Origin of the sequence: Streptomyces sp. NPDC091279 (assembly GCF_044757465.1) — a bacterium.
Lineage (GTDB): Bacteria > Actinomycetota > Actinomycetes > Streptomycetales > Streptomycetaceae > Streptomyces.
In genome coordinates this window covers 113,145-336,624 of the sequence record NZ_JBIVVA010000011.1, presented here as the reverse complement: position 1 = coordinate 336,624, position 223,480 = coordinate 113,145, and the positions used below count along the sequence as shown (strand labels likewise).

Genomic DNA, 223,480 nt, shown 5'->3' with positions numbered 1-223,480 from the left:
GGCGATCCCGGTGCTGCGGCAGGTGGACGACGTCATCTGGGTGGCGCGGGCGCTGACCCTGCGGGCGACGGTGCATCTGGCGGTGGGCGCGGTGGAGCGGGCGGACGCCGACTTCACGGCGGCCGAGGCGCTGTGGGGCACCACGGGGCAGGAGCACGACAAGGCGGACGCGGTGGAGAGCCGGGGTCTGGCCGCGTTCCGGTCGGGTGACATCCCGGTGGCGCTGCGGCTGTTCGACGAGGCCGAGGAGCGGTACGCGAAGCTCGGCACGCCGTCGTTCATGCTCTACATCCGGCGCTGCGAGGTCCTGATGGCGGCCGGGCTCGCGGGCGAGGCGGTCGCCGAGGCGGACGCGGCGACCGGCGTCCTGGACGGCATCGGCGGGCAGTCGACCCGCAAGGCGGAGCTGCTTCTGGTGGCGGCCCGCGCGGCGCGTCTCGCGGGTGATCCGCACACGGCGATCGCGCGCGCGGCGCTCGCGGTGCGGCTGTTCGCGGGGCAACGGCGGCCGTGGTGGGAGGCGCACGCCAAGCTGGTGCTGATCCAGGCGCGGGTGGCCGCCGGGCGGCGTTCGGGGCGGCTGGTCGCCGACGCGGCCGCCGTGGCGGAGCGGCTGGCCTCCTTCGGGGCGCCGGCCGCGCCGGAGGCGTCGTTGCTCGCGGGCCGGATCGCGCTCGGCCTGGGCTGGCGGGACGACGCGGAACGGCATCTGGCGGTCGCGGCGCGCAGTCGGCACAGCGGGCCGCCGCTCGCGCGGATGACGGGCTGGGCGGCGCAGGCGCTGCGGGCCCGGGCCGCCGGGTCGGGCCGGGGTGTCCTGGAGGCGTGCCGGCGCGGTCTCGACGTCCTCGACGACCACCGGATGACGCTGGGTGCCTCGGAGTTGCGGGCCCGGGCCACCGAGCAGGGCGCGGAGCTGGCGGCGCTGGCCCAGCAGGCCAGCCTGGAGTCGGGTGGGCCGCGCCGGCTGCTGGTGTGGAGCGAGCGGTGGCGGGCGACGGTGCTGTCGGCGCCGCCGACCAGGCCGCCGGCCGATCCGGCGCTGCTCGGTGATCTGACCGCGTTCCGGGAGATCGCCGCCCGCGCGGAGGAGGCCCGCAGCGACGGGCGCCCGGTCCCGGCCCTGGAGCGGGAACAACGGCGCCTGGAACGGGAGATCCGCTCCCGCACCCTGCACATCCGCGGGGAGACACCGGGCGACGGCGACCGGTTCGACGCCGGCCGGCTGCTCGGGCGCCTCGACGGGGCGCGGCTGGTGGAGCTGGCGGTGGTCGACGGGCGCGTGCAGGTGCTGCTGTGCGGGGACGGGCGGGTGCGGCGGTTCGAGGCGGGGCTGCTGGCCGACGCCGAGAGCGAGGCGGAGCACGTGCAGGCCGGGTTGCGGCGCCTCGCGCATCCGGGGGCGGACGCGCGGTTGCCGTTGGTCGAGGCGATGGGGCGGCGCCTTGAGGAGTTGCTGCTCGGTCCGGCGGCGGCGCATCTTGGCTCGGGCCCGGTGGTGGTCGTTCCGCCGGGGCGGTTGCACCGGGTGCCGTGGGCGCTGCTGCCGTCGCTGCGGGAGCGGGTGCTGAGCGTGTCGCCGTCGGCGAGCAGCTGGCTGCGGGCCCGGGAGACCGAGTCGCCGCCCGACGACCGGCAGGTCCTGGTGCGCGGCCCCGGTCTCGCGTCCGGCGGCGCTGAGGTGCCGGAGCTGGCCGACCGGTACGGCAGGCCGACGTTGCTTGAGCACGAGGACGCGCGCGTGCCTCGGGTGCTGGAGGAGCTGGACGGGGCGGCGCTCGCGCACATCGCGGCGCACGGCACGTTCCGCGCGGACAGCCCGTTGTTCTCGTCGTTGCGGATGGCCGACGGCCCGTTGATCGTCCATGACTTCGAACGGCTGGACCGCAGCCCGTACCGGATCATCCTGTCGAGCTGTGACACCGCGCGGCTCGCGTCGGTCGGCGCGGACGAACTCCTCGGCCTGGTCACGGCGTTGCTGCCGCTCGGCACGGCGGGGGTGGTGGCGAGCAGCGCTCCGGTCAACGACGCGGCGGTGGTGCCGCTGATGCTGGCGCTGCACAAGGGCGTCAGCACGGGCCTCTCCCTCGCCGAGGCCCTGCGCGACGCCCGGGCCTCCCTGCCGGGCGACGCCACCCACCAGGCGACGGGCTGGGCGTTCACGGCGTTCGGGGCGGCGTGACCCCGGCCGGGTGACGGGGTGTCGGCGGTGTCGGGGCTGTGCGCGGCCGGGGTTGTCCTGTGCGGCGGCCGTTCAGGGCGGTCCGACCCCTCCCCCGATGTCTGTCCGGGGTCAGACCGCCGGTTCGGGGGTCAGGCCGTGCGGGTGTCCGGGAGGCGGACCAGCCAGGGCAGGTCTCCCCGGTCGCTGGCGCCGAGCCGGGTGTAGGCGCTGTACAGGTGGTTGCCGACGGTGCGGATCGACAGGGTGAGCTGTTCGGCGATCTGGCGGTTGCTGAGTCCGGCGGCGGCGAGGGTGACGATCTGCCGCTGGCGGGCGGTGAGTTCGCCCAGGACCAGGCCGGACAGGGCCGGGGTGCGGGCGCCCTGGCAGCGGGCGGCCAGCGCGACGGCACGCGTGCGTGCGGTGCGGGACGCGCGCGGGTCGCGGTGCGCCGGGACGGCCTGCGCGTACGCCTCGGCGGCGAACAACAGGTACCCGTGCTCCTCCAGTTCGGCGGCCACCCGGTCCAGGGCGGGCCCGTCAGCGCGCACCAGGGCATCCGCGTGGCGGGCGAACGGGCTGTCGTGGGGCATCTGGTCGGCGACCTTCTCGGGCGCGCCGAGCCGTACGGCGTCGTACCGGGCGAGGGGGTCCTCGTCGCCGTGGTAGATCAGCTCCAGGGCCTCGCCGGTGTCCCCGCCGACGACCGCGAGCCAGACGGCGGCCCCGGCCGGAACGGGACCGTCCGCGACGGCCTCGCCCGCGCCCGTCGCGTCCCCCGACTGTGCGGCGGCCAGGGCGACTTCGGCGCGGCAGGACGGGTCCCCCGGCGTGTCGCGCAGCCCCTCCCGCGCCCAGGCCGCCGCTTCCCGCAGCTCCCCGCGCAGCCGTGCGGCACGCGCGCGCAGGGCCGCGTGCGCCGCCGGAACGCGCGTGCCCTCCTCGACGAGCCACTCCGCCACCGGGCTCGCCAGGGGACGCAGGTCCCCCCGGTCCAGGCGCCGTCGCAGGGCGGCGGATTCCGCGTCCAGTGCCCGGCCGTACCGTTCCGGAGTACGGGCCAGCCTGCGGGCCCGCAGGCGTCCGGCGGCCGCCCGCAGCGCGGGCCCGTACAGGGGGTGGGCGAGGCTGACGGTGCCCCGGTCGTCGAGGTGGATCAGCCCTGCGGCCTCCAGGTGTTCCAGGGTCCGCAGGTCGAAGTCGTCGGCGGGCGGCGCCACGGTCTCGGCGAAGGCGAGGCGGTCCAGGGTCTCGCGCTCGGCCGGTTCGGTGCGCTCCAGCACGCGCGCGCAGTGCGCCCGCACGGTCGACGTCAGCGGCAGCGGGCCCCGCCAGCTCCAGGTACCGGTGTCGGGATGCCGCTCCAGCGCGCCGTGTTCACGGGCCGCGTCCAGCAGGTCGCGCAGCAGCCGCAGATCGCCCCGGCACAGGCGGTGCAGCCGGTTCAGGGTGAGCGGCTCGGGGGTGCCGGCGACGCCCGCCGCGAGGACCTGCTCGACGTCCTCGCGGCCGAGCGGCTCCAGGGCGAGGCGGGGCAGCAGCTCGCCGGTCCACAGGCGGGCGACGGCACCGGGCAACGGGGCGTCGTCCTCGGCGACGACGAGCAGCCGGGTGCGGCCGTGCACGGCGAGTTGGTGCACGAGGGCGGCGGAGGCGTCGTCGAGGAGGTGGGCGTCGTCGACGACCAGCAGCCGGACGGCGGACAGGAGTTGGACGGCCCGGTGCAGCGAGGGTGTCTCGGGCAGCAGGTGGGCGAACGCGGCGAAGGGCAGGTGCCGGGTCTCGGGCGTGCCGGCCACCCGGGCCCGGTCGGTGCCCCGCACGGCCTCGGTGACCAGCCGGGATTTCCCGCAACCGGCCGGTCCGGTCACCAGGATGCCGTGCGCGCCCGCGGTCAGGGACCGTCGGACCAGCTCCAGTTCGTCCTCGCGGGCGGTGAACGGCCAGGGCAGCTCAAGGGTCTTCGCGTCGCGTTCGAAAGTCGTCACGGGAGTATGAGCACGCGTACTCACCCCTGATACAGGGTGACTTGAGTAGGCCTCGACTCAAGCGCCTGTGCCTCCGCTCGGTGCAGGCTGTGCGCATGACCGGACGCTACTGCTCTCTCGCGCAGCAGTCGGTCCCCGCGTTCGCGCCGGGGCTGACCGCTGAACGACACAGTGCGCTCATCGGCGGAAGCCGGATGTGGGTCAACGGCACCGTGCTGCACTACTACTTCTTCGACGGCGAAGGCGACGGTTCGGTCATCCCGGTACCGGGAACCGGCTCGGTCCGCCGGGTGTCGTGGGTGGGGGCGAAGGAGCAGCGGGACGCGGTGCGGGACGGTTTCCGGGAGTGGGGGGACCTCGGCGTCGGCGTGACCTTCGTCGAGGTGGGGGACCGCTCGGAGGCCGAACTGCGCATCGGGTTCCAGCACGGTGACGGGTCCTGGTCGGCGGTCGGCAAGGACGCCCTCCAGGCGGGTGTGCACGAGCGCACCATGAATCTCGGGTGGGACCTGACCGCGCCGGGGGAGCGCGGGACGGTCCTGCACGAGATCGGGCACGCGCTCGGCATGCTGCACGAGCACCAGAGTCCGTTCGCCGGCATCCACTGGGACGACGAGGCCGTCTACGCCGAACTGGCGGGTCCGCCGAACTACTGGGGCCGGCAACGGACGTTCCACAACATCCTGCGCAAGCTGGACCCGGACGAGGCCAACGGCTCTGTCTGGGACTCCCAGTCGATCATGGAGTATCCGTTCCCGGCGGGGCTGATCCTGGAGCCGGAGCAGTTGCGGGCGGGGCTCAGTCCGCCGGGGGCGCTGTCTCCGTCCGACAAGGAGTTCGCCCTGCGCTGGTATCCGTCGGCCGCTGCGGGGCGGCTGCCGGCTCTGGTGCCGTTCCGGTCGGTGCCGCTCGGCCTCGGCCCGGGCGAGCAGGCGGACTTCGTGGTCGAGCCGCCGGAGACCCGCGAGTACACGGTGGGCACCTTCGGGGCGAGCGACGCGGTGCTGGTGGTCTTCGAGGAGCGGGACGGGGAAGCCCGTTACCTGGTGGGGCAGGACGACGGGGGCACCGAGCACAACGTCATGATCCGGGCCCGGTTCGTGAAGGGCCGCCGCTACTACGTCCGTATACGTCTGTACTCCGCGTGGGGTCCTGGGGAGACAGCGGTCATGTGCTGGTGACGGCACGCACCGCACCACGCGGTCGGCTGGACCAACAGTCCGCCGCCGGGGGAAGGGAAGAGGCCGAGAGACATTGCCTTCGGGGGAGGGAAATGTCTCTCGGTCTCACTTTCCGTTCACGTACGGCCGGTGCCTGACACGTACGGCTTCGCCCGGCACGTGCCGTCAGGACGCGGCGCGTTGGACCGTCTGTGGGGTGTCCGGGTGGGTGAGGCCGAGGTGGTCGCGGAGGGTGGTGCCCTCGTACTCCGTGCGGAACACGCCCTGTTCCTGGAGGAGCGGGACGACGGTGTCGGCGAAGGTGTCGAGGCCGGTCGGGGTGATGTGCGGGACGAGGATGAAGCCGTCGCTCGCGTCGGACTGGACATATGCGTTGATGGTGCGGGCGACGGTGGCCGGGGAGCCGACGAAGTTCTGCCGGTTGCCGGTCTCGATGACGAGGTCGCGGATCGACCAGTTGTTCGCGGCGGCCCGCTCCCGCCACTCGCGGGCGGTCGCCAACGGGTCCCGGTACATGCGTACTTGGGCCCGGCCGCGGGCAATGTGGTGCTCCCCGAGGTCCGGGTCGATGTCGGGCAGCGGGCCCTCCGGGTCGTAGCCGGACAGGTCACGGTTCCAGACGAACTCCAGATGCTTGAGGGCAGTGGCACCGCTGACCTGCTGCCTGCGCACCTCCCGGGCGAGTTCCTCGGCCTCGGCGTCGGTGTCACCGAGCACGAAGCTGGCGGCCGGCAGGATCAGCAACTGGTCAGGTGTGCGGCCGTACGCGGCGAGCCGGCGCTTCACGTCCGTGTAGAAGGCCTGGCCGGTGTCGAGGTCGGCGTACCGGCTGAAGATGGCGTCGGCACCGGACGCGGCGAACTCGCGGCCCTCGTCGGAGTCACCGGCCTGGAAGATCACCGGGCGGCCCTGCGGTGAGCGCGGGACGTTGAACTGCCCGTGGATGTCGAAGTGCTGGCCGCTGTGGACGAACGATCCGGCCTTGGCGTCCCGCAGGAAGGCGCCGGTGGCCTGGTCGGCGAGGATCTCGTCGCCGTGCCAGGAGTCGAGGAGTTCGGTGGTGGTCGCGAGGAACTCCTTGGCGCGGGAGTAGCGGTGTTCCTGCGGGAGGAAGCCGCCGCGCCGGAAGTTCTCGCCGGTGAAGGCGTCCCAGGAGGTGACGACGTTCCAGGCGGAGCGGCCGTCGGAGAGGTGGTCGAGGCTGGCGAACTGGCGGGCCACCTCGTAGGGCTCGTTGAAGGTGGAGTTGATGGTGCCGGTGAGGCCGAGGCGTTCGGTGACGGCGGCCAGAGCGGCCAGCACGGTGAAGGTGTCGGGGCGTCCGACCACGTCCAGGTCGTAGATCTCGCCGCCCTGTTCGCGCAGCCGCAGGCCTTCGGCGAGGAACAGGAAGTCGAACTTGGCGCGTTCGGCGGTCCGCGCGAAGTGCGCGAACGACGAGAACTCGATGTGGCTGCCGGCCTTCGGGTCGCTCCATACGGTGGTGTTGTTGACGCCCGGGAAGTGTGCGGCCAGATGGATCTGCTTCAGCGGCTTGCTCATGTCGGTGCGGTCCTTCCGGCTCAGGCGGCGGCGTAGCGGTTGGCGGGGCGGGCGAGGCCGAGGAGTCCGCGCAGGGTGTCGGCCTCGTAGGCGGTCCGGAAGGCGCCCCGGCGCTGGAGTTCGGGGACCAGGGTGCGGGTGATGGCGGGCAGGTCGTGCCCGGCGACGGCGGGCCGCAGCCTGAAGCCGCTCAGCCCTGCCTCCGCGAACTCCTGGAGCAGGTCGGCGAGTTGGACGGCCGTTCCGGCGAAGGCGCGGGCGTCGCTCCGGTACGGCTCCCCCGCCAGGGTGTCGAGGCGGGCGCGGCGGTCCTCGGCGGCGGCCTGGTCGTCGTCGAGGAACACGACCAAATCGCCGAAGAGGTGGAGGGGTTCGGCGGCGCGTCCGGCCTGTTCCTGTGCGGCGCGGACCTCGGCGACGATCGCGCGGGCCTGGTCGGTGTCGTGCGGGGTGACATAGCCGACGTCGGCCTGGCGGCCCAGCAGCCGGTAGGGGGCGCTCCGGTGGGCGAGGGCGGTGACGAGGGGCTGGCCCTGCGGCGGGCGCGGGGTGATGGAGGGGCCCTTGACGCTGAAGTGGCGGCCCTCGAAGTCGATGTAGTGCAGTTTCTTCCGGTCGATGAAGCGGCCGGTGGCGACGTCCCTGATCTCCGCGTCGTCCTCCCAGCTGTCCCAGAGACGGCGCACGACCTCGATGTAGTCGGCGGCTTCCTCGAAGAGGTCGGCCACGGCCGCCGTGTCGTCGTTCTCGGACGCCGGTAGGGTGCGTCGGCCGAAGTGGGCGGCCTCGTGCGGGCGGGCGGTGATCTGGACGCGCAGCCCGGCCCGGCCGCCGCTGACGTAGTCGAGGGTGGCGATCGCCTTGGAGAGGTGGAACGGCTCGGTGTGGGTGGCGACCACGGTCGGCACCAGGCCGATGTGCCGGGTGAGGGGCGCGACGCGGGACGCGACGAGGACGGCGTCGAGTCGGCCGCGGACCTGGTCGGTGCGGTCGTCGGGGGTGCCGTCCTGCGAGGACTGGAGGCCGAGGCCGTCCTCGATGGTGACGAAGTCGAGCAGGCCGCGCTCGGCCTCGGCGACGAGGTCGGCCCAGTACCCGGCGGTGAACAGGTCCCGGGGCCGGGCCGCCGGGTCGCGCCAGGAGGCGGGGTGCCAGCCGGTGCCGTCGAGGGCGACGGCCAGATGCAGCGGGGCGGAGGGGGTCGAGGACACGAGGGTGCCTTCCGTGAGGTCCGTACGAGGACACCGGCCCGGTCGGTGGACACGCGGGGCGGCGGGGCAAGCGCGGGGGGAGGCTCAGGAGCTACAGAGTGCGGCGGCGACGCGCTGGAGGTCGATGTGCGGCCGGGAGGTGAGACGGACGCGGCGACGCGGGTTCAGGACCCGGGCGCACCGGACACGCTCCATGGTCCCCGCCTCCGTCCGCTCGGCCGCCGTCCCTGTGCTCACCGTGCTCAACCACGGTGCTCCGCGGTTTCTTCCAGGAGCGCGGGCCCGATTCCGGTGGCCGCCCCGACGTACCGGAGCTGGGAGAAGACGGTCCGGGTGCGCAGGGTGAAGCCGATGGACTCGTAGAGCCGGATCGCCTGGGTGTTCGTGGCCGCCGCGTGCAGGAAGGGCTGTTCGCCGCGGGCCCGGATACCGGCGGCGACGGCGCGGACCAGGCGGGTGGCGAGGCCCTGCCCGCGGTGGGCGGGGTCGGTGCAGACGGCGCTGATCTCGGTCCAGCCGGGCGGGTGCAGCCGTTCCCCGGCCAGCGCGACGAGGCGGCCGTGGTGGCGGATGCCGAGGTAGGTGCCCATCTCGACGGTGCGGGGCAGGTAGGGGCCGGGTTCGGTGCGGGCGACGAGGTCGAGGATCTCGGGCACGTCGGCGGGGCCGAGCCGCACGGCGCCCGGGTCGGCCGCCGCCCGCAGCGAGGTGTCGACGAGCTGGACGCCGTTGCCGCTGCGCACGATCTCCCAGCCGGGCGGGGCGCTGCTCACCCCGCGCAGGGCGGCGGTGCCGCCGGGGCCGACGAGGGCGGCCAGGTCGGCCCAGGCCCCGGGGTCGTCCTGGTCGGCGAGGGCGTGGAACCCGGCCACGTCGACGGGGTAGCGGACGGCCCGCCCGACCCGTTCGGCGAGGTGGGCGTGGGGACCGGTGAGCGCGGCCCAGGCGGGATTGTCGAGGACGTGGGTGACGGGGGCTTCCCCGGTGGTGAGGGAGGTTTCGGCTTCGCGGGAGGTGGTCATCGGGTGCGGTCTCCGGGGCGGGGCACGGCGGGCCGCCGGGGCGCGCGCGGCCGAGTGGTGGCGGCACGGTCCCCGGCGGCCCGGACCGGATGGCGGGTCGGGAGAGGGCGAACGGCGTTGCGGGCAGCCGGAGTTGGGTCCGGACTGTCGCCAGGTCGCCTGCGGTGGGTGAGGCCGAACGGCGGGACGGTCAACCGGCGTTGGGTGCGGACCGTCGGCAACTCTCCGGCGTCGGCTCAGGAGTTGTCGAGCGGGAGGCCGGGCGGGTTGATCTGGGACGTGGCGAGGCCCTCGTTGGAGAGGTTCCAGGCCTTGAGCCACGTGGCGTACTGGCCGTGCTGGATCAGGTAGTTGAGGGCGGCGGCGATCGGCTTGGCGAGGCCGCTGTCCTTCTTGGCGGTGGCCGCGATCAGGCCCTGGAGGGTCTCCCCCGCGCCCGAGAAGGTGCCCGCGGTGCGGGTGGCCTGGGGCGTGTTCGCGGTCTGCGTGACGTGGTAGGCGATGCCGGGGTTGGGCCCGAAGTAGGCGTCGATCTTGCCGCTGTCGAGGGCGATGTAGGTGGAGTTGCGGTCCGGGTAGTACTTGATGGTGAGCTTCTTGCCTTGGGCGGCGAGCTTCTTCTTCCACTCCAGGAGCAGCTTCTCCTGGTTGGTGCCGGAGCCGACGGAGACGGTGTGACCGGCGAGGTTGTGGTAGTCGCCGTCGAAGTTCCAGGTGCTGGACTTCGTCACCTCCCAGCCGAGGTTGTCCTTGCGGTAGGAGGCGAACTCGTACTTCTTCTTGCGGTCCTCGGTGACGGTGATGTTGGAGAAGCCGACGTCGACCTTGCCGCTGTCGATACCGACGAAGAGGTTCTCCCAGGTGGAGCTCTGGATGACGGGCTTGAGGCCGAGGACGGCGGCGACCAGCCGGGCCAGGTCGGGTTCGTCGCCGGTGAGGGTCTTCTGGTCGGTGCCCACATAGGCGAGCGGGGCGGTCCCGGCGGGCAGGGCGCCCACGCCGATCTCCAACGTGCCCTTCTTCGCGACCGACGTGGGGAGTTCGGCGCTGATGGACTTCACCTCGGCAACCTTCAGCGCGGTCTGGTGGGCGGCGCCGTTGGAGAGCTGTCCGATGGTGACCGTGCCGGAGGCGGCGCGGTCGGCGGAGGTCGCCGCTTCGCTGTCGCCGCCGCAGCCTGCGAGTCCGGCGGCGAGGGCGGTGGCGACGGTGGTCGCGGTGAGGTGGCGAACGAGGCTGCTGCGAAGGCTGGGGCTGGGCATGGCTGTCCTCGGGTCTTGGTTCGGGGTAAGGGAGTTGGGGGGTGGGCGGTTCAGAGGACCTTGCTGAGGAAGTCCCTGGTCCGCTCGTGCCGGGGGCGGTCGAGGACCTCGGAGGGCGGGCCCTGTTCGACGATCCGGCCGCCGTCGATGAAGACGACCTGGTCGGCGACCTCGCGGGCGAAGCCGATCTCGTGGGTGACGATGACGAGGGTGGTGCCGGTGGCCGCCAAGTCCCTGATGACGGCGAGGACTTCACCGACCAGCTCGGGGTCGAGGGCGGAGGTCGGCTCGTCGAAGAGGATGACGCCGGGGCGCAGGGCGAGGGCGCGGGCGATGGCGACGCGCTGCTGCTGGCCGCCGGAGAGCTGCCTCGGGTAGGCGTCGGCGCGGTCCGCGAGGCCGACCCGGCCCAGGAGTTCGCGGGCCAGCTCCAGCGCCCGGGCCCTGGGGAGGCTGCCGGTGGCGACCGGGGCGGCGGCGACGTTGTCGAGGGCGGTCAGGTGCGGGAAGAGGTTGAAGTTCTGGAACACGAAGCCGATCCGGGCGCGTTGGGTGAGGATGGCCCGTTCGCTCAGCTCCTTGAGCCGCTCGCCCTGGCGTCGGACGCCGATCAACTCGCCATTGACGCTGACGTATCCGATCTCCGGCTTCTCCAGGTGGTTGATGACGCGCAGCAGCGTGGACTTGCCGGACCCGGACGGGCCGAGGACGACGGTGACCTCGCCGGGCCGCACGGTCAGGTCGACGCCCTCCAACACCCGTTGGGCGCCGTACCACTTGTGCACGCCGTGCACCTCGACGGCGGCCGGTGTCACGACCGGGGGCAGGGTGCTCATACGGCGGCCTCCCGGCGGGCACGTTCCCTCAAGTCCCTTATGGAGGAACGGAGTTTCTGCAACGGCGTCGGCGGCAGGGTGCGGGTGGCGCCCCGCGCGTAGTGGCGCTCGACGTAGAACTGGGCGACGGAGACCAGGCTGGTCAGGATCAGGTACCAGACGGTGACCACCAGGAGCAGCGGCACGATGTCGCCGGGGTAGGTGGAGCCCATCGTCTGGGCGGCGCCGAACAGGTCGAGCAGCGACACGTAGAAGACCAGCGAGGTGGCCTTGACCAGGCCGATCAGCTGGTTGACGTAGTTCGGGGTGATCGAGCGCAGGGCCTGCGGCAGGACGATCCGCCGGAACTGGTAGCCCTTGGGCAGCCCCAGCGCGGAGGCCGCCTCGTGCTGGCCCTGGTCGACGGAGAGGATGCCGCCTCGCACCACTTCGGCGGCGTAGGCGGCCTCGTTGAGGCTGAGGCCGATGACGGCGACGGCCATGTCGGTGGCGAGCCGCGACTCGTCGAAGGAGAAGAAGGCGGGCCCGAAGGGGACGCCGATGCTCAACGTCCGGTACAGGGCACTGAAGTTGTAGAGGAAGATGAGGACGACGATGAGCGGGATGGAGCGCAGCGCCCATATGTAGGTCCAGCTGACGGCGCGCAGCACCGGGCTCTTCGAGAGCCGGGCCAGGGCCAGCAGGATGCCGCCGAGTAGTCCGAACACCGCGCTGAGAGCGGTGACTTCGAGGGTGACGAGGAGCCCGTCGAGGAGGGTGGGCCGCAGGAACCAGTAGCCGAAGCGGTCCCACTGGTAGAACGGGTTGGTCGCCAGGCCGTGCGTGAACTGGGCCACCAGGACCAGCACGAGGGCGGTGGCGATCCAGCGCCCGGGCCGTCGCAGCGGGACAACGCGCTGTGCGATGAGGGTGTGTGACGGGGTGTCGGCGGGCGGTGCCTCGGCGAGGGACACGGCGGCGCCTGGGGGTTCACTCATGGCGGGCTCCGGCTGAGTCGGATACCCCGGGTCGCGGCAGGGCGCGGTGGCGCACGGGTGCGCGGGACCGGGGGCGGGGAGGAGAACGGGACCCCGCGAGGGCGGGGTGCGTCAGCGGTGCGCGGTCCGGCTGCGGTCAGCCCTGACAGCGGGCGCGGCCCGGCCGCGTACACAGGGCGCTGTTCACGCGGAGCAGGTCGACGGCGCGGTCGGCGACGAGGGGTGCGGCGGACGGGCGTACGCAGCCCGGGGAGCGGCCCGCGGCCGTCCGGGGAGCTGCGTACATGGCGACCCCTCCACCTCGTGCGTGATCCGGCCCCGACGGGGCCTCGCGCTTACCGAAACGTCATCCGGTCCGGTCGTCACCTGGGGCACCCCACCGCGTGCGAGGGTTGCCGGTCAGCAAGCCAGGGCTTGTCGCTGACGCTCTTGACCGTTCTGGTGCGTAAGTAAAGACAGCGCCCCGAGCGGATGTCAACGGTGGTCCAGCAGATGGACCTTCGGCCGGGAGCGGCTGCTACGAACGGCCGGTATGGGCGGCCCAGTCGAGGATCTGGACGGCGGCTCCGGCGGACTCCAGGCCCCGGCAGCGGGCCCGGTGGCGGCGTTCGACGCCGGCCAGGTCGAGGTGGGTGCCGAAGGCGGGGTGGGCGGTGAGGCGGCGGGCGTAGGACCACAGGGCGGGGTGGTCGGCGATGCGGTGGACGGCGGCGGCGTCGAGGTGCTGGCGGTGCACGGTGTCGAGGTGGACCAGGGTCGTCCACACCTCGATGTCGGCGGCGGTGAGGTGGTCCCGGATCAGATACGCGCGGCCGTCCAGCCAGCGGTCGAGGGCGCCGAGGGTGTCCAGCAGGGTGGCGAGGGCGGCGTCCCGGTCGGCCTGCTCGACGCCGGTGGCACCGGCTCGCTGCGCCGCCTCGTCCACGCCCTGCCTGCACATCCGTTCGAGGGCTTCGATCTCCGACTCCGCGCCGCACGGGTAGGGGGCGGGCCCGTCGGTGCCGAACCGGGAGAGGTCGCGCATGATGTCGGGGACGTGGGTGCTGACGATCCGCCCGGACCAGCCGTCGCTGAGGACCGGGCCGAGGGCGGGCCCGGGGTAGCGGTGGGCGCTGGCCTCGTAGAGCGGGCGCAGCGCGGAGTGGCCGCGTTCGAGGCAGTCGGGGACGGCGGGCAGGAAGGTGGCCGGACAGGCGGTGTCCAGGCCGAGCAGGCTGTGCATGACGGCGATGCGCAGGCCGTCGGGACAGGCGGTCGACAGATGCAGCCGGTACCTGCCGGGCACGGCGTAGTGACCACTGCGCGCGTCCCGGCCGATCCGGCCCCGGAAGGCGGGCGCGGCCGTGCCGGACACGTGCGGGCTCAGCGGTGTGACGGTCATGGATCTCCCCGGGGGCGGGCGCGGACGTACGCGCGGCGGAAGCGACGTCGGACTACGGAGGCCGGGGCCGGTCGCGCCTGCGGCATCGGGGGCGCGGGGGTGGGCCGGGGCTCAGACCAGGGGGTCGATCGCGCTGCACACGCGCAGCAGATCGATGTGGCGGCGCGAGGTGAGCAGCGGCGACGGTCGCGGTGTGCGGATCACACCACCGTCGGCCGGCTCAAGGCACCCCATGATTCCCTACCTGTTCACTAGGATTCTCCGAGTGTCGGTCCGGGGCGCGAACGGCGTCAAGGGGGCGTCCACGGGTCGGCCACGGCACCCCGCGCCGGGGCCCGAACTCCCTTGCCGGGCCCGCGCCGTAGGCTTTCGGCCGTGGCTGAGAACGAACCGACGACCGCGTACCCTCTGCGGCTCCCCGACATGCCGTTGCACGATCCGTTCGTCGTCGCGGACGAGGAGACCCGCACCTACCACCTCTACACGTCCAACGAGCCGTCCGTGTCCGGCGTGGACGGGGTCGGCACGATGGTCTACCGCAGCCGTGACCTGCGGGACTGGGCGCCGCCCGTGGTGGTGTTCCTGGCCTCGGCGCAGGACGGGATGTGGGCGACGGAGGGCGGCTGGGCCCCCGAGGTGCACCGCTGGCGGGGCCGCTACCACCTGTTCACGACCCTGCACGACGAGGCCCGACGGCTGCCGGTGCCGCCGTCGGACCGCTGGGGCACCCCGTTCCAGGTGCCGAACCACGCGCGCGGCACGATCACCGCGGTCTCCGACTCGCTGCTCGGCCCCTTCACCGCCGTCACCCCCGAACGTCCCACCCCGCCCCGGCAGTTGATGACCCTGGACGGCACCCTGTACGTCGATCCGGCGGGCCTGCCCTGGATGGTGTACGCGCACGAGTGGCTCCAGACCATCGACGGCACGATGGAGGCGGTGCGTCTCGACCCGGACGACCTGTCGCGCGCGGTCGGCGATCCCGTGTACCTCTTCAAGGGCTCGGACGCGACCTGGCTCGGCGAGCAGATCCCGGCCGGTGTCCCCCACCAGCTCCCGCCGTACATCACCGACGGACCCCAGCTGTACCGCTCCCCCGACGGCCATCTCGTCCTGCTCTGGTCGACCTACGAGAAGGACACCGCGGGCCCCGACGGTTCCCTCGGCGGCGGCTATGTCCAGACCTACGCGGTCTCCGACTCCGGTGCGCTGCACGGCCCGTGGAGCCAGCGGCGCCCGTTGCTGCGGGAGGACAGCGGCCACGGCATGCTGTTTTCCACCTTCGAGGGCGAGTTGATGCTCATCGTCCACCGCCCCTTCGAGAACGCCCGCGGGAAGCTGTACGCGGTGGAGTTCGCGGGCGACGAACTGCGCCTGGTGGCACGGCGGGAGGACCTCGACGGGGGCGGGTGACGGGGGCGCCCGCGACGGCCCCGCTCAGTGGGATTCGCGGCTCACCTGCGAGCCGCTGGAGCCGATGAGGAAGTCCAGATCGGCGCCGGTGTCGGCCTGCGTGACATGGTCGACGTAGAGGCGTTCCCAGCCGCGCCGGGGACGCGCGAAACCCGCGACGGTCGCCACGTCAGGCTCCCTGCGGGCGAGTTCCTCGGACGGAACGTCGACGTCGAGGCGGCGGGCCGGGACGTCCAGGTCGATGACGTCCCCGGTCCGCACCCGCGCGAGCGGGCCGCCCGCCGCCGCCTCCGGTGCCACGTGCAGAACGACGGTGCCGTAGGCCGTGCCGCTCATCCGGCCGTCGCAGACCCGGACCATGTCCCGCACGCCCCGCGCCAGGAGCTTCTTCGGCAACGGCATGTTCGCCACCTCCGGCATCCCCGGGTACCCCTTGGGGCCGCAGCCGCGCAGGACGAGCACGGAGTCGGCGTCGACGTCGAGGTCCGGGTCGTCGACGCGGGCGTGGAAGTCCTCGACGCTGTCGAAGACCAGCGCCCGCCCCCGGTGCCGCAGCAGACGCGCGGAGGCCGCCGCCGGTTTGATGAGCGCCCCGGCGGGAGCCAGGTTGCCCCGCAGCACCGCGATACCGCCCTCGGCGACGAGCGGCTCGCCGCGCGGACGGATCACCTCGGAATCCCACACGGCGGCGTCCTCAAGGGAGTCGACGAGCGGGGCGCCGGTGACGGTCAGCGCGTCGGGGTCGAGCAGGTCGCGCACCTCGCGCAACACGGCGCGCAGGCCTCCGGCCCGGTGCAGGTCGTCCATGAGGAAACGGCCGGCCGGCTGGAGGTCCACCAGGACCGGCACCCGGGAGCCGATCCGGTCGAAGTCGTCGAGCGTGAGGTCGACGCCGAGGCGCCCGGCGATCGCGAGGAGGTGCACGACCACGTTGGTCGATCCGCCGACGGCGGCCAGCGCCACGATCGCGTTGTGGAAGGAACCCCTCGTCAGAAAGGTGCCCGGACGCCGGTCGGCGGCCACCATCTCCACCGCGAGCCGCCCCGTGCCGTGCGCGGCCTCAAGGAGGCGGCTGTCCGGGGCCGGGGTACCGGCGACACCGGGCACCACCGTGCCCAGGGCCTCGGCCACCAGAGCCATCGTGGAGGCGGTGCCCATGGTGTTGCAGTGGCCCCGGCTGCGGATCATCGACGACTCCGAGCGGGTGAACTCCGCCGCCGTGAGCGTCCCGGCCCGCACCTCCTCCGACAGGCGCCACACATCGGTCCCGCAGCCCAGCGGGCGGCCCCGGAAGGTGCCGGTCAGCATCGGGCCGCCCGGCACCACGACCGCGGGCAGATCCACCGAGGCGGCGGCCATCAGCAGCGCCGGGATCGTCTTGTCGCAGCCGCCCAACAGGACGACGCCGTCGAGGGGGTTGGCCCGCAGCATCTCCTCGGTGGCCATCGCCGCCATGTTCCGCCACAGCATCGCCGTGGGCCGCACCTGGGTCTCCCCCAGCGACACCACCGGCAGGTCCAGCGGCACCCCGCCCGCCTCGTACACGCCGTCGCGGACCGACGCGGCCACCTCGTTCAGGTGCGCGTTGCACGGGGTCAGGTCGGAGGCGGTGTTGGCGATGGCGATCTGCGGGCGGCCGGTGAAGGCGCTGCCCGGCACCCCGCGCCGCATCCAGGCCCGGTGGATGTAGGCGTTGCGGTCCTGCCCGTCGTACCACTGCGCACTGCGGAGTCTCATCGTCGAGCGCCTTCCAATAATCGACACGATGGTCTAATTTTTGGAACGCCATGGAGCATACGCAGCCGCCCGACGGATCGACAGACCTCGGCGGGAAGAGCCGAACAGGGGCCGACAGCGGCCGACTTGTGGGCTCCGACCGGGTGCTCGCCGTGCTCAAGGAGCTGGCCCGCTATCCCGACGGGGCGGGCCTTGAGGAGCTGACCCGGGTGATCGGCAGTCCGAAGCCGACGGTGCACCGGGCGCTGGGCGCGCTGCGCCGGGCCAGGCTCGCCGACCGGGACGAGCACGGCCGGTATGTGCTCGGCGACGAGTTCCTGCGGATGGCGTTCGCCCATCACGAGGCGCGTCCCGAGCACGTCCGGCTCCATCCGATCCTGGAGACGCTGGCGGTGCGGTTCGGCGAGACCGCGCACTACGCGGTCCTGGACGGCCGCGAGATCGTCTACCGCGCCAAGGTCGACCCGCCGACCGGCGCTTTCCGGCTGTCCTCGACGGTCGGCGGCCGCAACCCCGCCCACGCCACCGGCGTCGGAAAACTGCTGCTGGCCTACGCGTTGGGGTCGGTCGAGGAGGTCCGGGAGTGGATCGGCGCCACCGAGCTGGAACGGCGCACCGCGCGCACCCGGTGCGACGCCGCCGCCCTCTACGCCGACCTGCGCGCCGCCCGCGCCCGGGGGTACGCGTTCGACGACCAGGAGAACGAGACCGGCGTCAACTGCCTTGCCCTGCCGGTGTACGCGACCTCGCCGACGGTCCCCTCGGGGGCCGTGAGCGTCAGCGCGCTGGCCTGCCGGACGTCCCTGTCCGCCCTCACCGACGCACTCGACGAGATCCGTACCCTGCTCGGCCCGCTGGGCGAGCCACACCGCTGACGACCCACCGTCCCCACCAAGGGAGTTTGACCTCGTGTTCCTCATGCGCATCGGTGCCCCCGGCGCCGAGAAGCCCGTCGCCCGCATCGACGACGAGACGTACGTCGACCTCTCCGACATCGTCACGGACTTCGACGAGGAGTTCTTCGGCACCGGCGGCGTCGACCGGGTGCGCCCCGTCGTGGCCGACCGGGTGCGCGCGAGCGAGGTGTCCCGCTTCGCCGGGGAGCGGATCGGCGCTCCCCTCGCGCGCCCGCACCAGATCCTGTGCGTCGGCCTCAACTACCGTGACCACGCGGCGGAGAGCGGGATGCCGGTGCCCGACGAGCCGATCCTGTTCACCAAGTCGCCCAACACCCTCGTCGGCCCGAACGACGACGTCCGCATTCCGCGCGGTTCCACCAAGCCGGACTGGGAGGTGGAGCTGGGCATCGTGATCGGGCGGCGCACCAGCTATCTGGACTCGGCCGCCGAGGCCCGGGAGGCGATCGCCGGGTTCCTCGTCGTCAACGATGTCAGCGAGCGGGCCTTCCAGTTGGAGCGCGGCGGACAGTGGGCCAAGGGCAAGTCGGCCGAGACGTTCAACCCGGCGGGCCCCTGGCTGGTGACCACCGACGAGATCGACGACGTGCTCGCCCTGGACATGTGGCTGGATGTCAACGGGGTGCGGCGGCAGACCGGCAACACCCGGACGATGATCTTCGACCCGTACTTCATCGTGCACTACCTGAGCCAGTTCCTGGTCCTGGAGCCCGGCGACCTGATCAACACCGGTACCCCGCCGGGCGTCGGCATGGGCCTGACCCCGCCCGTGTGGCTGCGCCCCGGTGACGTGATGGAACTCGGCATCGAGAGGCTCGGCGTCCAGCGCCAGCGCGTCGTCGGCCCTCGGTGAGCGGCCGCCTGATGCGGGCGTTCGTCCTGGCGGCTCCCGGGCGGTGCGCGGTGCGGGAGGTTCCGGCGCCGGTGGCCGCGCCGGGCGAGGCCGTGATCGACGTGGAGCGGGTCGGCGTGTGCGGCACCGACGTGGAGTTCTTCACCGGGGCGATGGCGTATCTGCATCAGGGGCACTCCGGTTACCCGATGCGGCTCGGGCACGAGTGGGCCGGTCGGGTGGCCGAGGTCGGCGCCGGGGTCGATCCGGCGTGGGTGGGGCTGCGGGTGATGGGCGACACCATGCTCGGGTGCGGCGCGTGCCGACGGTGCGGCCGGGGGCGCGGGCATGTGTGCGAACGGCGCCAGGAGGTCGGGGTACGGGGCGGCCGTGCGGGTGCGCTGGCCGAGCAACTCGCCGTGCCTGTCTCGTCGTTGCACGTCCTGCCGGACTCGGTGGACTGGATGCTGGGGGCGCTGGTGGAGCCGGGCGGCAACGCCCTGCGGGCGGCGCGGGCGGCCGAGGCAGGGCCGGGTGACCGGGTGCTGGTGCTCGGTCCGGGGACCATCGGGCTGCTGGTCGCGATGTTCCTGCGGGCGGCCGGCGCGGAGGTGCATCTCCTGGACCGCGCCGACCACTCCCCCGCGTTCGCACGGGAGTTGGGCTTCACCCGGGTGTGGACGCGGGAGACGGTAGGGGCGTTGCCGTTCGACGCGGTCGTCGACGCCTCCAACGCCGTTCATCTCCCCGCGCTGGCCCTGGAGTTGGTGGAGCCGGGCGGGCGGGTCGTGTACGTGGGGCTGGCCGGTGAGCCCAGTCGCATCGACACCCGGGCGCTCGCGCTGAAGGACGTGACGGCGGTGGGTGTCCTGTCCGCCTCCCCCGGCCTCGCCGACACGATCCGCGCGTACGCCGATGGCTTTGTCGACCCCCGACCTCTGGTCGCCGCGACCGTCGGCCTCCAGGAGACGGGAGCGGTCCTCGCCGGACAGCGCCCGGCGGGTGCGGGCCCGGGCCCGAAGATCCACGTCGATCCACGACTGGGCTGAGGGAACGGTTCAGGTCCGGAAGCCGACGTGGACGTGGTCGTGGTGGGTGGCGTCGCTGAAGAACTGGTTCGGGGTGGTGCCGCCGGACAGGTGGATCGGGCCGCCGACGTTGTAGGACCCGGCGGCCGCGGCGGCGCGCATGAAGCCCTCGATCAGGGTGCGTGGGGTGTCCGGGTCCACCACCGGGTGCCCGTCGATGCGCCAGACGTCGAAGGCGCGGCCCTGGGGGTGGTCGCTCGGGCGGGTGGTGCCGAAGACGTCCAGGGGATGCCCGGAGCGGATCACGCTGATGTCGACGCGGTAGGTGCGGGCCAGGCCCAGCATGGTGTCCAGGACCGTGGCGTGGACCCGGCCGCTGCGCACGTCCGCCTCGGCGGCCGGGGGCAGGGTGAGCCGGGAGGCGGCCAGCACCTCCCGCACGTCCTTGGCCTCCGGTTTCCGTGCCGGGCCCGGGTCCGCCGGGTGCAGCGCGGTGACCGTCCACACGGAACCCGACGTCCGCCGCAGCCGCACGTCGACGGTGGTGCCGCCGGCCGTCACCGTCGAGCCGCGCCGGGTCCACTGCCGGCAGACCACCAGGACGCTCGCGGTGTCGGTGAGGAGGCCGCCGTACTGGGCGTCCACCACCTGGACAACGGCCTCGTCGGCGGCCGGCAGCAGCGCCCCGGCCTGGTCGGCGAGCGCGGCCGGGAGGTGCAGCGCGGTGACGCGGGTGCGGGCCGCCGCCTTGCCTGACCCGCCGGACCGCCAGGCGCCGAGGGCCTCGACGAGCTGGACGGCGCGGAGCTTCGCCTTCGGTTCGTTCTCGGCGGAGGTGGGGCGCCAGGGGGTGGTGCGGGGAAGGGCGGCGGTGGCGGAGGGGGTGGGGGTGGCGGCAGGGGTGCTCTTCGCCGGGTCGGCTGGGGTGGTGCCGGTGGTGGCCCCTGTCGTGGTGCCTGTCGTCGTGCCTGTCGTCGTGTCGGAGCAGCCTGCCGTGGCGGTCAGGGCTGCGGTGGCGCCGAGCAGGAGGGCGCGGCGGGCGACGGGATGGGGCGGGGGCGCGTTCAGGGGGCGCATAGGGCGGCTCCGTCGGGGTCAACAGAATGTTCTGTCAAAGATATTGACGGTTTCCTTCCCCGATGCGATCGTTTCGGCACTCACCCATCAGACGTCTGATGTCCGACCGCCGGATCTGCTTCCGGTGGTCCCGGTCTCCGGCATGCGGTCTCTGACGGGTTCGATCCGCTGTTCCTCTCCTGCGACGGGGGCTTGTGCCATGTCTCTCTCCGACGACCTCGCGGAGCAGCTGCTCACCGAGATCATCGACGGCCGCCATCCCCCGGACTCCGCGCTGCCCGCCGAGGGCGAGCTGTCCGAGCGGGCCGGGGTGAGCCGGCTGACCGTACGGGAGGCGGTGAAGCGGCTGCGCGCGCAGAACGTCGTGCGCGTCGTGCGGGGTCGCGGGACGTACGTCAACCCGCCGGACCGCTGGACCGCGTTGGAGCCGGTCGTGCGGGCCGCCTCCCGGGGCGCGGGCGGGGCGCTGGCCAGTCGGCTCGTGGAGGCACGGCGGTTGATCGAGAACGGTGCCGCCGAACTCGCGGCGACCCGGCGCACCGATGACGATCTCGCCGAGCTGCGGCGGCAGTTGGGGCTGATGCGGGAGGCGGCGCGGGTCGGGGACACCGAGCAGTTCGTACAGGCCGACATCGACTTCCACGACGTGGTGATGCGGGCCAGCGGCAACCTGTTCGTGCCGCTGCTCTTCGAGCCGTTCGGGGCGCTGCTGGTCGAGGCGCGGCGGGAGACCTCGGCGGTCCCGGAGATCCGCACCAACGCCCTCGCCCACCACGAGGCCGTGCTCGCCGCGCTGGAGACGGGCAGCCCGGCCAACGCCCGGGCGGCGATGGACGCCCACATGAACCAGACCGCCGACGACCTGCACACGCATGTGATCAAACCGGCGGGATGAGAGGGCGACGGGCTGCGGGGGCCGCGAGTCGAGGGGGACGGGTCGTGGAGGGGCGGGTCGCGGGGGCACAGGGCGAGGGGGTGACAGATCGAGGGGGGACGGGTTGCAGAGGCGGCGGGTTCCGGTTCGGCAGCCTGCCGAACCTGTCCCCCTCCGGCAGTCCACACCGGCGACGCCCCGCTGACCCCGCGCACTCCTACGACCGTCCCGCTGATCCCGTCCACCACGGACACCGTCCTTCCGCACTCCCCCGCCCCCTCCCCCAACTCCCTTCCCCACTCATGGAGTTCGCATCCCCATGTCCACGCCCTTGTCCGTACCCGTGTCCCTTCCACCCGCGTGGGTGGTGCCCTCCTACGCCGTCGCGGCCGAGTTGGCGACGGCTCCCCGGCTGGTCGTGCTCGACGACGACCCCACCGGCACCCAGACCGTCGCCGACCTGCCCGTGCTCACCTCCTGGTCCGTGGCGGACCTGCGGTGGGCGTTGCGGCAGCCGACGCCGGCGTTCTTCGTGCTGACCAACACCCGCAGCCTCTCCCCCGAGGCCGCCGCCGACCGGGACCGGGAGGTGATCCGGGCGCTGCACGAGGCGGCCGGGGCCGAGGGCGTGGCGTTCGTGCCGGCCAGCCGGAGCGACTCGACGTTACGTGGGCACTTCCCGCTCGAAACCGACGTGCTGGCACAGGAGTTGGCGGCGCTGGGGACCGGCGCTCCGGACGGGGTGCTGCTGGTGCCGGCGTACATCGAGGCGGGCCGGGTGACCATCGACTCCCGGCACTGGATACGGACCCCGGAGGGGCTGCTGCCGGTCGGCGAGAGCGAGTTCGCCCGGGACACGACGTTCGGCTACCGCAGTTCGTCCCTGCCGGAGTGGGTCGAGGAGAAGACCGGCGGCCGGGTGCCCGCCGCCGAGGTGCTCCGGATCACCCTGGACGACCTGCGCGGCGGCGGTCCCACCCGGGTGACGGCGCTGCTGGCCTCGCTGCGTGACGGCCGGGTCGCGGTGGCCGACGCGGAATGCGACGACGATCTGCGGGTGCTGGCGCTGGCCGCCGCGCGGGCCGAACGGGCGGGGACGCGGCTGCTGTACCGGGTGGGCCCGTCGTTCGTGCGGGCGCGGGCCGGGCAGCAGAGCAGGCCTCCGCTGACATCGGGCGAACTGCGCTCGTCCCGGGCCGAGTTGGCCGAGTCGGCTGGGGGTGTCGCGCCGCACGGTCTGATCGTCGTCGGCTCGCATGTCTCCGTCACCACCCGGCAGCTCGACCGGCTGCGGGAGGCCGGCGGCATCTCCGAGTTCGAACTGTCCGTGCCGCTCCTCCTCGACCCCGACCTCAGCGGCGCCCACCTCACCGACGTGATCGACGCGGCCGTGCGGGCGTTGGACTCGGCGGACGTGGTGCTGCGAACGTCCCGGGTCCTGGTCACCGGGGAGGACGCGCAGGACAGCCTGGCGATCTCCCGGCGGGTGTCGGCGGCGCTGGCGGAGGCGGTGCGCCGGATCACCGGTGCGCGACGGCCCGCGTTCGTCGTCGCGAAGGGCGGCATCACGTCCAGCGACACCGCCACCCACGGCCTGGGCATCGGCCGCGCCTGGGCCCGTGGCACCCTGCTGCCCGGCATCGTCTCCCTGTGGGAACCGGTCGACGGCCCCGCCGCGGGCATCCCGTACGTCGTCTTCGCGGGCAACGTCGGCGACGACGACGCGCTCACGGACGTGACCGCCCTGCTGCGGGCGTCCTGAACTCCCGCACCCGGTACGCCAGTCCACGGTCTCCCTCCCCCGACGGGGCCAACTCCCCTGTCGGCGGCCGGAGATCCCCTCGCCGCGCCCCAGAACTCCCCCAACTCCCCCAACTCCCCGGAGGACAAAGATGTCTGCCCGTACCGCGGTTCTCGGTCTCGGCGCGATGGGCCTGCCCATGGCCCGCCGACTGGCCTCCCATCTCCCCGTCACCGTCTACGACATCGCCCCCGGCCGTCAGGTCGAGGGCGCCGACACCGCCGTCTCCCCCGCCGAGGCGGCCGTGGACGCCGACGTGGTCCTGGTCGCCGTCCGGGACCAGGTCCAGGTGGAGGGCGCCCTGTTCGGCCCCGCCGGTGCCGTCGAGACCCTGCGGCCCGGGGCGGTCGTGGTGCTCACCAGCACCGTCGGACCCGACGCGGCGCGTGCCACCGCCGAACGGCTCGCGCGGCACGGGGTGTTGACGGTGGACGCGCCGGTCAGCGGGGGCCCGGTGCGGGCGGGTGAGGGGGATCTGCTGATCGTGGTGGGCGCCGAGGAGGGCGCGTTGGCGGCCGCGCGGCCCGTCCTCGACCTGCTCGCCTCCACCCTCACCGTCGTCGGAGAGCGCCCCGGTGACGGTCAATCCCTCAAGGCCATCAACCAGTTGCTCGCCGGTGTCCACATCGCGGCGGCGGCCGAGGCGGTCGCGCTGGCCCGGGGTCTCGGCCTCGACCCGGCCACGGTCGTGGACGTCCTGGGGCGCGGCGCGGCCGGGTCGTTCGTGCTCGCGGACCGGGGTCCGCGCATGGTGCGGACGTACGCGGAGGAGACGGCGCCGGAGGTCAGGTCGCGGCTGGACATCTTCGTCAAGGACATGGGCATCGTCACCGGGATCGCCCGGGACGCGCATGTGCCGGTGCCGCTCGCGGCGGCGGCCGAGCAGCTGTATCTGCTGGGCGAGCGGGCCGGGTTGGGCGACCGGGACGACTCCTCGGTGGTGATGGTGCTGTCCCCGAAGGAGGACGCGCCCGGGGACGGCGGGCGGTGAGCCCCACCGGGCTGCTGCTCGTCGCCGCGGCCGGGGTGGCGGTTCTGCTGCTGCTCATCATCGCGGGGAAGGTGCAGCCGTTCGTCGCGCTGGTCGTCGTCAGCATCGCGGTGGCGCTGGCGGCCGGGGTGCCGGCCGGGGACCTGGTGACGACGGTCGAGGACGGCATGGGCGCCACCCTCGGCCATATCGCGACCATCATCGCCCTGGGCGCGATGATCGGCCGGATCATCGAACTCTCCGGCGGCGCCCATGAGTTCGCGCACTCCCTGATCGCCCGCTTCGGCTCACAGCGCACCCCGTTCGCGCTGACCGTCGCCGGGTTCGTGCTGGGCATCCCGGTCTTCTTCGAGGTCGGCCTGATCATCCTGATGCCGATCGCCCACGGCGTGGCCCGCGCCGCCCGCAGGCCTCTGCTGGTCTACGCCCTGCCGATGGGGGCGGCGATGCTCACCGTGCACGCCTTCCTGCCCCCGCACCCGGGAGCGGTCGCCGCCACCGAGGCGATCGGCGCGAGCCAGGGCCTGGTGCTGCTCCTCGGCATCCCGGTGACCGCGACCGTGGTCGTCCTCGGCCACCTGGTGTCCCGCCGGCTCACCCGCCACGCGTACCCGACGGACCCGACGGACCCGACGGACCCGACGGTACGAACGGAGGCGTACGGCACGGGGAACGGCGCCGACCCGGCCGACGGGACAGTGCAAGTAGCCGTCGGCGAACGGGAGATGGCAGCCACGTTCGGCGCAGCAGCGGAGGCATCCGCATCCGGTGGAACGACGGGACAGCCGCCCGGGGCCGAACAGGGCGCCGCCTCCGCACCGACCCACGCCTCCACCGTCACCCGAACCACCCCTCAGCCCTCTCAACTCCCCCAGCCGCCACCGTCGTTCGCGCTGGTCCTGACGCTCATCGTCACCCCCGTCCTGCTCATCCTTCTCGGGACCGTCGCGGAGCACACCCTGCCCGACGGGTCCACGCTCCGTGCGGTGCTCACCGTGGTCGGGGCGCCGATGGTCGCGCTGCTGATCGATGTCGCCCTGTGCGGTGGGCTGTTGGGGGCGCGGCGGGGGTGGGACCGGGCGCGGATCGCGGAGGTGATGGGGTCGGCGCTGCCGCCGGTGGCGATGGTGATCCTGGTCGCCGGGGCGGGCGGGGTGTTCGGGAAGGTGCTGGTGGCGAGCGGCATCGGGGACGCGGTCGCGGACCTGCTGGAACGGACCGGGCTGCCCGTGCTGTTCCTCGCCTTCCTGACCTCGCTGGCCCTGCGCGCGGCCCAGGGTTCCGCGACCGTCGCCCTGATCACCACGGCCGGCCTGCTCACCCCGCTGCTCCACCGGGCCGACCTGTCCACGGCCCAACTCTCCCTGGTCGCACTGGCGATGGGCGCGGGGGCGAGTGCCCTGTCGCATGTGAACGACGCCGGGTTCTGGATGTTCACCCGGCTCGCCGGTCTCGACGTGGCGTCGGGGCTGCGCACCTGGACGGTGCTGACGACGGTGATGGGCGTGTCCGGTTTCGCGCTGACGGTGGCACTGTGGCCGTGGGTGTGAGCCACCCCGCCCCGCCGACCGCGCCCTCGGATCGGCCGTCTCCCTGACCGGCCTCACCTGCTCGCCCCCGCCCGCCCGCCTCCGGCACTCGCACATACGGTCGATCGATCCCCCGTTCGTGAGTTCCGCGCACCCGCTCCTCCGTCTCGCCGTCACGCTGTCCCCACGGGTTCGGGAGAGGTGAGGGGCGGGATGGGGACGGGGCGTGCGGGTGGGGTCGGCGGCCGGGCGGTGCTGCTGGCCGCGGGGATCGCCGAGTTGGCGGTGGGCACGATCGGAACGGCCCTCGGTGAGGTGCGGGGGCTGCTCGGGCGGAGCGATCTGGCGGAGCTGGCCGCCGACGCCGAGCAGGATCTGCTGGCGCGCGGACGCCTCGCGCTCGACCGGTTCCCGGCGCCGGCCCCGGCCCACCTTGAGGTGCTCGCCCGCCGTGCGATGCGACGGCGGTCCGGCGATGACAGCTGAGCGCTGGGAGCCGGACGCGTTCAAGGCCCGGGTCGATGCCGTGCTGCGCGACTTCACCGCCGACGAGGCCGATCAACTGGCCGCGATCGACCCGGCGTTGACGCCGGTGGCCGCACAGCTGGAGGCGGCGGTCACGGACGGGAAACGGCTGCGGGCCGCGTTCTGCTACTGGGGCTGGCGGGCGGCCGGCGGGCCCGACAGCGACGCGCTGCTGCGGGCCGCCGCCGCGATGGAACTGGTGCACGCGGCGGCCGTCGTCCACGACGACCTGATCGACGAGAGCCCCCTGCGGCACGGCCGCCCCACCACGCAGGTCGCGCTGCGGTCGGCGGTGCGGGGGCGTCCGCGTGCGGCCGGGGCCGCCCGTTCGCTGGCGATGCTGGTGGGTGACCTGTTGATGTCGCTGGCCGGGCAGTTGTTCGCGACCAGTGGTCTGCCGGCCGCGTATCTGGGCCGGGCGCGGCCGCTGTGGGCGGCGCTGGCACGGGAGTTGATCGCCGGGGAGTGTCTGGAGATCCTGCACACCGGGGACGTTCCCGACACCTCACGGGCGCTGAAGGTGGTCCGGTACAAGACCGCCAAGTACACCGTGGAACAGCCCCTGTTGATCGGCGGTGCGCTGGCCGGTGCGGGCGAACGGCTGCGGCTGGGGTACTCCGGGTACGGGCTGCCGTTGGGTGAGGCGTTCCAGCTCCGGGACGATCTGCTGGGGCTGTTCGGGGACCCGGCTCGGACCGGGAAGGCCGACGCCGACGACGTTCGCGGGCGGCGGCCCACCGCGCTGCTCGCGGAGACCTGGCGGCTGGCCTCCCCCGAACAGCGGGAAGAACTCGGGGAGTTGCTCGGGCGGCGGCACGACAAGGACGGCGTGGCGCTCGGCGCCGTTCGGGATCTGATGGGTGCGCTGAAGGCGCCCGACCGGATCGAGGCCCTGATCGCGACGCGGGTCGACGACGCCCTCGACGCCCTGCACCGACTGAACGCGCCCGCACCCGCCACCGCCGCCCTGGACGCGCTCGCGCACTCGGCGACCGCCCGCCTGTACTGAGAGGAACGCGCCCCATGCCCCCTGCCGAGGCCGCGATGGACGCCCTGCGGACGGCGGGCGACGAACTGGCCGACGCCACCGTCGCCGCCCTCTTCGAACAGGGGGAGGTGGGCCGGTTCAACACCCTGATGCGGTACGTGTCGACGGTCGGCGCGCCGCTCCCGGACGGGCTGCCCGAGGTCGCCCGGGAGTACCTCGCGGCCACCGCCGCCCCGCCGGACTGGGTGGACTGGGGCGAGATGGAGCGGGCCCGGCTGTTCTTCACGGACAACAACGTCCACATCTCCACCGCGCTGTCGTTCGCCGCGATGCCCGCCTGCTATCTGGTGCCGCCGGTGGCGAAGCTGCTGGCGACCACGCACGGGCTGCGGTACCCGTCCAAACGGATGGCGGAGACCGGGCAGTTCACCGTCTGGCTGATGCAGCCGGGCGCCTTCGAGGCGGGCAGCCGTTTCATCCCGGCGGCGCAGAAGGTGCGGCTGCTGCACGCCTCGATCCGTCATCACCTGGTCCGCGAGAACGTCTGGGACACGGCGGCCCTGGGCACGCCGATCTGCCAGGAGGACATGATCGGCGGGCAGATGTTCTTCTCCCTGCTGGTCCTGGACAGCCTGCACCGGCTCGGCATCCACATGTCGACCGAGGGCGCGGAGGCCTACTTCTACGCGTGGCGGGTGGTCGGCGCGATGCTGGGCGTCGACCAGGAGGCGGTGCCCAAGTCCCTCGACGAGGCACGGCACTTCCTCGATCTGTACATGGTCCGGCACATGGGCCCCTCCGACGAGGGCGCCCTGCTGACCCGCCAACTCATCGACCTGTACGAGGAGGTGGTCCCCGGCACCCTCTTCGACCCGGTCGTCTCCGCGCTGATCCGGCACCTCGTCGGCGACACCTGCGCGGACTGGCTCCAGGTCCCCCGCACCCCCTGGGACACGCTGGTCAAGGCGGTCCCGCACCTGCTGGGCGTCCTGGAGACCATCGAGGACCGCTCCCCGCTGGCGACCTGGGCCCTGGACCACCTCGGCCGACTCACCACGAACCTCGAACTCTCCTCCCTCACCCGAGGCCGCGTCATGCACTACGCGATCCCGGAACACCTCAAAAAGGACTACGGCGTCACCCCCACCCCCCTCCACACCCAACGCTGGACACCCCCTCCAGCAACGGTGTGACGGGACGTCGACTGACGGCACAGACAGGCGACTTCTGAAGGTGCGGCCGCCGGTTCAACGGTGCGTGAATCGACGGACGGTCCGCCACGCGTCCCCGACAGCGTCCTCGGACCGCAGCCACCACCCCTCCAGCTTGTTCCGCACCGTCACAGACACGCTCCGCCCCTTGAGCCACAGAGGCAGCTTCCGCCACGGCACGAACGTGAGGGTGTCGTCGATGGCAGCAGCGGCAAGGCCCTTGGCCCCCTCCGCACGCAGCACGGAGTACAACTCAGGCGTCAGCTCGCCGTTGAGCCGAGCCGCGGTGCCGACGGCGGTGAACGCGAACCCCCGTTCCCCACGGTCCGGCAGCCGGGTCGCACGAACGATCCGCGGCGACGCCTCCTCCAACGGACACCGCAACGCCAACCCGATCGCCCCGGTCCCGAGATGAGCCTCCCCCCGCTCGAACGCGGCATCCCACACACCGGGATCATCAAGCCCCAACAGCCCCTCACCACTTTCCCAGTCCCACATGGGCGCTACGAGGCGTTCTGTGCGGCACGGGCGACGGCACGAACCGTCGCCTCGTCCAGGTCCAGTGGATGCCCGTCAGCCGGTCGATGTCCCGCCACGTTCTCGCGACCCCCGTCGTGTGTACCTCACGTGCAGCTCTGTGCCCACGCGAATCTACAAGGCACAGAAAGTACGCCACGCCCCCGCCTATCATCCGGATCATGCGTCGCACTCGCGCGGGCGCTGGCCCGGCGGCCCGACACCGTCTGGGTCGACATCCTCGGTGGCGGCGACGAGATCTCCGCGGTCTTCTTCCTCGACGGTCCCGACGCCCGCAACGCCCTGCTGCTGCGTGACCTGCCCGCCACCGACGCCGTCGGCTCGTGGACCTCGCACACCCTGTTGCGGGTCTTCCCCACCGCGTTCCGCTGGAGCGCCGGTCTCCTCTCCCCCGCCCCGGCCCGGGGCCGCCGACCGCGCCGCCCGCGCCGTTGGGCATCGACTCCGCGCTCACCGCACGCCGACGTCTCGACACCCTCGTCGACGGCCACGTGCTGCGGCTGGCGACCGAGTTGGATCTCGCGCGCTGCTGTGGATCGCCGTGCGGACCCTCAGCGTCCATCCGCACGTCCGTTTCTGCGCCGCCGCCACCGGTCCCGCCGATCTCCTCGTCGGCCTGTACGCCTTGCTCACCGGCACGGTCGGGTGCCTGGACGGCATCAGCGCCTCGGCACGGCGCCGCGACCGTCACACGCGCCGGTGTGGTGCGCCGTGCCGTTCAAACGCCGTGAGGCAGACGGTCGTTGGGACCGGGACCGGAGGCCGGCCCCGGTCCCGGGCGGGGTCAGACGCGGGTGAGGGAGACCAGCCAGGCCTTCACCCCGTCGACGGTGGCCTCGATCACGCTCTCCTCGATCGCGTCGATGCGCCAGCCCGCGGCGAAGGCGGCCTCGAACTCGGCGCGGGAGATGCGGTGCGGCCCCCAGTCCTCCTCCTGCTGGTCGCTGAAGGAGAGCACGAAGACCCGGCCGCCCGGCCGGACCACGGAGGCCAGGCTGTCGACGTAGGCGGTGCGCTCGTCGCCCTGGAAACGGTGGAACAGCCCCGAGTCGAGAACGGTGTCGAAGTTCTCGCCGAGTTCGGCCAGCTTCAGGGCGTCGTAGCACAGGAAACGGGCGTACAGGCCGCGTTCGCTCGCCTTGTCCTGGGCGGTGCGCACGGCGTTGGCGGCGAGTTCGATGCCGGTGGCGTCGAGGCCGAGCCGGGCGCACATCAGGACGTGCTCGCCGGTGCCGCAACCGACGTCCAGGACACGGCCCGTGATGGCGCCGGACTCGGCGAGCGCGAGCAGGGCCGACTGGGGGCGCCCGATCTCCCACGGGGTCGCGCCCGTCTCGTACAGCTCCTCCAGGAAGCTCGGCTCCTGGTGGCGGGCGTAGACGGATTCGTCGAGCATGGCGGCTGCCTTTCGTCGGGTGTCGTGCCCGGCGCGTGCACGCCGGGCGGGGGTCGGGCTCAGGCGCGGAACGCGTCCGCGTGTTCGGCCGCCCAGGCGGCGAAGGTGCGTGCCGGGCGGCCGGTGACGTCGGGGACGGCGGTGGTGACCTCGGCGGGCCGGCCCACCGAGCGGGCCAGGTAGCGCAGGATGCCGTCGACGGCGGCGTCGAAATGGGTCTGCATGCTGTCGACGGCCTGGGTCGGCATGCCGCGTGTCAGGTAGTCCGCGCGGGCGACCTCCGGGGAGACCTCCTCGAAGCGGAACGGCCGTCCGGTCGCCTGCGCGAGGATGCGCACCTTGTCGACCTGGGTGAGGGACTCGGGTCCGGTGAGGACGTACCGGGCGCCGATGTGGTCGTCGCTCAGCAGACCTCGCAGGCCGACGGCGGCGATGTCCCGTTCGTGGATGGGGGCGGTGGCGGCCCCGCCGTACGCGGCGCGGACGGTGCCGGTGGTGCGCAGCTGCTCGCCCCAGGTCCACAGGGTGTTGGCGTCGAACTCGCCGGGCCGCAGGATCGTCCACTCCAGGCCGGATTCCTCGACGAGGTCCTCGCTCGCCTTGTGCCAGGCGGCGAGCATGCTGGGCTGTTCGGCGGCGCCGAGCCCGTCCTGGACGGACGACGAGGAGAGCATGACGATCCGGCGCACGCCCTGTTTGCGGGCGGCGGTCAGGAAGTCGGCGGTGGTCTGGCCCAGCGCGGACAGGTTCAGGAAGACGGTGCTGATGCCCTCCAGCGCCGCCGACACCGCGTGGGGATTCTCCAGGTCGCCGCCCAACACCTCGGCTTCTTCGGGTAGTTGGGCGCGTTCGGGGGTGCGGGTCAGGGCCCGGGGGCGGATGCCTGCGGCGAGCAGCAGGTCCACCAGATGGCGGCCGACGTTGCCGGTCGCCCCGGTCACCAGGATCACGGTGTTCTCCTCCGTTTCATCGGTCGGCTCCAGGCAGCGGGTCAGGCGGGTGCAGCGGATCAGGTGCAGCGGGTCAGGTGACGAGGGCCACGGCGTTGAGGGCCAGCGCGGTCACGGCGAGCTTCGTACGGATCAGATGCCAGCGGCGCCAGATCCGGCGGGGGTCGCTCCAGTCGGCGGGCAGCGCACTCGGGTCGAGCGCCTTGACGCGGCGGTTGAGGGGGACGTTGCGGAAGTGGGAGACCCAGGAGACGGCCACCAGGTGCAGGGCCGCCGTGCCCAGGAGCGTGGCGCGGGTGGTGTCGTCGGCGGTGAGGGCCAGCGCGGTGTCCAGGAGCGCGGAGAGCAGGACGATCACCGGCATGGTGGGGTCCCAGTTGCGGCCGATCAGCTGATGGACGTAGACGTACCGTTCGGCGGGCATCACGGCCAGTGCGGGAACGACGCTCAGGGCGACCGCGAAGAGCACGCCGGCGGCGACGCCGTTGCCCAACAGGACGAGTACGGCGAGGAGTTCGGCGCCGGTCATGCCGCGGGGTGGTCGTCCACCGAGAGCTGGGTGAGGACGCGCATGCTGGCGTTGCGGAAGTACTTTCCGAAGCCCTCCGGGGTGGCGGTGTCGCGCTGTTCGGCGAGGAAGGGGGCGAGGCGCTGTTCCACGGTGTGCACGCCCTGCTGGCGGGCCATGTGGCCGGCGATCGCGGAGAAGTCGCCCTCGTACTGGATGACGCGGACCATGACGTCGTCCTTGATGAACACGGCGGTGCCCAGCAGCCGTCCGGCGGCGCTGCCGTCGGCGCCGGGCAGGACGGGGGTGTCGACCCGCTTGAAGTCCTGGAAGATCTCGGCGATCTCGTCCTCGTGGCCGGGCTTGACCCGGTACGTCACCGCGGCGAATGCCATCACATGCCTCCATCGACAGTCAGGGTGGAGCCGCTGACGAAACGGGAGTCGTCACCGGCGAGGAAGAGGACGGCGTCGGCGACGTCGCCCGGTGTGCACAGCCGCCCGAGCGGGGTGGCGGCGAGCAGCCGTTCCCTTACGGGCGGCGGGAGTTCACGGCCGCCGTCGTCGCTGGTGACGCCGGGGGCGACGACGTTGACGCGGATGCCCCGGGGGCCCAGGTCCTTGCACAGGCCCCGGGTGAAGCCGACCATGGCGGCCTTCGAGGCGCCGTAGTGCGCGGCGCCGGGACGGCCGCGCAGGGCCGCCGCGGAGCCGATGTTGACGACCGAGGCGCCCTCGGTGAGCAGCGGCAGGGCGGCCCGGGTGACCAGGTAGGCCGAGGTGATGTTGTGGTCCAGCATCCGCCGCCAGCTCTCGGGGCCGAGGTCGGCCAGTGGAGCGTGGTCGTCGACGCCGACGTTGTTGACGACGACGTCCAGGCCCCCGAGGTGCTGTCGGCAGGTCTCCAACAGCCGTTCGGCGCCCTCGGGTTGGGTGACGTCCGCCTGGGTGACGCGGTGTCCGTCGCCGTGCCGGGCGAGGTCGTCGGTGAGCCGCGCCGCCTCCGGGCCCGGGGCCCGGTGGCAGGTCACGACGCGGGCGCCCGCTGCGGCGAGGGCCAGTACGGTGGCCCGGCCGATGCCTCGGGTGCCGCCGGTGACGAGCACCCGTTTGTCTCTCAGTCCGTACCCCATGTGTCTCTCCGGTCTCTCAGGCCACGTCGGTTCCCCGAGCCTGCACCAGGGTGGTGGGGTCGGGTTGGGGTGCGGATCGAGCGGGCCGCCAGTGCAAGGTCCCGTATCTTCTGGTGCCGGTCCAGGCGGTGGGCTCGGCGGTGTCCCGGTCGTCGGGCCCGCAGGCGAGGTCGACCCAGGTCTTGGACAGGCCCTGCCAGGTGAACCGGTAGCCGACCGCGCCGCCGCCCGACTCCCTTGAGACGTGGGCGAGTTGGACCTCGACGAGTTCGTCGAGGAGCGCCTCCGCCTCCCGGACCGGCACGCCCAGCGCGGTGGCCGCCTCCTCGGCGGTGACGACCGACCCGGCGACGGCGAGCGTGCGGAACGCGGAGCGCCCCGCCGGGGTCAGCAGCCGGTAGGTGCGCCGCAGGCTCGGCGCGAGGACGTCGAAGGCGTCGGGTTCGGTGCCCTCCAGGACCCGGGCGAGCGACCAGTGCGGGCGCATCTCCAGATGCCGGGCCACGGCGTGCAGGGCGCCGGGCAGTCCCTGGCAGACCCGGATCACCCGCAACGCGGCCTCGGCCTCGTAGGCGAGCCGGTCGGGGCCCAGCGCGTGCGACAGGAGTTGCCAGGCGGCGGCCCTGCTGAGCGTGGGGGCGGGCACGACGGCGGTGATGAGCGGGTCGGACAGGCGTCGGCGGCAGGTGAGCAGGGTGGCGCTGCGGGAGCCGCCGGGCAGCAGCGGCAGCAGCTGGGTGACGTCGACGACGTCGTCGAGGACGACCAGCAGCCGCAGGTCGGCGGCCCAGCTGCGGAACATCCGCACCCGCAGGTCGACGTCCTCGGGGATGCGGGCGGGCGGGAAACCGGCCGCGAGCAGGAAGTCGCCGAGGATCTCTCCCGGGGGGACCGGGCGGCCGTCGGGGGTGGTCAGCTCGGCCCACAGCTGGCCGTCGGGGTAGTCGGCGCGGACCTGGTGGGCGGTGCGCGCGCACAGGGCGGACTTGCCGGAGGCGGGGGCGCCGGTGACGACCACCACCGGGCGGCCGACGCCCGGTCCTTCGGTCAGCGCGCGGCTGAGCGCCTCCACCTGCCGGCGGCGGCCCACCAGCCGTACGTCCGGGGGGAGTTCGCTGGGCACCAGGCGGCGGGGCGGCGGTCCCGGGCGGCCGGGAACGGCGTCCTCGTGCAGGTCGAGCGAGGGGTCGCCGTCGAGGATGCGGCTGTGCAACTGGCGTAGTTCCGGGCAGGGTTCGAGGCCGAGTTCGGCGGCCAGGACGGAGCGGGCGTCCCGGTAGGCGGTGAGGGCCTCGGAGCGGCGTCCGGAGCGGTGCAGGGCGAGCATCAGCTTGGCCCGCAGTCCCTCGTGGGTGGGGTGGGCGGCGACCAGGCCGAGGAGTTCACCGACGACCTGGTGGTGCAGGCCGAGGCCGAGTTTGGCCTCGATCCGCTCCTCCAGGACGGTGCGGCGCAGCTCCTCCAGGCGGACCGCCTCGGCCTGGAGGACCGAGCCGAGTTCGTTCTCCGTCATCGACGTCTTGCTCCACAGGGCGAGGGCCCGGTCGAGCGTCTCGACGCCCAGCAGGCCGTCCCCCTCGGCGATCCGGGCGCGTCCCTCGGCGGCCAGGTCGCAGAAGCGGTGCACGTCGACGGCGGCGGTGGGCACCCGCAGCAGATAACCGGCGTCCGTGGTCTCCAGGGTGACCGGCGTGCGGTCGAGCTGGGTGAGCCGGCTGATGTTCTTGCGGAGTTGGTAGATGTACGTCTGGAGGGTGGTCCGGGCGCTGCGGGGCGGGCGGTCGGCCCAGAGTTCGCAGAGGAACTGGTCGGTGCTGACGACCCGGTTCGCGTTCAGTGCGAGGAGGGTCAGCACCTGGCGGATTTTCGGGGCGGACAGCCGCACCGCCGCCTTGCCGTCCACGGTCAGCTCGAAGGGTCCCAGAAGCCGAATCTCTAACAATGGGGCACCATCGTTTCTTCGTTCACTGCGGTCCGAAAAGCCCGGAGATTCATTCTGACGGGTATTCAAGTAACCGCACGGTGGGGGGAGGAGTGGGGACGAGGAACACCCTCTAACCCGGGTTCTGCAACTGTCAATAGTTACCCTGCCGAATGAATTGACATCCGCCATCCACGGCACCACCCGGCGAAAACACCAAATTCTTTGACTGAAAGACCCGAACCCTGGGTAACAGCGGGGAGAATATACGGACAATGCATGACGGAAACTGCCAGGTTTCCGCATATCACCTGTCACCGGCCGTCCGGAAAGCGGCCACTGGACGGCCGGTCGAGCCGCCGTCGAGCGCACGGACCGATCCTGCCGAAAACGGCGCCCGACCACCCCAGCCAGCAGGAGGAACCGTGAACCGGACACTCATCGTCGCCCGCATGCGGCCCGAGTCGGCCCCCGAGGTCGGCCAGGTCTTCGCCGATTCCGACGCGACCGATCTCCCCTATCTCGTAGGGGTTTCCCGGCGGACCCTGTTCACCTTCCACGATCTGTACTTCCATCTCATCGAGGCCGACGAGGACATCAGGCCGAATCTCGGCCAGGTCCGCAGCCACCCCCTCTATCGAGACATCGACACCCGGCTCGGCGAGTTCATCACCCCCTATGACCCCTACTGGAAGGAACCCAAGGACGCGATGGCACGCGCTTTCTACGAGTGGACACCGGAACAGGGGAGGATTCGCTAGAAATCCGCAGGACCGGGAAATGACGCGGCCGCCGACAAAAATGTTACCCGGCAGTTCGCCCCGGGTTGCCGGAGCGTCGCATACCTGTCTGCCAGTTCCCGGCACCCGGAATTTTATTTCCGTTCGCCCGCACACCCTTACGCCTCCGCTGCCGCCTTTCTCAAACGTGTGATGAGCGACAGCGGACGCAATCACCGAAGAGGCGCCGCGCCCGAGTGCTCGCTCGGCCGGGGCGCCGTCGACCCTGAAGGAGCCCTTTCATGCCGGAGACGACCGTTCTCGGGTCGCCGATGCACTACACCGACGTGGGGGCCGCCGGTGCGGGACCCCCGTTCGTCTTCCTCCACGGCAACTGCGCCTCCTCCTACCTCTGGCGCCGCGTCCTGCCCGGCATCGGGGGCGGCCGGCTGCTCGCCCCCGACCTGATCGGCATGGGCCGGTCCGCGCGGCCCGACCTCGCCTACTCGTTCGCCGACCACGCCCGGTACCTGGACGCCTGGGCGGACGCGCTTGAGCTGGACGACGTCGTCCTCGTCGGACACGACTGGGGCGGCACCCTCGCCTGCGACTGGGCCGCCCGTCATCCCGGCCGGGTGCGGGGGCTCGCCCTGATGGAGAGCATCGTCAAGCCCATGGCGTGGGACGAGCTCCAGCCGTGGGCGCGGGCGCGCTGCGAGGCGATCAACACCCCGGGTACCGGCGAGGAGTTGGTGCTGTCCCAGGACCTCTATCTGCGGCAGGCGTACACGGGCGGCGGCGGGGTCCTCAGCACCGTCGCCGACGCCGACCTGGCCGCGCACCTCGCGCCGCACCCCACGCCCGACAGCCGCCGCCCGCTGCTGGCCTGGGCCCGGCAGATCCCGCTCGACGGGCGCCCGGCCGAACTGGTCGCCCGGATGCGGGAGTTCCACGCCTGGCTGGCCGCCAGCAGCAACGTCCCGAAGCTGCTGCTGACCTTCCACGGCTCACCCACGCTGCTGCTCGGCGACGCCATGGCCGCGTGGTGCGCCGAGAACCTCGCCGCGCTGGAGACCGTGTCCTGCGGCACGGCCGGGCACTTCGCCCCCGAGGACCGGCCCCACGAGATCGCCGCCGCCGTCTCTGCCTGGGCCGGCCGGCACGGGCTCCTCGACCACCGGAAGGAACCGTCGACGTGCGAGCAGTGATCATGGGCGGCACGGCCGGTATCGGGCTCGCCGTCGCCACCCGCCTCACCGCGGCCGGACTCGACGTCACCGTCACCGGCCGCGACCCCGAACGCCTCGCGGCCGCCCGCACCCAGGTCGCGGCGGCCGAACGGCTCGACGGCACCGACGAGGCCGCCGTCCGCGCCTTCTTCCAGCGCCTCGGCCCCTTCGAGCACCTGGTCCTCGCCTTCGGCCCGGCGACGACCGGCTTCGGCCCCGTCGGCTCGCTCGGCACCGACCGGCTGCGGTCCGTCGTCGAACCCAAGCTGTACGGCTATCTCACCGCCGTCGGGCTTGCCCGGGTCACCGGTTCCGTCACGCTGCTCTCGGCCGGCAGCGCGCGGGTCGCGCGGCCCGGGACCGTCGCCCTGGCCGCCGTCAACGGAGGCCTGGAGGCCGCCGTGGGGCCGCTGGCGGTGGAGTTGGCGCCGGTGCGGGTCAACGCGGTCTCGCCCGGGGTGATCGACACGTCCTGGTGGGCCGGGCTCGGGGAGGAGGAGCGCGCCGCGCAGTTCGCCGCCGTCGCCGCCGCGACGCCGGTCGGCCGTGTCGGACGCCCCGACGACGTCGCCCGCGCCGTCGAGTACCTGGTCCACGCCGACTTCATCACCGGCACGGTCCTCCCGGTCGACGGCGGCCTGACCCTGGCCCGCTGAAACACCGGACACCCCAGAGGCCCCGGTCGCCGGTCAACGGCGGCCGGGGCAGCGGTCGTTCGGGGGTGGGGATGCGATGCGGTCACCTCGCGCCCGGCGCGACGGGACCCCAACTCCCGCGCCGGGGAGGGCCGCCGGGCGCCGACCGCGCCGTTCGGGACATGGCATGCCGATGCGGGGCGGCAGCCGGTCAGGATGCCGCCCCGTGGGCGTGGCGTCGGTCAGTAGGACGCGGTTACCTCGTATACCGCGAACGGGATGGGCAACTCGGTGTCGCGGTACGGGCGTAGGGCCGCTGTGCTGGGGCGGTGGGCGGCGCCGCGTTCCCAGGCCTGGAAGGACGGGAGGTCGCGCCAGCGGCTGAGGACGACGAAGCCGGGGCGGCCCGCGACCGACTCCAGCAGTTCGTTGCCGAGCAGCCCGGGCACGTCGGCCAGGGACGCGCTCACCTCGTGGTAGGCACGCCGGATGTCCTCGGGCCGTTCGGCCTGGTGGTGGACGAGGACGCGGACCTCGCTCACCGGTCGCCGCCGGGCAGCGCGGCCACGACGCTCATCGTCACCATCGAGCCGCCGGTGCGGAACGGGTGCAGTTTCCGCCGGTGTTCGAGGTGCCGGTCGCTGGTCTCGAACGCGCGGAACCGCGGCTCGTCCGTCCAGTCGCTGATGATGTAGTAGACGCCGGGTTCCTCCTCGCCCCGGCACAGCCACTGGCCGAGGTTGGCCGGGTGGGAGGTGACGGAGCCGCCGACGGCGGACCAGGTCTTCTCGAAGTCCTCCTCCATGCCGGGCTTGATCTCCATGCGCAGCATGATGCGGAACGGCTGGGTGGTCACGAGATGCCTCCGTCGACGTAGAGGGTGGAGCCGGTGACATAGCTGGAGAGGTCGCTGGCGAGGAACAGGACCGCTCCGGCGACCTCCTCGGGGGCGCCGAGGCGGCCGAGGGCGGTCTTGGCGCGGTAGCGCTGGACGAGCACCTCGCGCTGCTCGGCCGGGCGGCTGGCCAGTTCCTCGGTCTCGATCACGCCGAGGGCGATGACGTTGAAGCGGATGCCGCGGTCACCGAACTCCTTGGCCAGCGAGCGGGAGAGGCCTTGCAGGGCCGACTTGGACGCCGTGTAGTGGGCGCGCAGCGGGATGCCGACGTCCGCCGACTTGGAGCCGATGAACGCCACCGAGGAGCCCTCGCCGAGGAGGTGCAGGCTCTCCTGGGCGAGGACGTAGGCAGCCGTCACGTTGGTGTCGAGGACACGGTGCCACTCGTCGACGGGCAGTTCGGAGAACGGGATGTGGCTGACGGTGCCGGCGTTGTGGACCAGCAGGTCGAGGCGGCCGTGCCGTTCACCGGCGCGGCGCACGAGGTCGCGGGCGCGGTCGGGGTCGGCCAGGTCGGCCTGGACGACCTGGTGGTCGCCGGGGGTCTCCTTCAGTTCGGCGATCAACGAGTCGACGGCGTCGGAGGGTTGGCGGTAGCAGGTGGTCACGTCGACGCCCGCGCGGGCGAGGGCGAGGACGATGCCACGGCCCACGCCCCGGCTGCCGCCGGTCACCAGGGCCGTGCGGCCGGTCAGGTCGAGATCCATAGGGGCTCCAAGGGTGTTGGCGAGAGGGATGATCAACTGAGGGCGACGGTCACGCAGTTGGCGACCAGCGCGGCGGCGACGAGGACGCACCGGCGCAGGTTCCAGCGGCCCCACGCCGCCCGTCTGAGGCGCCAGTCGCCGGGCGGATCGTGCGGGTCGAGGGAGCGGACCCAGGTGTTGAGGGGGACGTTGCGGGTGAGCGAGACGAGGACCGCGCAGGCCGCGAGGAGGGCCGCCGCCCCGGACAGGCCCCGGGCGGCCGGGGTGTCGGCGGTGACGGCGAGGGTGAGGTCACCGAGCACGGTCAGCAGCAGACAGGTCGGCATGAAGGGGTCGTAGCGGGTGGAGAAGAAGGCGTGGGTGCGGATGTACTGGTCCGCCGGGAGCCGGGCGAGCAGCGGGAACTGGCCCAGCTCACTGGCGGTGAGCACCCCGGCGGCAAGGCCGTTGCACAGCAGCACCGCCGCCAGCACCAGCCCGCTCACCGCTGCCCCGCCGGGTCCGAACGGCGCAGTACGGCAGCCGAGTTGAAGCCGCCGACGCCGCGCGCGACGACCAACGCGTGCCGTACGTCGGCCGGGCGGGCCTCGGTGACCAGGTCGAGGCCGGGTCCGAGGGCGTCGGCGGGCACGTGCACCGTCGGCGGCAGCACACCCCGGTCGAGGGCGAGCGCCGCCCACGCCAGGTCCAGCGCGGCCCCGCCGGAACAGAGGCGGCCGGTCATCGTCTTGGGCACGGTCACCGGCACCCGCCGCCCGGCGAACACCGCCCGCAGCGCCGCCAGTTCGAGCCGGTCCGCCTCCGGGTGCCCGGCGCCGTCGGCGAAGACGACGTCGATGTCGTCGGGGACGCACCCGGCCCGGGCGATCGACTCCCGTACCGCGCGCTCCAGTTGGCGGACGTCGGGCGGTGGGTCCTCGGGGTGCCAGGCGTCGTGGGTGGAGGCGGTGGCGGCGACCTCGGCGTAGATCCGCGCCCCGCGCTCCCGCGCCCGGTCCCGGGGTTCGAGGACCAGCATCGCGCCGCCCTCCCCCGGCACGTGCCCGGTGGCGTCGGCGGCGAAGGGACGGTAGGCGGTGTCCGGGTCGGTGCCCCCGCTCAGCGCCCGCTGCCCGCTCTGGCAGGCCAGCGCGTACGGCGACAACGGCGCCTCGGTGCCGCCGGTGAGGACGCCGGCGCCGCCCCGCGCGAGCACCCGCCGGGCCTGCCGTACGGCGTCGATGGCGCCGGCGCCGTCGGCGACGAGGACGCCGCAGGCGCCCTTCAGCTGGTGCCGGATGGACAGCTGGCCGCTGCTCGCGGCGTAGAACCAGCCGATCGACTGGTAGGCGCTGACCGCGCGCGGCCCCTCCTGCCACAGGGCCTGGATCTCGTGCTGTCCGAAGGCGTTGCCGCCGGAGCCGCTCGCGGTCACCACGGACAGTTCCATCGGGTTCTGTCCGGAGGGGTCCAACTCGGCGTCGTCGAGGGCGAGTCGGGCGGCGGCGAAGGCCAGCCAGGTCCAGCGGTCGGTCTGGACGACCAGCCGGTGGTCGACCCACTCGCTGCGGTCGAAGCCGGTGACCTGTCCGGCGACGGCGACGGGCAGCCCGGAGGCGTCGAAGGAGGTGATGGGGGCGATGCCGGACCGTCCGGCGAGGCTGTTGTCCCAGTGCTCGCGCACCCCGGTGCCGGTGGGGGCGACGACGCCGATGCCGGTGATCACCGCGGCCGGGGTCATGCGCCCACCCCTTCGCGGCTGAAGACCATCGCGGACTGGAAGCCCCCGAAGCCGCTGCCCACCGACAGGGCGTGCCGGACGGTCGCCTCCCGGGCGGTCAGCGGGGTGTAGTCGAGGTCGCACTCGGGGTCGGGGTCGGTGAGGTTCGCCGTCGGCGGGATCAGGCCGCGCTGGAGGGTCAGCGCGCAGGCGGCCATCTCGATGGCGCCGATCGCGCCGAGGGAGTGGCCGACGACCGACTTGATGGAGCTGATCGGCACCTGCCGGACCGGCTCGCCGAGCGCCCTCTTGTAGGCGGCGGTCTCGTGCCGGTCGTTCTGCCGGGTGCCCGAGCCGTGCGCGGAGATGTAGCCGAGGTCCTCGGTGGTCAGGCGGGCCTGGTCCATGGCGTCACCGATGGCCTCGGCGAGTTCGACGCCGTCGGGGCGCAGGCCCGTCATGTGGAAGCCGTTGGCGCGGGCCGCGTAGCCGGTGACCTCGCAGTAGATGCGGGCGCCCCGGGCGCGGGCGTGTGCCAGTTCCTCGACGACGAGGAACGCCGAGCCCTCACCGAGGACGAAGCCCTGACGTCCGTCGTCGAAGGGGCGGGAGGCGGCCTCCGGGGCGTCGTTGTGGGGGGTGGTCGCGCGGATCGCGTCGAAGCAGGCGACCGTGATCGGGGAGATCGGCGCGTCGGACGCCCCGGCGATGACGACGTCCGCCTCGTCGTCCTGGACGAGGCCGAGGGCGTGGCCGAGGGAGTCGATGCCGGAGGTGCAGCCGGTGGAGACGACGGCGGCCGGGCCGTGGGCGCCGTAGCGGACGGCGAGTTCGGTGGCGCCGCTCGCCGGGACCAGCGACTGGTAGAGGAACGGGCCGGTGTGCCGGTGGTCGACGACCCAGTCCCGGCCGCCGTTGCTGGCGACGACGTACTCGTCCTCCAGCCTGCTGGTGGCGCCGACGGCGGTGCCGAGGGTGACGCCGACGCGGTCGCCGTCGCCGAGGTCGAGTCCGGCGTCGGCGACGGCCTCGTCGGCGGCGATCATCGCCAGTTGCACGAACCGGTCGGTGCGGCGGATCTCCTGGGGGGTCAGGCCGCGTCCCGCCGGGTCGACGTCGACCTCGGCAGCGATCCGGGAGCGGTAGGCGGTGGGGTCGAAGCCGCTGATCCGGCGGATCGCGGGCTTGCCGTCGACGATCCGGGCCCAGAAGCGTTCCCGGCTCTCGCCGCCGGGGGCGACGACGCCGACGCCGGTGACGACGGCGCGCCTCATGCCGGTCATGAGGCGGCCGGCACGGGTTCGGTGGCCGACGCGAACTCGGTGTCCACGTGGCCGAGTTCGGGTCGCGGGGCCAGCGGGCTGAGGTGGAAGACGGCGAGGACGTCGGTGTCACCGACGTTGACCAGGCGGTGGCGTACCTCGCGCGGGATGAGCAGCCCCTGCTCGGCGCCGACCCGCACCGGTTCGCCGTCGAGGTCGACGCGCAGCTCGCCGCCGGTGACGAAGAGGAACTCCTCGGAGTAGGGGTGGTAGTGCTCGGTGACCCGCTCGCCGGGCCCGATGCGGACGGCGCCGCAGAATCCGGCGGAGGAGCCGACGGTGCTCGGGGCGACGAGGGTGCGCAGGTCGCCGCCGCGCCGGGTGTTGGACGGCACGTCGTGGAAGCCGACCGGGAGCAGCCGGCGGCGTTCCACCCCGGCCTTGACGTGGGCGAGTTGGACGGGCGAGTTGGTGTTGATGCGGTCGGTCATCGCGGCGGTGTCGACGGGGGCGTCCGGTTTCATCCGGAAGTCCTGCACCCACCGCAGCCGGGTGCGGTCGGCGGCGATCTCCTCATAGGTCCAGGTGAGGTTCATGAACTCGAAGGGTCCGGTCTCCACCCGGCGGGCCCGTACCGTCCAGGTGTCCTTGTCCCAGGTGCGCTCGGAGATCCAGGACCAGGTGCGGCCCTGTTCGTCGGGGTGCATGGTGAGCCGGAAGAGGACGGAGTCGGCGCTCTCCTCCAGGACGTCCACGGCGGCGTACTCGGTGAAGAGGTTGGGCCAGTCGCGGACGTCGTTGGTCTGCTCCCAGACGAAGCCGATCGGCGCGTCGATGTCGGTCCGGTTGTCGGTGTGCCCGATCACGGGTGCCTCCTAGGCCAGTTCGCCGGTGAGCCGCAGATTGACCAGCCGGTGTATCCCGGCGGGCGTCTCCTCGGGGGTGAGTTCGTCGTCGACCGTGATGCCGAACCGGTCGAGCAGTCGGCCGGCGATCTCCAGGCGGGCGAGGGAGTCCATGCCCAGCTCCTCGAAGGAGCTGTCGAAGCCGCTCTCGGCGTCCGGCGGGCTCACCCCGACGGCGACCAGCAGCTCTCGTACGTCGCTCTCGGTCAGTTCGTTCGTCTCCGCCATCGCGGACACTCCTTCCAGAAAGGGGGACTTGGGGTCGCGGGAGAGGGCTCGGGTGTCACCAGGTGACGGGGAGGGACTTCAGGCCGTAGACGCTGGAGTCGTTGCGGAACGTCAACTCCGGTGCCGGGACGGCCAGTCGGAGGCCGGGGATGCGGGTGAACAGGCGGGGCCAGGCGATCCGCAGTTCCGCGCGGGCCAGGTTCTTGCCGAGGCACTGGTGGGTGCCGAGGCCGAACGCGAGATGGCGGGGGCGGGTCTCGCGGGTCAGGTCGAGCCGGTCCGCCGGACAGCGCCCGGCGCCGAAGGCACGCGGGTCGTGGTTGCCGGCGATCAACGAGAGCAGGACGCCCTGTCCGGCCCGGATCAGCCGCCCGCCGATCTCGACGTCCTCGACGGCGACGCGGCGCGGGTCGACGGCCGTGATGCTCCAGTAGCGCAGCAACTCCTCGACCGCGCCCTCGGGTTGCTCCAGAAGCGTGGCCCGCTGCTCCGGGTGGAGCAGCAACGCCAGCACGCCCAGGCCGAGTTGGCCCGCGGTGGTCTCGAATCCGGCGCCGACCATGGCGCCGACGAGGACGGGCAGATGGTCGGGGTCGATGCCGTCGGCGCCGTCGGCGCCGGTGTCGTCGGCCAGCAACCGGCTGATCATGTCGTCGCCGGGTTCCACGCGCTTACGGGCGATCAGCTCCGTGTAGTAGGCGAACGCCTCGTGCGCGGCCCGTTCCCGCTCCTCGACGCCGAGGTCGAGGTCGACGACGGCGGCCGCGTGCCGGTGGAACAGGTCGTGGTCGGCGTACGGGACGCCCAGCACCCGGCAGATGACGCGGGACGGCAACGGGAGCGCGAACTCCCGGATGAGGTCGGCGCCTTCACCCTGGGCGAGGACGGCGTCGATCAGGTCGTCGGTGATGCGCAGGATGTCGTCGTGCAGGGCGCGGGCGTGCCGGACGGTGAACTCGCGGCCCACCAGGGTCCTGATCCGGGCGTGCTCGGCGCCGTCGAGCCGCATGAACAGGCCTGCCTCCTGCTCGCGTTGGGCGGGCCGGGAGAGCGGGAAGCCGGGGCGGGTGACGTCGACACTGAACGCCGAGCTGGTCAGGACGGTACGGATGTCGTCGTAGCGGGTGATCAGCCAGTGCCGGGTGCCGTCCCAGATCGTGACCTCGTGCGGGCCGCCGGTCTCCCGGAGGGCGGTGTAGAGGGGTGGGGCGGCGGGCGGCCAGGTGCGCGGCACCGGGAAGCGGGGGGCCTCGGTGGTGGTCACCGTTCCTCGTCCCGTGGCCGGGGTGGGCGGCTCTCGAAGGCCGCCTTGTTCTCGCGGGCCCACTGCGCGAAGGTACGGCCCGGGGCTCCGGTCAACTCCCGTACGGTGGGGGAGACTTCCTCCGGTCGGTCGACGCCGGTGGCGGTCAGGGCGAGCAGGGTGTCGGCGACCGGCGCGGGGACGCCGGCCACGATCATGGCCGAGCGGGCCCGGTCCGGCGTGATCTCCGCCAGCCGCACCGGCCTGCCCACGGCTTCCCCGATGAGCCGCGCCCGCTCGTGATAGGTGAGCGTCTCGGGCCCGGTCAGCTCGTACACCGTCCCGAGGTGCCCGTCCGTGGTGAGGACGTGGACGGCGACGTCCGCGATGTCCCGCTCGTGGACCGGCGCCCACCGGGCGTCGCCGTACGGGGCGCGGACCACGTCGGCGGCGCGGATCTGCGGGGCCCAGTCGAGGGAGTTGGCCATGAACTCGCCTGGCCTGAGCAGGGTCCAGCCGAGGCCCGATGTCTCGACGGCCTCCTCGACCACCCGGTGCATCCGGCCGATGACGTTGGCCTGCAAGTCGGCCGGGACGTCCGCCTGGACGGTGCCGGAGGTCAGCAGCACGACGCGGCCCACGCCCCGTTTCCTGGCGAGCCGCAGGAAGGTGGCCGCCGGGGTGCCGCCGTCCCCGCCGTGCAGGAAGGCGGCGGCGTTGAGGAAGACCGCGTCGACGCCGTCGAGGGCGTCGTCGAGGCCCGCCGGGTCGGTCAGCAGGTCGCCGGTGACGACCTCGGCGCCGTCCGGAATCCGGCCGGGTGCGGGGTCCCGGGTCACGGCCCGGACCTTCAGTCCTCGGGCGAGCAGCAGGTCCACGACGCCCCGGCCGACGTTGCCGGTGGCGCCCGTCACGAGTATCACGGGTGAACTCCCTTCGTTGTGGGGGTGGTTACGCGGTCAGGGCGGTGTGCGGGTGCCAGCGGTGGTGGCCGCTGGGCCGGACCCCGGGGATCTCGCCGGTGAGGCGCTGCCGGGAGGCGGCGGTGTCCTGGGCGCCGACCGCCGCGAGGTGCGCGGCCTCGTCGGTCCACTCCGCGAAGCCGAGGACGCGGGTGCCGTCCGCGCTGAGGTGGAAGTGGGCGCAGAGCGCGCCCGGCAGCTGTCCGACGTCCCGGGTGGCGTCGTCGCCCGCCATCGCGAACAGCGTGTCCAGGAAGTGCCGTTGGCGCTCGGGGCCGTCGGTGTCGAAGACCGGCGTGACCAGGCAGCCGGGGGTCTGTCCTGGCGCCCCGCCGGGGTAGGACCGCGCCAGCCGGTAGCGCACGGGCGTCGCGGGTTCGGTGCCGGGGATGCCGGGGAGGTAGGGCTCGGGTGCGGCGAGGGCGGCGTCCAGGGCGGCGTCGTCGCTCCACTGCTCGTAGGCCAGCAGGGCCCGTCCGTCGGTGCCGGTGAACAGCGACCAGCCCAGCAGCCCGGGGGGCCACGCCTCCTTGCGCCGCTCGGCTTCGGCCGCGACGGCCACCTCCCGCTGCTGGGGCGGGCCTTCGGTGTGGCGGACGGTGATGACGACGGTGCCGACGCCGGCCCGGGCGACGTCCGGCCAGTCTTCGGGGCGACGGTTCATCCGGCTGCTCCTCTTCTCGCTGACGTCGTCATCCGGCGGCTGCCTCGACGCGGGTGTCCCAGCTGACGCGGTGCTCGTAGATCCAGGCCAGCGAGTGCTCGCCGCCGGAGGCGTGGCCCGCGAGCAGGGCGGGCAACTTGCGGTCGCGGACGCGCCGTTGGAGGGGTCCGACGGCCTTGAACTTGCTGGCGCGGGCGCCCTGCGCGGTGACCCGGCGGGCGCGCGGCCGCCGCAGTTCCTGGAACGTGCGGAACGCCTCCTCGTGGGTCGGCAGGTCGCGCAGGCACTGGGCGAGGACGACGCCGTCCTCCATCGCCATCGACGCGCCCTGTCCGGCGGCCGGGGAGGCGGCGTGGGCGGCGTCGCCGGTCAGCACCACCCGTGCGGTGTGCCAGACGGGCAGGTCGGGGACCTCGTAGGAGTTGGAGACGGTGAGCGAGCCGCTGGCGGCGACGACCGCGCGGGCCGGGCCCTTGTCGCGGGCGAAGGCCCTGGCGAGGCGGGACTTCCAGCCGGCGTCGTCGAGGTGCTCCAGGTCGTCCCGGGTCACCGCCTCCTTGCGGCCGAGGTTGGCGAACCACCAGACGTCACCGCCGGGTTCGACGGCGCAGCCGAAGAAGGCACGGCGTCCGAACACCATCCGGTGCTCGCCGGGAGCGAGGCCGAGCCCGGCCGCCGGGCTGAACCCGCCGACGTTGATCAGTCCGGTGTAGGGCGCGGTCGCGGACCCGCGCAGGATCAGCCGCCGTACCGTGGAGTGGACGCCGTCGGCGCCGACGAGCAGCTCCCCGGTGGCCGAGGTGCCGTCGGCGAAGTACGCGGTGACGCCGTCCTTCTTCTCGTCGAGGGCCTTCAGGCGCTTGCCGGTGTGTACGGGGATGCCCCGGCGGCGGACCTCGTCGAGCAGCCGGGCGTGCAGTTCGCCGCGGCGCACGCTGCGGGTGGCGGTGCCGTCGGGGAGCGAGCCGCCGACCTTGACCTCGTTCAGCTTGCGTCCGTCGCCGAGGTAGAAGGCGATGGACGGCGCGGCGAACCCGATGCCGTTGACGGCGTCGACGGCGTCGACCGCGTACAGGGCGCTGAGGCCGTTGACCGCGACGGTGAGGTAGCTGCCCCGGTGTTCCGGCGAGGTCTCGTACGCCTCGAACAGCTCGGGTGTGTACCCCGCTTTGGCGAGGGCGAGGGCGGTGACGGCGCCGGCGACACCGCCCCCGATGATCAGTGTGCGGGTCATATGAGTTGATCCTCCTGACGCGGCGGCGGGCTCTGTGGGGCCAGCGTGGGCAACGCTGATCGAGAGGTTGTCCAGCGGTCTTGGGGCGGGTGGCACTGGCTCGCGCGTCGAGCCCGGCTCCAGAGGCGGCGGTGACCCTGGGCGGTATGGGAGACGAGATTCTGGTGACAGGAGCACGCGGCGCCGTCGGCCGGGCCGCGCTGCACGCGCTGGCCGAACGCGGGGCGCGGGTACGGGCGTTGACCCGTCGGCCGGGGCCTACGGGGCTGCCGGAGGGGGTGGCGTCGGTGGCGGTCGGTGATCTGACCCGGCCGGCGGGTCTGGCGCCCGCGTTGCGTGGGGTGAGCGCGCTGCTGCTGATGGTCGTCGCGGACGAGGACGTCGCCGCCGTGCTGGCCGAGGCCCGCGTACAGGGCGTCGGCCGGGTGGTGCTGATCTCCTCCGGCGGGGTCCACGACGGCGTGCCCGAGCAGCCCGATCCGCTGGCCGCCCGGCACGCCCGCGCCGAGGCTGCCGTACGGGCGAGCGGCCTGGAGTGGGTGGTGCTGCGGCCGCGTTGGCTGGCCCGCAACGCGCTGTGGTGGTCGGGGGCGTTGCGGTCCGGGCGTCCGGTGCGGCTCGCGTATCCGGAGGCGGTGACCGCGCCGGTCGACGAGCGGGACGTCGGTGAGGTGGCCGCGGTCGAGCTGCTCGCCGACCAACCCGGGTCGCCTCTAAGGGTGTTGACGGGGCCTCAGATTCTCACGCAGGCACAGCAGTTGGCGGTCATCGGTGAGGTGACCGGGGCGGTGGCGGGCTGGGAGCGGATCGCGGCGCGGGAGTGGCGCCGGGAGCTTCAGGACCATGTGCCGGTGGAGGTGCTGGACGTTCTCCTGACGCAGCAGGCGGAGTTGACGGCCGACCGGATCGAGATCTCGCCGGAGACCGAACGGGTGCTGGGGCGGCCCGCGTCACCGTTCAGGGAGTGGGCGCGGCGCCACCGGGGGGCGTTCGCGCCGGACGGGCACTGACGCCCGACGGCCGTGCGAGGCCCCGCCGCCCCGTTCCCCCGGGCGGCGGGGCCTCGTCGTTCCCCACGGGCCGTGCCGCAGGCCCCAGTTGGGGCCGACTAGGCCGGTTTGTGGCCGACGACCAGGCTGCTGGACGCCCCGTGCGCGTGCCGTTCCACGTCACGGAAGCCGGCCTCGGTGAGCCAGGAGACACAGTCGTCGGCCAGGTACTGGGAGCCGCCGGACCACATCCGCATGTCCAGGCTGAGCAGGGAGTTGACGAGGCGGGGGGTGTCCTCGTCGAGCATGGCGTCGTAGATGAGCAGGGCGCCGCCCGGGTTGACGGCCTCGGCGGCGGAGCGGATCAGTGAACGGCGGGCGTCCTCGGGCCAGTTGTGCAGCACATGCCCGAGGATGACGGCGTCGGCCTTGGGCAGCGGGTCCGTGAAGAAGTCACCGGCGTGGAAGGTGAGCCGGTCGGCGCTCGCGCGGCCCGCGGTGAAACGGGTGAACGCCGGTTCCAGCGCGGGCAGATCGAACACGGCGGCCCGCAGATGCGGGTGGGCCTCGGCCAGCGTCGTCGCGAGGCTGCCGCGCGCGCCGCCGACGTCGAGGACGCTACGGAACCCCGACCAGTCGCGGTCGGCGATCTGCCGGGCGAGGGGGGCGACGATGAAGTCCATGGCGTCGACGAACCCGTCGCGCCGCTCCTCGGACGCGTACAGGTCGTAGGGCCGGTCGTCCTCCTGCCGGGGCGTCGGCAGTCCGGTGCGCAGGGTGTCGGCGAGGCCGCTCCAGGCCGGGTGGACCTCGGTCTCCTGGTTGTCCAGGAACCCGCCGATGTATCCGGGCCGTCCCGGCACGAGGCAGGCGGCGTGCGGGGTGAGGGTGTAGCCGCCGTCCGCGCCGAGCGTCACCAGGTCGAGCCCGGCGAGCGCGTGCAGCAGATCACGCAACGCCTCCTGGTGCAGGCCGAGTTTGCCGGCGAGCTGCCGGTCGGTGCGCGGGCCCTTGTCCAGCTCGGTGAAGACGTCGGCGCGCCAGGCGCCGAGCACGGCCAGCGCCCGTCGGTAGCCGCCGACGATCTCGATCACTCGCCAGGGCTGCGGGGCGGTCTGTTCGGTGGTCATGCATGGCCTCCGTGGTCGGGAGCGGCTCACGCTAGGGGCGGCCGATGGGGCGCGACTCGACGGCGGCTGGCGTGGCCGGGGCTTCAGCGGCGCCCCAACTCCGGTCGAGGGGCGGCGGCGAGATTGGGACGCCGCAGCGCGGGCGCCGCGCTGCGGACGGACCACGACGGAAGGCGGTCAGACATGCCGGAGCAGGAGCGGACAGCCGTGATCGGGCTGGGGGCCATGGGGCAGGGGATGGCCCACCGGCTGGTCGCATCGGGTTTCCCCACGGTGGTGTTCAACCGGAGCCCGGGCCGGGCCGACGACGTGGTGGCGGCGGGTGCGATCGGCGCGGGCTCGGCGGCCGAGGCGGCGGCGGACCGGGACGTCGTTCTGCTCAGCCTGAGCGACGAGGACGCCGTCGAGGACGTGCTCGGGCGGCAGGGGGTGCTCGCGGCGATGCGGGAGGGGGCGACGCTGCTGGACACCTCGGCGGTGAGCGGGGACTTCGCGCGGGATCTGCACGGGCGGTGCGCGGCGCGCGGGGTGCGGCGGGTGGAGACGGCGGTGCTCGGCAACCCCCTCCAGGCCAGGGGCGGTGAGCTGCGGGTGTTCACCGCCGGGGACCCGGCGGACGTGGACCGGGTGACCGGTGTGCTGGCCGTGCTGGGGACCACGCGGGTGCACTGGGGCGGCCCGGGGGCGGCGGCCGCGGCGAAGCTCGCCTTCAACCTGGTGCTCGCCGCGCAGGTCGCCGGGCTCGCCGAGGCGGTGTCGGTGGGCGCCGATGCCGGGCTCGACCGTGAGCTGCTGCTCGCGGCCATCGCGCAGAGCGGGTTCAGCTCGCCGGTGCTGCGCTTCCGGGCGGAGCTGATGCGGGAACGCCGTTACCAGCCCGCCTTCTTCCGCACCCGGCTGATGGAGAAGGACCTGCGCCTTGCGCTCGGCGCCGGGCGGCCGGACACCTACCGGGTGCTGGAGGCGACGCGGTCGCTGTTCGCGGCCGCCGCGCTCGCCGGGTTCGCGGACCAGGACGCGGCGTCGGTGATCGAGCACGTGACGGCAACGGCCAAGGCCTGACCGGCCGTTCGCGCTCTCCCCCTCAACTCCCCTCTCGGAGACCTCATATGACGACTCTTCAGATCCCTTCCCTGGACGTCGATCTGTTCCGCGACGACCAACTCCTCGACCCTTATGCCGTGTACGAGGCGCTGCGGGCCGCCGGTCCCGCGGTGCGGTTGCCCCGGCACGGCAACGCGTGGGCAGTCGCCGGATACAGCCACGTCAAGAAGATCCTCAAGGACCACAGGACGTTCTCCTCCGCGCCCAACGCCGGGATCGAGCCGCACCGGGAGGACATGGCGCAGACCGGTGCGGCCGGCGCGGACGGGCCGCAGCACTCCCGGATGCGGTCCCTGGCCGCCGAGCAGCTGTCCCCGAGGGCGCTGCGCGGGGTGCGCCGCCGGATCGAGAAGCGGGCGGCGCAGTACGTGGACACCCTGCTGGAACGGGGCACGGTCGACCTCGTGACCGAGCTGGCCCGGCCCTTCCCGCTGGAGGTGGCCGGTGATCTGATCGGCCTGCCGAAGGAGGGCCGGGACGAGTTGCTCGACCTCACGACGGCGGTCTTCAACACCTTCGGACCGGCCAACCAGCGCACCAAGGACGGCATCCCGCTCCTGAAGAACACCTTCGAGGTGCTGCCGGACCTGCTCACCCGGGACAACGTCCTGCCCGACAGCTGGGGCGCCGCGTACTACCGGGCCGTGGACGAGGGGCGGATGGCGGACGCGGAGGTGGTGACGACGCTCATCAGCTTCATCTTCGGCAGCTTCGAGACCACCATCAACACCGCGACCAGCGCCCTGTGGCTGCTGTCCACCCACCCCGAGGCGTGGCAACGGCTGCGCGCCGAGCCGACGTTGGCGGAGCCCGCGGTGGGCGAGACGCTGCGCCTGGAGCCGGTGACCTGGTTCACCGCGCGCACCGCCACCCGCGACGTGACCTTCCACGGCGTCCCCTTCGCGGAGGGCGACCGCGTGCTCCTCCTCTTCGGCGCCGCCAACCGCGACCCCGGCCACTATCCCGACCCCACCCGCTTCGACCTCACCCGCCCCCGCCCCCACGACCACGTCACCTTCAGCCACGGCATCCACGTCTGCCCCGGTGCCCGTTTCGCCCGCATGGAGACGGCCGCCCTCCTGACCGCCCTGGCCCGCAAGGTGGAGCGCCTGGAGCCGGCCGGCGAACCCACACGCATCCTGCACAACATGCTGCGCGGCTTCACCCACCTGCCGACGACGCTGGTCCCGGCGGCCTGACGACCGACGCCACGCCCGAGTTCCGCACCCCGGCGGAACTCGTGGACGACCCCGCCCAGCAACGGGCCGTCAACCCACGCGCCCTCGACATCACCCGCGAGATCCGCGGGCTCCCGGGACTCCCCGAACCCGTAGACCCCGTAGGGGACTTCGTGAAGAACGGCGTCCCCGCACCCCGTCACTCCCGCCCCGTTCGGCGACGCGCCGAACAACCCACTTGAAGATCTTCGTGAGCCTCTTACCCTGGAGGAACACACGCCCCAGACCGTGTGCGATGCCCGCGAGCGAGCGTCCGGCAATGCGAGCCCCGAGTCGGCTCATCGAACACCTCGCCTGCCTCGCGCACCGTCTGGAGCCCCCCGCCCGTGAGCACCCCCCTCCGCCAACTCCCGTCACACAAGCCTGACTTAGCCCCACATACACAGGCCCACCACAGCCGCGTGCACAAGGGCCCGGGTCCACTGGCTCCCGCTGATCCGGCCCCCGACGGGCCCGACACGGCGGCAGTGTCGAGGACGGCGACGGCAGCGGTGCCGACGGCGATGACGGCGGCCGGGGCGGTGACGGCGGCAGCGGTGATGACGGTGGCAGCGGTGGTGACAACGCCGGTGGCGGCGACGGCGACGGCGACGGCCGTAACGGCGAGACCGGCGGCCGGGAACGAGAAGGCGCGCCGCGTTCTCAGCGCCCCGCAGGGCTTATCGGCCGACCCGCAACGCGCCCTCGGCACCCCGCGCCACTCCCCCGCCGCCCCGCAGCGCCCCCTTGCCGACCCGCAGCGCACGCTCCCCGCCCCGTGCCGCGCCCTCGGCGACCCCGTGCCCTCCCCTGCCGACCCGCGCCGGTCGCAGCTGCCCGTGCCCGGCGCTCGCCTCATCCCGCCGAAGGCGAAGTGGCCCTCCAGCGGCCCGAGTTCGGCCGACTCGCACGGCACCGCGCCGGGTCGGCGGCTCACCCCCCACGACGAGGCCGGCGTCGAACCGTCGACCGGCCTGATCACCCACACGCCCCTGGAGCTGCTCAGCAACCCCGAGTTCTCCAGGGACCCGCACAACGGGGACGCGTCCGTCACCAGACCTTCGTGGGCACCGTGCCCACAAGTCTCCGCATCACCTGAAAGAGACGTCGACAATGGCCGACCAGCAGATAATCGTCCTCGACCCCGCCAGCCCCGACCCGGACGCCGAGCATCAGGCCCTGCGTGACCGCGGCCCGGCGACGCTGGTGGACATCCTCGGCGTGCGCGCCTGGTCCGTCTCCGACCCGGCCCTCCTCAAACAACTCCTCACCAACAAGGACGTCTCCAAGGACGCGCGCGCCCACTGGCCGGCCTTCGCGGAGACCGTCCCGAACTGGCCGCTCGCCCTGTGGGTCGCGGTGCAGAACATGTTCACCGCCTACGGCGCGGACCACAGCCGGCTGCGCCGCATGATCGCCCCTGCCCTCTCGGCCCGCCGCACCGCCGCGCTCCAGACGGACATCGAGGCGTTCGTCGGCGACATCCTCGACGGCCTCGACGCGCTCCCGGCCGGGGAGATCGTCGACGTGCGCGAGCGCCTCGCCTACCCGCTCCCGATCGCCGTCATCGGCAAGCTCATGGGCGTGCCGACGGAGTGGCGCACCGAGTTCCGCATCATGGTGGACAACGTGTTCTCCACCCACCTCAGCGCCGAGGAACAGGCCGTCAACGCCACTGCTCTGTATGAGCTGTTGGACGCCCTGGCCGCGCTCAAGCGCAACGAACCCGGCGAGGACATGACCTCGGCGCTGATCGCCGCGCGCGACGAGGAAGGGGACCGGTCCGCCCTCGGCCCCGTCGAACTGCGTGACACCCTGCTGCTGATGATCAGCGCCGGGTACGAGACCACCGTCAACGTCATCGACCAGGCCATCACCAGCCTGCTGACCGACCCGCAGCAACTCGCCCACGTCCGGGCCGGACGGAGCAGCTGGCAGGACGTGGTGGAGGAGACCCTGCGCCACGAGCCCTCGATCAAGCACCTGCCGCTGCGCTACGCCCGCGCCGACATCCCCCTCCCCGACGGCCAGATCATCCGCGCCGGAGAAGCCATCCTCGCGTCCTACGCCGCCGCCAACCGTCACCCCGACTGGCACGAGAACGCCGAACGCTTCGACGTCACCCGGCCCGACAAGGAGCACCTCACCTTCGGCTACGGCGTCCACTTCTGCCTCGGCGCCCCGCTCGCCCGCCTCGAAGTCGCCACCACCCTGCGTCTGTTCTTCGAGCGCTTCCCGGACGCCCGACTCACCACCGACCAGGACAAGTTGGAGCGGCTCCCGAGCCTGATCAGCAACGGCCACACCACCGTCCCCGTACAGCTCCGCCCGACCCCGGGCAACTGACCCACCCCTGAGACCAGTTGGGCCCACCTGGTCCCCAACGGGCGTACAGGAACGCCCGAGGGGCGGTGCCGGATCTCTCCGGAACCGCCCCTCGGTCCATGCGCTGTCCCTTCAGTTCCGCTGATGCTGGCGCCTCAGCAACAGCAGGAGCGCGGCCAGGGACAGGACGACGCAGAGGAGCCGTGCGCCGGCCGCGTGCAGCAGGCTGGGCACGAGCACGCCGCCGAGCACCAGAACGCCCGCCGCCGCCCACAGCAGACGGTCGGACCGGCCCGTGGAGCGGGCGGCGATGACGAAGGTGACGAGAAGGCACAGGGCGCCTAGGACCACGTTGAGGATGTTCACGATCACTTCTCTGCGAAGGGGAGGGCGTGCGGGGCCCGGTGCACACCGGGCCCCGCACGCTACTACGGATCAATCGGGGCACTGGGGGCCGCTCAGCCCCACCGGCCGTCGTCCCACGGCGAGGTCTTGCTGTAGCAGCCGACCCAGGGGACACAGACCGTGATGCGGGACCGGTCGGCGTAGTTGTAGTAGCCGGTGGTCACCTTGCCCCGCTTGGTCTGCTTCTTGCCGTTGTAGTAACGGGTCCAGACGCCGTACCGCCAGCGCCCCTGCCACTTCATGCTGTCGATGTAGATACCGAACATGAACCTGGCCTGGATGCCCTGGAAGAAGGCGCGCAGCACCCGCGGCATGTTGCTGTAGGCGGAGTTGTACCACTTGCCGTTGACCCAGTACGTGGACACCCGCTTCCACTGCGTGGTCTTCTTCGCCGTCTTCCCGTCCAGGTCGAACCCGTTGACCGGATCGCCCTTGGCGTACTCGTAGGCGTTGGCGCTTCCTCCGTGGACCGGGTCGGCGGAGAGGAACCGGCCCGACCGCGGGTTGTACAGCCGCACGCCCATGAGGGTGAGCCCGGTCAGGGTCTCGCTGGAGCGCTGCGCGCCGCCCAGCCAGCCGTACCGGCCCGCGGACGAGGTGGTGCGCGGGGCACCGTACTCGTCGTAGTCCATCACCAGCGGCGCCTCGGACGCGTCGAGCGGCAGCTGGAGCGCGATGTCGCCCCGGACGGTGGTGAGTTGGAGGACGGTGGAGCCGTTCTTCGCGGTGGTCGCCTGGAGTTGTCCGGTCGCGGAGGCGACGTTGCGGGTCAGTGCCCCGGTGGCGGGGTCGTCGAGCGTCCAGCGGGGAACGTCGCTGTCGTTGCCGTAGTGGTTGACCTTGGCCGCGGTCCGCGTCCAGGTGGAGCCGCTGCCGCTCTCGACCTCCCAGGAGCGGAACCGCAGGGCGGCGTCGAGCTGCCAGGTCTGCCGCTTGCCACCGGCGGTCTGCTGGTGGACGAGGTCGTTGGCGTAGTAGCCGACGGTGCCGCCCGAGGGGAGCGCGGTGGTGCGTCCGAACGCGTCATAGGTGTGACCGGAGTCGGTGATCCGGTCGGCGCTGTCGTAGGTGGACCGGACCGTCGTTCCGGCGCCCGTGGGGCAGTCCGCTCCGGGGCTGCCGGTCGCCGTGGTGAGGGCGGTACGGTTGCTGCGCGCGTCGAAGGTGTACGCGCGTCGCGTGCACACCGTTCCCGCCGTGTCGTCGACCGTGACGAGCCGGCCGGCCGCGTCGTAACGGTAGTCCTGGTCGGACCAGCCCGCGTGGGCGACCGTCTGGTCGTGGACGGACGAGGTGACGGTGTCCGAGTAGACGAGCGTGCCGTCCGTCCGCGTGTAGGTGCGGTTCACGGTGGCGCCGCCGGTGTCCGTACGGATCGTCAGCCGGTGACCGCCGGGCAGCCGCTCCTCCTTCACATTGCCGTCGGCGTCGTAGGCGTACCCGAAGGTGCCCGCGACGGAGTCGGTCATCGAGGTGGGCATTCCGCCCGGTTCGGCCGTGTGGTCGTAGCTGTAGAGCGTGGTCGACGGGGCGGTGTCGACCACCTTGACCAGCCGGTCGAGAAGGTCGTACTCGCTGGTCGTGCGGGCGCCGTCGGCGTCGGTGTAGGAGATCTGACGGCCCAGCTGGTCGTACGCCCTGGTGAGGGTGCCCGCGGTCGTCGAGACGACCTTCAGGGGTCGCCCGGTGCCCGGTTCGTACACGATGGTCGTCGTCGGCACCGGCTGTCCGGTACCGCCGGTGACCGTGGTCCCGATCTGGCGTCCGGCGTCGTCGTACGTCATGGTCGTGGTGCGGGTGGTGCCACCGACGGTCTCACCGACCTTCGACGGGTTGCCCCACCGGTCGTACTCGGTGGTGGTGACGGGAAGGGTGTTCGGGCCCGACCCGCCGGTGATCGTTCCGGCCGCGGACGTGGTGCAGACGAGACCTTCCCACTCGGGGCGACCGGCGCATGTGCCGCTGCCGGTCGCCGACCAGTACGTGGTCACACGCGTCGCGGCGTCACCGCCGTTCGAACCGGGCAGCGACTGCCGTACGACCCTGCCCTGGCTGTCGTACTGCGTGCTCTCCGTGAGCGCGAGCCCGTCCGGGTCGGTGACGACCTCGACCGGCAGGCCTTTGGCCCAGTCGAGGACGGTCCGGGTGGTGCGGCCCTCGCCCTGGACCGTCGGGTGTTCGCGGACCTGGACGCCGCTCGTGGTCCGGGTGACCTGGTCGCGGACGGTCGCCGTGCCGTCCGTGGGGCGTCCGGCGTCATACTCGTTGACGGTCCAGGCGCGGCCGATGACCGAGGTGCCCGCGGGCACCAGGACGGTGGACCCCTGCTTGAGGTCGGCCGTCAGGCTGATCCGGCGCAGCGGACCGAACTGCTCCACCTCGCGGGTGCCGTTCGCGTCGTACCCGGCACGGGTGGCGAGCAGGTCGGCGCGTTCGGCCGGGGCGAGCCGGTCGATGCCGAGGTCGGACTGGGCGGCGCGGTCCTCCGCGGTGAGGCCGAGCGCGACCGAGCGGCCCGCCGCCGACAGCTCACGGACCCGGTTGCCGAAGCGGTCGTACTCGGTGGTGGTGGTGTGTCCGCCGGGCTGCGCGGTGTTGACCCGGCGGCCCGAGACGCCGAGGTAGTGGACCTCGGCCCGGCGGTAGTCGGTGGCGCTCAGCTCGCCGCCGGAGTGGGCGACGGGGACGGCGTCCGCGGGGAAGACGGCGGTGGCGTCGGTGGGGGCGTCGAGCTGCCCCCAGGTCTTCACGTCCGAGGCGCTCATCCGGTACGGGGCGTTCGTGCCGCTCAACGGCACCTGGTAGACGACGGAGCTGGCCGCCGTGCCCTCCTGGACATCGGCCGTGCCCTGCTTCAGCGCGGGTCGGGACGCCTTGAGGAGCATGCCGTCACCGGCCGTGGCGGCACTGCCGGCCTTGCCGTGGACGAAGGTCCAGGGCAGCTCTCCCGGCGGCGTGTACCGCACGACGCGGCCCGCGTCGTCGTACGCGTACTGGGTTTTCTCCGCCGGGCTGGTGCGGGGGTCCGCCACCTCGCGCAGCCGGCCCTTGCCGTCGTACAGGTACGACGCGACCGCCTGCGCGTCGGCGCTCGCCGCACCGGGCTCGGTGGCCCACAGGCGGATGGACTTGACCTGTCCGGCGACGTCACCGAACGCCGCGTCGGTGGCGGTGGTGGTCGACGCGTACACGTACTCCAGTACCCGGCAGCCCTTGGTGGAGGGATCGGCGGCGCACGCGGCCGGCGTGGCCGCTGAGGTCGGCGCGATGACCAGCCTGGGCCGGGCGGCGGGCTTGCCCTGGTAGGTGACGCGGGTCGACACGACCGTGGTGGTGGAGTGGGACAGCCCGTCGAGCAGGGTGCTGGACACCTGCCAGGTGGGCAGCGAGGCGTCGGCCTTGGTGAACTCCGTGACCGTGCCCTCGGTGTCCGACAGGGTGAAGGACCCGCTCACGCTGCCCTTGAGGGTCAGTTCCTCGGAGCCGGGTTCCGGTATCCATGCCGTCTTCGCCGCGTCGGCGGTGAAGTGGATCTCCTCGCCCTCGGAGTCGACGACGGCGACCGCGGTGGTGGAGATCTGGCGCAGGTGGGAGTAGTCGGAGTCGGTCAGTTCGGCGGACGCGCCCGACACCCATTCCGTTCCGAAGACGGGCGCCTGGCCTTCCTGGTCACCGCCCTTGCCGGGGTTGCGGGAGGAGGCGGTGCGGGAGACCGCCAGGTCGAAGGCGGAGGCGTCCGTCGAGGAGAGGGCGAAGTCGCCGGTCAGGAGGTTGAGGGAGCCGGGGCCGACCTGGTGCGCGGTGGCGCCGTCGGCGTTGCGGTCCACGACCACCGTGAGCGGTTCGGTGCTGCCCGTGGCGCCGCTGCCGGTGAAGTCGGCCTTGATCTGCACCGAACCGTCCGGGTCCACGGTGGCGACGGCGTCCCAGACCAGCGGGGCGTTCCTGCCTCCGGTCAGCGGCACCGGCCACGCGGTCAGCGGCGTGCCGTCCCGGGTGACGTCGGCGGCCGGGACGCGGGTCCAGGGGTCGGCCTCGGAGCGGCGCCAGGAGAAGGCGACGGAGCTGTAGGTGGCGGGGTCGGCCTCGGCGACCAACGGCAGGCGGCGCGCGGTGCGTTCACCGTCGGAGGGCTGCACGAAGCCGCCGGGCCCGGCGTGGAAGGTGTACTCGATGGCCTCCGACTTGTTGTCGGCCTTGTCGACGGCGCGGACCTGGAGGGTGTGGGTGCCGTCCTTGGGCGGCGCGAGCGCGATCGCCTTGGCCGCCGAGGAGCCGCCGGTGGCGACCTTGGTCCAGTTCACGCCGTCGAGCGACCACTCCAGCCAGTGGTGGTCGGCGGCGGGCGGGGTGACCGTGAAGGTGCCGGTCCGGCCCGCTCCCTTGGTCCAGGAGCCGGCCGGGTAGTCGGCCGAGGTGATCTTCGACGGTGCCGAGGGCGCCTTGGTGTCGACGGTGAACGTCTTCCACGCCGACCAGCCGGTGTTGTAGTGCGTGCCGTCATAGGGAGAGGTACGGAACTTGTACGTCTTTCCCTCGGCGAGCACCCCTGCGGGGACGGTCACCGAGGCGGCCTCTCCGGAGGGCACGTAGGTCGACACGAGGACCTTGCCGACCTGGGTGTCGGTGGCGCTGTCGAAGATCTGGAAGGTGCCGTTGACCCGGTCGCCGTCCGCGTCGACGAACGTGTCACCGAGCGTCGGCGTGAGGGTGTTGACCATGTAGGCGCCGCTGTAGGAGAAGTACGGCGGGCCGGCTTCCTGCTTGGTGCCGGTGCGGGGCCGGTAGTTGTACGTCACGACCAGTTTGGGCGGGTTGGTCGCGGCGTTGGCGGAGTTGACGCGCTTCCACTGGGCGATCACGCTCTCGTCGCTCGCGCGCAGCCCGAGGTGGCCGCGGGTGACCTTGGCGGAGGCCCACTCCTGCACGAGGTCGGTGACGTCGGCGTCGATCCAGCCGTCGGGCTGGGTGGTGCAGCCGGCGTTGCCGGTGGTCCGGGTGGAGGTGGCCTTCTTCGCGGTCCAGGCGGGCTGCGCGGTCCAGCGCGAGGAGGTCGAGGCGGCGCCCGTCGACCACACCTCCCACGGGTACGGCTTGCAGTCGGTGTTGCCCGCGTGGAAGTTCCACAGGGACAACGTCGCGTCCAGGACCAGGGCGTCCTGGACGGGCGCGGTGTTCCACGAGATGAACGAACGCGCCGTGCGGGGCGTGCCGTTGGCGTTGGTGGTACCGGGGTTGCCGAGGTCGAGTTCGGTGTCGGCGGACCAGTCGACGGTCTCGCCCTGCTGGACGTAGGTGTCGAAGACGTTGGACAGCGCGGACGTCGACGGGTCCACCGTCACGGGGTACGTGGTCTGCGGGTCGGCGAGGAACTCCGCGTCCGGCGTGACCACCAGGTCGACAAAGGAGCCCTTGCGTACGACCTTGAGGCCGACCCTGGCCTGACGGGTGTGCTCGCCCGAGCGTGCGTCGACGCTGGCGTCCCACATCACCGGCGCGGGCATCACGGCCCGCTTCTTGTTCTTCCGGTCGGTGAACTCCACGCTCCCGTCGGCGAGTTGCTTCGCCTTCAGGCCCTTGGCCTTCAACGGCAGGGTGTACGTGTAGCCCGCCTCGCTGGGTCTTCGTTTGATCTCGACGAACTGCTCGAATCCGGTACGGGTCGCCTCCACGACGACGTCCGCGCCGGGCACGGCGTTCACGTACTCGGCACGGGGGCCGTCCAGTTGGGGTTTGGGCAGGCCGCCCTTCCACTGGAGGGTGATCTGCCGTTCCCCCTCGCCGAGCGTGACGAGGTCCGTGGCCTTCGCGGCGCGCGCGGCCTTCAGGGACGTCGCCGGTGTTCCCGTCCGGCCCGCCATCCGCAGACCTACGGGGTGCGCCTTGGCCGCGACCGAGCCGTCGTCCAGGGCGACGAGGTCGGCGTCCACGTCACGCCAGTCGCCGGTCGCCTCGTCCTTGAACCGGACGGGTCCTGCGGCAAGTTCGGTGGTGAGGCTGCCGTCCTTGTTCGCCCACGTGGTCGAGGTCTCGGTGCGTTCCGAGAGGGCCTCGACCCGCTGGCCCGACAGCCGGGCAGCGACCCGGGCGGACGGGATGTCGGCGGCCTGCGTGGCCACCGGCTTCTTCGATGCCGCGGCGCTCTCCTCATGGGGCGCGGCGGCGGCGCCGGTGCGGACGCCGTCGAGGAGGGTGATCGCCAGGGCCAGGGAGAGGCTCCCCGCTATCCAGCGGGCGCTTCCCCCCGACCAGGTACGTCTGCGTCTGTGGAACGCGTCGTGACGAACCGTCATGATGCTCCGGTTCCTCCCTGTGCCATCACCGTGGTGATGAACCGTGAAACGCCGGACCGTCCGGGTCGGACGGTCCGGCGTCGGGCAGGGCGACACACGGCATCACGCGAACGGCGAAGCCGAACACGCGATCGGGGTCCCCCTGTCACCCGAAGGGAGCATGATCTTTCAGGGCCGGGCCCATCGGATATACGGGACAACACCCATATGGCCCGCGAAGCGCCGATCGGCCCTCTCGCACCGGGACATGACCGTCCGCCCCGGGGACACCCCGTTCGACGGCTCCGCAGCGAGGACGGGGGCGGCCCCCCGACCGGCCCTCCAAAAAAACGACCGAGGGGCGGTTCCGGATTTCTCCGGAACCGCCCCTCGGTTCACGACTGTCTCCAGTCGGGACGACAGGATTTGAACCTGCGACCCCTTGACCCCCAGTCAAGTGCGCTACCAAGCTGCGCCACGTCCCGCTGATTCCCGCGTGGTGAACCGCGTGAACCCGCGAGTCGACTTTACCGCATGCGGGCGGTGGTTCCGCACCGCCGGGGCGGCCGGGCGCGGGGGCCGGGGCGCCGGCGCGGCCCAACGGGCGTCGCCCCGAGCGCCGTTGGCCCGTTCCCAACGGGCGTCGCCCCGGCCGGCGTTGGACCGTTCCCAACGGGCGTCGCCCCGGCCGCCGTTGGACCGCTCAGGGGTGCACCGTCTCCTCCGCCTTCGCGGTCGCCGGCACCACGGACTCCGCCCTCGGCCCGGGCGGTGTCCCCGTGACGCGGCGGGTCGGGACCAGCAGGGCGGCCAGGGCCGCCGCCAGGCAGAGCGTCGTCAGCAGGGCGAAACCGTGGGTGTAGCCCGACTCGTACGGCAGTCCCGTCGGCTGGAGTCGGCTCGTGACCAGGACGCCCGTCACCGCCGCGCCGATGGAGCCGCCGATCGTGCGGATGTTGGCGTTCATGCCGGTCGCCGCGCCGGTCTGGGAGGGCGGGACGCTGCCGACGATCAGGTTGGCCATGGACGCGAAGGCCAGGCCGATGCCGAGGCCGAAGACGCCGGCGACCAGGCCGATCTGCCACTGCGCGTCGTGCTGGAGGGTGAGCAGGCCGCAGGCGACGGCGCCCAGGGCGGCGCCGGTGGCGAGCAGGGCCTTCGCGCCGAACAGGGGTTGCAGGCGGGCGCTGAGCAGGCCGGAGGCGAACATCGCGATCAGCATGGGCAGCATCAGCAGGCCGGAGGCGGTGACGCTGGCGCCGAAGCCGTATCCGGCGGCTGCGGGGGTCTGGACGAAGCCGGGCAGGAAGGACCAGATCGCGTACATGCCGGCGCCGAAGAGGAGCGCGGCCAGGTTGGTCGTCCAGACCGCCGGCAGGCGCATCACCCGCAGGTCGATCAGCGGGTGGGCGGAGCGGGCCTCGGCCAGCAGCCAGAGCGCGAAGAGCACCACGGCCGCCGCGAACAGGCCGATGACCTTCGCCGACCCCCACCCCCACACGCCCGCCTGGCTGAGCGGCAGCAGCAGCGCGACCAGCCACGCCGACAGCAGCCCGGCGCCGAGCCAACCGACCTTGCCCTCGGCCCGGTGGGGCGACTCGGGCACATAGCGGACGGCGACCAGCGTGGCCATCGCCACCACCGCGACCGGTATCCAGAACAGCCAGCGGTAGTCGAGGGCGGAGACGATGGGACCGGCGGCCACCATGCCGACGCCGCCGCCCGCGGCGATGACGGCGGACAGGTTGCTGATGCTGCCCGGGACCTCGGCGGCGTCGAACTCGTCGCGGATGATGCCGAACGACAGCGGGAACAGCGCGCCGCCGATGCCCTGGACGACCCGGGCGACGATCAGCACGCCGATGGTCGGCGCGAGCGCGGCGAGCAGACAGCCGACGGCCACGGTCACCAGGACGGCGACGAGCGTGCGCTTCTTGCCGATCAGGTCGCCGACCCGGCCGAGGATCGGCGTGAAGACGGAGGCGGACAGCAGATAGGCCGTCATCACCCAGGTCGCCGTCGACTGCGAGGTGTGCAGGGCGTGTTGGACGGTCGGCAGGGCGGGTGCGATCAGCGACTGGAGCATGGAGAACACACCGGCGCCGGTCGCGAGGACCGTGAAGGTGAGCCGGGTGGAGGTGCGGGGCATGGAGAGCCTCTCCGAACAGGGGCGGCCGCGTCCCGGGCCACGGCCGTACCGTCACGGCGGGCCTCGTGGGCATGCCGGGTACGCCGTCGGCCGCGGGGGCGGTCGCGGAAAGGGGAGATCGAGACAGGTGGGGTGAGTGGGTACGCGCCGGGCGCGCTCGGCCCGGACGTGCGAGGTCGCATGGGGGCGACCGCGTCGCCGATCCGTGCGGGCGCACGGGTCCGCGGCGAACGCGCCCCTCACTGGTAAAGTGGAGGTACCCCTCCACTGTAGCGGAGGCATACCTCCGCTTCAACCGTGAGCCGAGCCGGGAGGCAGCAGTGACGGCTTCGCCGTACCCCGTGACCGAGATCGTGGCGACCCAGCGCCCGCACCGCAGGGACGCCGCCCGCAACTACGACGCGCTGCTGGTCGCGGCGCGTGAGGCGTTCGCGGAGAACGGCGCGGAGGCCGCCCTGGAGGACATCGCCCGCCGCGCCGGGGTCGGCATCGCCACCCTGTACCGGAACTTCCCGACCCGCCGCCATCTCTTCGAGAGCGTCTACGCGGCCGAGGTCAACGAACTGGTGATGGTCGCCCAGCAGGTCGCCGCGCTGGAGCCGTGGGAGGCGCTCACCCGCTGGCTGCGCCGGTTCACCGACTACATGGTGACCAAGCGGGCGGTGCGCGAGGCCCTCGACGACGACTCGTCGACGTTCCTGGCCTGCCGCGAGTCGCTGCGCGCGGCGGGCGGCCCGCTCTTCGCCCGCGCCCAGGAAGCGGGCGTGGCCCGTCGGGACATGGACTTCGACGATCTGGTGCGGCTGTTCGCCGGGGTCACCGGGTCGACGTTCACCGACGACGCCCAGCGCGACCGCGTCCTCGCCATCGCCCTGGACGGGGTGCGCGCCGCGCACGGCGGGGCGGCGGGACGGCCGTGAACGACGGCGGCGCCCGACACCCTGAAGGGCATCGGGCGCCGGGTCGGCCGCCTGCGCGTGCTACCTGAGCGCCGTCGGCACCTCCACCCCCAGCCTGGCCGCGCTCTCGGTCAGTTCGCGCCGCACCTTCGGCGCCACCGGGATGCCGCTCGCGCCCCGCTGCTCGGCGAGGGCCGCGCTGCGCTCGCCGGGGTAGTACACGCCCTCGGCGCCGTCCGCCACCGGCAGCCCCTTGAGGGTGGCCAGGGTGGCGTCGACGTCCGCGACGAAGGCGTCCGCGCTGCCGAACGCGGCCGGGTCGACGGCGATGAGCAGCGCGTTCTGCCGGTGCCTGCGCCCCTGCGGGTCGTCGGAGTGGAACGCGGCGAAGATCGGCGCCCCGACCAGAACGCTGGTGAGCACCTCGAAGGCGAGGGACATGCCCGATCCCTTGGCGCCGCCCAACGGGAGGGGCATCACGGCGAGTTCGGGGTCGGTGGTGGGGATGCCGTCGGCGGTGGCGGCGGCACCCGGCGGCAACGGCGTCCCGTTGGCCCGGGCCTGCTTGATCCTGCCGAGGGCGACGGTCGCGGTGGCCATGTCGAGCAGCAGCGGCGCGTGGTCGCGGGCCGGTACGGCGACGGCGAGGGGGCTGGTGGCGACGGCTGCGCCCTTGACGCCGGTGTACCCCATGTTGGGCATGCCGGCCACGAACCCGAGGCCGACCAGGCCCTGTTCGGCGATCCGCGAGACGTAGTAGCCGATGGCACCGGTGTGGACGGTGCCCCGGACGCCCACCGAGGCGATGCCGGTGCCCCGGGCCCGGCGGACCGCTTCGTCGGCGGCGGCGCTCAGCGCGACCGGGCCCGGGGCGCGGTCGGCGTCGAGGACGGCGGCGGCCGGGGTCGTCGACGTGAACCGGAGGTCGGGGGCGGCGTTGGCGATGCCCTTGGCGAGGAGTTCCAGGTAGGCGGGGACGCGGGCGATGCCGTGCGAGTCGATGCCGCGTCGCGCGGCCCACACGAAGACGTCGGCGGTGGTGCGGGCGTGCTCGGCGCCCAGTCCGCCCTGCTGGAGGAGGGCCGCGCAGAACGCGCCCAACTCGTCTGCGGGCACGAGGGATTTGGCGGGTGTGTCGGTCATGGTGGCGGGTGCCTCCTGGGTCAGCGGGTGACGAGGACGTCGACGACGGCGGTGGTGCCCCCGGCCACGGCCTTGAGGGCGCGCTCCAGGGCGGGCGCGAGCGCGTCCGTGGTGTCGACGGTCTCGGTGTGCATGCCGAACGGCTCGGCGAACCGGGCGAGTCGGGGCAGCCGGCGCAGATCGGTGCCGAGCCATTCGCCGGTCTGGGCGGCGGCGCCCTCCGGGTAGAACCGGCGGTGGTTGAGGTTCATGGACCGGTAGGCGCGGTTGTTGAACACCACGATCAGCAACGGGAGTTCGTAGGCCTGGGCAGCGTCCAGCGACGGGATCACCGGGTTGTAGGCGAAGGCGCCGTCGCCGATCGTCAGCACCACCGGCCGCTGCGGGGCGGCGAGTTTGACCCCGAGGGCGACCGCGATGCCCTGGCCGAGCCCGCCCTGGACGTAGAAGTACGCGTCGGGGGCCGCGGTGTGCAGGTGGCGCCGGACGATCCGGCTGTGGGTGATGGTCTCGTCGACGACGATGCCGTCCCGGCCGTCGAGGAGGCGGCGCAGGGTGGCGGCGACCTGGACCGGGTCGACGCCCTCGGAGGCGGCGGCCGTGCGCTCCGCCCGCTCGATCGCGGCCTGTTCGGCGGCGGACCTGACCTGCTGCGCCTCGCGGCGTACGGCGACGGCGTCCGGGGCGAGATCCTTCGCCCGCTTCGTCAACTGGCCCAGGGTGTGGGTGACATCGCCCTCCAGGTAGCGGTCGGCGAAGAGGACCTGGTAGACGACGTGGGGGCGTTGCGGCACCTCGTCGATGACGACGACCTGGGCCCGGGCGGGGCGGCGCGAGGGCGGGTAGAAGGGCGCCCGGCAGTTGACCAGGAGGATGAGGTCGGCGTCGTCCATCCAGGGCCCGATGTCGCCGCCCGCGTGCAGGGGGTGGGTGCGCGGGAAGTTGCCGCAGACCGCCGAGTCGGGTTCGACCACCGGGATCTGCCAGGCCTCGGCGAAGGCGACCAGGGCCTCGAAGCCGCCCGCCTCGCGGCCCGCCGTCTCGGTGACGATCACCGGGTTGCGTGCCGCGCGGATCAACTCCGCGACGGCGTCGGCCTCCTGGGGCGAGCTGTGGGTGGTGCCCGCCGCCACGATCGGCTTCGCCTCACGGCCGTCCCACGGGGCGAGGAGGATCTCCAGGGGGATGTTGAGGTAGGCGGGGCCCGCCGGGGCACGCCAGGCGAGTTCCGCCGCGCGCGTGATCATCGTCGGCAGGGTGTGGACGCTGGCCGCCTCGTTCGCCCACTTGGTGAAGGGCCGCGCGATGCCGTGCGGGCCGCCCACGATCGACAGGTTGCGGTACCACTGGCCGCCCGGGTCGGGTCCGTCGGCGTCGCCGTACGTGCTCGACTCGGAGGAGGCCACCACCATGGGCACGCCGGCCAGCAGCGCGCCGTGCACCGCCATCGAGCCCTGGAGGAGCCCGGGGGCCGCGTGCAGCAGGACGCCCTGCGGTCGGCGGGTGAGCAGGCCGTAGCCGGTGGCCATGCCCACGGCGACGGTCTCGTGGGTCACGTCGACGTAGTGCGGGGCCGGTTGGCCGTCGCGGTGGCGGCGGGCCAACGCCTCCCAGACCGGGGCCCATTCCGAGCCCGAGGAGCAGAAGACGTGGTCGGCGCCGACGGCGTTGAAGGCGCTGACGACGGCGTCACCGCCGTCGGCGGCCGGCGTGTTGCTGTGGGTGTCCGTCATCTCCGGTGCGTCCTCAGCCCTCGATCGGCCAGTCGAGGACCTCGGAGATACCGCGGCCCATGATCCACTCAAGCTCCTCGGGGGTGAAGTCCCAGTGCTTGGTGAACTGTTCGATGGTGTCGGTGTAGGTGATGCCGTGGCCGAGCAGCCGGGTGATGTCGGTGCCGTAGAAGCAGCGGCGCGGGCCCATCCGGTCGACCATCTCGCGCACGTACCGCTGGATGTTCTGGTTCGGGAACGGCTGCGTCGAATAGCCGGGCAGCGCCGACAGCTTGACGTAGATGTTCGGGTGGACATGGAGATCGGCGGTCTCCTGGACCCAGTAACCGATGGCGTCGTCGACACAGCGGGCCATGATGCCCATGTGGTCGATGATGATCTTCAACTCGGGGTGTCCCGCGGCGATCTCGCCCAGCTCACGCTTCCAGATGGGGGCGTGCACCATGGTCGGGATGCGCAGCTGCTCGGCGAGCGGCCAGTACCAGTCGTTGGTTCCGTCGATCATCCAGTTGCGGTCCTGCGGGCGGTGGAAGGTGAGGCGGACGCCCTTCACATGGGGGTTCTGGGCGAAGTCCGCCATCATCGCCCTCCCCTCCTCGGGCTTGTTCTGCGGAACGCGGGCCATGATCCCGAACCGGTCGGGGTGCGCCTCGCAGGCTTCGAGGGCGTAGTCGATGCGGTCGCCCTCCCAGGACGGCGGCAGGATCAGCGCGCGGTTGACGCCGGCCTCGTCCATCAGCTCCAGCGCCTCCTCGTAGGAGAAGGGCTCCTCGCGGTGGCCGTTGAGGCGGATGCGTTCCCTGGCGCCGGGCACCCAGGGGCGGTCGGCGGTCTCTTCCAGCCAGATGTGGATCTGGGTGTCGACGACGAACATGGCTCAACTCTCTTCACGGAAAGGGGTGATGGGGCGGTGTGCAAGGAACGCTAGGCGGGCCGTGCGGCCTTGCGCAGTCCCCGGGAGCGCAACCACTTGTTGCGCGGAAGCAGCCCGTACGCAGGGATTTCCCGGTGTGCGTCAGGAGCCTTCGTAGACGGCGGCGGCGATGTGCCGGGCGATCGCCAGGGACGCGGTGGCGGCCGGCGAGGGCGCGTTGCGGACGGCCGTGATCCGGCCGTGGCGGTGGATGCGGAAGTCGTCGACGAGGGTGCCGTCCCGGTCCAGTGCCTGGGCGCGGACGCCCGCGCCGCCGCGCACGACGTCGTGGACGCCGACGCCGGGGACGTAGTGGGCGGCGTCCTTCATGAAGGCGGCCGCGGAGAGCGAACCGCGGTACTCCTTGACGCCGGTGCGCCAGTGCCGGGCCGCCATCCGCCAGGTGCCCGGGTAGCCGGCGAGGCCCAGCAGGTCGCGGGGGGAGATCCGGGTGCGCCGGTATCCCTCGCGGGCGAGGGCGAGGACGGCGTTGGGGCCGACCTCCACCGTGCCGTTGACGCGCGGGGTGAAGTGCACGCCGAGGAACGGGTAGCGCGGGTCGGGCACCGGGTAGACGAGGCCGTTGACGAGGTGTGCGCGGTCGGGCTTGAGCAGCATGTACTCGCCCCGGAACGGCACGATCCGCGGCTCCCGGCCGTCCCCCGCGAGCCGCGCCACCGCGTCCGACTGCAACCCCGCGCACAGCACGAGCCGGTCCACCCGCAGCCGCCGCGCTCCCGACCCCACCTCGACGCCGGACGCCCTCGCCCGGACGGAGGTGACCGGGAACCCGAGCCGGACCCGGCCGCCGGACGCCTCGATGTCCTTCGCCAACTCCCGTGCGATCGCCGGGTAGTCGGTGATCGCGGTGCGCGGCGAGTGCAGCGCGGCGAGGCCACCGGCGTGCGGCTCCAGCTCCCTGATCTCCTCCCGGCCGACCCTGCGCAGGTCGGGAACGTGGTTGCCGCGGGCCCGCGTGTACAGGTGCTCCATCCGGTCCAGCTCGTCCGCGCGGACGGCGACGACCAGCTTGCCGATCTCCCGGTACGGCAGCCGCCGTTCCTGGCAGTACTCCCGCAGCAGGGCGACGCCGCGCACGCACAGGTCGGCCTTGAGGCTGCCCGGCGGGTAGTAGATCCCGGCGTGCACGACACCGGAGTTGTGCCCGCTCTGGTGGGCGGCGACCTCCTGTTCCTTGTCCAGCACCACGACCTCGGTGCCGGGGCGGCTCAGGGCGATCTCACGGGCCGTGGCGAGCCCCACGATCCCGGCGCCGACGACGCCGACCGTCTCGTCAGCCATCGGACAGCTCCTTCCGAACGACGTTCACGCGTCGAACTCCCCTGGTTCCGGCGGGCGTTCACGCGCCGAAGTGGACGGCCACCGTCTTGATCCGGGTGGAGAAGCGCAGCACCTCCTCGCCCTGTTCCTTGTAGCCGGTGCCGGAGTCGTGGAAGCCGCCGAAGGGCAGGTGGACGTCCCAGCCGGTGGTGGTGGTGTTGACGGCGACCTGCCCGCACTCGGCCTCGTCCGCGAACCGGTGGGCGTGGCCGAGGTCGCGGGTGAAGACGGCGGCGGCGAGCCCGAACGGGGAGTCGTTGACGGCGTCGACGGCCGCGTCGAAGCCGTCGACCGCGCGCAGCGCGAGGACCGGTCCGAAGACCTCGGCCCGCCAGATCGCCGACTCGGGCGTGACGTCGGCGAGAACGGTGGGCAGCACGTAGCAGCCGTGGGCGCGGGGTCCCTCGGTGTCCGCCCGGCCGCCGGTGAGCACGGTGGCGCCCTGGGCGACGGCGTGGGCGAGGTCGGCGAGGACGGCGTCGCGCTGCCTCGGGCTGGAGAGCGGGCACAGGGTGACCGCCGGGTCGGTGCCGGGGCCGACCCGCAGCGCCTCCACCTCGGCGACCAGCAGCCGGGTGAACTCCTCGTACACCGGCTGTTCGACGACGACGCGGCTGGTGGCGGTGCAGCGCTGTCCGGCCTGCCCGAAGGAGGCGGCGACGACGGCGCGGGCGGCGGCCGGCAGATCGGCGTCCCGCAGGATGACGGAGGCGTTCTTGCCGCCCAGTTCGCCCTGGAAGCGGACGGTGCGGTCGGCGAGGCGGCGGCGGATGCGGTTGCCGACGGCGTTGGAGCCGGTGAAGGTGATGCCGGCGATGCGCGGGTCGTCGAGGAGGGCCTCCTCGATCTCGGCGGTGCGGCCGGTGACGACGTTCAGGACCCCGGCGGGCAGTCCCGCGTCGTGCAGGGCGCGGGCGAACAGCAGTCCGGAGAGCGGGGTCTCGGTGGCCGGTTTGAAGAGCGCCGCGTTGCCCGCCGCGAGCAGCGGGGCGAGCTTGCGGGCGGGCGTGATCAGCGGGTCGTTCCAGGGGCTGATCACCAGGATCACGCCGATCGGCTCGCGCTGGGTGTGGGTGCGGTGGTCGGGGCGCGCGTCGTGCAGGAGGGTGCCGTAGCCCTGCCGGGCCAGGCCCGCGTAGTACTCCAGGAAGTCGGCGGCCTTGAGGGTCTCGCCGCGCGCCTCGGCCAGGGTCTTGCCGTTCTCGGCGGTGACGTCGGCGGCGATCGCCTCGACCCGCTCGCGGATCAGCCGGGCGGCGTCGGTCAGGACGCGGGCGCGTTCGAAGGGGCTGGTCCGCTTCCAGTGGGCGAAGCCGCTCTCGGCATGGTCGTAGGCGCGGGTGACGTCCTTGGCGGCGAGGGCGGGGACGCGGGCGAGCGGGGTGCGGACGTCGGCCGGGTCGTGGACGTCGATCCAGTCGCCGGTGGTGATCCACGCGCCGCCGCTGAGGGTTTCGAGGGTGCGCATACGGTTCACTTCTCTCGTCGGCTGCGGGTGCAGGGTGGTGGGGGCGTCACCGACCTCACACGAGGGGGCGGCGCCGGGACCAGCCCCGGTGCGGCAGACATTGGTTGCGCCGGGTGCGCGCCGCCGCCGCTCGGATGCGTGCTGGAATGGGCGGACTTGACCATCCGCAGCCGAGCCGGAGGATTCCATGGCTTTCGCCGTCGTCGCCCACTACCGTTGCGCACCCGCCGACGCGGCCGAGGTGCGGGCCGCGCTGCTGACGGCGCGGGAGGCCACCCGGGCCGAGCCCGCGAACCTCGCGTACGACGTGCACGCGGTGGCCGACGAACCCGGCGCCTTCCTCCTCTACGAGCGCTACACCGACCGCGCGGGCTTCGACGCCCACAAGGCCGCCGCGCACTTCGAGGACGTGATCGTGAAGACGGTCTGGCCGCTGCTGACGGACCGCTCGGTGACCTTCGCCGAGGTGCTGTGACGGCACCGACACACCGGTCAACGACGGTGCGGTGAACGGCGGTGCGGTGGACGAGGGCCCACCGCACCGCTCCTTGCCGGCGTCGCCTCAGAACTCGTTGCCCCACACATAGCGGGCCACGGTCTCCACCAGGACCAGCTTGCGGCGCTGTTCCTCGGCGCTCAGCAGCGGCCGGTCCGCCACGTCGGCGAACCCGCGCGAGGGGCTGACGGCCGCGTCCTCCAGGTCCTTGAACTCCCCGACCGCGTCGAGCCGTTCGAGCACGGTGTCGATGTCCTCCAGGTCGGCCCTGGTCGCGTCCACCACGCCCAGGCAGACGTCACGGTCCCCGTCGAGCGCCCGGACCAGGTCGAGTTCGGCCGCGGTGCCCCGGTCCAACGGCAGCACCCAGCGGTCGGCCGCGACCGTGCCGTACAGCCGCTCCACCCGGGCCCGGTCCACGGCGGCCGGGGCCGACCAGCCCGGCGCGAGGGCGATCCGCACGCCCTCGGGGCGTTCGTCGAGCCGGACCGCGAGCGCGTCCACGGCCACGGCGTCCTCGAAGGACAGGGCACCCTGCGCCTCCGGTTCAGCCCCCAACTGGCCCAGCAGCAAAGGGTTGTTGAGCTGGATCAGGCGCACCCCCCGGGCGACGAGGAGGGCGATCTCGGCGTGGATGATCTCCGCGAGCGCCTCCCCCAACTCCCGTGCCGAGGAGGGCCCGTGGCCGGGTTCGAAGGTGGTGGCGGCGAGGTACGCCGGTGAGGGCAGGGACGCCTTGGGGGCGATGACCGTCAGCTCCGTGAGGCGTTCGGCCCAGTCGGCGAGGAGCGGCCCGCCCGCCTTGGGCAGGGACTCGGCGATCCAGCGCACCAGCCCGTCCGGGCCCCGCTCGCCGGTGCGGCGGAACCCGGAGACGGCGTCGAGCACCGCGCCCCGGAAGTCCTCGCGCGGCATGTCGCCGTCGGTGACGACGGTGCAGCGCAGCCGGCGCTGGAGGGCCACCGTCTCCTGGAGCGCGTGGAGTTCGGCGTCCCGGAGGGCGGCGGGGTCGTCGGCCGCGCGGGCGGTGCGCAGGTCGGCCGGGCGGACCAGGCTGCCGTGGTGGTCGATGCGGTAGTTGAAGGTGTCCGCCATGGGGTCACGCGCCCTTTCCGGGATTCTCGTCCGGCGTGCCCGTCACGCCCCAGGCGGCGAACTCCAGCTCGTAGCCGAGGACGGCGAGGACGTCCTCGGCGATCTTCTGGTCCTCGTCGGCGGTGCCGCCGGCGATCCCGAGGCCGCCGATGATCTCGCCGTCCTTCTTGATGGTGACGCTGCCCTCGGTGGCCATGATCGGCAGGGCGGCGCCGGGGAGTTGGGAGAGCTGGGCGAAGAAGACGGGCTGGCTCTCCTGCCACTTCCGCAGCATCGTTCCCGGGCGCTGCATGACGGCGGCGGTGTACGCCTTGGCGCGGGCGATGTCGGGGGTGAGCGGGCGGGCGCCGTCGGGGCGGCGGATGCAGATCGGGAAGCCGCCGGCGTCCACCACCGCGACGCTCACCGCCTTCCCGATCTCCTGGGCGCGCTGGTGGGCGGCCGCGACGAGCGCGTCGGCGGCGGCCAGGGTGAGGCGGCTGGTCATGGGCGTTCCTTCGGTGCGTCGAGCGTGCGGCGGAGGCGGGCGACGGCCGCGTTGTAGGGGTCGGGGGCCTCCCAGTACTGGGAGTGCGGCGCGTCCGGGACGATCTCCAGGCGGGAGCCGGGCAGCAGTTCATGGGCGCGGGTGACGGTCTTGACGCCGAGCACCGCGTCCTTCTCCCCGGCCAGGAAGGTGACGTGGACGCCGGAGGCCTGGATCTCGGCGAGGGTGGGGCCGTCGGTGTCGAGGTTGCGCAGGTCCTGCATCCGGGCGGCGTTGAAGGTGCCCATCTGCTGGAAGAGGAAGGTGAGATCGGGGCGGCGGCGCTGGAACGGCCGGGTGAGGAGGCGGTCGATGACCGGCAGCTTGACGGCCTCGGCCCGGTCGGCGGCGGCCAGTTCACGCAGCTCGGGGTGGTCGATGCCGCCGAGGGAGTGGCCGAGGACGACGCCGCTGACCCGGGCGGGGCGCAGCAGACCGGCGCGCAGGGCGGCGACGGAGCCGATGGACTGCCCGACGAGCATGACGTCGGTGAGGTCCTCCTGGTCGAGGACGGCGACGAGGTCGGCGGGGAACTCCCGGCTGTCGAACTCCGTCATGGCCGAGTCGGACTTGCCGAAGCCCCGCAGGTCGACGGTGACGACGGTGAACTCGTCGCGCAGGGCGGCCACTTGCTGCCACCAGGCGGCGTGGTGACCGCCGCTGCCGTGCACGAACAGGATCACCGGACCGCTGCCGTGCCGCTCGTGGTAGACGGAGGTGCCGTCGGAATCGGCGAAGGGCATGAGGGGTAACTCCCGTACGTGGGTGGCCTACTGGGGGCGGCGGCTGTGGAAGACCAGCTCGATCATGGTGTGGTCGGGGTCGTGGATGTAGCAGAACTTGGAGCGGTTCTCGGGCCGTTCGATCGGCCGGGTGTGCCGGATGCCCAACTCCCCGAGGTGGGCGAGGAATTCGTCCCAGTCGTCGACCTCGACGGCGAAGTGGTAGGGCGCCATGCGCTCCATCTCCTCGACCGGCGTGAAGTGCAGGTCGAAGGTGCCCCGGGTCATCAGCACCACGCGGGTGTTGGACTTGGGCATGATCCGCTTCATGCCGAAGACCTTGGCGTACCAGTCGGCGGTGCGGTCCGGGTCGGTGGTGGGGAAGTTGACGTGGTGGATGTAGCGCGGTTCCTTGCTCATGACGGATTCCCTTCCGGATGTACGGGGTTGGAGAGCACGCCGATGCCGCCGATCTCGATGTCCACGGTGTCGCCGGGCGCGATCGCGCAGACGGCTTCGGCGCCCATCCACAGCACGTCACCGGGGTGCATGGTGAGGTACCGGGTGATCGCGACGATGTAGGCGAAGGGGTCGAACACCATGTCGCCGGTGGCGAACGCGGCCCGCGTCTCGCCGTTCACGCGGAGTGTGGTGGTCTGGGCGAGGGCGTCGACGTCGGTCTCGATCCATGGCCCCATGGGCTTGAACGTGTCGCTGTTCTTGCTGCGCCAGAACGTGCGGTCCTGGTGCTGCCAGGTGCGGGCGCTGACGTCGTTGCCGATGGTCCAGCCGAACACCGCGTCGCGGGCCTCCTCGCGGGTGGCGTGGCGCAGGGTGCGGCCGATGACGGCGACGAGTTCGGGTTCGGCCTCGAAGCGTCCTTCGACGTCGGCCGGCTTGACGATCGGTGAACGGTGGCCGGTGAGCGCGTTGTTGGCGCGGTAGCCGACCTCGGGGCGGGCCGGGGTGGTGGCGCCGGCGTGCGCGATGTGGCGGGGGTAGTTGAGGCCGACGGCGTAGAAGACGGGTGGGACGACGGGCGGCAGCCAGTGGGCGCCGTCGGCCGGGACGGTGCCGACGACGTCCGGGGTGCCGGTCAGCGGGGAGCCGGACAGCAGCTCGATGTCCCGCTCCCCCACCCGCCCCCAGACGGGCTGTCCGGCGACGGCGATCCGCGCGTACCTCACGGCGTCAGCAGATGGGAGACGCGCTTGGTGACGAGGTAGGCGTCGAGGGCCTCGGGGCCGCCCTCGCGTCCGTATCCGCTGTCCTTGACGCCGCCGGAGGGCGCCTCGTGGACGGAGCCGCCGCAGTGGTTGAGGGAGAGAATCCCGGCCTCCAGGCGTCCGGCGAGGTGCTCGGCGGTGGCGGCGGAGTCGGTGAACCCGTAGGCGGCGAGTCCGTACGGCAGCCCGTTGGCGACCCGCAGCGCCGCGTCGAGGTCGGTGAACGGCACGATCGGCGCGAGCGGCCCGAACGGTTCCTCGGACATCAGCCGCGCGTCGGCCGGAACGTCGGTGAGGACGGTCGGCGCGAAGAAGTACCCGGGGCGGTCGAGCCGTTCGCCGCCGGTGCGGATCTTGGCGCCCCGGGCGACGGCGTCGGCGGTCAGGCTCTCCATGGCGTGCAGGCGTCGTTCGTTGGCCAGCGGGCCCATGATGGTGCCCTCGGCCAGGCCGTCGCCGACCACGACCGCCTCGGCGGCCCGCACGAACTCGTCGGTGAACGCGTCCAGGTGGCTCTCGTGGACGAGGAAGCGGCTGGGCGAGGTGCAGACCTGACCGGCGTTGACGAACTTGGCGCGCGCCGCGCTGCGGGCCGCCTGCACCGGGTCGGCGTCGGCGCACACGAGCACCGGGGCGTGGCCGCCGAGTTCCATCAGCGTCGGCTTCATCACGGCGCCGGCCCGGGCGGCGAGCTGCTTGCCCACGGGGACCGAGCCGGTGAAGGCGACCAGCCGGATCACCGGGGAGGCGATGAGGTGCGCGGAGATCTCGGCGGGGTCGCCGAAGACGAGGTTGAGGACACCGGCGGGCAGTCCCGCCTCGACGAAGCAGGCGACCAGCGCGGCGGCGGTCGCCGGGGTCTCCTCGGAGGCCTTCAGGACGATCGGGCAACCGGCGGCGAGCGCGGCGGAGATCTTGCGCATGGGGCCGCCGGCCGGGAAGTTCCACGGCACGAACGCGGCGACGGGGCCGACCGGTTCGCGGCGCACGGTCAGGACGGTGCCGGGTGCGGACGGGATGACGCGGCCGTAGGCGCGGCGGGCGTCGTCGGCGTGCCAGCGCAGGGTGTCGGCGACCCGGCGGGCCTCGCCGGTGGCCTCGGCGAGGGGCTTGCCCTGCTCCAGGGTCATGATCCGGCCCACCTCGGCGGCGCGCGCGGTGAGCAGGTCGGCGGCGGTGTGCAGGACGTCGGTCCGGCGGGCGATCGGGGTGTCGCGCCAGCAGGCGAACCCGGCGTCGGCGGCTTCGAGGGCCCGGTCGAGGTCGGCGACGGTGGCGAGGGGTACCTCGCCGATCGTCTCCTCGGTGGCCGGGTTGACGACGGGGGCGGTGCGTCCGGCGCCGCCCTGGCACCACTCGCCCGCGATGTGCAGGCGGACAGCGGGGTAGCCGTGGTCGGTGTTCATGGGTGGGTGCCCTCTCAGGCTGGGGGTGGTTCAGGAGGCCGGGGTGTCCTGCGGGTCGCGGTTCGTGCGCAGGGCCCAGATGTGGTGCGGCGGGGTGGTGGGGTGGACGCGTGTCGCGTAGCGGTCGTCGACGCGGTCCATGTCGGCCGCGTACTCGACCCGGCCGCCGCACGGGGCGTGCAGGAAGCGGAAGACGTTGGAGCCGATGGTGTGCCGGCCGAGTCTGCGGGCCTCCCGCCAGCCGCGTTCGATCATGAAGTTGCCGCCCTCGACGACGTCGTCGAAGCCGGGCACCTCGTAGGCGATGTGGTTGACGCCGGCCCGGTCGGGGCGGTGGCAGAGCAGCATGGTGTGCTGGTCGTCGTCGCCGGGGGCCTTGAGGAAGACGCCCATCGGTTCGACCACGTCGGTCGCGCGGAAGCCGAGCAGGTCGGTGTAGAAGGCGACGGCCGCCTCGCGTCCCGCTTTCGGGATGTTGAGGGCTACGTGGCACATCCGCAGCGGGTGGGCCCGGGTGAGCGGCTCCAGGGCGGTGTTCCAACGCCCCACGTTTCCGAGGGTGTTGGCGATTCTGGGGGTGACGGGCGCGGGCTTGGGGCGGGCCAGGGCGAGGCCGACGCCGAAGCCGGTCTCGTCGACGGTGTGGTGGACGCCGTCGGCGCTCTCGCGGACCGTACGGACGGCGGCCACCGCGGTCACCAGGCGGGCCAGTTCGGCGGGGGTGTCGACGCCCCAGACGACCTCGCGCAGGGTGGGGCCGTTCTCGACGGGCGGCGGCAGCGTGGGGGCCGGGGCGGTGTCGAGGTGGACGGTCTGTCCGGTGCGGGTCTCGAACACGGCGTGCTCGTCGGTGTGTTGGACCGGGGTCAGTCCGAAGTCGTCGTGGAACCGGACGCAGGCGTCGAGGTCGTCGATGCTGTAGGTGACCGATTCGATTCTCTGGATTCCCATGGATTCCTCGTTTCCGTCTCGCCTCGCGAGCGTAGGTTTCCGCGCGCGGCGGCCTCAATGGCCCGAGCGGCGCTCAATGCGCAACCGTTTGTTGCGCGACGGCCCCGGTCACGGCCGGATCGCGGGAATGGGGTTCTGGGTGAACCACCCGGCGAGGAAGTCAAGGAAGACGCTGATCTTGCGCGGGGTGTCCTGTCCTGGCCCGTAGATCGCGTACAACGGCCGGTCGGGAACGGCGAGTTCGGGCAGCAGTACCTGGAGGGCGCCGGAGAGGAGGTCGTCGTAGGCGGGGCGCTGGGGCAGCAGGGCGATGCCCCGGCCGTGCACGGCGGCCTTCTGGAGCGCGAGGTAGGAGTTGGACGAGAACGCGATGTTCCGGATCTTGTGCAGGGTGCTGGCGTGCCCGTGGCCGATCCGCCAGACCGGGTCGTTGACGTGCACGAGGCAGTCGTGGGCGGAGATGTCGTTCGGGTGGCCGAGGCCGCCCTCCCGCGCGATGTAGTCCGCGGCCGCGCACAGCACGAACGGCAGTGAGGCGATCTTTTTCAGACGGACGCTCGAATCGCGCAGATCCCGGGTGTGGAAGGCGACGTCGAATCCGCCGTCCAGGAAATCATAGGTGCGATCCGACATTCCGCCGAGTTCGAACCTGACCTGGATCTTCGGGTGTTCGGCGGAGAATGCGGCGATCGCGTCACCGAGATCGAGGCTGCCTATCCATTTGGGACAGATGACGCTGAGGGTGCCTTCGGCGCGGTCGTGGAGGTGGGCGATTTTGGTGTCCTCGGCCTCGATCTCGTCGAGAATGCGGGCGGCGAACTCCGCGTACCGCTGCCCGGGTTCGGTGAGGCTCACCGAGCGGGCGGTGCGGTTGACGAGGCGGACGCCGACCTGCCGTTCCAACTCCGCCACGTGCCGGGACACCAGGGAGCCGGACGAGCCCAGCTTCTTGGCCGCGCCGCTGAAGCTGCCGACCTGCGCGACGGTGACATAGCTGTGCATGAGGAGCAGACGATCCATGGTTTTCCTCCGGGGCCCGCCCGCGCGGCGTCGGGAGGCTTATTTCGGGCAGTACTGGGGGGCGTCGCTCAGGTTTTCCTTGGTCACCAAGACAAGTGGAATGTCAGCGATCTTGTCAACCTTTTCGTTGCCCTTCACAGACGCCGCCTTTCCGGCCTTCTCGGCAAGAAGTCCGACGGTGTTCTTGACGGCGGTATCCCCGATCGTTTTCGCCGAATTGGCGACGGTCGCGGAGAATTCGCCCGATTTAACGGCCGCGACGCCCTCGTCCGTGCCGTTCACGGTGACGATCTTGACGTTCTTCTTTCCGGCCGCGTCGAAGGCCTTGCGGACGGAGAACGCCATCTCCTCGTTGGCGACGAACGCGTAGGCCAGATCCGGCTGGGCCTCGATCATGTTCTCGGCGATGTCCTGCGCCTTCGCCGGGTTGAACATGCCTGGCTGGTTCGCGACGACTTTCGCGTTGGCCGGAAGCGCCGCCTGGAAGCCGCCGACGAGGAGGTCGGAGGCGGCGCCCGGGGCTCCGGCGACGATGCCGACCTTCACGTCCTTGCCGCCGGCGTCCTTCGCGACCCACCCGGCGTCCAGGGCGCCGACCTTCTTCAGGTCGACCACGGCCGCCCCGAGGATGTCGTCGACGTCGCTGGTGGACACCGACGTCAGATAGATCGGGATGCCGGATGCCTTCGCCTTCGCGATGTCGCCCTTGAGGGAGTCGACGTTGACCGTCTGCACGATCAGGGCGCTGACGCCGCGCGAGATCATGTCCTCGATGTTGGACAGCTCGGTGCCCGCGTTCTGATGCGAATTGGCCGTGTAGACCTTCGCGTCCTCGGCCGTGGCGGTCTGCTCGACGGCCTTGAGGAGGCAGGTGTGGAAGCTGGTGTCACCGCCGTTGACGAACCCGAGCGTGACCTCTCCCGAACTGCCCGCGCCGCCACTGTCGTTGCCGCAACCGCTCAGCACCAGGCTGGTGGTGACGGCGGTGGCGATCAGCACGCTGCGGGACCGGACGGACCGTTTCATGATGCACCTTTCACGCGGGCAAGTCTCGGGCGGAGCAAAGGAGTTGGGGCGGGCGAGGTTCAGGGGCGGGCCGCGCGGGCCTTGTGCGCCTCGTTGGCGATCGCCGCGACGAGCAGCACCGCGCCGACCGACACCGGCTGGTAATTGCTGGAGAAGTCCAGGAGGTTGAGGGCGTTGGCGACCACGCCGAGCAGCACCAGGCCCAGCGCGGTGCCGACGACGGTGCCGTGGCCGCCCGCCAGCGAGGTGCCGCCGATCACCACGGCCGCCACCACGGCGAGTTGGAGCGAGAGCCCGCCGGTGCCGCCGGGGCTGGAGGAGCCGAGCCGGGACAGCAGCATCAGCCCGGCCAGGCCCGAGAGGGTGCCGGTCAGCCCGTACAGCGTGAGTTTGCGGGCGGTGACGTTGATGCCGGTGAGGCGCGCCACGTGTTCGTTGCCGCCGATCGCGAAGGCGTCCCGGCCGAACACGGTGAACCGCAGGACGAGGCCGGTGGCGAGCAGCACCAGGACGGCCACGATCAGCAGATACGGGATGCCGAGGACCTTGTCGTTGCCGAGCGCGAACATCCGGGTGCCGATGGAGATCGTGTTGCCGTCCTGCACGAGCAGCGCGACGCCGTCCAGGAGGGTGGCCGAGGCGAGGGTGACGACGAACGGCGCCACCCGGGTGAACGTCACGATCAGCCCGTTGACCAGCCCGATGCCGGTGCCGAGCAGCAGCGCGACGGCCACCGCGCCGGGTGTGGCGTGGCCGTCGGCGAGGAGTTTCGCGGCGACGGCGGCGGTGACGGCGACGTTGCCGCCCATGGAGAAGTCCATGCCGCCCGCGGTCATCAGCAGGGTCAGCCCGGCGGCCAGCACGGCGTTGACGCTGACCTGGCTGAGGATGTTGACGAGGTTGCGGTCGGTGGCGAAGGTGTCGCTCTGCACGGCCGTGAGGACGACGACCAGCGCGAGCACGGCGAGCAGACCCGCGTGCGGGAGACCGCGCAGCACGTCGAGCGGCCCGCGGGGACCGGCCTGCCGGTCGGTGGCGCCGGGGGCTTCGGGTCGGGTCTTGACGCTCACTGCGGTTCGCCTCCGAGGGCCGTGGCGACGAGTTCGTCGCGGGTGATGGCGGTGATGTCGTGGACGGCGACCGTGCGCCCGGCCCGCACCACGACGACCCGGTCGGCCAGCCGCATGACCTCCTCGGCGGAGGAGGAGGCGAGCAGGACGGCCACGCCCCGGGCGGCGAGGTCGTCGAGGAGGGTGTGGATGTCGGCCATGGCCGCGATGTCCACGCCGTTGGTGGGGTCCTCAAGGAAGCAGGCGGCCGGGGAGGTCTCCAGCCACTTGCCGAGCAGCACCTTCTGCTGGTTGCCGCCGGACAACGCGCTCACCGGCGGGTTCCTGGCCAGCGTCCTGACACCGTAGTCGCGCCTCAACGGGGCTGCCCGGCGGGCGAGTTCACCGCGCCGGTGCAGTCGGCGGCCGGCGAAACGGTCGGCGGCGAGCATCAGGTTCTCGTCGAGGGTCAGGCCCGGGACCAGACCGAGGGCACGGCGGTCGCCGGTGACGCAGCGCAGCCCGCCGGTGAGTGCGGCGCCGACCCGGCCGAGCGGCACCGGCCGCCCCTCGACGTGGAGTCGGCCCGCGTCGGGCCGCCGGCGTCCGCTGAGCAGGTCGAACAGCCGGGACTGGGCGTCCCCGGCGGGGCCGAGGACGGCGACGATCTCCCCCTTGCGCACCTCGACGGTGAAGTCCCGGATCGCCCGGCCGTGGCTGAGTCCGTGCACGGCGAGGCCCAACTCGGCGCGGGGCGCAGGGCGTTCGGGGCGGGCGGAGACCACGTCCCGGCCGACCATGGCGCGTACCAGCGAGGCGTGGTCGACCTCCCGGGCGAGGGCGGTGCGCACGACCCGTCCGTCGCGCAGGACGGTGAGGCGGTCGGCGACGGCCATGACCTCGTCGAGGTGGTGCGAGATGTAGACGACGGCGACGCCCTCGTCCCGCAGGGTGCGCACCAGGGCGCGGATCTGGTCGGCGGCCTCGGCGCTCAGGCAGGCGGTCGGCTCGTCGAGGATCAGGACGCGGCCCCCGCGCCGGACCTCGCGGGCCACCTCGACCATCGTCTGTTCGGCGACGCTGAGCGAGCCGGCCGTGCGCCGTACGTCGATGTCGATGCCGAGCGCGGTGAGCGCCGCACGCGCCTCGTCCCTGACCGCCTTCCGGCGGACGGCGGGGCCCCGGGTGGGCAGGTCGCCCAGCAGGACGTTCTCAGCGACGGTCAGCCCCCACACCAGTTCGCGGCGCTGCGGTACGGCGGCGATACCGAGGCGGCGGGCGCCTCGGACGGTGAGTCCGTGCTGTACCTGGCCGCCGACCTCCACGGTGCCGCTGTCGGCCTGGTGGACGCCGGAGAGGATCTGCACCAGCGTCGACTTGCCGGCGCCGTTCATGCCCATCAGGGCGTGGATCTCGCCGGGGTACAGGTCGAGGTCGACGTGGTCGAGGGCGGCGGCCCCGCCGAAGCTCTTGGTGACGCCACGGACCCGGAGCACGGCGGGCGGCCGGTCCTCGGCGTGCGGTGCGGTGGGGGTCACGGTGGTGCCTCGCTGCCTGTCCGGGCCGGTCAGGGAGGTCACGGCCGGTCGTCGCCGTCCGGGGTGACGCGTGCGTAGCCGCGCACGTCGGGGAACGGGGGCTCCTTGTCGGGCTGGAGGTCGACCTGGAAGGTGTTGAGGCACATGCCGAGCATGGTGAAGTTGCCGAGCGCGCCGATGGCGTCGACCAGGCCCTTGGGGCCGAAGTGGCCGAGGGCGGCGGTGAAGGTCGGGTCGCAGACGAAGTGTTCCTCCAGGACCTCCCGGCAGAACTGGTAGAACGCCTGGTCCGCCGCGCAGTCGAAGGTCGCCTCGCGCCGTTCGGCGATGGCCTGGACGGCCGTCTCGGGGATACCGGCCTCGACGGCCTTGCGCACATGGGCGTTCCAGGAGTACTGCGCGTCCCAGTTGCGGGCCGCCATCAGCAGCGTCAACTCCCGCAGGTGTTCGGGGAGATCGCAGTCGAAGCGGGCGAACGCGCCCAGGGATTCGGCGCGTTCACACATCTCGGGGCTGTGCAGCCAGACCCGGAACGGGCCGCGGACCGCGCCGCGCCGACCGGCGATGCGGGCGGCCAACTCCTTCTGCCGCGCGTCCATTTCCTCTTCGTCGAGAACGGGGAGCCTCATCTGGCCGTACCTGCCTTTCTTTGGCGCCTTGCGGACACGGAACGGGAAAGCCGTGCGACGCCAGCCGACGGTACCGCCGGGGGTGCGCCGCGCAGCCCCTCCCGGAGCGCAAGGTAAAGCTGCGCGCTGGAGGGCAGCGTTTCGCGGGCCCGCGACCTACCGTCGGTCGACGCAACACCGTGATGGGGAAAGGGAGTTCGGGATGACCACGATCATCAAGGTCGCGTCGGTGCCGCTGCTGAACCGGGGCGGCTCGGTCGTCACGACGCCGCTGATCACCACGCCGTCGGCCGGTGGGGAGAACCGGATCACCAGTGGGATGAGCGTCTATCCGGTCGGCTCCGGCGCCCCGCTCCACTCGCACAACTGCGACGAGCATGTGACGGTCCTGGACGGCGAGGCGGAGGTGTGGGTGGACGGTGAGGTGACGCGTCTTGAACGCTTCGACACCACCTACATCCCGTCACCGGTGCCGCATCTGTTCCGCAATGTCGGGGACACGCCGCTGCGCATCCTGTGGGTCTACTCCTCGGGGCATGTCACCCGCACGTTCACGGAGACCGGTGTGACGGTGGAGCATCTGTCGGCCGCGGACCAGATGGGCAGGGACTGACCCGGCGGCCGACGACGGGACGCCGGCGACCGCGTGCGCGCGGTGGCCGGCGTCCCGTCATGCCGCCCGGTCGGCGGCCCCGTCGTCGGTCGGTGGGCGGTCAGTGGGCGGTCAGTGGGCGGTGGCCAGTTCCTGGTCGCCGTTGCTCGACGGGGTGCGGCGGGGGGAGCGCAGGGCGGCGACGCCGATGAAGACCATGGAGGAGAGACCGGCGAGGGCGAACGCGGTGAAGCCGAAGTCGCCGTTGCCGGAGGCGAGCAGCTGGCCGCCGAGCCAGGGGCCGAAGACGGCGCCGAAGCGGCCCATGCCGGAGGTCCAGCCGACGGCGGTGGCGCGGTTGTCCGGCGTGGAGCGGAGCGAGACGGTCGCGTAGATCATCGTCTGGGCGCTGTTGAGGAAGACGCCGGTGAGGAAGACGACGAGCATGGTCACGCCCGTCGACAGGTGGACGCTGAGCAGATAGACGCCGGCGGCGGTGAGCGCGAACCAGACCGCGGAGATACGCGGGGCGCCGAAGCGGTCGGCGGCGCGGCCCGCGACGAGCATGCCGACGATGCCACCGAGGTTGAAGACGACCACGAAGCTGAGGGCGGAGCCGAGCGCGTAGCCCTGTTCGCGCATCAGGGTGGGCAGCCAGGTGGCGACGCCGTAGACGAGGAGCAGGCCGCCGAAGGAGGCCAGCCAGTACAGCACCGTCTGGCTCCACTCCCCCGCGCGGAACAGGTTGAGCAGCGCGTTCCAACGGTCGGCGGCGCCCTGCCCGCCGGTCTTGGTGGCGGGGAGTTCGGCGTCGTAGCGGGCGGCGAGGGTGCGGGCCTCCTCGGTGCGGCCCTGCGCGACCAGGAAGCTGAGCGACTCGGGCAGCGCCTTGGCGAGGACCGGCGCGAACAGCAGCGGGAGCACGCAGACCCAGAAGGCGGCCCGCCAACCGACCGGTTCCACCAGCCACTTGGCGACGTAGGCGGAGAGGATGCCGCCCGCGTGGTGGGCGGTCATCAGCGCGCCGATGATCAGGGCGCCCCGGCCGCGCGGGGCGTAGTCGCTGACCATGCTGATCGCGGTGGGCAGCAGTCCGCCGAGGCCGATGCCGGCGAGGGTGCGGCCGAGGCCGAAGACGGCGACGCTGCCGGACAGGGCGCAGATCGCGGAGGCCAGCGAGAAGAGCGTGACGCAGCCGACCATCAGCTTCTTGCGGCCGATCCGGTCGGCGACGGTGCCGGCGGTGAGGGCGCCGACCAGCATGCCGAAGGTGGCGTAGCTGCCGAGGTCGCCGGCCTGGTCGGCGGTGAGGCCGAAGGTCTTGGTCTCCAGCAGGTGCGGCAGCACGGAGCCGTAGATGAACATGTCGAGGCCGTCGAAGAGCACGGCCAGCCAGCACAGACCGACGACCACGAGGGCCAGTCTGCCGCCCCGGGCGGACAGGGAGGGGGAGGAGGACATCGTTGTTTTCCTCTCGTCCAGGCGACGTTCCCTGGAGGGGATTCGATGAGGCGGGTCCGCGCGGCTCAGGCTGCCGACCCGGTGTGCACCAGAAGTTGCACTAGAAGCTAAGGAGCCACCCGGAGAGTGTCAACACTTTTGTCAACAATCTCATCGGCCTCCCATCACCGGCCCCCCGACCGTCCCCCCACGGCCGTCCCCCGTGGCCGGCCTCGCGACCGGCCCGGTGACCGTGCTAGCCGACCGGCGGTGTCCCGTGGGTGTGGAACGACGCGATGGTCTTCAGCCCCCACGCCTGCCCCTTGGCGCGCTCCGCCTCGGTCCAGGTGACCAGCGGCCAGTCGGGCGCGAGGACCAGCCGGGTGAGCGGGTTGCACAGCTCGATCCGGTTGCCGCCGGGCTCGTAGACGTACAGGAAGAACGTCTGCTGGATGGCGTGCTTGTGCGGGCCCGTCTCGATGAACACGCCCGTGTCGATCGCCAGGTCGGCGGCGCGCAGGATGTCCTCACGGGTGTCGGTGGCGAAGGCGATGTGGTGCAGCCGTCCGGTCGAACCGGTCCAGTCCGATGTGTAGACGACGTCGTAGGACTTGTCCGTGAACGTCAGCCAACGCGCCCCGATCGCACCGGAGTCGAGCTGGATCTGCTCGGTGGGCCGGGCGCCGAGGACCTGTTCCTGGAACTCCGCGTTGGCGAGGACGTCGGCGGCGAGGAAGTTGATGTGGTCGAGGCGGCGCACGCCGACGCCCCGATTCGGCTTGGCCTGCGGCTGGTTCTTCAGCGCGGGCCTCAACTCCGTTGGCGCGACGTAGTGTTCGCTCTCCCAGTAGAGGGCGTGCTCGTGGCCGTCCGGGTCGGTGGTGAGGTAGAGGCGGCCGAGGCCGGGTTCGTCCTCGACCCACGTGCCGGTGCCGCCGGCCGCCTTAACGGCCGCGATCCGCCGGTGCAGCGCCTCCTCACTTGAGGTGCGCAACGCCAGCCTGCCCAGGCCCGGTTGGTCGCGGGCGGTGAGGACGAGGCTGTGGTGCTCGTAGTCGTCGAAGGTGCGCAGATAGACGCTGTCGCCCTGCTGTCCGTTGACGGTCAGACCGAGATAGTCGGTGAAGAAGGCGACGCTGGCATCCAGGTCGGGGGTGAAGAGCTGGGCGTGGCCGACATGAGCGATGTCACCGAGCGGCGGAGCCATCGTTGCCTCCAAGGGGGTGTGCGGGTGGGGTGGGTGCGGCGGCCGGACGGGGGAAGACCGTGCCGTCGAAGATCTTGCGTGCGGTGCGAACGACGGCCGTACGGCGGGCCGTTGGCGTACCCCCCGGGTCCCCTGGGCCGCCCGCGTCGATGTCCACGTCGATGTCCAGGAACCCGGTGGGATGCTCGACGCGGACGCGGTCGCCCTGCGCGGGGAGGCGGGCGATCCCCTCCGCCACGCCGCCCGGCAGCCGCAGGCCCGCCGCCACGCTCGCGGCGCCCAGGACGCCGATGGAGGTGTGACAGCGCACCGGGATGAAGGTGCGGGTGGCGACCGCGCCGCCGTCGCGGGCCGGGGCGAGCAGGCTGAGCTTGGGCACGGTGGCCGAGGTGACGTCCCCGAGCCCCATCAACGGGCCCGCCGCCAGCCGCAGTTCACGCAGCCGGTCGGCGAGTGCCGGGTCCGCCTCCAGTTCCGCGGGCGACTCGTAGCCGGTGACGCCGAGCGCGGCGGCCGGGATCAGCACCGTCGGCATGCCGTTGTCGACCAGGGTCACCGGGATGCCGGTGACGGTGTCACGGACGTTGCCGGTGGGCAGCAGCGGGGTCGTGCCCGGCGGGAACTCGATCACCACGGCGGCGGCCGTCCCCGGTACGCCCGCGATCTCGGCGGTGCCCGTGTGGTCGACGCGGCCGCCGGGCGTGGGGAAGGTGGCGACGGCCGACTCCCCCGTGTTGAGCATCCGGATGCGCACCGACGTCTCCCGGTCGCCGGGTGCCACAAGACCCCGTTCGACGGCGAACGGGCCGACCCCGGCGAGGATGTTCCCGCAGTTCTGCCGGTCGGTCACCTCGGGCCGGTCCACCACGACTTGCAGGAACAGGTAGTCGACGTCGTATGCGGGATCGTCCGAGGCCGAGACGACGGCGACCTTGCTGGTGAGGGGGTGCGCCCCGCCGAGGCCGTCGATCTGGCGCGGGTCGGGGCTGCCCATGATCCGCAGCAACAGGTCGTCGCGGGCGGCGGGTTCGGCGGGCAGGTCCCCGGCGAGGAAGTAGGCGCCCTTGGAGGTGCCGCCGCGCATCAGCGTGCAGCGCACCTCCACGGGCCCGGTCACGACCGTTCCCCGTCCCACGCCTCGTAGCTCTGGTAGGTGACGCCGAGACGCTCCAGGGTCTCGCGCAACCCGTAGCGGTCCAGGCCGAGTTGGCCGCCGAGGAACGCCTCGCGGGTGGCCGCCTCCTTGGCCTCGCGGGCCGCCGACCTCTCGGCCGCCTCCCGGGCGCGTTCACGGGGGACGACGACCACGCCGTCGTCGTCGGCGAGGATCACGTCGCCCGGGCGGATCACCTGGCCGTCCACGGCGATGGGCACGTTGACCGAGCCGCCGGTCGCCTTGACCGTGCCCTGCGCGCTGATCGCCCGCGCCCAGCCGGCGAAGCCCATCTCGCGCAGCTCCTGGGTGTCCCGGATACCGGCGTTGGTGACGATCCCGCGCACCCCGCGCTGCTGGAGCGCGGTCGCGAACAGCTCGCCGAACATGCCGTCGGTGCAGGGCGAGGTGGTGGTGACGACCAGGATGTCACCCTCGCCGCACTGCTCGACGGCCGCGTGGATCATGAGGTTGTCGCCGGGCCAGCTGAGCACGGTGACGGCGGTGCCGGCGACCCGTACACCCTGCTGGACGGGGCGGATCTCGGGGCCGAGCAGTCCGGTGCGGCCCATCGCCTCGCTGACGGTGGCCACCCCGAACGCGGCCAGCGCCTCGACGTCCTTCGCTGCCGCCCTGGGCGGATCGGTGACGATGACGCCGCTCATGCCAACTCCTTCGCGATCTGCGGGAACGGCCGCATGAAGGCCTCGGCCATCGTGGTGTGCGCGAGCCCGAGGTTCGGCCCGGCGTTGCGCTTGAGCTGGACACCCCGGCGCACGGCGAGGTCGGTGTAGTAGGCCCACAGGTGCTGTTGGGCGCCGAGGCACTCCATCGCGGCGCGCTTGGTCTCCCACACCTCGGTGATGTCGAGCAGCACCTCGGGGCGGAAGCCGCTCATCTCCGGCTGGTGGGGCTCGAAGTAGAAGACCGGCGGGGCGCCGATGATGTCGCCCTCCCCCGGGTAACCGATGGCCTGCGCCAGGATGCGGGCCTCCAGCGCCATCCGGTTGGCGGCCGGGTGGTCGCCGTTGTAGGGGTCCTCGGTGGGGTGGGTGAGCACCACGTCCGGCTGGGTCTCGCGGTAGACGGCGACGAGCCGGTCAGTCAACTCCGCGCTGGCGACGAGGGGGTAGTCACCCGCGTCGAAGAAACGGACCTCGGCGCCGAGGGTGGCGGCGGCGCGTTCGGCCTCGTCCTTGCGGATCGCCTTGATCTCGGCCAGCTCGCGGCCCTCGCGCCACGCCTTGGCGGACTCGCCGCGCTCGCCGAAGGTCAGGCAGGCGATGGTGACCTGCTCGCCCCGGGCGGCGGCCAGGGCGATGGCCCCACCGGCCCGCCACACGAAGTCACCGGCGTGCGCGGTGACCACGAGGGTGGACCGGGGTGGCGCGGCGGGCGCGTTGCCAAGCGTCATGCTCACATCTCCTTGTGACAGGTGGGGCGCCCGCCCCGCGCGTGATCAGTCGCGCAGTGCCTCGATCACGCTGCTGAGGTGGGCGCGGACGGCGGCCTCGGCCGCCTCGGGGTCCCTGGCCCTGATCGCCTCGATCATCGCCAGATGCTCGTTCAGGGAGTGCTGCGGACGTCCCGGACGCAGCGCCAACTGGAAACGGTGGCGCACCAGTTGGGCGTTGAGCCGCTCCAGCAGATCCACCGCCGTGCGCTGGCCGGAGAACTCCCGGACCCTGGCGTGCAGTTGCTGGTTCAGCTCGGAGTAGGTCATCGGCTCACCGTCGGCGACGGCCTTGGCCATCGCGGTGCCCAACTCCGTCAGCTCGGCGAGCTGTTCGTCGCTGACCGTCGCGGCGGCCTTGGCGGCGCAGAGCCCTTCGAGTGCCATCCGGCACTCGGTGATGGCGACCGCCTCCTCCACGGTGACCACCCGCACCCGCGAGCCGCGGTTGCGAATCCGCTCGACCAGACCCTGGGACTCCAGGTCGATGAGTGCTGCCCTGATGCTCGCCCGGGTCACCCCGAACTGCTCGGCGAGTTCGTTCTCCACCAGCCGCTGGGCCGGTGCCATCTCGCCGTGCAGGATCGCCTGCCGCAGCCGCGCGAGCGCGTGCTGTTTGGCCTGCTCCCCGCTGCTCGGACGGGCTTCTTTCGGCATGTGCCCTCCCTGAGTGAGTGCCTGTCGAACCTAAATCTAGCCAAACAAGATTGTCAACAATTTTGTCCGCCTTTTCGCGCCGCACCACACCACGCCGCACCACACCACGCCGCACCACACCACGGCACGGCACACCACGTCACGGCGCCCCGCGCCACGGCAGGACACGGCAGGACACGGCAGGACACGGCAGGACACGCCACGGCACGCAAAAACCCCGACCCCCCGGAAGCCAGAACAGCTCCGGAAAGCCGGGGAACACCGGCAAGAACGGCAAAGACCCGAAAGACAGGGCCGGTTGGGCTACCGCACCGGCATCGGGTCCTCGGCATGCGTCACGAAGTCCGCCGCCATCCGCCGCAACAGCCCCGCGAGTTCCGCCAGATCCTCGGCGGCCCAGTCGGCCAGCGCCACCCCCACCCCCCGACGGCTCGCGTCCCGGATGCGCTCGACCGCCTCGATCCCCCACTCCGTCAACTGCACCCGCTGGGCGCGCCGGTCGTCGGGGTCGGCGACGCGGATGACATAGCCGTCGCGCTCCAGGCCGCGCAGTTGCCGGGTGACGTGCGAGGCCTCCACGGAGAGGCGGACCGCGAGGACGCCGGGGCGCACCGGTTCACTGCCGGCGATGTTCCGCAGGATCGCCACGGCGGCCCGGTCGAGCGTCAGTCCGGCGGTCGCCATCAGCCGGTCGTGCTGGCGGGCCCGGCCCGTCAGATAGGTGATCTGCGCGACGATCCGTTCGATCTCGATCATGTGCACCGACACGGGTGCGGAGACGGGGGTGGTTCGCTCGGCGGCCATGGGATCACCGTAGATCTGCTTACTTAAGTCAAGCAACCCCTATTCATTGCTTGACTTAAGTAACTCCACTATGCTTGCCTAACTCAAGCAAGGTGATGCGTGACCAAGACCGGGGGTCGCTCCGAGCGGAGGCGGCCTCCTCGCGTCGGACCCGTGGGGACGGGGACCGGCGCGGTCACCGGGTCCGGCGGCGGCCACTCCCCCCGTCCGCCGTCGGGCTCGGTCCACCGTCACCTGGTGCCCACACCTTGATCGGCGCCCCCGTCGGCGCCTCCAGAGAGCGAGTGATCCCATGGCCACGATGATGTCCGTCCGCACCGGCGACCAGAACCAGATCGACGTGGTGGAGGTCGAACGCCCCGTGCCGGGCCCGAAGGACGCGCTGGTACGGATACGCGCCTGCGGCATCTGCGGCACCGACACCTTCTTCCTGCACTGCGGCGGCAGCCCGGACGGCCCGGGCGGCGCCACCCGGTCGATCCCGCTGGGCCACGAACCGGCCGGCGAGATCGTCGAGGTGGGCGCGGAGGTCACCGGGCTGAGGCCCGGCGACCGGGTGGTCGTCAGTCCGCAGGGCGCGCCCTCCGGCATCATCGGCTGCGGCGGCGCGCACGGCGCGATGAGCGAGTACCTGCTGCTGGAGAACGCCGAGGTCGGCAGGACGGTGGCGGTCTTCCCCGACACCATCCCCTTCGACGTGGCCGCGCTCAACGAGCCGATGGCGGTGGCCCTGCACTGCGTCAACCGCTCCGAGGCGCGCCCCGGTGACAAGGTGGTCGTCTTCGGTGCCGGGCCCATCGGCCTGGGCGCCACGATCTGGCTGAAGCTGCGCGGTGTGGAGCACGTGGTCGTCGCCGACGTCCTGCCCGAGCGGCTGGAGACGGCGTTGGCGGTGGGCGCGGACGCGGTGATCAACTCCGCCGAGGAGGACGTCACCGCGCGCCTGACCGCACTGCACGGGCAGTCGGCCAACTCGCTCGGGCAGCCGCGCGCGGGCACGGACATCTACATCGACGCGGCCGGGGTCGCGGCCGTCTTCAACGCCACCGTGGGCGCCGCCAAGTGGGGCGCGAAGCTGGTCATGGTCGCCATGCAGAAGAAGGGCGCCGACATCGAACTCGGCGGGATGCTCCGCAGCGAACTGACCCTGATCGCCTCGCAGGGCTACCCGACCGAGATCTTCGAGGTCACCCCGCACCTGGTCGAGCACCACGAGTTGTTCGCCCGGCTGATCAGCCACCGGGTCCCCTTCGACGAGGCGGCGCACGCCTTCGAGCTGGCGTTGACGCCGGGCGCCTCGGAGAAGGTCGTGGTCACGTTCGGCGCGTGACCACACCGGCCGGGCCGGGCCGTGGAAGGGGAACGACGACTGTCGACGACGTCGATGGTGTCGCGCCCCCGACCACGGCCCGGCCCGTTCCCGTTCCCGCGCCCCGCTCCCTCACCGCCCCTCCCCTCCCCTCCCCTACTCTGGACCCGCGTCGTGAAAGACCCCGTGCGTGCCCTGCCCGCGCTCTCCCCCCGGCTCGTCGATGTGATCGTGGCCGTCGCCCTGTTCGCCTGCGCGTTCCCCGGCAGCATGATCACGTTCCCGGGGAGCGACCTCGGTGTCTCCTGGTGGCCCGGCGCGCTGCTGGCCGGGGTGTCCTGCGTGATCGTGACGGGACGCAGACGCCGGCCCCGGACCACGGTGGCGCTGACCCTGCTGGGCGCGTTCGTCATGTCGGTGCTGGGCTATCTCCCGACCGTGCTGCTGCTCGGGCCGCTGATGGTCGCGCTGTACTCGCTGGCCCTGGTCACCGACCGGCGGACCGCCAACTCCTTCGCCGTGGCCGCCATCGCGGTGCTGGTCGGCACCAGCCTGGTCGCGGGTCCGGCCCAGGAGCCGCTGGTCCTCAAGCTCCTGGGCCCCGCAGCCTGGCTGCTGCTGCCCACCTCGCTGGGGACCGTGGCCCGGCTGCGCTCCGCCTATCTGGTCGCCGAACGGGCCCGGGCCGAGCACGCCGAGCGCACCCGGGAGGAGGAGGCGCTGCGCCGGGTGACGGAGGAACGGCTGCGGATCGCCCGCGACCTGCACGACGTCGTCGCCCACCACCTGGTGCTGGCGAACCTTCAGGCCACCTTGGTGACACGGCAGTTGGCCACCGACCCCGACCGAGCAGCCGACACGGCAACGGAGTTGGCGGGCTCGACCTCCTCCGCCCTGCGTGAACTCAAGTCCACGGTCGGCCTGTTGAGGCACGCGGGCTCCACCGACCCGCCCCCGGAACCCACTCCGGGGCTCGCCCGGCTGCCCGAACTCGCCGCGTCGTTCAGGCCCGCCGGTCTCACGGTGACCGTGCGCGGCGAGGGCGAGCCGAGACCGTTGCCGGCCGGCGCGGACCTCACGGCGTACCGCATCGTGCAGGAGGCCCTCACCAACGTCACCAAGCACGCCGCCACCGACACCGCCGAGGTGCGCCTCACCTACCTGGCCGACCGGCTCGTGGTCACCGTCACCGACGACGGCACCCCGACCCGCGACCCCGGCTCCCCCGGCCCGCCACCCCGCGCCCCCGACTCCCCCGGCCCGCCGCCCCGCGCCCCCGGCTCCCCCGACCCCCCGGACCGCTGCCCAGGGTCCGGTGGCCCCACCCCGGGCAGCGGCTACGGGCTCGTCGGCATGCGGGAGCGGGCCCGTTCGGCGGGTGGGCTGCTGCGCGTCGGGCCCCGTCCCGGGGGCGGATTCGAGGTCGTCGCGGAGTTGCCGTTCGATCCCGGGAAAAATCAACTTGCTTAACTCAATCAATTCCATTAACTTGAGTGAGTCAAGCAAAACCCTGTGACGGAGGCACTGTCATGTCCGACGCCCTTGCCCGACCCGCTGCCCCGGGGGCATCCGCCCCGGTGCGGCCCAACGCCGTGGTGGCGGTGCTGGCCCTGGCCGGAATCGTCGTCTCGCTGATGCAGACCCTGGTCATCCCGATCGTCCCGGAGCTGCCGACCCTGCTGAACGCCTCCGCCTCGAACACGGCCTGGGCGGTCACCGCGACCCTGCTCGCCGCCGCCGTGGCCACCCCGGTCGTCGGCCGGCTCGGGGACATGGTCGGCAAGCGGAGGATGCTGCTGGCCAGCGTCGTCATGCTGGTCGTCGGCTCGGTGGTCTGCGCGCTGTCCGACTCCCTCGTGCCGATGATCGTCGGCCGTGCCCTCCAGGGTCTCGCCGCCGCGGTCGTGCCGCTCGGCATCAGCATCATGCGGGACGAGCTGCCCGCCGACCGGCTGGCCGGTTCCACCGCGCTGATGAGCGCCTCGCTCGGTGTCGGCGGCGCCCTCGGTCTGCCCGCCGCCGCGTTCATCGCCAACAACTTCGACTGGCACATCCTCTTCTGGACCTCCGCCGTCCTCGGCGTCGTCGCCCTCGTGCTGGTCGTCCTGCTCGTCCCGGAGTCGAAGACGCGGGCCGGTGGCACGTTCGACCTGGTCGGCTCGCTGGGGCTGTCCGCCGGTCTGGTCTCGCTGCTGCTGACCATCTCCAAGGGCTCCGACTGGGGCTGGACCAGCGCCACCACGCTCGGCCTCGGCACCGCAGCCGTGCTGATCCTGCTCGCCTGGGGCCGCTACGAACTGCGCACCGCGAACCCGCTGGTCGACCTGCGCACCACCGTCCGCCCGCAGGTGCTGTTCACCAACCTCGCCTCGATCGCGTTCGGCTTCTCGATGTTCGCGATGTCCCTGGTGCTGCCGCAGCTGCTCCAGCTGCCCTCGCAGACCGGGTACGGCCTGGGCAAGTCGATGCTCACCGTCGGTCTGGTGATGGCTCCGCAGGGGCTGGTCATGATGGCGTTCGCGCCGGTGTCCGCCGCCATCACCAAGAGCAAGGGCCCGAAGGTCACCCTGATGACCGGCGCGGTGATCGTCGCGATCGGCTACAGCCTGAACATCGTCCTGATGTCCCAGGTCTGGCACCTGATCCTGGTGTCCTGTGTCATCGGCGCGGGCGTCGGCTTCGCCTACGGCGCCATGCCGGCCCTGATCATGGGTGCCGTCGAGCCGTCCCAGACGGGCGCCGCCAACAGCCTCAACACCCTGATGCGGTCCATCGGAACGTCGGTCGCCAGCGCCGTCGCCGGGGTGATCCTGGCCCAGATGACCACCGACTTCGCAGGGCACGCGCTGCCCTCGGAGAACGGCTTCAAGGTCGTGATGGCCATCGGCGCCGGAGCCGCCGTGCTCGCCTTCCTCGTCGCCGCGTTCATCCCGCGCCGCCGTGCGGCCACCGCCCGGCACGCCAAGGACCGGCAGCCGGAGACCGCCGGGGTCTGAACCTCGCCGGAGCATGACCTGTCGCACCACTTGACCGAGGGCGGCCGTTTCGACGGCCGCCCTCGGTCATGTCCGTCACCGGCCGGTCGGCCGCTCCCCCGCGTGGGCCGCGCGCAGCAGCGCCAGGACACCGGCCTCGGTGACCTCCCGGGGGTTGGGGAACGACAGGGCCGCCGTCCGTTCCGCTGCCGTCGCCAAGTCGCTCTCCTTCAGGCCGAGTTCGGCGAGGGAGGTGGGTGCGCCGAGGCGGCCGGACAGCTCGCGCAGCCGACGCGGGGTGTCGTCGGTGCCGAGGGCGCGGTCCAGGGCGGCGAGCGCGTCGGGGGCCGCTCGCGCGTTGTGGGCGAGGGCGTAGGGCAGGACGACGGTGTGGGTCTCGGCGTGCGGGAGGCCGAAGGTGCCGCCCAGGACATGGCAGAGCTTGTGGTGCAGGCCCATCGTGGTGGCGCCCAGGCAGGACCCGCACAGCCAGGCCGCGTACAGGGCACGCCCGCGCGCCTCGGGCGAGCCGGGGTCCGCCGCGATCTCGGGCAGGGCGCCCGCCATCGCCCGTACGCCCTCCTCGGCCATCAGCGCGATCAGGGGTGAGCGGTCGGGGGCGTAGAGGGCCTCGGCGGCGTGCGCGACGGCGTTGATGCCGCTGGTCACCGAGAGCGGGACGGGCAGCGGGTAGGTCAGGGCGGGGTCGTAGAGGATGACGCGGGGCTGGACGACAGGGTCCTGGCCGGTGCGTTTGACGCCGTTCTCGGTCAGTCCCCAGACGGCGGTCGTCTCCGATCCCGAGTAGGTGGAGGGAACGGCGATCAACGGCAGCCCGGTGCGCAGCGCGACGGCCTTGCCGAGGCCGATGGCCGAGCCGCCGCCGACCGCGACACAGCCGTCGGCGCCCGCCTCCCGCGCCGCCGCCACCGCCCGGTCGGCCGCGTCGACGGGGACATGCTGGCGGGCCCCGTCGTGCAGGCCTACGCAGGCCGGGCCCAGGGCGTCGGCGACGGCCCGCGCGCTCGCGGCGCCGCGCGCCCCGCACACCACGAGCAGCCGGCGCAGCCCGAGCAGCGCCGCCTCCTCGGCGATCGCGTCGGTCGCGGCGCCGGCCCGGAAGACGACCCGGACCGGCCGGGTCTCGTGGGTGAAGTCGAGGTGCTCGCTCACGTGCGCTCCAGGACGAGGTCGAAGCGGGCCAGCCTGAACGGTCCCGACAGGCCGAACTGCCGGGCCAGAGCGGGGTCCTCGGGGTCCTCGATGTCCTCGAATTCCCGCACCAGGCTCGGTTTGACGGCGAACACGGCGTCCGAGTCGAGGTAGTCGCCGCCCGCCACGAAGATGTGCGTGGTGACCGGGGTGTGCCCGGCCGCCGAGGCGATGAAGTGGATGTGGGCGGGCCGGTACGGGTGGCGTCCGGTCGCCGTGAGGAGGGTGCCGACGGGGCCGTCCGTCGGGATCGGGTACGCGCTCGGCACACAGCTGCGGAACCGGACGCGGCCCTCGGCGTCGGCGGTGAACAGGCCGCGCCCGTTGCCCGGTGGCTGCGTGTCCGGCCGTTGGACGTCGTAGAAGCCGTGGCCGTCGGCCTGCCACACGTCGACGGTGGCGCCCGGCAGCGGGGTGCCGTCGTCGGAGCGGACCCGGACGTCGACCACACAGGGTTCGCCGCCACCGGCCAGGTCGATGGTCGCGTCGGGCTCGCGGACCGGCGACTCGGTCAGGTGGAACGGGCCGAGGACCGTCGCTTCGGTGGCCCCCTCGGCGCGGCGGGCGTTGACCTCCTCGACCAGCATGGAGAGGCCGAGCACGTCGGAGAGCATGACGAACTCCTGGCGGGTGTCGGTGCACGCCTGCCCGGTCGCCGTGAGGAAGCCGATCGCCCGCTCCCACTCCCGCTGGGTCAGCCCGGTCTCACGCACATAGGCGTGCAGATGCCGGACCAGGCCGGTGAGCAGTTCGCGCAGCCGGGGGTCGGGGGCGCCGTCGAAACTGTTCACCGCCTCGTCCGTGACCGTCGGGTGCGTGGCGTCGGTGGTCATGCCGGAACTCCTCCCAGGGGGGCGGGTGGTCGCGGGGACCAGCATCGCGCCCGTGGGTGAGCGGTGGGTGAGAACACGCGTCATTTGATGAGCGCGTTGGCCACCACGACGACCATGCCGAGCAGCGCGTCGACCGCGCCGATGGCCACGGCGACCGTCCAGGGCCGGGCCGACCAGCGGGCGGTGACCAGGCCGAGGACGAACAGCAGCAGAAGGTTGAAGGTGAACGCCGCGTACTCCACGCCGTTCGGCGGCCACCAGCCCCAGCCCGCCCCCGCCAGGATCAGCACGGTCGGCAACACGGCCGTGACCAGCGGCCATTCACCTCGGAGCACCCGCAGGGCGTCGCCGCGCCGGTGCGGGGCGCGCTCGGCGATGTAGTGGGCGTAGCCGTGGGCGAGGGCGGAGGCGAGCGCGGTCACCAGCAGCCAGAGGGCGTCGTAGCGGCGGCTGGCGCGGGAGGTGTGGCCGTACTGGGTGAGGGCGGCGACCATCGAGCAGGCCAGGACGGCGCCGTACACCCCGCCGAACAGGAGCGTCTCGCGGGTGTCGCTGCGGTGCGGTCCGGGCACGGCCGCCGAGGGGTCCGCCATGCCCTCCACGATCGCCCGCCGCCGCGCGGGCCGCGACCCGGCCGGGCGGCAGAGTGTCCGCCCGGCGGGGCCTTCCCCGCACACTCTGTACGGGCCGGGGGCGCGTGCGCGCTGGTTAGGGTCGCGGTATGACGCAGAGTTTCGTTCTCCACGTGCCCGACGCCGACCTCGTGCCCGAGCCGCTCGACCCGGCGCAGATCGTCTCCGGGACGCCCGAGGTGACGGGCAAGGTGGTCTGGGAGTCGGCCGACGGGCGGCAGCTGCGCGGGGTCTGGCAGATCACGCCGGGGGTGGTCACCGACACCGAGGCGGACGAGCTGTTCGTGGTGATCAGCGGGTCGGCGACCATCGAGGTCGAGGGCGGTCCGACGCTGACGGTGGGCCCCGGCGACCTCGCGGTGCTGCGGGCGGGCGACCGGACGACGTGGACGGTCCACGAGACGCTGCGCAAGGCGTACGCGATCACCCTGTGACCGGCGCCGCCGTGCTGCCCCTGATCTCCAACGTCGGTGCGGTCAGGTACTGGCGGCCCGGCTCGCCCGGCCGGTCGAGGCGGTCGAGGAGGCAGCGGGCGGCGCGGCGGCCGACCTCGTGGCTGGCGTTGTCGACGGTGGTCAGCCACACGTGCCGCAGCCGGGAGATGCTGGTGTTGTCGTAGCCGACCACGGACACGTCGTGCGGGACCCGCAGGCCGAGCTCCGTGGCGGCCGAGAGGGCGCCGGTGGAGGCGATGTCGTTGACGGCGAACAGCGCGGTGGGCCGGTCGGGGCGGCTGAGCAGCCGGACGGTGCTGCGGTAGCCGCCCTCCTCCGTCATGTCGCTCGGCTCCACCGGGCACTGTTCGGCGATGCCGTGCGCCCGCGTCGTCGCCTCGAAGCCGCGTCGGCGCAGCTCGCCGACCGCGCCGTACCCCGCGAGGTGGGCGATCCGCCGGTGCCCGAGGCCGACGAGGTGCTCGGTGACCAGCCGGGCGCCCCGTTCGTCATCCCCGGCGACGAGGTCGACGCCCGCCGGGACGGGTTCCCTGGCACCGGCGACGACGACCGGGATGCGGGCGGCGACGGCGTCCAGGGCGGCCGGGTCGGGCAAGGTGCCGACGACGACCAGGCCGTCGGCGCGCTGGTCGAGGAAGGGGCCGGTGAGGTCCTGGCCGGTGCGGCGGTTGAGGCGGGCGTCGGCCAGCAGCATGTGCAGGCCGTTCTCGTGGAGCAGGGAGTTCAGGCCGTCGAGCAGGTCGACGAACCAGGGGTTGCGCAGGTCGTTGAGGAGAACGCCGACCGATCGGGTGCGTTGTTCGCTGAGGCTGCGGGCGGCGGCGTTGGGGCGGTAGCCCAGCTCCCGGGCGGCCCGCAGCACGGCGTCCCGTTTCTCCGGGCGCACCTGGCCGGAGCCGCGCAGCACGAGCGAGACCAGCGACTTGGAGACACCGGCCCGCTCGGCGACGTCACGGATCGTCGGCGGTCTCATACGTCGGCCGTTTCCATCCTTGGACCGTTCCATGGACGGGCCGGCTCTGTCAAAGGGCAGGGAAAGGGTTGACACCAGCGCATAGGCGCACTCAGGGTGGCCTTGTCAAGATGTGGACCGGTCCAATGAGGGGCCGCGAAGGGGTTGTCATGGTGGATTCACTCGGTGTCGCCGTCGTCGGATTCGGCTGGATGGGCCGGGTGCACACCCAGGCGTACGTCCGCGTCCGGCACCACTATCCGCACCTCGGGCTCCGCCCCGAACTGGTCGCGGTCGCCGACGAGGTGCCCGGCCGGGCCGAGGAGGCCGCCGAGCAGTTCGGGTTCGCGTCGGCCACCCGTGACTGGCGTGCGGTGCTCGACGACCCGAGGGTCGGCGCGGTCAGCGTCACCGCCCCGAACTTCCTGCACCGCGAGATCGGTGTGGCCGTCGCCGAGGCCGGCAAGCACCTGTGGATCGAGAAGCCGGTCGGGCTCACCGTGGCGGACGCCCAGGCGGTGGCCGACGCGGTCGACAAGGCCGGCGTGCACAGCGCGGTCGGCTTCAACTACCGCAACGCGCCCGCCGTCGAGCGGGCCCGCGCCCTGATCGCCGAGGGCGGCATCGGCACCGTCACCCATATCCGCATCCGTCTCTTCAGCGACTACGCGGCGCATCCGGACGGGGCGCTGACCTGGCGGTACGAGCGGGAGCGGGGCGGCAGCGGGGTCCTCGGCGACCTCGCCTCGCACGGCGCCGACCTGGCCCGGCATCTGCTGGGCGACATCGTCTCGCTGACCGCCGACACGGCCGTCTTCGTCCCCGAGCGGGCCCGCCCGAGCGGCGCCACGGCCGGTCACACCCGCGCCTCGGGCGGCGAGTTGGGCCCGGTGGAGAACGAGGACTACGTCAACTGTCTGCTGCGGTTCGCCTCCGGCGCCCGTGGTGTCCTGGAGGCCTGCCGGGTCTCGGTCGGCGAGCAGAACAACTACGGCTTCGAGGTCCACGGCACCGAGGGCGCGGTCTTCTGGGACTTCCGCCGGATGAACGAGCTGGCCGTCAGCCGCGGCACCGCCTATCAGGACCAGCCCGTCAGCACGGTGTACGTCGGTCCGGGCGACGGTGAGTTCGGGGCGTTCCAGCCGGGCGCGGCGAACGCCATGGGCTACGACGACCTCAAGGTCATCGAGGCCCACAACTTCCTGCGCTCGATCGCGCAGGACACCTCCTACGGCGCCACCCTCACGGACGCCGTGCACAGCGCGTCCGTCCTGGAAGCGATGTCCCGGTCGGTGCAGACGGGGGCGTGGGTGACCGTGTCGGAGGGGTGAGCCGGTCTCCGTGCGGAGCGGCCGGGGCGCCGGTTGTGTCGACCGGCGCCCCGGCCGGCGCTCCCGCAGCGTGGAGGCCGTGGCGTTCCCGGTGATGTGCGGGAATGCCACGGCCTCCGGTGCGGCTGATCAGCGATTGACGCAGGTGTTGCCGGCGGCCGGGTTGAGCAGGCCGACGACGTTGACGGAGGTGCCGCAGAGGTTGACCGGAATGTGGACCGGCACCTGGATCACGTTGCCGGACAGGACGCCGGGGGAACCGACCGCGGCCCCCTCTGCTCCGGCGTCCGCCATGGCGACACCGGCACCGGCCATGACTCCGGTCACGGCGAGAGCGGTCGCGGCAAGGGCTGTACGCATACGCATGTGTTTCCCCAGTTCCTCGATGGACGGCAGGGCAGTTCCCCGCCCATGAGCCATTCACCCCCGAAACACTCCAGCGCGCAGCAGCAGTACGCCCATTCGGCTCACGGGCGCGGCCTGCGGGCTCACCGCCCCGGTGGCCTGCGGGGCCCTTCCGCCAGCAGGCGCACACCGGCCGTCAGGGCGTCGGTCACGGCCGTCGGCGGAAGGTCCGGGCCCTCCCAGCCGTTCGGGTGAACGGTGCGGGCGGCGAGCGGCAGCTCGACCTGGACGCCGGTCGCGCGGGTCAGGTTCACCGGGTTCCGGGGATGCAGGCCGCGCAGGGCACGGGGGATCGCGTCGAGGTCGGTGACGGGGGTGAACTCCGGTCGCAGCGCGTCCAGTTCGGCGGCGAGGGTGTGGGCCGCCGCGCGGTTGGCGCCGCCCAGGAACAGGGAGCGGGGCGCCGAGGGGCGCAGATGACCGTGCAGGGAGACCGTGAGCTCGACGTGGGTCAGGAACTCCCGCAGCAGCGCGCAGTGCGGGGCCGCCATCCGGGGCGACGGGACGTGCACCGCGGGCCCGTCAGGCTGGGTGAAGGTCAGACAGGTCGCGCCGGTCGACTCGGCCACCAGCCGGGCCAGTTCGGCCGTGCCGCCCTCGTTGCTGCCGTGCAGGGCGAGCAGTCCCACCGGGCCGCCGGGCGTCAACTCGGCTCGCATCGGGACGCCTTCGATCTCCAGGTGCTCGGACCTCAACGCCGTCTCCCCGCTCAACTCGTCGCCTGCGGAGGCAGGTTGTAGGGCGTGACGACCTGGATCGCGGAGGGCAGGGTGGGCCCGGCGGGCGGCAGGGCGCCGTGGGCGCGCATCACGACGTGGCAGGCCTCCCGCATGTCCTGGCGCAGGTCGTGGTGGAGGACGGCGGAGAGCCGGTCCTCGCGCAGCAGCCGGGTGTTGTCGTGGTCGAGGTCGTGGGCGACGAACACGTCACACGTGCGGCGCAGGTCGGCGAAGGCCCGCAGGGTCGCGATGTTGCCGCCGCCGATGGAGTAGACGGCCCTGATCTCCGGGTCGCGTTCCAGCGCCGCCCGGACCAGCTCGTACTGGGTGGCGTCCAGGCCCTGCCCCTCGGTGATCTCGACGAGGACGCGGTCCGGGTGGCGGGAGCGCATCACGCCCCGGAAGCCCATCTCGCGCTCCTCCTCGTTGCGGAAGAAGCCGCTGCTGATGCTGGTGAGGACGTTGCCGGGGCGATCGCCGAGCCACTGGCCCATCAGGTAGGCGGCGGTCGCGCCGGCGGCCCGGTTGTCTATGCCGACGTAGGCGAGGCGGGCGGTCGCGGGCAGGTCGGTCACCAGGGTCACGACCGGGATGCCCGCGTCGGCGAGCCGGCCGACGGCGGTGGCGATCTCGGGGACGTCCGGCGCCTTGAGGATGACGCCCTGCGAGCCGCGCCGGGCGATCCGGTCCAGGGTGCGGACGAGTCCCGCGACGGGTCCGGTCTCCCGGAAGTGGAAGCGGGACCGGACCACGGCCGGGTGCAGCGCGGGCAGCTCCGTCTCCAGGGCGGCCCGCACGGCGGTGGAGAATCGTTCCGGCGCCTGCATCACGATGTCGATCATGAAGGCCCGGCCCACCAGACGGACCTGGGAGCGCTGCCGGTCCAGATCGGCGATGGCCTGTCTGACCTCGCGTTCGGTGCTCTCGCGCACCCCTCCTCTGCCGTTCAGCACCCGGTCCACGGTCGCCTCGCTCAGGCCCGCCTGCCGGGCGATCTCCCGGATCGGGAACGGATGGCCCATGGGGCGGCTCCTTGAAGGTTTTTTGATGGCCGCCTGCTGGTTGTTCGACGGCTTTGTCATGACAAGAATGTCAGCGCGGCCCGGTCCTGTCACCGGCGGCCGCGTGGCCCACTCCCCCGAAGGGACGACGATGTCCTTCACCTCCGTACGCCGTGCTGCGCCGCTGTCCGAGCGGGACTGCGACCTCACCGCCCTGCGTGAGCTGGTCGAGCAGACCACCGACCGCGCCGCCTACCCGTACGCGTCGGAGGTCATCGACAACGTCCTCGTCTACGACAGCGCCCGGCTGCGCGCGGCCGGGGACGCCGCCGACGTACGGGCCGAGCTGGTCCACGCGCTCGCCGAGGGACCCGGCGTCGTGGTCCTCAAGGGCGCGTTCCCCGACCCGACGGTGGTCGACCGGCTGACGGATGTGTTCGACGCCCTGATCGCCGAGCAGCGGACCGCGGGCGGGCACACCGGGGACCACTTCGCGCGGCCCGGCGCGAACGACCGGGTGTGGAACGCGCTGGAGAAGGCGGCCCTGCACGACCCCGAGGCGTTCACCGACTACTACGCCAACGACATGCTGGCGCTGGTCGCGTCCGCCTGGCTGGGCCCCGGCTACCAGGTGACCTCCCAGGTCAACGTCGTCAACCCGGGCGGCGCCGCGCAGTCCGCGCACCGCGACTACCACCTCGGGTTCCTCTCGAACGAGGCGGCCGCCGCCTACCCCGTCCACGTGCATCTGCTCTCCCCCGTGCTCACGCTCCAGGGCGCGGTGGCGCACTGCGACATGCCGGTGGAGAGCGGGCCGACGAGGTACCTGCCGTACTCGCAGCGGTACGAGCCGGGCTATCTGGCCTGGCGACTGCCCGCGTTCCAGGCCTACTTCGAGGCCCGTCACGTCCAACTCCCGCTCGCCCAGGGGGACGCGGTCTTCTTCAACCCGGCGCTGTTCCACGCGGCCGGCACCAACAGGTCGGCGGACATCCGGCGTTCGGCCAACCTGCTCCAGGTGTCGTCGGCGTTCGGCCGGTCCATGGAGACGGTGGACCGCGAGGTGCTGGCGAACGCCGTCTACCCGGTGCTGCTCGCCCGGCGTGCCGCGGGCGCGGACCCGGCCTGGCTGGAGAACGTGATCGCCGCGAGCGCCGAGGGCTACCCCTTCCCCACCAACCTCGACACCGATCCGCCGGTCGACGGCCTCGCGCCGTTGTCGCAGGCGGACCTCGTGCGGCGGGCGCTGCGCGCGTCGTGGACACCTGAGACGCTGCGCAGTGAACTGCGGGCCGGCGCCGAGCGCCGTGAAAGCTGAAAGGGACCTGAACAGACATGGGACTTCTCGACGACAAGGTCGTCCTCGTCAACGGCGGCAGCCAGGGCGTGGGGGCCGCGATCGCGCGGGCCGCCGTCCGTGAGGGCGCGGTCGTGGCCATCTCCGGACGCCGTCCGGGACCGGGCGAGGAACTGGTCACGGAGCTGACCCGCGAGGGCGGCAAGGCGATGTTCGTGCGCGCCGACCTCTCGGACGCCGAGCAGGCGCGCACCGTGGTGGGCGATGTCATCGCCTCCTACGGCCGCGTCGACTGCCTCGTCAACTCGGCGGGCCTCACCACCCGGGGCACGCTGCTCGACACCACGCCGGAGCTGTTCGACCAGCACATCGCGATCAACCTGCGGGCACCGTTCTTCGCGATGCAGGCCGCCGTCGCGGACATGCTCGCCCGCAAGTCGCCCGGCACGGTCGTCAACATCATCTCGTCGGCGTCGCACGGCGGGATGTCCTTCCTCGCCCCGTACGTCACCGCCAAGGCCGGTCTGGCCGGCCTGACCCGCAACGCGGCGCACGCCCACCGCTGGGACCGGGTGCGGATCAACGGCCTGAACATCGGCTGGACGGCGACCGAGGGCGAGGCCGCGACGCAGAAGGCGTTCCACGGCGCCGGGGACGACTGGCTGGAGCACGCCGCCGCGTCGGTGCCGATGGGCAAGCTCGGCCAGCCCGACGAGATCGCCGACTTCGTGGTCTTCCTGCTCTCCGACCGCTCGGGCGTGGTCACCGGTTCGGTCATCGACTGGGACCAGATCGTCCTCGGCGGCATCGACTAAACCTTTCTCCTTCCCACCCGCACCGCTTCAAGGAGCAACACGCCATGCGCATCGGAATCCTCGGCCTCGGCCGAATCGGCGCCTTCCACGCCGAGACCCTCTCCGGCCTCGACGCCGTCGAGTCGCTCGTTCTCGCCGACCCGTTCGGGGACGCCGCCAAGAAGGCCGCCGAGCGGTTCGGGGGCGAGGTCGCGGACTCCCCGGAGGCCGTGCTCGCGGCCGGTGTGGACGGCGTCGTCGTCGCCGCCGCGACCGACGCCCACCCGGCGCTGATCCTCGCCGCCGTCGAGGCGGGCATCCCGGTCTTCTGCGAGAAGCCGGTCGCCAAGACGATGGCGGAGGGCGTCCAGGTCCTCAAGGCCGTCCAGGGCAGCGGCGTGCCGATCCAGATCGGCTACAACCGCCGTTTCGACGCCGGTTTCGTGGCCGCCCGGGCCGCCGTCCAGAGCGGTGAGCTGGGCACGCTGCACACGGTCCGCTCGACCACCCTCGACCCGGCGCCGCCGCCGGCCGCGTACATCGCCGCCTCCGGTGGCATCTTCCGTGACTGTTCGGTGCACGACTTCGACATCATCCGCTGGGTGACCGGGCGCGAGGTGCGTGAGGTCTACGCGGTCGGCGGCAACCGGGGCGCCGACTTCATCAAGGCGGCGGGCGACGCGGACACCACGGGCGCGATCCTCACGCTCGACGACGACACCATCGCCGTTGTCTCCAACTCCCGTCACAACGCCCGGGGTTACGACGTCCGGATGGAGATCCACGGCTTCGACGACTCGATCGCGGTGGGCCTGGAGGACAAGCTGCCGCTGCGTTCGGTGGAGCCGGGCGTGACGTTCCCCGCGGGCACCCCGCACGACTTCTTCATGGACCGGTTCACGGCCGCCTACCGCGCCGAACTCACCGCGTTCACCGAGGTCGTGGCGGGCAAGCGGCCCTCGCCGTGCACGGTCGAGGACGCGCTGGAGGCGGGCTGGATCGCCGACGCGTGCACGCTGTCCCTCCAGGAGCACCGCCCGGTGACCATCGCCGAGGTCCGCACGGCCTGAGTGCTGAGGTTCTGAGGTCTGAGGTTCTGAGCAGGATGTAGGGCGTCCGGCGGGGCTACGCGCCCCGCCAGACGTTGGCGAACGCCGCGTTCTCGATAGCCCGGCGCCTGCGGACGGCGTCCAGTTCGGTGAGCGCCTCGACGACGGCGCCGAAGACCGTGCGGGCCGCCTCGTCGGGCGGCGGGCAGTCGTCGGGGACGTCGTCGCGCAGGCCGAGGAAGGTCGCGAGGGTGGCGAGGACGGGCTCGTCGGCGGCCCAGCGGTGCGCCGCGCGCAGCCGGGCCGGGGAGTCGACGGGGAGGGGTCTGTCGCCGCGCAGCCGCAGCCAGGAGCCTCGTGGCCGGGCGACGAGGCCCTCCGTCTCGAACGCCGTGAGGTACGCGCCGGCTAGTCCTTGCCCCCGGCGCCACAGCCAGTCCTCGACGGTCTCGAACGGCTCGTCCCGCACCAGCGTGTCGACGGCGCCGTCGAGCAGCGGGTCGCCGGAGGGCGTCGGCCGCTGCCCCGGCACCAGTGACGTGCCGTCCAGGGTCGCCGCGCGCGCCTCGAACAGGTCGAGCAGTTCGGCTCCGGCGAGGACGAGGGAGAGTTCGCCCTGCGCCACGGGGCGGCCCAGCGCCCGGTCCATCACGCCGATCATCAGATCGCGTGCCGCACCCATCCGCGCTCCTCTCGCCCACCCGTCGTCCCGCCATGATCGCCCCCCACACTGTGGAAGCAACGCCCACCCCAAAACAACCACACCACGGCTTGCCGGGGAGGATGCGGCGAGGCAGGGGCTGGCCGCACATTTCCCCACGCCCAGACCGCATGCCGGGTGCCGCGCCATCGTGGCTGATCGCGCAGTTCCCCGCGCCCCTAGGTACGTTGCCGAGCTGTGGGCTGCATTGCTCGGGCCTCGACACCGACCCAACCACGCAGCCAACGACCGATCAAAGGGGCGCGGGACTGTGCCGACATGCGGCTCCGCCGCGCGAGCGCCTAGAAACCCACGGCCCAGCAACGCCGCCAAGGGGCGCGGGGAACTGTGCGACCGGCCCCCGCCGGCCCGCAGACGGCATACAACCCCGTAGGGCAACGCCCCCAAGGGGCGTGGGGCTGGGTTGATATGCGGCTCCGCCGCGTGGGCGCGACCAGACCCGGCTGGGCCGCGGATGATGTACGGCCCCGTACAAGCCCGCACCCCGCAGCCCCGTTGCGGGGTGCGGGGTGGGCGGCACTCGAACCCCGTAGGGTTACGCTCCGCAGGATTTCAGGAAGCGGCGGGTGCGTACCGCGATGGGGAGCGGAGCGGAAGGCTCGCACGGGTACATGTCCTGCTCGACGATCGCGAACAACTCCACACCCAGCTTCTGCGCAGCCTCCAGCACCGGCCCCAACTCCGGCACCCCACCCGGCGGTTCACACATCACCCCGCGCTGCACCGCCGGCCCGAAGGCCACCTCGTTCGCGACGACATCGGCGAGGATCTCCGGGTCGACCTGCTTGAGGTGGAGGTACCCGATCCGCTCACCGTAGGTCTCGATCAGCTTGACGCTGTCCCCGCCGCAGTAGGCGTAGTGCCCGGTGTCGAGGCAGAGGTTGACCAGCTCGGAGTCGGTCGAGTCGAGGAACCGTTCGACATGCTCCTCGGTGTCGAGGTGCGTGTCGGCATGCGGGTGCACGACGATGTCGAGACCGTACGCCTCCTTCACCTCGTGCCCGAGCCGCTCCATGCCCTTGGTGAGATGGGCCCACTGCGCGCCGGTCAGCTCCGGCGGCTCCAGGATCTCGGCGGTCTTGTCGTCACGCCAGAAGGACGGGATGACGACGAGGTGCCGCGCGCCCATGGCCTGGGTGAGCGCGGCGACCTCGCTGACGTGGGCCCAGGTGGACTCCCAGACGGACGGGCCGCGGTGCAGGCCGGTGAAGACCGTACCGGCGGACACCTTGAGGTCGCGCCGGGCGATCTCGTCGGTGAGCCGGACCGGGTCGGTCGGCAGATAGCCGTACGGGCCCAGTTCGATCCACGGGTAGCCGGCCTCGGCCACCTCGTCGAGGAACCGTTCCCAGGGCACCTGTCCCGGATCGTCGGGGAACCAGACGCCCCACGAGTCCGGGGCCGAGCCGACCCGGATGCGATCCAGCGGCCCGGCCATCTCAGGCTTTCCCTTCCGGCGCGGCCGAGGAGGCCGCGGCGGGCGAGGAGACGGCCTCGGCGTCCGGGAGTTCGTCGATGTCGACTCCCCGCACCTGGGACAACTCGTGCTTCAGCGCGGCAAGTTCGGCTCCACCGGCCATGTGGTTGGTGAGTTCCTCCAGGCTGATGCCGGCGCGCTCGGCGGAGAGTTCGACGGTGCCGAGGCGCAGGACGCTGAAGTGGTCGCCGACCATGTAGGCGTGGTGGGGGTTGTGGGTGATGAAGATGACGCCGAGGCCGCGGTCGCGGGCGGCGGCGATGTACTTCAGGACCACGCCGGACTGCTTGACGCCGAGGGCGGCGGTGGGCTCGTCCAGGATGAGGACCCGGGCGCCGAAGTAGACGGCGCGGGCGATGGCGACACACTGGCGCTGGCCGCCGGAGAGGGTGCCGATGGGCTGTTCGAGGTCGTCGAGGACGATGCCCATGTTGCGGAGTTCCTCGTCCGCGGTCTTCTTCATGCGGGCGATGTCGAGGCGGCGCAGCGGCCAGGGGCCGAGCGTCATCTCGGAGCCGAGGAAGAAGTTGCGCCACACCGGCATCAGCGGAACGGTCGCGAGGTCCTGGTAGACCGTCGCGATGCCCTGGGCGAGCGCGTCGCGGGGGCTGTGGAAGTGGACCGGGGTGTTGTCGACGAGGACATCGCCCTCGGTGTGCTGGTGCAGCCCGGAGATGATTTTGATCAGGGTCGACTTGCCGGCGCCGTTGTCGCCGAGGACGCAGGTCACCTTGGAGGGGAAGACCTTCAGGTCCACGCCGTGCAGGGCACGGACGTTGCCGTACGCCTTGCCGGTGTTGCGCAGTTCGACCAGGGGGCGGTCGCTCTCGGGGAGGGTGTCCGCGAGGGTGGCACCGTGGGTGCCGGTGTCCTGGGAAGAAGTCATGGGATGCGTCACCTCCGGGTCGCCGTGCGGCTGACCCACAAGTTGATGAGCACGGCGCCGAGCAGCATCACGCCGAGGAAGGCCTTGAACCAGTCCGGGTTCCAGCCGGCGAACACGATGCCCTGCTGGACCATGCCGAACATGAACGCGCCGAAGACCGGGCCGATGGCGGAGCCCTGGCCACCGGTGAGCAGACAGCCACCGATGACCGCCGCGGCGATGTAGATCAGCTCCTGGCCGACGCCCTCGCCTGACTGCACGGTGTTGTACGAGAACAGCTGGTGCATGCCGATGAACCAGGCACCGAAACCGACGCCCATGAACAGCGTGATCTTGGTGAAGGCCACCGGGACGCCGACGGCCCGCGCGGATTCCTTGTTGCCGCCGACGGCGAAAATCCAGTTGCCGTACTTGGTGCGCAGCAGGAGCCAGGTCGCGAGGGCGGCGAACACCAGCCAGTAGAAGACCGTGATCTTCACCTGGACGCCGCCGATGTCGAACGACGACGCGAAGATCGTGTGTGCCTGGTCGAAGCCCTGCATGTCGCTGATGTCGTCGGTGGCGACGTTGCCGGTGACCAGCTTGGTCACGGCGAGGTTGACGCCTTGCAGGATCAGGAAGGTGCCCAGGGTGACCAGGAAGCTGGGCAACCCGGTCTTGACCACCATCCAGCCGTTGAACGCGCCGATCGCGAGGGAGACGACCAGGGCGGCGATCACACCGACCCAGATGTTCATGGTCAGTTGGTAGCTGATCATGCTCGCGGTGAGCGCCGAACTGATCACGGCGACGCCGGACGACAGGTCGAACTCCCCGCCGATCATGAGGAGCGCGACCGGCAGCGCCATGATGCCGATGGTCGACGACTGGTAGAGCACCGTCGACATCGAGCTGCCGGTCCGCAGCGTCGGGGCGGCGATCAGGAAGAAGATGAACACGGCGAGCGCGCCGAGGAACACGCCGACCTCGGGGCGGGCCAACAGCCGCAGTGCCAGGGGGCGTTCGGCGGTGCGCCCGTCGGTGTCCTTGCTGGGGCCGGGGGGCGGCGGTGTGTTCACCGCCGGCTCAGCCTGCTGAGTCATGCTCATCACCGGGTGCCCTTCGCAGCGAACTTGGCGATGGTCTCGATGTTCGACTTGTCCACGAAGGCCGGACCGGTCAGCACAGGAGCCTCCCCGCCGCCGCTGTAGTTGCCGTTGTTCTTGTAGAGCCACAGACCGTCGACGGCCAAGTAGCCCTGGAGGAAGGGCTGCTGGTCGACGGCGAACTCGATGGTGCCCTTCTTGATCGCGCCCGTCAGCTGGCTGTTGAGGTCGAAGGTGGCGACCTTCGCCTTGCTGCCGGCGTCGGACACCGACTGCACCGCGGTCAGCGCGAAGGGGGCACCGAGCGTGATGACGTGGTCGACGGAGCTGTCCTGCTTGAGCTTGGCCGTGATCGTCGACTGGACGGACGGCATGTCGGTGCCGTTGACGTAGAGCGTCTCGGTGGTGCCCGAGAAGGTCTTCTTCACACCGTCGCAGCGCTGGGTCAGACCGACGTTGCCCTGCTCCTGGATGACACAGACGACGTTCTTGGCGCCGTCTTTGTTCAGCCGCTTGCCGAGCGCCTCGCCGGCCACGGTCTCGTCCTGGCCGAAGAACTCCAGCAGGCCGAGCTTCTTCCAGTCGCTGAGGCCGGAGTTGAGCCCGACCACGGGGATCTTCGCCGCCTCGGCCTTGCTGAGGACGTCCTTCATGGCGTCGGGCTTGGCGAGGGTGACGGCGATCCCGTCGACCTTCTGGTCGATGGCGTTCTGCACCAGGTTGGCCTGGTTGCCCGCGACGGGGTCGGAGGAGTAGACGAGCTTGATGTTGTCCTTGGCCGCGGCGGCCTCGGCGCCCTTGCGGACGATGTCCCAGAAGGTGTCGCCTGCCGCCTGGTGGGTGACCAGGGCGACGGTCATGCGGGGCGTGTTGGCCTTGCCTGCGGACACGCCGGTGCTGTTTTCCTCGGCCTTCTTGCCGCCGGTGCTGCTGGAGCAACCTGCGAGGGTCAGGGCCGCCGCCGCTGCCACGGCGATCGCCGGGACGATTCTGCGGGAGCGAAAGGGAGAAGAGCGTTCCATCTGTCCTGCACCTCACTGTGCTACGGGGGGAGACGGGGGAATCTCGGCGGGCCATGAGATTCCGGGCCGCGGATCTGCTGCTCAGGTCCGGGCCGTGGACCGCTGAACGCGGCTGTTGCGCTGGGACCGGATCAAATCCCCTGTACGCGTGCGCTGTCAATACTTTGTTAAGACATCGTTTCAGGAGCAGGTCCGAATGTCAGTACAAACCATTGACAGGTTCGCCCCTGGGGTCTACACCTGAGATTGCGGCGGCTCTTTGGGACCCCGCCCTCCGGCACAGCTCTAGGAGCGTCGCGCATGGCCGAGTCAGTCCAGCCCTCCGACCTGATCAGCACGGAACGCGTCGGAGGCGATCTTCACGCCTGGCAGTCTCGCGCACCCCGGACCCCGGTGGAGACCTTCGGCGGATTCCAAGGCGGTTCTGCGTCGAACCTGCCGTCGGGCGATGCCACTGTTCAGTTGTGCCCGCACCGCTACCGGCAGCCTAAGTCCCCGGGACCGGAGTCACACGCCGACAGGTACCGCCACCAACCGGACCGGCCGCAGCCCGCGCGACCCGCTCGTACGAGGGGCGCCGCCCAGCCAATAGTTGGCCGAAAACATTCGGCTGTCCTCGACGGCCGTTCCTCCGGGGCGCCGCCATGCTGATCCCGCGCCCCCGGCCCGGCGGGCCCCGACCGGAGCACGCCCGCCTCCGCGACACCCACCCCGACCAGCCGGTCGACACCCCTTGCCCCCTCTACACGGCACCGGAGAAGTCCTGATGAGCACCCCCACCCGCCGCCTGACCGTCGCCCAGGCCCTGGTGCGTTTCCTGTCCGTCCAGTACACCGAGCGCGACGGTGTCCGCCACCGTCTGATCGCCGGCACCTGGGGCATCTTCGGCCACGGCAACGTCGCCGGACTCGGCCAGGCGCTGCTGGAGGCCGGCGAGGACGCGATGCCGTTCCACCAGGGCCGCAACGAGCAGGCGATGGTGCACGCGGCCGTCGGCCACGCCCGCCAGCTCGACCGGCTCTCCGCGCAGGCCGTGACGACGTCCATCGGTCCCGGCGCCACCAACCTGGTGACCGGCGCCGCCCTCGCCACCATCAACCGGCTGCCGGTCCTGCTGCTGCCCGGCGACTACTTCGCCACCCGCGCCGCCGACCCGCTGCTCCAGCAGCTGGAGCACCCGGTCGAGGCGGACCTCTCGGTCAACGACACCCTGCGCCCCGTCTCCCGCTTCTTCGACCGCGTCCACCGCCCCGAGGCCCTGATCCCGGCGGCGCTGGGCGCGATGCGCGTGCTCGCCGACCCGGTGGAGACCGGCGCGGTGACGCTGGCGCTGCCGCAGGACGTGCAGGCCGAGGCGTACGACTGGCCCGAGGAGTTCTTCGCCGAGCGCGTGTGGCACGTACGGCGTCCGGCGCCCGACCCGGTCGAGCTGGCCGAGGCGGTGCGGGCGATCCGGGCCGCCGCGCGTCCGTTGATCGTGGCGGGCGGCGGCGTCCACCACAGCGGGGCCGAGGACGCGCTCAGGGCGCTGGCCGAGGCCACCGGCATCCCGGTCGCCTCGACGCAGGCCGGCAAGGGCTCGCTGCGCCACGACCACCCCGCCGACCTGGGCGGCATCGGCCACACCGGCACCGCGGTCTGCGACGACGTCGCCCGCGCGGCGGACCTGGTGATCGGTGTCGGCACCCGGTACACGGACTTCACGACCGCCTCGAACACCCTCTTCCAGAACCCGGACGTCCGGTTCGTCAACCTCAACATCGCCGCCTTCGACGCCCACAAACTGGCGGCCCGGAGCCTGGTCGCGGACGCCCGCGCGGGCCTGGAGGCGCTCACCGAGGGCCTCGCCGGACACCGCGTCGACGCCTCCTACGAGGCGGAGTACCGGGCGGGCAAGGAGCACTGGGCGCGGATCGTCGAGGCCGCCTACCGGGCCGACGACGCCGCCGTGCCGACCCAGACGCAGGTCCTCGGCGCGCTGGACGCGGTGGTGGGCGACGACGACGTGGTGATCAACGCGGCCGGTTCGCTCCCGGGCGACCTGCACAAGCTGTGGCGGGCCCGCTCCCGTCGCCAGTACCACCTGGAGTACGGCTTCTCCTGCATGGGCTACGAGATCCCCGCGGCGATCGGCGTCCAGCAGGCGACGCCGGACACCCCGGTGTGGGCGCTGGTCGGCGACGGCACGTATCTGATGATGCCGACCGAGATCGTCACGGCCGTCCAGGAGGGCCTGCCGATCAACCTGCTGCTCATCCAGAACCACGGGTACGCCTCCATCGGCGGTCTCTCCGAGTCGGTCGGCGGCGAGCGGTTCGGCACCGCCTACCGCTACCGGGCCGCCGACGGCACCTTCAGCGGCGCCCCGCTCCCCGTCGACCTGGCGGCCAACGCGGCCAGCCTCGGCATGGACGTGCTGCGCGCCAAGACGGTGGGTGAGCTGCGCGAGGCGCTCGCTACGGCCCGCGCCTCCGACCGGCCGACCTGTGTCTACGTCGAGACGGACACCGCCACCCCGACCTCCCCGGGGGCGGAGGCCTGGTGGGACGTGCCGGTCGCCGAGATCGCCTCCCGGGAGGCGGCCGTGCGCGCGCGCGAGGAGTACGAGCAGCAGGTGACGGCGCAGCGCCGTCACCTGTGACGCGCGCACTTCCCCCCATCGGTTCCTGACCCTTCAGCAGAGGGAGGCTCCCCCATGGCGAAGACCGGCGGCCCCACCCGGGCCGGGTCCGCCCCCGTGCTCCACTCCGTGGACTTCGCCCTGGACCGGAGCAGTCCGGTGCCGCTCTACTACCAGCTCGCCCAGCAACTGGAGTCGGCGATCGAACACGGCGTCCTCGCCCCGGGCAACCTCCTGGGCAACGAGATCGACCTGTCGACGCGCCTCGGTCTGTCCCGGCCCACCGTCCGCCAGGCCATCCAGTCCCTGGTGGACAAGGGCCTGCTGGTGCGCCGTCGGGGCGTCGGCACCCAGGTCGTGCACAGCCAGGTCAAGCGCCCGCTGGAACTGAGCAGCCTCTACGACGACCTGGAGTCGGCCGGCCAGGGCCCGAGCACCTGTGTGCTGCGCAACGAACGCGCCCCGGCCTCCGCCGATGTCGCCGCCGCCCTCGGGATCGCCGAGGGCGGCGAGGTCGTCGTCCTGGAACGGCTGCGCAGCACCCATGGCCAGCCGATGGCGTACCTCTGCAACTACCTGCCGGCGGCGCTGCTCGACCTGGACACCGCGCGTCTGGAGGCGACCGGTCTCTACCGCATGCTGCGCACGGCCGGCATCACCCTGCACAGCGCACGGCAGACGGTGGGCGCCCGCTCCGCCGCCCCCGAGGAGGCCACCCGCCTCGACGAGGAACCGGGCGCGGCCGTGCTCACCATGCAGCGCACCGCCTACGACGACACGGGCCGGGCGGTCGAATACGGCGCCCACATCTATCGGGCGTCCCGCTACTCGTTCGACTTCCAGCTCCTGGTGCGCCCCTGAGAAAGGGAGAGAAAAAGGCGCGCGCGCACCGCCCGCGCGCCTTTTCCTGAGAATCCAGGAACGTTTCTCCTGTCATCCCTTTCCTCGCCACGAAGCCGCCACAAGGCCCTCGCATCCCGCCTCTGACCTGCGAAATCATCACTCACCCCGGCACTCACCCCCGCCCCGGAAAGCCAAAAGGGCCGCGCAACCTCTTTTCGGCACCACCCGGAGTATGATTATCCGTTTTCCTTTAGGAGTCTTTTCCTTAACCCCGGATATCCCTACCTTCTTATTCACGGACGCATCACGTCGATGCGGTCCGGCCTTTCGGGAGGGAATTCCATGCTTGCTCTGCGCGCCTGTGTCATCGCCGCCTCCTCCGTCCTGCTCGCCAGTGCCGCCGTCACGGCGTCGGCGCTGTCCGCCAGCCGCTTCGACGACGGCAGCTTCGAGAACCCGAAGGCGCCGGCCAACAGCTTCACCGAACTGTCCGCCGGTCAGCTCATCGGCCCGTGGCAGGTGACCTCGGGGACGGTCGACCTGATCGGCGCCGGCTTCTGGCAGGCGGCGGAGGGCGACCAGTCCGTCGACCTCAACGGCGCCGGCCCCGGCGCGGTGTCCCAGACGTTCACCACCGTCCCCGGCGCGACCTACACCGTCAGCTACGCCCTGTCCGGCAACCCGGCGGGTCCGACGTCGGTCATCAAGACCGGCACGGCCTCGGTCGACGGGCAGAACTTCCAGGACTTCTCGTTCAACAACACCGGCACGTCGTTCACCAACATGAAGTATGTGAAGCGGCAGTTCACCTTCGAGGCCACCAACTCGACGACCACGCTGGCCTTCACCAGCACCACGGCCACCGGCCCCTACGGCCCGGTCCTCGACGACGTCCGCGTCGAGCGCTGCGCGCCCTGCCCGACCTGCGCCAAGGGCTGACGGGCACCCCACACGGGCCGGGCGGGAGCAGCGCGTGTCCCCGCCGGCACCCGCCCGGCCACTCCCGGAGACGACCGAGGGGCGGTCCCGGATTCTCTCCGGGACCGCCCCTCGGTCCGTTCGGCAGACCCTTCCACGCGCCTCCTGACCGCCGTGGATCTTCCCTCAACGGGCCGCCTCCACCGCCGTGTTGAGGGTGCGGTCGAGCCAGCCGAGGATGGTCGGGAACACCTCGGGCAGCTTGCTCACCGCGCAGTGCCCGGTGCCGGGCACGAGGTCGACGACGGTGTCCCGACGGCCCTGGAAGACCAGCGTGTCGTGCTGCGGGACATGGACGTCGTCGGCGCCGTTGACGATCAGCATCGGGGCGTTGCAGTCCTCGTCGAGCAGCGGGCGCAGCGAGAACTCCGCCCGGCGCAGGGCGAGTTCCTCGTCCGTGGGGGGCGCGTCGAAGCCCAGCGCGTTGCCGACGATGCCGTCCATGCCGAAGACGTCCTTCCGGGCTCCGGTGAACGCCGCCTCGACCGGGCCGCCCAGCACCACGGCGGCGTCGACGTCACCGGCGAGACCGGACCGGGCCGAGAAGTATCCGCCCATCGAGATGCCCACGTGTCCGACGACGCCGTTGCCGAGCGACCGGGCGTGCGCGATCAGGCCGCCGACCAGCTCCGCACCGCCGGCGCCGGTCATCGGCACGGTGGATTCGCCGGTGCCCGCGATGTCGAACGCCAGCACCTGGAGCCGGAGTTGGGTCGCGAGGAGCACCAACAGCCCGTGCACGTCCATCTTCCAGCTGTCCACTCCCCCGCTGGCGATCAGCACCGGCCGACCGGCGGGCAGGTCGAAGGGCGCGAGCAGATGCACCGGAACGTCGGTGGTGCCGCCTCGGTAGGGCAACTCCAGTACCTGGCGCCGGAATTGGAGCCCGAAGTCGGGGGCGGCCAACTGGTACTGCTCCAGCTGCCTGGTCAGCGCGACGCGCTTGCTCGCGTCGGCCAGGGTGGGGAACTTCGCCCATCCGTAGGCCAGCGCGGCCCGGTCGTGCGCGCCCGCGTCGGCGTAGGCGGCGGCCAGCTTCGACCATTCGTGGACCCATCCGCCCGGCGCGTCCGCCCACATGTCGGAGACGGCGGCCCGCACGGTGTCGACGTCACCCACCGGCAGCCCGGTGTTGATCATCTGCGGATACCGCTCGCCGAACAGTTCGGACGCGTCCAGCGGCCATGGATAGGACATGACGGGCTCCCTCTGCGACAGAGTCACTAATGCAGACTTTCTGCGTTAGTGGACGCTACTCCCGGCCGGACCTAAACGCAAGAACGATGCGTTAGGGTGGGTCGATGAGTGGCAACGAGACGCACGACCAGGTGACCCGGCGCCCCGGCGGCCGATCCGCGCGGGTCCGTGCGGATGTCCTGCGGTCGACCCTGGAGGCGCTCGCCGAACGCGGCCCCGAGGGCCTGACGATGAGCGAGATCGCCCGCCGGTCAGGCGTCCACGCCACCTCGATCCAACGGCGCTGGAGCACCCTTCAGAACCTGATCCTCGACGCGCTGCTGAGCTACAGCCAGGACCGGCTGCCGATCCCCGACTCCGGGAACGTCCGCGACGACCTGCTCGCGCTGGCCCGTCTGATCGCGGCCTACCTGGACACCCCCCTGGGCGGCGCACTGGCCCAGGCGATGGCCGCAGGCGACGACGATCCCGACCTCGCCACCCACCGCGCCCGCTTCTGGCAGGCCCGCTACGAGGCCGCCAAGGTCATCGTCGACCGTGCCATCGACCGCGGTGAACTCGCCGCCGACACCGATCACGCGCTCGCACTCGAACTCCTCGTCGCGCCGTTGCACTTCCAGGCGCTGCTGATCCGGCAGCCCCTCGACGAGGCCCGCATCGAGCGGATGGTCGACGTCCTCCTGAACGGCCTGCCCAGCTAGCCCCGCTACGGGCGCCCGCCGGTCTCGTGCGGTACTCCAACCGGCCTGCCGTCACGCCGAGTTGCCGCCCTGCCGCGAGTCGAAGGCGGGCCGGGCCTCCGGGTCGGGGGCGTTGTCCTCGGCGCCGGTCGCGGCCCAACTGGCCAGCAGGTTCAGGGCGTCGACGGTGGGCGTGGCGGGTTCGACGCTGTAGGCCATGAGGGTCAGCCCGTTGTCGGCGGCGAGTTCCAACGCCTCGTAGGCGAGGGTGAGTTCACCGACGACGGGGTGGCGGATCTGCTTGACGCCGCCCGGGTGCCGGAGGACGTCGTGGGTGGCCCAGCGGGTGCGGAACAGGTCGCTGCGCGTGGAGAGTTCGCCGACCAGGTCGATCAGGGCCCGGTCGTGGGGGTCGCGTCCGGCTTCGGCGCGCAGGATCGCGACGGTGCCCGCAGCCATCCGTTCCCCATCGACGTAATAGTCGGCGGCCGCGGGGTCGAGGAACATGAACCGGGCCACGTTGGGCGGGCGGCGCGGGGTCGCCAGGATGGGGGCGAGGAGGGCCCTGCCGAGCGTGTTGGTGGCCAGGATGTCCAGCCGCCGGTTGCGGACGTAGGCCGGGGTGGCGGACATCGAGTCCAGGATGCGCTGGACGTTGGGGCGCACCTGGGGTTTGGGGGTGCGCGTGAGGGTCCGTGCGGGGGTGTTGGCGGCGGCGGCCAGGTCGAAGAGGTGGGCGCGTTCGGCCTCGTCGAGGTGGAGGGCGCGGGCGAGGGCTTCCAGGACGCTGTCGGAGACACCGCGCGCGTTGCCCCGTTCGAGCTTGATGTAGTAGTCGGCGCTGACACCGGCGAGCAGCGCGACCTCCTCGCGGCGCAGACCGGTCACCCGGCGCTGTCCGCCGCCTGCGGGCAGACCGGCCTGTGCGGGGGTGATCCGGGCGCGGCGTGAGGTGAGGAAGTCACGGAACTCGGTACGGGCGTCCATACCCCCACGATAGGTCCGTCGCCGCGCGCGTGAGGGGGTCTGACCGTACCGGTAACAGCGGGAACCCCCTGGTGAGAGGCCATGAGCAGCCGTTCGTGCCACGGTGGGAGAAGGACCCCGGCGCCCCTCGGGAGCCCGTGCCGGAGTCCACGTCACCATTGAGGAGCACGCCATGGAATACCCGCGACTGGGAACGTCGGGGCTGAAGGTCAGCCGGATCGCGCTGGGCTGTATGAGCTTCGGCGACCCCACCCAGAGGACGCCGTGGGTGCTCGACGACGACGCGGCCGAGCCGGTCTTCCGGCAGGCCGTCGAGCTGGGCATCACGTTCTGGGACACCGCGAACATCTACAGCCTGGGCACCTCGGAGGAGATCGTCGGGCGTGCGCTGCGCAGGTACACGCGGCGTGAGGACGTCGTTCTGGCCACCAAACTGTGGGCGCCGATGCACGAGGGTCCGGGCGGGGCGGGGCTGTCCCGCAAGGCGGTCATGGAGCAGATCGACGCCTCGCTCCGGCGCCTGGACACCGACTTCGTCGACCTCTACCAGATCCACCGCTTCGACCCGCACACGCCGGTCGAGGAGACGATGGAGGCGCTGCACGACATCGTCAAGGCGGGCAAGGTGCGCTATCTCGGCGCGTCGTCGATGTGGGCCTGGCAGTTCGCCACGATGCAGCACGTCGCGCAGAGCCACGGGTGGACGCGGTTCGTCTCCATGCAGGACCAGTACAGCCTGATCCACCGCGAGGAGGAGCGCGAGATGTTCGGCCTGCTCGCCGACCAGGGCGTGGGGAGCATCCCGTGGAGCCCGCTCGGCGGGGGGATCGTCACGCGCCCCTGGGGTGAACGGTCCACACCGCGCGCGGCGCTCAACCGGACGGTCGACCAGCAGGACCGGCCGATCTTCCTCGACAGCGACCGGGCCGTCGTCGAGGCCGTCCAGCGCATCGCCCAGGCCCGCGGTGTGTCGATGGCGCAGGTCGCGATGGCCTGGGTGCTGAAGAACCCGGTGGTCTCGGCCCCGATCGTGGGCGCGACCAAGCCCCACCACCTCGCGGACGCCGTCGCCGCCCTCGACCTCAGCCTCACCACCGAGGAGAGAGACGCCCTCGAAGCCGGCTACGTCACCCGCCGCCCCACGTTCTTCTGACGCCCGGGTACCGCAGTGCGTCCGGGGTGTGGACGAGCGAGCCGAACTCCCCCCAGATACCGCCCAGTTGGGTGCGGATCGCGCAGGAGGAGGTCTTCGGCCCGGTGGTCTGCGTGATCCTTTTCGACGGCGCGGCCGAGGCGGTCGAGATCGCCGACGGCACCGTCTTCGGGCTCGTCCGGGGTGTCCACACCGCCGACGGCGCCCGCGCCCTGCGCGCCCAGGTCCGGTTCCTTGCCCTGATGTTCGGTCAACGCCCCGCCCACTCGCTGCATACGCCCGCCGCACCACCCTGACCGGCAACTTCAGCCCCGGCCCGCACACGGGACACCCCACCCGGCGACCACCTCACTGGTCCAGCGTTTCTCCACCTGTACGCGCGTGGAAGCGGGCCTTCTTCTGGCGGTTTCCGCAGGTGTTCATCTCGCACCATTTGCGGGTACGGCTCTGACTGGTGTCGAAGAAGGCCGCTCGGCAGGTGGGGGATGCGCACAGGGCCAGTTTTCCGTCCCGTTCACCTGTGATGATGTCGATCGCGTCGGCGCCGATAACCCCTAGCGCGTCCTCCACGGCGGAGGCCGAGGTGAGTCGCCATTGCCGTTTTCCCTCGGGCGTCACGACAGCCGAGGCCCGGCCTTGAATGCTGACGTCATTGATGACCTGGACAGCGGGCGCCGGGAGAGGTTCACGGCGTGCGGCCGCTGTCGCGGCGGCGTGAATCGCCTCCCTCAGCTCCCGAGCCCGTTCAAGCTGGGCGGTCGTGCAGGATTCCACGGCGAGGCCGCTCACCGCCAGCCAGTCGACGAGCCGGTTCGGCGCGGGAATGCGTTCCACGGCGTCGCCGCAACGCTCCGTCAAGGTCGCCGTGAAGCTGGTCGCGAGCACCTTGCCGAGACGGAATTCAGGGAACTGAGCACGCATGGAACCACCTTAGCCGGTTGCATGTCGCCGCCGGGACCTGTTAGAACCGTCTTAGCCGGTTCCGACAGTTCCCGGGCCGGTTCCGTCGATGACCAGGAGGTCTCATGTCCCCACACCGGAACGTCGCCGACCTTGCGGCCACCATCGATCGCAGCCTCGCCGGCACATCGGCCCACTTCGTCGGGGGCCTCTCATGAACCCCCTGACCAGCGACGTGCAGGCCTACGAAGCCCACGCGAGCGACGCCGACCTCGACGACCTGCGCGCACGTCTGGCCGCGGCCCGGCTGCCGGAGGCGGAGACGGTCCACCGCGCCGCGCCCGACCCGCGCCGTTGGGACCAGGGCGTTCCGCTCGCCGACCTCGTGGATCTCGTGGACTACTGGCGTACCGGGTACGACTGGCGGTCGTTCGAGACGCGTCTCCACCAGATCGGCCAGTTCCGTACGACCGTCGACGGTCTGGGAATCCATTTCCTGCACCGTCGATCCACCCGCGCGGATGCCACCCCGCTGATCCTGACGCACGGCTGGCCGGGCAGCATTGCCGAATTCACCGATGTCATCGACGAACTGGCAGATCCGAAAAGCCCGGACACACCGGCATTCCACGTCGTGGTCCCGTCCCTGCCAGGTTTTGGTTACAGCGACAAACCGGCCACCACCGGATGGGGAACCGAAAAGATCGCGGCCGCCTGGGTGACATTGATGGGAAAGCTCGGCTACGACACTTTCCTGGCCCACGGCGGCGATTGGGGAGGTGTGATCACCGCAATCCTCGGCGGCAGGTTCCCGGAACACGTACTCGGTATCCACACGACGCTCGCGCAGGCACCGCCCGGATTGACCACGGACGGACTGACGGAGATCGAGCGCACATGGACGGAGGAGACCCGCGATTTCTGGCGCCACCGCGCGGCGTACGCGAAGCAGCAGGCGACCCGACCACAGACCATCGGCTACTCCCTCGTCGATTCCCCGGTCGGGCTCCTCGCCTGGATTCTCGACAAGTTCGCGGAATGGACGGACACCGAGGACAGTCCGTTCGAAACGATGTCCCGGGACCGGGTTCTCGACAACGTCACCCTGTACTGGCTGACCCGGACCGGCGCCTCGGCGGCCCGCATCTACTACGAGAGCCACGACTCGCTCGACCCCGAACTCCGCGTCGACGTCCCGTCAGCGATCAGCGTCTATCCGCGCGACATCGAGAAATGCCCGCGCGGCTGGGCTCAGGAGCGGTACCGGCGGATCGTCCGGTGGCGGTCGCCCGAGACCGGGGGGCATTTCCCGTCACTGGAGGTCCCCGAGTATTTCGTCAGGGACCTGCAAGAAGGCCTCGCGGCGGTGCTGGCCGCCAACGACAGCCGGTCGTGAGGCTGTTGAGGCCGACGTGGGGGCCAGTCGGTCTGCTCCGGGGTGGTGTGCCGGATGCTCCGCCCACGCGGGCGTTCGCGGCAGGGGCCGTTGCTCAGGCCTTGTAGGCGGCCAGGCTGCGGGCTTCCCACGAGACCGGCCGGTCCCCGCCCCGCGAGCGGCCCAGGTCCCCGCCTCCTCCCTCAGCCGAAGTGGCGGACGGGTGAGCCGTCGGCCGGGGCGTACGGCAACCAGTCCGCGACCGTACCGGCGTTGACGAACTCTGCGACAGCGGACGCGAATTCGCGCCCCAGGGCACGCTGGACGTCGTCGGCCCCCGCACCCGCCCCGGCCAGGATCGGGCTGTCGGGAGAGGCGTCGAACGTGCCGAAGAGGTAGGGCAGTTCGGCGCAGTGCGTGGCTCCCAGGGCGTACGGGTCCGCAGCGGGGGCCTGGTCGAACTGGCAGACGTAGGTCGCGTTGCCCTCGCCCGCGTGCTGGTCGGTGATCTGGAACGAACCGTCGCGGAAGAGGCCGTCGGTCTGCACCGCGGTGAAGATCTCCGTGGGCGTCGCCTGCGGGTGGCGGGTGACGTGCTGTTGGTAGAAACGTGCTGGGCGGCCTGCCCGCCGATCTGGGCGGTGAGCAGTTCCAGGGCGGTGGCGGCGGTGAGGTTCCGGGTGCGGGGGTCGAAGGCGAGGAAGGCCGTCGACTCGTTGCGGGTGGTGCCGATCAGGAGCGGCTTTCCCGTCAACGCGCCGTCCGCGAGCGCCTGTTGGCGGGTGCGGGGTACGCCGGGGGCGCCGAGGACCGGGTACATCAGCGGGGCCGCGTTGCCCGGCACCGCGAGTCGGGCGGAGAGGCGGCCGTAGGCGTCGAGCAACTGCTCCACCGGCAGGGCGCGCAGGGCCTTCGCGGTGTCCGCGCCCGCCGGGATGTCCAGGAGGCGGAGATGGGCGTCGGCGGTCTCGGCGGCGTCGTGCGCGTCCTGCGGGGCCAGGCCGAAGGGGCCGCTCTGGAGCAGCAGCCGGGTGACGGACCCGTTCGTCGCGGGGTCGAGGACGAGCATCAGGGCGGAGTAGGCCCCGGCGGACTGCCCGCCGACGGTCACGGTGTGCGGGTCTCCGCCGCAGGAGGCGATGTTGTCCTGGACCCGGTCCAGCACACGGGCCTGGTCCTGGGGGTCGAGGTTGGCGGCGCCGATCTCCGGGAGGTAGAGGTAACCGAGCGGCCCCACGCGGTAGTTGGCGGTGGCGACCACGATGTCACCGAGCGCGCTCAGGTGACCGCCGTCGTACCGGTCCCAGCCGCCCGAACCGCTGCTGAAGCCGCCGCCGTGCCACCAGACGAGGGCCGGACGGGCCGCGCCGTCCGCCGGCGCCCGGCGCGGGGTGAAGACGTTGACGGTCAGGCTGCCGTCCTCGTTCCCGTCCGGCACGCGCGACCCCTGCACCTGCTCCAGCCGGGAGGCCGCCTGCGGCACGGACGGCCCGGCCCGCACCGCGTCCCGCATCTTCGCCGGGGTGTCCCTTGAGGTCTGCGCCGCTCTGCCCGCGATCTCCGCCACCGGTGCCGGGTACGACGCGTACGTCACGCTGGACGCCTCCGGCACCTTCAGCCAGGCCAAGCAGGAGGCCGGGCTGCTCCGCATGCAACAGGCGGGGGTCGTCGTCTCCGACTACGCCACCCTCATGGTCGAGGCGCTCGCGGACAACGCCATCCCGGAATCCGGCGATCTCTACGCCGCCCTCGACATGCCGTTCGCCGTCCTGGTCGGCCAGATCTCCGCCGCCCATCAGTCCTGACGCTCGCCGCAGCCTGAAGCAGGCGCGGCCCCGGCATCGTTGCGCCGAGGCGCGCCGGAGGGGCGGCGGCGTCGTACCGAAGCGCCAGTGACGCCTGCCGCGAGGGTGGTCCGGCGCCGATCACCGGCGCGTTCGCCCGCGTACCTCGCCTGGTGCTGCGCGGTCAGTCCGGGTGGCGGGCGGAGACGGTCATGGTGAGGGGGGCCGGGCCGAGGGTGGCGCCCGCGACCGGGGTGGGTTCAGGGCCCGGGGCCGGGTCCAGGTGCCAGCGCGCGGTGACGGCGGCGGCGAGCAGGGTGAGTTCGGCCAGGGCGAAGTCTTCGCCGGGGCAGCCGTGCACGCCGGCCGCGAAGGGGACGCACGCGCCCGGTGGCGGTGGGGCGGCGTTGTCCGGGTGCCATCGGTCGGGGTCGAAGGACTCGGGCCGTGGGTACCAGCGTGCGTCGCGGTGCAGGGCGTAGGGGCTGTAGAAGAGTTGGGTGCCTCGCTTGATGGAGTGGCCGCCAAGACGCAGGTCGGTGGCGGCTCGCCGGGGAAAGAACCAGATGGGCGGGTAGAGCCGCAGGGTCTCCTGGACGACGTGCCGGGTGTGGAGGAGTTCGGGCAGGTCGGAGGGGGTGACGGGGCGGTCGCCCAGGACGCGGTCGACCTCGTCGTCGAGACGTCGGCGGATCTGCGGGTGCCTGGCGAGGAGGATGAACAGCCAGGCCGCCGCCGACGCGCTGGTGTGCGATCCGCCGACGATCAGGGAGGTCGCGTCGTCGTGAAGCTGCTGCTCGTCGGCGCCGATGGCCAGCCGGGCCATGGTGGGGGTGTCCCGGTTGGCCTGGATCAACTCGTCCACCACACGGTGGATGTCGGCCAGGGCACCCCGGTACTTCCTGCGTTCCGGGCTCGGTACGCGGTCGAGGAGCGCGGCCGCCGGTCCGTAGGCGCGGCGGGCCAGACCGGCGACGACGATCGGCAGGTTGTGGTGGATCAACGAGCTGAACCCGGCCGGGAGATGCTGTCCGAAGATGGTGGCGGCCACCACGTTCAGGGTGAGGTCGGCCATCTCGGCGTTCAGGTCGATGTCCTGGCCGTCGCTCCAGGAGGCCGCCCTGGCGGTGGTCTGCTCGGCCATGGTGTCGAGGTAGGTCGCCAGGCGCTTGGCGTTGAGCAGGGGTTGGACCACGCGTCTGCGGTCGCGGTGATGCGTGCCGTCGGCCACGGCCACGCCGTTCCCGAACAGGGGGCGTGCTCTGGTGAAGATGTCGCCCCGGTCGAAGCGACGGGTGGGCCCGGTGAGCAGGGCGTGGACGAGGTCGGGGTCGTTGAGGATGTAGGCGGGCTGGCGTCCGATGCGGATCTCGACGATGTCTCCGTACCCGCGTTGCCGGTCGAGGAAGGCCAGCGGGTCCCTGACCAGGCTCACGGCGTGGCCCAGCAGGGGGAGGCCGCCCGGGGCGCGGGGTGCCCGGGATGTTCCGGTTCCGGAGGGTGCCGTCATGTCAGTCCCGTCCTGTGCGCGTGGTCCCGGCGTGGTAGCGCGGCGTCCGCAGACCCCACTCCAGATGGCCGCGCATCCAGACGCGGAGTGCGGCGGCGCAGCGGTCGGCGTGGGCCTGGACGGTGTCCGGCAGCCCCAACGCGGCGGTGAGTCGGGCGAGTTCACGGCAGGCGGCCGTGTAGGTCCCGACGCGGCGTGCGCAGGCGCCGGACACCTCGGCGGCCGCCGTCCGTCGGTCCTGGAGTCGGTCGTGGGCGGTGACGAGGACGAGGTTGTGGAGGTCGCCGTGCGCGGCCTCCTTGTCCACGGTCATCAGGTCGTTGGTCCAGCACACCAGGTCCGCCGCCGCGATCAGGAGTTCCTGGTAGGGGCGTGAGTAGTAGACGCACGACGGGAGCGCGCCGCCGTCCGTCCGCTCCACCGGATCGAACGTCTCCACCAGATCGAACGTGGGCATGATCCCGCCGAATCCGCGGCGCCAGTGCGCGAAGGTGTCGGGGCGGGGGACCTGCGCGGCCTGCCGGTGAGCGGCCTGCCAGACGCAGGCGGCCAGATAGTCGCTCACATGTCGGCGGAACCTGAGCTGCCACACCTCGCTCGTGCCCGCCGACGCCTCCGTGATGATCTCCGCCAGGGCCCGGCTCATCGGCCGGGTGGCGCGGGTGCGGGTGCCCAGCGCCGTGGCCTGGAGGTCGTGCAGGTGGGCGGCGAGGAGATCGGCGTCACGGCCCAACGCCGCCTCGTCGATCCGGTCGTCGAGGAGGAAGAGCCAGGCCATCCACTTGGCGGAGAGGGTGAGTTGGGCCTCGGTCGCGTCCGGGTGGCAGTAGGCGGCGAGCAGGCCGGGCCGGATGCGGGGCAGGCTCTCCCGTTCGGCGGGGTCGTCGCAGAGGTCGCCCGCGTCCACCCAGAGGAGCGTCCTGGCGTCGACGGTGTCGGCGTGGGAGCTGTGCCGGGCCGGGCCGCTCCAGATCGCGGAGCCTTCAACGGGCCTCGTCGACACCATGGTTCCGTTCCCTCCCCCGGTCCGACGGGCGACCGCCCCACATCGCGATCATCGCGTGCACGACGTCGACGAACTCGGGTCGTCTCAGGTGCGCCAGGGCGGCGGAGGTCTCGGCCGCCGGGAGGAACCCCCGTTGGTCCATGACCGGCAGCAGATCGGCCACCGAGAGTCGCCACGCGGTGCCAGCGGCGTTGTCCGAGGTCAGCGTCGCGCAGTGGACCCGGGCCCCGACGTCGATGAGGCCCTGTCCGAGGAGCGGGGCCGGAAACGACCGGGCCCAGGTCTCGACGTCGCTTCCGAGCGTCGCGGTGAGCGTGCCGACGATCGCGGCGCCCAGGCGTCGTACGACCGGGTCGGCGGAGGACGCGGCGGGGAAGAAGGAGGGGTCCTCGATGTAGATCCGTCCCCCGGGTGCCAGCCAGGACACCATCCTGGCCAACACCGCGTCCCGTTCCCGCAGATGGCACAGCACACTGCGGGCGACGACGAGGTCGAACGTCCCCGGCGGGAACTCCTCGGTCCGTACATCGTGCCGTCGCACGACGACCCCCGGCTGCCGGAGCCCCGCCAGGAACCGGACGTCGGTGTCGGTGGCCGTGACCTCTCCCCCGGGACACCGCCGCGCGAGCCAGCGCGCCAGGGTCCCGGCGCCCGCGCCGACCTCCAGGCACCGTGCCCCGGGGGGTAACTCCCATCGGGAGAGCAGGTCTTGCGTGGCGGGATCGCACTCGGCGGCCAGCGCGTGGAGACGCTCCCGCTGCGAAGGGTGTTCGAAGTCGAACACCTCGTCCCCGTAATCCGCATCCGCATCCGCATCCGCATGATCACGATGATTCGGCCGATCACGGTCGGCCAACGGTCCTTTCCCCATGTGCCCCTCCCCCTGCCCTCTACCGAATTCCGGCTTCCGGAAACGCCCTTGAGGAGAGTCCGGGCGCCTACCGATAATTACCCTGCGGGGGACGGCACTTAACCATCCCGGGCAGTACCGAAGCGATCTCGCGAGGATTTTTCTTCGGGCACCCCGACAGTCATACGGCGAGCGAAAACAACCCGTCTCCCTTACGTGGCACGACCAAGAACCGGAATTCATATTTACCTTCCATCTGACGCGTCCGTTTCAGGATGTCGGCGCATGGTGGCCCCCTGACCTGGGGAGTGATGGGCCGAGAACCGGGGCGGATACCGGTCGCGGCAGCCGCCGAACCGGGTTATCCGATAAATGCCCTCACGGTTCCAGGGCGCCCCGAGGAGGCAGCGCACATGACAGCGCGGACAACCACCAAGAATGTGATCGTCGTCGGCTCCGGAATCGCGGGCACCACCGCCGCGTTCCGGCTGCGGCAAGAGGGCTACCAGGTGACGCTCCTCGAACAGGAGGATTATCCCGGTGGCCGCATGTCCTCCCACGCGGTATCCGGCGGGGACAGCGCATACCGGCTCGACCGGGGCGCGAGCTGGCTCTCACGCAACTACCTGCCCATGATCAAGCTGTTGGAGGAGACCGGGCTCGCCTCCCGCATGCTCCCGTGCTCCAACGAACTGGGCGTGCTGCGCGACGGCAAGGTCCACCGCCTGTCGTTCGTACGGCCGACGGATCTGCTCCGCACCGGACTGCTGGGCTGGCGCTCCAAGCTGAAGGCGCTGAACCTCCTTCGCGACCTCTCGGCAGCGCGCCCGGCGCTGAGCTGGAGCGACATGTCGAAGGCGGCCGGGATCGACATCGAGAGCGCCCAGGAGTACGCCCTGCGCCGGCTCGACAAGCCGCTCCTCGACTACCTGGTGGAGCCGTTGTGCAGCACGCAGTTCCTCGCCCCCGCCGACGAGATCTCGGCCGTCGGGGTCCTCAGCATCATGTGGGGCACCTTCGGGGCGGCGAGCTTCACCTTCGACGGCGGTGTCGGCCGGCTCCCCGCCTTCCTCCTCGACCTCCCCCTCATGCGCTCCGAACAGACGCGCGTCGAGCTGAACGCGCGCGTGAGCGACGTCCGCCAGGACGGCAACGGCGTCCACGTCACCTGGGAGCGCGACGGGGCGAGCCGCGTCGAACACGGTGACGCCTGCGTCGTCGCCGTTCCCGGGCCGATCGCGGCGGGCCTCGTTCCCTCGCTCACCGACGACCAGCGCGCGTACCTCAGCGCACTGCGCTACACCAGCGACGTCCACGTCACCTTCGGGCTGCGCGAGGCGACGGGCGAAACAGCTCTGGGCGTCGCCATCCCGCTCCGCGAGCATCCCGACCTGTGTGTGGTGCTCCACGAGCACAACCTCGGCCCCGGCCGGGCACCTGCGGACCAGGGCCTGGTCACCCTCGTGTTCCGCCACCACTGGAGCGCCGCGCGCAAGAGCGTCGACGACGACACGGTCGTCGAGGACTCCCTCACCGCCCTCACCGAGGTGCTCCCCGATCTCGCCGCCCACATCGGCAAGCACCGTGAGATGGCCGCCGTTCAACGCTGGGACCGAGCCGTCCTCGCCCGCCCCACCGGCGGCTACGGCGACCTCGCCCGCTTCACCAGCAGCCTCGACCCCCGGTCCCCGATCCAACTCGCCGGAGACTACTTCGCGTACAGCACCACCAACGCCTCCCTCTCAACAGGAGAAGCAGCCGCGCAACGCGTAGCGGCACTCCTGTCCACTTGAGCGAACCCGCGCCACCGTGGTTGCGGCCTTCGACCGCCGTGAAGGGCAACCGCCCGACGATGCCTGGTTGTTGGCGTCGCGACGTGTCTTGCGCTCGGTCGGCCGACGTCGCGACCCTCGATCGACCAAGAGGCGACCCGACCGCCACCGGCCTGGTGGTCAGACCAGGGCCCTTCTGACCACGGGTTCGCGTTCCAGCAGTCCGGCCCGGGACAGTTCCTCGGCCACATCGAGGGTCACCTCGGCCAGGTGGGTCAGGACGGCGGCCACCGGTGCGGGGACCTGGCCGGGAGCGGTCAGGCGGTGCAGGACCAGGGTCTCGAACGTGCCCGGCACCGGCAGCGGGAGCAGGGTCAGCCCGGGGGTGCGCGAGGCGACCGAGCCCGGCAGCACGACCGCGCCCAGCCCGGCGCGCACCATCGCCGCCACCGCGGACCAGTTGGTCGCCCGATGGGCGGTCGGCCTGTCCGGCAGCCCCAGTTCGGTGGCCAGCCGGGCGTGGGCACGGGCCCGCGCGCTTCCCTCCGGAGCCCCGATCCAGGGCACGGCCGCCAGTTCGGCCGCCCCGGTCGGGGGATCGCCCCAGCTGCCGGGCACCCCGACCCGGTACTGCTCCTGCGTGAGGACCTTCAGGGCGCAGCCCGACGGCGCGTCCGGCCGGTGCTCCTGGTCGCCGGTGATCAGGAGCACGTCCAGGGCACCCTGGCGCAGCGCCCTCAGACCGTCCGAGGCGGATGTCTCGCGCAACTCCGGTCGCAGGGCCGGATAGCGCTCGACGAGCGACGCGGTCGCGCGGGCGACCAGGGTGGTGAGTACGGCCAGCACCGATCCGATCACCACCGGGCCTTCGATGCCGGCCGTTCCCGTACCGGTCAACTCCCGCTCTGCGGCGGACAGTTCTTCGGCGATCCGGCCGCCGTACGCGGCGAGCGCCAGACCGGTGCGGGTGAGTTCGGCCCGGCCGTCGGCCCGGTCCAGCAGGGGCACCCCGGCCTCCTGCTCCAGCCTGCGTACCGTCTGGGAGACAGCTGAGGGACTGACGCCGAGCAGCCGTGCGGCGGCGGCGATCCCCCCGGCCTGGTGCACGGTGTGCAGCACGACAAGCCGCCTGGGGTCCACATCCATATCCGCTCCCTCGGCGACAGTCGGTCGGCCGAGGCCAGTCCATCACGATCCGGCGTGCTGTTCGACGGCGTCCCTGACCTTCCGCATCAGCGGGGCGACGACGCTTGCGGGGGTGTTGGTCAGGAAGTGGTCGCTGGCGGAGTTCGGGTAGTACGTGACCAGGCCGAAGGTGGTCGGGGTCAGCCACAGGCAGGACGAGGACAGGGCGGCCAGGCCGCCGGACTGGAGCATGGTCTCCTGGCAACCGGCCTGTCCGCCGTGGTCGCCCGCCGTGGTCGACTGCCAGTCCTGGGTGATCCGGTCGCCGGTCCCGTCCTGCCGGGTGTCCGGCACCTGGGCCATCCGCTTCAACGTTGACGGGTCGTAACCGGAGCCGTTGAGTCCGGCGAAGACGAGATAGCCACCCTGGCTGGGATCGTCGTAGACCGCCTCGACCGAGCTGCCGGTGATGCCGAGTTCCGCGGTGGTCTGGTCGAGGGCCTGGGTCAGTTTCGCCATCTTGGCGGCGGACGGCTGGACCCGCGCCAGCCCGTCCACAGACCCTGGCGTGGTCAGCGTCCACCCGTTCCCGGAACTCTCACCCGAAACCGCTGAACCACCGGCAACGGCGGAGGAGTCGCCATCGCCCCGGGCCGACGCGGAGGACTCTGCTGAGGCCCTCCCGCCGCCGCACCCGGTGACCGCCACGCAGAGAACGGCACTCAGAACGAGCAGGGCTGCCGACGTGGCGGGCTGCTTGGGCATGACGGCTCCTAGGCAAGGCGGGCGAGCGGCGAGGCGGACCGCTCCACTGTGCCGACCACCCCACCACCGAGGAAGCAAGCCCTGCTTCACCCCACCAAAAACCCCTGCTTCACCCCACCGACCTCGGGCCCGGGCACGGCAGCACAAACAAGTCGAAAACCCGGTCACCCTCTGACATCCTGCGGGCCGCACTCAAGGCTGCGGGACTGACTGCGACCCTCATCGCCACCGTCACCTCCTTCAGGGCCAGTCTTCTCCCTCATGCGGGACAGCGACCTCCCTCCCGGTGACCAGCTCAGTCCGCTGCGGGCACCGAGTTCCTCCAGGGCCGAGGCGGTGGAGCTTGGCTCATACCTGGGCCTCGGTCCTATCCTCACAGGTGCGTCGCCCGGCGCAGCAGGCGGTCGATGTTCTCGCGGCTGCGCCTGTCGGTGGGGGTCTGGACGACGAGTCGGACGCCGGGGTGGTCGGTCAGTTCCATGCCGGTGGCACGCAGGCTCACTTCGCCGATCCCCGTGATGTCGTAGCGCTTGTCGCACAGGTGCGGTGGAGCGACGTCGTGCGTGGCCCAGAGCCGAGAGAACAGCGGGCTGGCGGCGCACAGACGGGTGACGAAGTCCTGCCATCGCGGGTCGCCCGCGTTCTGGCTGTAGCGATAGCGGAACCCTGCCACGGCCTCGGGCGCCTGCTCGTCGCGGTTGACGAGGTGGTGCTGCCCCTCCGGTGCCGCGAAGAGCTGCCAGAGGGTGTTGCGTTCGCCGGGCGGAGCACTGACCAGGGCGGGGTGCAGGGCCGCGTATGCGCGGTTCCAGCGCAGCACGTCGGTGCGGGCGTCGACCAACATGGCGGGCAACGGGTCCAGGGCTTCCAGGACGGTGTCGAGGTGGCCGGGGAGCTCGGTCGGCGGATCGCTGGTGACCGGGGGCTGGGGGACCTCGGCCAGACGGTAGAGGTGGTCGCGCTCGGCGGCATCCAGAAACAGTGTGCGGGCCACCGCGTCGAGCACCTGCGAGCTGACGTTGATCGGCCGCCCCTGCTCCAGCCACGTGTACCAGGTGATGCCGACACCGGCCAGCTGGGCGACCTCCTCGCGGCGCAGTCCGGGGGTGCGCCGCCGGACTCCCGGGGGGATGCCGAAGTCCTCGGGTGAGACCCGCGCGCGTCGTGAGCGCAGGAACTCCCGCAGTTCGGTCCGGTTCGTGGTCGTCGGCACCTGTCCACTGTGCCAGAGCCGGGAGGCGTCGGACTGGTGCTGCCAGTACCCGTATCAGCAGGCTTCTGGCACCGGTGTCCGCACCGGGCGCAGGCTCGTACCGCCTGTGTTCCCCAGGACGTTTCCTTCGGAACGGCTACCCAGATGAACGGACGACGAGTTCCATGAGCAACGCGTTTCACAACAAGGTCGCGGTCGTGACGGGCGGGAGTGCCGGTATCGGCCACGTCACCGCGCGGAAGATCGCCGAAGGGGGCGGCACCGTCTACATCACGGGCCGGAACCAGGACGCCCTGACGGCGGCGGCCGCGGAACTACCGGGTGATGTCGTCGGGGTGCGGGCCGACTCGCGCTCGGCCGACGACCTCGACCGGCTCTTCGCACAGGTGGAGCGGCGCAGCGGCAGGCTGGACGTGCTGGTCGTCAACGCGGCGGCGATCGCGACCGCACCGCTGGGAACCATCACCGAGGACGTCATCAGGTCGGTCTTCGACGTCAACATCACCGGCACGATCATGACCGTCCAGAAGGCGCTGCCGCTGTTGGCGGACGGGGGCGTCATCGTCCTCACCGGCTCGATGGCCGCGCACAAGGCGTCGCGCGGGCGGAGTCTCTACGCGGCGTCCAAGGCCGGGGTCCGTGCCCTCGCCCGTACCTGGGCCCTTGAGCTGACCCCACGCGGGATTCGAGTGAACGTGGTGAGCCCGGGCCCGACGGACACGCCCGGTATCGCACAGCTGGCCGCCACCGCCGAGGAACGCGAGGCGCTCATCGCCACGATGGGCACCGGGACCCCGATGACCCGGGCCGGTACGGCGGAAGAGGTCGCCGCCGTCATCGCCTTTGTCGCCTCGGACGCAGCCTCCCACGTCAACGGCGCCGACTACCAGGTCGACGGCGGTTACGGCCAGGTCTGACACCTTCACGGGGCCGTCACGGACTACCTGGCCACGGCCGAACGTCCTCGATCACGGCCTCGTACTGGTGGCGGTGGACCAGCGTTCGGCGATGGCGTTCCGCATGTCAGGGCCTTTCGGGCTTGTCCGCACACCTCCGTGTGCTGCGCGCACCGCGTTCCCTTCCCGCTACAGCGGTCCGCACCCGCTGGCACCGGTCAAGGACCGCCGGCCCCCAGAAACGACCAAGGGGCGGTTCCGGATTTCTCCGGAACCGCCCCTTGTCTGCGACTGTCTCCAGTCGGGACGACAGGATTTGAACCTGCGACCCCTTGACCCCCAGTCAAGTGCGCTACCAAGCTGCGCCACGTCCCGATGCGTCTCGCGCGGTGGACCGCGTGATCGTGCGGACAGCACTTTACCCCACGTCGGGGGCCCTGCCGAAGCCGGGCCCCGAGGGGCACAATCGGCGGTATGAGCGGTGCGGGAGACGGCGGCGGAGCGCGGGACCGGGACGACGAGGGGCGGGCGCGGAACGCGCGGCCACGGGACGGGCTCGGGCGGCCGATGCCGTACGGGACGCAGGGGGTGCGGCGGCAGCCCGAGGGCGTCGTGCGGGCTCCTGAGCTGACCGTCGTCGAGGCGCAGGAGCTGTTGGACGCGGGGAAGCCGTTCCACGCGCACGAGGTGTTCGAGGACGCCTGGAAGTCGGGTCCCGAGACGGAACGGGGGCTGTGGCGGGCGTTGGCCCAGGTCGCCGTCGGGCTCACGCACGCCGCCCGCGGGAATCTCACCGGCGGCGTACGGCTGCTGCGGCGCGGCGCGGGGAACGTCGAGGAGTGGGCCCGGGAGACGGGCTCGGCGCGGCCGTACGGCATGGATCTGGACGGCGTGGTGCGCTGGGCGCGGGCGCTGGCCGCCGAGGTGGAGGCGACCGGCGTGGTCGTCGACGCGGGGGCGCGGGCGCCGGTGCTGCGGGGCTGACGGACGCGGTGCGGCCGTTGTCAGTGGGGTGCGGCAGACTCGACGTGTGCGAAAGATTCATGTCATCGGTATCGGTTCGGGCGACCCCGAGCAGCTGACCCTTCAGGCGGTGCGGGCGCTGCGCGGCACGGACGTGTTCTTCGTCCTGGACAAGGGCGAGGTGAAGGCCGACCTGACGGGGCTGCGCCGCGAGCTGCTCGACGCGCATGTGGAGCCGGGCTCGTACCGGGTGGTCGAGGCGCGTGACCCGGAGCGGGACCGCACGGCGGGCGGGTCGGCGTACTCCCCGGCCGTCGGGGACTGGCGGCGGGCCCGGGCGGACATCTACGAGCGGCTGATAGCCGAGGAGTTGGGCGAGGGGGAGAGCGGCGCGTTCCTGGTGTGGGGCGATCCGGCGCTGTACGACAGCACGCTCGGCATCCTGGAGGAGATCCTCGCGCGCGGCGCCGTGGACTTCACGTACGACGTCGTGCCGGGCATCAGCAGCGTCTCGGCGCTGGTCGCCCGGCATCGCACGGGGCTGAACCGGGTGGCGGGGCCGGTGCAGATCACCACCGGGCGGCGGCTCGCCGAGGGGTTCCCGGAGGGGGTGGACGACGTGGTGGTGATGCTCGACGCCCACCAGGCGTTCCGGGCGTACGCGGACCAGGACATCGACATCTACTGGGGCGCCTACATCGGCACCCCGGACGAGATACTCGTCGCCGGGCCGCTCGCCGAGGCCGGGCCGCGGATCGAGGCGGTGCGGGCCGAGGCCCGTGAGCGCAAGGGCTGGATCATGGACACGTATCTGCTGCGCCGCAACCCCGGGCAGGGCTGAACGCCACCCGGGCGGACCGGTACCGCATGCGGGTCGGCCCCCTCGGTGTGATCGTGACCAGATGACCGTGACCGAGGAGACCGCACCGCCCGCCGCAGCTCAGCCTCCCGTCCTGGACAAACGGCGCCGCAACGTCGTCTTCGTGACGATCATGCTCGGCATGCTGCTGGCCGCCCTCGACCAGACGATCGTCGGCACGGCGCTGCCGACGATCGTGTCGGACCTGGGCGGCGCCGAGCACATGTCGTGGGTGGTCACCTCGTATCTGCTCGCGGAGACCGTGTCGACGGTGCTGGTCGGCAAGTTCGGCGACCTGTTCGGCCGGAAGGTGGTCTTCCAGGTCTCGGCGATCGTGTTCATCACGGGGTCGTTCCTGTGCGGCCTGGCCACCAACATGTCGTTGCTGATCGGCTGGCGGGCGATGCAGGGCATCGGCGCGGGCGGGCTGATGGTGACGGCGATGGCGTTGATCGCCGATGTGATCCCGTTGCGCGAGCGGGGCAAGTACCAGGGCGCGATCGGTGCCGTGTTCGGTGTGGCGACGGTCATCGGGCCGTTGCTCGGCGGGCTGTTCACGGATCATCTGACGTGGCGGTGGGCGTTCTACGTCAACGTCCCGATCGCGGTCGTCGTGGTCGTGGCGGCGGCGCGCACCATCCCGGTGGTGCGGTCGGCGTCCCGGCCGGTCATCGACTACCTCGGCATCGCGCTGGTCGCGGTCGGCGCGAGCGCGCTGATCCTGGCGACGAGCTGGGGTGGCAACCAGTACGCGTGGGGTTCCGCCACGATCATCGGCCTGTTCGTCGGCGGCGCCGTCGCGCTCGCCCTGTTCTGCTGGGTGGAGACCAGGGCGAGCGAACCGATGCTGCCGATGCGGCTGTTCGCGAACCCGGTGTTCACGGTCTGCTCGGTCCTCAGCTTCGTCGTGGGCTTCGCGATGCTGGGCGCGATGACCTATCTGCCGACGTATCTCCAGTACGTCGACGGCGACTCGGCGACGGTGTCCGGGGTGCGGACGCTGCCGATGGTGATCGGGCTGCTGATCGCGTCGGTGTTCAGCGGCAACGTCGTCAGCAAGACCGGGCAGTACCGGTGGTTCCCGATCGCGGGTTCCGTGGTGATGGGCGTGGGCCTGTATCTGATGTCCCTGATGGGGCCGTCGACCGGGCCGTGGCTGGAGTCGCTGTACATGTTCGTGCTGGGCACCGGCATCGGCCTGTCGATGCAGGTGCTGACGATCGCCGTGCAGAACACCGTCGAGTACGCCGACCTCGGCACCGCGACCTCCGGCGTCACCTTCTTCCGCACGCTGGGCAGCTCGTTCGGCACGGCGGTGTTCGGCACGATCTACACCAACTCCCTCACCCCGAACCTCAAGGACGGGATCGCCTCGGCCGCGCGGACGACCTCCACCCTGGGCCCGGCCGCCCTCACCCAGGCCGCGACCAGCCCCGAGGGCCTGCACCGGCTCCCCTCCGCGACGGCGGCGCCGATCATCAACGCCTACGCCGACACCATCCAGACGGTGTTCCTGTGGACGGTCCCGGTCGCGGGGGTCGGTTTCGTGGTCGCCCTGTTCCTCAAGCAGGTGCAGTTGCGCGACAGCGCGCGGATGGGCTCGACGGACATGGGCGAGGGGTTCGCCTCACCGCACGGCGGCGGCTCGGAACGGCTCCTCGAAGCGTCCGTCGGAAAGATCATCAAGGGCACCGATCTGGAGACCGCGCGGCGGATCATGGGGGAATCCGACACCCGCCTCGACGTCGCCGGGGCGTGGGCCGTGATGCAGGTCGAGCTGCACACCCGTCTGGTCGGCCACGCCAGCCTCGGTCTGATCGCCGCGCGTCGGCATCTGCCGCCGGAGGTGCTGTTCCCGGTCTTCGACCGCATGGTCGACGAGGGCTACCTCACCCGCACCGGCTCGCTGCTCTCGCACACGGCGGCGGGCGCCCGCGAGGCGGAGGTGATCACCAAGGCCTGGGGCACCTGGCTGGAGGGCCGCGTCCAGGAGGACATCGGCCGCCCGACCGGCAAGGAGCTGCGGGCAGCGGTGGACGCGATCGCCAAGCGCCTCATGGTCGAGGACCTGGCCGGCGGCCTCCCCGCACGCGCCCCGGAACTGACGGCCCCTTAGACGGCCCCTTAAACGCCTCCGGCCGTCACCGTCCGCCAAGGTCCAGCAGCTCAAGAACTCCCGCCACCTCCGCAACGGCGGTCACGCCCGCGGGGAGGGCGGGCCGGGTCACCAGCACCACCGGCACACCGAGCCGGCGGGCAGCCGTGAGCTTGGCCGCCGTCGCCGCTCCCCCGCTGTCCTTGGTCACCAGAACGTCGATCCGCTGCTCCCGCAGCAACTCCGTCTCGTCGGCGACGGTGAACGGCCCCCGGGCGAGCAGCACCCGGGTGTGCGGCGGCATCGGCGTCTGCGGGGGCTCCACGCACCGCACGAGAAAGTCGAGGTCCGTCAGGTGCGCGAAGGCGGACAGCCCCAGCCGCCCGGTGGTGAGCAGCACCCGGCGCCCCAGGGCGGGCAGAGCATCGGCGGCACCCGCGAGAGACGGAACCGGATGCCAACGGTCCCCGGGAACGGCCGTCCAGCCCGGCCGGCGCAACACCAGCGCGGGCACCCCCGTCACCTCGGCGGCCCGGGCCGCGTTGGCCGTGATCCGCTCGGCGAAGGGATGGGTGGCGTCGACGAGGACATCCACGCCCTCCGCCCGCACCCACGCGGCCAGTCCCTCCGCCCCGCCGAACCCCCCGACCCGCACGTCCCCCGCGAGCGCCCCCGGCCGCGACACCCTCCCGGCCAACGACGACGTGACCCGCACCCCACCCACCCCGGCAAGCACACCAGCCAGTTCACGAGCCTCAGCGGTCCCACCGAGGACCAACACATGCGGGGACATGAGGCGAGGGTACGGGGTGGGGGAACCCCATACAGCCGGGGTCAGCATCAACAGCCCGTCCGGCGTTCGAGGACGAGGCCGTTCAGGCCGAAGGGGGGTCTGGGGGCGCAGCCCCCAGGTTCCTTGGGCGCGCGGCAAACGCGGGCCAGCCGCATTCAGCCCGTCCGGCGTTCGAGGGCGAGGTCCCGGCGCACCTCACCGTAGGAGCAGCTGCAACCCGCCTACGATCGTCGCCGCGATCACGATCCGTTCGAACAACCGCTGGTTGATCCGGGCCACGGCCCACTTGCCCAACAGCGCACCGGGCACGACAAAGACCACGAGCGCGGCATCGAGCAGCAACGACTGCCCGTCGATCAACCCCAGCCCCGCACTGAACGGCACCTTCGTGACGTTGACGATGAGGAAGAAGAAGGCCGAGGTGCCGAGGAAGCCGAGCTTCCGGAAGCCTGCGGAGAGGAGGTACATGGACATCACGGGCCCGCCCGCGTTGGCGACCATCGTGGTGAAGCCGCCGAGGACGCCGTAGGAGCGGGCCTTCACACGGCCGGAGCGGGTGGTGACGGAGTCGGGTTCCTGGTCCGCCTCGGCCCGGCGGCGGCGCCAGATGGTCACCCCGGCCATCAGCAGCAGGATCGCGCCGATCGAGGTGCGGACCACCTCGTCGTCGGCCCAGACCAGGAACAGTGTCCCGGCGAGCACGCCCCCGGCGACGGCGGGGAACAGCCGCCAGAGGGTGGGCCAGTGGGCGTGCCGTCGGTAGGTGAGGACGGCGAGGACGTCGCCGAAGATCAGGATCGGCAGGAGGACGCCGGTGGAGGCGCGGGCCGGCAGGATCGCCGCGAAGACGGCGAGGCTCACCGTGTTCGCGCCGCTCACGGCGGTCTTCGAGAAGCCGACGAGGAGCGCGGCGGCGGCGAGCGCGGCGAACTCCCAGCCGGTGAGGTGAGAGAGGGTCATCGTGTCCATGCGGAGACCGATGCTATGTCCATACAACTGGACTGCGTAAGGAGCGTCTCGACAGGTGGCCCCCGGCGGCCCTGGCGGTCCGGCGCACGGCCGGGTGGTGTTTGCACCGGTTCGGGTCGGGCACCCGCGCTCCGAGGCCCCCGGCACTCAGCGCCGGACGGCCCCGTGACACCGAAGGAGAGTCGCTTTCATGACCGTGGTGAAGAGCACGCTGCCCGAGTCGGACCGCCAGATCACCGGGGAGGCGTTGCAGGGCACCCTGGTGGATCTGCTCGGGCTCTCGCTGATCGGCAAGCAGGCGCACTGGAGCGTCGTCGGACCGCGGTTCCGTTCGGTCCACCTCCAGTTGGACGAGGTCGTGGACACGGCGCGGGCCTACGCCGACACCGTCGCGGAGCGCGCCGCCGCGCTCGGGGTGGCGCCGGACGGGCGCCCGGAGACGGTCGCCGCCGCGTTCACGCTGCCGAGCCCGAAGAACGGCTGGCTGCGGGACAACGACGTGGTCCAGCTGATGGTGGAGACGCTGGGGGCGGCCATCGGACGGCTGCGGGAGCGGATCGCCGCGACCGACAAGCCGGACCCGGTCAGCCAGGACCTGCTGATCTCGCTCACCGCCGAACTGGAGAAGCAGCGCTGGATGTTCGAGGCCGAGAACCTGCCCCGCGAGAACTGACCCCCTGCCTCCGGGGCAGCCCCTCCCCCGTCCGGGCCCTCCGCCCGCCCCGCGAGCGACGGCTCAGCGCTGTTCGCCCTTGCCCGCCAGCATCCGTTCCAGCCGGTCGAAGCGTTCGTGCAGGGCGCGGGCGGTCTCCTCGCTCATCTCACGGGCGCCGTGCGCGAGGCGGTGGCGGCGCTGCTGCTCCCGGCCGACGAACCAGGTCGCGAGGGCGGCGGTGACCATGCCGTAGGTGGTGATCCCGACGATCATCACGACCGTGCCGATGAGCCGGCCGCCGAGGGTGACCGGGTAGAAGTCGCCGTATCCGACGGTCGTCGCCGTCTCGATCGCCCACCACAGGCCCTGCGGGTAGGTCAGGAGGTTGGCGCGGGCGGCGCCGTGTTCGGCGGAGACGACCGCCCAGGCGCCGATCAGCGCCACCACCAGGAGAACGAGGGTCGCGGTGCCGGCCGCCTTCAGGTGCAGGGAGCGGCCCTCGCGGGCGAGCAGCGACTGGACCGCCCTGGTGAGGAATCCGGGCAGCATCATCGCTCCTTCGCGTCGGCCTGCGGCCAGTGTCGTCGGGGGCGCGGCGGCGGGCATGCCGGGCGGGGCGTTCGAGTTGCCGGGCGGGGGGCGTCGTTGTGCGCTGGGTGCAGTCGCCCCGAGCCGGAGGTCGGTGCCATGTCGGAGCAGTCCCCCGAGGTGCCGGAGACCTACGCGTTCACGTGCGGGACCTGTGGGTACGGCTGGCAGGCGACGTTCGAGCTGCTGTTCTTCACGGACGCGCTGGACCCGGCGGGCGGCACCACGCAGGAGTACGTGGACGAGGCGGGCCGGGCCGTGCGCTCGCCGCTCACCGACGCGGTCTGTCCCCGCTGCGGCGGGCGCCGGGTGCGGGTCGACGAGCCCGGGCAGCAGGACCGTTCGACCCGCGTCGGGCACGAGGGGCCGGACCGTCCCGCGCACCACCTCCACCTCCCGCACCGGCCGCGCCACCGGCCCGAGGACGCCTCCTGATCCCGCTCACCCGTACGGTCGTGTGCGCTGGTGGCGGCCCGGGCCCGATGGTGCGCTGAGGGCACGACTCGTGCCGAGGAGGCATCCGCGATGGTCCGTCGCCCGTCCCGCCCCGCCCGTGTGCTCGCGTCCGCCGTGGCCGCGGGCGCGCTGCTGACCTGCGCGGCCTGTTCGAACGGCGACGAGGAGGCGGCGGCCTCCGACGCCGTCGCCTCGCCGCTCGCCGAGCGGTCCCGTGCCGCCTCCCCCACCGCCTCGGCGCCGATGCGGCTGACCAGGGCCGGGGCGCGTGCCGCGCTGATCACCGAGGGGGACGTCGAGGACGACTGGACGCAGGTCAAGGGCGCCGGGAAGTGGCGCGACAGCCTGCTCGTCGGCAAGGTCGACGTGGCCGCGCTGCTCACCGGGAAGGCGAACGCGGCCGACTGCCAGAAGCTGCTGGACACCCTCAACGGCGAGAAGCTGCTCGGCAAGCCGTCCGGGGCGTCCGCGCTCACCGGCTTCACACAGGGCCAGTCCCGGCTGCTCTATCAGGTCGCCGCCTACGACCGTCCCCCGCTCGACACCGCGCTGACCTGGCTGAAGTCGCTGCCCGCCACGTGTGCCTCGTTCGATGTGACCGGTGGGAAGGCCGGCAGACGCACGGTCCAGGTGGTCGACGAGGCGCCGCCGGACAAGGGCGACGCCCGGCAGGGGCTGCGGGTGACCGTCCAGGGCGCCGTCGACGGCACGCCCGCCACCCTCACCCTGGGCGTCGCCGCCGTGCGCGTGGGCACGGACGCGATCACCGTCACGGCGGGCGGCCTCGGCGGCGACGAGGAGGACTCCCTGAAGGCCGCCGTCGAACGGGGCACCGCGCGCCTCCAGGAGGTCCAGGCCGGGAAGACGCCCGCCGGGGAGCCGGCCGAGATCGACTGAGGTCTCCGTTCCGCACACCTGATCGGCCGATTCCCGGGACACCCTGGTCAACGGGATGCACAATGGCGGCGAAGGCCGCAGGCGGTGCGAGAAGGAGCAAGCGAGTGAGTGAGAGCCACACCCCGTCCAGCGGGTCGACGAGACTGAACACGGCGGTGGCCCACAACGCACGCGTCTGGAACTACTGGATCGGCGGCAAGGACAACTACGAGGTCGACCAGAAGGTCGGCGAGCAGGTCGCCGGGATGTTCCCGATCATCCGGGACATCGCCCGCGCGGACCGCTGGTTCCTGAGCCGGGCGGTGCGCTTCCTCGCCGAGGAGCACGGGGTGCGGCAGTTCCTGGACATCGGCACCGGACTGCCGACGGCGGACAACACCCACGAGATCGCCCAGCGCGTGGCGCCCGACGCGCGGATCGTCTACGTCGACAACGACCCGATCGTCCTCGTCCACGCCCGCGCCCTGCTCACCGGCTCCCGCGAGGGCGTCACCGACTACATCGACGCCGATGTGCGCGACCCGGACGCCATCCTCGAACGGGCGGGTGCCACCCTTGACTTCTCGCGCCCGGTCGCGGTGATGATGCTCGGCATCCTCAACTTCGTCCCGGACACCGACCAGGCCCGGGACGTCGCCCGGCGGATCATGGACGTCATGCCGTCGGGCAGCTTCCTGGTCCTCACCCACCCCACCTTCGACGCCGAGGTCGGCGGCGAGGGCCAGATCCCGGCGATGGCGTTCTGGAACGAGAACGCCACGCCCCCGATCACCGCCCGCAGCGGAAAGGACATCGCCTCCTTCCTCGACGGCCTCGACGTGCTGGAGCCCGGCCTGGTGCCGTGTTCCCGGTGGCGTGCCGAGGCCGGTTCCCCCGCCGTCGTTCCGCAGTACGGCGCGGTCGCGGTCAAACCGTGACGCCCCGGCGGCGAACGATGTTCGCGGGGTCCACCGCCGCCCCGAACCCTCCTGAAAGTATGATCAAGCAATGTCTGACATGACGGAAACGACGCCTGGCTGGCTCACCTCCGACGAACTGGAAATGGCACGCGCCCGCATGCCGATCCTGTACGTCGAGGCCATCCCCGTACGGGTCGACGACAGCGGTGAAGTCACCAGCGTCGGCCTGCTGCTGCGCATAGGACCGGACGGAACGGTCAGCCGGACCCTGGTCTCGGGGCGGGTGCTGCACCACGAACGGGTGCGGGACGCGCTCCTGCGCCATCTGGAGAAGGACCTCGGCCCGGTGGCGCTCCCCCGGATTCCGGCGGCGCTTCAGCCCTTCACCGTCGCCGAGTACTTCCCGACCCAGGGCGTCACCCCGTACCACGACCCGCGCCAGCACGCGGTGTCGCTGGCGTACGTGGTGCCGGTGACCGGTGACTGCCGGCCCCGGCAGGACGCCCTGGACCTGGTGTGGTTCAGCCCGCAGGAGGCGCTGTCGCCGGCGGTGCAGAGCGAGATGCCGGGCGGTCACGGCGTGCTGCTCAAGCAGGCGCTGGCCCATGTGGGCAGCGTGCACTGACCCCGCCCGACCGGGTCCGGTGGGCGTCGGGCGGGGTGGGCCGGGGCCGGGGAGCCGGGTGGCTCAGCGGCTGAACGGCCCCTCCAGTGCCGCCCATTGGAGCAGCATGATCGTCTTTGCGTCGGCGATCTCGCCGCTGCGGATCATCTCCAGGGCCCGGCGGAAGGGGAGTTCGAGGAGTTCGATGTCCTCGCCCTCCTCGTCGAGCCCGCCGCCCTCGTGGGTGCGGGTGGACGACGTGTACTCGGCCGCGTAGAAACTGACGCGTTCGGTGACCGAGCCGGGGCTCATATAGACGTCGAAGACGTGCCGCACCTCGCCGATGGTGTGGCCGGTCTCCTCCACCACCTCGCGGCGGACGGCGTGTTCGGGGTGCTCGTCCTCGTCGTCGAGGAGTCCGCCGGGCGTCTCGACGAGCATGCCGTCGGGGTGGCCGTTGACGTAGACGGGGTAGCGGAACTGCCGGGTGAGCAGGACGGTTTCGCGGGCGGCGTCGTAGAGCAGCATGGTGGCGCCGTTGCCACGGTCGTGCGTCTCGCGCTCCTGGGTGCTCCAGGTGCCGTCGGTGCGCTGGAGGTCGTAGGTGGTGGAACGTTCCACGTACCAGTGGCTGGAGAGCAGCCGCACGTCTCTGACCTTGACGCGCGGGTTGCCGGTGAGGTCGAGGCCGGTGCGGTGCAGTCCGGTGCGGCCACGGCTGTCCGGGGTGTCGATGCCGGCGGTCATCGGGCGCCGGTCCTGGCTGCGTACGGGCGAGAGTTGTTCATGATCCGCTTGTATCACGGCCGGTTGTGGCATCGCGCTACTTGATCAACTCGATACGTGATCACCGCGTGCCGACTCCGATGGATCGGCCTCCGCTCGGCCGGCGTTCGCCGCCGGGTGCGCTCGTGCGGTCAGTGCTGGGGGCTGTCGCCGAAGGACGTGACGGTGAGGAAGCGGATCGGCAGTTCGAGCAGCCGTTCCGGGCCGTGCGGGGCCTCGCCGTCGAACTGGAGGGCGTCGCCGGGGCGCAGGGTGTAGCTGGACCTGCCGTGGCCGTAGACCATGACGCCCTCCAGCATGTAGAGGAGTTCGGTGCCCGCGTGCTGGAACAGCGGGAAGACCTCGCTGGACTCGGTGAGGGTGACCAGCAGGGCGTCCATCCGTTTGTGGCTGCCGCGCAACGAGCCGAGCTGCGCGTACTCGTGGCCGACGCGGGTGCCGCGCCGCACGATCCGGGCGCCGTGCCCGGCCGGTACGAAGACCGCCTCGCGTTCGTCGTCCAGGCCCCGGAACAGCGCGGTGACGGGGACGTCGAGGCCGCGGGCGAGCCGGGAGAGGGTGGTGAGGCTGCACGCGGTCTGGGCGTTCTCGATCTTCGACAGCATCGCCTTGGAGATGCCGACCCGCTGGGCCATCTCGCCGACCGAGACTCCGGCCGCCTGCCGGTACTCGCGGGCCCGGACGGCGATGATCCGCTCCAGCGCCTTGTCGTCGGCGTCGACAGCGCCCTCGGCGGGTTCATGGTGCTCGGTCATCGGCGCATCCTAAGCGGTCGGACGAGGTCGGCCACGGCCCGGCAGCCCTCCCGAGGAGCAGGGGGCGTGCGCAGCCGTCCGACGCCGGGTTCAGCCCGTGCGGCCGAGGCGGAACCGGGGGTGGGGTGCGGCGCGGCCGGTGGCGAGGTCGGCGGCCATCGCGCCGATCAGCGGTGCGAACTTGGCGCCGTGTCCCGAGCACGGCGAGACGACGACCAGCGGGCCGTGCCGGTCCAGGACGAAGTCCTCGTCGGGGGTGCTGGTGTAGAGGCAGGTGGCCTCGGCGACCGGGGCGGGGTCGAGCCCCGGGAGCCGGTCGCGCACGAAGGCGCCGATCCGGGCGCGGGAGGCCGGGTCGACGACGCCGGTGCGGGTGCGGGCGGTGGTGCGGGTGCCCCGGTCGTGCTCGGCGACCTTCACCGCGGGCCGGGGTCCGCCGTCGCCGCCGGACGGCAGCCCGAACACCTGCATCGAGGCGTCCTTGGACACCAGGACCGGCCAGGCGTCGGCGGGCCGGCGCTGCCGGAAGTGGAAGACCTGCTGCTGGGTGATGGTGAACGACGGCAACGGCAGCGGCAGTTGGAGGTCGGGCAGCCACGCTCCCGCCGCGACGACGACCACGTCGGCGGTGAGGTCCCGGCCGTCGTCGCACCGCACGACCGCCTTGCCCCGAACGTCGATCCCCTCCACCCGTACGCCGACCCGGAGTTGGGCCCCGTGCCGCACCGCCCGCCGCACGCAGGCGGCCACCGTCCGGTCGGCGTCGACGACTCCGGCGTCCGGGTGGAACAGCGCGGGCCCGTCGAAGTGGATGTACGGCCAGCGCTCCGACGCCTCCTCGGCGGCGAGGAGTTCGTGCGGGACGCCGGTGCCGGCGAGGACGGCGGCCAGGGCGTGCGGGTCGCGGGTGGCACCGAGGTCGAGGCCACCGGTGGTGCGCAGCAAGGGAGTTGCGCTGTCGTTCTCCAGTTCCCGCCACTCCTCGTGGGCCCGGCCGGTCAGCCGTACGTAGAAGGGGTCGGCGTAGGCACGGCGGAAGATCCGGGAGGTGCCGTGCGAACTGCCGTGCCGGTGGCCGATGTCGTGGGCCTCGACGAGGGTGACGTCGTGGCCGCGCCGGGCCAGTTGCCAGGCGGTGGCGGCGCCCATCAGCCCGGCGCCGACGACCGCGATCACCGGAAGGCTCCGGGTATCCAGTCCGTGCCCGCGAGGGGGACGCGGGCCATGGCGGCGGACTCGACGGTGAGGGCGACCAGGTCCTCGGGTTCGAGGTGCAGGAGGTGGGACTTGCCGCAGGCGCGGGCGAGGGTCTGCGCCTCCATCGTCATCACGCGCAGGTAGTTGGCGAGGCGGCGGCCCGCGGCCACCGGGTCGAGGCGGGCGGCGAGTTCGGGGTCCTGGGTGGAGATGCCGGCCGGGTCGCGGCCGTCCTGGAAGTCGTCGAAGTACCCGGCGGCGGAGCCCAGTTCGCGGTACTCGGCGTCGTACTTCGGGTGGTTGTCGCCGAGGGCGATGAGGGCGGCCGTGCCGATGGCGACCGCGTCGGCGCCCAGGGCGAGCGCCTTGGCCAGGTCGGCGCCGGAGCGGATGCCCCCGGAGACGATGAGCTGGACGTCCCGGTGCACCCCCAACTCCTGGAGCGCGCGCACCGCTTGGGGCAGCGCGGCCAGGGTGGGGATGCCGACGTGCTCGATGAAGACGTCCTGAGTCGCGGCCGTGCCGCCCTGCATGCCGTCCACGACGACCACGTCGGCGCCCGCGTGCACAGCGAGCTTGACGTCGTAGTAGGTGCGGGTCGCGCCGACCTTGACGTAGACGGGCTTCTCCCAGTCGGTGATCTCGCGCAGTTCGAGGATCTTGATGGCGAGGTCGTCGGGTCCGGTCCAGTCCGGGTGGCGGCAGGCGCTGCGCTGGTCGACGCCGACGGGCAGGGTGCGCATCCCGGCGACGCGTTCGGTGATCTTCTGTCCGAGCAGCATGCCTCCGCCGCCGGGTTTGGCGCCCTGTCCGAGGACGACCTCGATGGCGTCGGCCGCGCGCAGGTCGTCCGGGTTCATGCCGTAGCGGGACGGGAGGTACTGGTACACCAGGTGCTGGGAGTGGCCGCGTTCCTCGGGGGTCATCCCGCCGTCGCCGGTGGTGGTCGAGGTGCCGACCTCGCTGGCGCCCCGGCCGAGCGCCTCCTTGGCCTGCGCGGAGAGGGCGCCGAAGCTCATCCCGGCGATGGTGACGGGGGTGGCGAGCCGCAGCGGCTTCCTGGCGTGCCGGGTTCCGAGCAGCACGTCGGTGTCGCACCGCTCGCGGTACCCCTCCAACGGGTAGCGGGACATCGAGGCGCCGAGCAGCAGCAGGTCGTCGAAGTGCGGGAGGCGTCGTTTGGCGCCCCAACCCCGGATGTCATAGACACCGGTCTCGGCGGCGCGCTGGATGGCGTGGATGGCGGCCCGGTCGAACGTCGCCGACTCACGCAGGCCGTGGGACGAGGGTTCCAAGGTCACAACTCCTCTGAGAGAGATACGAAGGGGCGGGACGGCGGACGGGCATCCCCTCAACGGGCCTAGTACGCGGTTGAGTTGTCGCCCCGGAAGTGGTACAGCTCCCGGGCCGACCCGTACCGGCGGAAGTCCCCGGCGTTCTCGTCCCGCCCGGCCGCCGTGAGCAACTCGGTGAGTTCCGCGAGGTGTTCGGCCCGCATCTCCTTCTCGACGCAGTCCGCCCCGAGGGACGTGACCGCGCCCCGCACATAGAGGCGTGCCTCGTAGAGGGAGTCACCGAGCGCGTCCCCGGCGTTCCCGCACACCACCAGTCGCCCGGCCTGTCCCATGAACGCGCTCATGTGCCCGACGTCGCCGCCGACGACGATGTCGACCCCTTTCATGGAGATCCCGCACCGCGCGGCCGCGTCCCCGTCGATGACGAGGAGCCCCCCGTGTGCGGTGGCGCCCGCCGACTGGGACGCGTTCCCGCGCACCCGGACGACGCCGGACATCATGTTCTCGGCGACCCCGGTCCCGGCGTTGCCGTGCACGGTCACCGTCGCCCGCTGGTTCATCCCGGCGCAGTAGTAGCCGACGTGGCCGTCGATGTCGATGGTGAGGTCGTCCCGGATTCCGCAGGCCACGGCATGTGCGCCCCGTGGGTTGAGGACCTGCCAGGAGGTCGCGTCCGGCGTGTGCAGGGCCTGGTTGAGTTCACGGACCGGGGTCTTCGCGAGGTCGATCAGCGTCGCCATACGTACACCTGCTCCGGCTCGGGTTCGAAGATGCGGGCGTGCTCGACGCCGGGCAGGACGTCCAGCGCGCGGTACTCGGAGGCCATCGCGACCCACGCGGGGGTCTCGGCGATCAGGGCCGGTTTGCAGGCGATGGCGTCCCGGACGACGGCGAAGGAGTCGCCGGTGGAGACGAGCAACGTGTAGAAGCCGTCGAAGCGTTGGCAGAGCAGCTTCAGCGCCTGTTCCAGGTCGGCGCCCCGCGCGAGGTGGTGCGCGACGAAGCGGGCGCCGACCTCGGAGTCGTTCTCGCTGTCGAACGGGACGCCCTTGGCGCGTAGTTCGCGGCGGACGGTGGCGTGGTTGGCGAAGGAGCCGTTGTGCACCAGGCACTGTCCCGGTCCGACGGAGAAGGGGTGGGCGCCCTCGGGGGTGACGGCCGACTCGGTGGCCATCCGGGTGTGTCCGACGCCCTGCCATCCGGTGACCTCGGCCAGCGCGAAGGAGTCGGCCAACTCCACTGGGTTTCCGGTTCCCTTGAGGACGGCCATGCCGGTGCCTGAGCCGATGACGGTGGCGTGCGGCAGCCGGTCGGCGACGGCTGCGAGGAGGTCGTCGTCGCCGTGGACGACGGTGGTGGCGTCGGCGGCGAGGGCGACGGTGCCCGGCAGCGCGGCCCGCGCCTCGGCGGGGGTGACCCCGAGCAGCGAGACGACGGTGCGGCCCGGCGGGGAGAGCCGGGGGTCGCCGTAGACGGCCACGCCCGCCGAGTCCGGTCCGCGTTCGGCGAGTTGGCCGAGCATCGCGGTGAGGAGTTCACCGAGGCGTGGTGCGAGGGCGGGCTCACGCAGGTGCAGCCCGACGATTCCGCACATCTCAAGTCCCTTCAGAACGCGGTCAGATAGCGGTCCAGCTCCCACGGTCCGACCGTGGCGTGCCAGTCGAAGAACTCCTCGCGCTTGAGGTCGGCGAAGTACCCGCTGACGCCGGGTCCGGCCGCGTCGAGGGCGCCGCTGACGACGTCGTCGGCCTGGAGCGCCTCGACGGCGTGCAGCAGGGTCGGCGGGAGCTGCGGGCCCTTGCCGAGGGCGCCGGGCTCGCCCGGGTCGAGGCCGCGGTCGATGCCGTCGAGGCCCGCCGCGAGGGCAGCGGCGGCGGCGAGGTAGGGGTTGGCGGCGCCGTCGCCGCCGCGCAGTTCGACGCGGTGGCCGTCCGGGACGCGCACGAAGTGGGTGCGGTCGTTGCCGCCGTAGCTCGCCACCCGGGGTGACCAGGTGGCGCCGGAGCGGGTGGCGACGGCGCCGGTGCGCTTGTAGGAGTTGACGGTGGGCGCGATGACGGCCTGCAACGCCCGGGCGTGCTCGACGACTCCGGCGACGAAGGAGTAGGCGAGCGGCGAGAGTCCGAGGCCGCGCGCGTCGGTGGGGTCGGGGAACGCGGGGTCCTCGCCGCGCCAGAGGGAGAGGTGGAGGTGGAGTCCGGTGCCGGTGCGGTCGGTGAACGGCTTCGGCATGAACGTCGCGGTCATGCCCCGCTGTTCGGCCAGCACCGACACCAGGTACCGCAGGGTGATGACCCGGTCGGCGGTGGTGAGGGCGTCGGCGTGCCGGAAGTTCTGCTCGAACTGGCCGTTGCCGTCCTCGTGGTCGTTGGCGTAGTTGCCCCAGCCGAGGGTGTTCATGGCGCCGGAGACGGCGGTGAGGTGGTCGTACATCCGGGTCAACCCGCGTGCGTCGTAACAGGGTTGGGCGGCGGTGTCCCGTCGGTCGGCGACCCGGAGCACGCCGTGTTCGTCGCGGTCGACGAGGAAGTACTCGACCTCGGCGCCCGCGATCAGGTTCAGCCCCCGGGCGGCGGCCCGCTCGATCTGGCGGCGCAGGATCACGCGCGGGGCGTAGGGCCAGGGCTCGCCCTCGACGTACGGGTCGCAGTGGACGAGGGCGAGTCCCGGCTTCACGAAGGGGATCGGCGTGTACGAGCGGGCGTCGGGGCGGGCGACGACGTCCGGGTCGCTGGGCTGCTGGCCGAGCGCGCCGGCCGCGTATCCGGCGAACCCCACGCCCTCGTCGCGGAGTTGCTCGACGGCCTCGGCGGGGACGAGCTTGGCGCACGGCTTGCCGGTCAGGTCGACGAAGACGGCGAGCACGAACTCGATGCCGTCGGCGCGGACCGACTCGGCGAGATCGGGGCCTTCGACCGCCATGGGTCCCTCCTTGCTCACCCATCGGGTGTCCACTGTGGTGAATCACTGTTGCCTACGAGTAGACAGCCGGGGCGTTACGGCCCGATGTCCGCTGTGGAAGGTCCGCGTAAGCCGGTGGATCACCCGTGCCCGTACGGCACTTGGCAAGGGAGCGCCGGTTCGCCGGAGGGCGAGAGCGCGCGGGGCTGCGGCCGGGGCCGGGGCAGCCGAAAGGCCGGGCTCCCCTCGGCAGGGATGCCCGGCCCTGACGGACCGTCAAGAGACGCTGCGCGTAGGCTCGTTGAGCACCTCTTCCGTCGGACGCCCCGAACTCCCCCGTATCCAGAGCGGCTTGAGCCGGTACGACAGCAGGTACACCGCGGTCGCCGCCCCGGCCGCCACGAACATGCTCAGGTCGCCCGCGCCCGGATGGGCCGCCGCGAACGGTCCGGTGTAGAGGCTGGACTGCCAGAACGGCACCGAGGCCGCGACCCCGACCGCCCAGGCGACGAAGCCCCAGTCCAACACCCGTCGCCGGTCGTAGAGTTCCGCGATCCGGGCCGGGTCGCGGCGCCCGCCGAGGTAGAAGTCGAGGAGCAGCACGGCCGCGAAGGGCGCGATGAAGTACGCGGTCAGATTGAGGAACACCTTGAACTTGTCCTCCGTGCCCGACGCGCCCCACAGACTGATCCCGTAGGCCAGCAGGCAGATGACGGTGACCGCCTGCGAGCGGGAGACCGGCACCTTGAGCGTCTGGACGGAGATGGCGCCGCCGTAGACGTTCAGGAAGTTCTGCGCGAGCGCCGAGAGGCCGACGGCGATCAGGGCGGGCACGGCGAACGGCCCGGCCAGTTCGTGCAGCGCGGCGATGGAGTCCGAACCGCCGGCACTGCCCCCGACGACCACTCCGAGGATGCCCAGCCAGCAGATGGTGACGAAGTTGCCGAGCCCGGTGTACCAGGAGGTGCGGGCGATCACCTGCGGGGTGTCCGGCAGATAGCGCGAGTAGTCCGAGGCGAACGGCGCCCACGCGACCAGGAAGGAGAGGAACCAGCCGCAGAAGGTGACCCAGCCGCCGGTTGCGCCGATGTATCCGGCGGCGTGCGGATCGGCGCGGAAGACGGCGCCGCCGCGGGCCACCGCGACCACGGTGATCAGGGCGAAGAGCGGGGTCAGGACGTACGTCAGGACTTTCTGAAGGTAGTTGATCATGTTGTAGCCGTAGACCGCCACCACCAGCTCGACCGCCGTGAGCGCTCCGGCGCACAGCCAGAACGGCAGGTCGGTCAGTTCCGCGAACGCCTTGCCGCCGAGGATGACGGTGACCGAGGCCCAGCCGACGCCGGCGAAGACGTTGATGTACGCCACCGGCAGGAAATTGCCGAAGAAGCCGAGCGGGCCGCGCGCCTGGATCTGCTGCGGCACCCCGAGCCGGACGCCCATCCGGGACATCACGGCCATCAGCACCGACCCGGCCGCCGCGCCGACGACGATCGCGGTGACGGCCGCCCCGAAGCTCAGCCCGAACCAGGCCGCGCTGAAGCCGAGCAGGATGATCGGGAAGTTGAGCCCGGCCGCGAACCACACGAAGAACTGTGAACTCGGCCTGCCGTGGCGTTCGTTGTCGGGGATGTGGTCGACGCCGAACGGCTCGACCTTGGTGACCGCGCTGCCGTAGAGCGGTGTCGGGGTCCGGTCTGTCATGGCGTGCTCCAGGTCGCTGCGGTCGCGCGGCTCACCACGGCAGGGGTGCCGTCCGTGAGATGTCGAAGAAGCCTCCGCCGCTGTAGACGAGCGGGGCGAGGTCGTCGTGGCGGGCCGAGACGACCCGGCCGGTGAACACGGTGTGGGTACCCGCCTCCAGGCGTTCCCCGATCTCCACCTCCAGCTGCGCGCACGCGCCGTCGATCAGCGGCGCGCCGAATCTGCCGGGCGTCCAGGAGATCGCGGCGAACTTGTCACCGCCCTTGGTGGCGAACGTCTTCGCCACGTCCAGCTGGTCCGCGGCGAGGATGCTGATGCCGAGGTGGCTCGCCCGGTGCAGCGCCGGGTGGGTGGACGAGCTGTGCTGGACGCACACCAGGACCGTCGGCGGGTCCAGCGAGATGCTGGAGAAGGCGTTGACGGCGAGCCCCTTGGGCGTTCCCGCGTCGTCGGTCGTCACGACGGTGACGCCGGTGATGAACTTGCGGTGCACCCCGCGCACCAGGTCGGGATCGACGGCCGCCCGCTGAAGGGTCGTCACGATGCCGAGGGCTTCGAGGAGTTGACGGCTGTCGAAGGTGACCCACTCCTCGGCGACGGCGCCGTCCTCGAAGCGGGCGAAGGTCGCGCCGGACACCTCGACGGACCGGTCGGTGGGCGGCACGCCCAGGAAGGTGCCGGTGTGCCGGCCGGTGGAGCGCCAGCGGATCGCGTACCGGTCGCCGTCCACGACGACGTCCTCGATCTCGGTGCGCAGATCGGGGAACGCCTCGCGCACGGCCCGGATCGACTCCTTGAACTGGTCACGGTCCTGGACGCGGGCACCGGGTCCACGGCGCCGGACGTAGGCGGGGCTGAGCAGCTCGTCCAGGGCACCGACGTCTCCGAGGTCCCAGGCGGACCGCCAGGCGGAGCGGATCAGCGCGGTGCGGTCGGCGGGGGCGGTGCGGTCAAGAGTGTGGGTCATGGCAGATTCCCTCAGTCAGCTCTTGTATGGCAGAGGACCGTAGGGAGGGGGTCGCCCCCTGTCAATACCCCGAACAGGAAACGCCGGCGAGCGCCGACCCGTTCATCAAGTACACAGGTCAGGCTTGTTTCTCGGGCGTTAACCCTTGACGCCCCAGAGTCGGACTCCTAGCCTCGCTGCCATGGCACAGCGAGAGAGGGAGGGTCACGGGATGCGGTTCTCGATATTCCACAACCTCGGAGCGCCCGGCCGGCTCGGCGCGTACGCCCAGGTCATGGACGAGGCGCGGGAGTTCGCGATCGCGGCGGAGCAGGCCGGTTTCTGGTCCACCTGGTACACGGAGCACCACTTCGGGCACGAGGCGATCGAGATCACCCCGAACCCGGTCCTCATGGGCACGGACATCGCCGCCCGCACCGACCGCATCCGGATCGGGCAGGCCGCGAACATCGCCACTTTCTGGCATCCGCTGCGGCTCGCCGAGGACATCGCGATGCTCGACCAGCTCTCCGGCGGCCGCGTCGAGGTCGGCCTCGGCCGCGGCCTGTACGGCCGTGAGGCGCTGAACCTCAACGCCCTCGCCGACCCGCGCGACCAGGAGCAGAACCGGGCCCTGTACGACGAGACGGTGGAGGTGCTGCGCAAGGCGTGGAGCGGCGAGTTCTTCGCGCACCGGGGCCGCTGCTACGAGTTCCCCGCGCCGGGCGTGAAGTGGAACCACCCCCTCTCCCCCGCGACCGACGCCTACACGGCCGACGGTGTGATCACCAAGATGCAGGTCACGCCGGCCCCGCTGCAACGCCCGCATCCGCCGTTGTGGCAGGTCATCGACAGTCCCCGGTCGATCGCGGCGGCCGCGGCCGACGGGGTGCAGGGGATGTTCTGGCTGCCGCCGGTGTCGGCCCTGAAGGAGCGTTTCGAGCTGTACCGGTCCACGGCGAGCCAGGCGTCGGGGCGGCCGTACGCGCTCGGTGAGGGCATCGGCCTGGTCCGGGACGTCTATGTCGCCGACACCATGGAACAGGCACGCGCCGACTTCGAGGAGGCGCTGATGACGACGTACCGCTGGATCATGCACTGGCGGGGGCTGTCCAACCTGATGGAGGCCGGTGAGGAACTGACCGCCGCGCACGAGCTGTCGTTCGACTTCCTCCAGGGGCGCAACCTGCTGGTCGGCACGCCCGAGCATGTCGCCGGGAAGATCGCCGAGCTGCGCGACGAGGTGGGCCTGGAGCATCTGCTGCTGTGGACCACGCACCCGGGCCTCGCCCATCGCAAGGCGATGCGCAGCCTGGAGCTGTTCGCGGAGAAGGTCATGCCGGAGTTCACCGCGTGAGGGGCCTGCGCAAGGTGGTGACCGTCGTCGACGAGGTGCTGCGGGACGTCGGGCGGCCGGTGCCCGTGCCGGTGCGGCGCGTCGCGGTGGCCGCGGTGGTCCGCAACCCGTGGGCCGGGCGGGGTTTCGTCACCGACCTCCAGCCCGAAGTGGAGGCGCTGGCACCGGAGTTGGCGCGGCTGCTGACCGGGCGGCTGATCGAGACGCTGGGCGGGGTCGAGCGGATCGAGGCGTTCGGCAAGGCGGCCGTGGTGGGGCTCGACGGCGAGGTCGAGCACGGCGGCGCCCTGATCCACACCCCGTACTTCGGCAACGTCCTGCGGGAGTTGACGGAGGGCACCTCGATCATCGTGTTCAGCGACGACCGGCTGCCGGCCGGCGAACCGCTGACCGTGCCGCTGTGGCACAAGACGGCGGCGGCGACCCGCTCGCACTACCAGACCGTGCAGATCAGGGTCCCGGACGCGCCCCGGCCCGACGAGCTGGTGGTGATCGCCGGCGCCGCGTCAGGACCGCGCCCCCACGCCCGAATCGGAGACCGGCGTACGGACCCCGTGGTCCGCCTCGCCGACCTGGAGAAGCTGGAGAACGCCCGATGAACGTCCGTAAGATCGTCACCTTCACCGAGGACATCCACACCGAGGGCGGCCGTGCGGTCGACCCGCCGGCCCGCACCGCGGTGGTGCTCGCGGTGATCGAGAACCCGTGGGCGGGCCAGGGGTTCGTGACCGACCTGCTGCCCGGCATCGACGAAGTGGCCCCGAAACTGGGCGAGTTGCTCGCTCCCCGGGTGGTCGAGGCGCTGGGGGCGCCGGTGGAGGCGTACGGGAAGGCGGCGATCGTCGGCCTGGACGGGGAGATCGAGCACGGTTCGGCGCTGATCCACACTCTCAAGTTCGGCGACCACTTCCGACGGGCGGCCGAGGCGACGACGCTGCTGCCGGCGGTGGAGAAGCGCGCGGCGGCCGGGACCGTCTTCGACATCCCGCTGAAGCACATCACGGACGCGACGATCCGCTCCCACCACCAGTCGGTCGAGGTCCGGGTCCCGGACGGCCCGCGCGCCGACGAGATCGTGATCGGCCTGGCCGCGGCGGCGCAGGGCCGACCGCAGGCGCGGCTGGCCCCGCTGTCGACCGAGCGGTGAGCGCGGTGGCGGCGCTCGGCCACGAGACGCACGGCGACGGCCCCGCTCTCGTCCTGCTGCACGGCGTCGGCCTGGACCGGCGCATGTGGGCGCGGTGTCTGCCCGCGCTGACGGCCCGGCACCGGGTGACGCTGGTCGATCTGCGCGGCCACGGCACCTCACCGCCCGCCGCCCCCGGCGTCGGGGTGCGTGAACTCGCGGCGGACGTGGCGGAGTTGCTGACCGGCCCGGCCGATGTGGTCGGCTTCTCGCTTGGCGCCCTGGTGGCGCAGCAACTGGCGCTCGCCGCACCGGAGTCGACGCGTTCCCTCACCCTGGTCAGCTCGGTCGCCGGACGCGACGCGGCCCAGCGGGCGGCGGTGGCCCGACGGCACCGGCGGGCCCGGGAGGACTTCGCGGGCTCGGCGCGGGCCGCCACCGAACGCTGGTTCTCCCCCGCCTGGCGGGCCCGGGAGCCGGAGGTGGCGCTGTCCGTCCTCAGCACCCTGCTCGGCAACGACCGCACCTCCTATCTGGCCTGCTACGAGGTGTTCGCCGGTGCCGACGCCGAACTGTGGCCGCTGCTGCCCCGGATCACCGCCCCCACCCTGGCGATCACCGGTGCCGACGACCCCGGGTCCACCCCGGCGATGACCCAGCTGCTGGCCGACCGCATCCCCGGCGCCCGGGCCCAGGTCGTGCCCGGCGCCCGCCATCTGCTCCCGCTGGAGCACCCGACGGAACTGACCGCGGCGATCCTGCGGCACACGGGAGCCCAAGCGCCCCCGGAACACCTCGCCGCACGACCCGAGCGACGCCGCTGAAGGGGCCCGGGGCCGCAGCGCCGCGCGGTCCCGCCGCACCGGCGCGAGCAGCCGTACCCGTCCCGCGACCGCCCGTCGACCGAGCCCAGCACGGCGACGCGACCGAGGAGACCCTCGTATGACCCGACTCCCCCGCCACCAGCACTACATCGCCGGGACCTGGACGGCCCCCGTGTCCGGCCGGTACTTCGAGAGCGTCGACCCGACCACCGCCCGCCCCTGGTACGAGGCCGCCGACGGCACCGCCGAGGACGTCGACCGTGCCGTGGCCGCCGCCCGCACCGCCTTCGAGGACCCCCGCTGGCGCGACCTCAGCCAGACCCGCCGAGGCAGGCTGCTGCGCGGCCTCGCGGAGCTGATCGGTGAGCACGCGGAGGAACTCGCCCGCACCGAGACCCTCGACAACGGCAAGCTGCTGCGCGAGATGCGCGCCCAACTCGCGGGCCTGCCCGAGTACTTCCACTACTACGCGGGCCTCGCCGACAAGATCCACGGCGAGGTGATCCCGGGCGCGAGCCGCGAGCTGCTCAACTACACCCTGCGCGAACCCGTCGGCGTGGTGGGCGCGATCACCCCGTGGAACTCGCCGCTGCTGCTGACCGCGACCAAGCTCGCGCCGGCCCTCGCGGCGGGCAACACGGTGGTCGTCAAACCGTCCGAGCACACCTCGGCGTCGCTCCTCGCCCTCGCCCCGCTCTTCGAGGAGGCCGGGTTCCCGCCGGGCGTGGTCAACGTGGTGACGGGCTTCGGCGCCACGGCGGGCGCGCCGCTCACCGAACATCCGGACGTCGCGAAGGTGACGTTCACCGGCTCCACGGAGACGGGTCGCCGCATCGCCCGCACCTGCGCGGACCGGCTGGTGCGCTGCACGCTCGAACTCGGCGGGAAGTCACCGAACATCGTGTTCCCGGACGCCGATCTGCCGTCGGCCGCGATGGGGGTGGTGGCCGGGATCTTCGCCGCCGCCGGGCAGACCTGTGTGGCGGGCAGCCGGGTGCTGGTGCACCGGGACGTGTACGACGAGATCCTGGAGCGGGTGACGGCACGCGCGGCCACCATCCGGATCGGGGACCCGTCGCAGGAGTCGACGGAGCTGGGACCGCTGGCGATGGCGGGGCAGTTGGCGAAGGTCGAGTCGTATGTGGAGCTGGGGCGGGCCGAGGGCGGCACGGTGGTGTGCGGCGGTGCGCGTCCGGACACCGGGCTCGACGGGTACTTCTACGCCCCGACCGTCTTCACCGGCACGGACAACGGGATGCGGATCTGCCGGGAGGAGATCTTCGGGCCGGTCGCCACGGTGCTGCCGTTCGGCTCGGAGGAGGAGGCGCTGCGGATCGCCAACGACTCGGCGTACGGGCTGGCGGCGGGGGTCTGGACGCGGGACGTGAACCGGGTGCACCGGATGGCGTCCCGGCTGGAGGCGGGCACCGTGTGGGCCAACACCTACCGGTCGATGTCGCCGATGTCCCCCCGGTCGGGCTTCAAGAGCAGCGGGACCGGTGTCGAGCACGGCACCGAGGTGATCCGTGAGTACACCCGGCTGAAGAGCGTGTGGATCAACACCAGCGAGGAGCCGGTCGGCGACCCGTTCGTCCTGCGCTCATGACCGGCCCGGGGCTGGCATGGCAGCCCGCGCGGCAACGTGCGGTTGACGGGGCGCAGCTCCCCCCATTACGTTCACGTACCATGCAAGAACCCACTCGCCCCAAGCGGAAGCCGTTGCAGCACACGAGCCTCCAGGCCCGGGTCGCCGAAGAGCTGCGCCAGATGATCATCAGCGGTGAGCTGCCGCCGCGCTCCAGCCTCTCCGAGATGGCCCTCTCGGAGACCTTCGGCGTCAGCCGCACCCCGATCCGCGAGGCCCTCAAGCAGCTCCAGATCGAGGGCCTGGTGGAGGTGCGGCCCCGGGTGGGGACGTTCGTCGCCGTGCCGTCCCGGCGGGAGATCACCGAGCTGTTCCAGATGAAGGAGCTGCTGGAGGGCGCGGCGGCCCGGCTGCTCGCGTTCCGGGGCAGCGTGCCCGAAGTGGAGCGCCTGGAGCGGAACATGCGGGACGCCGACGAGGCGGTGCGCGCGGGCGACACCGAGCGGTACGCCCAACTGGTGCACGACTTCCATGACTTGATCGTCGTCGGCGCGGACAACTCCAAGCTGGAGGCCCACTACCGCACCCTGATGAACCAGTTGGCGTACGCGCGGCTGGTGCGGGCCTCGCTCGCGCGCCCCGGGCGGCTGACCGAGTCCGACCACGAGCACCACCGGGTCCTCGACCTGATCCACGCCAAGGACGGCGACGGCGCGGAGCGGGTGATGCGGGAGCATGTCCGGCGCAGCCACCAGGCGTTGATGGCGGAGATGGACGAGCGGCAGCAGGGGACCTGAGCGAGATCGGCGGCTCCGGGGGCTCCGGGGGCTCCGGGGGCTCCGGGGGCTCCGGGGGCTCCGGGGGCTCCGGGGGCTCCGGGGGGCGAGAAAACGGGATGTGTCCGGCGCGCGTGTGGAGAAACGGAAACGGCCCGCCCTTCCATACAACCGTTCGGGAAAATTCGTCGTCTGACGCGGTGAGAGCCGACGTTCTCCTGTACTTCACCCTCCTGCCGCCGACGTTTCACCGAGGATGATCCCCACATGGTCCAGATCCGCACCGGCCGCCGCACGTTCCGACAGACCACCGGCGCGGTCGGCGCCGTCGCCCTGCTCGCCCTGGGTGCCGCCCCCGCCGTCGCCGACGACGCCACCCCGGAGTTCGCCTTCGGGGCGTTCGACCCGATCAAGGGCGTCAAGACCGGCAGCACCTTCGAGGTGCCGGCCACCTTCACCAGCACCGGCACCGAGCCGCTGGACAAGGTCTTCCTGTCCTACGAGGTGACGCGCGGCCTGAGCCACACCGATCTGCCCTCCAACTGCCTTCGCTACGAGGTCCCTTCGTACGACGAGGCGCCCAGCAAGTCGCAGGCGGTCTGCGAGTTCGACCAGACCGTGAAGCCCGGTGTCGTCTACGCGCCGGAGAAGGCGCTGACGCTGAAGGCCACCTCTCACGCGCTGGAGGACCGGCTGCGGATGGTCGTGGAGGCCGAGGACGCGGGTCCCGACGAGAACGCCTCGGAGCCGGTGCGCGGCACCGCTCCCGCCGTCAAGCTCGTCGAGCGGCCCGACCAGACCCCGGCGACCGACGGTGAGGAGTACGGCGTCGTCGACACCACCGTCTCCACCGAGAACACCGCCGACTTCCAGGTCACCGGCGCGCAGTTGACGGGCAAGGTCGGGGACACCGTCCACCTGAAGGTCGCGTTCACCAACGCCGGGCCCGCCTGGGTGCTCGGGAACCGGGACACGTCGGCCGCCGATGTGCGGGTGAAGCTGCCGGCCGGGACGACGGTCACCAAGGCCGACGGGTTCTGCGACAAGCTGGCGACGGGCAGTTACTCGTGCGGCACCAGCCAGTCGTGGGTCGACGAGGGGCACGGCGAGACCTACGACTTCACGGTGCGCATCGACAAGAAGGTGGACGGCGCCAAGGGTTCGGTCGCGTTCGCGGGACCGGCCCGGCCGTTCGACAAGGTCGCCTCGAACGACACGGCCGCGATCGGGCTCGACGTGACCGGCTCCGGCGCCTCCCCTGCCCCGTCCGCCTCTCCGACGTCGTCCGCCGCCCCGACCCCGTCCGCCGCGTCCGCCTCGCCGACCGGCGGCTCCGACGCCTCGGCGACCACCGGTGGCGGTTCCTCGACGACCGGCGGTTCGGGTGCGACCACGCTCACCGGCGACCTGGCGAGCACCGGTTCCGGTTCGGTCCTGCCGCTCGCGGGCGCGGCGGTCGCGGTGGTCGGGCTCGGCGCCGGTGCGGTGCTGCTGGCCCGGCGCCGGGCGGCCCAGAAGTAACCGGGCGACAGCTCACCGGCTCCACGGCCGGCGCCCGGCGGATCTCTCCGCCGGGCGCCGGCCGTCGTCGTTCCCGGGCCTCTTCGGCCGCCAGAGCCGCCCGATAACCGCACAAAGCCACCCACAGAGCCTGGCTGAATCTTGTCAGATTCGTTTTCTTGAACTCTTCGTGTTTGTGGGGGTAGGTTGTCCGCATGACCGCTCCCCAGACTCCGAACACCGCCTTGGAGCTGCGCGGTGCCGGCCTACGGGTGACGGCCGCCCGCGTCGCGCTGCTCGAAACCGTCCGGAACGGTGATCACCTCGATGTCGAGGCGCTCGCCTCCGGGGTACGTGACCGCGTGGGCCACATCTCCCTCCAAGCCGTGTACGAGGCGCTCCACGCCCTCACCGCGGCGGGACTCATACGCCGCATCGAACCGGCCGGCAGCCCGGCCCGGTTCGAGGGTCGCGTCGGTGACAACCACCACCACATCGTCTGCCGGACCTGCGGTGTCGTCGCCGACGTCGACTGCGGGGTCGGCGAGGCCCCGTGCCTGACCGCCTCCGACGACCACGGCTTCTCGATCGACGAGGCCGAGGTCATCTACTGGGGCCAGTGCCCCACCTGCTCCACCGGCCGCACTACCTGAGCACGCTAGACATGCCCAGTTTTGGAAGGATTTTCCATGTCTGAGAACCACGAGTCCGCCGAGGCGAAGTGCCCCGTCGCCCACGGGCGCGCCCCTCACCCGACCCAGGGCGGCGGCAACCGTCAGTGGTGGCCGGAGCGTCTGAACCTGAAGATCCTCGCCAAGAACCCCGCGGTGGCGAACCCGCTGGGCGAGGAGTTCGACTATGCCAAGGCGTTCGAGGCGCTCGACCTGCCGGCCGTCAAACGTGACATCGCCGAGGTGCTGACCACCTCGCAGGACTGGTGGCCGGCCGACTTCGGCAACTACGGCCCGCTGATGGTCCGCATGGCCTGGCACAGCGCCGGCACCTACCGGATCAGCGACGGCCGTGGTGGCGCCGGTGCCGGTCAGCAGCGTTTCGCGCCGCTGAACAGCTGGCCGGACAACGGCAACCTGGACAAGGCCCGCCGTCTGCTGTGGCCGGTGAAGAAGAAGTACGGCCAGAGCATCTCGTGGGCCGACCTCATGATCCTCACCGGTAACGTCGCCCTGGAGACCATGGGCTTCACGACCTTCGGCTTCGCCGGTGGCCGTGAGGACGTCTGGGAGTCGGAGGAGGACGTCTACTGGGGTCCCGAGACCACCTGGCTCGACGACCAGCGCTACACCGGCGACCGTGAGCTGGAGAGCCCGCTCGGCGCCGTCCAGATGGGCCTCATCTACGTCAACCCCGAGGGCCCCAACGGCAACCCGGACCCGCTGGCCGCGGCCCGCGACATCCGTGAGACGTTCCGCCGCATGGCGATGAACGACGAGGAGACCGTCGCCCTCATCGCCGGTGGCCACACCTTCGGCAAGACCCACGGCGCGGGCCCGGCGGACCACGTCGGCGCCGACCCCGAGGGCGCGTCGATCGAGGAGCAGGGCCTCGGCTGGAAGAGCACGTTCGGCACCGGCAAGGGCGCCGACGCGATCACCAGTGGTCTTGAGGTCACCTGGACCAGCACCCCGACCCAGTGGGGCAACGAGTTCTTCGCGAACCTGTTCGGCTACGAATGGGAGCTGACCCAGAGCCCGGCCGGCGCCAACCAGTGGGTGGCCAAGGACGCCGAGGCGACCATCCCGAACGCGCACGACGCGTCGAAGAAGCAGCTCCCGACGATGCTGACGACCGACCTGTCGCTGCGCTTCGACCCGATCTACGAGGGCATCTCGCGGCGCTTCTTCGAGAACCCGGACCAGTTCGCGGACGCCTTCGCCCGCGCCTGGTACAAGCTCACGCACCGTGACATGGGCCCGGTCGTGCGCTACCTCGGCCCGGAGGTCCCGTCCGAGGAGCTGCTGTGGCAGGACCCGCTGCCCGCGCGCACCGGTGAGCTGATCGACGCCGCGGACATCGCCTCCCTCAAGGAGCAGATCCTCGGCTCCGGCCTTTCCGTCTCCCAGCTGGTCTCGGCCGCCTGGGCGTCGGCGTCCTCCTTCCGCGGCGGCGACAAGCGCGGCGGTGCCAACGGCGGCCGCATCCGCCTGGAGCCGCAGCGCACCTGGGAGGTCAACAACCCGGACGAGCTGGCCCAGGTGCTGCGCGCCCTGGAGGGCATCCAGGCCTCCTTCAACACCGGCGCCAAGCAGGTGTCGCTGGCCGACCTGATCGTCCTCGCGGGCACCGCTGCGGTCGAGAAGGCGGCGAAGGACGGCGGCGTCGAGGTCGACGTGACCTTCACGCCGGGCCGGGTGGACGCCTCGCAGGAGCAGACGGACGTCGAGTCGTTCGCCGCCATGGAGCCGGCCTCCGACGGCTTCCGCAACTACGTCGGCAAGGGCACCCGCCTGCCCGCCGAGTACCTGCTGCTCGACAAGGCGAACCTGCTCACGCTGAGCGCCCCCGAGCTGACGGTCCTGGTCGGCGGCCTGCGGGTGCTGGGCGCCAACCACGCCGAGTCCAAGCACGGTGTCCTCACCACGCGTCCGGGCACCCTGACGAACGACTTCTTCGCCAACCTGCTCGACCTGGGCATCACGTGGAAGTCGACGTCCGAGGCGCAGGACGAGTTCGAGGCGCGCGACGGCTCCGGCGCCGTCGTCTGGACCGGCACCCGTGCCGACCTGGTCTTCGGCTCCAACTCCGAGCTGCGCGCGCTCGCCGAGGTCTACGCGAGCGACGACGCCAAGGAGAAGTTCGTGAAGGACTTCGCCCAGGCGTGGACGAAGGTCATGGAGCTGGACCGCTTCGACCTGGTCTGAGCCCCCGCGTGATCTGACGGCCGGGCGATCCTCGTGATCGCCCGGCCGTTCGCCGTCGCGACCCCGCCCGCCGGTCACGCGGGCCCACCGGTGTCGTGGCGGGCACGGCGTGCGCGGCTCAGGCGTCGGGAACGGCGACGAGCAGGGCCTTGGGCCCGTTCAGGCGCCGGACGGAGTCGAGCCGCAGCCCCGCCGCGTCGAACAGCGCGCCGAACTCACGCGAGGTGCGTTCGCGGCCCGGCAGCACGGAGAGCATGTACAGCGTCATGAGCGCGGTCAGCCGGGCCTCGGGTCCGGTGCCGGGGGTGTCGTCGGCGACCAGTTCGATCACAACGAGCCGGGCGTGCGGTGCCATGACACGGCGGCACGCGGTGAGGACGGAGCGGTTCAGTGGGCGAGCCACTCCGACGCGGCCCGGACGCGGGCCCCGTCCGCCAACTCCCTTACCCCGCCCGGGTGTTCGTTCACGACCAGGGGAACGCTAGCTCGACGGAACGACCCTTGCGAGCGAACGGCACTTTCCTGACCGCAGGGTGACAGCTTCCGGCAGGGGCACGGGCTGACGAGAATTGGCGCCCGCTCCGGCCGCTCGCTCGGCAACAATCCCTGGCATGCACATCATGAGGCCCGACGTCATCCGCATCTTCCGGACGTTCGAACTGGACGGGAAGGTGACGTTCCATCAACTGGACGCGCATACCTGGGTGTTGCTCCCGGTCGAGAGCGGTTCTGCGCTCATCGTTCAGGATCTGGGCGGATCTCTGCGGCTTCGGGCCGGGCATGAGGTGGTCATCGACGTCGACTACGAGGAGGAGAGTTCGCGGGAAGCGCTTCCTGAGATCATCACGGCGTTGCAGAGCGGAAACGCGGTGGAGCACTTCTCCATGGGCCCCGGGCGCAAGCTGCGTTCGTGTGGATATCGAGTGAACTACCCGTCGGGCACGGATGCCGGCATCAACGGCAGAGTGAAGAGCGTCTCCGCTCGGCTTCCACGCTGGAACGCGCGGTAGGCGCGGCAGGCGCAGGGAAATCGAAGGGGCGGTTTCGGATTTCTCCGAAACCGCCCCTTGATCATCGACTCGTACGAGTCGGGACGACAGGATTTGAACCTGCGACCCCTTGACCCCCAGTCAAGTGCGCTACCAAGCTGCGCCACGTCCCGATGCGGGTCTGACCTGGGGTTTCCCCGGGCCGAACGCGCACCGAAACCATACCGCACTCGGGTCGGTGATCGCGCATCGGTTTCCCCCGGGGCCGCGTTTGACCTGAAGTGTGGTTGAGGTAGCACGATCGGGTATATGACGATCACCGAGGAAGCGCGACGTATGTACGGGTACGCGGACCTGCCCCACCTCATGGGCCTGATGACCGGCGACGAGAAGCACAACCCCGCCGCCACCTCCACGCTGGACGTGCTGTGGGTGCTCTACGACCGGGTGCTGCGGGTGAGCCCGGAGACGGTCGGGGCGCCCGGACGGGACCGGTTCCTGCTGTCCAAGGGGCACGGCCCGATGGCGTACTACGCGGTGCTCGCCGCGAAGGGCTTCCTGTCGGCCGAGCTGCTGGCGGGGTTCGGCTCCTACGACTCCCCGCTCGGCCACCACCCCGACCGGCTGCTGGTGCCCGGCGCGGAGATCGGCAGCGGTTCGCTCGGGCACGGGCTGCCGATCGCCGTCGGCACCACGCTCGGCCTGCGCGCCCAGGGGCTCACCGACCCGGCGGTGTGGGTGCTGGTCGGGGATGCCGAGCTGGACGAGGGCAGCAACCACGAGGCGATCGCCTTCGCCGGGCCCGCCGGTCTGGAACGGCTGCACACCGTCGTCGTCGACAACGCCTCCGCCAGCTACCCGCGCCCCGGCGGGATCGCCGCCCGCTTCGAGGCGGCCGGCTGGTCCACGGTGAGCGTCGACGGCCGGGACCACGACGCCCTGTACGCCGCGTTCACCGCCCCGCACCCGGGCCGGCCCCATGTGGTCGTCGCCCGCGTGGAACCGAAGAACGCCTGAACTCCGCACCCTCCGCACCGACTTCAGAAAGACTCCGCCTGCCATGGACACCATGCGCGACCGTTTCGCCCCCGTCGTCTCCCAGTTGCTGGACGAAGATCCGCGCGTCGCGGTCGTCCTCGCCGAGATCGGCGCCGTTCCCTTCGAGGAGGCCGCCCGTCGTCACCCCGACCGGGTCGTGAACGTCGGTATCCGCGAACAGCTCCTGGTCGGGGCCGGCGCGGGGCTGGCGCTGACCGGGATGCGGCCGGTCCTGCACACCTTCGCGAGCTTCCTGGTGGAGCGGCCCTTCGAGCAGGTGAAGCTGGATTTCCAGCACCAGGGCGTGGGCGCGGTGCTGGTGAGCGCCGCCGCCTCCTTCGACTGGCCGGCCGGCGGGTTCACCCACATGTCGCCGGGTGATGTGGCGCTGCTGGACACCCTGGACGGCTGGACCGTGCATGTGCCGGGCCATCCCGACGAGGCCGAGATCCTGCTCCGGCACGCGGTCGCCGCCGGGGACGACCGGGTGTACGTACGGCTGTCGGCGCAGGCCAACCTGGCCGGGCGAGCGGTCGACGGGCACCGTTTCCTGCCGGTACGCGCGGGGCGTCACGGGGTCGTCGTCGCCGTCGGTCCGACGCTGGACGCGACCCTGGAGGCGACCGAGGGCCTCGATGTGAGCGTGCTGTACGCGACGACCGTGCGGCCCTTCGACGCGGCCGGGCTGCGGCGGGCCACGGACGCGGCCGGGACCGACGTCGTCCTCGTCGAGCCGTATCTGTCCGGCACGTCGACCCGCGCCGTCAACGACGCCCTCGCCGACCTGCCCCACCGGGTGCTGGGGCTCGGGGTCGGCCGACGGGAGCTGCGGCGCTACGGCACCGTCGAGGAGCACGTGGTCGCGCAGGGGCTGGACGCGCGGTCGCTGCGGGAGCGGATCGGCGGGTTCCTCGGGGCCCGCGTGTAGGCGCCTCAGTCGGCTGCCGGGAGGCCCAACTCCGGGTGGCTGTCGAGGAGTCGGGGCGGGGCCGCCTGGCGCCAGGAGTCGGCCAGGATGTCCCGCAGCTCGTCCACGCCGTCCAGCGCGGCGAGCCGGGCCCGCACCCAGGCGAACTGCGCCTCATGGTCGGCGATCCAGAACTTCTCGGGCTCGGCCAGGACCAGTTCGGCGCGCTCCTCCTTGGGGCAGCGCACGGCGATGGAGGTCTCCTCCTCGGGCACGGTGGCGAACATCTTCCCGGCGACCCGGAAGGTGGGCATGCTCCAGGCGATCTTCTCCGTGGTGTCCGGCAGGGAGAGGGCGATACGGCGTACGTCATCAGCATCCGGCATGCTCCGCACGGTAACGCCTCCCACTGAGCGGTGTGCATCGTGAAGCCGCAGGTCGCGGGTCTGGTGTGAATGACGAGTGGGGTACTCGCGCTGGTCGGCGGCTGATGACCTTGGTGTAGATCATTGGGCGGGCCCTGTTCCGGTGAGATGTCTGGTTCGGCTGCACCCGCGACCTGCCCCTTCTACGATCCGTCGGCAGGTCGGCACGCCACGAGATCGCGGGAGGGCCCGGGATGCAGGAGCGGCAGTGGATCACCGCTCGCCGGGGCGAACTGGACGCCCTCGCCGAGGAGTTGGCCAAGCAGCTTCAGGAGGTCCAGGTCGAGCGGGATGAACTGGCCATCGCGGAACGGGTGTTGAACCGCCTGGCCGAGCAGGTCCAGGCCGACGCCGAGGCTGTCGCTCCGGTATCGGCGAAGGTGGCCGGGCGGGCAGTCCTGCTCATCCCGCACCGCAGCGACGCGGCCGATGAGGGCGCGCTGCCCGGCGACTACCGCAAGATCCTGGCGATCGTGCGGGAGGCCAACGGCCCGGTGCAGGTCAGGGCGGTTGGCGAGCGGCTGGGCCTGGACGCCTCGGTGCGCGGCAACTGGAGCCGCTGCGGGCGAAGATGACCAAGCTCGCCGATCGCGGCTGGCTGCACAAGCGGGGCGACGGACGGTTCACCGCCCGTCCGTGACCGCGCGGGCGGGCCGTAACTGGCGGGTCCCCGGCGGCAGTTGAGTTTGGTGTGAAGAAAAACAACGGCCTCGCCGAGGGCCCTGACGGCCTTGTCCACACCGCCCGCCTGCCGCTGTCGAGCGCGACCTTGAACTATCTCGCCGGCCTGATACGCGGCCACATGAAGAAGATCGGCTCACGGTGGCGGGCCCCGCCCGCCGGAAAGATCGCCGGCATCGTGCTGGCGGTGCAGCGCTGTGACCAGCGGCCCGGCGATCTGGCCGGCGGGAACGGGGTGCACCGCACCACCGTGAGCCGGTGGGTGCGCGAGGTCGTAGGTCTGCTGGCCGGCCGCGCCCCGCGCCTGGACCGCGCGTCGAAGAAGATCGCCCGAAAGGGCGGCGGCGTGGTCCTCCTGGACGGCTCCCTGATACGCACCCGTCGTCGCACCGGGGCGGACAACCGGCCGAACTACTCGGGCAAGCACAAATGCCATGGCCTACTCGTGATCGCGCTCGCCGACGACCGCGGCCGACTGGTGTGGATCTCCGCGGTGCGGCCCGGACGCACATCCGAGATCACCGCCTGCCGGCACGACAAACTCACTGCCCACCTGCGGGCCGCCGGGCTCGGCGCCATCGCCGACCTGGGGTTCATCGGCCTCGACGACGGTCCTCCTGACGCCGACCCGGCGGTGATCTGCGGCTACAAGGCGGTCCGGAACCGGCCCCTGACCCGCGGCCAGAAGCTGTCCAACAAGGCACTGGCCGCGGTGCGGGCCCCGGTCGAGCACGGCTTCGCCCATCTCAAGAACTGGCGCGTCCTCGGCAAGGTCCGCACCGACCCGAAGTGGGCGACCGCTCTGGCGCGAGCCCTGCTCGTGCTGACGAACCGGGAAATCACCCGCTGACGGATGATCTTGTCGCTGGACTATCGCCCCCGAGCTGGCCGACGCCTACGCACGCCAGACCATCTGACGTGCAGCTTTCACGATGCACCGGGCTCAATCAACGTGCCATCGTCTTGAGAGTCCACTCCAGCGTCATCGCTGACTTGCTCGTGGTAGAGGCCGTGAACATGGTGCCGCCGGGGTCGGTCTGAAACTCGCCCGAGCCGCCACACTGTATGTCTGTGGCCTGCCCCTTGTTGGGCTGGATATGGACCAGCCCTTCACCTCGGCATGTCAAATTGAGCTTGCCGGTCACTCCCGGCGTACTGTCCGCGCCAAAGTGGACGGGGGTGCCGGCGACAAGGCGCAGCCCTGTCCCGGAGGCGGTCACAGGCAGAGCCGACGCAGTATGGGCTGGCCTGGCCGTCATGGTGGGGTGAGGGCGCGTGGCGGCTTGGTGTGCCGGGTGACCGGTGCATCCCACCAGTGCCACACCGGCAGCCAGAGCCGCCCAGGCGGCAGGCGCACGCTTCATGAACTGGTCTCCCAGTACTTGATACGGATGGAGAGGGAAGGCGCGGTCAGGGTACCCGAGCTAATGGTTTTGACATTGCACGGGGCGACGATCTCGGTCTTCTTCCAGGGTATTTTGTAGCCGTCCGATCCCGGCTTGGCGTTCCCGATCTTGTGCGGACTGACCGCGAAGGTTCCGGTCAAGGTCGTCGAAGCCGTGATGGAGCCGCTGAGCGTGACGGACAGACTTGCCTCGGCTTTGGCGATCAGCCCGTTGATCTCGCTTTTCGCTGTGCCTGTCACGGACGCACCGACGGTGGCACCTGCTTGGAACGCGACGCTCATCGTGCCGCCCTTGGGACCGTACAGGCCGGAGCGGAAGACAGGAACAGGTGCGCCGATGAAGTAGCCCTGCTTGGCCCCGAAGCTGGTGGCTTTCTCGCCCACTTCGGGGCACCTCTGCGGGACGGACGCAACTGCTTCGGCGGCCGGAGCGGTAACCAGACTTGCTGATGCGATTGTGGCGAGCACGACTATTGAGGCCCGGAGCATGAGCCCCCCTGGTCAGGCATTTTGCATGGTGTTCTTGGTCGACCAAGAACATAGCCAGCCCATGGTTAATTGATCAACAGTTCTGAGGTGGACTTGAGATACCTCGATTTTTGACGTTCTGTCACATTCCGAGAGTGCATTTGAGCGAGGGCGTCCAGTTCGCCCCGGCGAGCGGTGATCCACTGCCGCTCCTGCATCCCGGGCCCTCCCGCGATCTCGTGGCGTGCCGACCTGCCGACGGATCGTAGAAGGGGCAGGTCGCGGGTGCAGCCGAACCAGACATCCCACCGGAACAGGGCCCGCCCAATGATCTACACCAAGGTCATCAGCCGCCGACCAGCGCGAGTACCCCACTCGTCATTCACACCAGACCCGCGACCTGCGACTTCACGATGCACACCGCTCACGACAACGCCCTGGCGAGCAAGCACACCCACCCCCGAGCGAGCCCCTGACACCGACCGACGCGCCCCGAGGGGACCAGCCCGGCCCGCCACCTCCCACCGAGGGCCAAACCCGGCCACCGCCTCCCGCAGAGACGGCCAGCCCCAGCCGCCACCACCCGGACGAGGGGAGCCAATCCCGGCCGCCACCCCCCGCCGGGGAGCCAATCTCGGCCGACGCCCCCGGCCAAGGGGCCCCGCCCCCGCCGGCACCTCCCCTCCCCCACCCCCTCCCCCGCTGGCCCGTGCAGGGCCCGCGCGCGGCCCGGTCAAGCCCCCGCCCCCGCCCCCGCCCCCGCTCAGCGGCCCGCCGTCGCCAGTGCCTCCAGGACCGGGCTGATCAGTGGGTGTCCCTCCGCTCCTCGGCGGACGGCGGCGAAGACGCGGCGGGTGGGGGCCGTGCCGTCGACCGGGCGGACGGTCACGCCCGTGAGGTCCATGCCCCGCAGCGCGGAACGCGGCACCAGGGCGACGCCCACCCCGGCGGCGGCGAGGGCGACGACCGCCCTGAAGTCGTCCGACGAATGCTCCAGGTGCGGCTGGAACCCGGCGTTCTCGCAGGCCAGCACCACCACGTCATGGCAGGGATTGCCGGGGTAGGGGCCGATCCACGCGTCCTTGGCCAGTTCGGCGAGGGGCACCTCGTCGGCGTCGGCGAGCCGGTGGGTGACCGGCACGACCGCGTCGAAGGGCTCGGCATAGAGCGGGACCGGCGTCAGCCGGGGATCGTCGGCGGGCGGAGCGCCCCGGTACTCGACGGCGACGGCGACATCGACCACCCGGTCGAGCACCATCGGCAGGCTGGCGTCGCCCTCCGCGTCCTGGACCCGGATGCGGATGCCCGGCGCCGACGCGGCGAGGCGGGCTATGGCGGGCGCGACCACCTGCGCGATGCCGGTCGCGAACGAGGCGACCGTGACCGTACCGGCCTCACCCGCCGAGTAGGCGGCCAACTCGGCCTCGGCCCGCTCCAGTTGGGCGAGGACCGCGTGGGTGTGGCCGAGCAGGATCTCACCGGCCGGGGTCAGCCGGACCCCCTTGGCGCCGCGCTCCACCAGCCGGTGCCCCGTCTCCTGCTCCAGCGCCGAGAGCTGCTGGGAGACGGCGGACGGCGTGAGATACAGCGCGGCGGCCGCCGCCGTGACCGTACGGTGGTCCGCCACCGCACGGAGGATATGGAGCCGCCGCGCTTCGATCATGGCCCGATTATTGCAATATGTCCGAGCCGGTCAGCACCGCCCCCGTGGGACCCGTAAGACCCGTAGACCCCGTGCGCCCGTCAGCCCCGTGAGCCCCGTAAGCCCCGTAGGGGGACTCACCAGGCCCACGAGCCCTACCAGCCCTGGCAGCCCTGGCAGCTCATCGGCCCGATGAGCATCATCGACGCCGTCAGTCACATCGGCGGCATCAGGCGGATCGACTCCACGGACCCCACCGGCCCACCGGCCCACCGGCCCACCGGCCCACCGGCCCACCGGCCCACCGGCCCACCGGCCCACCGGCCCACCGGCCCACCGGCCCACCGGCCAGGCTCCCCCGCCTCCGCGCCCGCTCCCCTCCCCCTCAGCCCTCCAGTTCCGCCCGCGCTGCGACGAACGCGTTGACCGCCTCGTTGACGTCCGTCGTGGAGTGGGCGGCGGAGAGTTGGACGCGGATGCGGGCCTGGCCCTGGGGGACGACCGGGTAGGAGAAGCCGATGACGTACACGCCGCGTTCCAGGAGGAGTTCGGCGAGGCGGCCCGCCTTGGTCGCGTCACCGATCATGACGGGGGCGATGGCATGGTCGCCGGGGAGGATCTCGAAACCCTCTTCGGTCATCCGGCGGCGGAACAGCGCGGTGTTCTCCGCGAGTTGGACACGCAGATCGTCGGCGGACTCCAGCAGGTCGAGCACCTTGAGGGAGGCCGCCGCGATGACCGGGGCGAGGGTGTTGGAGAACAGGTAGGGGCGGGAGCGCTGGCGCAGCAGGGCGACGATCTCCGCGCGGGCGGCGACATAGCCGCCGGAGGCGCCGCCGAGGGCCTTGCCGAGGGTGCCGGTGAGGATGTCGACGCGGTCCATGACGCCGTGCAGTTCGGGGGTGCCACGGCCGCCGGGGCCGACGAAGCCGACGGCGTGCGAGTCGTCGACCATGACCATGGCGTCGTGGCGTTCGGCGAGGTCGCAGATGTCGGCGAGGGGCGCCACATAGCCGTCCATGGAGAAGACGCCGTCGGTGACGATCAGCCTCCGGCGGGCACCGGACGCCTCCTTCAACTGCCGTTCCAGGTCGGCCAGATCGCGGTTGGCGTAGCGCAGGCGGCGGGCCTTGGAGAGGCGGATGCCGTCGATGATGGAGGCGTGGTTGAGGGCGTCGGAGATCACCGCGTCCTCGGGGCCGAGGAGGGTCTCGAAGACACCGCCGTTGGCGTCGAAGCAGGAGGAGTAGAGGATCGTGTCCTCCTGGCCGAGGAAGGCGCTGAGGCGGGCCTCCAACTCCTTGTGGACCTCCTGGGTGCCGCAGATGAAGCGGACCGAGGCCATGCCGTAGCCCCAACGGTCCAGGGCCTGGTGGGCGGCGGCGACGACCTCGGGGTGGTCGGCGAGGCCGAGGTAGTTGTTGGCGCAGAAGTTGAGGACCGGGCCGGGGCGGCCGCCCGCGCTGACGGCGACGGTGGCCGACTGCGGGGTGCCGATGACGCGTTCCGGCTTGTGCAGTCCTGCGGCGCGGATCTCGTCGAGGGTGGCGCGCAGGTCGTCGCGCACGGAGTCGAACATGGGGGGGGGCTCCTAACGGGCTTGGGGGGAACGGGAGTTACGCGGTCCAGTCCAGGATGACCTTGCCGCCTCGGCCGCTCGCCGCGTCGGCGAAGGCCGCCTCGTGGTCGCGGTGGGCATAGCGGCCGGTGATCACCGGGGTGAGGTCGAGGCCGCCTTCGAGGAGGACCGACATCGCGTACCAGGTCTCGAACATCTCGCGGCCGTAGATGCCCTTGAGGGTGATCATCGAGGTGACGATCCGGGCCCAGTCGACGGGGAACTCCTCGGCGGGCAGGCCGAGCATGGCGATCCGGCCGCCGTGCGTCATGTTGGCGATCATGTCGCGCAGGGCCTCGGGGCGGCCGGACATCTCCAGGCCGACGTCGAAGCCCTCGCGCAGCCCCAACTCCCGTTGCCCGTCAGCGATCGACGCCTCGGTGACGTTCAGGGCAAGGCTCGCGCCGATCTTGCGGGCCAGCTCCAGGCGCTCCTCGCTGACGTCGGTGACGACGACGTTGCGGGCACCGGCGTGCCGGGCGACGGCGGCTGCCATCAGGCCGATCGGTCCGGCGCCGGTGATGACGACGTCCTCGCCGACCAGCGGGAACGACAGCGCGGTGTGCACGGCGTTGCCGAACGGGTCGAAGATCGCGGCGACATCGAGGTCGACGGGGACGCGGTGCACCCACACGTTGGACGCGGGGAGGGCGACGTACTCCGCGAAGGCTCCGTCGCGGCCGACGCCGAGTCCGACGGTGGCCCGGCACAAGTGGCGCCGCCCGGCGAGGCAGTTGCGGCACTTTCCGCAGACCAGGTGGCCTTCGCCGCTGACCAGGTCACCGACGGCGAGATCGGCGACGTTGCGCCCGGTCTCGACGACCTCGCCGACGAACTCGTGTCCGAGGACCAGCGGGGCGTCGACGGTCTGCCGGGCCCAGCCGTCCCAGGCGCGGATGTGCAGGTCGGTGCCGCAGATGCCGGTGCGCAGCACCCTGATGAGGACGTCACCGGCTCCGACGGCGGGTTCCGGGACGTCCGTGAGCCAGAGCCCGGGCTCCGCTTTCTCCTTGACCAGCGCCTTCACTCTGCGGCTCCCGTGCGTGAGGTCCGGCCCGCGGGCACGCCGAGGCGTCCCGGCGGCCGGGGAAAGGGTGGAATCGCAGAGCAATCTGCCGTACCGGGCGGCCGCCGGTCCATCGAGGATTTCTTAAGCGGCGCCGTAGATCGGCTTCAGGCCCGCAGGCCCTCCGGACGTGCGTGCGGGTCGTCGGCGGGCAGCCAGGCGTCCGGCGCGTGCACGCCCAGGTCACCGACCCCGGCGCTGAGGGCGTCGACGACGGCGAGGACGGCGGCCCGCTCCTCCCGCTCGCGTCGGACCAGGGACCAGCTCCAGTACGGCTCGGGCGGCCGGATCGGGCGCCTGACGAGGTCGGGCGGGAGTGAACTGTCCTGGCCCTTGGGGCAGTTGACGACCGGTCGGCGCAGTCGGCGGACGTGGTCGAAGAACGCGGGCCCGGTCACCCCGCCGTCGGCGATGCGGACCACCCGGGCGCCGGTCGCCGCCGCGAGGGCCTCGCCGTACACGTTCCACGTCGACCAGGACGTCATGTCGTCGTCGAGGAGGACGACCGCGTCCCGGGCGCGCACGGCGCCGGTGTCGGGGCCCGGGGCGACGGCGTGGATGCGGTCGGCGCCGACGAGGTGGGCCCGCAGCCCCAGGCGTCGCAGGTCGGGGAGGGGCAGCCAGAGCACCGCGAGGTCGAGGCTGCCGTCGGCCACCCGGGCGGCCTGGGTGTGGGACGGCGCCACCCAGGCGTCGATGTGCAGCTGGGCCACGGCCGCGGTGCGGGACGTCAGGTCCGGCGGGAGCCAGTTGACGTAGCCGATCCTGACCGCCTCCGAGCCCGAGAGGCGGCTCGCGCGCAGGCGCAGGTCCTCGGCGCGGTCGAGGAGGGCGCGGGTCGGCGGGAGGAGGGCGGCGCCGGCCGGGGTGAGGGCGACCGAGCGGCGGTCCCGGTCGAACAGCCTGACGCCCAGGTCTCGTTCGAGCGCCTTGATCTGCTGGGAGAGGGACGGCCCGGCGATGAGCAGCCGGGCGGCGGCCCGGCCGAAGTTCAGCTCCTCGGCGACCGCGACGAAGTACCGCAACTGACGCAGCTCCACACCCGTCATGCTACGGCGGCTGGGAGGCTGGTCCTCTCAGTAGCTAGGGCCCGCGTCGTGGCATCGGCGCGGGGTGGGGCGCAGGATGGGGAGCAGCCGGGCCGGTGATCGTTCGACCGGCCCACGAGAGCCACGGGAGAGGCCATGCGCGAGTTCCTGGTCCGGATCACGACCACCGTCCCCGAGGGCGTCTCCCCGGAGGAGGCCGATCAGCGGCGGGCCGCCGAGGCGGTGCGCGCGGCCGAGCTGGCCGTCACCGGACACCTGGCGCGGCTGTGGCGGCCGGTCGGCGAGCTGAGCAGCGTCGGCCTGTGGCGGGCGGCCGACGAGGAGGAGCTGCACGCCAAGGTGCTGGGCACCCTCCCGCTGCGCCCCTGGATGGCCGTCGAGGTCACCCCGCTCACCTCCCACCCCAACGACCCGCACCCCGACGAGCCCGGCCCGCACGGAATCTGAGGTTCCGTCAGATGACCAGCCGCATATCGCTGCCCTCCCCCTGGCCCCAGGTCGTCCAGGTCGCCGCCGCCCTCGCGGGCAGCATGGGGGTGGGCCGGTTCGTCTACACGGCGATCCTGCCCCTGATGCACGACCAGGCCGGTCTGTCGGCCGCCGCCGGGGCGCGTCTGGCCACCGCCAACTACGTCGGCTACCTCGTCGGGGCGCTGGCCGGGATCTTCGCCCCGGCCCTGGTCCGCTCCCGGCTCGTGCTGCGCGGTTCGCTGCTGGTGCTGACGGCGACGCTCGCCGCGATGCCCCTCACCGACGGCACCGCCGCGTGGCTGGCGCTGCGGCTGCTGGCCGGGGTGACGAGCGCGCTGGTCTTCGTCGTCGCGGTCAACTCCCTGCTGCACCGCCTGCGCGAGCACCCGGCGCACGTGACGGGCTGGGCGTTCGGCGGGGTCGGCGCCGGGATCGCGCTGTCGGGTCTGCTGGTGCTGGCGCTGCGGTCGGTCGCGGACTGGCGGGTCGCCTGGTGGGCGGCAGCCGCGCTGACGGCTCTCCTGGCCCGCGCCGCCTGGAACCTGCGTCCGGAGAGCGCCCCCACGACACCGCCGGCCGACCGTGCCCAGGCGGGTCCTGGCACCCTGCGCTGGTTCGGCGCGCTGTTCGTCTGCTACACGCTGGAGGGCGTCGGTTACATCGTCGCCGGAACGTTCCTGGTGGCGGCGGTCGGGCAGGGCTCCCCCGGCTGGGTGGGCACCGGCGCCTGGGTGCTCGTCGGGCTGGCCGCCGTTCCGTCGGCGGCGCTGTGGTCGTGGTGCGGGCGGCGCTGGGCGCGGCCCGATCTGCTGCTCGCGGCGCTGCTGGTGCAGGCGGTCGGCATCGCGCTGCCCGCGCTGGTCGGGGGCACGGCCGCCGCGCTGGTCTCGGCGGTGCTGTTCGGCGGCACCTTCATCGGGATCAGCACCCTCACCCTGGCGACAGGTGCTCACCTGCGGTTTCCCCGTTCGGTGGCGCTGCTGACGGCCGGGTACGGGGTCGGGCAGATCCTCGGCCCACTGGCCGTCGCCCCGCTGCTGCACGACGGGTACCGGGGCGCCCTGCTGCCGGCCTCGGCCGTGGTGCTGGCGGCGGCGTCGGCGGCGGTCGTGCTGCGGATCGGTTTCCCGCACCACATGCTCGTAGTACGGCCCCCGGGGACCCCGGACGGCGACCGGCGGCCGCGGGCGACACCGGAGGCCTGTCCCGGCGCCGCCCCGCACCCGCCCGGCTGACGTGGAGGCGCTCATGAACACCGCTCGGGACCTCGTGATCGTCGCCATGGAGGTACCGGCCGACCACCCGGTCGAGACCGGTGACCTGTCCCTCGCGCTGGCCGGCGCCGAGCTGCTGGACCTCGCGGAGAGCGGCGCCGTGCGGCTGGACGACGTCCGGATCGTGCCCGGCACGGCGGTGCCGGCGGACCGGCGGCTGGCGGAGGCGGCGGAGGCGCTGCTGCGGAGCGAGCCGTACGAGAAGGTCGACGACTGGCTGTGGCGCCGAGGCCGTGGGCTGTCGGCGTCCTATGTCGCGGACCTGGAGCGGGACGGGCTCACCGCCCGCAAGCGGGACCACCGCATCTCGCTGGGCGGCGGCCGACGGGTGCTGGCCGACTCCCCGGAACGTTCCCGTGCCGAACGGCGCCTGGACGCGGGCGAACCTCTGCTGGCCGCCCTCGCCGCCGAGGTCGGCATCCGTGAACTCCCGCCCGCCGACCGGCAGAGCACCGAGCGCACCCGGGAACCGGAAGAGACGGTGGCGACGGTGCTCGCGGCCGTCGGCGGCGCGGTGACGGAGCTGGAGGGGGTGCGCAGACGCCGGGCCGTCGAGGACGCGGCGTACGAGAACGTGTGGCGCGGGCTGTAGGACGGGTCAGATCAGGCTGTCGGTCTCCAGGCGGGCGACGAGTTCCGCCGCCGAGGCCTTGATGGTGGCCAGGCCCGCCGTCCCCCAGGGTCTGGGGCGGAGGTCGCCGACGGCCACCGTGCCCAGCACCATGCCGGTGCTGTCGATGAGGGGTGCGCCCAGGTAGGCGTGGACGCCGAAGCCGTCGACCGCCGGGTTGCAGGCGAAGCGCGGGTAGTCCCGCACGTCCTCCAGGACCAGCGCCTTGCCCCGGACCACCACATGCGGGCAGAACCCGTGGTCGCGGGCGAGTCTGCGGTCGCGCTCCTGCCGGGCCCGGTGCGGGCGGGGCGGGGTGTGCAGTCCGGCGAAGAACTGGCCCCGCTCGTCGATGAAGTTGACGACGGCGTACGGCGCCTCGGTCCGTTGCGCGAGCCGGTCCGCGTATCCGTCGAGCGCCGGTTCCGGCCGCTCGCCGAGCCCCAGCAGCCGCAGCCGCCGGGTGCGGGCCGGGGCGTCCTTGTCCTCGGGGGTGAGCAGCAGCCGCCCGGCCGGATGCGACGCCGGGTCGTAGGTCATGGGCGGGCTCCGTCACGGTGGACGCGGTGCATGGGCGGGCTCCCTTGCGGGGTGCGGGGATCACAGGTGGACGCCACGGCCGCACGCGGGCGCCGGGGCATGGGCGAGGAGATGCCGGACGAGGGTCAGCAGGGTCTGCACCCCGGAACTGGAGATACGGGCGTCGCAGCGCACCACCGGGACGGCCGGGTCCAGGTCCATGGCCGCGCGGACCTCCTCGGGGTCGTAGCGGTGGGCGCCGTCGAACTCGTTGATCGCGACGATGAAGCCGACCCCGCGCTGTTCGAAGAAGTCGATGGCCGCGAAGCACTCCTGAAGGCGCCGGGTGTCGGCGAGGACGACCGCGCCGAGGGCGCCCTCGGCCAGCTCGTCCCACATGAACCAGAACCGTTCCTGCCCGGGGGTGCCGAACAGGTAGAGGACGTGCTGCGGATCGAGGGTGATCCGGCCGAAGTCCATGGCCACCGTCGTCTCGACCTTGTTCTCGATCCCGTCGAGCCGGTCGGTCGTGACGCTGGCCGTGGTGAGGAGTTCCTCCGTACTGAGCGGCGCGATCTCGCTCACCGCGCCGACAAAGGTCGTCTTGCCCACCCCGAATCCGCCCGCGACCAGGATCTTCAGCGCGGTCGGGAACAGGTCAGAGCTGTCGTCGTAGTCCATCGAGCACTGCCTCCAGAAGGGCCCGGTCGGTGGGGTTGTCGTCGTGGACGGGGGGCCCTGCGGTCAGCGCGCCCCAGTCGACGAGGTCCGACAGCAGCACCTTGGTGACCGCCGCCGGGAGTTTCAGTTGGGCGGCGACCTCGGCGACCGGAACGGGCGCGCGGCACAGGTCGAGCGCCTGCGCGTGCTCCGGTCCGAGGAGGCCGAACAGAGTGGCGCCGGTGGCCCGCACCTGCGACAACAGGTCGAACGTGAACGTCGGCCTGGTGCGTCCTTCGCTGATGGTGAAGGGGCGCACCAACCGGCCGGCCGCCTCGTCGAGCCAGGGCCCGTCCCCGGCCGTCGCCACGCTCAAGGCCGCAGCACCGGGGGTTCGACGGCGTGCCGGCGGGGCGCGGTGGCGAGGTAGGGGCGGACGCTCTTGACCAGCATCGCCATCTCGTAGCCGAGCACCGCCGCGTCCGCGTCGCGCCCGGCGAGCACGGCGAGACAGGTGCCGGACCCGGCGGTGGTCACGAACAGCAGGGTCGAGTCGAGTTCGACGACGACCTGGCGGACGTCACCGCCGTCGCCGAACCGCAGTCCGGCGCTGCGGCCGAGGGCGTAGAGGCCGGAGGCCAGCGCGGCCATGTGGTCGGCGCTGTCCGCGTCGAGGCCGTGGACCGACTTCACGAGGCCGTCGCAGGACAGCAGCACCGCGCTGTCGGTGTGCGGTACGCGCTGCACGAGGCCGCTCATCAGCCAGTCGAGGTCGGATTCCTGGCCGGTCGGCACATCGCTCGCCATGGTGGATCGACTCCTTGGGGTACGAAGGTCTGCGGGAGCGGTGAGGGTCATCCGGCCGACGCGCTCCCGTCGCGCCGGTGGAGCTGATCGCCGCCGTGCCCGGACGCGGGGTGCGCCTGGAGGACGGGGCCGACGTCGAGGACGGTGACGTCCAGCGGCGGCGCACCGGCCGCCGGAAACGCCTCCGGATGCGGAACGGCGGTGCGGTGGGCCGGGTCGAGCGGGTGCCCGCCGGTGTGGGTGAGGTCGGGCCGGTACGGGGCCCCGGGCGCCGGGTACGTCGGGTCGGGGGGCGCCGGGTCCCGGCGCGGGCTGCTCTCCGCCAGGCTGATGCCGCGCCGGAAGGCCGCCATCAGGCCGGGGTCGTGCTCGGCGGGCGCCGCGTCGACGGGCCGGGGCAGCGGGCCGCCGCGCAGCTCGGGAACGAGGTGTTCCTGCGCGCGCCGCCGGGGCAGCCGGGGCTTGGCCATGGTGCCGCGCACGGGTCCGACCCGGGGCGTGAGCGGCGCCGTCGGCCGGTCGTCGAGGAGCCGCCGGTCATCGGCCCGCAGCCCCGGCACCGCCTCCGCCGGATTGGCCCGCGCCGTGTGCTCGCCGCGCACCGGCAGCGGGGCGGCGGCCCCGGGGTGAACGACGGTGGCGGCGGCCGGGACCCCGTGGGGGAGGGCGCTGCCGTGGCCGGGCTGGACGGGGACGGCCTCGGCCGGGGCGCCCCGGTGGCTGCCGGGCCGCGCGGGCGGGCCGGGCTCGACGGCGCCCTCACCCACGGGTTCCTGGTCCGGCCCGGTCGGCGCCGGCGGTCCGAGCAGCTCCGTCGGCACGACGAGGACGGCCTGCACACCGCCGTAGATGTTGCTCTGGAGGCGGACGTCGATGCCGTGGCGCCGGGCCAGTTGGGAGACGACGTACAGGCCGATGCGCCCGTCGGCGAGCAGGTGCGCGACGTTGACCTGGTCGGGGTCGGCGAGCAGGGCGTTCATGCTGTGCTGCTCGTCCAGCGGCAGGCCGAGCCCCCGGTCCTCGACCTCGACGGCGAGCCCGGCGGTGACGAGGTTGGCGCGCAGCAGGACCTGGGTCTGCGGGGCGGAGAACACCGTGGCGTTCTCGACGAGTTCGGCCAGCAGGTGGATGACGTCGGCGACGGCGTGCCCGCGCAGGGTGCCGTCGACCGGGGGCACCAGCTTGACCCGGGCGTACTGCTCGACCTCGGCGACGGCGGAGCGCAGCACCTCGGTCATCGGAACGGGGTTGCTCCACTGCCGACGGGAGACGGCGCCGCCGAGCACGGCGAGGTTCTCGGCGTGCCGGCGCATCCGGGTGGCGAGGTGGTCGACGTGGAAGAGGCCCTTGAGGAGGTCGGGGTCCTCGATGTCGTTCTCCAGCTCGTCCAGCGCCGACAACTCCCGCTGCACCAGCGACTGGAGGCGCCGGGCGAGGTTGAGGAAGACCTCAAGGCGCTGTTCGTCGCCGGTCTGGCTGGAGAGCTGCGCGGCCTGGACGACGGCGGCGAGGGCGCTGTCGTGGGCGCGGGCGAGGTCGCAGGCGAGGAGGTCGAGGTCGTCGGCGTCGTCGGGCGGGAAGCCGCGCGGGGCGCGCCGGGGCGGGCGTTCACCGCGGCGCAGGGCCTCGACCAGGGCACGCAGGTCGGCCTCGCGGCGGGCGCTGCCGCGACGCAGGGCGCCGACCCGGTCGCCGACGGAACGGGCGGCGCGCCCGGCGGCCACGGCGGCGACCAGGATGCCGGCGAGCGCCACGGCGAGGGCGCCCGCGAGCACGCCCCACAGGGTGAGGTCGGGGCGGGCTCCGGTGGAGCGGACGGTGAAGAGCACGGCGGCCGAGGCGCTGAGGGCGACGGCGGTCGGCGGCAGCACGGCGAGCCGGAACAGCTGCGACCGTATGGGGGCCTCGGGCAGCGCGGGGGCGGTGCGGGCGACCGGCCGGCCGTGCCGTCCGCTCTCACGGCGGTCTGCGCGGGTGGCCGGTGCGCGGAGGTGAGCCATCGGTTTCCTCGTACTGGTCCGTCGGTGCCTGGGGGCGCGCGGGATGCGCGGTCGGGCGTTCGCCGTCGCGGTGCGGGCCGGACTACGCCGTTCGACGGACACTCACAGTAGTTGTGAACGACGCATGCGCGAGCGGCAGTTGCCGAACTCCCCGGGCGATCGTCCCCCGCCAGCAGGACGTCTCGCACGGGAGACCGATACGGCCGCCACCCAGACGAAAGGATGCAGCGAGGAACCGATCAGAGCTGGTCGAAAACGGTCCCCGGACATGCGGGAGGGCCGGGGAGCAGCTGCTCCCCGGCCCTGTCTCCGGTTCTCTCCGGTGGCTGTTCCCGGTCTGCCGGTCAGCCCGCCTGGACCGTCTCGGGCTCATCGGTGCCCGTGGAATGCTTCCCCTGAACGTCACTCACCGTGTCGTCGGCGGGAAGGGGCGTCGGGGTGTCCGCGTCCACCCAGCCGCCGACCGGTGCCTGGGCGACGCCGCGCCACCAGGGGTCGGCGGGGAGCGTCTCGGCGGTGGGTTCGAAGGGCTGGCCGGGGTGGGGCAGCGCGATGCGCGCGCCGACGGCTCGGGCGGCGGCGACGGTGCCCTCGCCGGGCTCCGCCCACGGGTGCGGCGCGAGGTTGAACGTGCCCCAGTGGATCGGCATCATCACGCCGCGCGGCGTGCCGCCCTGGAGATCGAGATGGGCCCGCAGCCCCTCCTCGGGCGTCATGTGGATGTCGGGCCAGAACTCGCTGTACGCGCCGATCTGGATCATCGTCGCGTCGAACGGGCCGTGCGCGGCGCCGATGTCCTTGAAGCCCTCGAAGTACCCGGTGTCGCCGCTGTGGTAGATCCGGTGCTCGGGTCCGGCCACGGCCCAGGACGCCCACAGGGTGTGCTGGGTGTTGCGCAGGCCGCGCCCGCAGAAGTGCCGGGCCGGGGTGGCGGTCAGGGTGAGGCCGCCGACCTTCGTCTCCTCGTGCCAGTCCAGCTCGCGCAGCCGGTCGGAGGGCACGCCCCAGCGCTCCAGGTGGGCGCCGACGCCGAGCGGGATCGCGAACAGCGTGTCCGTGCCGGCCAGCGCCTTGATGGTGGGCATGTCGAGGTGGTCGTAGTGGTCGTGCGAGATGACGACGACGTCGACGGGACCGAGCGCGGCCAGCGGCAACGGCACCGGGTGCAGCCGCTTGGGCCCGGCGAACGGGAACGGTGAGCAGCGCTCGCCCCACACCGGGTCGAACAGCACCCGCTGCCCGTCGATCTCCGCGAGGACGCTGGAGTGGCCCATCCAGGTCAGGCGCAGTCCGGTGGCGGGCGGCCGGGCGATGTCGGCGAGGGTCGTGGGGTGCACCGGCACGGGGCCCTGGGGGGCGCGCCGGGGGCGGGACTCCTTGTCGAGGTAGACCTTGGCGATGCTCTTCGCGGAGCCCGAGGGACGGATGGTGGCGGTCTCCCCGGGGTTCTGGAAGACGCCGTCCTTGAAATGCGGTGATCTGCGGATACGCGCCAGGCGCTCACCGCTCGGGTCCGCGCCGAAGGCCTCGGGCCGCAGCTCGCGGAGCCCGGAACTCAGGGGTCGGAAACCGGACACGGTACCTCCAGGGTGAGTCGGTGAGGCATTCCATTATGGTCGCCCCCACGGACAGCACCGGCGCGTCCGGTGCCTCTCGGGCTCTTTCCAAGGAAAGCCCAAAGATACGACGGAGCGTGACGAAGGTCGACCGAGGCCCGCACCGGCGGCGCCGCCCCCTCGGACGCTCCCCCGCATACGTTGACAGGTGGCGACGCCCCTTCCCATACTGACCCCCGATTCAGTAGAGGTCAGCGGCCCGCGCCCCTGTCCGCCGCCCGCGAGGAGCCCCGTGACCAGCACTGACACCGCCCCGCTGCTCTCGCTCACCTGGACCGACCACGTCACGGGCCGCCGGGGTTTCCTGGTCGTCGACCGGCTGGTGCGGGGCGTCGCCAGCGGCGGCCTGCGGATGCGGGAGGGCTGCACGCTGGCCGAGGTGACCGGGCTCGCGCGCGGCATGACCATGAAGGAAGCCCTGCATTACGACCCGGAGCGTCACCCACAGCACCGTTACCTCCCGCTCGGCGGCGCCAAGGGCGGCATCGACTGCGACCCCCGGGACCCGGCGGCGTACGGCGTCCTGGTGCGCTTCTTTCGCGCCATGAAGCCGTCCGTGGAGAGTTTCTGGACGACCGGTGAGGATCTCGGTCTCACCCAGGACCTGGTGGACCGGGCGGCGGCCGAGGCCGGGCTCGTCTCGTCGATCCAGGCGGTGTACCCGCTCCTCGACGACGAGACGGCGGCCCGGCGCCGGCTCGCGGACGCGTTCGCCGTCGAGGTGGACGGCATCGGCCTGGACGAACTGGTCGGGGGCTGCGGGGTCGCCGAGTCGGCGCTCGCCGCCCTGGACCGGGCCGGGCTGCCGTACCGGGAGGCCCGGGTCGCCGTGCAGGGCCTGGGCACGATGGGCGGGGCGACGGCCCGTTTCCTGACCCGCGCCGGACTCAGCGTGGTCGCCGTCGCCGACGTCAAGGGGACGATCGCCAACCCGGCGGGCCTGGACGTCGAGGCGCTGCTGCGGGCCCGGGACGGCCACGGCACCGTCGACCGCGCGGCGCTGCGCCCGGCCGACCTCGAACTGCCCGGCGACGCCTGGCTGTCGGCCGACGCGGAGATCCTCGTCCCGGCGGCGGTGTCCTACGCGATCGACGCGCCGGACCAGGAGCGGATCAGCGCCCGCTGGATCGTCGAGGCGGCCAACATGCCCGTACTGCCGGAGGCCGAGCGGCTGCTCACCGCGCGCGGGGTGACCGTGCTGCCCGACGTGGTGGTCAACTCCGGTACCAACGCCTGGTGGTGGTGGACCCTGTTCGGCGACGTCGGCCCCTCGGCGGAGGAGGCCTTCGCCCAGGTCCGGCGGGCGATGCGGGCCCTGGTCGAACGGACACTGACCCGTGCGGAGCGCGACGGGACGACGCCACGGGCCGCCGCGCACGCGATCGTCGCGGACCGTCTGCCGGTGATGGGGGAACGGTTCGGCTGGTACCGGTGACATGAGCCGGGAGCGGTTGGCCGGGAAGCGCCCACCGCGGGGTCCGGCAGGTGCCGACGGCATAGGCTGATCGCGTGGCGAGAGAGCGGTTGACGGTGACGGAGCGGCGCGAGGAGCTGTTGCGGGCGGCCGTCGAGCAGATCGAGGCGCGGGGCGTGGCAGGGGTGCGGATCTCCGACATCGCCTCGGCGCTCAGGGTGAGCAACGCGCTGGTGCTCTACCACTTCGCGACGAAGGAGCGCCTGGTCGTCGCCGCGTTCGCGCATGCCGCCGAGGGCGACCTCGCCCACCTGCGCACCCTGCTCGGCCGCCGCACGACGGCCCTGCGCCGGCTGCGGGCGGCGGTGCGCTGGTACGCCCCGACCGGCCAGGCCAAGGGCTGGCGCCTGTGGATCGAGGGCTGGTCGGCGTCCCTGCGCGATCCCGAGCTCCAGGCACTCACCCGCGACCTGGACCGCCGTTGGAAAACAGCCATCACCGAGGTCATCAAAGAGGGCGTGGCGGCAGGCGAGTTCCACTGCCCCGACCCCACAGCCACAGCCCTCCGCCTCACCGCCCTCCTGGACGGCCTAGCAGTCCAACTGACCTCCTACCCCGGCTCAATCCCCCACACAAAATCCCGCCAATGGACAGAAGAGGCCCTGACGCGGGAACTGTCCCTGGACAAGTAACGCGGGGGCGCGGAGGGCGCGGGGGCGCGGAGGGCGCCCTTTGGGGGCGCGAGGAACTGCGCGAGCGGCCACACTCGACCCGCACCCGCGCTCCCAGCGCACCCCCACCCCATGAGGCGCCCCAAAAACCACGCCGCAGCCGAACCAGGACCGCGAGGAACCACACAAGGGGGCGCGGGGAACTGCGCATCCAGGGGCGCGGGGAACTGCGCAAAACCACCACGCACCCGCACCCTCAAACGCACCCCACACCGCACCCGCCCCGCAGGGACGCTCAGGCCACCGGAGCAATCCGGTTCTTGATGTCGTCGGGCGACAAGACACCCTTCGCCGTCACGTGGTCCCCGGACGACTCCCCCCGCAACCGCCGCCCGATCCACGGCACGAGATACTCCCGAGCCCAATGCACATCATCCCGCCGCACCTCCAACGTGCCGCGAGGAGGCAACGGCGGCCACGCCTGATCAGGATCGGCCGGCACCTCGACACCGAGCACCTGCCCCGCCCGCAGGGCAACCCGCGTGTGCCCGTCGGCGGACAGATGCAGCCGGTCGTTGTCCCAGGCCCGCCGATCCTGCACGGTCCGCAGGGACCACAGGTCGAGCACCGGGCACCCGTGCCGATCGGCGATGGCCCGCACATGCCCGTTGTACGTGGCGATCTTGCCGCGCAGATGCTTGAGGACGGGCACCCCCCGGGTGTCGAACCCGGTGGTCACCATCACCGTCCCGCACGCCTCCGTCAGCCGCACGACCCCCCGCTCGAACCGCTCCGCGACCTCGTCGGGATCGGTGCCGGGCCGGATGATGTCGTTGCCACCCGCACAGAAGGAGACCAGGTCAGGGGCGAGTTCAAGGACCTTGGGCACCTGGTCCTCGATCACCTGGTCGAGAAGTTTGCCGCGTACCGCGAGGTTCGTGTACGCGAAGTCGCCCTCGGGGCGCCGATCGGCGAGCAGGACCGCGAACCGGTCGGCCCAGCCGACGAACGCCCCGTCGGGGCCGGGGTCGCCGACGCCTTCGGTGAAGCTGTCCCCCACCGCAACGTACGACCCGATCACTACTCTGCTGTCATTCTTCGAATCGTCTGCCACCCCGCCATGATTCACCTTCGAATAAGGCCTACGCGACCGTAGGAAGCGGTCAAGGAACGGTGAGATGAACCACTCCTAAAGTGTTGGCCAAGGAAGGAATAACAACCCACACAGGGTGGTTGAGGCGGCAACCTCGCTGAAGCCGCCCCTCCGGTTACCCGGCGGCCCGCCACACCCGGAAGTCCCGGACCCGGAAGTGGCTCCACGTGGTCCGGAAGGCGAAGTGCCCGTCGGTGTACGGCTGCGGGTCGGCGTGGTCGAAGACCAGCCGCCCGTTGTTCCACCAGCGGACCGTGGAGCCGTCGGAGACGATCCGGACCTGGTGCGGCCGGTTCGCCACGAGCAGCGGCTCGGTGTAGTCGAGCACCAGCGGCCGGACCCCGGCAAGGCCGACGTAACGGCGCAGTCGGGTCGTGGTGTTGTAGTTGGCGCCGTATCCGGAGTAGTACGTGGTGAGCTGGTCGTACTCCTCCAGGGCGCCGCCGCGCGGGGTGGCGAAGAGGTCGTGCGGGGAACGGACGTCGGTGGCGTTCCAGAAGTTGTTGAGGTCGGAGACCCGGTCGTTGGGCCCGCCCTCGGAGACCGGCGTGGCGGTGTACTCGATGACGTAGGGGCCGGTGAGCCGCCGGCGGAGCCATACGGTCGCGCCGCTCGGCACGTCGATCTCCAGCACTCCTCGGGACGCGGTGACCGTGCCGCCGTCCTGGAGTTCGGTCGCCCACTTGCCGAGTCCGTGCCGGAAGTCGTCGTGGGCGATCAGGTCCCGGTGCCGGCGGGGCGTGGCGCTCGCGGCCGGCGCGGGGGCGAGGGCCAGCGCGGCGGTCGCTGCGGCCAGGGCTCCGAAGGTTCTGCGCGTCGTCGTCACGGAGATCACTCTGCCCCGTGCTCACGGACCCTGTCGACACCGCGGATCGAGCCGCAACACCGTGGACACACCGGCCTGTTGGCCGACGCACCGGAGGCCGGACCCGGGGATCGGGGTCCGGCCTCCGGTGGTCTGCGGGGCCGGGGTCAGCCGACCGTGACGCCCTTGGTGCGGAGGTAGGCGACCGGGTCCACGTCGGAGCCGTAGTCCGGGGTGGTGCGGATCTCGAAGTGCAGGTGCGGTCCTGTCACGTTGCCGGTGGCGCCGGAGAGCCCGACCTGCTGCCCCTCGGTCACGGTCTGCCCGGCCGACACCGACAGTTCGGAGAGGTGCGCGTACTGGGCGTAGTAGCCGTCGGCGAGCTTGATGACGACCTGGTTGCCGTACGCGCCGCCCCAGCCGGCCGTGACGACGGTGCCGGCGCCCACGGCCTTGACGCTGGTGCCGGTCGGGACGATGAAGTCGACGCCGGTGTGGTAACCGCTCGACCACATGGAACCGGAGGCGTGGTACGGGGTGCCGATGGTGGCCCCGGTGACCGGCAGGGTGAAGCCGGAGGAACTGCTCGTCGACGCACTGCTCTTCCCGGAGGACGTCTGGGAAGAACTCGCGGAATTCGAGGAGCTGGAAGAGGAAGAGCCCGAAGAGCCCGAAGAATGCGAGGAGTTCGAGGAACTCGACGATTCCGACGGCTTCGACGACTGCGACGGCTTCGAGGGCGCCGATTCTCCGCCGGTCCCCGCGGCCTTCGTGCCGATCGTGAGCTTGAGCCCTGGGTGGATCAACGAGGGGTTGTCGCCGACGGCCCGCCGATTGTCGGAGTAGAGCCGCTCCCAGCCACCGCTGACGTGCTGCTCGTCGGCGATCTTCGCGAGCCAGTCACCGGAACGCACCGCATAGGTCCGTACGCCCGAGTCGGCCGTCGACCGCTGTTTCGCGGCCGACTTCTCGGCGGCGGCCGGAAGGGCCTGGACGGCCTTTTCGGAAACCGTCCGGGCGGTGGATTGCGCGGTCGCCGCGTGGGCGCCGGCGGCCCCCATGAGCGGAAGGGCGAGAGCGGCCCCGCCGGTTCCGGCGACGGCTATCGAGCGACTGAAGCGCGGGGGCTTCGGACGGCGGTGCTTACCCTTCGCGGGCATGACGCATTCCTCTCCGGTGCCTGCGAGGTGAGCTGTCGGGTGCGAGCTGGAGATGCCCGGCCGCGCTTTTCGGCGCGGCTTAACCCCAAAGCCTGTTCCGGAGACCGGAACAGGCGGTGATGCCTGTGGGTCCCCCGCTCCTGCCGGGTACGAGTGAGTAGTCCGGATTCCGGTCGGCGGCAGGATTAGGCATCCGCCCGGATGGGTGGCGAACGTAAGCGACGAAGACGCCACAGAACAAGCGGCGGTTCCCTGTGAATGTGTTTCCTGTGATCCAGCACTGAAATTCGCCGTCACCCTGCGTGCAAGGAATGGTCCACGCTCGGGGTGAACTCCCTTGAAAAGCACCCTCATTACGTGAACATGTCGAGCCACCCTCGGTCACGACTATGACGCTCCTCACGTGACGCTGCTCCAGCCCCCTTCATTCCAGAGCGAGTTGGAATGAAGGGGGCCTAAGCGCAAACGAGGGAGTTAATACGGACAGAAGGTTCAGATACGGCGCAGCCGGATGACCTTCGCGTCGAGATCGCCACGCAACCCGGTGGCCAGCCCGTGATGCAGCAGCACGGCACCCCGGTGGACTTCACCCGTGTCACGGCATTCATACGATGCCGTCGGGTCGAGCCCGCGCAGCCGCAGCGCCGGTGCGGGATTGCCGTAACTCTGCGACTGGAGCCAGGCCAGCACCACCGCCTCGTCCCCGCGCACATACTGCACGGCGCTCAGCCCGCCGCCCGGCGGCCGGAGCCGGTAGAGGTCGCCGCGCTGCACGACGGGCCGGATCTCCTTGTAGAGGTCCACCCACTCGGCGGCCTCGGTCAGCTCCTCCTCGCTCCACTCGGTGAGGTCGCCGCCGACCCCGAGCACCCCGGCCATGGCACTCACGAACCGGAAACGCAGCGAGCTGGCCCGGCCGTTGAGCTGGGTGTTGGGGCTGTCGGTGACCCAGGCGGCCATCACGCGCGCGGGGTGCAGCTGACTGAAGCCGTGCTGGATGGCGAGCCGGTCCAGCGGGTCGGTGTTGTCGGAGGTCCACACCTGGTCGGTGCGGCTCATGATCCCGAGGTCGATCCGGCCGCCGCCGCCCGAGCAGGACTCGAAGGCGACACCGGGGTGGGCCTCGCGCAGCCGGTCCAGCAGGGCGTACAGGGCGCTCACATGGTCGACCCACAGGCGCTGCGGGTAGGGCTCACCCGGCCAGCCCGCGTCGGTGAAGCAGCGGTTGAAGTCCCACTTGACGTAGTCGATGGGGGCACTGGACAGGAGGGTGTCGAGCCGCTCCCAGAGATACTCCTGGACGTCCTCGCGGGCCAGGTTCAGCACCAGCTGGTTGCGGAACTCGGTGCGTGCGCGGCCGGGCTGGAACTGCACCCAGTCGGGGTGCGCGCGGTACAGGTCGCTGTCCGGGTTGACCATCTCCGGCTCGACCCAGATGCCGAACTGCATACCGAGCGCGTGCACCTGGTCGGCGAGCGGCTTGAGACCGCCGGGGAAGCGGTCGGTATTGGGCGTCCAGTCACCGAGCCCGGCCCGGTCGCTGGTGCGGGCGCCGAACCAGCCGTCGTCCACCACGAACAGCTCGATGCCGATGGCCGCCGCACGCCGGGCCAGCGCGGCCTGCTGCTGCTCGGAGATGTCGAAGTAGCTGGCCTCCCAGGAGTTGAACAGCACCGGCCGGTCCCGGTCGGCGTCCGGGATGACATACGCGCGCTGGTAGGCGTGCCAGGCCCGGCTGGCGCCCCCGAACCCCTCGTCGCTCCACAGTCCCGCGAAGACGGGCGTCGTCCACGACTCGCCCGCCGCCAGCCGCAGCAGCCCGGAGTCGTCGTACCCGGCGCCGCCGTTGATCTGCACGCGCGCGTCCGGCAGGTGCGCGACCGCGATGCGCCAGGAGCCGGACCAGCCGAGGGCGCAGCCGTAGACCTCGCCGCGCTCCTCGGTGGCGTCGGTGTCCAGGGCGACCCAGGGCAGGTGCTGGTGCCCGGTGTGGCCGCGACGGCTGCCGATGACCTTGTCGCCGTAGGTGAGGGGCGCGCTGGTCAGCAGCGACTCGGCGGCCCAGGCACCGTGCAGCTGGTGGAGCCGCCAGCCCTCGCGCTGGGGCAGGGTCCAGGTGGCGGAGTCGGCGCGCAGCAGCTCGACATCGGGCCCGTCGTTGGCGAGGGTGACCCGGCGTTCCAGGACGTCGTGGCGCATCCGGTAGTGCAGGGTGACGGTGAGGCCGTCGTCCCGGAAGCGCAGCCGCAGCTCACCGCCCTCGCCCTCGGCACCCTCGGCACCCTCGGCACCCTCGGCACCCTCGTCGACCTCGTATCCGTCGAAGTGCCACTCGGTGCCGCGCCGTTCCTCGGTGCGCACGGACAGGGCGGGGCGGACGAAACGGGGGCCGCCCTCGACCGGGTACTCCTCGCGGCCGTCGAGCTGGGACTCGAAGGGCCGGTAGGCGGGGTCCGGGCGGGCGGCGAGCGCCTCGGCGTCGGCGAGCGTGATCCGTGCACCCCAGTGCAGGTGGATCAGTTCGTCGTCCTCGGTGAGATGGACGGCGTAGCCGACGGTTGGCCCGGTGAGGAGCCAGGTACGGCCGCGGTCGGAGATCTCCAGCATCAAGCCCTCACATATTCGAACAGGTGCGATCAAGCAGCAACATCTTCAGGTGCCGCGGGCCGCCTGGCAACGCCTGTGGATAACTCATCGGCGACCGATAGGTATGTCGTATCGTCGAGGTCGGCCCCGTCGGCCTCTTGTCGAGCCGCGTCGACGGGCCCGTGTGGGAGGGAGCCCCCGTGACGCAGCAGATCCCGTCGACCGAGCCCGAGCTGTCCGGTGTGCGGAATTTCCGTGATGTGGGCGGGCTGCCCACGACGGACGGCCGGCGCGTGCGGTACGGCGTGCTGTTCCGCAGCGGGCATCTCGCGCACGCGACGACCGAGGACACGGCTTTCCTGTCCTCCCTCGGCCTGCACACGGTCTTCGACTTCCGCAACGCGGCCGACCAGAAGCTGGAGGGCCCGGACGTCGAGCTGCCCGGCACGCGCAATGTGAACCTGCCGCTGTCCGACCCGGCGGAGGGCGCCGGGTTCTGGAAGCTGGTCCGCGACGGCGACATCGAGCAGCTGCGCGCGATCCTGGGCGACGGCAAGGGCGCGGCCCGCATGGTCCGTTCGTACCGCGCGATCGTCCGGGAGCGCACCGAGGAGCACGGGCGCGTGCTGCGGTCGCTCGCCGAGGACAGTGTGCCCGCGCTGATGCACTGTGCGGCGGGCAAGGACCGCGCGGGCCTGTCCATAGCCGTGACGCTCCTCGCCCTCGGGGTGGAGCGGGAGGCGATCGTCACCGACTACCTGGAGTCGAACGCGACGCACCGCCGCTACCGGGTGCGGCGCAGCGGCGGCGGTGAACTGGCCTACTCGCCCGAGGTGATGGAGCTGCTGAGCCCCCTCTTCGACGCCCGCGCGGAGTATCTGACGGCCGCGCTGGAGACCATCGACGAGATCTGGGGCGACGTCGACACCTATCTGGAGCGGGGCCTCGGGCTCACCCCGGAGCTGCGGGACCGGCTGCGCGAGCGCCTCCTCGACTGACGGCCGCTACTGGGACCGCGCGCCCAGCTCGAAGAGCAGATAGATGAAGGCCGCGAAGAGGTGGCCGACGGCGATGTAGATGATCAGCCGGACCCACAGGGCGCGCGGGAACTTCTCTTCCATGTTGCTCATGGGGTGCCTCCGGTGAGGGGCCCCAGGCACAGCGTGGCCGTGGGGCTCTGGAGCAGGGTGTGGACGAAGAGCAGGTCGACGCCGTCGGGGTCCTGGGCGGCGATGCGGTGCGGGGTCAGCGAGTCGAAGTGCGCGCTGTCCCCGGGACCGAGCCGGTGCGTGGTGTCACCGAGGCGGAGCCGGAGCCGTCCGCTGAGGACGTACAGCCACTCCTCACCGGGGTGCACGCGCACGATGTCGCCCTGCGCGCCGTGCGGCACATGGACGCGCAGCGCCTGCAAGGAACGTCCCGAGGCACCGGCCTGCCAGTAGGTCCAGCCGCCCGCCCCGGTCGGTTCCATGTCGGCGGCGCGGACGACGGCGTCCCGGTCGCCGACCGTCTCGCCGAGCAGTTCGGAGACTGTCGTACCGTAGGTGCGGGCGAGCGCGAGCAGCATCGGCAACGAGGGCTGGCGTTGCCCGGTCTCCAGCCGGGAGAGGTGGGCCGGGGAGAGTCCGGCGTCCCGGGCCGCCGCCTCCAGCGTCAGGGAGGCACGGCGCCGCAGCTCACGCAGGTGCGGCGCGACGACGGGCAGGATCTCGTCCGGCCCGCCCGACGACGGGGTCTCGGGGGCGCTCATGCACCCCATTCAGCCGGAACTTTGCCTCCGGGGCAATTTTCTTGCCTCAGAGGCAAAAAACCACCGCTCCCGCATCTCTTACCGGTTGGCCACGGCCTGCTTCACCAGGGTCTTGCCGAAGTCCCACATCAGTCCGCCGCCGCTGTGCGCGTCGTCCATCACCGCGGTGAACGCCTCGACGAACCGGTCCACCTCGCGCTCCCCCACCGTCAGCGGCGGGATCAGCTTGATGACCTCCAGGTGGTCGCCGGAGACCTGGGTGAGAATCCGGTGCCGCTGGAGCAGCGGGACCACCACCATCTGCGCGAACAGGCCCTTGCGCGCGGCCTGCAACATCGTCCAACGGCTGCGCAGCTTCAGCGACTTGGGCCGGCCGAACTCGATGCCGATCATCAGCCCCCGGCCGCGCACGTCGGCGAGCAGCTCATAGGTGTCGACGAGAGCGGCGAGCCGTGACCTCAGCAGCTCCCCCGTCACGCGCGCGTTGGCGACGATCTGCTCGTTCTCCATGACGAACAGCACGGCGAGGCCGGCCGCCATGGCCTGGGCGTTGGAGCCGAAGCTCGCCGAGTGGACGAGCACCCGGTCCATGGACGAGTAGACCTTCTTGAAGATCCAGTCCTTGCCGAGGGTCGCGCCGACCGGCACATAGCCGCCGGACAACGCCTTGGCCACGCACACCAGATCGGGTTCGACACCGTCCTCGTGCTGGTAGGCGTAGAAGTCGCCGGTGCGGCCGAGCCCGGTCTGCACCTCGTCGGCGATGAGCAGCGCCTTGTGCCGGTGCAGCAACTCCTGGGCGGCGCGCAGATATCCGGGCGGCGCCTCGTGGACGCCCTTGCCCTGGATCGGCTCGACGACGAGGGCGGCGACGTCGCCCTTGGCCAACTCCCTTTCCAGGGCGTCGAGATCGCCGAGCGGCACGGAGGTGTCGGGCAGCAGCGGGGCGAAGCCGTCCCGGAAGCCGGACTCGCCGTTGACCGAGAGGGCGCCGGTGGTCAGGCCGTGGAAGGCGTGGTCGCAGTAGAGGACGCGGGTCCTCCCGGTGGCGTAGCGGGCGAACTTGAGGGCGGTCTCCACCGCTTCGGTGCCGCTGTTGCCGAAGAACACCCGGTCCAGGTGCGGGCTGTGCGCGAGCAGCTTCTCGGCCAGCAGCCCGGGCAACGGCTGGCAGTCGAAGCGGGTGAGGTCGGGGAGGTCGGCGTCGAGGACGTCGTGCAACGCCTTGCGGACGACGGGGTGGTGGCGGCCCAGGCCCATCACCCCGAACCCGGCGAGCATGTCCAGGTAGTCGTTGCCGTCCTCGTCCCAGAAGTAGGCGCCCTCGCCGCGCTCGTAGACCTTGTCGAAGCCGATGGTGCGCAGCATGCGCGGGAGTTGAGGGTTGAGGTACTTGCCGTGCAGCTCGTACCGCTCGGCTCCGCGCTCGGCCATGAGGGCGCCGAGGTCGAACTCCTTGCTCATTCCGCTCTCTCCTTGAGTGTGCCGCCCGGTCACCTCGACGGGCGTGCGACCGATGTCGGCCGGCACCTCCCCGCGCCGGGCGGGCGCGAGGAACCGGTCCGGTGCCCTCGGCGAGCAGCACGCCGAAGGCGACCGTCCCTGTGTGGTGCCCCGGGGCGGAGTTACTCCCGGTTGCCGGAGACCGTCTCGCGCAGGGCGCGCAGCGACTCCTTGAGGGAGCCCATGGTGGCGAGGACGGCGGTGGGCTCGTAGCCGCAGTGCGCCATGCAGTTGGCGCAGCGCGGGTCCTTGCCGCGGCCGTACTTGTCCCAGTCGGTCTTCTCGATCAGCTCGCGGTACGTCGGCACATACCCGTCGCTCATCAGATAGCAGGGGCGCTGCCAGCCGAAGAGCGAGTAGTTGGGGATCGCCCACGCGGTGCACGGGAAGTCGACCTTGCCCTCCAGGAAGTCCAGGAAGAGCGGGGAGTGGTTGAGCCGCCAGCGGCGCCGGTTGCCGCCCGCGAACGCCTTCTTGAAGAGTTCGCGGGTCTGTGTGACGCCGAGGAAGTGCTCCTGGTCGGGGGCCTTCTCGTAGGCGTAGGCGGGCGAGATCATCATCTCGTCGACGTGCAGTTCGTCGTTGAGGTAGTCGAGCACCTCCACGATGGTCTGCGGGGTGTCGGTGTTGAAGAACGTCGAGTTGGTGGTGACGCGGAAGCCACGCCGTTTGGCCTCCTTGATGGCGGCGACCGCCTCGTCGAACACGCCTTCCTTGGCGACCGATTCGTCGTGCCGTTCGCGCAGTCCGTCGATGTGCACGGCGAACGCGAAGTACGGCGAGGGCGTGAACTTCTCCATCTTCTTGCGCAGCAGCATGGCGTTGGTGCACAGGAAGACGTACTTCTTGCGGGCCACCAACTGGCGGACGATCTCGTCGATCTGAGGGTGCATCAGAGGCTCGCCGCCCGCGATGGACACCATGGGAGCACCGGACTCCAGGACCGCCCCGACGGCCTGGGCGACCGGCATGCGCTGCTTGAGCACGCCGGCCGGGTGCTGGATCTTGCCGCAGCCCTCGCACTTGAGGTTGCACGCGAAGAGCGGCTCCAGCTCCACAATCAGCGGGAACTTGTCACGTTTGCGGATCTTCTGTTCGGCGAGATATGTAGCGACCTTGATGGACTGGCGCAGCGGCATGGCCATCTGGCTCACCTCCTGGGGAGCAACAAGGATCGGTGCCATTCGAAGAAAGCGGGAAGTACGGAGCGAAGAACGCGGAAGGCCGATATTCCACCGCGCACCGTGCCGATCCGGACCAGTTCATGTTCAGGAGCGTCCACGACCACCCGTACGGCCGCAACGGGGCGTGGTCCCGTGCGGACGGCGCTCAGGAGCGTCGCCGCGGATTCCATGTCGACGGCGATCGCGCCGGTGGCGAGCAGGTCCGAGCGTTCGGGGCCGCGCACCACGTGGTCGGAGCCGGTCAGCGGCCCGGTGTGGACGGTGCGTCCCGGCAGGGTCCGCACGAGTTCCTTGACGAGCAGTTCGGTGCCGACGCAGGCCACGGTCCCGTGCGGGTCCCGGGTCTCCTCGGCGACGACCAGGTCGCCGGGGTGCATGCCGGGGGCGAGCCCGGCGCAGAAGCCGGTGGCCAGCACGGCCGCGTCGGCGAGCTGCGGATCGGCGAGCATCCGCGTGACGGAGCGGTCGGCGGCCCGGGGGCCCATGCCGGTGCGCAGGACCGTGACCGGCCCGCCGGCGCCGCCGCGGTCACCGGCGCGCAGGGCGAGGTGCTCGATGCCGAGCGCGCAGGCGATCAGCAGCGGGGCCGGTGCGGGCTGGGTGCTCATCAGCCGCCCTCGACCTCGGGGAAGGGCTTCTTCGCGAAGGGCTCCCCGTTCAGGTACCGGCCGAGCGCGGTGAGCGGGAACACCTGCCGGTAGAGGTGGTAGTTGATGGAGAAGTCCCAGGGGAAGCCGGTGCCGGTGAAGTACGGCTCGTCCCAGGAGCCGTCCTCGCGCTGGGTGGCGGCGAGCCAGCCGACGCCCCGCTCGACGGCCTTGGAGTCGCGTTCACCGGCCGCCAGCAGCGCCATCAGCGCCCACCCGGTCTGGGAAGCCGTGGAGGCGCCCCGGCCGCTCCAGTGGGCGGGGTCCTGGTAGGAGCGCAGGTCCTCGCCCCAGCCGCCGTCGTCGTTCTGCACCGACTCCAGCCAGCCGACCGCGCGGCGGATCGCGGGGTGCGAGCGGGGGAAGCCGGCGGCGGTCAGCGCGGGCACCACGGAGCCGGTGCCGTAGACGTAGTTGACGCCCCAGCGCCCGAACCACGAGCCGTCGGGCTCCTGTTCGGCGAGCAGCCACTCGATGCCGCGCCGGGTGCGCGGGTCGTGGGCGAGGCCCTCGACGGCGAGCATCTCGACGACGTGCGCGGTGACGTCGGCCGACGGCGGGTCGATGACCTCACCGAAGTCGCAGAACGGCAGCCGGTTGGGGAACGGGCTGGTGTTGTCGACGTCGAAGGCGCCCCAACCGCCGTTCCTGGACTGCATACCGAGGTTCCAGCGCACCGCGCGCCCGATCGCGTTGTCGATGCGATCGGGGTCGTGGTGCCTGATCCGGCGCAGCGCCAGGCCCACTTCGGCGGTGTCGTCGATGTCGGGGTAGTTGTCGTTGTGGAACTCGAACGCCCATCCCCCGGGCGGGAGTTGGGGCCTGCGGACGGACCAGTCGCCGGGCCTGACGATCTCCTCGCCGAGCATCCAGTCGGCGGCGCGCACGAGTTGGGGGTGGTCGGCGGGGACTCCGGCGTCGACGAGGGCGATGACGGCCAGGCAGGTGTCCCACACCGGTGACTGGCAGGCCTCGATCATCCGGGCGCCGTCCTCGCGCCACACGGCGTACCGGTCGAGGGACTCGATCCCGGCCCGCATCACGGGGTGTTGGAGGTCGTAGCCCATCAGGTGCAGGGCGATCAGGGAGTACACGGCGGGGGGCTGGATGCCGCCCCAGCAGCCGTCGTTCTCCTGGCGTTCGACGATCCACCGGGTGGCGTGGTGCAGCGCGGCCGTGCGCAACCGGCGCACCGCGACCGAGCGGTAGCCGCGCACCACCTTGTCGAGCCGCTGGAAGAGCCCGTCCCAACTGGCCGCCGGGGCAAGGGGCTTGGGCGGGTTGGGGCAGAGCGGGTCGGTGTGCAGTTCGTCGAGCGGGAACGGCGCCGGGCGCACCGGGCGCTTCGCGGAGACGACGGTGAGCGGCACGATGGTCTGCCGCGCCCAGCAGCCGAAGTTGTAGATGTTGAGGGGGAACCACTTGGGGAAGTACAGGAGTTCCGGCGGGAGTTCGGGCAGGTCCTCCCACTTCCACCAGCCGAACAGGGCGAGCCAGATGCGGGTGAAGACGCGGGCCGAGGCGATGCCGCCGCGGGCCCGAATCCAGGTGGCGGCGCGGGCCATGTGCGGGGCGTCGGGCGTGTCACCGGCGAGTCTGAGGGCGACGTACGCCTCGATGGTGGCGGAGAGTTCGCCCGGTCCGCCGTAGAAGGTGGCCCAGGTGCCGTCGGGGCGTTGCAGGCCGCGGATGTGGAGTGCGGCGGCGCTGGTGGTGGCCTCGTCGCGGATGCCGAGGAACTGTCTGAGGAGCAGGTCCTCGGCGTCCATGGAGACGTTGGTCTCCAGGTCGCCCTTCCACCAGCCCTGCGGGTCCTGCTGGCCGAGCAGGAAGTCGGTGGAGCGCTGTACGGCGCGCAGGGCGGTCTCGTGCACCCCGGCGGCCCCGGGGGTGGTGCGTGCGGTGTCGCTGGCCGCGGCAGCGCGGGGAGGCATGGCCCCGGGGCTTCCGTCGGTCGTCGCTGTCATGGCTTCCCCTTCGCGTGCAGTCAGTTCGCATCGTGCTGCTGTGGGTCCGCCGTCGGCCGGTGCTGGGTGTCCCGAGACACCGGCCGGCGACTACGCGAGGATTATTCGGCCGATAGTGATCATCTCTTTCGTACGACGACGAAGTCGGCGAGCGCCGCGAACTGGGCCCGTACCCGGTCGGGCATGTCGATGGCGTCGAGGGATTCGAGGGCGATGGTGTGCTGACGGCGTGCTTCCTGGGCGGTCCACTCACGGCCGCCCGCTTCCTCGATGAGGGCGGCGCGGGCCGCGAACTCCTCCTCGGAGAAGTGCGCGAAGTCGCTGCTCTTGGCGTCGGCGGCGAGGATCTCGCCGAGCCGCTCGGAGGCCTCCCCGCCCGCCGCGAGGGCGGCCACGACCGGCAGCGACTTCTTGCGCTGGCGCAGGTCGCTCCAGGTCTGCTTGCCGGTGGAGACCGGGTCGCCCCAGATGCCGAGGAGGTCGTCGACGGCCTGGAAGGCGAGGCCGAGGTGGTAGCCGTACTTCTCCAGGGTGTCGGCGGTGCGGTCGTCGGCGCCGCCGAGCACCGCGCCGATGGAGCAGGCGCAGGCGAGCAGGGCGCCGGTCTTGTTGCCCTCCATCTCCAAGCACTCCTCGACGCTGACACGGTCGCGGTGCTCGTAGGAGATGTCCTGGGCCTGGCCGTCGATCAGGGCGCGGGTCGCGGCGGTCAGCCGGCGGGTGGCGCGGCCGGCCTCGACGGTGCCGAGTTCGAGGAGGACTTCGTTGCCGAGGGCGAACAGGGCGTCGCCGACCAGGATGGCCTGGGCGGGGCCGTGCAGCTTCCAGACGGTGTCGCGGTGGCGGCGCTGCTCGTCGCCGTCCATCAGGTCGTCGTGCAGCAGGGAGAAGTTGTGGACGAGTTCGACGGCGACCGCGCCGGGCACGCCGGCCTCGGGGGCGGCGCCGGTGACCTCGGCGGAGAGCACGGACAGGGCCGGGCGCACGGCCTTGCCGCCGTCGCCGTCGGCGGGGTTGCCCTCGGCGTCGATCCAGCCGAAGTGGTAGGCGGCGACGGTGTCCATGGGAGGGGCCAGGCGGTCAACGGCCGCCCTCAGTACCGGCGTGGCCAGGGTCCGGCCGCGTTCCAGGAGCGCGGTCACGTCCACCGCGGTCTCTTGGCCGGCGGTCGAGGCCGGGGGCACAGGGGGCACAGTCTCTCCTCTTGTTGCGGTACCGGAGGTGCGGGGGCCCGCCGCGCGCGCGTCGCGCGTCATGCCGCCTCCTCGAACTCGAAGAGGTGGGCGGGGCGGGGCCGGCCGAGGGCGCCGAGCGCGGCGTCCGCCGCGCTCACACCACTGCGGACCGCACTCTCCATGGTCGCGGGCCACCCGGTGGCGGTCCACGCTCCGGCCAGGTACAGGCCGGATGCCTTGGTACGGGCGCCCGGCCGCAGCCGTCCGACGCCGGGGGTGGGAGCGAAGGTCGCGGTGCGCTCCCTGGTCACGAAGAAGTCCGTCACCTCGGCACCGCGGGCACCGGGCAACAGCCGTTCCAGCTCGGGCAGATAACGCGCGCGCAGGGCGGCGACCGGCGCGTCGATCTCGTCCTGGGCGGCGGACTGGGACAGGGCGAGGTACTGGCCACCCTTGAGTCCGGAGGCGTCGGTGCGGTCGAAGACCCACTGCACCGGGGTGCCCAGGGCCGCGAAGAAGGGCCGGGCGAGGACCTGGCGGTCGTAGACGACATGGACGTTCAGGATCGGCGCGGTGCCGATCTCCAGGAGCCGGTCGGGGTCGTCGAGCGCGCCGGGCGGCAGCAGGTCGTACGCCTCACGCTGGGCAACGGCGAGAACGACGGCGTCCGCGCGCAGCGTCTCGCCGGGAACCTCGACGCTCCAACGGCCACTCTCGTCGGTGGACAGGGAGGTGACGCGAGTGCGGGTCTCGGTCCGCACGCCCGCGGAGTCGAGCGCCTTGCGGGCCAGCCGGTCGTGCAGTTCACCGAGCGGCACCCGGGCCCAGCCGATGTCGGCGGCGCCGGGGTCGGACAGCAGGCCGGTCTTGAACACCATCGCGGCCAGCGCCAGCGAGCAGTCACCGGCGACGGCGTTGAGGGTGGCGACGCCCACCAGGTCCCACAGCGCCTCGACGGCCCGCGCCGACTGACCGTGCGCGGCCAGCCAGCCGCCGAAGTCCTGGGCGTCCAGGGCCGGGTCGGTGAGGTCGAGGGCCTTGAGCGCGAGCGCGGCGCGGCCGACCTTCGCCCGCTCGGCGAGCGAGAGGTGCGGGTAGGCGGCGAGGCTGCGCCCCAGGTGCAGCGGCACCGGCAGCGGGTCCCGCCGCAGTCTGCCGAGCCGGCGCCCCTCGGGCCGGGCCAGGTCGACGACGGGCACGTCGAGACGGTTCTGCACCGGCGCGAGCGCGGTCCCCTCGATGCGGTCGAGGAACCAGCGGTAGGCGGTGCAGCAGCGCAGGTACACGTGCTGTCCGTTGTCGACCGTCAACGCGCCGCGCTGGAAGGAGAAGGCGAGGCCGCCGAGGCGGGGGCGGCCTTCGAGCAGGGTGACCCGTACACCGGCGTCGGCGAGGGCGAGGGCGGCGGTGACACCGGCAAGGCCGCCGCCGACCACGACGGCGTCCTTGGCGTGCGGCCCGCAGGCGCCCGCGACCGGTGTGCCGGCCCCCGTGGCGTCGTTCATCGTGGGTCCTTCCCCGCCCGGCCGCCGTTCCGGCCCCCGGCGCGGCGTGCCGTCGCCGTCAGGGACGCGGTGCCCGGGGCGCGGGTTGAGTGCCGTTTCGCGCCGTCGGCGCCGTCACAGCGGCGAGCGTCCATCAGGCCCGCCTCCTGACGGTCCGCCGGGTCACGTGCCGGGTGTCCAGGCCGGACAGACCGCGCACGGCGACATACGCCTTCTCCCGTCCGGGCAGCGAGACCCGGCCGCGCAGCACGGCCTGCGGGTCGCGCTCGATGCGGTCCAGGAGGCGGCGGTAGATGCCGGCCATGGCGGCGACACAGGCGCCGCTGCGCCGGTCGAGCATCGGCAGCAGCCGGTAGCCCTCGGCGAACAGCGCGCGGGCCCGTCGCACCTCGAAGTGGACGAGGCCCGCGAAGTCGGAGCCCTCCGGCGGGAGTTGGCCGTCGAACCCGGCCGAGCAGCCGAACTTCGCGAGGTCGTCGGCGGGCAGGTAGGTGCGTCCGCCCTGGGCGTCCTCGCGGACGTCGCGCAGGATGTTGGTCAGCTGGAGCGCGAGCCCCAGGGTGTCGGCGTACTCCGGCGCGCGTTCGGCGCCGCGCGCGCCGGGCTCGGTGCCGAACACGCCGAGCGAGAGCCGCCCGATGGCGCCGGCGACACACCGGCAGTAGACCTTGAGGTCGTCCCAGGTCTCGTAGGTCTCGCCGCGTACGTCCATCAGGACGCCGTCGATCAGCTCGTCCAGGCCGCCGAGCGGGACCGGGAAGGCCTCGGCGGTGTGCGCGAGGGCGACGGCGACCGGGTCGGTGTCGTCCTCGGCGACCTCGCCCTTGCGCACCCGGGTCAGCAGCGCCCGGGTCTCTTCGAGGCGCTCGCCCTTCACGTCGACGGGCAGGGTGCCGTCGCCGATGTCGTCGACGCGCCGGGAGAACGCGTACAGCGCCGACATGGCCCGCCGCTTCGACGTGGGCAGCAGCCGGATGCCGTACGCGAAGTTACGGGCCTGGGTTCCGGTGACGGCCTCGCAGTAGCGGTAGGCGGCGAGTACCGGTGCGGGCACGTGCTGTTGTTCCGACTCCACGGTCCGGATCACCTCTTTCCTCGCAGCGTCACGCCCACCTCGCGCAGCAGCTGGAGTCTGCCGGGCTTGGGCGGGCCGGGAAGTACGTCGTATTCGGCGGCGGCGATCGCGTGGACCGCCGCCTTTCCCCCTGCCACGAACCCGGCGAGCAGCAGCTTCAACCTGCCGTGGACGCTACCCACGAGGGGGGCGCCTTCATTCAGGAGGGTGAGGGCGCGTTCTGCTTCGAAGGCGACCAGCGCGCGCGCCGATGCGCCGGCGTGGGCGGTGGCGAGGTCGGATTCCTGCACGTGGAAGCGTTTCATGTCCTCTGCGGGCAGGTAGATGCGGTCGCGGCCGAGGTCCTCGGCGACGTCCTGCACATGTTCGACGATCTGTAGTGCGGTACAGATCGCGTCCGAGAGCCGGACGCGCTCGGGGGTCGAGGTGCCGGTGACGGCGAGGACGAGACGGCCGACGGGGTTGGCGGACAGCTCGCAGTAGGCGAGCAGGTCGTCGTAGGTCTCGTAGCGGGCCACCAGTTGGTCCTGGCGATTGGCGGCGATCAGCCCGAGGAAGGGTTCGGGGGTGAGCGCGCGGCGGCGGACCGTGGGTTGCAGGCGGCGCAGCAGGGGGTGGCGCGGGGTGGCGTCGAAGACGCGTGCGAGGTCGGCCTCGAAGGCGTCCAGCATCAGCAGCCGGTCATCGGCGTCCTGCGGGGCCACGTCGAGGAGGCGGGCGTCGGCGCCGCCGGGGGCCAGGTCGCCGTCGCCGATGTCGTCGACCAGGCGGGCGAAGCCGTAGACGGCCATGAGGTCGTCGCGCCAGTCCCTGGGGAGGAAGAAGGGGGCCACCGGGAAGTTCTCGGCGGCGGCCTTGTCGAGGGTGGAGCGCTCCGGCTCGGTGAGGCGTGGCGTGCGGGATCTCGTCACCGTCGGCCGCCCGGGGCGGGGACGGCACGTGCTGCGCGGAGCCGGGGAGTTTCCGTAGCCATTGCCGTCACATCTCCCGTTCTACACTGCCGACCCAATACACACTATTTCGGACACGCCGCCCAGATGTACGCACGGCCTGCTCAGTCGAGGGTGTGGCGCATTATCGCCCCGATTGCCGCTTTTTCAGCACTGCTCCAGCTTACGTTGTACAACGTGACGCGGATCGTCGGGGTGTCCCGCAGATCACAACAACACACCGATCGGCGCCAAGATTCCTTCGGCCGGGCGGAGTTGGGGTTTTCTTGGCAGACGCGGGGCCCCGCCGGAACTGCTCCGGCGGGGCCCTTCGACGCCTGTGCGGCAGGTCGGCCCATTTCCCGGGCGGACTCTACTTGCCCGTGAACTTCTCGTACTCCTTGAGAACCTCTTCGGTGGGTCCGTCCATCCGGAGTTCGCCGCGTTCCAACCAGAGCACGCGGTCGCAGGTGTCGCGGATCGACTTGTTGTTGTGGCTCACCAGAAAGACCGTTCCGGCTTCCTTGCGCAGTTCCCTGATGCGTTCCTCGGAGCGCTTCTGGAACTTGCGGTCGCCGGTGGCCAGCGCCTCGTCGATCATGAGCACATCGTGGTCCTTGGCGGCGGCGATGGAGAACCGCAGCCGGGCCGCCATGCCGGAGGAGTAGGTGCGCATCGGCAGGGTGATGAAGTCGCCCTTCTCGTTGATGCCCGAGAAGTCGACGATGCCCTGGTAGCGCTCCTTGATCTGCTCGCGGGTCATCCCCATCGCGAGCCCGCCCAATATGACGTTCCGCTCGCCCGTCAGGTCGTTCATCAGGGCCGCGTTGACGCCGAGCAGGGAGGGCTGGCCGTCGGTGTAGACCTTGCCGCGCTCGGCCGGCAGCAGCCCGGCGATGGCCCGCAGCAGGGTCGACTTGCCGGAGCCGTTGGAGCCGATCAGTCCGATCGCCTCGCCCCGGTGCGCGACGAAGGAGACCCCGCGCACGGCGTGCACCTTGCGCACGCCCCGCTCCTCGCGCCGCCTGACGATCCGGCTCAGCGCCGAGGTGGCGCTGCCCTTGCCGGTCTTGGCGCCGTTGACGCGGTAGACGATGTGGAGTTCGTCGGCGATGACGGTGGGGATGGGCTCGCCGGCCCGCTCGGTCTGCTTGTGCTCAGCCACGGCCGTACCGCTCCTCAGCCTTCCAGAAGTACACGAAGCCACCCACGGCGAACAGCAGCGCCCAGCCGCCGGCGGCGGCCCAGACGTGGTCGGGGAGGTTGGCGGCGGCGTAGTCCTCGATCAGCGCGAAGCGCATCAGGTCCATGTAGATCGAGGCCGGGTTCCATTGCAGGACGGTGGCCACCCACTGCGGCTTGTCCGCGAGCATCACCGGGATGGAGAACATCACGCCGGACGCGTACATCCACGTCCGCATCACGAACGGCATCAGCTGGGCGAGGTCCGGGGTCTTCGCGCCGGCCCGGGCCATGATCAGCGCGAGGCCGGTGTTGAAGAGGAACTGCAAGGTGAGCGCCGGCAGGATCAGCAGCCAGGACAGGGTCGGCATGGAGCCGAAGCCCACCGCGACCGCGAACAGCACGATCATCGAGAACAGCAGCTGCTGGAGCTGCTGGAGGGCGAACGAGATCGGCAGCGAGGCCCGCGGGAAGTGCAGGGCCCGCACCAGGCCGAGGTTGCCGGAGATCGCGCGCACGCCCGCCATCACCGAGGACTGCGTGAACGTGAACACGAACACGCCGGTGACCAGGAACGGGATGTACACGTGCCGGGGCATGCCCCGGTCGGCCTTCAGGATGAGACCGAAGATGAAGAAGTAGACGGCCGCGTTGAGCAGCGGGGTCGCCACCTGCCACAGCTGGCCCAGCTTCGCCTGGCTGTACTGCGCGGTCAGCTTCGCCCGGGAGAAGGCGAGGATGAAGTGCCGCCGGTTCAGCAGCTGGCGGACGTACTGGACGAGCGAGGGCCGGGCGCCGCTCACGGTCAGCCCGTGCCGGTCGGCCAGCTGGGCCGCCGTGAGGCCGTCGTCGGGCGGCACGGGCTTGCTCAGGGCGACCGTGCCGTCGTGCGTTGTCTCACTCACTGGGGGAAACTTTCGTCTTCGGGATGCGCAGCCGGGTGCGGGCATGACATGAGGCCGGACCCGGTCCGGGGCCGAACGCTCACAGGGACGAGCTTGTCAGATCACCGGAGGACGGCCCAGCCGGGTCAGCCGCCACACCGTACGCCACTTCATGGGCCTGCGGGGTCCGCACGGTGTGCTCCAGCCTTCCCGGAAACCGCCGAACCACGCCTTCAGGGCGGGGCGCGAGGGCCGGCGCAGCAGCGTGAGCAGCATCCAGACCCCGAGGTAGACGGGGACCAGGGGGGCGGGGAGGTTGCGGCGGGCCAGCCAGACGCGGTTGCGGGCGACCATCCGGTGGTAGACCGCGTGCCGGGAGGGGGCGGTCGTGGGGTGCAGCAGCACCATGTCGGCGCGGTAGTCGATCAGCCAGCCTGCGTCGAGGGCCCGCCAGGCGAGGTCGGTCTCCTCGTGGGCGTAGAAGAAGGCGTCGGGCAGGCCGCCGACCTCGGCGAGGACCTGGGTGCGGACGGCGTTGGCGCCGCCGAGGAAGGTGGTGACCCGGGAGGAGCGCATCGGGTCGGCGGCCCGCAGCCGGGGCACGTGACGGCGCTGGGTGACGCCGGTGTCGGGGTCGGCGATGCGGAAGCTGACGATGCCGAGCTTGGGGTCGGTCGCGAAGGCCTGGCGGCAGAGTTCGGCGGTGTCGTGCTGGGCGAGGAGGCCGTCGTCGTCGAGGAAGAGCAATATGTCGACGTCGCGGCCGCTGGGGCCGAAGGCCTCGATGCCGACGTTGCGGCCGCCGGGGATGCCGAGGTTCTCGGGCAGTTCGACCGTGCGGACGCCGTCGGGGACGTCCGGGACGGGTGAGCCGTTGCCGACGACGACCGCCTCGACCGGGTCGCCGTCCTGCTTGGCGACCGAGTCGAGCAGCGCGCGCAGTTCCTCGGGGCGGTTGCCCATGGTGATGATGACGGCGCCGACCTTCAGGGCGCTCATCGCAGCCTGCTCGACGCCAGGATCGAGACCAGGTGCAGCACGGTCTGGAGCATCGCGATGCCGGCCAGCACGGCGACGCCGAGCCGGGAGAAGAAGAGGTCGCCGCGGATCTGGTCGACGACGGCGAGGGCGAGGATCAGCAACGTCGCCTCGATGCCGAGGATCAGCCGGTGGAACTGGAGGGCGGCGGCGGCCCGGCGGGCCAGCGCCATGCCGGAGGAGCGCATCTCCGCGGCGGCCTCCTTGACCGGGGGCAGGCCGCCCTGGTGCCGGGCGACGCCGACCAGGTCGGTCTCGGCCTTGATCAGGATGGCGCCGAGCGCGGCGAGGGTGCCGAGGAAGGCCCACAGCCAGTCGATGCGTCCGGTGCCCCACAGGTCGGCGGCGCGCAGGCCGAACCCGACCAGGACGGCCGCGTCGGTGAGGTAGGCGCCGACCCGGTCCAGGTAGACGCCGCCCAGCGAGAACTGCTGCTTCCAGCGGGCGACCTCGCCGTCGACGCAGTCCAGGAGCAGGTACATCTGGACGGCGACGACGCCGAGGACGGCGCCCGTGATCCCCGGCACCAGCAGCGCCGGGGTGGCGAGGACGCCGAAGAGGGTCATCAGGTAGGTGAGCTGATTGGGCGTGACCCTGGTGTTCACCAGGTAGCGGTCGACGCGCAGGGACACCTCTCGCATGTAGAGGCGCCCCATCCAGTGCTCACCACTGCGCCGGTCCTTCACCCCCGCGGGGTGGACGACCGGGCGGAGTTCAGCTACCGATGGCCTTGACATAGTCGGCGTAGGTGTCCTTGATCTGGTCGGTCTTGAGGTCGAGGTGTTCGAGGATGGTGTAGCGGCCGGGGCGGGTCTCGGGGGCGAACTCGACGGCGCGCACGAACTCCGCGACCGTGAACCCGATGTCCTCCGGGAGCACCGGCAGGTGGTGGCGGCGCAGGACCTCCGCCATGTACGCGGCCTGTTCATGGGCTCCGCGCAGATACATCGCGAAGGCCGCGCCCAGGCCGCACTGCTCGCCGTGGCTGGCGGCGCGCTTGGGGAAGAGCAGGTCGAAGGCGTGGTTGATCTCGTGGCAGGAGCCCGAGGCGGGGCGCGAGTCGCCGGAGATCGACATGGCGACCCCGGTGAGGACCAGCGCCTCGGCGAGCACCTGGAGAAAGTCGCCGTCGCCGATGTCGCCGGGGTGGCGCAGCACGGCCTCGCCGGCCTGGCGGGCCATGGCTGCGGCGAGACCGTCGATCTTCTCGCCCTTGACCCGGTTGGCCAGCTCCCAGTCCGCGACGGAGTTGATGTTCGAGATGGCGTCGCCGATACCGGCCCGCACGAACCGCGCCGGAGCCTCCCGGATGACGTCCAGGTCGACGACGACGGCGATCGGGTTGGGCACGCCGTAGGAGCCGCGGCCCGCGTCGTTGTCGAGGGTGGCGACCGGTGAACAGAGGCCGTCGTGCGCGAGGTTGGTCGGCACGGCGACCAACGGCAGGCCGACGCGCGCCGCGGCGAACTTGGCGCAGTCGATGATCTTGCCGCCGCCGAGGCCCACCACGGCGTCGTAGTGGCCGGTCTTTATGTCGGTGGCCAGCCGGACGGCGTCGTCGAGGGTGCCGCCGCCGACCTCGTACCAGGTGGCGCCGGGCAGCGAGGGCGCGAGGCGCTCACGCAGCCGGGCGCCTGAGCCGCCGCTGACGGCGACGGCGAGCTTGCCGGAGTGCGAGATCCGCTCGTCGGCGAGGACGCAGGCGAGGTCGTCGAGGGCACCCGCGCGGATGTCGACGACGACCGGCGAGGGAATCAGCCGGGTCAGTACTGGCATGCGATCTCCCGTCCGCGAGCGAGATCGTCGTGGTTGTCGATCTCCACCCAGGTGACGTCACCGATCGGCGCGACGTCGATGCGGAAGCCGCGGTTCACCAGTTCCTGGTAGCCGTGCTCGTAGAACTGCTGCGGGTCGGCCTCCCAGACCGTCTTCAGCGCGTCGGCCAGCTCGGGGGCGGCGTCGCCCTCGATGAGCGTGACGCCGATGTACTCGCCGGTCGCCTCGGCCGGGTCCATCAGCTTGGTGATCTTCGTCATGCCCTTGGCGGGGTCGACGACGACCTTCATCTCCTCGTCGGCGAGGGACTTCACGGTGTCGAGGGCGAGGATGATCCGCCGGCCCTCACCGCGGGCGGCGAGCAGCGTCCGTTCGACGGAGACGGGGTGCACGGTGTCGCCGTTGGCGAGGATCACGCCGTCCTTGAGGGCGTCCCGGCCGCACCACAGGGAGTAGGCGTTGTTCCACTCCTCGGCCTTGTCGTTGTCGATGAGGGTGAGCGTGAGGCCGTACTTGGCCTCCAGCGCCTCCTTGCGGGCGTAGACGGCTTCCTTGCGGTAGCCGACGATGATCGCGACCTCGGTCAGACCGATCTCGGCGAAGTTGCCGAGGGTCAGGTCCAGGACCGTGATGCTGTCCTCTATCCCCGCGGGCCCCACCGGCACCAGCGCCTTGGGCAGGCTGTCGGTGTAGGGGCGCAGACGCCGTCCGGCGCCGGCCGCGAGCACGAGGCCGATCATGCGGGTTCTCCTTCATCGTGTACGGCGGGCGCGCCTCCCAGATGGGAGGCCACCCAGAAGCGGATGCTCTCGACGAGCACCAGCAGGGCAACGGCCACGGCGAGCACCGTGAGCGCGAGCGCGAACTGCGCGCCGGTGAGCAGCGCGGCGAGGACGACCACGAGCAGCGTCCGCCCCTCGTGCCCCCCGATGGCGCGCACCAGCCAGGCGGGCGGCGCTCCGGCGTCCCCGCGGATGCGGTACACCGTGTCGTAGTGATGGTAGGCGACGGCGGCCACCAGCCCGAAAGCCGCAGGAAGCGCCCCGTTCACGTCCGCTTTCGCCGCGAGGACCAGCACGGTGACGTATTCGGCGGCCCGGAAGAAGGGCGGCACCAGCCAGTCGAGGGCGCCCTTGAGGGGGCGGGCGACGGCGCGCGCGGAGGCCAGGACGGAGAGCACGGCGCAGCCGACGGTGGCCCAGGAGGCGCCCCAGAGCAGGGCGGGGACGACGACGAGGGCGGCGGCGAGGGCCGCGGCGACGGCGGCGGGGACCCCGAGGCGTCCCGCCCCGGCGCGCACCAGGAGCGCGGTGAGCGGGCCGCTGTCGGCGAGGTCGGCGAGCGCCCGGGCGGCGCGGTCGGTGCGGCGCGCCGTGCGGGTCACCGAGCGCAGCACCCGGCCGGCGGTGGTGTAGAGGGCGGCGAGGGCGCAGCCGACGAGCAGGACGGAGAGGGTGATGCGGGGGGTCGTCACGGCCGTCAGGACGGCGATCATCGCCCAGCGTTCACCGATCGGCAGGACGATCATCCGGCGCAGCCAGACCGTCCAGCCGACGCTGTCGAGCTTGTCGGAGAGGGCGGCGGTGGGGCTGGTGTTGGCGTCGGCGTCGTGGTTCGCCTCGTTGAAGGAGAAGTCGACGACGTGCCGGCAGGTCTGGAGGATCATCGCGCCGAGCGCGAGGGCCCATACGTCGTCGCCGCCACGGGCCGCGCCGAGCGCGAGTCCGGCGTAGTAGGCGTACTCCTTGGCGCGGTCGAAGGTGGCGTCGAGCCAGGCGCCGAGGGTGGAGTACTGGAGGGAGTAGCGGGCGAGCTGGCCGTCGGTGCAGTCCAGGACGAACGACGCGATCAGCAGGACGCCGGCCGCGACGAAGCCGCCCCGGGTGCCGGTGGCCGCGCAGCCCGCCGCGATCAGCGCGGTGAGCAGGGAGGCGGTGGTGACCTGGTTGGGGGTCAGTCCGCGCCGGGCGCACCAGCGGGCCAGATAGCGGGAGTAGGGGCTGATGAAGAAGGTGGTGAAGAAGCCGTCGCGGGCCTTGACCGCCGACTTGAGGCGAACGGCCTCGTCGTCGACGGCGGCGACGGCCTGCCGTGCTTCGTTGCGGGCCTGCGGGTCGGCCGGGACGGCGGCGACCAGGCTGCCGAGGTCGGGGCGGCGCACATCGGCGTCGTCGGCGTCGAGGGCGGCGGTGATGCGGTCGGGGAGGCTGTCGACGGCGACCGTGGTGGCGCCGCCCGCGCTGTTCTCCCGGGCCATCGCGCGGGTCAGCTGGCGGCGGGCGGCCGGCTGGGCGGTGACGGCGCCGGGGATCGCGGCGAGCGGGAAGCGCGGGTCGGTGAGGCCGAGGCGCAGCGCGTGCGGGTGGCCGACGAAGCGGGCGTCGACGACGGCGACCCGTTCCTCGCCGTCCACCTGGGCCAGCAGCGTCTCCGCCTCGGCGGGGTGTGCGGCGATCCGGACGTCGAAGCCGAGGGAGCGTAGATCACTCTCGATCGACGCTCCGGGCACCGGCGGTCCGGTGAGGATGGCGGTCGACAACCGAACTCACTCCCTGAGTGCCGACGCGGGGGCGCCGGTCATGAGCATGACGTGGGGGGCGCGCCGTGGCCGAGCCAGGCGGGCGATGTGTCGGCAGAGGCTATCGGATGCCCGGAGGCGTGCGTTCACCGCCCGTTCACGGGCTGCTCGACGCCCACTCCACCGGCCTTCGCCGAGATCATCATGGGTGATCGAAGGGCCCGTCGACAAACCGCGCACCCAGACCGGGCATCCGGGACATGACAGCGCTCGGCACCGGACGGCGCGGGGGAACTGAGGCTGCCCTGACCTGCGCTTCGTTTCCGCAGGTCAGATGAGATGACAACGGTGTTCAGTGCCGCGTTGCGGATACCCCCCACCCGTAGTTCACTGTCCACCCGGACCGAGCGAAGGAGGGCTGCCGTCATGGGGGCTGGGCACGACCACGGGCACACGCACGCGCCGACCACGGGGACGGCGGCCGCCGCGTACCGGGGACGGCTGCGGGTGGCGTTGGCGATCACGCTCGGCGTGATGGTGGTGGAGGTGATCGGCGGGCTGCTCGCCGACTCGCTCGCGCTGGTCGCGGACGCGGCGCACATGGCCACGGACGCGCTGGGCCTGGGCATGGCGCTGCTCGCGATCCACTTCGCCAACCGCCCGGCGGTCGGCAACCGCACCTTCGGCTACGCCCGCGCCGAGATCCTGGCGGCGCTCGCCAACTGTCTGCTGCTGCTCGGCGTCGGCGGCTATGTGCTGGTCGAGGCGGTCCAGCGGTTCATCACCCCGGCCGCCACCGAGGGCGGGCTGACCATCGTGTTCGGTGCGATCGGTCTGGTCGCCAACATGGTGTCGCTCACGCTGCTGGTGCGCGGCCAGCAGGAGAGCCTGAATGTGCGGGGGGCGTTCCTGGAGGTGGCGGCGGACGCGCTGGGCTCGCTCGCGGTGATCCTCTCGGCGGTGGTGATCCTGACGACGGGCTGGCAGGCGGCCGACCCGATCGCCTCGCTCGTCATCGGCCTGATGATCGTGCCGCGCACCCTGAAGCTGCTGCGCGAGACCCTCGACGTGCTCCTGGAGACGGCGCCCAAGGGCGTCGACATGGCGGAGGTCCGCTCCCACATCCTGGGTCTCGACGGCGTCGAGGACGTCCATGACCTGCACGCCTGGACGATCACCTCGGGGATGCCGGTGCTGTCGGCGCATGTGGTCGTGCGCTCGGACGTGCTCAGCGCGATCGGCCACGAGAAGATGCTGCACGAGTTGCAGGAGTGCATCGGCGACCACTTCGACGTGGAGCACTGCACCTTCCAGCTGGAGCCGGTCGGGCACGCCGAGCACGAGGCCAAGCTCTGTCACTGAGGCGGCCGTCCGGCCCGCGGGAATAGGGGGCGCACTGGTGTTTTTCGCGCGCCTACCCGCCCTTCTTCACCACCCCAGATTGCATCCGGAACAGACGAAGGCGCCGGTAAGTTCCGGGAGCGCCTGATTCGTACGGCAGACTGGGGGGCGCAAGGACCGATGCGAAGGATGGGTATGCCGATCACACCTGCCACCGCGACGCACAGCTCGTCGAACGGCACCGCGGACGCGATCTTGCTGGAACTGGTAGACGAGGACGGCGTCACGATCGGCACCGCGGAGAAACTCGCCGCGCACCAGCCACCCGGACAACTGCACCGCGCCTTCTCCGTCTTCCTCTTCGACGAGCGCGGCCGACTGCTGCTCCAGCAGCGGGCGTTGGGCAAGTACCACTCCCCCGGAGTCTGGTCCAACACCTGCTGCGGGCACCCCTACCCGGGCGAGGCGCCGTTCGCGGCGGCGGCCCGGCGCACGTACGAGGAGCTGGGGGTGTCGCCCTCGCTGCTCGCGGCGGCCGGCACCGTCCGCTACAACCACCCGGACCCGGCGTCCGGGCTGGTCGAGCAGGAGTACAACCACCTGTTCATCGGCCTGGTGCAGTCCGCGGCGCGGCCCGACCCGGAGGAGGTCGGGGAGATCGTGTTCGTGACCCCCGCCGAACTGGCCGAGCGGCACGCGCGGGACACGTTCTCGGCCTGGTTCATGACGGTGCTGGACACGGCCCGTCCGGCGATCAGGGAGCTGACGGGCCCGTCCGCGGGCTGGTGACCGTCAGGCCACCGGTACGGGTTTGAGCGGCAGGGCGGCCCAGATCACCTTGCCGCCGCTCGCGGTGTGCTCGACGTCGCAGACGCCGCCCACCTCCCGGGTGATCTCCCCCACCAGGAGCAGCCCCCGCCCACCGGTGCGACCGTGGTCGGTCTCCAGGGCGGTCGGGCGGTAGGGGTGGTTGTCCTCCACCGACACCCGCACCCACGCGGGGCCGACGGCGATCTCCACGGCGAACGTCGGCGACAGCAGCGCCGCGTGTTTGACCACGTTGGTGACCAGCTCGGAGACGATCAGCAGGAGGCCCTGCACCAGATCGTCGGAGACCGGCACGCCCTGCCGGTGCAGCAGGTCCCGCACCGCATGTCTCGCCTGCGGGACCGAGGCGTCGACGGCGGGTGCCGTGAACCTCCAGACGCCCTCGTAGGGCAGCGGTTCATGTCCTGCGGGAACCCCTTCCGTCGTGTCGTCCGGGCGTGGGCCTGCCCCGCGCCCCTGGTTGTCCATCGTCCGGTCGCCACCCTCGCACTCGGTTGTCACCACCCGTCGAATGGTGGCAACGGCGGCCCCGCGCCCGGAAACCTGAACAGAAGTCAGCAAATATCGAACGTTTCTGACCATCTGCGAATGACCTGGTCGGCCGGGTGACCACTGCTGTCCGCCGCGCGCCGCCTTCCCGACAGTTCGGGCGTTCCGGGTTTGGCGCGGCCCGCGCCCGGTTCGCCCGGCTCCCTCCCGCTCCCGCGTGCCGGACGTGCCGCTAGCATCCGGATCATGGAGCCCCAACTGTCCCACCGCGTCGCCGACTCGGTCGCCACCGTCGTCATCCGTCACCCCGCCAAGCGCAACGCCATGACGGCCGCGATGTGGGCCGCCCTGCCGCCGCTGCTCGACACGCTCGCCGCCGACCGTGAGGTGCGGGCGCTGGTGCTGACCGGGGAGGGCGGGACGTTCTGCGCCGGGGCCGACATCTCGACGTTGCGCGGGTCCTCGGCGACGGCGCAGGGGCTCGCGGTGGCGGCGGAGGAGGCGCTCGCCGCGTTCCCGAAGCCGACGCTGGCCGCGATCCGGGGGCACTGTGTGGGCGGCGGCGCGCAGTTGGCGGCGGCCTGCGATCTGCGGTTCGCGCAGGAGGGCGCGCTGTTCGGGGTGACACCGGCGAAGCTCGGGATCGTGTACGCGGCCTCCTCCACCCGGCGGTTGGTGGCGCTGGTGGGTCCGGCCGCCGCCAAGTACCTGCTGTTCTCCGGGGAGTTGATCGACGCCGGGCGGGCGCTGCGCACCGGGATGGTCGACGAGGTGCTGCCGGAGGGCGAACTCGACAAGCGGGTCGCGGAGTTCACCCGCGTCCTGGCGTCCCGTTCGCAGCTGACGCAGGCGGCGGCGAAGGAGTTCGCGAACGGGCGGACCGACCGTGACGCGTACTGGACCGCGCAGGCGCGCGGCAGCGGCGACACCGCGGAGGGCGTCGCCGCGTTCCTGGAGCGCCGGGCGCCGCACTTCACCTGGACTACATCGGGCTGAACCGGCTCCCCGCGCGCAGCTCGGCCACCAGCTGGGCGGGCGCCTTCTCGGGCGACCCGGCGTCGTAGGGCGGCTGGGGGTCGTACTCGGTCAACAGCTGGACGGCCTGGGCGTGTTCGTCGCCGGCGATCCTCCCCAGCAGGGTCAGGCCCATGTCGATGCCGGAGGAGACGCCGGCCGCGGTGACGTACTTGCCGTCGGTGACGACCCGCTCGCCGGTGGGTTCGGCGCCGTACTCCTTGAGGGCGTCCAGGGCGAGCCAGTGGGAGGTGGCGCGGCGGCCCCTGAGCAGTCCGGCGGCGGCGAGCAGCAGGGAGCCGGTGCACACCGAGGTGGTCCAGGTGCTGGTGGCGTCGGCGGTGCGCAGCCAGTCGAGGAGGGTGTCGTTGGTCATCTGCGGGGTCTGGCCCGGGCCGCCCGGGACGACGACGAGGTCGGGGCGCGGTACGTCGGCGAGGGTGCGGTCGGCGGTGAGGGCGAGGGTGCCCGCCTCGTTGCGGACGGGGCCGGTCCGCTCGGCGACGAAGACGGTCCGCGCGCCCGGGAGTCGGCCGAGGGTCTCGTAGGGGCCGACGGCGTCCAGGGCGGTGAAGCGGTCGAACAGCACGATGGCGATCTGCATCGGGGTTCCTAACGGTGGGCGGGTGCGGGGCGGAACCGGCGGCGGTACTCGGCGGGGGCCGTGTCGAGGGCCTTGACGAAGGCGCGGCGCATGGCCTCGGGGGTGCCGTAGCCGCAGGTCCGGGAGATCTCCTCGACGCCGTCGCCGGTGTCCTCCAGGAGGCGGCGGGCGTGTTCGAGGCGGACCCGGTCGACGTAACGCCCGGGGGTGGTGCCGGTCTCCGCCTCGAAGGCGCGGGCGAAGTGACGGGGCGAGAGCGCGGCGCGGGCGGCGAGGGCGTCGACGCTCAGGTCGTCGGCGGGGTGTTCGGTGATCCACTGCTGGACCTCGCGCAACGGCTCGCGCCGGGCGGTCTGGGCGGCCAGCTGGACGCTGAACTGCGCCTGGTTGCCGGGGCGGCGCAGGAAGACCACCAGGTGCCGGGCGACGGTCAGCGCGAGCTGTCGGCCCAGGTCCTCCTCCACCAGGGCGAGCGCGAGGTCGATGCCCGAGGTGACGCCGGCCGAGGTGGCGACGTGGCCGTCACGGACGTAGATGGGATCGGGGTCGACCTCGACGGCCGGGTGGTCGTGGGCGAACTGTTCGCAGTAGGCCCAGTGGGTGGTGGCGCGGCGGCCGTCCAGCAGTCCGGCGTCGGCGAGCAGGATCGCGCCGGTGCAGACCGACACCAGGCGCGGGACGCCGGGGCCGTGCGCCCGCAGCCACCGCGTCAGACGCGGGTCGGCGTCCCGCGTGCCGATACCGCCGGGGACGATCAGGGTGTGCGGCTCGGGAACGTCGGCGAGGGCACCGTCCGGCAGCAGGGTGAGGCCGCTGGAGGTGCGGACGGGGGCGCCGTCGAGGGACGCGGTGCGGATGCGGTAGCTGCCCGGCGCGGCCGTATCGGCGCCGGCGAAGACCTCCACCGGGCCGGTGACGTCCAGGCTCTGGACGCCGTCGAAGAGGAGCACGAGAACGGTGTGCTGCGTCATGACGTCGATTCTTGGCGAGCCACGGGACGTCCGCAACGACGTTCTCCCCACCTTTTCAGCCATCGGCGCTCACCCCTTCATGCCCTACCGACCAGTGGGTAACGTGCGGGGCATGACTACTTCCGCTCTGGAACCACGCGCCGGCCGCCGCTGCCACACCGTGCTCAACTCCGTGCACTCCACGCTGTACTTCTCGCCCGACCTGGTCGAGGAGATGGCGGCGCTGGGCATCAAGGAACGGCCTGCGGTCAATTTCGCCCTGCGGTCGGCGGCGCTGGGGCGGGTGGGCGCGGGGACGGTGGCGGCGACCTTCTACAACTACAAGTACGAACTCGTCGCCCGATACGTTCCCGCCGTCTGGGACATCGCCGCGCCGGAGCAGGTGCTGGCCGCACGCGCGCGTGCCGCCGACGCGACGCTGCGGCGCCTGCTGGGAGCGGAGACCCTCGCCTCCGAGGCGATGGCGGAGGCCGCCGGACTCGCGCTGCGCGCCGCCGAGGCGTGCACCCGGCCCGGCCGCCCGCTGTACGCGGCGCACGCCGACCTGCCGGTGCCGAAGGAGGCGCACCTCGCGTACTTCCACGCCGCGACGCTGCTGCGTGAGCACCGCGGGGACGGTCACCTCGCGGCGCTGATCGAGGCCGGGCTCGACGGTCTGGAGGCGGTGGTGACGCACACCGCCACGGGCAAGGGCATGCGGCCCAAGTGGGCGTTCCTGACGCGCGGTTGGGAGCAGGCGGACTGGGACGCGGCGTGCGGGCGGCTGCGGGAGCGCGGGCTGCTGGACGGCGACGGCGAGCTGACCGGGGCGGGGGTCGCGCTGCGGGAGGAGATCGAGGCGCGGACGGACCGGCTGGACCGGGCGCCCTATGACCATCTCGGCGCCGAGGGAGTGGCCCGGCTGACCGAGTTGGCGGGCGGGTTCGCGGGCGCCGTGGTGGCGGCCGGGGCGTTTCCGGAGGATCTGCGCGGGAAGCGGTGACGGCGGCGCCCTGAGCCCCGGTTGTCAGTGCCACCTGCCACAATTGCGGCGCAACCTCAGTGAGAAGGCGGTACGGCATCGTGACGACACCCGGGTCCCTGGTGACAGGGTCCATCGAAGGCAGGATCGCCGCGGAGCTCGGCGTACGGGAGCGGCAGGTCAGGGCTGCCGTGGAGCTGCTGGACGGCGGTTCGACGGTGCCCTTCATCGCCCGCTACCGCAAGGAAGCGACCGAGATGCTCGACGACGCGCAGCTGCGCACGCTTGAGGAACGGCTGCGCTATCTGCGGGAGCTGGAGGAGCGGCGCGCCGCGATCCTGGAGTCGGTGCGTGAGCAGGGCAAGCTGACCGAGGAGTTGGAGGCGCGCATCCGGGGCGCCGAGACCAAGGCGCGGCTTGAGGACATCTATCTGCCGTTCAAGCCGAAGCGGCGCACCAAGGCGCAGATCGCGCGTGAGGCGGGCCTGGAGCCGCTGGCGGACGGGCTGCTGGGTGATCCGACGGTCGAACCGCTGGCGGCGGCCGCCGCGTTCGTCGACGCCGACAAGGGCGTCGCCGATCCGCAGGCCGCCCTGGACGGTGCGCGGGCGATCCTCACCGAGCGGTTCTCCGAGGACGCGGACCTGATCGGCGAGTTGCGCGAGCGGATGTGGGTGCGGGGGCGGCTGGCCGCGAAGGTGCGGGACGGCAAGGAGGAGGCGGGCGCGAAGTTCGCCGACTACTTCGACTTCGCCGAGCCGTTCACCGCCCTGCCCTCGCACCGCGTGCTGGCGATGCTGCGCGGCGAGAAGGAGGAGGTCCTCGACCTCGTCCTGGAGCCGGAGGAGGCGACCGAGGGCCCGTCCTCGTACGAGGGCACGGTGGCGCACCGCTTCGGCGTCACCGACCGCGGCAGGCCCGGCGACAAGTGGCTGAAGGACACCGTGCGTTGGGCCTGGCGCACCCGCATCCTGGTGCACCTCGGCATCGACCTGCGGCTGAGGCTGCGCACCGCCGCCGAGGACGAGGCCGTCCAGGTGTTCGCGACGAACCTGCGCGACCTGCTGCTCGCCGCCCCGGCCGGCACGCGCGCGACGCTCGGTCTCGACCCCGGCTTCCGCACCGGCGTGAAGGTGGCCGTGGTGGACGCGACCGGCAAGGTCGTCGCCACCGACGTCATCCACCCGCATGTCCCGGCCAACCGCTGGGACGAGGCGATCGCCAAGCTGGCCCGGCTCGCCGCCGCGCACACGGTCGAGCTGATCGCGATCGGCAACGGCACGGCGTCCCGCGAGACCGACAAGCTCGCCGGTGAACTGATCGCCAAGCACCCGGAGTTGAACCTCACCAAGGTGATGGTGTCGGAGGCGGGCGCGTCCGTGTACTCGGCGTCCGCGTTCGCCTCGCAGGAGCTGCCCGAGATGGACGTGTCGCTGCGCGGCGCGGTCTCCATCGCGCGTCGGCTCCAGGACCCGCTGGCCGAGCTGGTGAAGATCGACCCCAAGTCGATCGGGGTCGGCCAGTACCAGCACGACCTGTCCGAGGTGAAGTTGTCGCGTTCGCTGGACGCGGTGGTGGAGGACTGTGTGAACGGCGTCGGCGTGGACGTCAACACGGCCTCGGCGCCGCTCCTGTCCCGCGTCTCCGGCATCACCTCGGGCCTCGCGGAGAACATCGTGGCGCACCGCGACGCCAACGGCCCGTTCACCGGACGCCGTCAGCTCAAGGACGTGGCGCGGCTCGGCCCGAAGGCGTTCGAGCAGTGCGCGGGCTTCCTGCGTATCCGGGGCGGCGACCCGTTGGACGCCTCCAGCGTGCACCCGGAGGCGTATCCGGTGGTGCGGCGGATGGTGAAGACGTCCGGGCAGGAGGTCGGGGCGCTCATCGGCAACACGTCGGTGCTGCGGTCGCTGCGCGCGGACGACTTCGTGGACGAGTCGTTCGGTCTGCCGACCGTGACCGACATCCTCAAGGAGTTGGAGAAGCCCGGCCGCGACCCGCGTCCCGCCTTCAAGACGGCCACCTTCAAGGAGGGCGTCGAGAAGATCTCCGACCTCGCGCCGGGCATGGTCCTGGAGGGCGTCGTCACGAACGTCGCGGCGTTCGGGGCGTTCGTGGACGTCGGTGTCCATCAGGACGGTCTGGTGCATGTGTCCGCGCTGTCGAAGACGTTCGTGAAGGACCCGCGGGACGTGGTGAAGTCCGGGGACATCGTGAAGGTGAAGGTGCTGGACGTCGATATTCCGCGGAAGCGGATCTCGTTGACGCTGCGGTTGGACGATGAGGCGAGTCCTCGCGGGGAGCGGCAGGGGGACGGGGGTGAGCGGCGGTCTTCTCGGGGCGGGCGTGCGCCCCAGCCTCGGCAGCAGCGCCCTCAACGTGAGGGGGGCGGTGAGCGGGGGCGGCGTCAGGGGGCGTCGGCGCCGGCGCCTGCCAACAGTGCGATGGCCGATGCTCTGCGCCGGGCGGGGTTGACGGAACCCCCGAAGGGGAGGCGCTAGGGGCTTGTTGGGGGCCGTGGGGGGCTGGGGCCGTGGGGGGGCTGGGGCCGTGGGGAACTGGGGCTGTGGGGAACTGCGGCGCCGTCGTGGCTGGTCGCGCAGTTCCCCGCGCCCCTTTCAGGGGCGCTGCCGCACCCGGCGTTCTAGTGTTCCGTCAGTTTTCCTGCTGTTACCTCTAGGCGGCGGGTTACCTGGACTGCGTTGAGCATGCGGCGGTCGTGGGTGATGAGGAGGAGGGTGCCCTCGTAGGTGTTGAGGGCGGACTCCAGCTGTTCGATCGCCGGGAGGTCCAGGTGGTTGGTGGGCTCGTCGAGGACCAGGAGGTTGACGCCTCGGCCCTGGAGGAGGGCCAGGGCGGCGCGGGTGCGTTCGCCCGGGGAGAGGCCCGTCGCCGGGCGCAGTACATGGCCGGACTTGAGGCCGAACTTGGCCAGCAGGGTGCGGACATCGGCCGGTTCGGTGTCGGGGACGGCCGCGCAGAACGCGTCGAGCAGGGACTCCGTGCCGTGGAACAGCTGGCGGGCCTGGTCGACCTCGCCGACCAGGACGCCTGAGCCGAGCCCGCCCGCACCGGCGTCCAGCGGGATGCGGCCGAGGAGCGCGCCGAGCAGCGTCGACTTGCCGGCTCCGTTGGCGCCGGTCACCGCGACCCGGTCCGCCCAGTCGATCTGGAGGGTGACCGGCCCGAACGTGAAGTCGCCGCGGCGCACCTCGGCGTCCCGCAGGGTCGCGACGACGGCGCCGGAACGCGGGGCCGACGCGATCTCCATGCGCAGCTCCCACTCCTTGCGGGGCTCGTCGACGACGTCCAGGCGTTCGATCATCCGCTGGGTCTGCCGGGCCTTCGCGGCCTGCTTCTCGCTGGCCTCGCTGCGGAACTTGCGGCCGATCTTGTCGTTGTCGTTGTTCGCCTTGCGGCGGGCGTTCTTGACGCCCTTGTCCATCCAGGAGCGCTGGGTCTGTGCCCGGTCCTGGAGGGCGGAGCGCTTGTCGGCGTACTCCTCGTAGTCGTCGCGGGCGTGCCTGCGGGCCACCTCGCGCTCTTCGAGGTAGGCCGCGTAGCCGCCGCCGTAGAGGTTGATCTGGCCCTGGGCGAGGTCGAGTTCGAGGACCTTGGTGACCGTGCGGGTGAGGAACTCGCGGTCGTGGCTGACCACCACGGTGCCGGCCCGCAGGCCGCTCACGAAGCGTTCGAGGCGCTCCAGGCCGTCGAGGTCGAGGTCGTTGGTGGGCTCGTCGAGGAGGAAGACGTCGTAGCGGGACAGCAGCAGGGAGGCGAGGCCCGCACGGGCGGCCTGGCCGCCGGAGAGGGAGGTCATGGGCTGGTCGAGGTCGACGGTCAGACCGAGCGAGTCGGCGACCTCCTCGGCGCGTTCGTCGAGGTCGGCGCCGCCGAGGTCGAGCCAGCGCTCCAGGCTGGTGGCGTAGGCGTCGTCGGCGCCGGGTGCTCCGTCGACGAGTGCCTGGGTCGACTCGTCCATGATCCGCTGGGCCTCGGTGACGCCGGTGCGGCGGGCGAGGAAGTCCCGCACGGTCTCGCCCGGCTGGCGTTCCGGTTCCTGCGGGAGGTGGCCGACGGTCGCCGACGGCGGGGACAGGCGCAGCTCCCCCGCCTCCGGCGCGAGGAGGCCCGCGAGCATCCTGAGCAGGGTGGACTTGCCGGCGCCGTTGGCACCGACCAGGCCGATCACGTCCCCGGGCGCGACGACGAGGTCGAGTCCGGTGAACAGGGAGCGCTCACCGTGTCCGGCGGCGAGGTTCTTGGCGACGAGAGTGGCAGTCATCAGGTCGTCGATCCTAACGGCCGGGCCGGGGTCGGTGGCGCGCCGGTGCCCTGGTGCGCGGCGGGGCCGCGTCGGTTACCGTCCGCGCGTGGAGAGCGAACGCGGCAACGACGTCATCGTGATCGGCGGCGGGGTCATCGGCCTGACGACGGCCGTGGTCCTCGCCGAGCGCGGCCTCGGGGTGCGGGTGTGGACCCGGGACCCGGTCGAGCGGACGACCTCGGCGGTGGCCGGGGCGCTGTGGTGGCCGTACCGGATCGAGCCGGAGGCGCGGGTCGGCGCGTGGTCGCTGAACTCCCTGACTGTGTACGAGGAGTTGGCCGAGCGGCCCGAGGAGACCGGGGTGCGGCTGGTCGAGGGGGTCCAGGGGCAGGCGCGGCTCGACGCGTTGGGGGCGTGGGCGGCGCGGGTGCCGGGGCTGCGGGCGGCGACGGCCGAGGAGTACGCCGGTGGCGGGCTGTGGGCGCGGCTGCCGTTGATCGACATGGCGGTCCATCTGCCGTGGCTGCGGGCGCGGTTGGTGCGGGCGGGCGGGGTGGTCGAGGAGCGGACGGTGGCGGCGCTGACGGAGGCGGATACGCCGGTCGTCGTCAACTGCACCGGGCTCGGGGCGCGTGAGGTGGTGCCGGACGCCTCGGTGCGTCCGGTGCGCGGGCAGTTGGTCGTGGTGGCCAACCCCGGCATCACCACCTGGCTCGGCACGACCGACGCCGACGGCACGATGGCCTACCTCTTCCCGCACGCCGACCGGCTGCTCCTGGGTGGCACGGCCGAGGAGGACGTGTGGTCGACGGAGCCCGATCCGGCGGTGGCCGAGGCGATCGTGCGACGGTGTGCGGCGGTGCGGCCGGAGATCGCCGGGGCGCGGGTGCTCGCCCACCGGGTGGGGTTGCGGCCGTACCGGGACGCGGTCCGGCTGGAACGCGAACTCCTCCCGGACGGCCGGGTGTTGGTGCACAACTACGGTCACGGCGGAGCCGGCGTGACGGTGGCCTGGGGGTGTGCGCGGGAGGCGGCCGGGCTGGCGTTCCCGGCCGCCTGATCCGCTCAGCCCCTGGGGATGCGCGGGGCGGGGCCCGGTGCGCTGACGCTGTCCAGGGGGGTGAACGACGGTGCGGTGGCCGCCGATCCGGTGGTGGCCCGCGTGAGGGCCGGGGCGCCGCCGACGAGGGGGAGGTCGGCGGAGGTGCGGGCCAGGTCCAGGGTGAGGGTCGGGGTGTCGGCGGGCGGGTCGATGAGGTTCTTGTCGGTGCCCGCGATGATCAGCGCGAGGCGGTGCCCGGCGGGGACGACGTGGTCGGTGGCCGCGAGGTCGACGGTGAGGGTGTACGCCGTGCCCGGGGTGAGCGGGACGCCCTTGTCGGGTGAGGCGTAGGTGCCGAGGTCGGCCCAGCCCCGGCTGAACACCGTGGCGGTGACGCCGGTGGTCTTGGCGCGGGTGGCCAGGTAGCAGGCACTGTCGCCCGCTGTGCTCTCGCCCCAGCAGGTGCGGTTGGTGAGGGTGCTGATGCCCTCGGCGGAGTCGGCGTAGTTGCGGACGGTGTCGGGGCCGAGGTCCACGAGGACGGTAGAGAGGTGCGCGGTCCTGGTGGTGGGCGTCGCGGTGACGGTGACCTGGGAGGAACCCGAAAGACGCAGGTCACGGGTGAGGGGCGCGGTGACGAAGCCGGCCTTGGCGGGGGTGGAGGTGTCGATGCGGGCGGCCCAGTCGGTCTCGCTCAGCCTCGGGTCGTCGGTGAAGGACTCGGTGCCGGTGCCCGGGGTGAGGCCGAGGGTGCCGACGCCGGGGCGGTCGCCGCGGGCGGGGTGCAGGGTGGTGGTGCGGGTGTCGCTCGGGGGCCAGGTGCTGGACGTCTCCCACTGGTCGGGGTGGCGTTCGATGTCGGCCATGGGTTCGGTGTCGATGCCGTTGTCGTAGCCGAGGAGTTCGTGGTCGAACCAGCGGTGCAGGGTGTCGACCCAGGTGCCGCGCCGGAAGTCGAAGGGGTCGACGTGCCCGGTCTGGGAGAGCCAGATCTTGCGCGCGACGCCGTTCTCGGCGAGGGCGTCCCACCACTGGCCGAAGTTCTTGGTGCGGACGTTGAGATCCTGCATGCCGTGGGTCAGGAAGACGCTCGCCTGGACCTTGGCGGCGTCCTTGACGTAGTCACGCTCGGTCCACAACGGCGTCCGGTCGCCGGTGCGGGGTGCCCCGTCGACGAGTTTCCTCTGGACGGCGGCGCACTTGGCGCGGGCGCCGCTGCTCTCCACGGCGTCGGAGAGCCGGTCGGGGCCGGAGTCGTAGAGGGGGGCGCCCTGCGCGAAGTAGTAGTCGTACCAGGAGGAGATGGCGCTGATCGGGACGATCGTCTTGAGGCCTTCGACGCCGGTGGCGGCGACCCCGTTGGCGATGGTGCCGTCCCAGCTCTTGCCGATCATGCCGGTGGCGCCGTTGGTCCAGTCGGCCTGGACGGTGCTGGTGCCGGTGCGGGTCGTGTACGCGCGGGCGCGGCCGTTGAGCCAGTCGATCACGGCCTTCGCGGACTGGATGTCGGAGCGGCCGCCGACGTCGACGCAGCCGTCGGAGCGGTTGGTGCCGGCGAGGTCGACGCCGACGAACGCGTAGCCGCGCGGGACGAAGTAGTTGTCGTAGAAGAGCGGCATCTGGACGACGTCGCCGGCCGCGTCGTAGGTCTTGAGCTGGCTCTCGTTGCCCCGGCCGCAGCAGGAGTAGTAGGGGCTGGCGTCCATGATGACCGGTATCCGCTGCCCCTGCTGGGCGGGTTCGCTGGGCCGGACGATGTCGACGGCCACCCGGTCGGGGCGTCCGTCGCCGTCGTCGTCGAGTCCGGTGTCCACCCAGACGGCTTCGCGGATGGCGTCGGCGTACGAGTAGACGGGGGTGCTCTCCTCGGGTGCCGCGTGGGCCGCCGCCGGGGTGAGGAGGGCCGCCATGAGGGTCGCGACGGCCACCGCCGCGCGCGTTCTCCAGGTCGTGGAGCGTGGGGAAGTCGACATGCGCGGGACGCTACAGCGGTCAACTCCCGTACAGAAGAAGGCATCTGAGCAGGCTGCCGGGGCGGATGTGGCCGGATCGGTGCGGTGGGGCGCGGTGGGACGGGGTCGCTCATGACGGCCGAATGGCGATCATGTGACAGCGGGGGCGATGGACAGGCCCAGGGACACAGCGGCTCAATAGGCTCCGAACAGCTTGTGATCCCCCACGACTTGGAGCTTTCGTGCACCGCAGATTCATCGCGCCGGGCGCACTCGCCGCGGCCTCGCTGCTGCTGGCGGTCCCGGCGTCGGCCGCGAGCTACTCCCCCGGCGCCCCGGGCATCGGCGACCCCTACTACCCGGCGTACGGCAACGGCGGCTACGACGTCTCCCACTACGATCTGCGCCTCAAGTACCAGCCGCAGACGGACGAGTTGGCGGGAACGGCGACCATCCTGGCGCGGACCACGCAGGATCTGTCGCGGTTCGACCTGGACTTCCTGCTGGACGTGAGCGAGGTGCGGGTCAACGGCGCCAAGGCCGCCTTCGCCACCTCCGGCCAGCACGAGCTGGAGATCACGCCGAGTGCGCCGCTGCCCAAGGGCACGCCGATCACGGTGGTGGTCCGCTACAGCGGGGTGCCGTCCACGAAGAGCGCGTACGGCTTCTCCACCTGGCACCGCACGCCGGACGGCGCGGTCGCCGCCGACGAGCCCGAGGCGGCCTGGTGGTGGTACCCGAGCAACGACCACCCGCTGGACAAGGCCACCTACGACGTGTCCGTGGCGGTGCCGGACGGTACCCAGGCGATCTCCAACGGGACGCTCCAGTCGACGAGTTCGCAGCTGGGCTGGACGCGGTACAACTGGCGCCAGGAGAAGCCGCAGGCGACCTACCTGACGACGCTGGCGGTCGGCCGGTTCGACATCACGACGAGCACCTCCGAGGGCGGGGTGCCGGTCGTCAACGCCTACAGCAAGGATCTCGGCGACCAGGACGGGGCCGCGCGGGCGAGCGTGGAGCGGACCGGGGAGCTGGTCGACTGGCTGAGCGGCTACTTCGGCCCGTACCCGTTCAGCTCGGCGGGCGGCTACGTCCCCGACACCACCACCGGGTACGCCCTGGAGACACAGACCCGCGTCTACTACAGCCCCCGGCAGTTCGCGGGCGGTTCGAACGCGTCGCTGGTGGTGCACGAGCTGGCGCACCAGTGGTACGGGGACTCCGTGTCGCTGAAGGGCTGGAAGGACATCTGGATCAACGAGGGCTTCGCGCGGTACGCGCAGTGGCTGTGGTCCGAGCACGAGGGCGAGGGCACGACGCGGGAGCTGGCCGACTACGTGTACGCCTCGCATCCGGCCGACGATCCGTTCTGGACGGTCGCGCCCGGTGACCCCGGTGCTGACCATCAGTTCGACAGCGCGGTGTACGACCGGGGTGCGCTGGCGGTGCAGGCGGTGCGGGAGGCGGTCGGCGCCGACGCGTTCTTCGCGATCCTGAAGGGGTGGCCTCGGGAGCACGCGTACGGCAACGCGTCGGTCGCGGACTTCCGGGCGTACGCCGAGCGGATCTCCGGCAAGCCGCTGGACACCCTCTTCGACACCTGGCTGTTCCAGCCGCAGAAACCGGCCGCGCGCGGAGCCTCGCTCGCCGAGGCGGCGGCGGACCCGGTCGCGCAGCCCAGGTCGTGGCGGCAGATCGAGGCCACGAACTCGGCGCACGAGCACGAGGAGCGGGCGAAGTAACGGACACGACGGTGGCGTCACCTCGGAGGTGTTCTCCGACATGACGCCACCGTAGGTGCTGCCACTGACAATGGGCGCTGACCTGCTACTTCGCCGGGTTGGTCAGCTCGTGGTCGGTGTTCTCGGTGACCCGGCGGCGGACGCCGAACCAGCCGGCGACCAGCATGACCGCGATCACCGGGATCAGCAGCAGGGTCTTGCGGCCCACCTCGGGGTCGTTCCACATCAGGGCGAGGACGGCGACCAGGAACGCGATGGTGACGATCTCGGTGACCGGGCTGCCCGGGAGGCGGAAGGAGGGCCGGGTGAGCCTGCCCTCGCGGGCCCGGCGGACGAAGACCAGGTGGCAGATCATGATGATCACCCAGGTGCTGATGATGCCGAGGGAGGCGACGTTCAGCACGATCTCGAAGGCCTGGCTCGGCATGAGGTAGTTCAGGCCGACGCCGAGGACGCAGACCCCGCAGGTCAGCAGGATGCCGCCGTAGGGCACCTGGTTGCGGTTCATGCGGGCGGTGAACTTCGGGGCCGAGCCCGCCGTCGCCATGGAGCGCAGGATGCGGCCGGTGGAGTACAGGCCGGAGTTGAGGGAGGACATCGCGGCCGTCAGGACGACCAGGTTCATCACGTCGCCGGCCGCCGGGACGCCGATCTTCGACAGGACGGTGACGAACGGGCTCTGGTCGGCGGAGTAGACCGAGCCGGGCAGCAGCAGGGCCAGCAGGACGACGGAGCCGACGTAGAAGAGGCCGACGCGCCACATGATGGAGTTCACGGCGCGCGGGACGACCTTGTGCGGCTCGGCGGTCTCGCCGGCCGCGACGCCGACCAGCTCCAGTGCGGCGTAGGCGAAGATCACGCCCTGCATGACGAGGACGACGGGCATCATGCCGTGCGGGAGGAAGCCGCCGTTGTCGGTGATCACGCTGAGGCCGGGGGTGCGGCCGTCGACCGGGTGCTGGGTGGCGAGCAGGAAGATGCCGATCAGCATGAAGGCGATCAGGGTGGCGACCTTGATGATCGCGAACCAGAACTCCATCTCGCCGAAGATCTTCACGGAGATCAGGTTCACGCCGAGGACGACCGCCAGCGCGATCAGGGCCAGCGTCCACTGGGGGATGCTCGTGAACATGCTCCAGTAGTGGGTGTAGAGCGCGATCGCGGTGATGTCGGCGATGCCGGTCGTCGACCAGTTCAGGAAGTACATCCAGCCCGCGACGTAGGCGCCCTTCTCGCCGAGGAACTCCCGCGCGTACGACACGAAGGACCCGGAGGAGGGCCGGTACAGGACCAGCTCGCCCAGGGCGCGGACGACGAAGAAGGCGAAGACGCCGCAGACGAGGTAGGCGACGGCGAGTGCCGGGCCCGCGTTGTGCAGCCGGCCTCCGGCGCCGAGGAAGAGCCCGGTGCCGATCGCGCCGCCGATGGCGATCATGTTGACGTGGCGGGGTTTGAGGTCCTTGCTGTAGCCGGCGTCGCCCGCGTCG

General features: G+C 72.0%; 209 protein-coding genes, 3 tRNA genes, 1 pseudogene and 2 riboswitches (2 of these 215 only partly in view). Of the genes and pseudogenes, 76 read left to right on the top strand and 137 right to left on the bottom strand.

What is annotated here, in order from left to right:
- Positions 1–2,182 carry the 3' portion of a CHAT domain-containing protein gene (locus tag ACIQOU_RS27890; RefSeq protein WP_401540556.1) on the top strand. 383 nt of this gene lie to the left of the window's left edge, so the window shows 2,182 of its 2,565 coding nt (coding positions 384–2,565); its start codon lies off the left edge, out of view; it ends in the stop codon at positions 2,180–2,182.
- A 131-nt stretch (positions 2,183–2,313) separates the two neighbouring features.
- Here ACIQOU_RS27890 and ACIQOU_RS27885 read toward each other — a convergent pair whose 3' ends face one another.
- A complete protein-coding gene (locus ACIQOU_RS27885; protein WP_401540449.1) occupies positions 2,314–4,152 on the bottom strand; it encodes a LuxR C-terminal-related transcriptional regulator in 1,839 nt (612 codons plus the stop codon).
- A 95-nt stretch (positions 4,153–4,247) separates the two neighbouring features.
- Here ACIQOU_RS27885 and ACIQOU_RS27880 point away from each other — a divergent pair, with 95 nt between their 5' ends.
- Entirely contained in the window at positions 4,248–5,333 is a 1,086-nt protein-coding gene (locus ACIQOU_RS27880; RefSeq protein WP_401540447.1) for a M12 family metallopeptidase, read from the top strand.
- 165 nt (positions 5,334–5,498) lie between these two features.
- Here ACIQOU_RS27880 and ACIQOU_RS27875 read toward each other — a convergent pair whose 3' ends face one another.
- From ACIQOU_RS27875 to ACIQOU_RS27830, 10 genes are all read right to left on the bottom strand, one after another.
- The gene (locus tag ACIQOU_RS27875) at positions 5,499–6,875 is read right to left on the bottom strand and encodes an NtaA/DmoA family FMN-dependent monooxygenase (protein WP_401540445.1); all 1,377 of its coding nucleotides are present in this window, start codon (positions 6,873–6,875) and stop codon (positions 5,499–5,501) included.
- A gap of 20 nt (positions 6,876–6,895) precedes the next feature.
- Positions 6,896–8,086, bottom strand: coding sequence for an LLM class flavin-dependent oxidoreductase (locus tag ACIQOU_RS27870; RefSeq protein WP_401540442.1), 1,191 nt, complete (start codon positions 8,084–8,086; stop codon positions 6,896–6,898).
- A gap of 84 nt (positions 8,087–8,170) precedes the next feature.
- Complete coding sequence (locus ACIQOU_RS27865; protein WP_401540439.1) at positions 8,171–8,323, bottom strand: putative leader peptide; 153 nt, start codon at positions 8,321–8,323, stop codon at positions 8,171–8,173.
- Positions 8,324–8,328: 5 nt separating this feature from the next.
- Positions 8,329–9,108, bottom strand: a complete 780-nt coding sequence (locus ACIQOU_RS27860; protein WP_401540437.1) for a GNAT family N-acetyltransferase — start codon at positions 9,106–9,108, stop codon at positions 8,329–8,331.
- Between the two features lie 236 nt (positions 9,109–9,344).
- Complete coding sequence (locus tag ACIQOU_RS27855; protein WP_401540434.1) at positions 9,345–10,370, bottom strand: transporter substrate-binding domain-containing protein; 1,026 nt, start codon at positions 10,368–10,370, stop codon at positions 9,345–9,347.
- Positions 10,371–10,420: 50 nt separating this feature from the next.
- Positions 10,421–11,206 (bottom strand): amino acid ABC transporter ATP-binding protein, encoded by a 786-nt coding sequence (locus tag ACIQOU_RS27850; RefSeq protein WP_401540431.1) that lies wholly within the window; start codon positions 11,204–11,206, stop codon positions 10,421–10,423.
- A complete protein-coding gene (locus ACIQOU_RS27845; protein ID WP_401540429.1) occupies positions 11,203–12,183 on the bottom strand; it encodes an amino acid ABC transporter permease in 981 nt (326 codons plus the stop codon). The genes ACIQOU_RS27850 and ACIQOU_RS27845 overlap by 4 nt, the downstream gene beginning before the upstream one ends.
- 136 nt (positions 12,184–12,319) lie before the next feature.
- The gene (locus ACIQOU_RS27840) at positions 12,320–12,469 is read right to left on the bottom strand and encodes a hypothetical protein (protein WP_401540426.1); all 150 of its coding nucleotides are present in this window, start codon (positions 12,467–12,469) and stop codon (positions 12,320–12,322) included.
- 40 nt (positions 12,470–12,509) lie between these two features.
- A riboswitch (SAM riboswitch) is annotated at positions 12,510–12,618 on the bottom strand.
- 82 nt (positions 12,619–12,700) lie between these two features.
- Positions 12,701–13,564 (bottom strand): glutathione S-transferase C-terminal domain-containing protein, encoded by an 864-nt coding sequence (locus ACIQOU_RS27835; RefSeq protein WP_401540423.1) that lies wholly within the window; start codon positions 13,562–13,564, stop codon positions 12,701–12,703.
- A 111-nt stretch (positions 13,565–13,675) separates the two neighbouring features.
- The gene (locus tag ACIQOU_RS27830; RefSeq protein ID WP_401540420.1) at positions 13,676–13,768 is read right to left on the bottom strand and encodes a putative leader peptide; all 93 of its coding nucleotides are present in this window, start codon (positions 13,766–13,768) and stop codon (positions 13,676–13,678) included.
- A 219-nt stretch (positions 13,769–13,987) separates the two neighbouring features.
- On the opposite strand from ACIQOU_RS27830, the gene ACIQOU_RS27825 reads away from it, so the two are divergent.
- Positions 13,988–14,977 carry a glycoside hydrolase family 43 protein gene (locus ACIQOU_RS27825; RefSeq protein WP_401540553.1) on the top strand — a complete coding sequence of 330 codons (990 nt, stop codon included), beginning with the start codon at positions 13,988–13,990 and terminating at the stop codon, positions 14,975–14,977.
- 24 nt (positions 14,978–15,001) lie between these two features.
- On the opposite strand, the gene ACIQOU_RS27820 is transcribed toward ACIQOU_RS27825, so the two are convergent.
- A complete protein-coding gene (locus ACIQOU_RS27820; RefSeq protein WP_401540418.1) occupies positions 15,002–16,714 on the bottom strand; it encodes a dihydroxy-acid dehydratase in 1,713 nt (570 codons plus the stop codon).
- 50 nt (positions 16,715–16,764) lie between these two features.
- Here ACIQOU_RS27820 and ACIQOU_RS27815 point away from each other — a divergent pair, with 50 nt between their 5' ends.
- The 3 genes from ACIQOU_RS27815 to ACIQOU_RS27805 are packed head-to-tail and all read left to right on the top strand — an operon-like array spanning position 16,765 to position 19,512.
- Positions 16,765–17,589, top strand: a complete 825-nt coding sequence (locus ACIQOU_RS27815; RefSeq protein WP_401540415.1) for an IclR family transcriptional regulator — start codon at positions 16,765–16,767, stop codon at positions 17,587–17,589.
- A 34-nt stretch (positions 17,590–17,623) separates the two neighbouring features.
- Positions 17,624–18,484, top strand: a complete 861-nt coding sequence (locus ACIQOU_RS27810) for a fumarylacetoacetate hydrolase family protein (RefSeq protein WP_401540412.1) — start codon at positions 17,624–17,626, stop codon at positions 18,482–18,484.
- An 11-nt stretch (positions 18,485–18,495) separates the two neighbouring features.
- Positions 18,496–19,512, top strand: coding sequence for a zinc-binding dehydrogenase (locus ACIQOU_RS27805; RefSeq protein ID WP_401540551.1), 1,017 nt, complete (start codon positions 18,496–18,498; stop codon positions 19,510–19,512).
- Positions 19,513–19,521: 9 nt separating this feature from the next.
- Here ACIQOU_RS27805 and ACIQOU_RS27800 read toward each other — a convergent pair whose 3' ends face one another.
- Positions 19,522–20,568: a hypothetical protein gene (locus ACIQOU_RS27800; RefSeq protein WP_401540409.1), complete on the bottom strand. Its 1,047-nt coding sequence runs from the start codon at positions 20,566–20,568 to the stop codon at positions 19,522–19,524.
- A gap of 199 nt (positions 20,569–20,767) precedes the next feature.
- On the opposite strand from ACIQOU_RS27800, the gene ACIQOU_RS27795 reads away from it, so the two are divergent.
- From ACIQOU_RS27795 to ACIQOU_RS27765, 7 genes are all read left to right on the top strand, one after another.
- A complete protein-coding gene (locus tag ACIQOU_RS27795; protein ID WP_401540407.1) occupies positions 20,768–21,463 on the top strand; it encodes a FadR/GntR family transcriptional regulator in 696 nt (231 codons plus the stop codon).
- 298 nt (positions 21,464–21,761) lie between these two features.
- A complete protein-coding gene (locus ACIQOU_RS27790) occupies positions 21,762–23,204 on the top strand; it encodes a four-carbon acid sugar kinase family protein (RefSeq protein ID WP_401540404.1) in 1,443 nt (480 codons plus the stop codon).
- 130 nt (positions 23,205–23,334) lie between these two features.
- Positions 23,335–24,234 carry an NAD(P)-dependent oxidoreductase gene (locus tag ACIQOU_RS27785; RefSeq protein ID WP_401540402.1) on the top strand — a complete coding sequence of 300 codons (900 nt, stop codon included), beginning with the start codon at positions 23,335–23,337 and terminating at the stop codon, positions 24,232–24,234.
- Positions 24,231–25,784 carry an SLC13 family permease gene (locus tag ACIQOU_RS27780; RefSeq protein WP_401540399.1) on the top strand — a complete coding sequence of 518 codons (1,554 nt, stop codon included), beginning with the start codon at positions 24,231–24,233 and terminating at the stop codon, positions 25,782–25,784. The genes ACIQOU_RS27785 and ACIQOU_RS27780 overlap by 4 nt, the downstream gene beginning before the upstream one ends.
- Before the next feature lie 192 nt (positions 25,785–25,976).
- A complete protein-coding gene (locus ACIQOU_RS27775) occupies positions 25,977–26,249 on the top strand; it encodes a polyprenyl synthetase (RefSeq protein ID WP_401540396.1) in 273 nt (90 codons plus the stop codon).
- Positions 26,239–27,297 (top strand): polyprenyl synthetase family protein, encoded by a 1,059-nt coding sequence (locus tag ACIQOU_RS27770; protein ID WP_401540393.1) that lies wholly within the window; start codon positions 26,239–26,241, stop codon positions 27,295–27,297. The genes ACIQOU_RS27775 and ACIQOU_RS27770 overlap by 11 nt, the downstream gene beginning before the upstream one ends.
- Before the next feature lie 14 nt (positions 27,298–27,311).
- Complete coding sequence (locus ACIQOU_RS27765) at positions 27,312–28,469, top strand: oxygenase MpaB family protein (protein WP_401540391.1); 1,158 nt, start codon at positions 27,312–27,314, stop codon at positions 28,467–28,469.
- A 54-nt stretch (positions 28,470–28,523) separates the two neighbouring features.
- On the opposite strand, the gene ACIQOU_RS27760 is transcribed toward ACIQOU_RS27765, so the two are convergent.
- The 7 genes from ACIQOU_RS27760 to ACIQOU_RS27730 form a co-directional block, all read right to left on the bottom strand.
- Positions 28,524–28,934: a hypothetical protein gene (locus ACIQOU_RS27760; protein WP_401540389.1), complete on the bottom strand. Its 411-nt coding sequence runs from the start codon at positions 28,932–28,934 to the stop codon at positions 28,524–28,526.
- A gap of 874 nt (positions 28,935–29,808) precedes the next feature.
- The gene (locus ACIQOU_RS27755) at positions 29,809–30,420 is read right to left on the bottom strand and encodes a class I SAM-dependent methyltransferase (RefSeq protein WP_401540386.1); all 612 of its coding nucleotides are present in this window, start codon (positions 30,418–30,420) and stop codon (positions 29,809–29,811) included.
- A gap of 59 nt (positions 30,421–30,479) precedes the next feature.
- Entirely contained in the window at positions 30,480–31,370 is an 891-nt protein-coding gene (locus ACIQOU_RS27750) for an NAD(P)H-binding protein (protein WP_401540384.1), read from the bottom strand.
- 73 nt (positions 31,371–31,443) lie between these two features.
- Positions 31,444–31,899, bottom strand: a complete 456-nt coding sequence (locus ACIQOU_RS27745) for a DUF1772 domain-containing protein (RefSeq protein WP_401540381.1) — start codon at positions 31,897–31,899, stop codon at positions 31,444–31,446.
- The gene (locus tag ACIQOU_RS27740) at positions 31,896–32,273 is read right to left on the bottom strand and encodes a SchA/CurD-like domain-containing protein (RefSeq protein WP_401540378.1); all 378 of its coding nucleotides are present in this window, start codon (positions 32,271–32,273) and stop codon (positions 31,896–31,898) included. The genes ACIQOU_RS27745 and ACIQOU_RS27740 overlap by 4 nt, the downstream gene beginning before the upstream one ends.
- Positions 32,273–33,010: an SDR family NAD(P)-dependent oxidoreductase gene (locus ACIQOU_RS27735; protein WP_401540375.1), complete on the bottom strand. Its 738-nt coding sequence runs from the start codon at positions 33,008–33,010 to the stop codon at positions 32,273–32,275. Before ACIQOU_RS27735 ends, ACIQOU_RS27740 begins: the two co-directional genes overlap by 1 nt.
- A gap of 16 nt (positions 33,011–33,026) precedes the next feature.
- Positions 33,027–34,952: a BTAD domain-containing putative transcriptional regulator gene (locus ACIQOU_RS27730; protein ID WP_401540373.1), complete on the bottom strand. Its 1,926-nt coding sequence runs from the start codon at positions 34,950–34,952 to the stop codon at positions 33,027–33,029.
- A gap of 404 nt (positions 34,953–35,356) precedes the next feature.
- On the opposite strand from ACIQOU_RS27730, the gene ACIQOU_RS27725 reads away from it, so the two are divergent.
- From ACIQOU_RS27725 to ACIQOU_RS27715, 3 genes are all read left to right on the top strand, one after another.
- The gene (locus ACIQOU_RS27725; RefSeq protein WP_401540370.1) at positions 35,357–35,692 is read left to right on the top strand and encodes a TcmI family type II polyketide cyclase; all 336 of its coding nucleotides are present in this window, start codon (positions 35,357–35,359) and stop codon (positions 35,690–35,692) included.
- Positions 35,693–35,952: 260 nt separating this feature from the next.
- Complete coding sequence (locus ACIQOU_RS27720) at positions 35,953–36,858, top strand: haloalkane dehalogenase (protein WP_401540368.1); 906 nt, start codon at positions 35,953–35,955, stop codon at positions 36,856–36,858.
- Positions 36,846–37,535 (top strand): SDR family oxidoreductase, encoded by a 690-nt coding sequence (locus ACIQOU_RS27715; RefSeq protein WP_401540366.1) that lies wholly within the window; start codon positions 36,846–36,848, stop codon positions 37,533–37,535. The genes ACIQOU_RS27720 and ACIQOU_RS27715 overlap by 13 nt, the downstream gene beginning before the upstream one ends.
- Positions 37,536–37,756: 221 nt before the next feature.
- Here the strand turns inward: ACIQOU_RS27715 and ACIQOU_RS27710 are convergent, their stop codons facing one another.
- The 12 genes from ACIQOU_RS27710 to ACIQOU_RS27655 are packed head-to-tail and all read right to left on the bottom strand — an operon-like array spanning position 37,757 to position 47,316.
- Positions 37,757–38,056 (bottom strand): antibiotic biosynthesis monooxygenase family protein, encoded by a 300-nt coding sequence (locus tag ACIQOU_RS27710; RefSeq protein WP_401540363.1) that lies wholly within the window; start codon positions 38,054–38,056, stop codon positions 37,757–37,759.
- On the bottom strand, positions 38,053–38,370 hold the full coding sequence (locus ACIQOU_RS27705) for an antibiotic biosynthesis monooxygenase family protein (RefSeq protein ID WP_401540361.1): 318 nt from the start codon (positions 38,368–38,370) through the stop codon (positions 38,053–38,055). The genes ACIQOU_RS27710 and ACIQOU_RS27705 overlap by 4 nt, the downstream gene beginning before the upstream one ends.
- Entirely contained in the window at positions 38,367–39,119 is a 753-nt protein-coding gene (locus ACIQOU_RS27700) for an SDR family NAD(P)-dependent oxidoreductase (protein WP_401540358.1), read from the bottom strand. Before ACIQOU_RS27700 ends, ACIQOU_RS27705 begins: the two co-directional genes overlap by 4 nt.
- A gap of 32 nt (positions 39,120–39,151) precedes the next feature.
- Positions 39,152–39,604 carry an anthrone oxygenase family protein gene (locus ACIQOU_RS27695; protein ID WP_401540355.1) on the bottom strand — a complete coding sequence of 151 codons (453 nt, stop codon included), beginning with the start codon at positions 39,602–39,604 and terminating at the stop codon, positions 39,152–39,154.
- Positions 39,601–40,839, bottom strand: a complete 1,239-nt coding sequence (locus tag ACIQOU_RS27690) for a beta-ketoacyl synthase N-terminal-like domain-containing protein (protein WP_401540352.1) — start codon at positions 40,837–40,839, stop codon at positions 39,601–39,603. Before ACIQOU_RS27690 ends, ACIQOU_RS27695 begins: the two co-directional genes overlap by 4 nt.
- Complete coding sequence (locus ACIQOU_RS27685; protein ID WP_401540548.1) at positions 40,836–42,092, bottom strand: beta-ketoacyl-[acyl-carrier-protein] synthase family protein; 1,257 nt, start codon at positions 42,090–42,092, stop codon at positions 40,836–40,838. Before ACIQOU_RS27685 ends, ACIQOU_RS27690 begins: the two co-directional genes overlap by 4 nt.
- Positions 42,093–42,097: 5 nt before the next feature.
- Entirely contained in the window at positions 42,098–42,946 is an 849-nt protein-coding gene (locus ACIQOU_RS27680) for a cupin domain-containing protein (RefSeq protein ID WP_401540349.1), read from the bottom strand.
- 9 nt (positions 42,947–42,955) lie between these two features.
- A complete protein-coding gene (locus ACIQOU_RS27675; protein ID WP_401540346.1) occupies positions 42,956–43,213 on the bottom strand; it encodes an acyl carrier protein in 258 nt (85 codons plus the stop codon).
- Between the two features lie 55 nt (positions 43,214–43,268).
- Entirely contained in the window at positions 43,269–44,477 is a 1,209-nt protein-coding gene (locus tag ACIQOU_RS27670; RefSeq protein WP_401540344.1) for a cytochrome P450, read from the bottom strand.
- Positions 44,474–45,379, bottom strand: coding sequence for an NAD(P)H-binding protein (locus tag ACIQOU_RS27665; RefSeq protein WP_401540342.1), 906 nt, complete (start codon positions 45,377–45,379; stop codon positions 44,474–44,476). The genes ACIQOU_RS27670 and ACIQOU_RS27665 overlap by 4 nt, the downstream gene beginning before the upstream one ends.
- 28 nt (positions 45,380–45,407) lie before the next feature.
- Positions 45,408–46,082 carry a hypothetical protein gene (locus tag ACIQOU_RS27660; RefSeq protein ID WP_401540339.1) on the bottom strand — a complete coding sequence of 225 codons (675 nt, stop codon included), beginning with the start codon at positions 46,080–46,082 and terminating at the stop codon, positions 45,408–45,410.
- Between the two features lie 28 nt (positions 46,083–46,110).
- Complete coding sequence (locus ACIQOU_RS27655) at positions 46,111–47,316, bottom strand: FAD-dependent monooxygenase (protein WP_401540336.1); 1,206 nt, start codon at positions 47,314–47,316, stop codon at positions 46,111–46,113.
- A gap of 146 nt (positions 47,317–47,462) precedes the next feature.
- Here ACIQOU_RS27655 and ACIQOU_RS27650 point away from each other — a divergent pair, with 146 nt between their 5' ends.
- Positions 47,463–48,326 (top strand): SDR family oxidoreductase, encoded by an 864-nt coding sequence (locus ACIQOU_RS27650; RefSeq protein ID WP_401540334.1) that lies wholly within the window; start codon positions 47,463–47,465, stop codon positions 48,324–48,326.
- Positions 48,327–48,424: 98 nt separating this feature from the next.
- On the opposite strand, the gene ACIQOU_RS27645 is transcribed toward ACIQOU_RS27650, so the two are convergent.
- Complete coding sequence (locus tag ACIQOU_RS27645) at positions 48,425–49,435, bottom strand: methyltransferase (protein WP_401540331.1); 1,011 nt, start codon at positions 49,433–49,435, stop codon at positions 48,425–48,427.
- 183 nt (positions 49,436–49,618) lie between these two features.
- On the opposite strand from ACIQOU_RS27645, the gene ACIQOU_RS27640 reads away from it, so the two are divergent.
- The 3 genes from ACIQOU_RS27640 to ACIQOU_RS27630 all read left to right on the top strand — a co-directional run bounded on the left by ACIQOU_RS27640 (position 49,619) and on the right by ACIQOU_RS27630 (position 54,102).
- Positions 49,619–50,497 (top strand): NAD(P)-dependent oxidoreductase, encoded by an 879-nt coding sequence (locus ACIQOU_RS27640; protein ID WP_401540329.1) that lies wholly within the window; start codon positions 49,619–49,621, stop codon positions 50,495–50,497.
- A gap of 47 nt (positions 50,498–50,544) precedes the next feature.
- Complete coding sequence (locus tag ACIQOU_RS27635) at positions 50,545–51,738, top strand: cytochrome P450 (RefSeq protein ID WP_401540326.1); 1,194 nt, start codon at positions 50,545–50,547, stop codon at positions 51,736–51,738.
- 1,131 nt (positions 51,739–52,869) lie between these two features.
- On the top strand, positions 52,870–54,102 hold the full coding sequence (locus ACIQOU_RS27630) for a cytochrome P450 (RefSeq protein ID WP_401540323.1): 1,233 nt from the start codon (positions 52,870–52,872) through the stop codon (positions 54,100–54,102).
- 111 nt (positions 54,103–54,213) lie between these two features.
- Here ACIQOU_RS27630 and ACIQOU_RS27625 read toward each other — a convergent pair whose 3' ends face one another.
- The 4 genes from ACIQOU_RS27625 to ACIQOU_RS27610 all read right to left on the bottom strand — a co-directional run bounded on the left by ACIQOU_RS27625 (position 54,214) and on the right by ACIQOU_RS27610 (position 62,907).
- The gene (locus tag ACIQOU_RS27625; RefSeq protein WP_401540321.1) at positions 54,214–54,447 is read right to left on the bottom strand and encodes a hypothetical protein; all 234 of its coding nucleotides are present in this window, start codon (positions 54,445–54,447) and stop codon (positions 54,214–54,216) included.
- Positions 54,448–54,539: 92 nt separating this feature from the next.
- Positions 54,540–60,689, bottom strand: coding sequence for a DNRLRE domain-containing protein (locus ACIQOU_RS27620; protein ID WP_401540545.1), 6,150 nt, complete (start codon positions 60,687–60,689; stop codon positions 54,540–54,542).
- 480 nt (positions 60,690–61,169) lie between these two features.
- Positions 61,170–61,243, bottom strand: a tRNA-Pro gene (locus ACIQOU_RS27615).
- A gap of 218 nt (positions 61,244–61,461) precedes the next feature.
- Positions 61,462–62,907, bottom strand: a complete 1,446-nt coding sequence (locus tag ACIQOU_RS27610) for an MFS transporter (protein WP_401540318.1) — start codon at positions 62,905–62,907, stop codon at positions 61,462–61,464.
- 320 nt (positions 62,908–63,227) lie between these two features.
- Between ACIQOU_RS27610 and ACIQOU_RS27605 the strand changes: the two genes are divergently transcribed.
- Complete coding sequence (locus ACIQOU_RS27605) at positions 63,228–63,827, top strand: TetR/AcrR family transcriptional regulator (RefSeq protein ID WP_401540315.1); 600 nt, start codon at positions 63,228–63,230, stop codon at positions 63,825–63,827.
- A gap of 60 nt (positions 63,828–63,887) precedes the next feature.
- Here ACIQOU_RS27605 and ACIQOU_RS27600 read toward each other — a convergent pair whose 3' ends face one another.
- From ACIQOU_RS27600 to ACIQOU_RS27580, 5 genes are all read right to left on the bottom strand, one after another.
- Positions 63,888–64,949 (bottom strand): Ldh family oxidoreductase, encoded by a 1,062-nt coding sequence (locus tag ACIQOU_RS27600; RefSeq protein ID WP_401540312.1) that lies wholly within the window; start codon positions 64,947–64,949, stop codon positions 63,888–63,890.
- A 20-nt stretch (positions 64,950–64,969) separates the two neighbouring features.
- Positions 64,970–66,682, bottom strand: a complete 1,713-nt coding sequence (locus tag ACIQOU_RS27595; RefSeq protein WP_401540310.1) for a thiamine pyrophosphate-dependent enzyme — start codon at positions 66,680–66,682, stop codon at positions 64,970–64,972.
- A gap of 13 nt (positions 66,683–66,695) precedes the next feature.
- A complete protein-coding gene (locus ACIQOU_RS27590; protein ID WP_401540307.1) occupies positions 66,696–67,556 on the bottom strand; it encodes an amidohydrolase family protein in 861 nt (286 codons plus the stop codon).
- Positions 67,557–67,697: 141 nt separating this feature from the next.
- Positions 67,698–68,897, bottom strand: coding sequence for an L-2-hydroxyglutarate oxidase (lhgO, locus tag ACIQOU_RS27585; RefSeq protein ID WP_401540304.1), 1,200 nt, complete (start codon positions 68,895–68,897; stop codon positions 67,698–67,700).
- Positions 68,898–68,955: 58 nt separating this feature from the next.
- Positions 68,956–70,404 (bottom strand): aldehyde dehydrogenase family protein, encoded by a 1,449-nt coding sequence (locus ACIQOU_RS27580; protein WP_401540301.1) that lies wholly within the window; start codon positions 70,402–70,404, stop codon positions 68,956–68,958.
- 187 nt (positions 70,405–70,591) lie between these two features.
- Here ACIQOU_RS27580 and ACIQOU_RS27575 point away from each other — a divergent pair, with 187 nt between their 5' ends.
- Entirely contained in the window at positions 70,592–70,879 is a 288-nt protein-coding gene (locus tag ACIQOU_RS27575; protein WP_401540299.1) for a putative quinol monooxygenase, read from the top strand.
- A gap of 87 nt (positions 70,880–70,966) precedes the next feature.
- Here ACIQOU_RS27575 and ACIQOU_RS27570 read toward each other — a convergent pair whose 3' ends face one another.
- The 12 genes from ACIQOU_RS27570 to ACIQOU_RS27515 form a co-directional block, all read right to left on the bottom strand.
- Positions 70,967–71,995, bottom strand: coding sequence for a methionine synthase II (cobalamin-independent)-like protein (locus tag ACIQOU_RS27570; protein WP_401540296.1), 1,029 nt, complete (start codon positions 71,993–71,995; stop codon positions 70,967–70,969).
- A 4-nt stretch (positions 71,996–71,999) separates the two neighbouring features.
- Positions 72,000–72,482: a heme-binding protein gene (locus ACIQOU_RS27565; RefSeq protein ID WP_401540294.1), complete on the bottom strand. Its 483-nt coding sequence runs from the start codon at positions 72,480–72,482 to the stop codon at positions 72,000–72,002.
- Positions 72,479–73,264 (bottom strand): alpha/beta fold hydrolase, encoded by a 786-nt coding sequence (locus ACIQOU_RS27560; RefSeq protein WP_401540291.1) that lies wholly within the window; start codon positions 73,262–73,264, stop codon positions 72,479–72,481. The genes ACIQOU_RS27565 and ACIQOU_RS27560 overlap by 4 nt, the downstream gene beginning before the upstream one ends.
- A 27-nt stretch (positions 73,265–73,291) precedes the next feature.
- A complete protein-coding gene (locus tag ACIQOU_RS27555) occupies positions 73,292–73,663 on the bottom strand; it encodes a VOC family protein (RefSeq protein ID WP_401540289.1) in 372 nt (123 codons plus the stop codon).
- Entirely contained in the window at positions 73,660–74,430 is a 771-nt protein-coding gene (locus tag ACIQOU_RS27550; protein ID WP_401540286.1) for a fumarylacetoacetate hydrolase family protein, read from the bottom strand. The genes ACIQOU_RS27555 and ACIQOU_RS27550 overlap by 4 nt, the downstream gene beginning before the upstream one ends.
- On the bottom strand, positions 74,427–75,875 hold the full coding sequence (locus tag ACIQOU_RS27545; RefSeq protein WP_401540283.1) for an NAD-dependent succinate-semialdehyde dehydrogenase: 1,449 nt from the start codon (positions 75,873–75,875) through the stop codon (positions 74,427–74,429). Before ACIQOU_RS27545 ends, ACIQOU_RS27550 begins: the two co-directional genes overlap by 4 nt.
- Before the next feature lie 30 nt (positions 75,876–75,905).
- Positions 75,906–76,826, bottom strand: a complete 921-nt coding sequence (locus tag ACIQOU_RS27540; protein WP_401540280.1) for a VOC family protein — start codon at positions 76,824–76,826, stop codon at positions 75,906–75,908.
- A 108-nt stretch (positions 76,827–76,934) separates the two neighbouring features.
- On the bottom strand, positions 76,935–77,846 hold the full coding sequence (locus ACIQOU_RS27535) for a LysR family transcriptional regulator (protein ID WP_401540277.1): 912 nt from the start codon (positions 77,844–77,846) through the stop codon (positions 76,935–76,937).
- A gap of 39 nt (positions 77,847–77,885) precedes the next feature.
- Entirely contained in the window at positions 77,886–78,872 is a 987-nt protein-coding gene (locus ACIQOU_RS27530) for a sugar ABC transporter substrate-binding protein (protein ID WP_401540274.1), read from the bottom strand.
- Positions 78,873–78,931: 59 nt separating this feature from the next.
- The gene (locus ACIQOU_RS27525) at positions 78,932–79,942 is read right to left on the bottom strand and encodes an ABC transporter permease (protein WP_401540272.1); all 1,011 of its coding nucleotides are present in this window, start codon (positions 79,940–79,942) and stop codon (positions 78,932–78,934) included.
- Positions 79,939–81,459 carry a sugar ABC transporter ATP-binding protein gene (locus ACIQOU_RS27520; RefSeq protein ID WP_401540269.1) on the bottom strand — a complete coding sequence of 507 codons (1,521 nt, stop codon included), beginning with the start codon at positions 81,457–81,459 and terminating at the stop codon, positions 79,939–79,941. The genes ACIQOU_RS27525 and ACIQOU_RS27520 overlap by 4 nt, the downstream gene beginning before the upstream one ends.
- A 38-nt stretch (positions 81,460–81,497) precedes the next feature.
- The gene (locus ACIQOU_RS27515) at positions 81,498–82,088 is read right to left on the bottom strand and encodes a carboxymuconolactone decarboxylase family protein (protein ID WP_401540267.1); all 591 of its coding nucleotides are present in this window, start codon (positions 82,086–82,088) and stop codon (positions 81,498–81,500) included.
- Positions 82,089–82,290: 202 nt separating this feature from the next.
- On the opposite strand from ACIQOU_RS27515, the gene ACIQOU_RS27510 reads away from it, so the two are divergent.
- Positions 82,291–82,701 carry a cupin domain-containing protein gene (locus ACIQOU_RS27510; RefSeq protein ID WP_401540264.1) on the top strand — a complete coding sequence of 137 codons (411 nt, stop codon included), beginning with the start codon at positions 82,291–82,293 and terminating at the stop codon, positions 82,699–82,701.
- A 111-nt stretch (positions 82,702–82,812) separates the two neighbouring features.
- Here the strand turns inward: ACIQOU_RS27510 and ACIQOU_RS27505 are convergent, their stop codons facing one another.
- The 7 genes from ACIQOU_RS27505 to ACIQOU_RS27475 form a co-directional block, all read right to left on the bottom strand.
- Positions 82,813–84,141 (bottom strand): MFS transporter, encoded by a 1,329-nt coding sequence (locus tag ACIQOU_RS27505; RefSeq protein ID WP_401540261.1) that lies wholly within the window; start codon positions 84,139–84,141, stop codon positions 82,813–82,815.
- A gap of 235 nt (positions 84,142–84,376) precedes the next feature.
- Complete coding sequence (locus ACIQOU_RS27500) at positions 84,377–85,327, bottom strand: VOC family protein (protein ID WP_401540258.1); 951 nt, start codon at positions 85,325–85,327, stop codon at positions 84,377–84,379.
- Positions 85,308–86,444, bottom strand: coding sequence for a 4-oxalomesaconate tautomerase (locus tag ACIQOU_RS27495; protein WP_401540255.1), 1,137 nt, complete (start codon positions 86,442–86,444; stop codon positions 85,308–85,310). The genes ACIQOU_RS27500 and ACIQOU_RS27495 overlap by 20 nt, the downstream gene beginning before the upstream one ends.
- Positions 86,441–87,145, bottom strand: a complete 705-nt coding sequence (locus ACIQOU_RS27490; RefSeq protein ID WP_401540253.1) for a 4-carboxy-4-hydroxy-2-oxoadipate aldolase/oxaloacetate decarboxylase — start codon at positions 87,143–87,145, stop codon at positions 86,441–86,443. Before ACIQOU_RS27490 ends, ACIQOU_RS27495 begins: the two co-directional genes overlap by 4 nt.
- Positions 87,142–87,894, bottom strand: coding sequence for a PIG-L deacetylase family protein (locus tag ACIQOU_RS27485; RefSeq protein ID WP_401540250.1), 753 nt, complete (start codon positions 87,892–87,894; stop codon positions 87,142–87,144). The genes ACIQOU_RS27490 and ACIQOU_RS27485 overlap by 4 nt, the downstream gene beginning before the upstream one ends.
- A 45-nt stretch (positions 87,895–87,939) precedes the next feature.
- Positions 87,940–88,590: a GntR family transcriptional regulator gene (locus ACIQOU_RS27480; protein WP_401540247.1), complete on the bottom strand. Its 651-nt coding sequence runs from the start codon at positions 88,588–88,590 to the stop codon at positions 87,940–87,942.
- Positions 88,591–88,893: 303 nt separating this feature from the next.
- Complete coding sequence (locus ACIQOU_RS27475) at positions 88,894–89,394, bottom strand: MarR family winged helix-turn-helix transcriptional regulator (protein ID WP_401540245.1); 501 nt, start codon at positions 89,392–89,394, stop codon at positions 88,894–88,896.
- A gap of 292 nt (positions 89,395–89,686) precedes the next feature.
- On the opposite strand from ACIQOU_RS27475, the gene ACIQOU_RS27470 reads away from it, so the two are divergent.
- The 3 genes from ACIQOU_RS27470 (at position 89,687) to ACIQOU_RS27460 (ending at position 93,699) form a co-directional block, all read left to right on the top strand.
- The gene (locus tag ACIQOU_RS27470; RefSeq protein ID WP_401540242.1) at positions 89,687–90,724 is read left to right on the top strand and encodes a zinc-binding dehydrogenase; all 1,038 of its coding nucleotides are present in this window, start codon (positions 89,687–89,689) and stop codon (positions 90,722–90,724) included.
- A 153-nt stretch (positions 90,725–90,877) separates the two neighbouring features.
- A complete protein-coding gene (locus ACIQOU_RS27465) occupies positions 90,878–92,173 on the top strand; it encodes a sensor histidine kinase (RefSeq protein ID WP_401540240.1) in 1,296 nt (431 codons plus the stop codon).
- A gap of 59 nt (positions 92,174–92,232) precedes the next feature.
- Complete coding sequence (locus ACIQOU_RS27460; protein WP_401540237.1) at positions 92,233–93,699, top strand: MFS transporter; 1,467 nt, start codon at positions 92,233–92,235, stop codon at positions 93,697–93,699.
- Positions 93,700–93,774: 75 nt separating this feature from the next.
- Here ACIQOU_RS27460 and ACIQOU_RS27455 read toward each other — a convergent pair whose 3' ends face one another.
- The 3 genes from ACIQOU_RS27455 to ACIQOU_RS27445 all read right to left on the bottom strand — a co-directional run bounded on the left by ACIQOU_RS27455 (position 93,775) and on the right by ACIQOU_RS27445 (position 96,316).
- Entirely contained in the window at positions 93,775–94,851 is a 1,077-nt protein-coding gene (locus tag ACIQOU_RS27455) for a maleylacetate reductase (protein WP_401540235.1), read from the bottom strand.
- Positions 94,848–95,723: a dioxygenase gene (locus ACIQOU_RS27450; protein WP_401540232.1), complete on the bottom strand. Its 876-nt coding sequence runs from the start codon at positions 95,721–95,723 to the stop codon at positions 94,848–94,850. Before ACIQOU_RS27450 ends, ACIQOU_RS27455 begins: the two co-directional genes overlap by 4 nt.
- Before the next feature lie 80 nt (positions 95,724–95,803).
- Positions 95,804–96,316 (bottom strand): hypothetical protein, encoded by a 513-nt coding sequence (locus ACIQOU_RS27445; RefSeq protein WP_401540229.1) that lies wholly within the window; start codon positions 96,314–96,316, stop codon positions 95,804–95,806.
- Positions 96,317–96,444: 128 nt separating this feature from the next.
- Here ACIQOU_RS27445 and ACIQOU_RS27440 point away from each other — a divergent pair, with 128 nt between their 5' ends.
- Positions 96,445–96,789, top strand: a complete 345-nt coding sequence (locus ACIQOU_RS27440; RefSeq protein WP_401540227.1) for a cupin domain-containing protein — start codon at positions 96,445–96,447, stop codon at positions 96,787–96,789.
- On the opposite strand, the gene ACIQOU_RS27435 is transcribed toward ACIQOU_RS27440, so the two are convergent.
- Positions 96,779–97,783 (bottom strand): LacI family DNA-binding transcriptional regulator, encoded by a 1,005-nt coding sequence (locus ACIQOU_RS27435; RefSeq protein ID WP_401540224.1) that lies wholly within the window; start codon positions 97,781–97,783, stop codon positions 96,779–96,781. The genes ACIQOU_RS27440 and ACIQOU_RS27435 overlap by 11 nt on opposite strands.
- A gap of 149 nt (positions 97,784–97,932) precedes the next feature.
- On the opposite strand from ACIQOU_RS27435, the gene ACIQOU_RS27430 reads away from it, so the two are divergent.
- The gene (locus ACIQOU_RS27430) at positions 97,933–99,093 is read left to right on the top strand and encodes a Gfo/Idh/MocA family protein (protein ID WP_401540222.1); all 1,161 of its coding nucleotides are present in this window, start codon (positions 97,933–97,935) and stop codon (positions 99,091–99,093) included.
- Positions 99,094–99,222: 129 nt separating this feature from the next.
- Here ACIQOU_RS27430 and ACIQOU_RS27425 read toward each other — a convergent pair whose 3' ends face one another.
- From ACIQOU_RS27425 to ACIQOU_RS27415, 3 genes are all read right to left on the bottom strand, one after another.
- Positions 99,223–99,459 (bottom strand): chaplin, encoded by a 237-nt coding sequence (locus ACIQOU_RS27425; RefSeq protein ID WP_401540220.1) that lies wholly within the window; start codon positions 99,457–99,459, stop codon positions 99,223–99,225.
- Between the two features lie 122 nt (positions 99,460–99,581).
- On the bottom strand, positions 99,582–100,193 hold the full coding sequence (locus ACIQOU_RS27420) for a poly-gamma-glutamate hydrolase family protein (protein WP_401540217.1): 612 nt from the start codon (positions 100,191–100,193) through the stop codon (positions 99,582–99,584).
- Positions 100,194–100,207: 14 nt separating this feature from the next.
- A complete protein-coding gene (locus ACIQOU_RS27415; RefSeq protein WP_401540214.1) occupies positions 100,208–101,239 on the bottom strand; it encodes a LacI family DNA-binding transcriptional regulator in 1,032 nt (343 codons plus the stop codon).
- 130 nt (positions 101,240–101,369) lie between these two features.
- Between ACIQOU_RS27415 and ACIQOU_RS27410 the strand changes: the two genes are divergently transcribed.
- Genes ACIQOU_RS27410 through ACIQOU_RS27400 form a run of 3 tightly spaced genes read left to right on the top strand, consistent with a single transcriptional unit; the run spans position 101,370 to position 104,379 of the window.
- Positions 101,370–102,536: a phytanoyl-CoA dioxygenase family protein gene (locus ACIQOU_RS27410; protein WP_401540211.1), complete on the top strand. Its 1,167-nt coding sequence runs from the start codon at positions 101,370–101,372 to the stop codon at positions 102,534–102,536.
- 17 nt (positions 102,537–102,553) lie between these two features.
- The gene (locus ACIQOU_RS27405; protein WP_401540208.1) at positions 102,554–103,330 is read left to right on the top strand and encodes an SDR family oxidoreductase; all 777 of its coding nucleotides are present in this window, start codon (positions 102,554–102,556) and stop codon (positions 103,328–103,330) included.
- A 44-nt stretch (positions 103,331–103,374) separates the two neighbouring features.
- On the top strand, positions 103,375–104,379 hold the full coding sequence (locus tag ACIQOU_RS27400; protein ID WP_401540206.1) for a Gfo/Idh/MocA family oxidoreductase: 1,005 nt from the start codon (positions 103,375–103,377) through the stop codon (positions 104,377–104,379).
- 55 nt (positions 104,380–104,434) lie between these two features.
- Here the strand turns inward: ACIQOU_RS27400 and ACIQOU_RS27395 are convergent, their stop codons facing one another.
- From ACIQOU_RS27395 to ACIQOU_RS27375, 5 genes are all read right to left on the bottom strand, one after another.
- Positions 104,435–105,040: a GPP34 family phosphoprotein gene (locus ACIQOU_RS27395; RefSeq protein ID WP_401540203.1), complete on the bottom strand. Its 606-nt coding sequence runs from the start codon at positions 105,038–105,040 to the stop codon at positions 104,435–104,437.
- 574 nt (positions 105,041–105,614) lie between these two features.
- A complete protein-coding gene (locus ACIQOU_RS27390) occupies positions 105,615–106,517 on the bottom strand; it encodes a sugar phosphate isomerase/epimerase family protein (protein WP_401540201.1) in 903 nt (300 codons plus the stop codon).
- Between the two features lies 1 nt (position 106,518).
- The gene (locus ACIQOU_RS27385) at positions 106,519–107,442 is read right to left on the bottom strand and encodes an ATP-binding cassette domain-containing protein (RefSeq protein ID WP_401540199.1); all 924 of its coding nucleotides are present in this window, start codon (positions 107,440–107,442) and stop codon (positions 106,519–106,521) included.
- An 8-nt stretch (positions 107,443–107,450) separates the two neighbouring features.
- The gene (locus ACIQOU_RS27380) at positions 107,451–108,530 is read right to left on the bottom strand and encodes an ABC transporter permease (RefSeq protein WP_401540196.1); all 1,080 of its coding nucleotides are present in this window, start codon (positions 108,528–108,530) and stop codon (positions 107,451–107,453) included.
- Positions 108,530–109,549, bottom strand: a complete 1,020-nt coding sequence (locus ACIQOU_RS27375; RefSeq protein ID WP_401540193.1) for a sugar ABC transporter substrate-binding protein — start codon at positions 109,547–109,549, stop codon at positions 108,530–108,532. Before ACIQOU_RS27375 ends, ACIQOU_RS27380 begins: the two co-directional genes overlap by 1 nt.
- Positions 109,550–110,315: 766 nt before the next feature.
- Here ACIQOU_RS27375 and iolD point away from each other — a divergent pair.
- The 3 genes from iolD to ACIQOU_RS27360 all read left to right on the top strand — a co-directional run bounded on the left by iolD (position 110,316) and on the right by ACIQOU_RS27360 (position 113,951).
- A complete protein-coding gene (iolD, locus tag ACIQOU_RS27370; RefSeq protein ID WP_401540190.1) occupies positions 110,316–112,190 on the top strand; it encodes a 3D-(3,5/4)-trihydroxycyclohexane-1,2-dione acylhydrolase (decyclizing) in 1,875 nt (624 codons plus the stop codon).
- 54 nt (positions 112,191–112,244) lie between these two features.
- Positions 112,245–113,030 carry a GntR family transcriptional regulator gene (locus ACIQOU_RS27365; RefSeq protein ID WP_401540187.1) on the top strand — a complete coding sequence of 262 codons (786 nt, stop codon included), beginning with the start codon at positions 112,245–112,247 and terminating at the stop codon, positions 113,028–113,030.
- A 324-nt stretch (positions 113,031–113,354) separates the two neighbouring features.
- Entirely contained in the window at positions 113,355–113,951 is a 597-nt protein-coding gene (locus tag ACIQOU_RS27360; protein WP_401540184.1) for a choice-of-anchor C family protein, read from the top strand.
- A 165-nt stretch (positions 113,952–114,116) separates the two neighbouring features.
- Here the strand turns inward: ACIQOU_RS27360 and ACIQOU_RS27355 are convergent, their stop codons facing one another.
- The gene (locus ACIQOU_RS27355; RefSeq protein WP_401540182.1) at positions 114,117–115,187 is read right to left on the bottom strand and encodes an alpha/beta fold hydrolase; all 1,071 of its coding nucleotides are present in this window, start codon (positions 115,185–115,187) and stop codon (positions 114,117–114,119) included.
- A gap of 104 nt (positions 115,188–115,291) precedes the next feature.
- Here ACIQOU_RS27355 and ACIQOU_RS27350 point away from each other — a divergent pair, with 104 nt between their 5' ends.
- A complete protein-coding gene (locus ACIQOU_RS27350; protein WP_401540179.1) occupies positions 115,292–115,888 on the top strand; it encodes a TetR/AcrR family transcriptional regulator C-terminal ligand-binding domain-containing protein in 597 nt (198 codons plus the stop codon).
- A 51-nt stretch (positions 115,889–115,939) separates the two neighbouring features.
- On the opposite strand, the gene ACIQOU_RS27345 is transcribed toward ACIQOU_RS27350, so the two are convergent.
- The gene (locus ACIQOU_RS27345) at positions 115,940–116,854 is read right to left on the bottom strand and encodes a helix-turn-helix transcriptional regulator (RefSeq protein ID WP_401540177.1); all 915 of its coding nucleotides are present in this window, start codon (positions 116,852–116,854) and stop codon (positions 115,940–115,942) included.
- Between the two features lie 172 nt (positions 116,855–117,026).
- Here ACIQOU_RS27345 and ACIQOU_RS27340 point away from each other — a divergent pair, with 172 nt between their 5' ends.
- Positions 117,027–118,007 (top strand): aldo/keto reductase, encoded by a 981-nt coding sequence (locus ACIQOU_RS27340; protein ID WP_401540175.1) that lies wholly within the window; start codon positions 117,027–117,029, stop codon positions 118,005–118,007.
- Positions 118,008–118,078: 71 nt separating this feature from the next.
- Positions 118,079–118,303: an aldehyde dehydrogenase family protein gene (locus ACIQOU_RS27335; protein WP_401540173.1), complete on the top strand. Its 225-nt coding sequence runs from the start codon at positions 118,079–118,081 to the stop codon at positions 118,301–118,303.
- Between the two features lie 52 nt (positions 118,304–118,355).
- Here the strand turns inward: ACIQOU_RS27335 and ACIQOU_RS27330 are convergent, their stop codons facing one another.
- The gene (locus tag ACIQOU_RS27330; protein ID WP_401540170.1) at positions 118,356–118,928 is read right to left on the bottom strand and encodes a CGNR zinc finger domain-containing protein; all 573 of its coding nucleotides are present in this window, start codon (positions 118,926–118,928) and stop codon (positions 118,356–118,358) included.
- A gap of 193 nt (positions 118,929–119,121) precedes the next feature.
- Here ACIQOU_RS27330 and ACIQOU_RS27325 point away from each other — a divergent pair, with 193 nt between their 5' ends.
- Positions 119,122–120,303: an epoxide hydrolase family protein gene (locus tag ACIQOU_RS27325; RefSeq protein ID WP_401540169.1), complete on the top strand. Its 1,182-nt coding sequence runs from the start codon at positions 119,122–119,124 to the stop codon at positions 120,301–120,303.
- Between the two features lie 182 nt (positions 120,304–120,485).
- Here ACIQOU_RS27325 and ACIQOU_RS27320 read toward each other — a convergent pair.
- Positions 120,486–121,795, bottom strand: a pseudogene (locus ACIQOU_RS27320) (carboxylesterase family protein).
- Between ACIQOU_RS27320 and ACIQOU_RS27315 the strand changes: the two are divergent.
- Positions 121,683–122,087, top strand: a complete 405-nt coding sequence (locus ACIQOU_RS27315) for an isochorismatase family protein (RefSeq protein ID WP_401540167.1) — start codon at positions 121,683–121,685, stop codon at positions 122,085–122,087. The pseudogene ACIQOU_RS27320 and the gene ACIQOU_RS27315 overlap by 113 nt on opposite strands.
- A 163-nt stretch (positions 122,088–122,250) precedes the next feature.
- Here ACIQOU_RS27315 and ACIQOU_RS27310 read toward each other — a convergent pair whose 3' ends face one another.
- From ACIQOU_RS27310 to ACIQOU_RS27300, 3 genes are read right to left on the bottom strand one after another with little or no spacing between them, the layout of a single operon-like run.
- On the bottom strand, positions 122,251–123,576 hold the full coding sequence (locus ACIQOU_RS27310; RefSeq protein WP_401540165.1) for a cytochrome P450: 1,326 nt from the start codon (positions 123,574–123,576) through the stop codon (positions 122,251–122,253).
- A gap of 1 nt (position 123,577) precedes the next feature.
- Complete coding sequence (locus tag ACIQOU_RS27305) at positions 123,578–124,582, bottom strand: terpene synthase family protein (RefSeq protein WP_401540162.1); 1,005 nt, start codon at positions 124,580–124,582, stop codon at positions 123,578–123,580.
- A complete protein-coding gene (locus tag ACIQOU_RS27300) occupies positions 124,560–125,366 on the bottom strand; it encodes a class I SAM-dependent methyltransferase (RefSeq protein WP_401540159.1) in 807 nt (268 codons plus the stop codon). The genes ACIQOU_RS27305 and ACIQOU_RS27300 overlap by 23 nt, the downstream gene beginning before the upstream one ends.
- A 479-nt stretch (positions 125,367–125,845) precedes the next feature.
- On the opposite strand from ACIQOU_RS27300, the gene ACIQOU_RS27295 reads away from it, so the two are divergent.
- Positions 125,846–127,225 carry a protoporphyrinogen/coproporphyrinogen oxidase gene (locus tag ACIQOU_RS27295; RefSeq protein ID WP_401540157.1) on the top strand — a complete coding sequence of 460 codons (1,380 nt, stop codon included), beginning with the start codon at positions 125,846–125,848 and terminating at the stop codon, positions 127,223–127,225.
- A gap of 159 nt (positions 127,226–127,384) precedes the next feature.
- On the opposite strand, the gene ACIQOU_RS27290 is transcribed toward ACIQOU_RS27295, so the two are convergent.
- The 3 genes from ACIQOU_RS27290 to ACIQOU_RS27280 form a co-directional block, all read right to left on the bottom strand.
- Positions 127,385–128,350 carry a LysR family transcriptional regulator gene (locus ACIQOU_RS27290; RefSeq protein WP_401540154.1) on the bottom strand — a complete coding sequence of 322 codons (966 nt, stop codon included), beginning with the start codon at positions 128,348–128,350 and terminating at the stop codon, positions 127,385–127,387.
- A 42-nt stretch (positions 128,351–128,392) separates the two neighbouring features.
- Positions 128,393–128,887 carry a hypothetical protein gene (locus tag ACIQOU_RS27285; RefSeq protein WP_401540151.1) on the bottom strand — a complete coding sequence of 165 codons (495 nt, stop codon included), beginning with the start codon at positions 128,885–128,887 and terminating at the stop codon, positions 128,393–128,395.
- Between the two features lie 580 nt (positions 128,888–129,467).
- Entirely contained in the window at positions 129,468–130,307 is an 840-nt protein-coding gene (locus ACIQOU_RS27280; protein WP_401540149.1) for a helix-turn-helix transcriptional regulator, read from the bottom strand.
- A gap of 164 nt (positions 130,308–130,471) precedes the next feature.
- Here ACIQOU_RS27280 and ACIQOU_RS27275 point away from each other — a divergent pair, with 164 nt between their 5' ends.
- Positions 130,472–131,224, top strand: a complete 753-nt coding sequence (locus ACIQOU_RS27275) for an SDR family NAD(P)-dependent oxidoreductase (protein WP_401540147.1) — start codon at positions 130,472–130,474, stop codon at positions 131,222–131,224.
- Positions 131,225–131,504: 280 nt separating this feature from the next.
- Here ACIQOU_RS27275 and ACIQOU_RS27270 read toward each other — a convergent pair.
- Positions 131,505–131,578: transfer RNA gene (locus ACIQOU_RS27270), tRNA-Pro, on the bottom strand.
- 99 nt (positions 131,579–131,677) lie between these two features.
- Between ACIQOU_RS27270 and ACIQOU_RS27265 the strand changes: the two genes are divergently transcribed.
- From ACIQOU_RS27265 to ACIQOU_RS27255, 3 genes are all read left to right on the top strand, one after another.
- Positions 131,678–132,187 (top strand): DUF309 domain-containing protein, encoded by a 510-nt coding sequence (locus ACIQOU_RS27265; RefSeq protein WP_401540144.1) that lies wholly within the window; start codon positions 131,678–131,680, stop codon positions 132,185–132,187.
- A 46-nt stretch (positions 132,188–132,233) separates the two neighbouring features.
- A complete protein-coding gene (cobF, locus tag ACIQOU_RS27260; RefSeq protein WP_401540142.1) occupies positions 132,234–133,007 on the top strand; it encodes a precorrin-6A synthase (deacetylating) in 774 nt (257 codons plus the stop codon).
- Between the two features lie 61 nt (positions 133,008–133,068).
- Entirely contained in the window at positions 133,069–135,141 is a 2,073-nt protein-coding gene (locus ACIQOU_RS27255; protein ID WP_401540140.1) for an MDR family MFS transporter, read from the top strand.
- A 25-nt stretch (positions 135,142–135,166) separates the two neighbouring features.
- Here ACIQOU_RS27255 and ACIQOU_RS27250 read toward each other — a convergent pair whose 3' ends face one another.
- A complete protein-coding gene (locus ACIQOU_RS27250) occupies positions 135,167–135,913 on the bottom strand; it encodes a cobalt-precorrin-6A reductase (RefSeq protein ID WP_401540138.1) in 747 nt (248 codons plus the stop codon).
- Positions 135,914–136,108: 195 nt separating this feature from the next.
- Positions 136,109–136,882, bottom strand: coding sequence for a sulfite exporter TauE/SafE family protein (locus ACIQOU_RS27245; RefSeq protein ID WP_401540135.1), 774 nt, complete (start codon positions 136,880–136,882; stop codon positions 136,109–136,111).
- 190 nt (positions 136,883–137,072) lie between these two features.
- On the opposite strand from ACIQOU_RS27245, the gene ACIQOU_RS27240 reads away from it, so the two are divergent.
- Positions 137,073–137,555 carry a Dps family protein gene (locus tag ACIQOU_RS27240; RefSeq protein WP_401540132.1) on the top strand — a complete coding sequence of 161 codons (483 nt, stop codon included), beginning with the start codon at positions 137,073–137,075 and terminating at the stop codon, positions 137,553–137,555.
- A 63-nt stretch (positions 137,556–137,618) separates the two neighbouring features.
- On the opposite strand, the gene ACIQOU_RS27235 is transcribed toward ACIQOU_RS27240, so the two are convergent.
- On the bottom strand, positions 137,619–138,086 hold the full coding sequence (locus tag ACIQOU_RS27235) for a potassium channel family protein (RefSeq protein ID WP_401540542.1): 468 nt from the start codon (positions 138,084–138,086) through the stop codon (positions 137,619–137,621).
- A gap of 138 nt (positions 138,087–138,224) precedes the next feature.
- Here ACIQOU_RS27235 and ACIQOU_RS27230 point away from each other — a divergent pair, with 138 nt between their 5' ends.
- From ACIQOU_RS27230 to ACIQOU_RS27215, 4 genes are all read left to right on the top strand, one after another.
- Complete coding sequence (locus tag ACIQOU_RS27230; protein ID WP_401540129.1) at positions 138,225–138,560, top strand: hypothetical protein; 336 nt, start codon at positions 138,225–138,227, stop codon at positions 138,558–138,560.
- A 90-nt stretch (positions 138,561–138,650) separates the two neighbouring features.
- Complete coding sequence (locus ACIQOU_RS27225) at positions 138,651–139,478, top strand: hypothetical protein (protein WP_401540126.1); 828 nt, start codon at positions 138,651–138,653, stop codon at positions 139,476–139,478.
- Positions 139,479–139,582: 104 nt separating this feature from the next.
- Positions 139,583–140,395 (top strand): SAM-dependent methyltransferase, encoded by an 813-nt coding sequence (locus ACIQOU_RS27220; protein ID WP_401540123.1) that lies wholly within the window; start codon positions 139,583–139,585, stop codon positions 140,393–140,395.
- Between the two features lie 79 nt (positions 140,396–140,474).
- A complete protein-coding gene (locus tag ACIQOU_RS27215; RefSeq protein WP_401540539.1) occupies positions 140,475–141,002 on the top strand; it encodes an NUDIX hydrolase family protein in 528 nt (175 codons plus the stop codon).
- 63 nt (positions 141,003–141,065) lie between these two features.
- Here the strand turns inward: ACIQOU_RS27215 and ACIQOU_RS27210 are convergent, their stop codons facing one another.
- The 9 genes from ACIQOU_RS27210 to ACIQOU_RS27170 all read right to left on the bottom strand — a co-directional run bounded on the left by ACIQOU_RS27210 (position 141,066) and on the right by ACIQOU_RS27170 (position 150,586).
- A complete protein-coding gene (locus ACIQOU_RS27210; protein WP_401540120.1) occupies positions 141,066–141,728 on the bottom strand; it encodes an NUDIX domain-containing protein in 663 nt (220 codons plus the stop codon).
- Between the two features lie 170 nt (positions 141,729–141,898).
- Positions 141,899–142,522 (bottom strand): helix-turn-helix domain-containing protein, encoded by a 624-nt coding sequence (locus tag ACIQOU_RS27205; protein WP_401540118.1) that lies wholly within the window; start codon positions 142,520–142,522, stop codon positions 141,899–141,901.
- Between the two features lie 90 nt (positions 142,523–142,612).
- Complete coding sequence (locus ACIQOU_RS27200) at positions 142,613–143,698, bottom strand: FAD-dependent oxidoreductase (protein WP_401540116.1); 1,086 nt, start codon at positions 143,696–143,698, stop codon at positions 142,613–142,615.
- Positions 143,695–145,020 (bottom strand): FMN-binding glutamate synthase family protein, encoded by a 1,326-nt coding sequence (locus ACIQOU_RS27195; protein WP_401540113.1) that lies wholly within the window; start codon positions 145,018–145,020, stop codon positions 143,695–143,697. The genes ACIQOU_RS27200 and ACIQOU_RS27195 overlap by 4 nt, the downstream gene beginning before the upstream one ends.
- 59 nt (positions 145,021–145,079) lie before the next feature.
- Positions 145,080–145,754 carry a glutamate synthase gene (locus tag ACIQOU_RS27190; protein ID WP_401540110.1) on the bottom strand — a complete coding sequence of 225 codons (675 nt, stop codon included), beginning with the start codon at positions 145,752–145,754 and terminating at the stop codon, positions 145,080–145,082.
- A complete protein-coding gene (locus ACIQOU_RS27185; protein WP_401540107.1) occupies positions 145,742–146,608 on the bottom strand; it encodes a glutamine amidotransferase in 867 nt (288 codons plus the stop codon). Before ACIQOU_RS27185 ends, ACIQOU_RS27190 begins: the two co-directional genes overlap by 13 nt.
- An 11-nt stretch (positions 146,609–146,619) precedes the next feature.
- Positions 146,620–147,936: a type III glutamate--ammonia ligase gene (gene glnT / locus ACIQOU_RS27180; protein ID WP_401540104.1), complete on the bottom strand. Its 1,317-nt coding sequence runs from the start codon at positions 147,934–147,936 to the stop codon at positions 146,620–146,622.
- Between the two features lie 255 nt (positions 147,937–148,191).
- Positions 148,192–149,619 (bottom strand): purine-cytosine permease family protein, encoded by a 1,428-nt coding sequence (locus ACIQOU_RS27175; RefSeq protein ID WP_401540101.1) that lies wholly within the window; start codon positions 149,617–149,619, stop codon positions 148,192–148,194.
- 31 nt (positions 149,620–149,650) lie between these two features.
- The gene (locus tag ACIQOU_RS27170; protein ID WP_401540098.1) at positions 149,651–150,586 is read right to left on the bottom strand and encodes a flavin reductase; all 936 of its coding nucleotides are present in this window, start codon (positions 150,584–150,586) and stop codon (positions 149,651–149,653) included.
- 211 nt (positions 150,587–150,797) lie between these two features.
- Between ACIQOU_RS27170 and ACIQOU_RS27165 the strand changes: the two genes are divergently transcribed.
- The 9 genes from ACIQOU_RS27165 (at position 150,798) to katG (ending at position 160,612) form a co-directional block, all read left to right on the top strand.
- Positions 150,798–151,922, top strand: coding sequence for an LLM class flavin-dependent oxidoreductase (locus tag ACIQOU_RS27165; RefSeq protein ID WP_401540095.1), 1,125 nt, complete (start codon positions 150,798–150,800; stop codon positions 151,920–151,922).
- Positions 151,919–152,521, top strand: a complete 603-nt coding sequence (locus ACIQOU_RS27160; RefSeq protein WP_401540092.1) for an amino acid synthesis family protein — start codon at positions 151,919–151,921, stop codon at positions 152,519–152,521. The genes ACIQOU_RS27165 and ACIQOU_RS27160 overlap by 4 nt, the downstream gene beginning before the upstream one ends.
- Entirely contained in the window at positions 152,518–153,069 is a 552-nt protein-coding gene (locus ACIQOU_RS27155; protein ID WP_401540090.1) for an amino acid synthesis family protein, read from the top strand. The genes ACIQOU_RS27160 and ACIQOU_RS27155 overlap by 4 nt, the downstream gene beginning before the upstream one ends.
- A complete protein-coding gene (locus tag ACIQOU_RS27150; protein ID WP_401540088.1) occupies positions 153,066–153,872 on the top strand; it encodes an alpha/beta fold hydrolase in 807 nt (268 codons plus the stop codon). The genes ACIQOU_RS27155 and ACIQOU_RS27150 overlap by 4 nt, the downstream gene beginning before the upstream one ends.
- A 118-nt stretch (positions 153,873–153,990) precedes the next feature.
- Positions 153,991–155,478 carry an aldehyde dehydrogenase gene (locus ACIQOU_RS27145; RefSeq protein WP_401540085.1) on the top strand — a complete coding sequence of 496 codons (1,488 nt, stop codon included), beginning with the start codon at positions 153,991–153,993 and terminating at the stop codon, positions 155,476–155,478.
- An 80-nt stretch (positions 155,479–155,558) separates the two neighbouring features.
- Positions 155,559–156,254 carry a GntR family transcriptional regulator gene (locus tag ACIQOU_RS27140; protein WP_401540083.1) on the top strand — a complete coding sequence of 232 codons (696 nt, stop codon included), beginning with the start codon at positions 155,559–155,561 and terminating at the stop codon, positions 156,252–156,254.
- Between the two features lie 246 nt (positions 156,255–156,500).
- Positions 156,501–157,754 carry a hypothetical protein gene (locus ACIQOU_RS27135; protein WP_401540080.1) on the top strand — a complete coding sequence of 418 codons (1,254 nt, stop codon included), beginning with the start codon at positions 156,501–156,503 and terminating at the stop codon, positions 157,752–157,754.
- A gap of 194 nt (positions 157,755–157,948) precedes the next feature.
- Complete coding sequence (locus ACIQOU_RS27130) at positions 157,949–158,386, top strand: Fur family transcriptional regulator (RefSeq protein WP_401540077.1); 438 nt, start codon at positions 157,949–157,951, stop codon at positions 158,384–158,386.
- Positions 158,387–158,422: 36 nt separating this feature from the next.
- Positions 158,423–160,612 (top strand): catalase/peroxidase HPI, encoded by a 2,190-nt coding sequence (gene katG / locus ACIQOU_RS27125; RefSeq protein ID WP_401540074.1) that lies wholly within the window; start codon positions 158,423–158,425, stop codon positions 160,610–160,612.
- Between the two features lie 118 nt (positions 160,613–160,730).
- Here katG and ACIQOU_RS27120 read toward each other — a convergent pair whose 3' ends face one another.
- Positions 160,731–161,015 carry a methyltransferase gene (locus ACIQOU_RS27120; protein WP_401540072.1) on the bottom strand — a complete coding sequence of 95 codons (285 nt, stop codon included), beginning with the start codon at positions 161,013–161,015 and terminating at the stop codon, positions 160,731–160,733.
- Between the two features lie 208 nt (positions 161,016–161,223).
- Here ACIQOU_RS27120 and ACIQOU_RS27115 point away from each other — a divergent pair, with 208 nt between their 5' ends.
- Positions 161,224–161,622: a hypothetical protein gene (locus tag ACIQOU_RS27115; RefSeq protein ID WP_401540070.1), complete on the top strand. Its 399-nt coding sequence runs from the start codon at positions 161,224–161,226 to the stop codon at positions 161,620–161,622.
- 78 nt (positions 161,623–161,700) lie between these two features.
- Here the strand turns inward: ACIQOU_RS27115 and ACIQOU_RS27110 are convergent.
- Positions 161,701–161,774: transfer RNA gene (locus ACIQOU_RS27110), tRNA-Pro, on the bottom strand.
- A gap of 136 nt (positions 161,775–161,910) precedes the next feature.
- On the opposite strand from ACIQOU_RS27110, the gene ACIQOU_RS27105 reads away from it, so the two are divergent.
- Entirely contained in the window at positions 161,911–162,618 is a 708-nt protein-coding gene (locus ACIQOU_RS27105) for a transketolase (protein WP_401540067.1), read from the top strand.
- A gap of 43 nt (positions 162,619–162,661) precedes the next feature.
- Positions 162,662–163,567, top strand: coding sequence for a transketolase family protein (locus tag ACIQOU_RS27100; RefSeq protein ID WP_401540064.1), 906 nt, complete (start codon positions 162,662–162,664; stop codon positions 163,565–163,567).
- Between the two features lie 5 nt (positions 163,568–163,572).
- On the opposite strand, the gene ACIQOU_RS27095 is transcribed toward ACIQOU_RS27100, so the two are convergent.
- Positions 163,573–163,932 (bottom strand): MmcQ/YjbR family DNA-binding protein, encoded by a 360-nt coding sequence (locus tag ACIQOU_RS27095; protein WP_401540061.1) that lies wholly within the window; start codon positions 163,930–163,932, stop codon positions 163,573–163,575.
- 233 nt (positions 163,933–164,165) lie between these two features.
- Between ACIQOU_RS27095 and ACIQOU_RS27090 the strand changes: the two genes are divergently transcribed.
- Positions 164,166–164,546 carry a hypothetical protein gene (locus ACIQOU_RS27090; protein ID WP_401540055.1) on the top strand — a complete coding sequence of 127 codons (381 nt, stop codon included), beginning with the start codon at positions 164,166–164,168 and terminating at the stop codon, positions 164,544–164,546.
- A 116-nt stretch (positions 164,547–164,662) separates the two neighbouring features.
- A complete protein-coding gene (locus ACIQOU_RS27085; RefSeq protein ID WP_401540052.1) occupies positions 164,663–165,502 on the top strand; it encodes a transposase family protein in 840 nt (279 codons plus the stop codon).
- 510 nt (positions 165,503–166,012) lie between these two features.
- Here ACIQOU_RS27085 and ACIQOU_RS27080 read toward each other — a convergent pair.
- The 5 genes from ACIQOU_RS27080 to ACIQOU_RS27060 form a co-directional block, all read right to left on the bottom strand.
- The gene (locus ACIQOU_RS27080; protein WP_401540049.1) at positions 166,013–166,441 is read right to left on the bottom strand and encodes a hypothetical protein; all 429 of its coding nucleotides are present in this window, start codon (positions 166,439–166,441) and stop codon (positions 166,013–166,015) included.
- Between the two features lie 847 nt (positions 166,442–167,288).
- Positions 167,289–168,188, bottom strand: coding sequence for a LysR family transcriptional regulator (locus ACIQOU_RS27075; RefSeq protein WP_401540046.1), 900 nt, complete (start codon positions 168,186–168,188; stop codon positions 167,289–167,291).
- A 364-nt stretch (positions 168,189–168,552) separates the two neighbouring features.
- Positions 168,553–169,746: a glycine C-acetyltransferase gene (locus ACIQOU_RS27070; protein WP_401540043.1), complete on the bottom strand. Its 1,194-nt coding sequence runs from the start codon at positions 169,744–169,746 to the stop codon at positions 168,553–168,555.
- Positions 169,747–169,783: 37 nt separating this feature from the next.
- A complete protein-coding gene (gene tdh / locus ACIQOU_RS27065; RefSeq protein WP_401540040.1) occupies positions 169,784–170,812 on the bottom strand; it encodes an L-threonine 3-dehydrogenase in 1,029 nt (342 codons plus the stop codon).
- Positions 170,813–170,958: 146 nt separating this feature from the next.
- The gene (locus ACIQOU_RS27060; RefSeq protein WP_401540037.1) at positions 170,959–171,900 is read right to left on the bottom strand and encodes a LysR family transcriptional regulator; all 942 of its coding nucleotides are present in this window, start codon (positions 171,898–171,900) and stop codon (positions 170,959–170,961) included.
- A gap of 135 nt (positions 171,901–172,035) precedes the next feature.
- Between ACIQOU_RS27060 and ACIQOU_RS27055 the strand changes: the two genes are divergently transcribed.
- From ACIQOU_RS27055 to ACIQOU_RS27045, 3 genes are all read left to right on the top strand, one after another.
- Positions 172,036–172,347: a muconolactone Delta-isomerase family protein gene (locus ACIQOU_RS27055; protein WP_401540035.1), complete on the top strand. Its 312-nt coding sequence runs from the start codon at positions 172,036–172,038 to the stop codon at positions 172,345–172,347.
- Positions 172,348–172,430: 83 nt separating this feature from the next.
- Positions 172,431–173,606, top strand: coding sequence for a YbfB/YjiJ family MFS transporter (locus ACIQOU_RS27050; RefSeq protein ID WP_401540536.1), 1,176 nt, complete (start codon positions 172,431–172,433; stop codon positions 173,604–173,606).
- Positions 173,607–173,619: 13 nt separating this feature from the next.
- Positions 173,620–174,237: a GPP34 family phosphoprotein gene (locus ACIQOU_RS27045; RefSeq protein WP_401540033.1), complete on the top strand. Its 618-nt coding sequence runs from the start codon at positions 173,620–173,622 to the stop codon at positions 174,235–174,237.
- Between the two features lie 6 nt (positions 174,238–174,243).
- Here the strand turns inward: ACIQOU_RS27045 and ACIQOU_RS27040 are convergent, their stop codons facing one another.
- The 6 genes from ACIQOU_RS27040 to ACIQOU_RS27015 form a co-directional block, all read right to left on the bottom strand.
- A complete protein-coding gene (locus tag ACIQOU_RS27040) occupies positions 174,244–174,795 on the bottom strand; it encodes a GAF domain-containing protein (protein ID WP_401540030.1) in 552 nt (183 codons plus the stop codon).
- Positions 174,796–174,855: 60 nt separating this feature from the next.
- Complete coding sequence (locus tag ACIQOU_RS27035) at positions 174,856–175,455, bottom strand: GTP-binding protein (RefSeq protein ID WP_401540027.1); 600 nt, start codon at positions 175,453–175,455, stop codon at positions 174,856–174,858.
- Complete coding sequence (locus ACIQOU_RS27030) at positions 175,433–175,804, bottom strand: DUF742 domain-containing protein (protein WP_401540533.1); 372 nt, start codon at positions 175,802–175,804, stop codon at positions 175,433–175,435. The genes ACIQOU_RS27035 and ACIQOU_RS27030 overlap by 23 nt, the downstream gene beginning before the upstream one ends.
- A gap of 2 nt (positions 175,805–175,806) precedes the next feature.
- Positions 175,807–176,241: a roadblock/LC7 domain-containing protein gene (locus tag ACIQOU_RS27025; protein WP_401540024.1), complete on the bottom strand. Its 435-nt coding sequence runs from the start codon at positions 176,239–176,241 to the stop codon at positions 175,807–175,809.
- Between the two features lie 47 nt (positions 176,242–176,288).
- Positions 176,289–178,241, bottom strand: a complete 1,953-nt coding sequence (locus tag ACIQOU_RS27020) for an ATP-binding protein (RefSeq protein ID WP_401540021.1) — start codon at positions 178,239–178,241, stop codon at positions 176,289–176,291.
- 344 nt (positions 178,242–178,585) lie between these two features.
- Positions 178,586–179,818, bottom strand: coding sequence for an MBL fold metallo-hydrolase (locus ACIQOU_RS27015; RefSeq protein WP_401540018.1), 1,233 nt, complete (start codon positions 179,816–179,818; stop codon positions 178,586–178,588).
- A 271-nt stretch (positions 179,819–180,089) separates the two neighbouring features.
- On the opposite strand from ACIQOU_RS27015, the gene ACIQOU_RS27010 reads away from it, so the two are divergent.
- Together ACIQOU_RS27010 and ACIQOU_RS27005 are read left to right on the top strand one after the other, a co-directional pair.
- The gene (locus tag ACIQOU_RS27010) at positions 180,090–181,292 is read left to right on the top strand and encodes a Glu/Leu/Phe/Val dehydrogenase dimerization domain-containing protein (protein WP_401540015.1); all 1,203 of its coding nucleotides are present in this window, start codon (positions 180,090–180,092) and stop codon (positions 181,290–181,292) included.
- Positions 181,293–181,366: 74 nt separating this feature from the next.
- Complete coding sequence (locus ACIQOU_RS27005; protein WP_401540012.1) at positions 181,367–181,963, top strand: TetR/AcrR family transcriptional regulator; 597 nt, start codon at positions 181,367–181,369, stop codon at positions 181,961–181,963.
- 274 nt (positions 181,964–182,237) lie between these two features.
- On the opposite strand, the gene ACIQOU_RS27000 is transcribed toward ACIQOU_RS27005, so the two are convergent.
- From ACIQOU_RS27000 to ACIQOU_RS26985, 4 genes are all read right to left on the bottom strand, one after another.
- Positions 182,238–183,023, bottom strand: coding sequence for an SGNH/GDSL hydrolase family protein (locus tag ACIQOU_RS27000; RefSeq protein WP_401540009.1), 786 nt, complete (start codon positions 183,021–183,023; stop codon positions 182,238–182,240).
- A gap of 187 nt (positions 183,024–183,210) precedes the next feature.
- The gene (locus ACIQOU_RS26995; RefSeq protein WP_401540007.1) at positions 183,211–183,921 is read right to left on the bottom strand and encodes a DUF6250 domain-containing protein; all 711 of its coding nucleotides are present in this window, start codon (positions 183,919–183,921) and stop codon (positions 183,211–183,213) included.
- A gap of 146 nt (positions 183,922–184,067) precedes the next feature.
- The gene (locus ACIQOU_RS26990) at positions 184,068–185,060 is read right to left on the bottom strand and encodes a peptidoglycan DD-metalloendopeptidase family protein (protein ID WP_401540004.1); all 993 of its coding nucleotides are present in this window, start codon (positions 185,058–185,060) and stop codon (positions 184,068–184,070) included.
- A 4-nt stretch (positions 185,061–185,064) separates the two neighbouring features.
- Positions 185,065–185,226: riboswitch (cyclic di-AMP (ydaO/yuaA leader) on the bottom strand.
- A gap of 326 nt (positions 185,227–185,552) precedes the next feature.
- Positions 185,553–187,667 carry an alpha-galactosidase gene (locus ACIQOU_RS26985; protein WP_401540001.1) on the bottom strand — a complete coding sequence of 705 codons (2,115 nt, stop codon included), beginning with the start codon at positions 187,665–187,667 and terminating at the stop codon, positions 185,553–185,555.
- Positions 187,668–187,846: 179 nt separating this feature from the next.
- On the opposite strand from ACIQOU_RS26985, the gene ACIQOU_RS26980 reads away from it, so the two are divergent.
- Positions 187,847–188,644, top strand: coding sequence for a tyrosine-protein phosphatase (locus ACIQOU_RS26980; protein WP_401539998.1), 798 nt, complete (start codon positions 187,847–187,849; stop codon positions 188,642–188,644).
- Positions 188,645–188,650: 6 nt separating this feature from the next.
- On the opposite strand, the gene ACIQOU_RS26975 is transcribed toward ACIQOU_RS26980, so the two are convergent.
- The 17 genes from ACIQOU_RS26975 to ACIQOU_RS26895 all read right to left on the bottom strand — a co-directional run bounded on the left by ACIQOU_RS26975 (position 188,651) and on the right by ACIQOU_RS26895 (position 206,800).
- A complete protein-coding gene (locus tag ACIQOU_RS26975; protein ID WP_401539995.1) occupies positions 188,651–188,776 on the bottom strand; it encodes a DUF6126 family protein in 126 nt (41 codons plus the stop codon).
- The gene (locus ACIQOU_RS26970) at positions 188,773–189,405 is read right to left on the bottom strand and encodes a helix-turn-helix domain-containing protein (RefSeq protein WP_401539992.1); all 633 of its coding nucleotides are present in this window, start codon (positions 189,403–189,405) and stop codon (positions 188,773–188,775) included. The genes ACIQOU_RS26975 and ACIQOU_RS26970 overlap by 4 nt, the downstream gene beginning before the upstream one ends.
- A 69-nt stretch (positions 189,406–189,474) precedes the next feature.
- Positions 189,475–190,860: an aspartate aminotransferase family protein gene (locus ACIQOU_RS26965; RefSeq protein WP_401539989.1), complete on the bottom strand. Its 1,386-nt coding sequence runs from the start codon at positions 190,858–190,860 to the stop codon at positions 189,475–189,477.
- Between the two features lie 161 nt (positions 190,861–191,021).
- Positions 191,022–192,044: an adenosyl-hopene transferase HpnH gene (gene hpnH, locus ACIQOU_RS26960; RefSeq protein WP_401540530.1), complete on the bottom strand. Its 1,023-nt coding sequence runs from the start codon at positions 192,042–192,044 to the stop codon at positions 191,022–191,024.
- Positions 192,045–192,049: 5 nt separating this feature from the next.
- Complete coding sequence (locus ACIQOU_RS26955) at positions 192,050–192,691, bottom strand: 1-hydroxy-2-methyl-2-butenyl 4-diphosphate reductase (RefSeq protein WP_401539986.1); 642 nt, start codon at positions 192,689–192,691, stop codon at positions 192,050–192,052.
- On the bottom strand, positions 192,691–194,697 hold the full coding sequence (shc, locus tag ACIQOU_RS26950) for a squalene--hopene cyclase (RefSeq protein ID WP_401539983.1): 2,007 nt from the start codon (positions 194,695–194,697) through the stop codon (positions 192,691–192,693). The genes ACIQOU_RS26955 and shc overlap by 1 nt, the downstream gene beginning before the upstream one ends.
- A gap of 119 nt (positions 194,698–194,816) precedes the next feature.
- Positions 194,817–195,881 carry a polyprenyl synthetase family protein gene (locus ACIQOU_RS26945; protein WP_401540528.1) on the bottom strand — a complete coding sequence of 355 codons (1,065 nt, stop codon included), beginning with the start codon at positions 195,879–195,881 and terminating at the stop codon, positions 194,817–194,819.
- Positions 195,882–195,949: 68 nt separating this feature from the next.
- Positions 195,950–197,377: a hydroxysqualene dehydroxylase HpnE gene (gene hpnE, locus ACIQOU_RS26940; protein WP_401539981.1), complete on the bottom strand. Its 1,428-nt coding sequence runs from the start codon at positions 197,375–197,377 to the stop codon at positions 195,950–195,952.
- 133 nt (positions 197,378–197,510) lie between these two features.
- Positions 197,511–198,464, bottom strand: a complete 954-nt coding sequence (hpnD, locus tag ACIQOU_RS26935) for a presqualene diphosphate synthase HpnD (protein ID WP_401539978.1) — start codon at positions 198,462–198,464, stop codon at positions 197,511–197,513.
- Positions 198,461–199,363, bottom strand: a complete 903-nt coding sequence (gene hpnC / locus ACIQOU_RS26930) for a squalene synthase HpnC (RefSeq protein WP_401539975.1) — start codon at positions 199,361–199,363, stop codon at positions 198,461–198,463. The genes hpnD and hpnC overlap by 4 nt, the downstream gene beginning before the upstream one ends.
- Before the next feature lie 391 nt (positions 199,364–199,754).
- Positions 199,755–200,546 carry an ABC transporter ATP-binding protein gene (locus tag ACIQOU_RS26925; RefSeq protein WP_401539972.1) on the bottom strand — a complete coding sequence of 264 codons (792 nt, stop codon included), beginning with the start codon at positions 200,544–200,546 and terminating at the stop codon, positions 199,755–199,757.
- Positions 200,539–201,468: an ABC transporter permease gene (locus ACIQOU_RS26920; RefSeq protein WP_401539970.1), complete on the bottom strand. Its 930-nt coding sequence runs from the start codon at positions 201,466–201,468 to the stop codon at positions 200,539–200,541. The genes ACIQOU_RS26925 and ACIQOU_RS26920 overlap by 8 nt, the downstream gene beginning before the upstream one ends.
- Positions 201,469–201,564: 96 nt before the next feature.
- The gene (locus ACIQOU_RS26915) at positions 201,565–202,437 is read right to left on the bottom strand and encodes a glycosyltransferase family 2 protein (RefSeq protein WP_401540525.1); all 873 of its coding nucleotides are present in this window, start codon (positions 202,435–202,437) and stop codon (positions 201,565–201,567) included.
- Between the two features lie 5 nt (positions 202,438–202,442).
- Positions 202,443–203,222, bottom strand: coding sequence for a CDP-alcohol phosphatidyltransferase family protein (locus tag ACIQOU_RS26910; protein WP_401539967.1), 780 nt, complete (start codon positions 203,220–203,222; stop codon positions 202,443–202,445).
- Positions 203,200–204,261: an iron-containing alcohol dehydrogenase family protein gene (locus ACIQOU_RS26905; RefSeq protein WP_401539964.1), complete on the bottom strand. Its 1,062-nt coding sequence runs from the start codon at positions 204,259–204,261 to the stop codon at positions 203,200–203,202. The genes ACIQOU_RS26910 and ACIQOU_RS26905 overlap by 23 nt, the downstream gene beginning before the upstream one ends.
- Positions 204,249–205,001, bottom strand: a complete 753-nt coding sequence (locus ACIQOU_RS26900; protein WP_401539962.1) for a sugar phosphate nucleotidyltransferase — start codon at positions 204,999–205,001, stop codon at positions 204,249–204,251. The genes ACIQOU_RS26905 and ACIQOU_RS26900 overlap by 13 nt, the downstream gene beginning before the upstream one ends.
- Positions 204,998–206,800: a DUF5941 domain-containing protein gene (locus tag ACIQOU_RS26895; RefSeq protein ID WP_401539960.1), complete on the bottom strand. Its 1,803-nt coding sequence runs from the start codon at positions 206,798–206,800 to the stop codon at positions 204,998–205,000. Before ACIQOU_RS26895 ends, ACIQOU_RS26900 begins: the two co-directional genes overlap by 4 nt.
- A gap of 405 nt (positions 206,801–207,205) precedes the next feature.
- Here ACIQOU_RS26895 and ACIQOU_RS26890 point away from each other — a divergent pair, with 405 nt between their 5' ends.
- Together ACIQOU_RS26890 and idi are read left to right on the top strand one after the other, a co-directional pair.
- A complete protein-coding gene (locus tag ACIQOU_RS26890) occupies positions 207,206–208,141 on the top strand; it encodes a cation diffusion facilitator family transporter (RefSeq protein ID WP_401539958.1) in 936 nt (311 codons plus the stop codon).
- Positions 208,142–208,315: 174 nt separating this feature from the next.
- Positions 208,316–208,909: an isopentenyl-diphosphate Delta-isomerase gene (idi, locus tag ACIQOU_RS26885; protein WP_401539955.1), complete on the top strand. Its 594-nt coding sequence runs from the start codon at positions 208,316–208,318 to the stop codon at positions 208,907–208,909.
- 3 nt (positions 208,910–208,912) lie between these two features.
- Here idi and ACIQOU_RS26880 read toward each other — a convergent pair whose 3' ends face one another.
- Positions 208,913–209,416 carry an ATP-binding protein gene (locus ACIQOU_RS26880; protein ID WP_401540522.1) on the bottom strand — a complete coding sequence of 168 codons (504 nt, stop codon included), beginning with the start codon at positions 209,414–209,416 and terminating at the stop codon, positions 208,913–208,915.
- Positions 209,417–209,683: 267 nt separating this feature from the next.
- Between ACIQOU_RS26880 and ACIQOU_RS26875 the strand changes: the two genes are divergently transcribed.
- Positions 209,684–210,433 (top strand): enoyl-CoA hydratase/isomerase family protein, encoded by a 750-nt coding sequence (locus ACIQOU_RS26875; RefSeq protein WP_401539953.1) that lies wholly within the window; start codon positions 209,684–209,686, stop codon positions 210,431–210,433.
- On the opposite strand, the gene ACIQOU_RS26870 is transcribed toward ACIQOU_RS26875, so the two are convergent.
- Together ACIQOU_RS26870 and ACIQOU_RS26865 are read right to left on the bottom strand one after the other, a co-directional pair.
- The gene (locus ACIQOU_RS26870; RefSeq protein WP_401539950.1) at positions 210,420–211,055 is read right to left on the bottom strand and encodes a DJ-1/PfpI family protein; all 636 of its coding nucleotides are present in this window, start codon (positions 211,053–211,055) and stop codon (positions 210,420–210,422) included. The genes ACIQOU_RS26875 and ACIQOU_RS26870 overlap by 14 nt on opposite strands.
- A gap of 8 nt (positions 211,056–211,063) precedes the next feature.
- A complete protein-coding gene (locus ACIQOU_RS26865) occupies positions 211,064–212,026 on the bottom strand; it encodes a GlxA family transcriptional regulator (RefSeq protein ID WP_401539948.1) in 963 nt (320 codons plus the stop codon).
- A 112-nt stretch (positions 212,027–212,138) separates the two neighbouring features.
- Here ACIQOU_RS26865 and ACIQOU_RS26860 point away from each other — a divergent pair, with 112 nt between their 5' ends.
- Positions 212,139–213,008 (top strand): hypothetical protein, encoded by an 870-nt coding sequence (locus ACIQOU_RS26860; RefSeq protein WP_401539946.1) that lies wholly within the window; start codon positions 212,139–212,141, stop codon positions 213,006–213,008.
- 80 nt (positions 213,009–213,088) lie between these two features.
- Positions 213,089–215,488 (top strand): Tex family protein, encoded by a 2,400-nt coding sequence (locus tag ACIQOU_RS26855; protein ID WP_401539945.1) that lies wholly within the window; start codon positions 213,089–213,091, stop codon positions 215,486–215,488.
- Between the two features lie 143 nt (positions 215,489–215,631).
- Here ACIQOU_RS26855 and ACIQOU_RS26850 read toward each other — a convergent pair whose 3' ends face one another.
- Positions 215,632–217,272 carry an ABC-F family ATP-binding cassette domain-containing protein gene (locus ACIQOU_RS26850; RefSeq protein ID WP_401539943.1) on the bottom strand — a complete coding sequence of 547 codons (1,641 nt, stop codon included), beginning with the start codon at positions 217,270–217,272 and terminating at the stop codon, positions 215,632–215,634.
- Between the two features lie 88 nt (positions 217,273–217,360).
- Here ACIQOU_RS26850 and ACIQOU_RS26845 point away from each other — a divergent pair, with 88 nt between their 5' ends.
- Complete coding sequence (locus ACIQOU_RS26845; protein ID WP_401539941.1) at positions 217,361–218,314, top strand: FAD-dependent oxidoreductase; 954 nt, start codon at positions 217,361–217,363, stop codon at positions 218,312–218,314.
- 5 nt (positions 218,315–218,319) lie between these two features.
- Here the strand turns inward: ACIQOU_RS26845 and ACIQOU_RS26840 are convergent, their stop codons facing one another.
- The gene (locus ACIQOU_RS26840) at positions 218,320–220,269 is read right to left on the bottom strand and encodes a Xaa-Pro dipeptidyl-peptidase (protein WP_401539938.1); all 1,950 of its coding nucleotides are present in this window, start codon (positions 220,267–220,269) and stop codon (positions 218,320–218,322) included.
- Between the two features lie 221 nt (positions 220,270–220,490).
- On the opposite strand from ACIQOU_RS26840, the gene ACIQOU_RS26835 reads away from it, so the two are divergent.
- The gene (locus ACIQOU_RS26835) at positions 220,491–221,993 is read left to right on the top strand and encodes a M1 family metallopeptidase (RefSeq protein ID WP_401539935.1); all 1,503 of its coding nucleotides are present in this window, start codon (positions 220,491–220,493) and stop codon (positions 221,991–221,993) included.
- An 85-nt stretch (positions 221,994–222,078) separates the two neighbouring features.
- On the opposite strand, the gene ACIQOU_RS26830 is transcribed toward ACIQOU_RS26835, so the two are convergent.
- Positions 222,079–223,480, bottom strand: partial view of an amino acid permease gene (locus tag ACIQOU_RS26830; protein ID WP_401540519.1) — the 3' portion only. It continues 65 nt past the right edge of the window; the window shows 1,402 of its 1,467 coding nt (coding positions 66–1,467); its start codon lies off the right edge, out of view — the gene reads right to left on this strand; it ends in the stop codon at positions 222,079–222,081.

Excerpts from the sequence above, each read along its gene's own strand:
- ACIQOU_RS27295 (WP_401540157.1), top strand. The coding sequence starts at position 125,846 with ATGACAGCGCGGACAACCACCAAGAATGTGATCGTCGTCGGCTCCGGA.
- iolD (WP_401540190.1), top strand. The coding sequence starts at position 110,316 with ATGAGCACCCCCACCCGCCGCCTGACCGTCGCCCAGGCCCTGGTGCGT.
- ACIQOU_RS27435 (WP_401540224.1), bottom strand. The coding sequence starts at position 97,783 with ATGAGACCGCCGACGATCCGTGACGTCGCCGAGCGGGCCGGTGTCTCC.
- ACIQOU_RS27135 (WP_401540080.1), top strand. The coding sequence starts at position 156,501 with ATGGTCCAGATCCGCACCGGCCGCCGCACGTTCCGACAGACCACCGGC.
- katG (WP_401540074.1), top strand. The coding sequence starts at position 158,423 with ATGTCTGAGAACCACGAGTCCGCCGAGGCGAAGTGCCCCGTCGCCCAC.
- ACIQOU_RS27505 (WP_401540261.1), bottom strand. The coding sequence starts at position 84,141 with ATGTCCTCCTCCCCCTCCCTGTCCGCCCGGGGCGGCAGACTGGCCCTC.
- ACIQOU_RS27770 (WP_401540393.1), top strand. The coding sequence starts at position 26,239 with ATGACAGCTGAGCGCTGGGAGCCGGACGCGTTCAAGGCCCGGGTCGAT.
- hpnH (WP_401540530.1), bottom strand. The coding sequence starts at position 192,044 with ATGGCCATGCCGCTGCGCCAGTCCATCAAGGTCGCTACATATCTCGCC.
- ACIQOU_RS27115 (WP_401540070.1), top strand. The coding sequence starts at position 161,224 with ATGCACATCATGAGGCCCGACGTCATCCGCATCTTCCGGACGTTCGAA.
- ACIQOU_RS27850 (WP_401540431.1), bottom strand. The coding sequence starts at position 11,206 with ATGAGCACCCTGCCCCCGGTCGTGACACCGGCCGCCGTCGAGGTGCAC.
- ACIQOU_RS27500 (WP_401540258.1), bottom strand. The coding sequence starts at position 85,327 with ATGGCTCCGCCGCTCGGTGACATCGCTCATGTCGGCCACGCCCAGCTC.
- ACIQOU_RS27775 (WP_401540396.1), top strand. The coding sequence starts at position 25,977 with ATGGGGACGGGGCGTGCGGGTGGGGTCGGCGGCCGGGCGGTGCTGCTG.
- ACIQOU_RS27175 (WP_401540101.1), bottom strand. The coding sequence starts at position 149,619 with ATGACAGACCGGACCCCGACACCGCTCTACGGCAGCGCGGTCACCAAG.
- ACIQOU_RS27825 (WP_401540553.1), top strand. The coding sequence starts at position 13,988 with ATGCCGTTGCACGATCCGTTCGTCGTCGCGGACGAGGAGACCCGCACC.
- ACIQOU_RS27515 (WP_401540267.1), bottom strand. The coding sequence starts at position 82,088 with ATGAGGCTCCCCGTTCTCGACGAAGAGGAAATGGACGCGCGGCAGAAG.
- ACIQOU_RS27205 (WP_401540118.1), bottom strand. The coding sequence starts at position 142,522 with ATGACCGAGCACCATGAACCCGCCGAGGGCGCTGTCGACGCCGACGAC.
- ACIQOU_RS27805 (WP_401540551.1), top strand. The coding sequence starts at position 18,496 with ATGCGGGCGTTCGTCCTGGCGGCTCCCGGGCGGTGCGCGGTGCGGGAG.
- ACIQOU_RS27790 (WP_401540404.1), top strand. The coding sequence starts at position 21,762 with ATGTCCACGCCCTTGTCCGTACCCGTGTCCCTTCCACCCGCGTGGGTG.
- hpnE (WP_401539981.1), bottom strand. The coding sequence starts at position 197,377 with ATGAACGACGCCACGGGGGCCGGCACACCGGTCGCGGGCGCCTGCGGG.
- ACIQOU_RS27360 (WP_401540184.1), top strand. The coding sequence starts at position 113,355 with ATGCTTGCTCTGCGCGCCTGTGTCATCGCCGCCTCCTCCGTCCTGCTC.
- ACIQOU_RS27450 (WP_401540232.1), bottom strand. The coding sequence starts at position 95,723 with ATGACCACCGACGCCACGCACCCGACGGTCACGGACGAGGCGGTGAAC.
- ACIQOU_RS27740 (WP_401540378.1), bottom strand. The coding sequence starts at position 32,273 with ATGGCATTCGCCGCGGTGACGTACCGGGTCAAGCCCGGCCACGAGGAC.
- ACIQOU_RS26990 (WP_401540004.1), bottom strand. The coding sequence starts at position 185,060 with ATGCCCGCGAAGGGTAAGCACCGCCGTCCGAAGCCCCCGCGCTTCAGT.
- ACIQOU_RS27845 (WP_401540429.1), bottom strand. The coding sequence starts at position 12,183 with ATGAGTGAACCCCCAGGCGCCGCCGTGTCCCTCGCCGAGGCACCGCCC.
- ACIQOU_RS27075 (WP_401540046.1), bottom strand. The coding sequence starts at position 168,188 with ATGATCGAAGCGCGGCGGCTCCATATCCTCCGTGCGGTGGCGGACCAC.
- ACIQOU_RS27820 (WP_401540418.1), bottom strand. The coding sequence starts at position 16,714 with ATGAGACTCCGCAGTGCGCAGTGGTACGACGGGCAGGACCGCAACGCC.
- ACIQOU_RS27350 (WP_401540179.1), top strand. The coding sequence starts at position 115,292 with ATGAGTGGCAACGAGACGCACGACCAGGTGACCCGGCGCCCCGGCGGC.
- ACIQOU_RS27240 (WP_401540132.1), top strand. The coding sequence starts at position 137,073 with ATGACCGTGGTGAAGAGCACGCTGCCCGAGTCGGACCGCCAGATCACC.
- ACIQOU_RS27290 (WP_401540154.1), bottom strand. The coding sequence starts at position 128,350 with ATGGATGTGGACCCCAGGCGGCTTGTCGTGCTGCACACCGTGCACCAG.
- ACIQOU_RS27375 (WP_401540193.1), bottom strand. The coding sequence starts at position 109,549 with ATGGAACGCTCTTCTCCCTTTCGCTCCCGCAGAATCGTCCCGGCGATC.
- ACIQOU_RS27640 (WP_401540329.1), top strand. The coding sequence starts at position 49,619 with ATGCCGGAGCAGGAGCGGACAGCCGTGATCGGGCTGGGGGCCATGGGG.
- ACIQOU_RS27400 (WP_401540206.1), top strand. The coding sequence starts at position 103,375 with ATGCGCATCGGAATCCTCGGCCTCGGCCGAATCGGCGCCTTCCACGCC.
- ACIQOU_RS26840 (WP_401539938.1), bottom strand. The coding sequence starts at position 220,269 with ATGTCGACTTCCCCACGCTCCACGACCTGGAGAACGCGCGCGGCGGTG.
- ACIQOU_RS27815 (WP_401540415.1), top strand. The coding sequence starts at position 16,765 with ATGGAGCATACGCAGCCGCCCGACGGATCGACAGACCTCGGCGGGAAG.
- ACIQOU_RS27325 (WP_401540169.1), top strand. The coding sequence starts at position 119,122 with ATGAACCCCCTGACCAGCGACGTGCAGGCCTACGAAGCCCACGCGAGC.
- ACIQOU_RS27575 (WP_401540299.1), top strand. The coding sequence starts at position 70,592 with ATGGCTTTCGCCGTCGTCGCCCACTACCGTTGCGCACCCGCCGACGCG.
- ACIQOU_RS27415 (WP_401540214.1), bottom strand. The coding sequence starts at position 101,239 with ATGGGCCATCCGTTCCCGATCCGGGAGATCGCCCGGCAGGCGGGCCTG.
- ACIQOU_RS26860 (WP_401539946.1), top strand. The coding sequence starts at position 212,139 with ATGACTACTTCCGCTCTGGAACCACGCGCCGGCCGCCGCTGCCACACC.
- ACIQOU_RS27590 (WP_401540307.1), bottom strand. The coding sequence starts at position 67,556 with ATGTTCGTCGTCGACACCCAGATCCACATCTGGCTGGAAGAGACCGCC.
- ACIQOU_RS27355 (WP_401540182.1), bottom strand. The coding sequence starts at position 115,187 with ATGTCCTATCCATGGCCGCTGGACGCGTCCGAACTGTTCGGCGAGCGG.
- ACIQOU_RS27140 (WP_401540083.1), top strand. The coding sequence starts at position 155,559 with ATGCAAGAACCCACTCGCCCCAAGCGGAAGCCGTTGCAGCACACGAGC.
- ACIQOU_RS27275 (WP_401540147.1), top strand. The coding sequence starts at position 130,472 with ATGAGCAACGCGTTTCACAACAAGGTCGCGGTCGTGACGGGCGGGAGT.
- ACIQOU_RS27230 (WP_401540129.1), top strand. The coding sequence starts at position 138,225 with ATGTCGGAGCAGTCCCCCGAGGTGCCGGAGACCTACGCGTTCACGTGC.
- ACIQOU_RS27245 (WP_401540135.1), bottom strand. The coding sequence starts at position 136,882 with ATGGACACGATGACCCTCTCTCACCTCACCGGCTGGGAGTTCGCCGCG.
- ACIQOU_RS27405 (WP_401540208.1), top strand. The coding sequence starts at position 102,554 with ATGGGACTTCTCGACGACAAGGTCGTCCTCGTCAACGGCGGCAGCCAG.
- ACIQOU_RS27560 (WP_401540291.1), bottom strand. The coding sequence starts at position 73,264 with ATGCCCTTCGCCGATTCCGACGGCACCTCCGTCTACCACGAGCGGCAC.
- ACIQOU_RS26890 (WP_401539958.1), top strand. The coding sequence starts at position 207,206 with ATGGGGGCTGGGCACGACCACGGGCACACGCACGCGCCGACCACGGGG.
- ACIQOU_RS27595 (WP_401540310.1), bottom strand. The coding sequence starts at position 66,682 with ATGACGGACACCCACAGCAACACGCCGGCCGCCGACGGCGGTGACGCC.
- ACIQOU_RS27555 (WP_401540289.1), bottom strand. The coding sequence starts at position 73,663 with ATGAGCAAGGAACCGCGCTACATCCACCACGTCAACTTCCCCACCACC.
- ACIQOU_RS27530 (WP_401540274.1), bottom strand. The coding sequence starts at position 78,872 with ATGAAACGGTCCGTCCGGTCCCGCAGCGTGCTGATCGCCACCGCCGTC.
- ACIQOU_RS27020 (WP_401540021.1), bottom strand. The coding sequence starts at position 178,241 with ATGGCTCACCTCCGCGCACCGGCCACCCGCGCAGACCGCCGTGAGAGC.
- ACIQOU_RS26880 (WP_401540522.1), bottom strand. The coding sequence starts at position 209,416 with ATGGACAACCAGGGGCGCGGGGCAGGCCCACGCCCGGACGACACGACG.
- ACIQOU_RS27105 (WP_401540067.1), top strand. The coding sequence starts at position 161,911 with ATGACGATCACCGAGGAAGCGCGACGTATGTACGGGTACGCGGACCTG.
- ACIQOU_RS26875 (WP_401539953.1), top strand. The coding sequence starts at position 209,684 with ATGGAGCCCCAACTGTCCCACCGCGTCGCCGACTCGGTCGCCACCGTC.
- ACIQOU_RS27305 (WP_401540162.1), bottom strand. The coding sequence starts at position 124,582 with ATGGTGTCGACGAGGCCCGTTGAAGGCTCCGCGATCTGGAGCGGCCCG.
- ACIQOU_RS27395 (WP_401540203.1), bottom strand. The coding sequence starts at position 105,040 with ATGGGTGCGGCACGCGATCTGATGATCGGCGTGATGGACCGGGCGCTG.
- ACIQOU_RS27795 (WP_401540407.1), top strand. The coding sequence starts at position 20,768 with ATGTCTCTCTCCGACGACCTCGCGGAGCAGCTGCTCACCGAGATCATC.
- ACIQOU_RS27215 (WP_401540539.1), top strand. The coding sequence starts at position 140,475 with ATGACGGAAACGACGCCTGGCTGGCTCACCTCCGACGAACTGGAAATG.
- ACIQOU_RS27650 (WP_401540334.1), top strand. The coding sequence starts at position 47,463 with ATGGGAGACGAGATTCTGGTGACAGGAGCACGCGGCGCCGTCGGCCGG.
- ACIQOU_RS27145 (WP_401540085.1), top strand. The coding sequence starts at position 153,991 with ATGACCCGACTCCCCCGCCACCAGCACTACATCGCCGGGACCTGGACG.
- ACIQOU_RS27655 (WP_401540336.1), bottom strand. The coding sequence starts at position 47,316 with ATGACCCGCACACTGATCATCGGGGGCGGTGTCGCCGGCGCCGTCACC.
- ACIQOU_RS27190 (WP_401540110.1), bottom strand. The coding sequence starts at position 145,754 with ATGGCGACGCTGATCGACCTCGCGAAGACCCCGGTCCGTGAACTCAAC.
- ACIQOU_RS26865 (WP_401539948.1), bottom strand. The coding sequence starts at position 212,026 with ATGACGCAGCACACCGTTCTCGTGCTCCTCTTCGACGGCGTCCAGAGC.
- ACIQOU_RS27425 (WP_401540220.1), bottom strand. The coding sequence starts at position 99,459 with ATGCGTATGCGTACAGCCCTTGCCGCGACCGCTCTCGCCGTGACCGGA.
- ACIQOU_RS27635 (WP_401540326.1), top strand. The coding sequence starts at position 50,545 with ATGACGACTCTTCAGATCCCTTCCCTGGACGTCGATCTGTTCCGCGAC.
- ACIQOU_RS27025 (WP_401540024.1), bottom strand. The coding sequence starts at position 176,241 with ATGGCGAGCGATGTGCCGACCGGCCAGGAATCCGACCTCGACTGGCTG.
- ACIQOU_RS27490 (WP_401540253.1), bottom strand. The coding sequence starts at position 87,145 with ATGAGCGGCGTCATCGTCACCGATCCGCCCAGGGCGGCAGCGAAGGAC.
- ACIQOU_RS26910 (WP_401539967.1), bottom strand. The coding sequence starts at position 203,222 with ATGTCAAGGCCATCGGTAGCTGAACTCCGCCCGGTCGTCCACCCCGCG.
- ACIQOU_RS27600 (WP_401540312.1), bottom strand. The coding sequence starts at position 64,949 with ATGACCGACACACCCGCCAAATCCCTCGTGCCCGCAGACGAGTTGGGC.
- ACIQOU_RS27565 (WP_401540294.1), bottom strand. The coding sequence starts at position 72,482 with ATGACCAGCCGCCTCACCCTGGCCGCCGCCGACGCGCTCGTCGCGGCC.
- ACIQOU_RS27045 (WP_401540033.1), top strand. The coding sequence starts at position 173,620 with ATGAACACCGCTCGGGACCTCGTGATCGTCGCCATGGAGGTACCGGCC.
- lhgO (WP_401540304.1), bottom strand. The coding sequence starts at position 68,897 with ATGGCTGACGAGACGGTCGGCGTCGTCGGCGCCGGGATCGTGGGGCTC.
- ACIQOU_RS27365 (WP_401540187.1), top strand. The coding sequence starts at position 112,245 with ATGGCGAAGACCGGCGGCCCCACCCGGGCCGGGTCCGCCCCCGTGCTC.
- ACIQOU_RS27580 (WP_401540301.1), bottom strand. The coding sequence starts at position 70,404 with ATGCGCACCCTCGAAACCCTCAGCGGCGGCGCGTGGATCACCACCGGC.
- ACIQOU_RS27155 (WP_401540090.1), top strand. The coding sequence starts at position 152,518 with ATGAACGTCCGTAAGATCGTCACCTTCACCGAGGACATCCACACCGAG.
- ACIQOU_RS26870 (WP_401539950.1), bottom strand. The coding sequence starts at position 211,055 with ATGCAGATCGCCATCGTGCTGTTCGACCGCTTCACCGCCCTGGACGCC.
- ACIQOU_RS27060 (WP_401540037.1), bottom strand. The coding sequence starts at position 171,900 with ATGACGGGTGTGGAGCTGCGTCAGTTGCGGTACTTCGTCGCGGTCGCC.
- ACIQOU_RS27835 (WP_401540423.1), bottom strand. The coding sequence starts at position 13,564 with ATGACCGTCACACCGCTGAGCCCGCACGTGTCCGGCACGGCCGCGCCC.
- ACIQOU_RS27380 (WP_401540196.1), bottom strand. The coding sequence starts at position 108,530 with ATGAGCATGACTCAGCAGGCTGAGCCGGCGGTGAACACACCGCCGCCC.
- ACIQOU_RS27225 (WP_401540126.1), top strand. The coding sequence starts at position 138,651 with ATGGTCCGTCGCCCGTCCCGCCCCGCCCGTGTGCTCGCGTCCGCCGTG.
- ACIQOU_RS26905 (WP_401539964.1), bottom strand. The coding sequence starts at position 204,261 with ATGCCAGTACTGACCCGGCTGATTCCCTCGCCGGTCGTCGTCGACATC.
- ACIQOU_RS27535 (WP_401540277.1), bottom strand. The coding sequence starts at position 77,846 with ATGGATCGTCTGCTCCTCATGCACAGCTATGTCACCGTCGCGCAGGTC.
- ACIQOU_RS27675 (WP_401540346.1), bottom strand. The coding sequence starts at position 43,213 with ATGGCGGAGACGAACGAACTGACCGAGAGCGACGTACGAGAGCTGCTG.
- ACIQOU_RS27345 (WP_401540177.1), bottom strand. The coding sequence starts at position 116,854 with ATGGACGCCCGTACCGAGTTCCGTGACTTCCTCACCTCACGCCGCGCC.
- ACIQOU_RS27070 (WP_401540043.1), bottom strand. The coding sequence starts at position 169,746 with ATGTTCGACTCCGTGCGCGACGACCTGCGCGCCACCCTCGACGAGATC.
- ACIQOU_RS27250 (WP_401540138.1), bottom strand. The coding sequence starts at position 135,913 with ATGTCCCCGCATGTGTTGGTCCTCGGTGGGACCGCTGAGGCTCGTGAA.
- ACIQOU_RS27470 (WP_401540242.1), top strand. The coding sequence starts at position 89,687 with ATGGCCACGATGATGTCCGTCCGCACCGGCGACCAGAACCAGATCGAC.
- ACIQOU_RS27130 (WP_401540077.1), top strand. The coding sequence starts at position 157,949 with ATGACCGCTCCCCAGACTCCGAACACCGCCTTGGAGCTGCGCGGTGCC.
- ACIQOU_RS27800 (WP_401540409.1), bottom strand. The coding sequence starts at position 20,568 with ATGCGCCCCCTGAACGCGCCCCCGCCCCATCCCGTCGCCCGCCGCGCC.
- ACIQOU_RS27330 (WP_401540170.1), bottom strand. The coding sequence starts at position 118,928 with ATGCGTGCTCAGTTCCCTGAATTCCGTCTCGGCAAGGTGCTCGCGACC.
- ACIQOU_RS27690 (WP_401540352.1), bottom strand. The coding sequence starts at position 40,839 with ATGACCCCGGCCGCGGTGATCACCGGCATCGGCGTCGTCGCCCCCACC.
- ACIQOU_RS27185 (WP_401540107.1), bottom strand. The coding sequence starts at position 146,608 with ATGTGCGGAATCGTCGGGCTGCACCTGCGTGAGCCCGCCCTCGCACCA.
- ACIQOU_RS27430 (WP_401540222.1), top strand. The coding sequence starts at position 97,933 with ATGGTGGATTCACTCGGTGTCGCCGTCGTCGGATTCGGCTGGATGGGC.
- ACIQOU_RS27095 (WP_401540061.1), bottom strand. The coding sequence starts at position 163,932 with ATGCCGGATGCTGATGACGTACGCCGTATCGCCCTCTCCCTGCCGGAC.
- ACIQOU_RS27035 (WP_401540027.1), bottom strand. The coding sequence starts at position 175,455 with ATGGACTACGACGACAGCTCTGACCTGTTCCCGACCGCGCTGAAGATC.
- ACIQOU_RS27440 (WP_401540227.1), top strand. The coding sequence starts at position 96,445 with ATGACGCAGAGTTTCGTTCTCCACGTGCCCGACGCCGACCTCGTGCCC.
- ACIQOU_RS27855 (WP_401540434.1), bottom strand. The coding sequence starts at position 10,370 with ATGCCCAGCCCCAGCCTTCGCAGCAGCCTCGTTCGCCACCTCACCGCG.
- ACIQOU_RS27480 (WP_401540247.1), bottom strand. The coding sequence starts at position 88,590 with ATGCCGAAAGAAGCCCGTCCGAGCAGCGGGGAGCAGGCCAAACAGCAC.
- ACIQOU_RS27475 (WP_401540245.1), bottom strand. The coding sequence starts at position 89,394 with ATGGCCGCCGAGCGAACCACCCCCGTCTCCGCACCCGTGTCGGTGCAC.
- ACIQOU_RS27660 (WP_401540339.1), bottom strand. The coding sequence starts at position 46,082 with ATGAACCGTCGCCCCGAAGACTGGCCGGACGTCGCCCGGGCCGGCGTC.
- ACIQOU_RS26900 (WP_401539962.1), bottom strand. The coding sequence starts at position 205,001 with ATGATCGGCCTCGTGCTCGCGGCCGGCGCCGGACGGCGTCTGCGCCCC.
- ACIQOU_RS27875 (WP_401540445.1), bottom strand. The coding sequence starts at position 6,875 with ATGAGCAAGCCGCTGAAGCAGATCCATCTGGCCGCACACTTCCCGGGC.
- ACIQOU_RS27755 (WP_401540386.1), bottom strand. The coding sequence starts at position 30,420 with ATGCTCGACGAATCCGTCTACGCCCGCCACCAGGAGCCGAGCTTCCTG.
- ACIQOU_RS27385 (WP_401540199.1), bottom strand. The coding sequence starts at position 107,442 with ATGACTTCTTCCCAGGACACCGGCACCCACGGTGCCACCCTCGCGGAC.
- ACIQOU_RS27410 (WP_401540211.1), top strand. The coding sequence starts at position 101,370 with ATGTCCTTCACCTCCGTACGCCGTGCTGCGCCGCTGTCCGAGCGGGAC.
- ACIQOU_RS27745 (WP_401540381.1), bottom strand. The coding sequence starts at position 31,899 with ATGACCGGCGCCGAACTCCTCGCCGTACTCGTCCTGTTGGGCAACGGC.
- ACIQOU_RS26850 (WP_401539943.1), bottom strand. The coding sequence starts at position 217,272 with ATGACTGCCACTCTCGTCGCCAAGAACCTCGCCGCCGGACACGGTGAG.
- ACIQOU_RS26955 (WP_401539986.1), bottom strand. The coding sequence starts at position 192,691 with ATGAGCACCCAGCCCGCACCGGCCCCGCTGCTGATCGCCTGCGCGCTC.
- ACIQOU_RS27880 (WP_401540447.1), top strand. The coding sequence starts at position 4,248 with ATGACCGGACGCTACTGCTCTCTCGCGCAGCAGTCGGTCCCCGCGTTC.
- ACIQOU_RS27540 (WP_401540280.1), bottom strand. The coding sequence starts at position 76,826 with ATGGGAATCCAGAGAATCGAATCGGTCACCTACAGCATCGACGACCTC.
- shc (WP_401539983.1), bottom strand. The coding sequence starts at position 194,697 with ATGACAGCGACGACCGACGGAAGCCCCGGGGCCATGCCTCCCCGCGCT.
- ACIQOU_RS27210 (WP_401540120.1), bottom strand. The coding sequence starts at position 141,728 with ATGACCGCCGGCATCGACACCCCGGACAGCCGTGGCCGCACCGGACTG.
- idi (WP_401539955.1), top strand. The coding sequence starts at position 208,316 with ATGCCGATCACACCTGCCACCGCGACGCACAGCTCGTCGAACGGCACC.
- ACIQOU_RS27610 (WP_401540318.1), bottom strand. The coding sequence starts at position 62,907 with ATGCCCCGCACCTCCACCCGGCTCACCTTCACGGTCCTCGCGACCGGC.
- ACIQOU_RS27390 (WP_401540201.1), bottom strand. The coding sequence starts at position 106,517 with ATGGCCGGGCCGCTGGATCGCATCCGGGTCGGCTCGGCCCCGGACTCG.
- ACIQOU_RS26985 (WP_401540001.1), bottom strand. The coding sequence starts at position 187,667 with ATGCTGGAGATCTCCGACCGCGGCCGTACCTGGCTCCTCACCGGGCCA.
- ACIQOU_RS27860 (WP_401540437.1), bottom strand. The coding sequence starts at position 9,108 with ATGACCACCTCCCGCGAAGCCGAAACCTCCCTCACCACCGGGGAAGCC.
- ACIQOU_RS26970 (WP_401539992.1), bottom strand. The coding sequence starts at position 189,405 with ATGGGGTGCATGAGCGCCCCCGAGACCCCGTCGTCGGGCGGGCCGGAC.
- ACIQOU_RS27570 (WP_401540296.1), bottom strand. The coding sequence starts at position 71,995 with ATGGCGGACACCTTCAACTACCGCATCGACCACCACGGCAGCCTGGTC.
- ACIQOU_RS27165 (WP_401540095.1), top strand. The coding sequence starts at position 150,798 with ATGCGGTTCTCGATATTCCACAACCTCGGAGCGCCCGGCCGGCTCGGC.
- ACIQOU_RS27445 (WP_401540229.1), bottom strand. The coding sequence starts at position 96,316 with ATGGCGGACCCCTCGGCGGCCGTGCCCGGACCGCACCGCAGCGACACC.
- ACIQOU_RS27265 (WP_401540144.1), top strand. The coding sequence starts at position 131,678 with ATGAGCGGTGCGGGAGACGGCGGCGGAGCGCGGGACCGGGACGACGAG.
- ACIQOU_RS27685 (WP_401540548.1), bottom strand. The coding sequence starts at position 42,092 with ATGAGGCGCGCCGTCGTCACCGGCGTCGGCGTCGTCGCCCCCGGCGGC.
- ACIQOU_RS27785 (WP_401540402.1), top strand. The coding sequence starts at position 23,335 with ATGTCTGCCCGTACCGCGGTTCTCGGTCTCGGCGCGATGGGCCTGCCC.
- ACIQOU_RS27090 (WP_401540055.1), top strand. The coding sequence starts at position 164,166 with ATGCAGGAGCGGCAGTGGATCACCGCTCGCCGGGGCGAACTGGACGCC.
- ACIQOU_RS27735 (WP_401540375.1), bottom strand. The coding sequence starts at position 33,010 with ATGGGGTACGGACTGAGAGACAAACGGGTGCTCGTCACCGGCGGCACC.
- ACIQOU_RS27510 (WP_401540264.1), top strand. The coding sequence starts at position 82,291 with ATGACCACGATCATCAAGGTCGCGTCGGTGCCGCTGCTGAACCGGGGC.
- ACIQOU_RS27720 (WP_401540368.1), top strand. The coding sequence starts at position 35,953 with ATGCCGGAGACGACCGTTCTCGGGTCGCCGATGCACTACACCGACGTG.
- ACIQOU_RS27100 (WP_401540064.1), top strand. The coding sequence starts at position 162,662 with ATGGACACCATGCGCGACCGTTTCGCCCCCGTCGTCTCCCAGTTGCTG.
- ACIQOU_RS27340 (WP_401540175.1), top strand. The coding sequence starts at position 117,027 with ATGGAATACCCGCGACTGGGAACGTCGGGGCTGAAGGTCAGCCGGATC.
- ACIQOU_RS26965 (WP_401539989.1), bottom strand. The coding sequence starts at position 190,860 with ATGAGCAAGGAGTTCGACCTCGGCGCCCTCATGGCCGAGCGCGGAGCC.
- ACIQOU_RS27255 (WP_401540140.1), top strand. The coding sequence starts at position 133,069 with ATGACCGTGACCGAGGAGACCGCACCGCCCGCCGCAGCTCAGCCTCCC.
- ACIQOU_RS27645 (WP_401540331.1), bottom strand. The coding sequence starts at position 49,435 with ATGACCACCGAACAGACCGCCCCGCAGCCCTGGCGAGTGATCGAGATC.
- ACIQOU_RS27040 (WP_401540030.1), bottom strand. The coding sequence starts at position 174,795 with ATGACCTACGACCCGGCGTCGCATCCGGCCGGGCGGCTGCTGCTCACC.
- ACIQOU_RS27170 (WP_401540098.1), bottom strand. The coding sequence starts at position 150,586 with ATGACCCACACTCTTGACCGCACCGCCCCCGCCGACCGCACCGCGCTG.
- glnT (WP_401540104.1), bottom strand. The coding sequence starts at position 147,936 with ATGGCGGTCGAAGGCCCCGATCTCGCCGAGTCGGTCCGCGCCGACGGC.
- ACIQOU_RS27310 (WP_401540165.1), bottom strand. The coding sequence starts at position 123,576 with ATGACGGCACCCTCCGGAACCGGAACATCCCGGGCACCCCGCGCCCCG.
- ACIQOU_RS27630 (WP_401540323.1), top strand. The coding sequence starts at position 52,870 with ATGGCCGACCAGCAGATAATCGTCCTCGACCCCGCCAGCCCCGACCCG.
- ACIQOU_RS27485 (WP_401540250.1), bottom strand. The coding sequence starts at position 87,894 with ATGACGCTTGGCAACGCGCCCGCCGCGCCACCCCGGTCCACCCTCGTG.
- ACIQOU_RS26975 (WP_401539995.1), bottom strand. The coding sequence starts at position 188,776 with ATGAGCAACATGGAAGAGAAGTTCCCGCGCGCCCTGTGGGTCCGGCTG.
- ACIQOU_RS27545 (WP_401540283.1), bottom strand. The coding sequence starts at position 75,875 with ATGAACACCGACCACGGCTACCCCGCTGTCCGCCTGCACATCGCGGGC.
- ACIQOU_RS27235 (WP_401540542.1), bottom strand. The coding sequence starts at position 138,086 with ATGCTGCCCGGATTCCTCACCAGGGCGGTCCAGTCGCTGCTCGCCCGC.
- ACIQOU_RS27765 (WP_401540391.1), top strand. The coding sequence starts at position 27,312 with ATGCCCCCTGCCGAGGCCGCGATGGACGCCCTGCGGACGGCGGGCGAC.
- ACIQOU_RS27700 (WP_401540358.1), bottom strand. The coding sequence starts at position 39,119 with ATGGATCTCGACCTGACCGGCCGCACGGCCCTGGTGACCGGCGGCAGC.
- ACIQOU_RS27050 (WP_401540536.1), top strand. The coding sequence starts at position 172,431 with ATGGGGGTGGGCCGGTTCGTCTACACGGCGATCCTGCCCCTGATGCAC.
- ACIQOU_RS27055 (WP_401540035.1), top strand. The coding sequence starts at position 172,036 with ATGCGCGAGTTCCTGGTCCGGATCACGACCACCGTCCCCGAGGGCGTC.
- ACIQOU_RS27460 (WP_401540237.1), top strand. The coding sequence starts at position 92,233 with ATGTCCGACGCCCTTGCCCGACCCGCTGCCCCGGGGGCATCCGCCCCG.
- ACIQOU_RS27840 (WP_401540426.1), bottom strand. The coding sequence starts at position 12,469 with ATGTACGCAGCTCCCCGGACGGCCGCGGGCCGCTCCCCGGGCTGCGTA.